Genomic DNA, 194,740 nt, shown 5'->3' with positions numbered 1-194,740 from the left:
GGTTTGGCCGCACCGGGTGGCGGCTCGCGAAGGGGGCGGGGCTGGTCGGGGTGGCGTGGTCATGGGTGCAGGGATGGATGCAGGTCGGCGGTGGTCGGCCCGCCGGGATCTGCATTGATACCTGCATCCACGACCCCGGCGCCGGATCTCCTCGTCGCAGGGGGTGGGCGGCCCGCACGGGTCGGCGGCCCGCACGGCTTGGTTGGGCCGCGGGGGGTGGTTTGGCCGCGGGGGGTGGTTTGGCCGGGCTGGGGGCGGTTCGCGGCGAGTGCGGAGCTGGTCCGGGGGCGTGGTGGTGGGTGCGGTGTTGGATGCAGGTGGGGGCCGGTGGGGCTGGCGGGAGTTGCTTCGATGGGTGCGGTGATCGGGGGCTGAGGGTGGCGGTGGGAGGTGTGGTGGGGTCGTTCGATGCGGTCGTGCTGGCCGGCGGGGCCGGGCGGCGGCTCGGCGGGGTCGTGAAGCCGGAGGTCGAGGTCGCGGGGCGGGCGCTGGTCGACCATGCGCTCGGCGCCGTGGCCGGGGCCGAGCGGCGCGTGCTCGTCGGACCCGCGACGCTCGCGCGGCCCGGCGTGCCGACGACGCTCGAGGACCCGCCCGGCGGTGGGCCCGTCGCGGGGATCGACGCGGGGCTCGCGTTCCTGACGGCCGACGCCGGCACGGACGGCTCGCCGGACGCATCCCGCGACGACGTGGGGGTCGTCGTGGTCCTGGCGTGCGACGTGCCGCGTGCGGGAGCCGTGGTCGAGGCGCTGGTCGAGGCCGCCGGGCGGCCGGGCGTGGACGGTGCGCGGCTCGTGGACGCCGCGGGCCACCCGCAGCACCTCGTCGCCGCCTACCGTCGGGGCGCGCTCGCGGCGGCGCTCGGCCGGCTCGCCTCGGTGCGCGACGTGCCGGTGCGCGCGCTCGTCGTCGGACTGCGCCTGGTCGACGTCGCGGATCCCGGCGACGTGGCCGCCGACGCGGACACCTGGCCGGACGTGCACCGCCTCGACACCGAACTGCGCGCGGACGCGGGCGCGGGGCCCGGCGTGGCACGATCGGACCAGCCGGCCCCGGAGGCCGGACGTGACGACCGTGGGAGCACGCCATGACCGACGACCCGCGCCGGGCCCCCGGCGCCGACCTGCCGCAGTGGGTCGACCACATCACCGCGCTGCTGGGCGTCAAGCGCTCGCGGGTGGACCTGGACAGGTTGCTCGACCTGTCGAGCGAGGTCGCGCACGGTGTGGCCCGCCCCGCCGTACCCGTGACGATGTTCGTGGCCGGCCTCGCGGCCGCGGACCTGCCCGCCGACGAGGTCGTCGCGCTGCTCGACCGCGTGGAGCGCGCCGCCGTGACCTGGACCGCCGCGGGCGACGACGCCCCGGCCGACGGCCCCGCATGATCACCGTCCGCTACTTCGCCGCCGCGGCCGAGGCCGCGGGTCTCGACACCGAACAGGTGCCTTCCGGCGAGATCGACGACATCCGGGCACTGCTCGGCGCACGTCACGGCGACGGGCTGGAGCGCGTCCTGGCCCGCTGCGCGCTCCTCGCCGACGGCAGCCGTCTCGAACCCGGCGACGTCGTCCCGTCGGGCGCGACCCTGGACGTCCTGCCGCCGTTCGCCGGCGGCTGACCCAGCCGTCACCGGCGCAGCCGGGCTCACGGCGCAGCGTGGGTCAGCCGCCGATGGCGCTCATCGGGCGGTTCGGCTGGAGGAAGGTCGGGTCGTCGATGTCGTGGCCGGCCTTCTTGCCGGCCAGGCACCGCCGGTACGCGGCGGCGATGCCCTCGTCGACCACGTCCGCGGGCTCGTCGGACCGCAGGACCTCGCGCGTGTCCACCTCGGCCTGCGAGAACAGGCACGCACGGAGCTGACCGTCGGCGGTGAGCCGCAGCCGGTCGCACGCGCCGCAGAACGGCGCGGTGACCGAGGCGATGACGCCGACGGTGTGCGGGCCGCCGTCGACGTACCAGAGCTCGGCGGGGGCGGCGCCGCGTCCGGGCACCTCGGTGAGCGTGAACGCCGAGGTCAGCTGCTCGAGCATCTCCGCCTGCGTGACCATGACCTTGCGGTCCCAGGTGTGCCCGCCATCGAGCGGCATCTGCTCGATGAACCGCATCTGGTAGCCGCGGTCGACGGCGAACCGGGTCAGGGCGACGATCTCGTCGTCGTTCACACCGCGCATCGCGACCGCGTTGATCTTGACCGGGTGCAGGCCGGCGGCGTCGGCGGCGGCGATGCCCGCGAGCGTCTCGACGAGCTTGTCGCGGCGGGTCAGCTGGAGGAACTTGGCCCGGTCGAGGGTGTCGAGGCTGATGTTGACCCGTGTCAGGCCGGCGTCGCGCAGCGGTGCGGCGAGCGCGGGCATCCGCAGCGCGTTGGTCGTGAGCGACACCTCGACGGGTTCGCCCTCGGGCGTCGTGAGCGCGGTGAGCCGCCGCACCACGTCGACCACGTCGACGCGCAGGAGCGGTTCGCCGCCCGTGAGTCGGATCTCGCGGATGCCCAGGTCGACTCCGACGCGGGCGACACGCACGATCTCCTCGGTGCTCAGCATGGTCGAGCGCGCGAGCCACGGGACGCCCTCGGCCGGCATGCAGTAGGTGCAGCGCAGCGAGCAGCGGTCGGTCAGCGAGATGCGCAGGTCGTGGTGCGCGCGCCCGAAGCGGTCGACCAGACCGCCGCGCGGGGTCACAGCCCGACCCAGTGATGCGTGCCGTCCGCGAGCAGCTCGCGCTTCCAGACCGGCAGCTCCGCCTTGACCTGCTCGACGAGCAGGCGGCACGACTCGAACGCCGCCGCGCGGTGGGCGGCCGCGACGGCCGCGACGATCGCCGCCTCGCCGACAGCGAGCCGGCCGATGCGGTGACTCACGGCCAGGCCCAGCACGGCCGGGTCCGCGGCCACCTCGGCTGCGATGCGCTCGATCGTCGCGGCCGCGTCCGGATGGGCGGAGTACTCGAGCCCGACGACCTCGCCGGCGACCGCCGGGTCGTGGTCGCGCACCAGCCCGACGAACGTCGCGACGGCACCCGCTTGCGCGCTTCCGACCTGTTCCACGTGAAACAGGAGGTCCAGCGGCTGGTCCGTCACGGTGGCGATCATGTGTGGTCACCGCCGGCGACCTGGCTCAGCAGATGCGGCAGCAGGGGCAGGAGGACGGCGAGCCCGTCTCGCACGCCACCGGGAGAGCCGGGCAGGTTCACGACGAGGACGCCCTGCGTCGTGACGCCGGCGAGCCCGCGGCTCAGCACCGCGGTGGGGACGTCCGACGAACGCCGCAGCAGCTCGCCGATGCCGGGCAGCTCCTTGGCGAGCAGTCCGCGCGTGCCCTCCGGCGTCTCGTCGCGCGGCCCGACCCCGGTGCCGCCGGACGTCACGACCAGCGCCGCACCGTCGGCCACCGCGGCGCGCAGCGCGCTCTCGACCGAGTCCGCACCGTCCGGCACGACCACGGGTGCTGCGACCGCCAGCCCGGCCGCGCGGAGCAGCTCGACCGCCGCGGGCCCGGACCGGTCCTCACGCGCGCCCGACGCGCTGCGGTCGGAGACGACCACCACCACCGCGCGCGCCTGGCTCACCCGGCCAGGCTAACCGCGGCCCGACGCATCCGTCGTGCCGTCTCGCCGGCCCAGAGGCAGGGGCGGGCCCGCGGCGGCGCGGTCTGCCTCAGCGCCATGACGGTCGTGGAGGACACCGCACTCCCACGGACCACGACGTCAACCCGGTGGTGAAGCGCTGAGCCCTAGGTCCCTTGCGGGGCGGCGCCGGACGACAGACGTTGGGCCGTAGGGGTAGGTGGGCCGTTCGCAAGATCGAGAGGTCGCGAGGTCGGGATGCGTCGCTGGATCGAGCTCGTCACCGCCGTCGTCGCCGGCGGTGCGCTGGCGCTCGCCGCACCCGCGGTCCTGGGCGCGCAGGGCGACCCGGTCACACCGCCGAGCCCGCCGAGCGGCGTCGCCGTGCCCATGAAGACGCTGGTCCCGCACCTCGACTACGTGACGATCAAGCCTTGCCGCATCCTCGACACCACCCAGGGCAGCGGGAGGTGGGCCGGACCGCTCGTCGACGGCACCACGCAGTCGTACTACGTGAGCGGGGCGCGCGGATTCGGCAGGCAGGGTGGGACGGACGGCGGCTGCGGCATCCCGACGGGAGTGCACGCGATCGAGGCGAGCGTCAATGCGTCGCGCACCTCGGGCAAGGGGTACCTCCGGGCGTGGGCCTCCGACTCGTCCGAGCCGGCGGCGATGGTGCTCTCCTACGCCGCGGGCCTGCGCAGTGTCGAGAACGCGACGCTTACCGTGGCCCCGGGAACCGCGTTCTCGCTCACGATCGCCAACCACGGCGGGACGACCCAGCTCGCCGTCGACGTCGTCGGCTACTACGTGCCGTCCATCGCGGTGACCCTCGCTGCCAACGGGACGATCTACGCCGGTGGGGCCGGGGTGGTGGCGACGACACGCGTCCAGACCGGCAGGTACACGGTCACGGCCGACCGGGACCTGACCGGGTGCGTCCCGACTGCCACGACGTTCTCCGACTCGAACACCGCGACGGCGTGCACGTTCCTCAACGACGTCTACGTCGCTGTCACCGACAGCTCCAGTGAGCCCACGATCAGCTATGTGCAGGTCGTGGTGACCTGCTGAGCGGGCGCCGAAGGCGGCCCGCAGGCTGTCCACGGCGGTTGGAGACCACGACCACCACCGCACGCACCGGACTCGTCACGCGGCCAGATTGACCACGGCGGTCCCGCACCGGCGCGCGGTCTCGTCGTGAGAAGACCACCCGGGCGCCCGGGCGATAGACGTCGCGCCGCGCACCACGGCAGGGCCACACTCGCCTTGTCCGATTCATCAGGTCCCGGAGGTCCGTGATGCGTCAGTGGGTCCAGCTCGTCACCGCCGCGGCCGCCGGAGCCGCGCTCGCCATCGCACTGCCCGCCGCCGTGCCCGGCGCGTCGACGCCACCACCACCGCCGGGGGTGCCGTCCGCGGTCGTCGCCCAGGAGTCGGCCCCGACCGCACCGAACCTCGACTTCGTCGCGATCGCGCCGTGCCGCATCGTCGACACCGAGACGGGTACCGGGACCAACGGCACGCCGCTCAAGTCCGGCGAGACCCGCACCTACTACGTGGGCGGGACGTTCGGTTTCTCGCCGCAGGGTGGCAAGAGCGGCGGCTGCGGCATCCCCGTCGGTGCACGCGCGATCGAGGCGAGCTTCTCGGCCTCCCACGGCACCGCGAAGGGCAACCTCCAGGCGTGGGCGAACGGGACGACCGCGCCCTCGAGCATGATCACGTCCTACGTGCCCGGGCAACGCGTGGTCGCGAGCGCGACCGTCTCCGTCAACCCCTCCAGCGCCTATGCGCTCAAGGTGCGCAACCGCAACGCGCGTACCGATCTGTCGATCGACGTCGTCGGGTACTACGTCGCCGCGATCGCCGGGACGTTCAGCGACACCGGCGCGCTCTACAGCGGCACGGGCCGGCTCAAGGCGTACGGCCACTCCTCGACCGGGTACTACACCCTCGTCGCGGACCGCGACCTGACCGGCTGCGTGCCGGTGGTGTCGTCGTACTACTACGCGTACACCGTGAGCGGGTACGTGAGCGGCCAGTACGTGTACGTCCAGATGACCGACCAGAGCGGCACGCTCTCGGACTACTACTTCAGCGTGGACGTCACCTGCTGACGCCCGGGCCGGGCGGGTACCCTGGACGCAGAACTTCACACGCTGCTCGAACCGCGACGGGAGAGTCCCGCACCCGCGGGCGCCGAAGGAGCAACCCTCCCCGGGAATCTCTCAGGCCCCTGTACCGCCGCGGCGAGGCAACTCTGGAAAGCGGCGCCCGACGAGGGCGCCCACCGACGGTGCAAGCCGGCGCGCCCCGACAGGCGGACCGGCCAAACTCTCAGGTCGTCGCGCGAGCGACTGAAGACAGAGCGGGGAGCCCCCTGACCGTTCCGGCCCCCGCCGGACGACCCGCCCGGAGCAGCCTGTGTCGACCTCGTCCCGCCAGACCCCCCTGCCGATCGGCTCGGCGCCTGCCGCGTACGACTTCGCGGACCGGCACATCGGCCCGCGCGGCGACGAGACGGCACGCATGCTCGCGGCGGTGGGCTACGACCGGCTCGACGACCTGATCGACGCGGCGGTCCCGGCGAGCATCCGCTCGCAGCGTCCGCTGGACCTGCCGGCCGAGCGCAGCGAGCACGAGGTGCAGGCGGCGCTGCGGCTCATCGCGGGCAAGAACCAGGTGCTGCGCCCGATGATCGGCCAGGGGTACTACGGCACGATCACGCCGCCGGTGATCCGGCGCAACGTGCTCGAGTCGCCCGCCTGGTACACCGCGTACACGCCGTACCAGCCGGAGATCAGCCAGGGCCGGCTCGAGGCGCTGCTCAACTTCCAGACGATGGTCGAGGACCTGACGGGCCTCGCGATCGCGAACGCGAGCCTGCTCGACGAGGCCACCGCGGTGGCCGAGGCCGTCGCGTTGATGTGGCGCGCACATCGGGGCAAGGACGGCGTCGTCGTGCTGGACGACCAGCTGTTCCGGCAGTCGCTCGCCGTCACGGTGGGCCGCGCGCAGGCGATCGGGCTGCACGTCGTGGTGGCCGACCTGTCCGACGGCCTGCCGGACGTCGAGGGAGACCTGATCGGCGTCGTCGTGCAGCAGGTGGCCGCGAGCGGCGAGGTGCGTGACCTGGGCCCGGTCGTGGCGGCGGCGAAGGCGCGCGGCGGGCTCGTGACGTTCGCGGCCGACCTGCTGGCCCTCACGCTGCTGACCTCGCCCGGCACGCTCGGCGCGGACGTCGCCGTGGGCTCGGCGCAGCGGTTCGGGGTGCCGCTGTTCGGCGGCGGGCCGCACGCCGCGTTCATGGCGGTGCGCTCGGGGCTCGAGCGGATGCTGCCGGGCCGGCTCGTCGGGGTATCCGTCGACGCGGACGGGGCGCCCGCCTACCGGCTCGCGCTGCAGACCCGCGAGCAGCACATCCGTCGCGAGAAGGCCACGAGCAACATCTGCACCGCGCAGGCGCTGCTCGCGATCGTCGCGTCGATGTACGCGGTCTACCACGGTCCCGACGGCCTGCGCGCGATCGCGGACCGCGTGCACCGGCACGCGAACGAGCTCGCGGAGCTGCTCACCGAGCTCGGCGTGCCGGTCGAGCACGAGGTCGTCTTCGACACGGTGCGCGCGGTCGTGCCCGGGCGCGCGCACGACGTCGTCGAACGCGCGGTGGGCTACGGACTGAACCTGCTCGCGGTCGACGACGACCACGTCCAGGTCAGCCTCGACGAGACCACGTCCCCCGAGGACGTCGCGAACGTGATGTTCGCGTTCATCTCCGCGGGGGTCACGGCGCTGCCGGTCGACGACGAGACCGCGGAGTACGTCTCGCCCCGGGGCCGGATCCAGGCGAAGGGCGGTCACTTCACGTACTCGCAGGGCGCCGGCGACGCGCCGCTGCCGGAGTGGGCGCTGCGCACCGACCCGTACCTGACGCACCCGGTGTTCCAGGTGCACCGCTCGGAGACGGCGATGCTGCGCTACCTGCGCCGGCTCTCCGACCTGGACCTCGCGCTGGACCGCACGATGATCCCGCTGGGCTCGTGCACGATGAAGCTCAACGCGACGGCCGAGATGGAGCCGATCTCCTGGCCGCAGTTCGCCGACATCCACCCTTACGCGCCGGCGGACCAGACGGCCGGCTACGACGAGCTCGTCACGCAGCTGCAGGACTGGCTCGCCGAGATCACGGGCTACGCGGCGGTGTCGGTGCAGCCCAACGGCGGCAGCCAGGGCGAGTTCGCCGGCCTGCTCGCGATCAAGGCGTACCACCACGGCCGTGGCGAGGCGCAGCGCGACGTCTGCCTGATCCCCGCCTCGGCGCACGGCACCAACGCGGCATCGGCGGCGCTCGCGGGGCTGCGCGTCGTGGTCGTCGCGACCGCCCCGGACGGCGAGATCGAGCTCGACGACCTGCGCGCCAAGCTGGCCCAGCACGGCCCGCAGGTCGCGGCGATCATGATCACCTACCCCTCGACGCACGGCGTCTACGAGGCGCATGTGCGCGAGGTCTGCGACCTCGTACATGAGGCAGGCGGGCAGGTGTACATCGACGGCGCCAACCTCAATGCGCTCGTCGGGCTGGCCCGGCCGGGCGAGCTGGGCGGCGACGTCAGCCACCTCAACCTGCACAAGACGTTCTGCATCCCGCACGGCGGCGGCGGCCCGGGCGTCGGTCCGGTCGCGGTGGCCGCGCACCTCGCGCCGTACCTGCCGGGCGACCCGACGACGAGCCCGACGAGGCCGACGACCGAGGGCGACCCGGCCACGCACGTGCCGCCCGTCTCCGCGGCGCGGTGGGGCTCGGCGGGCATCCTGCCGATCAGCTGGGCCTATGTCGCGCTGATGGGGCCCGACGGCCTGCGCCGGGCGACCGAGACCGCCGTGCTTGCCGCGAACTACCTGGCCACGCGCCTGCGCGAGCACTTCCCCGTCCTCTACACCGGCCCGGGCGGGCTCGTCGCGCACGAGTGCATCCTCGACCTGCGCGAGCTCACCAAGGCGACCGGGGTGACTGCCGAGGACGTCGCCAAGCGGCTCCAGGACTACGGGTTCCACGCGCCGACGCTCGCGTTCCCGGTGCCCGGCACGCTCATGGTCGAGCCGACCGAGAGCGAGGACCTGGCCGAGCTCGACCGGTTCGTCGACGCGATGGTCGCGATCCGGGCAGAGATCGACGAGGTCGCAGCCGGCACGTGGCCGCTCGAGGACTCGCCGCTGCGCCAGGCACCCCACACGGCGGCGGCGGTGAGCGCCGACGAGTGGTCCCACCCGTACGGCCGGGAGCGCGCGGCCTTCCCCGTCGCCGGCCTGCGCCGTGCCAAGTACTGGCCGCCCGTGCGGCGCATCGACGGCGCACACGGCGACCGCAACCTGGTCTGCTCGTGCCCGCCCGTCGAGGCGTTCGCCGAGTGACCGATCACCCCGCCACCGATTCGACGACTGGAGCTGCGATGAACGAGAGCCGGCACTCGCCCCTGCACGACGAGCACGTCGCGCTCGGCGCGGTCCTGACCGACTTCGCGGGCTGGCAGATGCCGCTGCGCTACGGCTCGGACGTCGCGGAGCACACCGCCGTGCGCACCGCCGCCGGGCTGTTCGACCTGTCCCACATGGGCGAGCTCGAGGTGAGCGGTCCCGGCGCCGCGCGCGGCCTCGACCGCGCCCTCGTCGGGAACCTCACGGCGCTCGAGCCGGGCCGCGCGCGCTACACGATGATCTGCGCACCCGACGGCGGCGTGCTCGACGACCTCGTCGTGTACCGGTTGGAGCCGGAGCGGTTCGTCGTGGTCGCGAACGCGTCGAACGTCGAGGTCGTGCGCGCGGCGCTGACCGAGCGGCTCGAGCCGGCCGACGGCGCGACGCTCACGGACCGGTCCGAGCAGACCGCGCTGATCGCGGTGCAGGGCCCGACGGCGGAGTCGATCCTGCTCGGCCTCGTCGAACCGGACCGCGTCGAGGCGGTGCGCGCGCTGCGGTACTACGCAGCCGTGCCGGCCCAGGTGGACGGGGTCGAGGCGCTGGTCGCGCGCACGGGCTACACGGGCGAGGACGGGTTCGAGCTGTTCGTCGACTCCGCTGCGGCGCCCGGGCTGTGGCGCACGCTGCTGGCGGCGGGCGCGCCGCACGGGCTCGTCCCGGCGGGACTGTCCGCGCGCGACTCGCTGCGACTCGAGGCCGGGATGCCGCTGTACGGCAACGAGCTCGACCGCACGACGACGCCGCACGACGCCGGCCTGGGCCGTGTGGTGCGCCTCGACAAGGTGGACGACGAGGGTTCCCCGCTGCCGTTCGTCGGACGTGCGCCGCTCGAGGCGCGGGCGCATGCGGTGCCCGCGCGCACGCTCGTCGGGCTCGAAGGCCTGTCCCGGCGTGCCGCCCGGCACGGGTACGACGTAGTGACGCCGACCGGCGCCGTCGTCGGGACCGTGACCTCCGGTGCGCCCTCCCCGACGCTCGGCCACCCGATCGCGATGGCCTACGTGACGCCCGAGGTCAGTGCCGTCGGCACCGATCTGGCCGTCGACGTGCGGGGCCGCCAGGAACCCGTCAGGGTCATCGCTCTTCCCTTCTACCGCCGTACGCGGTAAACCCGTTATCGCCGACGTCGTCATCCCAGCCCGACAGCCGACACCTGGAGCAACGCATGAGCCTGCCCGCCGACCTGCACTACACACTCGAGCACGAGTGGCTCTCGGACGGCTCCCCCGCCACCGTCGGCATCACGGCAGTTGCCGCTGATGCGCTCGGCGACATCGTGTACCTCGAGCTGCCCGCTGTCGGCGACGACGTCGCCGCCGGCTCGGTCATCGGGGAGATCGAGTCCACCAAGTCGGTCTCGGAGCTGTTCTCACCTGTGAGCGGCACCGTGACCGAGGTGAACTCCGCCGCGGTCGACGACCCGTCGATCGTCAACTCCGACCCCTTCGGGGCCGGATGGCTGATCAAGGTCGACGTCACCTCCACGGGGCCGCTGCTCACGGCCGAGGAGTACGAGGCGCACGCAGCCGGGTGACCCTCGCCACCAACGGGTGGCGGGCATTGACCTGATCGGGTGATTCCCTACGGCGCACATGGACTCAGGTGTATCTAGGTCCCTTGCGTTCGCTCATCGTAGGCATCAAGGCAACGCCCCCAGCCGTGGGGCGCGGCGAGGGAGAAATCGGGCACGAAAACGGCGTCATAGTCCAGACTCCGCCCGCTCTCACCCTGCGACCGCTTCTCGCGGAACCCCCGCTCGTCGGGGGGTGAGCACAACCCGGAGGACACCATGAGCATGCTGGAGACCAGCGGCACCGGCATCACCGAGGCCCTGACCCGGCGCGAACGTGTCGTTCTCGCCGAGCTGGGCGAGGACGTCACGCTCGAGGAGATCGCAACCCGACTCTTCGTCACCCGCAACACCGTCAAGTCCCAGGTGCGGAGCGTCTACCGCAAGATCGGCGTCTCGACGCGCGCGGAGGCCGTCGCCTGGGCGCAGGCACACGGCATCAGCTGATCTACCGGCCGGCGACGGGGTCCAGACGCCGCCGGCCGCATCGTGGCCCGCGCGCAGCGAGGTGCGCGCACGGACCTGCACGAGAACGGCCCGCTCCCCGTGGCGGGCCGTTGTCGTGCCCGGCGCTCCCGCGCGGACGGCGTCGATCGCGTCACACTCGCCCCCCGCGGACGCGACGTTTGGCAGACTCGCGGCCATGGAGCCCGTGCTGGTGGTGGCCGCCGCGATCGTCGACGATCTCGACGACCCCTTCGAGCTGCTGGCGGCGCGCCGCGCGGTCCCGGCATCGCTCGCGGGTCGTTGGGAGTTCCCGGGCGGCAAGGTCGACGGTGACGAGTCGCCCGTCGAGGCGCTGCACCGTGAGCTGCGCGAGGAGCTCGGCGTGCGGGTCCTCCTCGGCGACGAGGTCGTCGGGCCCGACGACGGCGCGTGGCGACTCTCGGAGCAGTACGTGATGCGGCTGTGGTGGGCGGAGATCGACTCCGGCACCCCCGAACCGCTCGTCGAGCACGACGAGCTGCGCTGGCTGCCCCGCGCCCGCTGGCGCGACGTGCCGTGGCTCGACGCCGACGTGCGGATCGTCGACGCTCTGGTCGGGCAGGTCCGCGACCCCGGCTGACCCACCCCGGCTGACCCGCCCCTCCGGCTGGCCCGCCCCGACTCGCCCGACCGACCTCGACCCTGAGACGGCCGGCCGTGCCGTTCGACCCGCGGGTCAGCTCGCCGGGACGCTCGCCGCGATCCGGTCGACCGCGTCGGCCAGCACCTCCTGGGACGCCGCGAGGTTGAGCCGCACGTGCCCGCGGCCCGGTGCGCCGAACGTCGGACCCGGGTTCACCGCGACCCGCCCGGTGCGCAGCAGCGCCCGCGCGGGATCGTCGTCGGACGGGAAGGCTCCGCGCAGGTCGAGCCACGCGAAGTACGTCGCCGCGCCGGGTACCCAGCGTGCGGCGGGCACCCACTCACGCAGCAGTTCGCCGAGCAGCGCGCGGTTGGCTCGCAGGTCCTCCAGGAGCTCGTCGAGCCACGCGTCACCCTCGCGCAGTGCGGCGGCGTGCGCGAGCACCGGTACGTGCCCGACCTCGCTCGCGACGAGGGCGGGCAGCCGCTCGAGGTCGCCGACGGCCGCCGGACCCGGCACGGCGACGGCGGCCTTGAGCCCGGCGAGGTGGAACGCCTTCGACGCGGAGTGCAGGGCGATGGCGTCGGGGATGACGGTCGTCGCGGAGACGAACGTGCCGTCGAGCGTGAGTGGCGCGTGCACCTCGTCGGACACGACGCGCACGCCGTGACGGTCGGCGACGTCGCGCAGCGCGCGCAGCTCGTCGGGCGTGTGCAGCGTGCCGGTCGGGTTGTGCGGGTGGCACAGCAGGTAGACGGCCCGGCCGCCGCCGGCCCGGGCCCGTGCGAACGCGTCGTCGAGCGCGGCGGGGTCCAGACGACCGGCCTCGTCGAGCGGCGCCTCCAGCACCCGACGGGCCGCGTGCGTGACGTACGCCCAGAACGGCGGGTACACCGGCGGGCTCACGACGACGACGTCGCCCGGGTCCGTGAGCAGTGCGACGGCCTCGACGACGCCCTGCATGATGTCCGGCACGAGGCGCATGCCGGCCGGATCGGCCGCCCAGCCCCAGCGGCGCTCCGCGAAGGCGGCGAACGCCTCCTGGTAGCGCGGCCCGTACGGGTAGCCGGTGTCGCCGCGGCGGACGGCCTCGGCGACGGCCCGCACGACCGGCTCGCAGACCTCGACATCCATCTCGGCGACCCACAACGGCAGCACGTCGTCGGGGTACTGGCGCCACTTGGCGCTCGTCCGGGTGCGCAGCTCGTCCAACGGGACGTCAAAGTGGCTCACCACCCCGACGCTACCGGCAACCCCCCGCCCCACCCCGCCCCGCGCCCCGCGCCCACCCGCACGCCACCTCGCCCCCGCCCCGCGCCCGCCCCCGCCCCGCCCCCTAAGCGAACGCGTGGATGCAGACATGGGTGCAGTTCTGGCGGGGTGCACCCGCCCGATGCTGCATCGATGTCTGCATCCACGGGTTGGTGCTATGGGAGCGGGGGCCAGTGTCGGGGCTTTCCGCCCCGGCGCCCCGCGCGGGCGCCCCGCCCCGGCGCCGAGTTCTCGCGTCCTCCACCAACGTGTGGATGCAGAGGTGGGTGCAGTTCTGGCGGGGTGCACCCGCCCGATCCTGCATCGATGTCTGCATCCACGCGTTGGTGCTGCGGGAGCGGGGTCGGGGTGGGGGCTAGAGGGTGGCGCGGACCGCCTGGGTGGCCGTGAGCATGTGCTCCAGGCTGGCGGTGGTCTCCTCGTAGCGGCGGGTCTTGAGGCCGCAGTCCGGGTTGACCCAGAGCTGGTCGACCGCGATGGCCTTGACCGCACCCGTGAGCAGCTCGGTCATCTCGTCGACCGACGGGACGCGCGGCGAGTGGATGTCGTACACGCCGGGGCCGACGGCGCGCGGGTAGCCCGCCGCGGCGATGTCCTCGACGATCTCCATCTTCGAACGCGCCGCCTCGATGGACGTCACGTCGGCGTCGAGGCCGTCGATCGCACCCATGATCTGGCCGAACTCCGAGTAGCACAGGTGCGTGTGGATCTGCGTGTCGGGACGCACGCCCGAGGTCGCGAGCCGGAACGAGCGCACCGACCAGTCGAGGTACGCGGCGTGGTCCTGCGCCCGCAGCGGGAGCAGCTCGCGCAGCGCGGGCTCGTCGACCTGGATGATCGCGATGCCCGCGGCCTCGAGGTCGACGATCTCGTCGCGCAGCGCGAGGGCCACCTGGTTGGCGGTGTCGCCGAGCGGCTGGTCGTCGCGCACGAAGCTCCACGCGAGGATCGTCACGGGACCGGTGAGCATGCCCTTGACGGGCTTGTTCGACAGCGACTGCGTGTACGTGGTCCAGCCGACCGTGATCGGGGCGGGCCGGGATACGTCGCCCCACAGGATCGACGGGCGCGTGCAGCGCGAGCCGTACGACTGCACCCAGCCGTTCTCCGTGACCGCGAACCCGTCGAGGTTCTCCGCGAAGTACTGCACCATGTCGTTGCGCTCGGGCTCGCCGTGCACCAGCACGTCCAGGCCGATGCGCTCCTGCAGCTCGACGACGCGGCGGATCTCCGCCTTCATCTCGTCCTCGTACTGCGCGTCGGTCAGCTCGCCCTTGGCGTGCGCTGCGCGAGCCTTGCGGATCTCGGGCGTCTGCGGGAACGAGCCGATCGTCGTCGTCGGCAGCGGAGGAAGGTTCAGGCGCGTGGTCTGCGCGGCCTTGCGCTGCTCGAAGTCGCCGCGGCCGAACGCGTCCTCGGTGAGCCCGGCCGCGCGCTCGCGGACCTCCGGGCGCACGACACCGGCGGCGCCACGCCGCGACGCGACCGCGTCGGACGCCTCGAGCAGCGCCTCGTGGATCGCCTCGCGACCCTCGACGATGCCCTCCGCGAGCGTGACGACCTCGCCCACCTTCTGGTCCGCGAACGCGAGCCACGAGCGCAGCGTCGGGTCGAGGTTCGGCTCGTCGGCCGTGTCGTGCGGGACGTGGAACAGCGACGTGGACGTGCCGACCGCGACCGCGGCCGCGCCGAGGTTCTCGAGCTGCTCGAGGATCGCGAGCTTCGCGTCGAGGTCCGCGCGCCAGATGTTGTGGCCGTCGATCACGCCCGCCACGAGGGTCTTGGTCTCCAGACCGGGGACGGCCTCGGTGGGGGCGGCGCCCTTGACCAGGTCGATGCCGATGGCCTCGACGGCGGTCGCGGCGAGCACGGGCAGGCCGGCGCCGAGGTCGCCGTAGGGCGCGGCGACGAGGATCGCCGGGCGCTGCGGGCGCTCGAGCTCGCCGGCCAGCGCGCGGTACGCCTCGACGACCGCGGCGAGCAGGCGCTCGGTCGGGACCTCGATCGAGTCGGAGACCAGCGCCGGCTCGTCGAGCTGGACCCACGGCGCCCCCGCGGCCGCGAGGTCACGCAGCAGGTCCGCGTACACGGGCAGCAGGTCGGGCAGGCGGTCGATCGGGCTGAAGTCCGCCGGGGCGTCCGCGGTGGGCTTCGCGAGCGCCAGGTACGTCACGGGTCCGACGAGCACGGGCCGCGTGGTCACGCCGTCGGCGAGGCCCTCGACGAACTCGCGCACCGGGCGGTCGCTCGCGTACCGGAACTCGGTCTCCGGGCCGATCTCGGGCACGAGGTAGTGGTAGTTCGTGTCGAACCACTTGGTCATCTCGAGCGGCAGGTCGTCACCGCGGCCGCGGGCCACGGTCGAGTAGCCGGCCAGGTCGAGCTCGCCGCGCTCGTCGACGAGGTCCGCGAACCGTGCGGGGACGGCGCCGACGACAGCCGTCGCGTCGAGCACGTGGTCGTAGAACGAGAACGCGCTCGGGATCGCGGCGACGTCGGTGCGCAGACCGAGCTCGGCCAGGCGAGTGCGAGTGCGGCGGCGCAGCTCGGCCGCGGTCGCCTCGACCTCGTCGGCGCTCGAGCGGCCGGCCCAGAACGCCTCGACGGCCTTCTTGAGCTCGCGGCGGGGCCCGATGCGCGGGTAGCCCAGCACGGAGCCGGTCGGGAACTGCGGGGTGGTGTCGGTCATGGCCAGCCTTCGGACTCGATGGGTCGTGCGGATCGTACGTGGCGGGCGCGGCGGCCCGGGTTCTGCGCGGGCGGGTCAGCCCGGTGCGGTCGTGAGCCTCACGCCAGGACGGCCGCCGGGGCCGACGAGCGTGCGCCGCTACCCCGAAGCCCCGCACCGTCCAGCAGGTCGAGCGCGGCGTGGTGCTGGTTGTAGGTGTACACGTGCACGCCGGGCGCGCCGCCGTCGAGCACGCCCTTGATGAGGTCGATGCCCGCGCGGACGCCGCGGCGGTGGCGGTCCAGGTCGTCCGACGCGCTGCCGAGCTCCTCGAGCAGGGTCGTCGGCACCAGGACGCCGGTGAGCTCCTGGACGCGCAGCAGCCGACCGGGGTCGGTGCTGGGGATGATGCCCGGGATGATCGGGATGACCACACCCGCGTCGCGCGCCTCCGCGACCAGCTCGAGGTAGGACTCGGCGTCGAACACGACCTGCGTGATCGCGAAGTCGGCACCGGCCTCCTGCTTGGCGAGCAGGGACGCCACGTCCTGTGCCCGCGTGCCGCCCGTGCCGGCGTTGCCGCGCGGGAACGCGGCGACGGCGATGGACAGCGGGCGCACCCGGGCCCGCACGGCCTGGCTCGCACTGCCGGCGCAGCGACGCGTCTCGATCTCGCGGAGCAACCCGACGAGGTCTCCCGCGGTGTGGAGGCCCTCGGGGTGCGGACGCCAGTCGGGCTGGTCGAGCGGCGGGTCGCCGCGCAGCGCCAGGAACGAGCGCACGCCTTCGTCGAGGAACTCCTCGACGATCTCGATCGTGTCCGCCCGCGAGGTGCCGACGCACGTCAGGTGCGCGATCGGGTCGAGGTTGGTCTCCTGCAGGAGGCGCGAGACGAAGACGCGCGAGGTCTCGCGGGTCTTGCCCGCCGCGCCGTAGGTGACGGAGACGAAGTCCGGGTGCACCTGCTCGATGGCGCGCACGGTCTCCCAGGTACGCGGGGCGGCGTCCGGGTTGCGGGGCGGGAACAGCTCGAACGACACGGTCGGACGATCGACCGATGCCGGTGCGGCGTGCGCCCCCGGGGGACGGGACATCGTTTACTCCATCGAGCCTGGCGGAAGCACCCACACCCTGCACGTTCGAGGGGGGTTGCTGCGGCGTCGTCGAGCCAGGTCTCTCGGCCGCTCTGGATGGTTGCCGCGATGCTAGACCGCGGCCCACATGCTGAGCAAGGCTGCCCACGTTGCGAGACGAACGACGTCGCGCCTCAGCCGTCCGCGGCTCGGACGGGGTCAGGCGCGCTGACGAGGGCGCTGGTGCGGCACGTCGATCCAGCTGGCCGCAGCACCGGCGGGCACCGAGAGCAGACCAGCCTCGACCGCCTGCAGGACGAAGGTGTCCGGTGGCGTCGAACCGCCCAGTGCCGCCTGCGCGCCGCGGACGGCATCGAGCTCTCCGTCGAGCGCGCCGTCGTGGGGCAGTTCGGTCATGGGCGGAACTGTAATCCGCGACCGGGCCTCACGCCGAGAGCCCGCGCGCGAGATCACCCCATGGGAGCATCCGCCCGGTTCGCCGGTCCCCGTCCGGCGCGTCGTGCGCGACCCGCCGGTGCGACCGCCGGCCCCCGCCCGCGTGGGCGGGAGCGCCTACGGCCGTCCGGCGACCGCCGGGCACGTGGCGAGGTGGTCGTCGACGAGCCCGCACGCCTGCATCGCCGCGTACGCGGTGGTCGGCCCGACGAAGCGGAAGCCGAGCGACTTCAGCTCCTTGGCCAGCGCGCGGGACTCGGCCGTGGTCGCCGGCACGTCGGCCCAGGTCGCCGGGCGCTCGCGGCCCGCGTCGCCGGGGGCGTGCGACCAGACCACCTCGTCGAGCGTGCGACCCGCCGCGTGCAGCGCGACGAGCGCGCGGGCGTTCGCGATCGTGGCCTCGATCTTCATCCGGTTCCGCACGATGCCCGCGTCGCCCAGCAGCCGCTCGACGTCGTGCTCGTCGAACCCGGCGACCGTGACGGCGTCGAACCCCGCGAACGCGGCCCGGAACGCCTCGCGCTTGCGCAGCACCGTGATCCAGGACAGTCCCGACTGGAAGCCCTCCAGCGCGATCCGCTCGAACAGCTCGGCCTCCCCGTGCACGGGCGCGCCCCACTCGTCGTCGTGGTACCGCTCGTACAGCGGGTCGCCGTCGCCGAAGCACCGCCCGGCCGCCCGCGGCGCCGGCACCACCTCCGCCGCCTCGCCCGCCGCTTCCGTCGCCGCCGCCGTCGCCGCTTCGGTCGCCGTCTCGGTCGCCGTCTCGGTCGCCGTCGTCGCCGCAAGGTCCGTCGTCATGCGCCGAGTCTGCCGCAGCCCACTGACGGCCCGGCCCGCCTGGGCGGCCACCTGTGGACACGCGGGGTCACGCCGCACCGGCGGTCCGGCAGTCTCCGAGGCGACGATCGCCTCCGCCAGGGCGAGTCCATGCGGACCGATCGCGAACAGCCGGTCGCCGATGCGACCCCCTCCGCAGGTGGGGGGGGGCAGTCGCTGCGCGGTTCGCGGTGCTGCGAGGAGCTGGCGGCAGGGCGGCATCGTGCGGCGCTCTGCTCGTTGACGGACGGTTGCGGCGTCTACGGACGTCCGGGATGTCGGCGGACAGTGCCGTTGCGCGGTCCGTAGACGCTGCAGGGGTCCGCAGATGCTGCGGCGGTCCGTAGATGCTGCGGGGGTCTGGCGGCGTTGGGGTGCGGTTGTCTGGCGGTCTGGTCGTTGATGGACGGTTGCGGCGTCTGCGGACGTCGGGGATGTCGGCGGACAGTGTCGTTGCGCGGTCCGCAGACGCTGCGGCGGTCCGTAGACGCTGCGGGTTCGTGGGTGCTGCGGGGGCCCGGCGGCGTAGGGGCGCGGTTGTCTGGCGCTCTGGTCGTTGATGGACGGTTGCGGCGTCTGCGGACGTCGGGGATGTCGGCGGACAGTGCCGTTGCGCGGTCCGTAGACGCTGCGGGGGTCCGTGGATGCTGCGGGTCCGTAGATGCTGCGGGGGTCCGTGGGTGCGGTGGCGGGACGGGGGTGCTGGTGAGTGCGGTGGGTTCTCGTCGTCGAGTGCCGGGCGCGGTCAGCGGGCTGCGGCGACGGCCTTGCGGATGCGCTGCGCGGAGACCGGGACCGGCGTGCCGAGCTGCTGGGCGAACAGCGAGACGCGGAGCTCCTCGACCAGCCAGCGCACGTCCGCGAGAGCCGCGGGGACGCCGGCCGGGCGCGCGGCCGCGGCCCGCCGGGCCTCGTCGTACTCCTGCTCGACGTCGTGCACCTGCCAGGCGAGGTCCGCATCGCGCGCGGGGTTCTCGGCGGCCTTGGTCAGCCGGTAGGCGGCGGCGCGCAGGTAGCGCGTGAGCTGCGGCAGGCGCGCGGCGCCGACCTCCGCGACGAAGCCGGCGTGCACCAGCGCCGCCGACTGCGCGCGCACGTCCTGCGCCGTGGCCAGCAGCGCGAGGCTCGTGGTGCCCTTGACCTGCACCTCCAGCTCGCGCCACGCGGTCAGCACGACGAGGAGGTCGCCGACGAGCCGGTGCACCGCATCCTCGAGCCGGTCCCGGACGAACGCCCGCAGCTCGGCGTAGGCCGCCTCGTCGCGCACGTCGTGCGGGGCGCGGCCCGACGCCGCGAGATGCTGGTCGGCCAGCGCCTCGGCGGCGGCGAGCTGCACGTCCGCGACCAGTGCGGCCGTGCCGGGGTACGGGCTCGCCGCGAGCGCGAGCGCCTGCTGCCCCGTCCAGCGGCTCGTGACGCGAGCGGTCGCGAGCCCGACGTCGAGCACCAGGAGCCGGCGCAGCCCACGCCGGGCCGCGAGCGGCCGGGCGGACTCGTCGGCCAGCGTGCGGACCGCGACCGAGCCGTCGGGCTCCGCGACGAGCGACGGGAACGCCCGCACCACGGCGCTGCCGCCACCGGCCTCGACCACCTCCGGCAGCACCATCCCCGCCGGCCACCCGACGAGCCCCTCCCGCACGACCCCGGGCGCCGGACCGTCCGGGCCCTGACCCGCGGCCCGGCCCGTGCGCTCCCGCGCATGGCCCGCCGAGGGACTCACGGCCGCGGGCGGCACGGTGGTGGACGGCACGGTGGTGGGCGGGGCGGGGGTGGCCGAGGCCATCGCCTCACGGACCGCGCGGCGGACCGCGGTGTCGACCGCGGCCTGCGCCTGGGGCGCGAGGCGACGCTGCAGCACCGCGAGGTCGGTGCCCTCGTCGATCACGCCACCGCGGTCGCCGACGACGCGGAACGTCAGCCGCAGGTGCGGGGGCAGCCGCTCGTCGTCGAACGCGTCGTCGGGCACGTCGACGTCGCGCAGCGCGCGCACGGCTCGTCGGAACGCGTCGTGGAACGAGGGCGCGGCGTCGCCGGCGCGCACCGTGTCGGCCCACGACGCCATGTGCTCGCGCAGCCACGCGCCCACCGCGCGCGCGACGTCCGGCGCGGGCACGAGCTGCACGCGGACCGGCTTGGGGAGCGCGCGGATCGTCGCGGTGACGAGCTCGTCGAGCAGGCCGGGCACCATCCAGCCGAACCCGTCCGGCGTGACGCGCGCAAGCTGGCCGATCGGGATGTGCACCGTCACGCCGTCGGCCTCGGTGCCGGGCTCGAACTGGTAGGTCAGCGGGAACGTCAGGTCGCCCTGCGGCCAACGGCTCGGGAACGAGGACTCGTCGATCGCGTGCGCGTCGTCGGCCACCAGCAGCTCGCGAGAGAACGAGAGCAGGTCCGGGTCGCGACGGCGGGCGCCCTTCCACCACTGGTCGAAGTGCCGGGACGAGACGACGTCGTCGGGGATCCGTTCGTCGTAGAAGTCGAACAGCGTGTCCTCGTCGGCGAGCAGGTCGCGCCGGCGCGCGCGTGCGGCGAGCTCCTCGGCCTCGGCGAGCAGGCGGCGGTTCTCGTGGAAGAACTGGTGGTGCGTGGTCCACTCGCCCTGCACGAGCGCGTGCCGGACGAACAGCTCGCGCGCGTGCGCGGGGTCGACCTTCGCGTACAGCACGCGACGCCCCGCGACGATCGGGACGCCGTACAGCAGCACGCGCTCGGTGCACGTCGCGGCGCCCTGCCGGGTCGACCACGCGGGTTCGGAGTAGGTGCGCTTGACCAGGTGGCCCGCGAGCTCTTCGGCCCACTCCGGCTGGATCCGCGCGGCGTCGCGCCCCCACAGCCGGCTCGTCTCGACGAGCTCGGCCGCCATCACCCACGCCGGCGGCTTCCGGGCCAGGCCCGAGCCCGGGAAGATCGCGAACCGGGCCCCGCGCGCGCCCAGGTACTCGTTGCGCGCGCGGCGGTCCGGCCGCGCGTCGGGCTTGCGGCCCTGCGTCCGACGAGACGGCGCGGCGACCTCCGTCGCCTCCTGCATCCCGATGTGCGAGAGCAGCCCGGCGAGCACGGACTGGTGGATGCGGTCGGCGTCCCACTCGCGCCGCAGCTCGCCGCGCCGATCGACCGTCGCTGTTCCGCCGGAGGCGTGCTCGTCGGTGCGCGGGTCCTCGTCGGCGGTGGGCAGCGGCCGGGGTGCGGCCATGGTGATGTGCAGCGGCTTGGCCAGGTCGCGCAGCTGGGTGACCACGTCCTGCCACTCGCGGATGCGCAGGTAGTTGAGGTGCTCGGAGCGGCACATCCGCCGGAACGCGCTGCCGGACAGGTCGCGGCGCTGCTCGCGCAGGTACTCCCACAGGTTGAGGTAGGCGAGCAGGTCGGAGGTGGGGTCGGCGAACCGTGCGTGCAACGCATCGGCCTTCTCGCGCTCGTCGGCCGGCCGTTCGCGCGGGTCCTGGATCGAGAGCGCGGCGACGACGACGGAGACGTCCCGCGCGACGCCGCGGCGGCCCGCCTCGACGACCATCCGCGCCAGCCGCGGGTCGATCGGGAGCTGTGCGAGCGCCCGCCCGATGTCGGTCAGCCGCGTCGCACCCTCGTCGGACGAGAGCGCGCCCAGCTCGGTGAGCAGCTGCACGCCGTCGCGCACGGCCCGCACGTCCGGGGCGTCGACGAACGGGAACGAGACGACGTCCTGCGGCGAGGCGGCGACGCCGACCGCGATCATCTGCAGGATCACCGAGGCCAGCGACGTGCGCAGGATCTCCGGTTCGGTGAACCGGGGCCGCGACTCGAAGTCGTCGGGCGAGTACAGCCGGATCGCGACGCCGTCGGCCACGCGCCCGCACCGGCCCGACCGCTGCTGCGCGGACGCCTGGCTGATCGGCTCGATCGGCAGCCGCTGCACCTTGGTCGCCTTCGACCAGCGCGAGATGCGTGCTGTGCCGGGGTCCACGACGTACCGGATGCCGGGCACGGTCAGCGACGTCTCGGCGACGTTCGTCGACAGCACCACCCGGCGGCCGGGGTGCGACGCGAACACGCGGTGCTGCTCGGCCGCGGACAGGCGGCTGAACAGCGGCAGGAGCTCGACGTGCTGGGGGTGCTGCGGGTCGGTCGCGCGCGCGCCGAGCGACGTGCGCAGCGCGTCCTGCGCGTCGCGGATCTCCCGCTCACCGGACAGGAACACGAGGATGTCGCCGGGCCCGACCCCGCACAGCTCGTCGACGGCCTCCGTGATGCCGGTCATGAGGTCGCGCTCGCGGGTCGCGGGCGGCGGGGTGGTGCGTCCGCGTCCCGACGAGGCACGCGGGGCCGGCGCCGGCGCGGCGTCCTCGTCGGACGTGCCGAGCGCGTCGGGCGACAGCGGGCGGTAGCGGACCTCGACCGGGTACGTGCGGCCGGTGACCTCGACGACCGGCGCGGGCACACCGTCGGGGTGCTCGGGGGTCGGCGGGCCCGCGAAGTGTCGGGCGAACCGCGCCGAGTCGATCGTCGCGGACGTGATGACGACCTTGAGGTCCGGCCGGCGGGGCAGCAGCCGCGTCAGGTAGCCGAGGATGAAGTCGATGTTGAGCGAGCGCTCGTGCGCCTCGTCGACGATGAGCGTGTCGTAGGCCAGCAGCATAGGGTCACGCTGGATCTGGGCGAGCAGGATGCCGTCGGTCATCACCTTGACCAACGTGTCCTCGCTCGACGTGTCGGTGAACCGGACCTGGTAGCCGACGACGCCGCCCAGTGGGGCGTCCCCGACGATCTCCTCGTTGATGCGTTCGGCGACGGCGCGTGCCGCGATCCGGCGCGGCTGGGTGTGACCGATCTGACCGGCCCGGCCGCGACCCAGCTCGAGCGCGATCTTGGGCAGCTGTGTGGTCTTGCCGGAGCCCGTCTCGCCCGCGACGATCACGACCTGGTGGTCGCGGATCGCGGCGGCGATCTCCGCACGCCGCGCGCTGACCGGGAGCTGTTCCGGATAGGTGATCGTCGGGAGGTCGACCGCCGCGCGCGCGGCGGCGGCGCGCTCTCGTCGGGCCGGGCGGCGCTCGTCGGTGCGGCGCGCGCGGCCGGGCGGCTGCTGGCGGGGGCTCACGGGCGTCGATCGTCGCACGCCGGGTGCCGGCCGGGCACGTGCGAATACGCGCCGACGGGGCCGTGGCGTGGGCCACGACCCCGTCGGGGCATGCGATGGTGCGGAGCGGTCAGTACCGCGGAGTCGCGCCGGGCAGCGGCGGGATCACCGGCACGACACCCTCACGCGGACCGGTCGGCAGCGTCTTCGTCCCCGAGACCGACGACGTCGACAGGCTCTCCGTGCCGCTCGTGAACGGCTGGTCCGCGTGGCAGACCGTGCCCTCGGCGGGCAGCTTCTTGGCCAGCAGGTACTGGTCGACCGCCCACGTCGCGCACACGGACGTCCCGTACGCGGTGTGACCCCAGTTGTCGCTCGAGAGCAGACGGGAGTTCGGCAGCAGGTCGGCCGCCGTCACGGCGCCCTGGTAGTTGGTCGCCGGGTCCCAGTAGCTGCCGACGACGAGCACCGGGTTGGCGGTCCGGTGGTCGAACGTGCCGCGGTACGCGTCCTCGTCGGACCGCGTCCACGTCTTCGACGCGCACGGGGCCGAGGCCCACGACCACAGCGCGCCGAAGCCGGGGGCCTTGGTGCCGTTCTTGATCGCCTTGGTCCAGCGACCGCCGAAGGCCGGGTTGGTGCCGTCCGAGCACAGCACGCTCTGGTACGCCTCGAGCTGGTTGATGTACGGGAAGCCGAATCCGGCGCGCACACGGGCGTCGTGCGCGGTCTGCCGCTCGTTCGCGGCGGTCTGCCGTGCCTTGTAACGCGCCGCGAGCGCGGCGTTCGCGGCCTTGCCCTTCGCCGAGCTCGGAAGCTCGAGCTGCATCGTGCGCAGGAAGTACAGGTCGCTGTCGACCCAGGCCCAGGCGTACATGTCGTACATGTCGCCGAGCAGGACGTTGATCGCGTCGGCGAACGTGATCCGCCAGAGCACCTCGTCGCCGTCGGTGATCTCGATCGGCTTGGCCTTCAGGCCGGCCATCGTCTTCTCGTAGACGCTCTGCGCGTTGCCGAGCTGGGCGGTCATGCACAACCCCTTGCCGGCTGTCGCGCAGCTGGCGAGGATCTGACGGAGGGACTTCCAGGCGCCGTCGCCCGACGCCATCCGCTGGGTCATGGGCCACGCCGCGGTCTCGGCGCTGCCCTGCCACGCGACGGGGTCGATGACGCCGTCGATCGCGAGCGCCCGGACACGGTCCGGGAACATGTTGGCGTAGACGTTGCCCAGGTAGGAGCCGTAGGAGAAGCCGAGATAGGTCAGCTTGGTGTCACCGACCGCGCGGCGCAGCACGTCCATGTCGCGCGCGACCTGGGCGGTCGACATCGCGCCCACGAGCGGCGAGGACGTCGTCGAGCACGCGGTGCCGAAGCGCGTGGTGTCCGTCAGGTACGCGGCCGTCTCGTCGGTGCCGCGCGGGAAGGCCGTCGACAGGAACGTCGTCCCCACGTCCCGCTTGAGCTCGCCGAGGTTCTTCCAGCACTGCACGTTGGCCCCGTAGTTGGTGCCGCGCGGGTCGAGGCCGATGATGTCGAACTTCGCGCGCACGCGCGCCGACAGGTAGTACTGCGACAGGGCTGCGAACTCCACGCCCGAACCGCCCGGCCCCCCGGGGTTGACGAACAGCGAGCCGATGCGGTGGCTCGGGTCGGTGGCGGGCTGCTTGAGCACCGCCACCTCGGTCGTCGGACCCGTGGGGTCGTCGTAGTCGAGCGGGAGCTCGACCGTGGCGCACAACGAGCCCTCCATGAAGTAGAGCGAACAGTCGCTCCAGTCGAGGTCGGGCGTCGGCACCGCGTCGACGCGGGCGACCTCCTGCGGGCTGGTGACGTCGGACGTCGGTGCGACGGCCGGGCTCACATCGGGCGCTGCGCCGGCTGCGGTGGCCGTCAGCCCGATGGCGAGCAGCCCGACGAGCGAGGTGAGGAGTACGGGCGGTGGTCGACGAAACATCTGTCCCCCTGCGAGTGGTGAAGCACGAGCACACGCGCGTGCCGTCATACCTTGGCGAATCGGGCATGGCCACGCAAGGGACCTTGGGCGCTGTTCGCCCGAACGGGTCGGTGCATCTAGCGTGGTTCGGGTGACGGGGACGACGAGCGGTGAGCGGCGCGCCGTGGCGGCGCTCGAGGCGAGCGGGCTGACGTTCGACCTGACGAGGCACGGACCGGTCGGGTCGCTCGCGGAGGCCGCGGCGGTGCGTGGCGTCGAGCCGGCCGCGATCGTCAAGACGCTGGTGGTGCGCCGGGGCGACGACGACTTCCTGCTCGTCCTGGTGCCGGGTGACCGCGCGATCGCGTGGCCCAAGCTGCGTGCGCTGCTCGGCGTCACGCGGCTCTCGTTGCCCGATGCGGGCACCGCGCGCGAGGTGACCGGCTACGAACGCGGCACGATCACGCCGTTCGGGTCGCTGCGTGAGCTGCCCGTGATCGCCGACGATCGGGTGCGCGGCAGGACCGTGTCGATCGGCGCGGGCGCGCACGGGGTCGCCGCGACCCTGGACGGCGACGCGCTCGTGCGCGCGCTCGGCGCGACCGTCGCCGACGTCACGCAGGCCTCCGACGACGACTGACGCGGCTCGTCAGGCGGTCGGCAGCAGGACGATCCCGGCGGCCGCGGCCCGTCGCGGCGGGCGTGTGGGTGGGCCGGGCTAACGTCCGGGGCATGCGGATGCTGCACACGTCGGACTGGCACCTGGGCCGGTCGCTGCACGGGGTCGACCTGCTCGACCACCAGGCGGCGTTCCTGGACCACCTGGTCGACGTCGCGCGCACCGAGCAGGTGGACGCGGTCGTCGTCGCGGGAGACGTGTACGACCGGGCGATCCCGCCGGTCGAGGCCGTGACGCTGCTCTCGGAGACGCTCGCGCGCCTGGCCGAGCACACGACGGTCGTCGTGACGTCGGGCAACCACGACTCGGCGACCCGGCTGGGTTTCGGCGCGGCGCTCATGCGCGAGCGGATCCGGTTGCGCACGCGCGTCGCGTCGCTCGCGGAGCCGGTCGAGGTCGGCGGGGCGCTCGTCTACGGACTGCCCTACCTGGACCCGGACTCGGTGCGCGACGAGCTGGGCGACGGCGAGCCGCTCGCGCGTTCCCACGAGGCGGTGCTCGGTGCGGCGATGCGACGGGTCCGTGCCGATCTCGCGCGGCGGGGTCGCCCGTCCGGGGACGCGGTCGTGGCGGCGCACGCGTTCGTCGTGGGCGGGCTGCCGAGCGAGTCGGAGCGGGACATCCGCGTGGGCGGCGTGGACGTCGTCGCGGCCGAGGCGTTCGCGGGCGTCGGCTACGTCGCGCTCGGGCACCTGCACGGCGCGCAGCAGGTCACGGGCCCGCAGGGCACGGTCCTGCGCTACTCGGGCTCGCCGCTCGCGTACTCCTTCTCCGAGGCGCGGCAGGTGAAGTCGTCGGTGCTCGTCGAGGCCGTGGCCGGCCAGGTGCGCACCGAGCTGGTGCCGTGCCCCGTGCCGCGCCGGCTGGCGGACGTCACCGGCACGCTCGCGGACCTGCTCGGTGCCGCGGGTGAGGCGCACGTCGCGGACTGGGTCCGGGTGACCGTGACGGACGACGTCCGGCCGGGCGATCTGTACGCCCGGGTGCGTGGGCGCTTCCCGCACGCGCTCGTCGTCCAGCACGAACCGCCGCAGCGGGAGCGGGCCAGCACGTCGCACGTCGTGCCGGGTGCCGCGGACCCGGTCCAGGTCGCGGCCGACTTCGTCGCGCACGTCACGGGCCGGCCCGCGGACGACGGCGAGCGCGCGGTGCTGCGCGCGGCGTACGAGGACGTCGTCGCGCTGGAGCGGAGCGCCTGATGCGCCTGCACACGCTGACGCTGCAGGCGATCGGCCCGTTCGCCGCGGAGCACACGGTCGACCTGACCGCGCTGGGCGCCTCGGGCCTGTTCCTGCTCGAAGGGCCGACGGGTGCGGGCAAGTCGACGCTCATCGACGCCGTGGTGTTCGCGCTGTACGGGAAGGTCGCGGCGGAGAACGCGAGCGACGACCGCCTGCGCTCGGCCTTCGCCGACGAGGACACCGAAAGCTTCGTGGACCTGATCTTCGAGGTCGGGGCGGGCGTCTTCCGCGTCCGGCGTACGCCGGCCTACGACCGCGCGAAGCGGCGCGGCACGGGCACCACGCGGCAGCAGGCCTCCGTGCGGCTGTGGCGGCTCGGGCCGGACGGTGGACCGGGCACGGTCATCTCGACGCGCCTGGACGAGGCCGGCGACGAGATCACGCGGCTCGTCGGGCTCGACCGCACGCAGTTCGTCCAGACGATCGTGCTGCCGCAGGGTGAGTTCGCGCGGTTCCTGCAGTCGAAGCCGGAGGAACGCGTCGGCCTGCTGCAGAAGATCTTCGGCACGCAGGTCTACGAGCGGCTGCAGCAGCGGCTCGCCGAGCGACGACGCGAGTCGGAGCGTGAGCTGGCCGCCGCCCGCGCCGCGCTCGCCGGCCGTCTCGCGCACCTCGCGGGTGCGGCGAGGCTCGACGAGGGGGCAGCCGCGCACGTGGCTGAGCGGGTCGACGCGGCGCTGTCGGCGGACCTGCCCGTCCCGGTGCCCGCTCCGTCTTCGACCGGTGCGCTCGCGCTCGGGCCCGCCGTCGGGTCCGCGGTCGAGCAGCGTGGCCCCGCGGACCGTGTGCGCGATGCGCTGGACGAGTGCGTGGACGAACTGGCCGTGCAGGTCCGTGAGCTCGCGGCGACCGCCACGACGACGGCACGCTCCGCCCGGACGGCGCGCACGGCGCTCGACGAGGCTCAGGCCGGCGCTGCGCTGCTGGCCCGCCGCGACCGGCTGCGCGAGGAGCAGGCGGTGCTGGTCGAGGGCGCCGAGGCGCACCTCGACGCACGGGCCCGTCTGGTGCGGGCGCGCGCGGCACAGGCCGTGCGGCCGCTGCTCGACGGCGCCGCGGTCGCAGCCTCCGAGCAGGAGGCCGCCCACAAGACACTTCTCGCCGAGCGTGACCTCGCTCCGACCGAGCTCGAGTGGCTGCTCCCCGCTTCCGACACCGACTCTGACACCGACACCGACTCCGACAACAGCGTCGACGGCGGGGGCCGTGCGGGCGGGATCGCCGAGGGTGCTGCCACCCGGAGTGCGCGCGGGTCGAGGCCGGCGCACTGGTCCGCGGCGCGGTCGCTGCTCGCGGACGCGCATCGGGACGCGGTCGGCGCGGTCGCCGCGCTCGTGCGTGCCGTGGACCTCGAGGCCGACCTCGAGCGGCGGCGGCGTGAGGTGCGCGACGAACGCGACCGGGTCGACGACCTGGCGACCGAGATCGCGGCGCACGACGCGTGGCTGGCCGACCGGCCCGCGCAGCGCGTCGTGCTCGCAGAGCGCCTGGACCAGGTGCGCGCGCAGGCGGCCGACGAGTCCGCGGCGATCGCGCTGGTCGAGCTGTGCGCGCAGCGGGTCGCGGCGTTCGGCACGCTCGCGGAGCTCGCGGACCAGGTGCTCGACGCCGGTGCCCGGGTCTCGTCGCGGCGGGCCGCGGCCCTGAGCGCGGTGGCGCGCGAGAGCGCGACGCGGACGGCTCGGATCGCCGGGCTGGCGGGCGAGCTCGGGCAGGCGCTCACCGCCGGTGAACCGTGCCCGGTCTGCGGATCCGCCGAGCACCCGCACCCCGCGCGTCGCACGCCCGACCACGCGACCGCGGAGCAGGTCGCGCTCGCGGAGCAGGAGCGGGTCGAGGCCGAGCGTGCGCTCGCCGCGGCGGTCGAGGCGCTCGCCTCGCTCGAGGCCCGGCGTGCGGCGATCGCCGAGCCGCTGCAGGGCCTCACCGAGCCGGAGTGTGCGGCGGAGCTCACGGCGGCGAACGAGCGGCTTGCGGGTGCACGCTCGGCGGCGGCCGGCCTGCCCATGGCGCTCGCCGCTCTCGACGAGCACGACGGCGAGACCGACCGCCGCAGGCAGGAGCGGGTCGCGGCCGACGCCGAGCGCGGCCGGGCCGACACCCGCGCCCAGGCGTTCACCCAGGCGCTGGCCGAGACCGAGGCCGAGGTCGCGGTCGCGCTCGCCGGCTTCCCGACCGTCGCCGCACGCTCGTCGGCGCTGCGAGCGCAGGTCGTGGCGGCGGCCGCGCTCATGGAGGCCATCGACCGCAGCGGTGAAGCCGACCGAGCGGCCGTGCGCGCCGAGCGTGAGCTCGCCGAGGCGCTCGCCGAGACCGGGCTCGACGCGGCGCAGGCCCGCGCCGCGCTGCTCGACCCCGCCGCGGTGCGCGAGCTGGACGACCGGGTGACGCAGCACGAGGCGGAGCTCGCCCGCGTGCAGACCGGTCTCGACGAGCCGGAGATCGCCGCGCTGGCACCTGATGCCACGGTGGACGTCGCGGCCGCGCGGGACGCCGAGGCGCAGGCCCGTGCTCTCGCCGACGCCGCGGCGTCGCAGCACCAGGTGGCGCTCGAGCGTGAGGTGGCCGGCCGGGCCGCTGCCCAGCAGGTGGTCGACGCTGCGCACACCCTGCTGCGGCACACGGCGCAGGCCGCGCCCGTGATGCGACTGGCGGGGCTCGCGAGCGGCACCGGTGCGGACAACGGCACGGGGATCTCGCTCGCGACGTACGTGCTGATGCGACGGTTCGAGGACGTCGTCGCGGCCGCCAACTCGCGGCTCGTGGTGATGTCCGACGCCCGCTACGAGCTGGTGCGCACGGACGGCAAGGAGGACGGCGGTGGGCGCCGCACGGGTCTGGCGATGCGCGTGATCGACCACCGCACGGGCTCGCCGCGCGATCCGCGCACGCTCTCGGGCGGCGAGACGTTCTACGTGTCGCTGTGCCTGGCCCTGGGGATGGCCGACGTGGTCACCGCGGAGGCCGGCGGCATCGAGCTCGGGACGCTGTTCGTCGACGAGGGCTTCGGCTCGCTCGACCCGCACACGCTCGACCAGGTGCTCGCGGAGCTGGGCCGACTGCGCGCCGGCGGCCGTGTCGTGGGTGTGGTGTCGCACGTCGACACGCTCAAGCAGTCGATCGCCGAGCGCATCGAGGTGCGGCCGACCGCGGCCGGGCCGAGCACCCTCGTCGTGCGAGCCGGTTGACCGAGGTGGTGAGCCCGCGTCACCAGGACCAGCCGCGAGAGGTCAGCTCGACCTCCTCGCGGAACCGCTCGCCGGGGTCACCGAGCGCGTGGGCCTCGACCTCGACGCCGGCCATGCCGCACGCTTTCGCGAGGAGCTGGTCGTACGCGAGCTGCGTGGCGATGATCCGCTCGGCGCGGGCGTACAGGTGCGGGTCGAGCTCGAGCTCGCGGACGTGGTCGGCGACCTTGGTGAGCCGGTCCTGCACCCACAGTGCGTCGAACGGGTCCGGGGGCTTCGGGTGCCGGTTCCGCAGGATCTCCGCCCATGCCTCGAGGTGCTCGGCTGCGACCGTGCGCCAGCGCGGCGTGGCGTTCTCCGACGGGAACCATGACCACACAGCCCCGAAGATGAGTGCCGGCACGCACAGGCTGGCCAACAGCAGGAACGTCATCGTGTGCCCCTCGTCGCGCACTACGCACCAGGCTAGGACCGAGACGTGACCCGCGCCACACCCTTTGCACCACCGGACGCACGGACGTCGGCATTGCGGCGCACGGGCCGCCGACGCGTCGGGGTGCTGATCCCCCTGGTCGTCGCGCTGACGTTCGGCACCGCGGGTTGTTCCCCGGGCGCCGAGACCGGGGCAGAGCCGCGGGCCACCGCGTCCCCGAGCGCGACCGACGGGCCGGGACGGACCGGCGAGAGCAGTGCGACGCCCGTGCCGACCCGGCCCGCGGCGACACCCAGCCCCCTCGATGCGGCCGCGGGCACCGCGCTGGAAGCCCTGGGCGACCTGTCGGTCAAGGGCCGTGCGCCGCGTACCGGGTACGACCGGGCGCTGTTCGGCGACGCGTGGGCCGACGTCGACGGCAACGGCTGCGACACCCGCAACGACGTCCTGGCGCGCGACCTGGTGGACCTGACCTACGAGTCGGGCTCGGACTGCGTCGTGACGAGCGGTCTGCTGCACGACCCGTACACCGGCCACGACGTCCCGTTCGTGCGGGGCATCGCGACGTCGGCCGACGTGCAGATCGACCACGTCGTCGCACTGTCGGACTCCTGGCAGAAGGGTGCCCAGTCATGGGACGCGGCGACCCGCGAGGCGTTCGCCAACGACCCCGGCAACCTGCTGGCGGTCGACGGCCCGACGAACATGTCGAAGGGTGACGGCGACGCCGCGACCTGGCTCCCGCCGAACAAGGCGGTGCGCTGCGCCTACGTCGCGCGTCAGGTCGCGGTGAAGACCGCCTACGGCCTGTGGGTCACGGCCGCCGAGCGCGACGCGATCGCACGCGTGCTGGCGACCTGCCCGGACGAGCCGCTGCCGGCGGTCGTCGGACCACCGGCCGGATCGTCGCCCGGGTCGTCGGGCACCACCGCACCGGCCGACCCCTCGACGTCCCCCTCGACCGACGCCCCCGCCGGCGTGGTGGAGTTCGCCAACTGCGCTGCGGCCTGGGCCGCCGGGGCGGCGCCGCTGCACCGCGGCGACCCCGGCTACGCGGCGCGGCTGGACCGCGACGGCGACAGCGTCGCGTGTGAGACGCCGCCGTGACCCCTACGGTGGGCGGGTGAGCGCCAAGGGCTGGATCATCGCCGTGTCCGTCGTCGCGGTCGTGGGGGCGGGCGCGGTCGCCGCCGACCGCGTGATCGCACGCACGACGGAGGAACGCGTCTCGCAGGCCGTGGTCGACAACCTCGAGGACGTCACCGGCACGCCGACGGTCGAGATGGGGGGCTTCCCGTTCCTGACGCAGGTCCTGCGCGGCAGCATCGACACGATGACGGTGACGGTCGACGGCGCGACCCTCGGCGGCCTGCGGGCGACGGATGTGGTGTTCGAGGGGACGTCGGTCTCGACGACCCAGCCGTACACGGTCGGTGAGGCGCAGGTCGTGGCCGTCCTGCCGACCTCGTCGCTGCAGACCGTGGTCGCGGAGCGGACCGGACTCGACCTGACGCTCACGGTCGACGGCTCGACGATGCGGGTAGCGGGGTCGCTGCTCGGCATCGACCTGTCCGCGGCGATCGAGCCGGGCGTCGAGGACGGTGCGCTGGTCGTCGACGTGGTCGACATCGAGCTCGGCGGCGTGACCATCACGATCGACGACCTTCCGGACGCGATCGGTTCGGTGCTCTCGGGCCTGCGCGTGCCGATCGACGAGCTGCCGGAGGGCATGACGCTCGCGTCGGTCTCGGTCATGCCCGACGGGCTCGCTGTCACCGCCACCGGCACGGACGTGGTGCTCGAGCAGCCGTGAGCCCGAGCAGCTGCGATCAGCGTGTGACGGTGCAGGACCCGATCGCCGCGGCGAGCGCGGCACGTTCGTCGGACGCGACCGACAGCCCGTACGCGGCCTTCACCCGGACCTGCCGGACCGCGTAGACGCAGCCGTAGCCAGGGTCGGGCGGGAGCCACTGCGCGGCGTCGGAGGCGCCCTTGTCCTCGTTGGCGGGTCCGTCGACCGCCAGCAGGTTGGCGGGGTCGTTGGCGAACCGCTCCCGGCGATCCGGCGACCACTGCGCGGCCCCGGACGCCCACGCGTCGGCCAGCGCGACGACGTGGTCGATCTGCACGTCCGCGGAGCGCTCACCCCGGAGGAAGGGGATCGTGCGGCCGGTGTACGGGTCGGCGAGCGAACCGGAGAGGACGACGCATGCGTCGGCGGGGTCGAGCGTCACGGCGACGAGGTCGCGACGCAGCACGTCCTGGCGGGTGTCGCACCCGTTGCGGTCGACGTCCGCCCATGCGGTGCCGAACTCCGAGCGCTCGTAGGCGTCCGCATGCTCGTCGGGACCCCGGACCCGCAACGTGGCGAGCGCGACGAGCGCCGCGTCGCGGTCCGCGACGGTGACCGGGTGCCGTGCGGACGCCTGCACGCGCCCGAGCGCGGGCGCCCCGAGCCCGAGCGCGAGGCAGACCGCCGCGACGAGCACCCACACCAGCCGACCGCCCACCCGACCGCCCATCCGCCCGCCGTGCACCGCACCAGGGTGTCGACATCGCGGGCGCCGGCCGCGACCGGACCGCCGCGACGGGTAGCCGCTCGCACGGATCCGGGGCTGGGGGCGGGTCGGGCGTGACCGCGACGCCCGCGGCCTGCCAAGGTGTGCGCATGGATCCGACGTACAGCCTCGCGACCCGGTTGGCCTGCGAGTTCATCGGCACCGCGATCCTCATCATCCTGGGCAACGGCACGGTCGCGAACGTGCACCTCAAGGGCTCCAAGGGGTACGGCGGCGGCTGGTCGCTCATCGCGATGGGCTACGGCTTCGGCGTGATGATCCCGGCGCTCATGTTCGGCGGCATCAGCGGCAACCACATCAACCCGGCGTTCACGATCGGACTCGCGTCCTGGGGGATGTTCCCGTGGTCCGAGGTCGCGCCGTACGTCACCGCGCAGCTCCTCGGCGCGATGGCCGGCCAGCTGGCGATCGTCGCGACCCACAAGCCGTACTACGACCGCACCGAGAACCCCGACGACGTGCTCGCGACGTTCTCGACGATCAACGCGGCACACTCGCGGCTCAACGGCTTCGCCAACGAGCTGCTCGGGTCCGTCGTGCTGTTCTCGTGCGCGCTCGCGATCGTGAACTCACCGCTCACGACGAACGAGCCCGCGGTGGCCCACATGGCCATCGGGTTCCTGGTCTGGGGCCTGGTCGCGGGCCTCGGCGGACCGACCGGCCCGGCGCTGAACCCGGCGCGCGACCTGGGCCCGCGCATCGTGCACGCGCTGCTGCCGCTCAAGCACAAGGGCGGCTCGGACTGGCACTACGGCTGGGTGCCGGTCGTGGCACCGCTGGTCGCGGGCGTGATCGGCGTCGGCTGCTGGAAGCTCCTGCTCGGCGAACCGCCCGGCTGACTGCTCGGCTGACTGCCTGGCTGAGTCGGGGCACCGAACGGCCGGACGTCGATCAGTCGCGCGGGACCAGGACGAACACGGGGATCTGGCGCTCGGTCCGCGCCTGGTAGGCGTCGTAGTCGGGCCACGTGGCCACGGACCGCGCCCACCACTCGTCCCGCTCGGCACCGGTGGCCACGTGCGCGTCGTAGTCCTTCCGGACCGCACCGTCCTGCAGCTCCACGTGGGGGTTCGCGACGAGGTTGTGGTACCAGCGGGGGTGGTCGGGGGCGCCGCCCTTGGACGCGACGACCGCGTACCGGCCCTCGTGCTCCACGCGCATCAGCGCGGTCTTGCGCAGGTGCCCCGAACGGGCTCCGACGCTGGTGAGGATGATGACCGGGCGGCCGCGCATCTCGTTGCCCTCACGACCGTCGGTGGCCTCGTACAGCTCGGCCTGGCGGCGGGCGTGCTCGGAGGTGCTCGGTGCGTACTCCCCGGAAAGCGGCATGCCGGTGGCAACGCCCGCGCGCGCCGGCCGCATTCCCGGCGCCTGACGGGTGGTGAGGGCTCGGTGGTGACGGCTCGGAGGTGACGGCTCGGAGGTCGGGGGAGAATGGTCCGCGCCGCGTGGGGCGCGGCCGGCACCCGTCCGATGACACCGTCCGACGACCGAGGACCCATGGAACCCCTGACCGAGAAGCAGCTCCGCGCGTCGTTCGTGAACGCGTCGCGGCGCGAGGCCACGAACGCGGTCCTGCCCGACCTGGACGCCATGGACTGGGAGCGGCTCGACTACCTCGGGTGGCGCGACCGCAAGGCGCCGCTCGTGGCCTACGCGATCGTGCCGCTCGACGGCGAGCCGACCGGCGTGCTGCTGCGCTCCACCGACGCCAAGGAGCGCGTCCGTCGGCGCGCGGTGTGCGCGTGGTGCGAGGACGTCGTCGTGACCGACGACGTGAGCCTGTACGTGGCACGTCGGGCGGGCGCGTCCGGTCGGCGCGGCAACACCGTCGGCACGCTGATCTGCACGCACTTCACCTGCTCGGCCAACGTCCGGCGACCGCCGACGCGCACGGAGGCCGGCAACGACGACGAGACCCGGCAGATCCTGGTGGCCAGGAGGATCGAGGGCCTGCGCGAGCGCTCCGCGCGCTTCGTGACCGAGGCCCTGCGCGACGTCTGAGCCGGTCCCACCCTGAGCCGGTCCCACCCCGAGCCGCGGTCACTCGAAGCGGCTGGGGTCCCCCGCACCCTCGCGCACGACCTCCGGTGCGCCCGAGGTCCAGTCGACGACGGTCGTCGGAGTCGTGCCGCAGTCGCCGGCGTCGACCACGGCGTCGAGGTCGTGGTCGAGCTCCTCCTTGATCTGCCAGCCCTCGGTCATCGGCCACTCGTGGCCGGGCATGAGCAGGGACGACGACAACAGCGGCTCGCCCAGCTCGCGGACGATCGCCACCGCGACCGGGTGGTCCGGGATGCGCACGCCGACGGACCGCTTCTTCGGGTGCGAGAGCCGGCGTGGGACCTCGGGCGTCGCGGGCAGGACGAACGTGTAGGGGCCAGGCGTCGCGGCCTTGATCGCGCGGAACGCGGAGTTGTCCAGATGGACGAGATGGCCGAGCTGCGCGAAGTCGGCGCACACGAGCGTGAAGTGGTGCCGGTCGTCGAGGTGCCGCAGTCGTCGGATCCGTTCGGGTCCGTCGTGCGAGCCCATCGTCGTGCCGAGCGCGTAGCAGGAGTCCGTGGGGTAGGCGATCACGCCACCTGCGCGCAGGATGTCGACCACCTGCGCGACGGCCCGCGGCTGCGGGTCGTGCGGATGGACCTCCAGGTAGCGGGCCATGCCGCCAGCGTAGAGGCCGCACGCGTCACCCGCGGTCCGGCTGGGCGGGGTGCGCGAGAGGACGAACGTCCCACGGGTGGTCCCCGGATCGACCCCGACCCGGATCCGACGAGGTTCAGGGTCGATCTGGGGGGAGTACCCGATCGTGCTGACGCCCCGGGGTCGGGATCATCGAAGGGTGACCCAGCAGACAACGCCGGATGCCGGCGTGACCCTTCCCATCGCCTCGGCCCGCGGGCTCGTCAAGACGTACGGCGGCGGCGAGACCGCCGTGCATGCGCTCGCGGGCATCGACGTCGACTTCGAGCGCGGCCGACTCACCGCGACCATGGGGCCGTCGGGCTCCGGCAAGTCGACGCTCATGCACTGCATGGCGGGCCTGGACCGGCCGACCTCGGGCTCGGTCGTCGTGGACGGCGAGACCGTCTCCGAGATGTCCGAACGGCATCTGACGAAGCTGCGCCGCAACCGGCTCGGGTTCGTGTTCCAGGCGTTCAACCTCGTGCCGACGCTCACCGCGCTGGAGAACATCACGCTGCCGCTGGACATCGCGCGGCGGCCCGTGGACCGCGACCACCTGGACGCGGTCGTGCGCGCGGTCGGCCTGCAGGACCGGCTCAGCCACAAGCCCGGCGAGCTGTCCGGCGGCCAGCAGCAGCGCGTCGCGTGCGCCCGCGCGCTCGTCACGCGGCCCGCGGTGGTGTTCGCCGACGAGCCGACGGGCAACCTCGACTCGTCGTCGGCGCGTGACGTGCTCGGCTTCCTGCGCCGCAGCGTCGACGACCTCGGGCAGTCCGTCGTGATGGTCACGCACGACCCGACGGCTGCCTCCTACGCCGACCGGGTGCTGTTCCTCGCCGACGGACGGATCGTCGACGAGCTGCGCGACCCGACCGCCGAGAGCGTGCTCGAGCGGCTCGCGGCCCTCTCGCGCGACGAGTCCGCGGCCTCCGCCGCGCGGGTGCACTGATGCTGCGCGTCACGTTGCGTGGCGTGCGTGCGCACGCCGTCCGCTTCCTGCTCTCCGTGCTGGCGGTCGCGCTCGGCATCGCGTTCGTCGCGGGCACGTTCAGCCTGCGCACGATGCTCGGCTCGACGTTCGACGGGATCGTGGAGGCCTCCGCGCCGGCCGACGCGTACGTACGCGGCGCGAACGAGGTCGCCGCCAGCGCCACCGGCGTCGGTGAGACGCGCAACCCGTTCCCGGTCGAGCTCGTGGACCAGGTGTCCGGGGTCGACGGTGTGCGCCTCGCGCTGCCCGAGGTCAGCGGCACGGTCGTGCTCGTCGGGGCCGACGGGACGGCGGTCCAGTCGACGCAGGCGCCCAGCTTCGGCATGGCGTTCGACGAACGCGACCCGAGCCTGACGATCGTCGAGGGCCGCGCACCCGCTGCGGCCGACGAGGTCGCGCTCGAGTCCGCGACGCTCGACTCGTCGGGTCTGACGATCGGCGACCGCACGCGGCTCGTGGTCGCGGGTGAGGTGCGCGAGGTCGAGGTCGTCGGCGACGCGGCGGCCGGTGGGCCGATGGCGGGGGCGACGATCGTGCTGATGGACTCCGCGACGGCGATGGCCGACTTCGCGCCCGACGGGACGATCGCCTCGATCGCGGTGTACGCCGCCGCCGACGTCAGTCAGCAGACCCTCGTCGCGAACCTGTCGGAAGCGCTGCCCGGCCTGCCGGACGGCGCCGGCACGACGGCGGTCACGGGCGACGACCTGCGGGCGGACCTGCAGGAGGACATCGGCGAGATGCTCGGGTTCGTCACGACGTTCCTGCTGATCTTCGCGGTGATCGCGCTGTTCGTCGGCGGGTTCCTCATCGCGAACACGTTCGCGATGTCGGTGCGGCAGCGGGTGCGCGAGTTCGCGCTGCTGCGGGCGGTCGGGGCGTCGCCGGCGCAGGTGTTCGGGGTCGTCGTCGGGCAGGCCGCGGTCGTCGGGCTCGCGGGGTCGGCCTTCGGCGTCCTCGGCGGGCTCGGGCTGGTCGCGCTGCTGCGCAAGGTGCTCGCCGGCGTGGGGATGGACCTGACGTCCGACATCCCGCTGAGCACGTCGACCGTGGTCGGCTGCCTCGTGCTCGGGACGGTCGTCTCGGCGGTGGCCTCCGCATTCCCCGCGCGCACGGCGGCGCTCGTCGCGCCCGTCGAGGCGATGCGCGGTGAGATCTCGGTGCGGGAGCGGTCGCTGCGCGCGCGCTTCGTCGTGGGCGCCGCGATGGTCGTCGCCGGCGCGGCCGGCGTGGTCGCCGCGGCCCTGCAGCCGGACTCGAAGGTGGCGGAGAGCGCCCTCGGCCTCGGTGCCGTGCTCGTGCTCGTCGGCGTGCTGGTGGCCTCGCCGACGCTCGCGCGTGCCGTCCTGCGGGTCATGGCCGCGCCGTTCGTCGCGCTCCTCAAGCCGATCGGCAAGCTCGCGCACGGCAACGTCACGCGCAACCCCCGCCGCACCGCGAACACCGCGGGCGCGCTCATGATCGGCATGGCGCTCGTCGGCGCGGTCTCCGTGATCGCCGCGACCGCGCAGGCGTCGGTCGCGAGCGTCGTCGAGAGCTCCACGGACGCCGACCTGGTGCTGCGCTCGGCGACGTTCACCATCCCGGGCGGGGCGGCCGAGGACGTCGCGGCGCTGCCCGAGGTCGGCGACACCGTGCCTGTGGCGTTCACGTACGCGGGGGTCTCCCCCGCGCCCGGCGTCACGCCGACGCCCGAGGACACCGGGGGTGTCGCGGGGGTGGCCCCGGGAGCGCTCGGCAGCACGCTCATGGTCGACGTGACGAGCGGCGACCTCGGCACGCTCGACGACGACACCGCGCTGGTCAACTCGAACAACGCGGGCGACGGCTGGGCGGTCGGCGACACCGTCGTCGTGCAGACGGCGACCTCGACGCGTGAGCTGACCGTCGGGGCGGTGTTCGAGAGCCGCGTCCTCGGCTCGTCGGTCGTCGTCTCCGACGAGGTGCTCGACGAGATCGCTCCCGGCGAGGCGCAGCTGCTCGACACCGTGTTCGTCGACGCCGCGCCCGGCGTGAGCCAGGCGGACCTGCGCGCCGCGGTGACGGCGGCCGTCGCGCCCTACGTCGTCGTGTCCGTGCAGGACCAGGACGAGTTCGTCGCGCAGATCGCCGGGCAGGTCGACCAGCTCCTGGTGATCCTGTACGCGCTGCTCGGACTGTCGCTGGTCATCGCGGTGCTGGGCATCGTCAACACGCTCGCCCTGTCGGTGATCGAGCGCACGCGCGAGATCGGCCTGCTGCGTGCGGTCGGCCTCGGACGCCTGCAGCTCGCGGGGACGATCACGGTGGAGTCGGTGCTGACGGCGCTGTTCGGCACGGTCGTCGGGCTCGTGGTGGGCGTCGGGCTCGCCTCGGTGCTGCCGCAGGTCTACGCCGACGAGGGCCTGGACACGCTCGTCGTGCCGTGGGGCGGGCTGGTGACGATGGTCGTGCTCGCGCTCGTCGTCGGGGTGCTCGCGGCGCTGTGGCCCGCGATCCGGGCGGCCCGGATGCGCCCGCTGGACGCGATCGCGACGGAGTAGCCGAAGAAGGAGCGGACGAAGGAGCCGACGCAGGAGCGCAGCGGGGACCCGATCGCGCCGGGTCCCCGCTGGCGTCGCGTCGTCAGGCCGTGACCAGGTTGTCCGGGCAGATCTCGTAGCGCGCGGGCGTGATCTCCAGCTCGGCGCGGCCCCCGGTGAGGGAGCGCAGGTCGAGCACGTAGCGCAGCAGCTCGGACTGCGGCACGTCGGCCTCGATCACCACACGGCCGTCGTCGAGAGCGGTGGTCGTGGTGATCCGGCCGCGGCGGCCGGACAGGTCACCCATGACGTCGCCCTGCACGGCCGTGGGAACCGTGACCGAGACGTGGTCGATCGGCTCGAGCACCACGGTCCCGGCGGCGGCGAGCGCGTCGCGCAGCCCGTTGCCGGCCGCGGTGCGGAACGCCATGTCCGACGAGTCCACGGAGTGCGACTTGCCGTCGTACACCTCGACCCGCAGGTCGACGACGGGGTAGCCGTGCGGTCCGCCGTGCGACATCGCCTCGACGACGCCCTTCTCGACCGCGGGCAGGTAGTTGCGCGGGATCGACCCGCCGACGACGGCGTCGACGAACTCGAAACCGCCGCCGGGCATCGGCCCGACCCGTAGCTGCGCGACCGCGAACTGCCCGTGGCCGCCGGACTGCTTCTTGATCTTGCCCTCGGCCTCGACGGTCCGCCGGATCGTCTCCCGGTACGCGACGGGCACGGGTGCGGTGGACACGTGCACGCCGAACACGCGCGCGAGCCGCTCGAGCGCGACGGCCAGGTGCGTGTCGCCCAGTCCGCGCAGCACGGTCCGGTCCGACGAGCGGTCGACGACGAGTGTCGGGTCCTCGGCGACGAGCCGCTGCAGCGCGCCCGAGAGGCGATCGTCGTCGGACTGCGTGACCGGCTCGAGCGCCAGCCCGTACACCGCCGGCCGCGGACGCGCCGCGGGCGCCGACATCGCGGCGCCCGGACCCGTGCGATCCACCAGCAGGGAGTTGGTGGGCGTGGACGTCAGCTTCGCGACGGCCACCACCTGACCCGCGACCGCGACGTCGACGGGCAGGTGCTCCTTGCCCCGGAGCCGGAACAGGCCGGGGATGCGTTCGTCGGACCGGGACGTGGTGTTGAGGAGCTTGTCACCGGGCTTGACCGTCCCGGACAGCACGCGCAGCAGCGTGACCTGCCCGACGAACGGGTCGGCGACGGTGCGGAACGCGTGCACCAGCACCGGCCCGGCGGGGTCGGGTGCGACCTCGACGACGGTGTCGCCCGCGAGCACCCGCGCGGGGCGGTCGCCGGGGGCGGGGCTCAGCTCGCACACCAGGTCGGCCAGGCGGTCGATGCCGACGGCCGTGATCCCGGAGGCGACGAGCACGGGGAACGCGTCGCGCGCCCGGACCTCCTGCGCGAGCGTGCGCTCGAGCTCCGCGGCGTCGGGCTCGTCGCCCGAGAGGTACCGCTCGAGCGCGTCGTCGTCGTGCGACACGATCTCCTCGGTGACCTCGTCGTGCAGGCGGTGCTCCTCGGCGGCGACCTCGTCGGACAACGGGGCCTCGTGGTGGGTGCCGTCGGCCGCGTACTCGTAGCCGTGCTCGGTGAGCACGTCGGCGACGCCGTGGAACTCGGCCTCCTCGCCGATCGGGAGCTCGAGCGGCACGAAGCCGTCGCCGAACGAGGTCCGCAGGTCGTCCAGCACGTGCCGGAAGTCGGCACGTGCCTTGTCCTCCTTGGTGACCGCGACGATCACGGGAATGCCCGCCTCGGCGGCCAGCCGCCAGGCCGTGTGCGTCCCGGCCTGCACCCCGTCGACCGCGCTCACGACGAGCACCGCGAGGTCCGCCGCGACGAGCGCGGCGTCGACGGCCCCGGCGAAGTCGGGTGCGCCTGGTGCGTCGAGCAGCGTCACGTCGTACGTCTTGCCGTCCGAGGCCGCCCAGGGGAACGGTGCAACGCCGATCGCGATCGAGATGCCGCGCGCGATCTCCTCGGGCTCGTGGTCGCTGACCGTGGTGCCCTCCTCGACCCCACCGGGCCGCGGGATCACGCCGGCGCGGTGCAGCAGCGCCTCGGCGAGAGTGGTCTTGCCCGCGCCCGCGGCGCCCATCAGGGCCACCGTGCGGATCCGCGGCGTCGTTGCCTGGTCCATGTGCGTCTCCCGACCCGTACCCCCTGCGCTGGGGGACCTGAGCCCACACTAACGACGCACCCCCGGGGCCGTCAGGACATGAGTCCCTTGGCCCCGGGGGTGCGAGGTCGTTGCGCGTGCGCGCGGGTGCGCGCCGGGCGTCAGGAGGTCTTGAGGATGTCCACGACGAACACGAGCGTCGAGTTCGCCGGGATGGAGCCCTGGTCCACGTCCTTGTAGCCGAGCTCCGGCGGGATGACGAGCAGCACGCGGCTGCCGACCTGCTGACCCTCGAGACCCTGCTCCCAGCCCGCCACCACGCTGCCGGAGCCCAGGTCGCCGACGGTCAGCGGCTGCCCGTTGGCCCAGCTCGAGTCGAAGACGGTGCCGTCCCAGAGTGCGCCGACGTACTGCACGACGACGTCGTCACCCTTCTCGACGGTGTCGCCGTCACCCTGGATCAGCGGCTGCACGACGAGCTCGGTCGGGGGCTCGCCCACGCCAGCGGCGATCACCGGGACGCCGTCGTCGCCGACCGTGACGACGGGCAGGCTCTCGTCGGGCGCGACGGCAGTGCCGTCTGCGGTCGGCGGGATGACCGCCGGCAGGTCGACGACGTAGACCTGCGTGGCGTCGCCGCTCGCCAGGCCGAGCAGGATGCGAGCACCCTCGTGCGCGCCGATCATGATCTCGTCGAGCTGGTCGAGGCCCGAGGACGCCGGCCAGACCTCGGCCGTCGCACCCTCGTCGAACGTGCTGCCGAGCGCGGTGCCGTCGGCGCCGTCGACCGCGGTGATGTGCACCTGGACGAGCGACTCGTCCGTGATCTCGGCACCGTCACCGTCGGCGAGCAGGACCGCGCCCGTGCCGGTCATCGCGAACGGGGTGGACGGGAGCGTGATCGTCGGCTTCACGCCGGCGTCGCCGGTGACCTCGACGGTCGAGAGCAGCTCCATGTCGGCGTCGGTCGCGACCGGCAGCGCGGTCGAGTCCGCGGTCGGCTCGGCCGTCGCCGTGGCGGTCGGGGTGGGTGCCGGGTCGTCGTCGCCGCTGCAGGCGGCGGCACCGAGGATGAGGGCGAGCGCGATGCTCGTCGCGGTCAGGGCGCGGCTGCGCACGGAACGGGGCACGAGGAAGTCCTCCGACGTCGGGGAGCCACCCCGGACGGCGAGGCGGCGACCGTCGAACGGTACGCGACTTTTCTGGGAGTCACCTGAGTCGTCAGGTCGAGCGCCCGCCCGCCCGTGTCGGTGGTGCTGGTCGGGCGCCAGACGTGCTTCGAGCGGTCGGGGTGGTCCGCGACCGCGGGGTAGCCGGGCTCCCCTTGGTGCAGGTACCAGTCCTTCTGCTGCGCGTACGAGCGCGTCGAGCTGTTGATGGGCCCGGCTGGGCAGCCGGCGGCGCGCATCCGCTCCCAGGACGCGGCGGCGTCCTCGCGCAGCGTGTGGCCTCCGCCGATGGGTACGAGCTGCACGGTCACTCCCTGCTGTCGGGGTACGCCAGGGCCAGCACCTCGGCGTACGTCATCTCTCGGGCGGGCTCGGTCAGCAGCCGCTCGCTGACCACGTTCCAGGCTACGGGCACCGGCGCCCCGTCGAGCGCGATGTCACGCACGACCTCGGTGATGTACCGGCCCAGCTCGAGAGCGACGGGCTCGGCCGGCGTGGCGGTGGGGCACCAGGCGAACGCGGTGTCGCCCTGGCGGACGATCCACCCCACCTCCACGTCCGCCGGCAGGTACGCGCGCGCGGCGGTGCAGCTCGCGTCGAGCTCGGGCTGTGGGTAGCTCGGCGGCGCGTAGGCGAGGTCGAGCGGCTGGACGTACTGGAGGCGAGGGCTTTCCGGGGACTCAGTCATGCCATCACGCTAGGCGCGTCAGGTGGCGGAGTACGGGTTACTGCTGGGACTGACAGCTTCCCCGACGAGGTCGGCCGGGTCCACATCCGCCGGCAGGATCTCGATCTCCACGACCCACTGGCCCGTGTTCGGGTCCTGGTACACCGCGTGGACGTAGAACTGCTGGCCGCGGGCGAGCAGCACCTCCCGCTCCCCGTGGCAGCTCGTGTAGGGCTCGACCCACGACGCCATCGTGCCGCGCGGGGCGCGGATCTTGAGCTGCACCGGCTTGCTCGAGAACGCCGCGTTCGCGCCGGTGCTCGTGCTGGTGTACCCCCACTGAGTGTAGACCCGGCCCGGCAGGGAGTGGGGTGGCGGCACCTGGATCGAGGGCGGGTCGCCCAGCAGCTCCTCCCACCGCCGTCGCACCGGGGATCCGGCGCGCCCCCGCGGCTGTCCGCATGGTGAGCAGTGCCGGTCTAAAAGTTGACTGGTTCAGTCCGGATTGCCGTAGGGTCCCCGGCATGACGACGACGAACGCGGTGGCTGGTCCGCCGCTCGCAACCCGGCCGCTGCCGGGCTCGTCGTCGTGCTGTCGTCTCGTCCGCTGACCCTGGCCCAGCCCGGACCCTGGCGTGCGCCGTGTGCGCGACCCGCCGACGACGAGACGAGACGATCCCCGTGACCGCAGCCCCGAGCGCGCACACGCCCCGAGACCTGCCCGGACCCGCCCCGCGGCGAGCCGGCGACGTGCGCGCCGAGAAGCCGCGCGCCGAGACCCTGCGTGCCGATGCCGACGGCATCGTGCTGCGCGCGGACGTGCTCGTGGTGGGTGGCGGCCCGGCGGCGACGTGGTCGGCGATCTCCGCCGCCGAGCACGGCGCACGTGTGGTGCTCGTCGACAAGGGCTACTGCGGCACGAGCGGCGTGGCCGCGACCGCGGGTGTCGCGCACTGGCTCGTGCCCCCGGACGTGAGCCGTCGCGACGAGGAGATCGGCGTGCGCGAGGCGCAGGGCGCCTACCTCACCGACCGGGTGTGGGCCGACGCCGTGCTCGACGAGACGTGGGAGCGCACCGCGCTCGTCGCGGACTGGGGCTACCGGACGCCCGCGTCCGGGACCGTCCCGCGCGTGCTGGGCTTCCGGCCCGGCGAGCGGACGTTCGCGGGCAGCTCGCCGGACTACCTGCGCTTCCTGCGGGGGCGGGTCAAGAAGTCCGGCGTCACGGTGCTGGACCACAGCCCGGCGCTCGAGCTGCTGCGCGACCCCGCCGGCCGCATCTGCGGCGCGGACGGCTACCAGCGCCAGCTCGGCCGCCGGTGGCGGGTGCTCGCGGGTGCGGTCGTGCTCGCGACGGGCGGCACGACCTGGCGCAGCCACTCGCTCGGCGGCGACGTCGACACGGGCGAGGGGCACCTCATGGCCGCCGAGGTCGGCGCGCACCTGTCGAGCATGGAGTTCTCGAACTTCTACGGCATGGTGCCGCTGGGCACGAGCATGGACAAGAACGGGTACTTCGTGCGCGCCTCGTACTGGGACCACGAGGGCCGCCCGATCGCGTACCGGAACCTGCACTCGAGCCGTGCGGAGCTGCTCGCCGCGTCGCTGCGCGGCACGGTCACGGCCCAGTTCACGCAGATCGTCGGCGAGCAGCGCGCCCTGGCCCGCGCCGCGATGCCGAACTTCTTCATGGTCGCGGACAAGCTCGGGATCGACCCGTTCACGCAGCGCTTCCCGATGGACTGGGTGCAGGAGGGCACGGTGCGTGGGACGGGCGGCGTGCGGATCGTCGACCGCGACGCGTGGACCGGCGTCCCCGGGCTGTACGCGGCCGGTGACGTCGCTGCGCGCGACCGGCTCGTCGGGGCGGCGACCGGGGCGGGCGGGCCGAACCTCGCGTGGGCGGTCGCGACGGGGACGTGGGCCGGGCGGGCGTCCGCCGCGTTCGCGGGTTCGCGCCGCGAGCCCGTCGAGGCGGACGTCGAGCCGACCGGCGGGCTCGGGCTGCGGCCGCGGGCTGCCTCCGGCGCGCTCGTCGGATCCGACGAGGCGTGGCGCGACGTCCAGGCGACGGTGCAGGCGCACCTGCTGCCCATCGAGCGTTCGGCGTTCCGCACCGCCGACGGCCTCGCAGACTCGGCCCGGGTCCTCGACGGGCTCTGGGCCGACGACACGGCGCTCACGCCCGTCGCACCAGCCGGCGCGCACGCGATCCGCACGCGGGAGGTGGCGGGGCTGCTCGCGACCGCGCGCTGGGCGGTGCGTGCCGCCGCGGCCCGGACCGAGACGCGCGGCATGCACACGCGCGTCGACCACCCGCACACCGACCCGGCACAGGCGCGCCGCCTGCTCGTCGGGGGCCTCGACGAGCTGTGGGTGCGCCCGGACCCGGAGCGGCCCGTCGTCGGGCCCGCCGGCACCGACCTCGACTCGCTCGTCGGGACCGGACGGAAGGTGGCGTCGTGATCGAGGTGCTCTCCACCGACCTGTGCACGCGCTGCGACATCTGCGTGCGGATCTGTCCGACGAACGTGTTCGACCCGGTGCCCGACGGGGTGCCGGTCATCGCGCGGCACTCCGACTGCCAGACCTGCTTCCAGTGCGAGGCGTACTGCCCGGCCGACGCGATCTTCGTCGCACCGTCCCGCACGCCCGAGCCGGAGGGCTCCCCGATGCGGGACGAGAGCCGGCTCGTCGAGCTCGACCTGATGGGCCTGTACCGCGACCGCGTCGGCTGGCGCCGGCGCAGCGCGGCCCGGACCTGAGCGGCCCGTCCGCACCACCCGACTGACTCACCCGACTGATCCACCACCCCTGTGCCGACACCCGTCGGCGTGCCCCGTCCGAGAGGAGACCCTCATGTCCCGTCCTCGCCGCCGCCTCGCGGCCGCCCAGGTGCTGATCGGCGCCGTCGTCCTGGCCGCGCTCGCGGCCTGCAGCTCCGCCGACGCCACCGCCGGCAGCACCACCGCACCTTCGTCGGACGCGTCCAGCGCCGAGGCGACGCCCGCCGCACTCGTGCCGATCACGGTCGGCGGCCCGTGGAACGGCACCGCGGGCAAGGAGCCCGCGGACACCGGCCCGTTCGGCTACGCCGTGCACCTGGGCCTGGCCGACGAGCTCCTCGCGCAGCACGGCTTCTCCTACGAGGGCTTCGCCGCGTTCAACAACGGACCGCCCGTCGTGCAGGCGCTGCAGTCCGGTGACATCCAGGTCGGCTTCATCGGCGACACGCCCGCCGTGCTCGCGCGCAGCAACGACCTCGACGTCCCGGCGCTGCTCATCGCCAAGCCCACGCAGGACATCTGGTTCCTGGGCCGCGAGGGCGGCGTGCACTCGGTCGAGGAGCTCGCGGGCAAGAAGGTCGCGCTGCAGTTCGGCTCGAACTTCGACAAGTACGGCCGCGCGGTGCTCGAGCGTGCGGGCGTGCTCGACAAGGTCGAGCTCGTCAACCTGCTGTTCGCGGACGCGCTCCCGGCGCTGCAGCGCGGCGAGGTCGACGCCGTGCCGCTGCCTGCGACCACGGCCGGCATCTGGCGCCTGAAGAACGACTTCCCGGTCCTGACGAAGGCGAGCGAGGACGACCCCGACCTGCTGGCGACGTCGGTCGGGCTGACCTCGGGCGACGAGTACAAGGAGAACCCGGAGCTCGCGGCGGCCGTGTGGGCGGTCTACGACGCGGGCGCCCAGGCGATCCTGGCTGACCACGACGCGTACGCCCAGTTCGTCTCGGACACGACGGGCGCCCCGAAGGACGTCGTCCTGGCGGCGAACCTGTGGCAGTACGGGACGCAGCCGGCCGACCCGGACGGCGTCGCGACCGTCACGTCCACGCTCGAGTTCCTGCACGACACCGGCACGACGACGGGCACGTTCGACCCGAACGCATGGGTCGTCCCGTGAGCACCGCGCTGACCCGCTCGGGTCGTGAACCGGTCCGGTCCGACGAGCCTGACGTCGAGCCCGCCGGCACCACCGACCCCGCCCGCACCGGCTCGGCCGACTCCTCGGAGTCGGCCGGCCGGCCGGCAGGGTCGACCGTGGGCGCGACGCGTCGCCGGTCCGCGTCGTCGGCCCGCACGCGGGACGTCGCGGTGCGCGCGAGCGTGCCGCTGCTGCTCGTCGCCGCGTGGGCGGTGGGCTCCGCATCGGGTGCGATCGACCCACTGGTGTTCCCCGCGCCGTGGCAGGTGTGGGACGCGTTCGTCGAGCTCGTGCGCACGGGCGTGCTGTGGGACAACCTGTCCGTCTCGCTCGTGCGCGTCACCGTCGGGTTCGCGATCGGCGGCACGCTCGGGATCGTCCTGGGTGTGACCGCGGGCCTGTTCCGGCTGGGCGACCAGCTGCTCGACCCGACGCTGCAGATGCTGCGCACGATCCCGTTCCTGGCGGTCGCGCCGCTGCTCATCATCTGGTTCGGCATCGGCGAGCTGCCCAAGGTCGTCATCATCGCGACCGCCGCGCTGTTCCCGCTCTACCTCAACACGCACTCCGGCGTGCGCGGCGTCGATCGTCGGGTGCTCGAGGCCGGGCGCGTGTTCGGGCTGCGCGGCCTGCGGCTCGTGCGGCACGTGATCCTGCCCGAGTCGATCCCGTCGATCCTCGTCGGGCTGCGCGTCTCGCTGTCCGTCTCGCTGCTCGCGCTCATCGTCGCCGAGCTCACCAACGCGCCGCGCGGCCTCGGGGCGCTCATGACGTCCGCCCAGCAGTACTTCCAGACGGACGTGCTCGTCGTGATCATCGCGGTCTACGCGTTGTGGGGGCTGTCCGTCGACCTGGTGGTGCGTGGCCTCGAGCGCGTGCTGCTGCCCTTCACCCGGAACAGGAGACGCGCATGAGCGCGCAGGAGATCCACCTCGTCGACGCCGACGCGCAGTCCGAAGGCGCGCACGTCGACGGCGTCACCAAGTCCTTCGACGGCCGGCGCGTGCTCGACGGTGTCCGGCTCGACGTCGCACCCGGCGAGTTCGTCGCCCTGCTGGGCGCGAGCGGCAGCGGCAAGACGACGCTGCTGCGCATCCTCGCGGGCCTCGAGGACCACGACGAAGGGACGGTCAGCACCCCGCGTGAGCGCACCGTCGTCTTCCAGGAGCCGCGCCTGGTCGCCGCCAAGCGGGTGCTCGACAACGTGCGCCTCGGCCTGCGGGGGCGGGAGTCGGCAGCGGCCGCCTCGGCCGCACTCGCAGAGGTCGGGCTTGCGGGCCGCGAGCGCGCCTGGCCGACGACCCTGTCGGGCGGCGAGGCCCAGCGCGTCGCACTCGCCCGGGCGCTCGTGCGTCGGCCCGGACTGCTGCTCCTCGACGAGCCGTTCGCCGCGCTGGACGCCCTGACCCGCATGCGGATGCAGGCACTGGTCGCCCAGCTCGTGCGTGCCCACCGCCCCGCCGCGCTGCTGGTCACGCACGACGTCGACGAGGCGATCCTGCTGGCGGACCGCGTCGCGGTGCTCCAGGAGGGCCGCATCGGTGCGCTGGTGCCGGTCCCGTTCCCCCGCCCGCGTCGCCGCGGCGTGCCCGGGTTCGGCGACCTGCGCCGCACCCTGCTCGCCGAGCTGGGCGTCCAGGAGGCCATCGGCGAGGAGTGAGCTCGGCGGCGCGCGCGGACCACTACCGCTGTGAGCCGACCGAGCAGACACGGGCTGGCTGACACCCTGAACGCCGTCACCGAGGTCGACCGGGCCGTTGGTCCCCTGCCTGCCGGGGGGTGGGTGGTGCCAGGATCTTGATGAGACGTGCGCGACGGCGCGCACGGGGAGGGTGGCACCGACATGTCCGAGACGACGGAGACCATCTGCCACTGGGAGCTGGTCCAGCGCCAGTGGAAGTGGGAGTGGGCGAGCTACCACCCTCACGTCCGGGTGTTCTGGGCCGCGGACCGCGCGGACGGCACCGCCGAGCTGCCGGAGGACGCCACGCTCGCGGCCGAGCCGCCCGAGGTCGTCGTGGACCAGTGCTACGGGAGCAGGTGGGAGAAGGTCTCCGGGACGGGGACGAACGTCGTCGTCGCCACGGCCGACCTGCCCGAGGGCGAGTCCCCCGCCGGCGAGGCCTGGCGCCTCGTCGCCACCGCCGTCCACTGACGCCCGAGGCAGCGGCAGGGTTACGGAGCTGAACCGATCCCGACGGCTGCCCAGTAGCTCAGGTGGGCTCGATGGAGCCAGTCGTCGACCCACTCAGTGTCGGGGTGGGCGGGGACGTGAACGCTGTCGTGGAGAGCAAGCAGCCGCTGCTCGGCGTCGTCCACGGCCGTCACGGCTTCGCTCAATGAGACCTCGCCGCAGCGGACAGCCACCGGCAGCTCTCGCGACCCGGTGATGACGGACACCTGATCGTTCACAAAGGCACGGTCGTGGGCCGTCGCCCGCTGCCCGTCGTGTGCAAGGGTTGCGGCGTGGCGGCGATGACCAAGCGGTTGCGGGAGCGCCTCGAGCGCGACTTCCCCGAGCCTGGGAGCGCGACAGAAGCCGTGCGGATCGTCGATGAGAGCAGTGACCTCGAGCGCGTTCAGGCGGCGATCGTGCTCTGGGCGAAAGGCGACCTCGGCAAGTTGCGCGACGCCTCCCGGCTGGCTCACGAGGACTGGCGCGACGCCCTTGTGCGCGGTGAGCTTGCGGATGACGACTGGCAAGAGAGGCTCGACGCCGAGCTCGGGCTGTCCGACGCAACGGATGTCGAGATCGGCGGGCAGCCGCGCGACGTCGTCACGCTCTGGCGCCCGACGGGCCCCGAAGAGCTCGCTCTCGTCGAGGCGAGCGGCTGGCGGCGCTGGCCGCCGCGGCTACCGGATCAGCCGATCTTCTACCCCGTACTCAACGAGGACTACGCGATCCGCATCGCGCGCGACTGGAACGTCAAGGCGTCCGGGGTCGGGCACGTGACGCGGTTCGACGTCCGGCGAGAGCACCTGGAGCAGTACGAGGTCCAGCAGGTCGGCGGCGAGACGATCCTTGAGTACTGGATCCCGGCGGAGCGGCTCGACGAGCTCAACGACAACATCGTCGGCACCATCGAGGTCGTTCGGACGTTCCGCTGACGGTCCCGGCAAGGTGACCGCCCGCATGGGCGATGGAGCGGGTGACGGGAATCGAACCCGCGCCATCAGCTTGGGAATCCGACTCCGCCGCGCTTCCAGACCTGGTGAGACCCGCGAAAGTGCTGGTCAGACGCTTGCGAGCGTACGCCGGGGTGAACCGAGAGGCACTGATCTACACCCCGGGTCTCCGCCGTTGATCGCGTTGTTGATCACTGCGGTCCAGTGTCCGACAGGCGCGGCGGAGTGGGCGCGCTCCCGGTGCCATTGTCGGAGCGGGTGTGTGCTTCAGGCGCAGGCCGAAGCGGTGTGGAACTCGGCCTCGCAGTGGGGGCAGGTGACTCGACCGAACAGCCGAAGGAGCCAGCCCGCCACGTCCGCGTGGCCGTGGGAGACGCACAAGTCGAACAGCCTTGCCTCGGGGGCGGGCAGATTGCCAGGGCGCTCAGCCTGAACCGGTCGGCCGTGAGTTGTGTCGTCGGGGTCGATGGTCGCAACGAGTTCGCCGCCTACCAGCTCCAGGTAGACGTGGTCTCCGCACGAGGGGCACTCGAGCTCGACCTCCTCGTTGGGCGGGCCCTCAAGCCACCTCTGCCATGGCGAGAGGTTCTCCAGGGCCGCGACGGTCTGGAGCGCGTAGACCACGTCGGCTCGGTCGCTCACAAGATCAAGCTTGTGATCCGCGACCGGCACCAGGTCCGCTATCTCAGTGGCGTACAACTCGCGGACGGTGGCGATTTCCGGCGGCCCATCGATTGAGGAGATGATCGAAGCGAACAGGAACAGAGATGGGTCGATAGCTACGTCCGGCCGCTCGCTCGCGATCTGCGCCAGCCGCGGCAGGGCGGCATAGCTCGCCGGCGCTACAGAGCCCTGGTGGTACAGCCTCTGCCACAGGTCTTCCCAGACCGGCGCCTCCCATTGCGTCGACGAAGCCGCGGCCTCCAGGAGACCGGGGATCTCGCCTGCGCTGCCGTAGATGTCGCGGAGGCTCTGCCAATCGACCATGAGCACAGCCAACCAGGGAATCGAGTGGACGTTGGCCGCGAGTGCCTCGGGGGGTCCGACCGTGCCTGGCAGACTCTCGCGGGTGGAGATCGCCAAGGCGCGGACAGCGAAGGGCCGAGGGCGGTGGGGGCAGGACACCTACGATGTCGAACTGATCTCCGGCACGCAGTCGTGGTGGGACTCGTCCGGGACGCAGCGGCGCTCGCTTTCGAGCTTCGAGCTGGCGTGTTCGGCACCGGTGGGTTCTCGCCACTTCGCGACGGTCGCGGATCGGGACGCTTTCATCGCGGCCTCCTTTTCCGAGCTTGAGCTCGAACCGGTCGAGCCGCCCGAGGTGTGGCACGAGGAACCGTCCCTGTGTGCCGCCCTCGGTGAGGAGCTGGTCGACGTCGAGTTCGTCGAGGACTACTTCCGGCTGTTGTGGGCCGACGACTATCTCGCCGTATACGCGAACGTCGCGATCATCGAGTCTGAGCGCCGTCGGGACCAGTCCGATGCGGAGTTCGCTGCCAGGCTGTGCTCGCTCGTCGGCCGCCGCCTGGTGGCTGTAGACGAGGTCCTGGACAGGGGTCTGGTCCTGACGTTCGAAGGCCCGATCGAGCTGGAGGTCAGCCTGCGGGATGCGGCCGAAGGCGTCGTCGACGCGGCAGAGCATTCCAGCAAGGACCTGTGGTCCAGAGGCTCCCTCTGGCTGGTCGGTGAGCCGCCGTTCGAGCGGTAGCCGCCCGCCTCTGCGCTCCCGCCTGAGTCGGTCGATCCTGAATCAGGCCGTCAGTGCGCGAGGATGCCTGCATGGTCGACCCCGAGGAGTTCGAGACCATCCGCGCCGAGATCTGCGCGTCCGGGCCGGCGAGCGACGGAGACAACCTGCTCGGCATGGAGATCGACGCCTGCGCCTTCCTCGGCGACCCCGCGTACGCCGACGATGAGCCGGGCTTGTGGCAGGACATGACGGTGCGGAGTGCGCGCAACGGGGACTGGCTCATCGTCGGTGAGGCGAACGCGCGCACGGTTGACGCTTCGGCCATCGCCGACGCGCTTTCGCGGATCTGGTCGGACCAGCTTCGGTACCGATTCCGGTCCGCGCACACCGTCGTATCCACGCAAGGAACGGTCAATCTGCGAGCGGTGACCCAGACCGCGCCCGGCGGGTTCTGGGTCACCGCCGATGTGAGAGTGAGCCTGGCGTGAACGACCCGGATGACGCGGTCGCGCGGGCTACGGCGCACTACCCGCCCGCCGACCTCACTCCCGGGGAGTTCGAGGCGTACGTCACCACACTGTTCGATGCCCTCGAGTTGGGCGGCGCGGTTGACAATCTCCGCGTCCAGACGCACGAGGTCGTTCGCGGCGCGGACGGCGCCTACGACTTCGACGCGACCGTGAGGTACGAGCTCGGTGGCATGGACTTCCTGATCGTCGTTGAGGCGAAGCGGCACAAGAACCCGATCAAGCGCGAGCTGGTCCAGGTGCTGCACCAGAAGCTTCAGTCCGTCGGCGCTCACAAGGCGGTCATGGTCTCCACTGCCCCGTTCCAGCAGGGAGCGCTTGACTTCGCGCTCGTCCACGGCATTGCCCTCGTCACCGTGACCGAGGGCCGCTTCGCCTTCCAGACCAGGTCGTCGGATCCGGCTCTCCGCGGCACCCATTGTCCCGGTGGTCGAATCGCGGGGCGAGAGCCGCGAGTGAGGGCGTGTTCCGGCCGGGTGCTGCGGACTCAGCGGATCTCGCGCGACCCGATCTGCATGAGCCACCAGGTCGGGTCGAGATCGACGTCGGGCCCGTACTCCTCGGCGGGCGGCTCCGGGGTCCACAGGAGCCCCCGAAGCTCGGTGCCGGGCCATGAGCGGTCGCGTTGCCCGAGGTGGTCGAACTCGGGTGACGGCAGGTGAGGCTGCACGAGGGACGCCGACAGAGCGTGCTGAACGAACTCCTCGGGAAGCCGAACTGCGTGGGCGTCCAGGTAGTGCGCGAGCCCTTCCGGCCAGCAGAACGTCCCGTCCGAGAGCTCTGCGGAGCCGTTGTGGCACCCGCAGAATCGGCATGGCGAAAGACCTCGGTACTGGTTCACGAGAGTCCCGGTGCGCAGGTGCTCGACGACGACGTTCCGCTCGTCCTCGCTCCACGCGAGGTCAATGAAGGCCCTTGGATCCGGCCAACAGCGCTCCCGCTGACGCATCCGCTCGTATGCCGCGCCCTGCTCGACTGAAACGGACAGCCGGGGATCCAGCGCGGGGAGTTCCGCGCGCCAGTAGCCCACGAGCTGCGCGACAGTCACACCGTGATTCTGCCGTCGCCCGTCCCGTGCCGAGCGCATCGTCGTGCCTCAAGTCTCTGGCCGGCGCCCATAGGCTCGCGCTGTGATCGAGAGACTCGAGGCCGAGGCATGGGATAGCGCGATCGATCGCTACCGGGACATGCCGGCGCCTGCCGCCCAGCTCAACGTGGAGCTGCTCGAGGCCCTACGTCCGCGCTGGGAGGGCCGCGTCCGGCCTGACACGTCCATGTTCGACCTGCTGTTCACGCGGCCCGGCTCGACGGGCTACTCCTATGACGAGCGCGTCGAGGTCACCCGCGAGTCTGACGACCGGGTGCGCGTGGTCCTGACGCGGATGGTGCCCAGGTTGGGGGAGACCCGCCCTGCCGGACCCGTCGTAGTCACCGGCGACTTCGCTCGGCCCGAGAACGCGACCACGGTGGTCGAGAGCTTGCTGATGCAGCTTGCCGGCGGGGAGCGCGCCAACGCATAGCGCCTGCCGGGACGAGTCCAGCCCGGTCGCAGAGGAGGGCGCGATCGATGTGCGCGGCGGCCGAGTCGCGTCCCTCGCTGCTTCGGCGCCGCCCTGCGCGACGTCAGGCGAACGGGTCGATGAGCGTCAGGCCGGGGATGCCGGTGAAGTCGGTGGTGTTGCGGGTTGCCAGGGCGGCGTCCTGTGACACGCAGGTCCCGGCGATCTCGGCGTCGGCGAGGGCGATCGGCCTGCCTGCCTTCTCGCGGTGGACCAGGACGGTCGCGGCCGCCTGTGCGGCGGGTACGTCGTAGACGAGGATCGTGTCGGCGTAGGCCTCGAGCACCTGGTGCCAGCGGCCGGTCAGGGTGCGCTGCCGTCGTCCGGCCGGCAGGCGGCTCAGGCCTCGCTCGATCTCCTGGACGGTCACGACGCTGATCGTCACCTCGCTCTGGTCGAGCGCGGCCGCCCAGGTGAGTACGCCCGGGTCGGGCCGGTCCTTCATCAGCTCCGAGACGACGTTGGTGTCGGCGACGATCACACGAGGTCCACGTCACGCGAGGTGTCGGTGCGCGCTGGCAGGTCGAGATCGACACCGCCCTCAGGCGCGAACGCCTGGTGCAGGGAGACGAGGATGTTCGACTCGGGACGGCCTGTCGTGGCGTCGAGGATGGCCCGGACCTCGGCCTCGACCGACCGGCCGTGGCGCGCGGCTCGCTCACGCAGCCGGGCATGGGTGCGTTCGTTGAGCTGGCGGATCGTCAGGGTTCCCATCCCGATCACCTCCTGACAGCAATGCTAGCAACGGTCGTTCGGCGCGGCCCGGGGCTGAGTGTGAGAGCTGGAGTCCTCACGTGATGCTCGGCGCGAGGTGGTCGAAGCGGTCATGATCGGGACCTCATCCCTATGGCACGAGCCGACCCGCACAAGGGTCTCAGGGAGGTCCGACAGAGCCTCGAAATCGCTCTGACCTAGGGAAATACCGGAGCGGGTGACGGGAATCGAACCCGCGCCATCAGCTTGGGAAGCTGAAGTTCTACCATTGAACTACACCCGCGTGACCTTCCCTTGACCCTCGGTGCGTGCGCACCCGGGTCGCGGTCGGCGCGGATCAGCATACCGGCCGGACGCGCCGGGACGAACTCCGGGTGGCGGCCGCGGAGCCGGGCGCCGAGGACGGGCTCAGGCCGAGAGCGCGAGCACCTGGTCGCGCACGACGCGCCGCAGCACCTTGCCGACCTGAGAGCGCGGCAGGTCCGGCAGCACGACGAGCCGGCGCGGCACGGCGTAGCGCGCGAGGCGCTGGCCGCACCAGTCCCTGACTGCGGCCAGGTCGACGTCGTGGCCCTCGCGCAGCACGACGGCAGCCACGACGGACTCGCCGAGGTCCCCGTAGGGGACGCCCACCACCGCGACGTCGGCGATGCCGGGCATCGAGCGCAGCTGGTCCTCGACCTGCGACGGGTACACCTTGAACCCGCCGGTCACGATCATCTCCTTGATGCGGTCGACGAGGACGACGAACCCGTCGTCGTCGACGCGCACGACGTCGCCGGTGCGCAGCCAGCCGTCCGCGAGGAGCTGCCCCGCTGTCTCGTCGGGCCGCCCCCAGTACCCCTGGAACACCTGCGGCCCGCGGACCAGGAGCTCGCCGGGCTCACCCGGCGCGACGTCCTGCGTGACGTCGGTCTGCGAGACGACCCGCACCTCGGTGCCGGGGAACGGCAGGCCGAGTGCGCCGGGACGCCGCGTGGCGTCGAACGGGTTGCCGAGCGCGACGGGTGACGTCTCGGTCATGCCGTAGCCCTCGACGACGAGCCCGCCGGTGGCCGCCTCCCAGCGCCGCGCGGTCTCCGCGGGCAGGGCCATCGCGCCGCTGATCGCGTGCGTGAAGGAGGTCAGCGGCACGTTCGCGGCGTCGGCTGCGGTGACCAGGCGGTCGAGCATCGGCGGGACGGCGGGTAGGAAGGTGCCGGGGCGGCGGCGCTGCGCCGCGAGCACGAGCGCGGGGTCGAACGACGGCAGCACGACGAGCGTCGCGGCGATCCGTACGGCGTAGGACAGGCACAGCGTCAGCCCGAACGCGTGGAAGAACGGCAGCACGCCGAACACCACCTCGCGCCCGGGTTCGTGCCCGGTCCAGGCGTGCCCCTGCACGGTGTTCGCGACGACGTTGCGGTGCGTCAGCACGGCGGCCTTCGGCGTGCCCGTGGTTCCGCCCGTGTACTGCAGCAGCGCCACGTCCGACGAGGAAGGCAGCGGGTGGTCGGCGGGCAGGGGTCGTGCGTCGCGCACGAGCCGGTCCCAGCGCGGGATGTCGGCCGGCACCGGTCCGCGCATCGCCTCGGCGGCCTTGCGCGCCTTGGGGATCGGCAGTCGCAGCGCCCAGCGCGCCCCCGCCGGCAGGTCGGCGGCCAGGTCGACCGCGACGATCGAGCGCAGCGCGGTGCGCGACTTCGCGATGAGCACCGCCGGCACGGCCTTGGTCCAGACCAGCGCGACGGTGGCGCCGGAGTCCGCGAGCTGGTGCGCGAGCTCGTCGGCCGTGTAGGTGGGGTTGTGCTCGACGACGACCGCGCCGATGCGCAGCGCGGCGTAGAACGCGACGAGGTGCTGGGTGCAGTTGGGCAGCGCGATCGCGACCCGGTCCCCCGGCTGCACCCCGAGCCCGACGAGCACGCCGGCCGCCCGGGCGACCTCGTCGGCCAGCGCCGTGTAGGTCGTCGTGGCGCCGAGGAAGTCGACCGCGACCCGCTCTCCGTGCTCCGCGGCGGCGCGCTCGAGCGCGGCCGTCAGGGGCTCGTCGGGGATCGGCGGGAGGGCGACCGGCGAGGCGGTCGTCGGGGTGGTGCCCATGCCGCGAGCCTAACCTACGCACCCGTAAGTTACTAGAGCGTAGCCTACGGCTGCGGAGGTTCCCGGCCCGGCTCCAGCGCCGGTCCGCCAGGCCCGTGCACCGGCGGTTCATCTGGTCCACGACCGAGCCGACGGACGGCGATGGCGCAACCGGCCGTGCCCATCGCAGCGACCAGGAGCCCGATGACGACACGCTGCGCGTCGGAGCCGGGCAGCCATGCGATGACCATCGCCGTCACGACGCCGACCAGCGCGCCGAGCGCGACCCCCACGCCCAGCGTTCGACCGGCCAGAGCGATCGCGACGAGCCCGAGGACGACCGCCCCGACGAGCGCGAGCACGACGACGGCCTGGCCGAAGATCGTGTACCCGATCTCGCTGCCGAAGGATGCCAGCCGGAAGTCGAGGAGCACCGCGACGAGCGCGAGCAGGGCCGCGACGACGCCAGGCGCGATGGCGATCGTGCGGCCGTCCTCGAGACGCCGCCGCGCCGGAAGGGCGATCACCGCGGTCGCGATCGTCGCGACGAGTGCGCCGAAGAGCACCGCGAGCGGCACCGGGTAGGTCCTCACCACCGCCTCACCCGGCAGGGGCGCGGGGCCGTCGCCGAGGTACGGCTGGCCAAGCCGCGTCCAGGTGCCGTCCTCGTCGCGCTCCGCCAGCCCGTCGCCGCCGTTCGCCGCGTACACGCGGTAGCCCGCAGCGGTGGGGAGCACCGCGACGTCGAGGGTCTCGATCGGCTCCGAGTCGGTGAGTCGGGCGGTCAGGGCGGACAGCTCCTCGTCGGTCAGCGACCACTCGGGCTCCCACGTGCGCCCGCCGTCGTCGCTGCGGCTGACCCCGAGCGTCTCCGGCTGGGTCGCGCGGTAGCACACGTCCGGTTCGTCGGGGACGCACGCGGTGGCGGCCGCCGGGTCCGACGTGGGCAGCGGCGAACCGGAGTCGGTCGGCTCCGGGGTGTGCTCGACGTAACCCAGATCCGTCCAGGTCTCTGCGTCGGTCGTCGAGAAGAGGCTCGTCGCCTGTTCGCTCCAACCCGTGCCGACGACCAGCACGCCGTCGGTCACGTCGACGGACATCGTCCCGGGCGCGCCCATCGAGGACGTCGCGGCGGTCGCGAGCACCGCGAGCGGCAGCACCAGCGGCCACCTGCGCGTCGCGCGGTCGTGAGGGTGCGTCGCCGACGATCGAGCCACCACCCAGCCCAGCACGAGCGCGGGCAGCGCGAGCAGGTCGGTCGGGTCGCGCAGCACCACGCTCGGCCCGGCCACCGCCGTCCAGGCCGCCGACGCCGTCGCCGCGCCGAGCGCGGTGATCTTCACGACGACGAACGCGACCCCGACGACGATCGTCGCGACGTCGGCCACGACGTCCGGCCGCGCCCGGTGCGCCGAGCCTCGCCACGAGCGTGCAGCAGCGAGCGCGACCCCGACGAGCGCGGGGGCGAGCACGAGGCCCGCGACGTCGGACAGCTTGCCGGTCCACCACGTCCCGTAGACACGCTTGAGGAGGTGGTCGTTGAGCACCAGCACGACGAGCGCGCCCGCTGTGACGGGATGCGTGAGCCACGCGAGCGCCGCGCGCAGCTCGACCCGGTGGGTCCGCCCGCGGTCGTCCGTGCTGGTCATGGCGTCGCCATCCTGTCGTCGTGCGGCACAGCATGGCGGATGCACGGAGTGCGCGGACTCGGTCCCGCCCGGTGTGGCTGATCCGCAGCCCATCCGTGATGCGATCGGGACCCGCCGCGGCCCGTGGGGGCGCGCACGCCTCGCCCGTGATGGGATCGGGGGATGACGGCCACGCTCCGGGCGTACCACCCCGCCGACCTGCCCGGCATCTACCGGCTCTGCCTGCTCACGGGCGCGGCCGGCGGTGACGCGAGCGCCCTGTACCGCAACCCGGACCTGCTCGGGCACCTGTACGCCGGCCCGTACCCCGTCGCCGACCCGTCGCTCACGCTCGTCGTCGCCGACGAGCGCGGGGTCGCCGGCTACGTCGTCGCGACCGCCGACTCGCTGCTCCTGGGACGCTGGCTCGACGAGCAGTGGTGGCCCGCGCTGCGGGCGCAGTACCCGCGGGTGCAGGACCCGGGCGACGGCACCGAGGACCACGTGCTCGTCGATCGTCTGCACGAGTGGAGCGTGCCGCCCGACCCGCTGTACGAGCAGTTCCCCGCGCACCTGCACATCGACCTGCTCCCGCGGCTGCAGGGCCAGGGCTGGGGTCGACGCCTCATCGAGACGCTCGCCGACGAGCTGCGGACGCGTGGCGTGCCCGGCGTCCACCTCGGCGTCGACGGCGCGAACACCGGCGCGATCGCGTTCTACGAACGCGTCGGGTTCACCACCTACGCGACCTACGACTGGGGCCGCACCCTCACGCTGGCACTGTGAGTCCGCGCGGGATCAGCCGCCGAGGCTGCTCATGTCGATGATCTGGTCCGCGCTGGGAGCCTGGATGTCGACGTCGGCACCCCAGTCGGTGTAGACGACCTCCGTCGTCGCGCCGGCGATGTCCATCGACATCTTCGTGAGCCGGTTCTCCGGGCCGACCCAGAACGAGTACTCGATCGTCGCAGGAAGCGTCGCAAGCTCACCGGCCGCGCCCATCTGCTCGGTGAGCTTGGTCGCGTCGACGGTCACGCGGTAGGGCGTCGCCTGAACCCCCTCGACGTCCTCGGCGGGACCGACCTTCGTCACCTCGAGGACCGCGCCGTCGAGCATCTCGACGCTCTTCTCGGGCTCCGTGTAGCTGCTGATGTCGCCCATCATCGAGCTGAGCGGGTTGTCGGTGTCGCTCGGGTCGATCTTGATGAACTTGTCTTGCGTCAGCTCGCCCATGTTCATGTAGAAGATGCCGTCGACCATGATCATCCGGACGTCCTGGCCCGCGGCCTGGGTCTGCATGTCCATCTCCGGGCCGGCGTCCGTCATCTCGACGACGCCGACCGACGTCGTCGTCGTCCCAGCCACGGTCGTCGTCATCTTCGTCCGGTACGACGTGCCTTCCTTCAGCTGGTTGCTGAGCACCGAGACGAAGTTGTCGACCGTGAGCTCGCCCGAGGCCTCGCCGTCGTCGGGGTCGTCGGCCGGCGCGGTCGTCGCGTCGGTGTCGACGTCCTGCGTCGTCGTCGCGTCCGTGCCGGGTTCGTCGTCCGACGACGAGCCCGCGCAGGCGACGAGAGTGAACGAAAGTGCGACGGCGGCGCTGGTCGCGACGATCCGGCGGACGGCACGCATGGCAGGTCTCCCCCTGTGAGTTACGGCTGGTGCCGCTCATCGTGGCACGGGCGACCCGGTCCCGTTCCGACGCGTTCGCACCTTTCACCCGCGGTACGTCGATTCGGAACCGAACCGTGACCTCGCGTCCGGTCAGCTCTCGCCGCCGCCGATGTCCGCCAGCGGGTTGACGTCCGTGATCTCGTCGGCGCCCGGCGCGACGACCGCGATGCTCGGGTCGTCCCAGTTCGAGTAGGTCATGACCATGGCCATCCCCGCCAGGTCGGTGGAGGTGCGGACGGGCCGCCCCGCGTCGTCGACCCAGATCTCGTAGGCGTACGACGACGGCAGCGAGGCGAGAGGAGACCCGTCGTCGAGCCCGCCCACCCCGAGGTCGGCGCCCGCATCGACAGTCGCCGTGTAGTGCGTGGTCGGCACGCCGTCGACCTCCTCCCGGCCGACCTTCTGGAGCGACTGCACCGTGTCCCGCAGCGCCTCGATCCCCGCCGTCGGGTCGCTCAGGCCGCCCAGGTCGTCCGGCGCGCCCGCGGACCCCGCATCGTCTGCGGACCCCCAGAGTGTCTGCGGACCCCGCAAGCGAGGGGTCCGCAGACATTCGCGGGGTCCGTGGAAGTCGGCGACGCCGAGAGCCCGGCGGCCGCCGCCCGTGGGCCGGTCGTCAGGGGGTCGTGCGGGTCGTGATGGTGAAGGTGGCGGTGGTCTGCTCGTCGGGGGCGAGGACCAGGACGCCGGTGCCGGGTACGCCCGCGTCGTGCAGGGAGAAGCCGTCGTTGACGTTCGTCGCGGGCTCGACGGCGAAGTAGGAGCGCCCACGGGGTGCGTAGACGACGAGGTGGGAGAACGCCGGGTCGCGGTGCATCTCGACGACGAGGCCGGGGTCGTCGTAGGTCATGCGGACGGGGCGGCCGGGCTCGAAGGCGGTGAGCACGTCGTCGACGAGCGCGCCGCCGAGCCGGCGAGGGGTGCGGAAGTCGGCGCGGGGGGCGACGGGGACCGACGGGCCGGACGGCATCGCGCCGGTGAGCTCGTACGAGCGGTGCGCGGGGATCTCGAGCAGCGGGCCGGTGCCCTCGTAGGGGTGCTGCGACCCGACGGGCAGCAGCGCGCGCTCGAAGTAGGGGTGGTGGCCCAGGCCGGCGGGGAAGGGCTCGTCGTCGACGTTGCGCAGGCTCGTCGTGACCTCGAGGTCGGGGCCGTCGAGCGCGTAGGTGATGCCGGCGACGAAGTTCCACGGGAAGTTCATGCCGACGAACGCGCGCGTGTCGAGCTCGAGCGAGATCGCGCGCTCGGACAGGGCCGTGACCTGCCAGGGGACGTAGCGGGCGGCGCCGTGGATCGCGGTGCCGTCGGCGGCGTTCTGCTGCAGCTGCCAGGTGCGGCCGCGGAAGCGCAGCACGCCGCCGGCGACGCGGTTGGACCACGGGATCATCGGGAAGCTCGCGCAGCGCTCGGGCTCGCCGAGGCCGGCGAACGTGCGCGTGGGGCGCAGCAGGTCGCGCCACACGCCGTCGCCGGTGCGGATGCGGCCTGCGCCCAGGCAGGCGCCCGTGCCGGGCAGGACGTCGAGCTCCCACACGGACGAGCGCAGCGTCACCACGCGCGGGTCGCCCGCGAGCGCGGTCGTCGGGGTCGCGAGGGCGGTCACCGTGCGCGCTCCGCGCAGCGGTCGGACCCGGCGGGTGCCCCCGCCCCCGCCGGGTCCCCGGTGACCGCACTCACCGTGCCGCCGCGCTCGTTCCGTTCCACGTCAGACCGTCACCTGGACGTGGACGGTGGCGCCGGCGGGCGCGTAGGGGACGAGGTTGCCCGTCATGGGCACCCCGTCCACGACGAGACGTCCGCGGGCACCCGGGGCGCCGCCGTTCGTCACCTCGATCACGTACGTCGCGCCGCGCGCCGCACGGGTCACGGTGAAGCGCGGCACGTCGGGGCCGATCTGCGGGTCGACGACCAGCCCGTCGTAGTCCGGTCGCACGCCCAGCAGGTGCTGCGAGACGGCGACGAAGTTCCACGCCGCGGTGCCGGTCAGCCACGAGTTCTTGGCCTCGCCGTGCCGGACCGCCTGCTTGCCCGCGATCATCTGCGCGTACACGTACGGCTCGAGGCGGTGCACGTCGGAGATGTCCTCGCGGTACGCCGGCGTGATGCGCTTGTAGTAGTCGAACGCGCGCTCGCCGCGGCCGAGCATCGTCTCGCCGATGATCACCCACGGGTTGTTGTGGCAGAAGATGCCACCGTTCTCCTTGTAGCCGGGCGGGTACGTCGAGACCTCACCGAGCCGGATCTGGTACGTCGTGTACGCCGGGTACTGCAGCACCATGCCGTGGTCGGTGGCGAGCAGCTCGCCCACCGAGTCGAGCGCCTGCGCCGCCGCGCCCGACTCCACGCCGATGCCCGCCATCACGGCGAACCCCTGCGGCTCGATCCAGATCTTGCCCTCGTCGTGCGCGTCCGTGCCCACGGGGTCGCCGTAGTAGTCGTACGCGCGCAGGAACCAGCGTCCGTCCCAGCCGTGCGTCAGCACCGCCTCACGCATCTGCCCGACGAGCGAGCGTGCGCGCGCCGCGGCCTCGTCGAGCCCCCTGCGCTCGGCCAGCTCCGCGTACTGCTCGCCGTACAGGACGAACTGCGCCGCGATGAACACCGACTCGGCGGCGCCGCCCGCCTGGTTCTCGGTGGTCTGGAACGACTCTCCGGGGGTGGTGGAGAAGCAGTTGAGGTTGAGGCAGTCGTTCCAGTCGGCGCGGCCGATCAGCGGCAGGCCGTGCGGGCCGAGGTTGTCGACCGTGAACTCGAAGGACCGGGTCAGGTGCTCGAACAGCGGCACCTCCGAGCCCGGCTCGTTGTCGAACGGGACGGGCTCGTCGAGGATCGAGAAGTCGCCCGTCTCCTTGACGTAGGCCGCGACGCCGGCGATCAGCCACAACGGGTCGTCGTTGAAGCCGGAGCCGATGTCGTTGTTCCCGCGCTTCGTCAGCGGCTGGTACTGGTGGTAGGCCGAGCCGTCGGGGAACTGGGTCGAGGCGATGTCGACGATCCGCTCACGCGCCCGCTCCGGGATGAGGTGCACGAAGCCGAGCAGGTCCTGGTTGGAGTCGCGGAAGCCCATCCCGCGCCCGATCCCCGTCTCGAAGTACGACGCCGAGCGGGACATGTTGAACGTGACCATGCACTGGTACTGGTTCCACACGTTGACCATCCGGTCGAGCTTGTCGTCGCCCGAGGTCACCGAGTACGTCGAGAGCAGGCCCGTCCAGTGCGCCTGCAGCGCGGCGAGCGCGTCGTCGGCCTGCTGCGCGGTGGCGAACCGGCCCAGCAGCGCGTGCGCGCCGGTCTTGTTGACCACCTGGTGCGCGTCGTCGGCCCACTTCTCCTCGTCGGGGTTCTCGAGGTAGCCCAGCACGTAGACCAGCTCGCGGGACTCGCCCGGCGCGAGCGAGACGACCACGGAGTGCGAGCCGATCGGGTACCAGCCGGACGCGACCGAGCCGGCGGACTCCCCCGCGCGCGGGACGGCCGCCTCGCCCAGCGAGTTGTACGGCCCGACGAACGTGTCCCGGTCGGTGTCGAAGCCGTCGGCACGCGCGTTCACCGCGAACACGGCGTAGTGGTCGCGGCGCTCGCGGTACTCGGTGCGGTGGTAGATCGCCGAGCCGTGCGGCGAGTCCTGCTCCACCTCGACCTCGCCGATCGAGAGGTTGCGCTGGTAGTTCGTCTGGTCGTCCTGTGCGTTCCACAGGCAGAACTCGACGAACGAGAACAGGGTCACCGACTTGTACGCGTCGGACGTGTTGGTGACCGTGACCTTCTGCACCTCGGCGTCCTCGCCGAGCGGCACGAAGAACGTCGTCTCGACGCGCAGGCCGCGCCGTTCGCCCGTGATGCGCGAGTAGCCCAGGCCGTGCCGCGCCTCGAAGTGGTCGAGGTCCGCCTTGACCGGCAGCCACGACGGGGTCCACACGTCACCCTCGTCGTGCACGTAGAGGTAGCGGCCGCCGGCGTCGGCCGGGACGTTGTTGTAGCGGTAGCGCGTCAGGCGGCGCATCTTGGCGTCGCGGTAGAACGAGTAGCCGCCCGCCTGGTGGGACAGCAGCGAGAAGAACCGCTCGGAGCCCAGGTAGTTGATCCAGGGGTAGGGCGTGTGCGGCGTGGTGATGACGTACTCGCGCGCGTCGTCGTCAAAGTGCCCGTAACGCATGTTCGCCCTTCGCGGTGCTCGGTGTGGGTGCGCTCCCACCGTCGCTGCCGCGTCAATGCGCACAGCAGGAGGGGCGGACCGTGTTCTACGTGCGAGAGCGCTCCCATGCGCCCACGCACAGGACTATAGCGCCCAGTGCCCATCGAGGGCACTACCGTGAGCGGGTGCTGCTCTCCGACCGCGACATCCGGGCCGAGCTCGAGTCGGGCCGTGTGGCCCTCGAACCGTACGAACCGGCCATGATCCAGCCGTCGTCGATCGACGTCCGGCTCGACAAGTGGTTCCGGCTGTTCGACAACCACAAGTACCCCGTGATCGACCCCGCAGCCGAGCAGCCCGACCTCACGCGGCTCGTCGAGGTCGCCACCGGGGACCCGTTCGTGCTGCACCCCGGCGAGTTCGTGCTCGGCGCCACCTACGAGCGCGTCACGCTGCCCGACGACGTCGCGGCGCGGCTCGAGGGCAAGTCGTCCCTCGGCCGGCTTGGCCTGCTCACGCACTCCACCGCCGGCTTCGTCGACCCCGGGTTCTCCGGCCACGTGACGCTCGAGCTGTCGAACGTCGCGACGCTGCCGATCCTGCTGTGGCCCGGCATGAAGATCGGCCAGCTCTGCTTCTTCCGGCTCTCGTCGGCCACCGAGCACCCCTACGGCTCGCAGCGCTACGGCTCGCGCTACCAGGGCCAGCGCGGTCCGACGGCGTCGCGGTCATGGCAGGGCTTCCACCACACCGAGGTGTAGGGATGGCGTCGCCCACGCTCCCGGCGTTGCCGTGGCAGACGGACGCCGACCTGCGGCGACGGCACCTGCTGGCACTGCCCGCGGACGTCGAGCCCGACGAGGTCGAGGTGCTGGCCGCGAGCCGGTTCGGCGCGGCGCGCTGGGAGCAGGAGACGCAGCCCGCGCGCGGCCGCCCGCTCACCGCCGCCTTCGGGATCCGGCTGCCCGCTGCCGTGCCCGCGGCGACCGTGCTGCGGCTGTCGCGGCACACCACGCTCGTCGGCCCGTACGCCGTCACCGCGCAGGATGCGGCCGCGCTCGGGCTGCCGGGCGCCACGACGCAGGCGTACTCCGTGTTCTGCACGCGCGAACGCGGCGAGCGGCCCTACCCCGGCGGCGACCGGTACGGCCTCAAGCGCGCGTTCCCCGACGGCCTGCCCGTGCGCGAGGAGGAGCGGGTCATGCTGTGGCTCGTCGCGTGCGCGCGGCGGCTCGGCGGCGCGGTCCGCGTGGGTGAGTCCGGCGGCCCGCTCGCCGTGCTGGTGCCCGACATGGAGAGCGCGATCGACCTGACGGTGTTCGCGCCGGGGTTCGTCGAGCCGACCGAGACGTTGACGCTGGTCCAGCGAGTGCTGCCGCGCGCGCGGCTCTCGGCGCCGGAGCACTCCTGGACCGGGCCGCTGCCCGGCGCGGGGCGGGCACCGCAGGACGCCACCGCGTGGTCCGAACCGGGCGGTCGCGGGTTGCGGGTCGCGCTCGAGCAGCACGGCCTGCGCGACCCGGACGAGCGTCGCCGCGTGCTGGCCGAGTCCGCCGCGTTCGACGAGATGGCGGCGCTCGACCCCCCCGCTGCCGAGTCCTACGGCGTCGTCGCCGACCTCGGGGTGGACGGGATCGTCGTCGTCGAGGTCGCCGAGGAGCCCGAGCCACCGACGATCCTGCGGAACCTGCCGTGGACCGAGAAGGGTGCGGTCGCCTACCGGGTGCGCTGGGAGCCGGCCAGCATCGAGGACCTCGAGCTCGAGAGGCCGCCGCTCGAGCACCGCGTCGCGCGCACCAGGGTCGCCCCCGTCGTGCAGGCCGTCGCGCGGACCCTGCACGCCGCGGTCGGAGGTGAGATCGCCGACGAGGCCGACTTCCTCGTCGACCCCGCCGACGTCTGATCGGCGTACATCTCGCGCAGACCCTCCCCAAGGTGACGAATCCGACGCTAGCCTGCCCGCATGCGGACGGGATTCATGGGACGAGTGATGGCCGTGGCGGCGACGGTGTGCGGGCTCGGGCTCGTCGCCGGGTGCGGGGGCGGTGGCGAGATCGACACGTCCGCGCTGGACCTGCCGTTCGCGACCTACGAGGCGACCGCGAGCGGCGGCACGACCGGGTCGCTCGAGGGCCCGCTGAGCCTCGAGGCCGGATGCGTGCTCGTCCGCCTGGACGGCGTGTCCGTGGTTCCCGTGCTGCGCTCCGGCACGACCTGGGACGAGACGACGAGCACGATCTCGGTCGGCACCACGCAGATCGCGGTACGGGGCGCCGACATCACGTTCCGGGGCGCGCGGTTCACGACGCGTCCGGCGAACATCCTCGTGCCCCCGTCGTGCCCGCGGGTCGCCGAGTACTTCGTGGTGACCGGCTCCTGACGTCGCCGCGCGCCCAGGTCGTGCGGGCACGCAGGGCGCTCAGCGCGCGATGCGCTCCGCCAGCAGCACCGCGATGTCCGTGACCTCGGGCACGCCGACTCCCGCGCTCACGTCCTCGTCCGACGAGGCAGCGGCGGCGACGCCGTCGCGCAGCATGACCGTGCAGTAGGGGCACGCGGTCGCGATCACGTCGGCGCCGGTCGCGATGGCCTCCGCCGCGCGGGTCGTCGAGATCCGGGTGCCGATCGACTCCTCCATCCAGGCGCGCGCGCCGCCCGCGCCGCAGCAGAAGGAGTCCGCGCCCGAGCGGGGCATCTCGGCGACCTGGACGCCCGGGATCGCGCCGAGCAGCTCGCGCGGGGGTGCGTAGACCTGGTTGTGCCGGCCGAGGTAGCAGGGGTCGTGGTAGGTCACGCGGCGCTCGTCGTCGGCGGGCAGCAGCGTCAGGCGACCCTCGGCCACGAGCCGCTCCAGCAGCACCGTGTGGTGGACGACCTCGAACCTGCCGCCGAGCTGCGGGTACTCGCGGCTGATCGTGTTGAAGCAGTGCGCGCACGTCACGACGATGCGCTGCGCGCCGACCTCGGTGAGGACCTCGACGTTCTGCGCCGCGAGCGTCTGGTAGAGCAGCTCGTTGCCCGCGCGACGGGCCGGATCGCCGGTGCACGTCTCGCCGTCGCCGAGCACCGCGAAGCTCACCCCGGCGGTGTGCAGCAGCTCGGCCACGGCTCGCGTGGTGCGCTTGGCGCGGTCGTCGTACGCGCCCGCGCAGCCGACCCAGAACAGGTAGTCCACGTCACCCGCCGACTCGACGTCCGCACCGACCACGGGCACGTCGAACGCGAGGCCCTTCGCCCAGTCCAGCCGCGCACGGGCGGGCAGCCCCCACGGGTTGCCCTGCCGCTCGAGCTTGGTGAACGTGCCGCCGAGCTCCTTGGGGAACGCGGACTCCATGAGCACCTGGTAGCGGCGCATGTCGACGATCGCGTCGACGTGCTCGATGTCGACCGGGCACTGCTGCACGCACGCTCCGCACGTGGTGCACGCCCACAGCGCGTCCGCGTCGATCACGCCGGTCCCGATCAGGTCGAGCCCGCGGTGCGAGTCGTCGGCGAGCTGCTCGCCCGTCGTGGTCATGAGGTACGGCGCGGTGGCCGCCGCGTGGTCGCGCAGCGCGAGCGTGATCAGCTTGGGCGACAGCGGCTTGCCCGTGGCCCAGGCGGGGCACTGGTCCTGGCAGCGGCCGCACTCGGTGCACGTCGCGAAGTCGAGCAGACCCTTCCAGGTGAAGTCTTCGATCGCCCCGACGCCGAGCCGCGCGTCGTCGGGCAGGTCCTCGAGCGCGTCGAGGTCGACCGGCCGCCCGTCGGCGAGCACGAGCGGCTGCAGCGGGCCGAGCGCCGGCGCCCCGTCCGGTTCGCGCCGCGCGTAGACGTTGACGATGCCGAGGAACCGGTGCCAGGCGACGCCCATCGTCGGCTGCAGGCCGACCACCACGAACCACGACATCGACACCGCGATCTTCACGGTCGCGACGACGACGACCGCGGCCTCCAGCGTCGTCGGGGCCGCGGCCGCCCATGACGCACCGAACCACGCCGTGAACGGGAAGTGCCACGGGTTCGCCGTGCCTGAGCCGGCCTGGTCCGCGAGCGCGTACTCCAGCCCGCGCAGCACCAGCACGGCCACCACCACGACGAGCACCGTGCCCTCGACGAAGAACGCCTGAGCGCTGTTCGAGCCGAAGAACCGTGAGCGCCGCCGCGTCGAGTCGTCCTGGCCCGTGCGCGGCGTGCGCGCGACCCGGATGGCGACGAGCCCGACGATCCCCACCAGCGACGTCCAGGCGAACACCTCGATCGCCCACTCCAGCGGGACGAGGTGCCCGACGAGCGGCAGCGAGAAGTGCGGGTCGACGATCTGGAAGTACGCCGTGAGCAGCGTGACCACGAGCACCGCGAACGAGACCATGACCAGCCAGTGCGCCGCGCGTACGAACGGGCGGTTGGCGAACCGACCGTGCCCGAGCACCTCGCGCGCGAGCGTGCGCAGCCGCTGTCCGACCGGCCGCAGGCGCGCGGACGGCGTCGGACGCCCCACCGCCGCGGTCCGGCCGATCCGCGTCGCGCCGCGCACGAACAACGCGACGCCGACGACCGTCGCGCCGACGACCGCCACCAGGCACACCCACTGCAAGCCGCTCACCCGCCGACCCTACCGACGCCGAACCGGTACCAGCTCGAAAGGGAATCCCCCTGCGCGCGCGGCGCCCGTGGTGTCGAGGTGCTCCCGAGGGCTCCTCGTCGCGGGTGTCGTGGTGGTGGGGCGGGAGGGCGGTGGGGGCGTTGATAAGGTTGGCGGGTCGATCGGCAGCCGGGCGGACGCCTCCGCCCGGCGTGCTCGCACCGCATGACCCTCGACCAACACGTCTGACCACGCCGCCCCCGACAGGACGGAGCCGGACGCGTGCTACTGCTGCTCGCCGTTCACCTGGCGGCAGCCCTCGTTGCGCCCGTGCTCGTGCGGCTGTGGGGGCGGCGGGCGTTCTGGGTCCTCGCGCTGGCCCCCGCCAGCGCCGCCGTCTGGGCGCTGACCTGGACCTCCCGCGTGCAGGCGGGACACATGCCGGTCGAGCAGGTGAGCTGGATCCCCCAGCTCGGGCTCGAGCTGACGTTCCGCATGGACACGCTGTCGTGGTTCATGACGCTCGTCGTCGGCGGCGTCGGGGCGCTCGTTCTCGTCTACTGCTCGGCATACTTCTCCGCCTCGGCGCACGGTCTGGGCCGGTTCGGGGGCGTGTTCGTCGCGTTCGCGGGCGCGATGCTCGGGCTCGTCCTGTCCGACGACATGATCCTCATGTTCGTCTTCTGGGAACTGACGACGGTCATGTCGTACCTGCTGATCGGGCACTACTCGGAACGCAAAGCGAGCCGGCGGGCCGCGATGCAGGCGATCATCATCACGACGGCGGGCGGGCTCGCCATGCTCGTCGGGGTCGTGCTGCTGGGCGAGGCGACCGGGACGTACCGGCTGAGCGAGGTGATCGCGCACCCGCCGGGTGGCACGACCGCGACGGTCGCGATCGCGTGCCTGCTCGCGGGCGCGGTGACCAAGTCCGCGCTCATCCCGTTCCACTTCTGGCTGCCCGCCGCGATGGCGGCGCCCACGCCGGTCAGCGCATACCTGCACGCCGCCGCGATGGTGAAGGCCGGCGTGTACGTCGTCGCGCGTTTCGCGCCCGCGTACTCGACGCACCAGCTCTGGCGCTGGACGATCATCGTGCTCGGCTGCGGGACGTTGCTGCTCGGGGGCTACCGCGCGCTGCGCCAGCACGACCTCAAGCTCGTGCTGGCGTTCGGCACCGTGAGCCAGCTCGGGCTCATCACGCTGCTCGTCGGGCTCGGGACGCGCGCGACCGCGCTCGCGGGGCTCGCGATGCTCGGAGCGCACGCGATGTTCAAGGCGGCGCTGTTCCTCGTGGTCGGCGTGGTCGACGCGGCCACCGGTACACGTGACCTGCGGCGGCTGTCCGGCGTCGGCAAGGAGCTGCCGATCACCGCGCTCGCGGGTGCGCTGGGCGTCGCGAGCATGATCGGGCTGCCGCCGTTCGCGGGCTACGTCGCCAAGGAGGCCGGGCTCGAGGGGATCGAGCACCTCGGTTCCGACGCCGGGATGCAGGGCTCGGCCGCGACGCTCGTGCTGGTGTGCGTCGCGATCGGGTCGGTCCTCACGGTCGCGTACGGGCTGCGGCTGTGGTGGGGCGCGTTCGGGACCAAGTCGGCCGTCGTGCCCGAGTCGGCGCTCGTGCCGGAGTCGGTCGCGACGCAGGAGGACGGCGCGGTCAGCCCCGGCACCGTTCGTCAGGCGGTACCCCTCGTCGGCGCCGAGCCGGCGCCGATCTCGCACCCGTCGCTCCTGCTCGTCTGGCCCGCGCTCGTGCTCGGCCTGCTCGGGCTCGGCGTCGCGCTGCTGCCCGGGCTCGGCGAGCACCTGCTGGCGCCCTACGCGGACACCTACCCGGTGGGCGAGCCGGGCCACCTCGCGCTCTGGGCCGGCTTCACGCCGACGTTCGTGCTCACGCTCGTCATCCTGGCGGCCGGTGCGGCGCTGTTCGTCGTGCGCGACGCGGTCGAGCGCTGGCAGTCCCGTGCGTACCGCGGACCCGAGGCGGACAGGGTGTACCGGCGCTCCATGCGGCGGCTCGACGACGTCGCGGCCGACGTCACCGCGGCCACGCAGCGCGGCTCGCTGCCGCTGTACCTCGGCATCGTGCTCGCGGTGTTCGTCGCGGGGGTAGGGGTGACGACCGTGCTCGGGACGTCCTGGCCCGACGAGGTGCGGGTGTGGGAGCAGCCCGGGCAGGCGGCGTTCGCCGCAGCCGCGATCGTCTCCGCGGTGCTCGTCGCCCGTGCGCGACGCCGGCTCAAGGCCGTCATCCTGCTCGGCATCGGCGGGTACGCCGTCGCGGGCCTGTTCCTGCTGCAGGGCGCACCCGACCTGGCGCTGACCCAGGTGCTCGTCGAGACCGTCACGCTCGTGGTGTTCGTCCTCGCGCTGCGGCGGCTGCCGCCGTACTTCTCCGACCGGCCGCTCGCCGGTTCGCGGTGGCTGCGGCTCGCGATCGGCCTCGCCGTCGGGCTCACGGTCGCGGGCGTCGCGCTCGTCGCGCCCGGGGCGCGGGTGCACCTGCCCGTCACGGAGCACTTCGCCGACGAGGCCGTGACCTGGGGCGGCGGCAAGAACATCGTCAACGTCACGCTCGTCGACATCCGCGCGTGGGACACCGTCGGCGAGATCTCGGTGCTGCTCGTCGCCGCGACGGGCGTCGCCTCGCTCGTCTTCCTGTCCCGACGTACGGGCTCGATCTTCCGCGCCGAGGACGCCATGCGCGACCGGGCCGTGTGGGGCGGTCCGGACCCGATGGCACCGCTGCGCCGCGGCCTGGACCCGGTGCGCAACGAGGCCGCCGCCACGGACCGCGAGTGGCTGCGCGCGGGCCGCACGCTCGCCCCGAACCGCCGCTCCGTGGTGTTCGAGGTCGTCGTGCGGCTGCTGTTCCACACGATGATCGTCTACTCGGTGTTCCTGCTGTTCAGCGGGCACAACGCCCCCGGCGGCGGGTTCGCCGCCGGGCTCGTGACGGGAATCGCGCTCACCGTGCGCTACCTCGCCGGCGGGCGGTACGAGCTCGGTGAGGCCGCACCCGTGCAGCCCGGTGTGCTGCTCGGGCTCGGGCTGTTCCTGTCCGCCGGGGTGGGCATCCTCGCGATGCTCGTCGGCGGCTCGGTGCTCGAGTCGTGGATCTTCGAGGTGGACATCCCGCTGCTCGGCCACCTCAAGCTCGTCACGAGCCTGTTCTTCGACGTCGGTGTGTACCTCGTCGTCGTCGGGCTCGTGCTCGACATCCTTCGCTCGCTCGGCGCCGAGCTCGACCGGCGGGCCGAGACGGGCGAGGACGAGCCGTTCGACGACCTGGCGGGGGGTGCGCGGTGATCGACATGGCCCCGAACCTCGTGCTGGTCGTGACCATCGCGGTGATGTTCACCGTCGGCGTCTACCTGGTGCTCGAGCGCTCGCTGTCACGCGTCCTGATCGGGATCATCCTGCTCGGCAACGGCGCCAACCTGCTGTTCCTCGTCGCGGGCGGACGGGCCGGGCGACCGCCGATCGTCGGGCTCGAGCCCGAGGGTCAGATGTCCGACCCGCTCCCGCAGGCGATGGTGCTCACCGCGATCGTCATCACGCTCGGCATGACCGCGTTCCTGCTCGCCATGGCGTACCGGTCCTGGCAGCTCAACCGGCACGACGAGGTGCAGGACGACGTCGAGGACCGGCGCATCGCGCGGCTCGCCGCGATCGACCTGCGCGCGGTGCAGGACGCCGACACGGAGGAGTCGGGCCAGTCGCTCGACGAGGAGGCCGAGGAGGCGCGCGACGAGACCGACGACCGGCGTGAGGGGGGTCCGTCGTGACCGACCTGTCGTGGCTCGTCCCGCTGCCCGTGGTGATCCCGTTGTTCAGCGCGGGGCTGACGCTCGCGCTCTACCGCCGTCCGCGCGTGCAGCCGATCGTCTCGGTCAGCGCGCTCACGCTGGTGCTGCTGGCCTCCGTCGCGCTGCTCGTCCTCGCCGACGACGGTCCGCTGGTGGTCGACGTGGGCGACTGGGCCGCACCGGTCGGGATCAACCTCGTCGCGGACCGGCTCTCGGCGCTGATGCTGAGCATCTCGTCGGCCGTGACGCTGTGCGTCCTGCTCTACTCGCTCGCGCAGGGCCGCGACGACGACGAGGAGTCCGCGCCGATCTCGATCTACCACCCGACCTACCTGGTGCTGACCGCGGGCGTCGCGAACGCGTTCCTGTCGGGTGACCTGTTCAACATCTACGTCGGGTTCGAGATCCTGCTGGCCGCGTCGTTCGTGCTCATCACGCTCGGCGGCACGCGCGACCGGATCCGCGCCGGGACGATCTACGTCGTCGTGGCGCTGCTGTCCTCGGTGCTGTTCCTCGTCGCGCTAGCCTCGATCTACGCCGCGACCGGCACGATGAACCTCGCGCAGCTCGCGATCAGGCTGCCCGAGATCGACCCGGGAGTGCGGTTGGTGCTGCAGGTCCTGCTGCTGCTCGCGTTCGCGGTCAAGGCGGCCGTGTTCCCGCTCTCGTCGTGGCTGCCCGACTCCTACCCGACGGCGCCGGCGCCCGTGACCGCGGTGTTCGCCGGCCTGCTCACCAAGGTCGGTGTGTACGCGATCATCCGCACGCAGACGCTGCTGTTCCCCGACGGCCGGCTCGACGACGTGCTCATGTGGGTCGCGCTCGCGACGATGCTCGTCGGGATCCTCGGCGCCGTGGCGCAGGACGACATCAAGCGACTCCTGTCGTTCACGCTGGTCAGCCACATCGGGTTCATGGTGTTCGGCATCGCGTTGTCGTCGGACGCGGGCTGGACCGCGGCGATCTACTACGTCGCGCACCACATCACGGTGCAGACGGCACTGTTCCTCGTCGTCGGGCTCGTCGAGCGTGTGGGCGGCTCGACGTCGCTGACCCGGCTCGGCGGTCTGGCCAAGGCCACACCCGTGCTCGCCGTGCTGTTCTTCGTGCCCGCCATGAACCTCGCGGGCATCCCGCCGATGTCCGGGTTCCTCGGCAAGCTCGGACTTCTCCAGGCGGGTGTACAAGCCGGGACCGGGCTGTCGTACGTCCTGGTCGTCGGGTCCGTCGTGACGTCGTTGCTGACGCTGTACGCGCTGGTCAAGGCCTGGAACAAGGCGTTCTGGCAGAGCCCGTCCGACCAGCCGAGGCCGGTCGGGATGCCGTTCGGCATGGTCGGTCCGGCGGCGGCGCTCGTGGTCGTCGGGCTCGTCCTCACGTTCGCCGGCGGGCCGCTGTACTCCTACACGCACCGCGCGGCGGACGCGCTGCGCACGCGCACGCCGTACATCTACGCGGTGCTGCCCGACGGCCAGCGCGGTGAGGGCGAGTCCGCCGAGGCCGCCGACGAAGCCGACGCCGTCGCCCCCGACCCGACGCCGTCGGCGACCGTGGGCGGTGACGGCTCGTGAGCCTGCACCCCCGCCGCGCGCGGCCGCGCCTCTCCTGGGGCACGGTCGTCTGGCTCACCGTCGTCTGGGTCTTCCTGTGGGGCGACCTGACGGTCGCGAACGTGCTCGCGGGAGCGCTGCTCGCGATCGTCGTGACGACCACGCTGCGGATGGCGCCGATCGACTTCCACGGGCGGCTGCACCCGATCGGCATCGCGAGGCTGGCCGGGCGGTTCGCGATGGACCTCGTGCGGGCATCCTTCGAGGTCGCGGCGATCGCGCTGCGGCCGGGCTACGTACCGCGCGGCGCGGTGATCGGCGTGCAGCTGCGCTCGCACTCCGACCTCTACCTGACGATGACCGCCGAGCTCTGCTCGCTCGTGCCGGGCTCGCTCGTCGTCGAGGCGCACCGGTTGACGGGCGTGCTGTACCTGCACGTGCTCGACGTCGACCTCGCGGGGGGCATCGAGACCGCGCGGCAGGCGGTCCTCGACCAGGAGGAGCGCGTGCTGCGGGCGTTCGCGTCCGAGACAGAGCTCAAGGCCGCCGGTCTGTCGAGGCGCCGTGAGCAGACGGGGGTGGACGCATGACGTGGGTCGTGCTCGTGGCCGGCGTGCTCATCGCGGTGGGTGCGGCGTGCTCGATCTTCCGCGCCGAGAAGGGCCCGACGATGCTCGACCGGACGGTCGCGCTCGACATCACGGTCACCGCGGTGATCGCCGCCGTCGCGCTGTACGCGGCCGTCGAGCGACGCACGGACGTGGTGCCGGTGCTGGTCGTCCTCTCGCTCGTCGGGTTCGTGGGGTCGGTGACGATCGCGAGGTTCGCGGCGGTCGAGCCCGAGGGCGAGGGGCGCGTGCGCACGCGCGAGGAGATCGCGGTCGAGGAGGCCGCGCGGCGCAAGGCGGAGCTCGACGAGATGCGCGCAGGGCGCGTGCCCGACGAGCACCACGGCGGCAGTGCGGAGGGGGAGGTGCGATGACGGCGAGCGACTGGGGACTGGTGGCGGACGTCGCCTCGGCGCTCTGCCTGCTCGGCGGTGCGTTCTTCGTGCTCGCGGCGGGCGTCGGCGCGGCGCGCTTCCCGGACCTGCTCGCGCGCATGCACGCCGGCACCAAGCCGCAGACGCTCGGGCTGATCCTCGTGCTCGTCGGGCTCGCGCTGCGGCTGCGCTCGGGAGGTGCGGTGTGGGCGCTCGTCCTCGTGGCGGTGTTCGGCCTGCTCACGGCCCCGGTGGCGGCGCACATGGTGGGCCGCGCGGGCTACCGCACGGGGAAGGTGCACAGCGAGCTGCTCGTCACCGACGAGCTCACGCGCGACCTCTCCGAGGCCGTCGAGCGCGACGCCGACGACTGACGCGCCGAGGCGTCGTCAGGCCGGCCCCTCGCCCCGGACCGCCCAGAACGCCCCCGGACCCGCGCAACGTCTACGGACCCGCGCAACGTCTGCGGACCCGCGCAACGTCTGCGGACCCCGCCGTGGCACGGTCCGCAGACACTCCGGCGGTCCGCAGACGCTCCGGCGGTCCGCAGCCACCCATGAGGTCTGTGGACGCTGGGCGGGGGTGGGTGCACGGCGGTCGCGGGGCGTGGGGTGGTTGGATGGTTGGACGACCAGCGGGCGGAGGCGCGCGTGCGGGGGCAGCGGGCAGGGCACACCGACGTCGTCGTGGTCGGGTCCGGACCCAACGGGCTCGCAGCGGCGGTGACGCTCGCGCGCGCGGGGCTCGGCGTCACGGTGCTCGAGGCGCAGCCGACCACGGGCGGCGGCGCGCGCACGCTCGGCCTGGGTCTGGCGGACGGGCTGGTGCACGACATCTGCTCCGCGGTGCACCCGATGGCGTGGGCCTCGCCGTTCTTCCGCGGGTTCGACCTGCCGGCGCGCGGGGTGCGGCTCCTGACGCCGGAGGTCTCGTTCGCGCAGCCGCTGCCGGGCGGCCGCGCCGGGCTGGCCTACCGGGACCTCGCGCGCACCGTCGACGGGCTCGGCGTCGACGGCCCCGCGTGGCAGCGGCTCGTCGGACCGCTCGCGGCGCACTGGGAGCACGTGGTGCGCGTCGCGATGGGAGACAAGCGGAGCATCCCGCCGGGACTGCTGCCGGGCGGCCTGACGACGGCGGCCGGGTTCGGCCTCGCGGTGCTCGAGCAGGGCACGCGCGCGTGGGACCGGCGGTTCGCCGACGAGGTCGCACCCGCGCTGCTGACCGGCGTGGCCGCGCACGCGATCACGCCCCTGCCGTCGTTCGCGTCCGCCGGCACGGCGCTGCTGCTCGCGGCGCTGGGTCACGCGGGCGCGGGCTGGGCGATCCCGCAGGGAGGCTCGCGCGCGATCACGGACGCGCTGCGCGCCGACCTCGAGGCGCACGGCGGTGTCGTGCGCACGGGCGAGCGGGTGCGCTCCCGGACGGACCTGCCGCACGCGCACGCGTACCTGTTCGACACCACACCGCGCACGCTGGTCGAGGTGCTCGGCGACGACCTGCCGGCGCACGCGCGCCGGACGCTGTCGGCCTTCCGGTACGGCGACGGCGCCGCCAAGGTCGACTTCGTGCTCTCCGCGCCCGTGCCGTGGGCGGCGCCGGGGGTCGCGCGCGCCGGGACGGTGCACGTGGGCGGCACGCGCCGGCAGATGGTCGCGGCCGAGGCCGCGGTGGCCGCGGGCCGGCACGCCGAACGACCGATGACGCTGGTCAGCGACCCGACGGTCGTCGACGGCACGCGCGTGGTCGGCGGGCATCGGCCCCTGTGGGCGTACGCGCACGTGCCGCACGGCTCGGACGTCGACGTGACCGAGGCGGTCACCGCACACATCGAGTCGTATGCGCCGGGGTTCCGCGACGTCGTCGTCGCGAGCCGGTGCGTGCCCGCCGCGCACCTGGCGCGGCACAACGCGAACCTCGTGGGCGGCGACATCGCCGCGGGTGCCACGACGATCCGGCAGATGTTCGCGCGCCCCAGCGCGCGGCCCGACCCGTACGCGACCGGCGTCGAGGGCGTCTACCTGTGCTCGGCGTCGACACCGCCGGGCCCCGGCGTGCACGGGCTCGGCGGCTGGTTCGCGGCCAAGCGCGCGCTGCGCGAGGTGTTCGGCATCACGCAGCGGCCGTCGCTCGCGCCCTGACCGGGCCGGTCGAACGGGTCCAGCTCGGCTCAGTCGTCGGAGTCGCCGCCGATCAGCGGCTCCTCCCAACGACCGGCGGTGAACCGTGCGGTGCCGCGGGTCGCCAGGACGCGCGCGACGGCGGCCGCCGCACCGGTGAGCGCGGCCGCGAGGACCACCTCACCGAGCGCCGCGCCGTGCGGGTCGTCGGCCTTCGGCGGCTCGTGCCCGCGCACCACCTGCCAGGACTGCTTGACGACGGCGGTCGCGACCCACGTCGCGAGGGCGGCGGCGGCGAGCCCGGCGATCATGGCGACCGAGGGCGACGAGGGCTTCTCCGGCATGACCCCGACGCTAGCGCGATCGCGGCGACGGCGCCGTCGAGGGGAGGGCGACGCGGCGGGGGTGCAACGTCCCAGATCCGGCCGGACGTGAGCATCCTCACCCGCCGGATTCCTCCGAATCCTCCGGAATAACGGCATCTGACCAGGGGGAATGCCCGAGGCAACTGGCTAGGGTCGAGACAAAGCTGCCTGCCGGAGGTCCAGTCTCGTGCGCGCCCACCCTTCACCCCGTCAGCACGTCGCCCGCCGTTGGGTGGCCTCGATCGCGGTCTGGGCGCTCGCGCTCGGCATCGGCACCGTCGCGACGGTCGCCGCGGCGGTGGCGACCGCACCGGCGGCGGGAGCCGCGGTCGGCACCCTGACGCTCGGCCACGACGGCACCTCGGCGAGCGTGCTCGCGGGTGAGGACGCGACGATCACGTTCGTGGCGGGGAACGCCGGGGCTGCGGCGGACATCGCCTACAACGTCACGTTCGTCGCGACGCTGCCCCCCGGGGTCACGTACGTCCCCGGCTCGACGACGCCGGCGGCACCCGCGGCGGGCGCGCCGGGAGACCCGCAGGAGCACCGCGTCACCCCCGACCCGCTCGACCCGAGCACCTGGTACTGGGTGCTCGTCTGGTCGAACGTCACCGATCTCCCGGCGGGCGCGGCCACGACGATCGGCTTCGAGGTCGACCCCGACGAGGCGCTCTTCCCGGTGGGCAGCACGATCGACGTCGCCACGGGCGTCTACGGCTCGGCCGACGAGCGCAAGGTGCCCAAGGTCGTCATCACGCCCGGCGGCGCGGTCGTCACGGGCGACGACGCCCGGGCCACCGACGCCCCGAGCGTGCTGGTCGCCCCGGTCGAGCTGACCAAGTCCGAGCCGAGCACCGAGAGCGAGCTGCTGCGCGGGCTCGACGACCACGTCACCACGTACACGCTGCAGGTGCGGACCGCCGAGGCGGCGGGGACCGCCGCCGTCGTGGTCACCGACCTGGTGCCCGCGCAGCTGCACTTCCTCGGTTGCGTGTCGGTGGACCTCCCCGCGGACTGCGCCACGCTCGTCTCGCAGACGACCGGCACGGACGACGAGGGCCGGCCGGTGACCGTCGTCGTCTGGGACCTCGGCGACGTGCCCGCCGGCACGACGGTCGAGATCCGCTACCACGCGGCCGCGGGGACCGACGAGCTCGCGGCGGACGGTACGTTCACGGGCTCCTCGACGAGGCAGGACCCGGACGGCGTCGCCGCGACGAACCGCGCGAGCCTGACCGGCACCTACCAGGGCGAGGTCGACGACGACGCGACGACGGCCGTCACCGTCGAGACCGAGCACACGGTGCGCGTGATGGACGTGGCGCTGCACAAGTCCACGTCGGCGACGGACTTCGTCGTCGGCGGCACGGCCACGTTCACGCTCGAGGTCCGGGTCAGCCAGTACGTCGACGCGTCCGGCCTCACGGTGACGGACACGCTCCCGGACGGCACGTGCCCGTTCGTCGAGCCCGGCACGACGCTCCTGGGCACCTGGCCCGCGGACTGCTCGGCGTTGGAGACGCGGGACACCGCCGGCGCGACGATGACGAGCGCCACCGCGAACGCGGACGGCACGTTCACGCTGCTGCTCACGCTCGACGACGTCGCGGCCAACGGCACGGCGACCGTCACCTACGACACCTACCTGCGCGCCCAGCACGCCGACGGCTCACCGACCTCGACGGGGGACGAGTTCGGCAACGAGGCGCAGGTCGACGGGCTGACCTCGCCCGCGGCCGGCAGCCCGGAGTCCGGCGACCTGGCCGTGACCGACGACTCGTCGGCCGGTGTGGGCACGCAGGCGCCGTCGCTCGTCAAGAAGGTCTGGCCGAACACGACGCGTCAGCCCATCTCCGGGTACGGGTCGTGCCCCGCCTACACGTCCGCGGAGTGGACGACGACGGGCACGCCCGTGGTGCGGCTCGGCGACCTCGTCTGCTTCCAGGTGACCGTCACCGCGGCGCCGGGCGTGGCGCTGCGCGACGCCCTGGTGCGCGACTTCGTGCCGACGGGCATGACCTTCGTCGACGGCGGCATCGTGCACCAGAGCCCGGCGTTCGACGTCGAGCAGGTGCCCGGCGACTCGGCCTGGGTGCTCGGCGACGAGATCGGCGACGCGCGGTTCATGCCCGCCGGAGCGACGGTCACCGCGCAGCTCGTCGCGCAGGTGACGAGCGTGGACCCCTCCGACCTGGACGTGCTGGGCAACCTGGCCAAGCTCCGCTCGAGCGACGCGCAGGGCCGCGTGAGCTCGCAGCGCGCCGAGGTGGAGTTCGGCGTGCTGCCGGCCGCACCCGTCACCCTCGCGAAGACGGTGACCACGGACACCGGGACGTCCGCGAACCAGCAGACCCGCGAGGGCGAGGTCGTCACGTACCACCTGACGGCCACCCACGCGGGCGACGTGGCGGACCAGACCGACTACCCGATCGACTCGGTCGAGCTGTGGGACGCGCTTCCCGTGGGCTTCACGTGCGCCGACGTCGTCGACCCGGCCCTGACCTGCGTGACGCTGACCGACGGACCCGCCGCCGGACGCGACGCCGTGCAGGTCACGCTCGACGGCGCCGACCTGGGCGCGGACGCGCTGCTCACCGTCGGTGAGTCCGTCCTGTTCGACCTGCAGGTGCGGGTGCCGAGCCCGCTGTCCATCGGCTCGGTGCACGTCAACGACGCCTCGGTCGTCGCGTACACGTCCCCGACGACGGACGGGAGGCCCGGGGCCGAACCCGTGACCTACGTGCCCGCGAACTCGCTGGCCGACCCCGACGAGCCGAACGCTCCCGCCGCGAACGCGCAGGCGCGCGTGTTCCTGCCCGGCGCGGCGGTCACCAAGACGCTGACGTCGACCTCGATCACCGAGAGCAACAACGCCTCGGGCGACGCGACGGTCGGCGAGCTGGCGACGTTCCGCTACGCGGCGACCGTCCGGCCGGGGACGTCGGTGTTCGCCGGCAGGCTGGTCGACACGCTGCCCGCCAACGGCCGGTTCGTGATCACCGGCGTGGCGGTCGGCCCGATGCCGGCCGGGGTCACCGTGAGCACGGTGGTCGGCTGCACCCCGAGCGGCACCACGTTCTGCCTGAGCACGACGACGGGCGAGCTCCGGTTCCCGGCGACGTGGACCAACGCGACCGCGGCGGACCAGGTGTTCGCGGTGGACCTGACGGTGCGCATCGCGGACGTCAGCCAGAACACCCACGCCTCGACCCCGCTGAACACGGCGACGCTGTGGAGCCGTGACACCGCGGCCGCGACGACGGACGTCAACCGTGGCTTCGCCGACGCGCCCGTGCGCGTGGTGCTGCCGACCGCCGCGGTGGTCAAGACGCCGCTGAACGGTTCGGGCAGCCCGGTCGACCCGCTGACGGTGGGCGCCGGCGACACCGTGACGTACCGCGTCACGATCACCAACTCCGCCAACCGCCCGCCGCTGCACGACGCGGTCGTCGTGGACTGCGTGCCGCCGGGCCTGACGGTCGTGGCGTCGTCGCTGCCGGCCGAGGCCACCCTGGGCACGAGCGCGGGCACGCCCACGTGTCCCGCGGGCCGCACGACGATCACGTGGGCGGCCGGTTCGGTGACCGCGACGACCTCCGCGGGCACCCGGGTGCTCACCTACCAGGCCACGGTCGACCCGACCGCCGGCTCGGGCGTCGGCTACACCAACCGGGCGGACCTCACGGGCTCGACCCTGAACAACGGCGGCAACGGGATCGCGAACGAGCGCTCGCTCACCGCCAACGACAGCGCCACGGTCAGCGTCGTCCGGCCCGCCGGCTCGAAGCTCGCGGACCGCGAGACGGCCGTGCCGGGTGACGTCATCACCTGGACGGTGAACGCGACCATCCCGGCGAACGCGAACTTCTACGACCTCGCGCTGCTCGACACGGTCCCGGCCGGCCTCGACCCGGCCGTCGGCACCGCGACGCTCACGTGCACCGGCGCGACGGGTTGGCAGGCCGTGTGCGACGCGGCCACGTTCGACACGCAGGGCACGGGCCCGACGAAGGTGGCGTGGCTGTTCGGCGACGTCGCGGCGAGCACCTCGGTGCGCTACGTGACCCTCACCTACACCTCGACGGTGGCCCCCGCGGGCGTCCTCGACGCGGGCGAGTCCGCGACCAACTCCGCGTCGCTCGGCTGGTTCACGACGGCGGCGTCCCGGACGGTCGGCGCGGCCACGACGTTCGAGTCGACGAACGCGCTGGGCACCGACACCGTCGTGATCCACGAGCCGGTGGTGACGGTCGGCAAGTCGGTCAGCGACAGCACGGTCGAGCCCGGGCAGGTCGTCACGTACACCGTGACCGCACAGGCCGGCAGCACGTCGCCGCGCGACGTCACCGCGTACGTCGTCGTCGTCGTGGACACCGTGCCCGCGGGTGTGGTCCCGCTGACCGCGGGCGGCGTGCCGGCGGTCGACGGCGACCTCGTCGGCGGCGGCACCTGGGACGCGACCGCGCGCACGATCACGTGGTCCGTCGCGTCGATCGCGCCGGGCGCGACCGCGACGCGCACCTATCCGGCCCGCCTCGCCGACTCCGACGACCTGGACGGCACGGCGCTGACGAACTCGGTCGTCGCCGACGAGTGGGCGTCGCTGGCCACGGGTGGCCGCGAGTACGGCCCGAGCGCCGCGGCGACCGCGACGATCACGCCGCAGCTCCCGCTCGTGAACACCGCCAAGACCCAGGTCACGGCCAACCCGGTGTACGTGGGCGACGAGGTGGCGTACCGGATCACGCTCACCAACGCCGGCGCAGGTACCGCGCGCACGGTCGACGTGCGTGACGTGCTGCCCGCGAGCTGGACGTTCGTCGCCGGCAGCGCCACCTACCAGGTGGGTGCGGGTGCGCAGCAGCCGCTCGCGAACCCGACCGCCGTCGGCCAGACCCTGACGTGGACCACCGTCGGCGGCGCCGCGCTGAACCTGGCTCCCGGCCAGCAGCTCGTGATCCGGTACGCGGCCACGCCGCTCCCGGCGGCGGCCACGTCGGCCGGTTCGGCCGTGGCGCACACCAACACCGCGCAGGCCGCGCGCGTGACCGACCCCGCGGGCGGCGACTCGTACGACGGCGGGGACGGCTCGTACATCGGCACCTCGGGCAGCGCGACGGCCCGCATCCACACCGCGGACCTCGAGGTCCGCAAGGTGCACAGCACCTGGGTGGCCGGCACGTCGACGAACACGTGGACCGTGACGGTGACGAACCACGGTCCGGACCCCGCGGTGGGCGTCGTCGTGGACGACGTGCTGACCCCGCTGCCCGCCGGCGTCGAGGTGGTCTCCGTGGCCGGAACCGGCTGGTCGTGCTCGTCGCCCAGCGGCGACCTGTCGACCGACGCGCGCTGCACCTACGGCAGCACGCTCGCCGTCGACGCGACCGCGACGTTCGTCGTGGCCGTCGCGATCGACGCGGACGTCCCGTCCGGCACGACGGCGACGAACGACGTGACGGTCGACGCGCGGACCTACGACGACGACCCGGCGAACGACGAGGCGACGAGCACCGCGACCGTGACCACCGTGGCCGACCTCGAGCTGGTCAAGACCGGCCCGACGAGCGTCGCGGCGGGCGGGTCGATCACGTGGACCGTCACGGTGACCAACCGCGGTCCGTCGGTGTCGCGCGGCACGGTCGGTGCCCCGATCGTCGTCGCCGACACGCTCCCCGCGGGCGTCACGGTGAGCACCGTGACCCCGACCGGCGCGACGTGCGACGAGATCACGGGCACCGCGCTGACGTGTCGGCGCACCACGGACCTCGCGGTGAACGGCTCGTTCTCCGTGCAGGTCACGGGCACGGTCGACGACACGCTCGTCGCTGCCGACGGCCCGCTGGTCAACCAGGCCACGGTGACCCCGGTGACCCCGCAGGGCGCGAACACCTACCCCGACACCGACTCGACGAGCACGGCGGTCACGCACGCCGAGGACCTGACGATCGACAAGGACATCGTCGGCGAGCTGCGCGCGGGCGAGACCGGCACGTACTCGATCACGGTCGCCAACGGCGGACCGTCGGTCGCGCGCGGGGTCGTCGTGACCGACGAGCTGCCCGACGGGCTGACGTTCGCCGGGTACGTCGTCTCCGACGACGACTGGACCTGCACGGGCACCACGGACGTGACCTGTGAGCTCGGCACCGACCTCGCGGTCGGCGCCGCGGCCGCGACGACGTTCACGTTCGACGTCGACATCGACCCGGGCGTGACGCAGGACATCGTGAACACCGCAGTGGTGGGCTCCGACTGGCAGGACGACCAGGACGACGACACGGTCACCACGGGCCCGACGGTGATCGCCGACCTCGGCATCACCAAGGTGCACGACGGCGACGAGCTGGTCGCGGGCACCGGGACGACGTTCACGATCGTCGTGACGAACCACGGCCCGGCCGACGCGCCCGGCCCGATCACGATGGCCGACACCGTCCCCTCGGGGCTGCCGGTCTCCGGCACGGTCACCGCGGACGCGGGCACGTGCACCGCGGTCGCCCAGGTCGTCACCTGCACGCTCGCGGGCGGCCTGGACGTCGGCGACGACTGGACGATCGAGGTCCCGGTCGCCGTCGCGGACGACGCACTGCCCGCCACGTACACGAACACCGCGCGCGTCGCCGGCCCGCCCACGCTCGACGAGGGCGACGACGACTGGCCGAACACGGCCGACGACGTGGTCGAGGTGGTCCGCGCCGCGGACCTGTCGATCACGAAGGACGCCGACCCGACGACGGTCGTCGCGGGTGACCCGGACGGCGTGACCTACGCGCTCGTCGTCGAGAACGCCGGCCCCTCGGTGGCCGCGGCGACGGTCGTGACGGACACGCTGCCCAGCGGGCTCGAGCCGGTCTCGGCCACCTGGGCGGGGCACGACGACGCGTGCGCGATCGTCGGCCAGACGGTCACGTGCACCATCGGCGACCTGCTGCCGTCGGCCGACCCGGTGGAGATCACCGTCGTCGCGCGCGTGCGCTCGGGTGTCGCGGACGGCACGACGATCGTGAACACCGCGTACGTGGCGTCGACGACGCCGGACGTGGACGGCGAGGGCCCGACGGGCGACTCGGACGACGCCACCATCACCGTCGACACGGCGGCGACCCTGACCATCGCCAAGACGCCCGACGTGCAGACCGTGCGCGCGGGCGACCCCGCGTCGTTCGACCTCGTCGTCACCAACGAGGGGCCGTCGGACGTGCTGGGCCCGGTGACGATCACCGACACCCTGCCGACGGGGCTGAGCTACGACTCGTCGTCGACGGCCGGCAGCCCGCTGTGGGCGTGCGACGCGGTCGACCAGGAGGTCACCTGCACGCTGGGCGACGGCACCGCGACCCTGGTGGCCGGCGCCGACGCGCCGACGCTGACGATCACGACGATCGTCGACGCGGCCGCGGACGCGGGCACGTACACCAACACCGCGTACGCGTCCTCGCCGCTGACGGGCGACAGCGACCCCGACACGGCCGACGTGGACGTGGTGACCTTCGCCGACCTGGGCGTGACCAAGTCGCACGCGGGCGTCGCGGTGGCCGGTGAGCCGTTCACCTGGACGCTCACGGTGACCAACGGCGGACCGTCCGACTCGCGCGCCACGGCGGACGACCCGATCGTCGTCGTCGACACGCTGCCCGCGGGTGTGACGTTCGCGCCCGGTGACGACGGAACCGTGACCGGCGGCGGGTTCACCTGCGCCGCGGGTGACCCCGTGGTCGTCGGCGGACTCACGCAGGAGACGGTCCGCTGCGAACGTCCGACGACGCTCGTCGACGGCGCCGCGGTGCAGGTCGACCTGCCGGTGCTGCTCGATGCCGACCTGCTCGGCACCGTGACCAACACCGCGACCGTCACGCCCGGCGTCACGCCGCAGCCCGACGACGAGGTGCTCGCCGACACGGGCACCGACGACGTGAGCGTGACCGGCCTGGCCGACCTCGGCGTCGTCAAGACGGTCACCACGCCGGTCGACGAGGTCGTCGCGGGCGGCACGATCACGTGGGACGTGCAGCTCACGAACCACGGTCCGTCGACCTCGCGCGCCGACGCGGACACGCCGATCGTCGTCGCCGACACGCTGCCCGCCGGCGTGCACGGCGCGACGGCCACGGGCGACGGCTGGGTCTGCACCACCGACGCCGACCGCATCACGTGCGAGCGCGACGAGGACCTGCTCGTCGGGCCGGCTCCGGCGATCACCGTGACCGCGACGGTCGACTCCGGCGCGACGACCGAGCTGCGCAACGTCGTCGACGTGTTCCCGGGCCTGACGCCGCAGCCGGACGGTGCGAGCGGCGAGGGCGCGGGCGACGAGCCCGACCAGGACGACGCGGCCGTCACGCCGGGAACCCTGGCGGACCTCGCGATCGCCAAGACGGTCGTCGACGAGCCGCTCGCGGGCGGCACCGGCACCTACCGCCTGCGCGTGACGAACCTGGGCCCGTCGGACGCGATGGACGTGGTCGTCACCGACGACCTGCCCGCCGGGCTCACGTTCCGCGAGGTCGCGGCCTCGTCGACCGGCTCGACCTGGGACTGCACGGGTGACGTCGAGTGCGCGCTGGACGGCCCGCTCGTCGCGGCGACGGTGGTGTGGGTGGAGATCGTCGTGGACGTCGCCCCCGGTCTGACCGGGGACGTCGAGAACACGGCGGTGGTCACCTCGAGCACGCCGGACCCCGACGAGGACAACAACACCGACACCGTGACCAGCGGCTCGGACGCACTCGCGGACCTCGCGGTGGTCAAGTCGCACCGCGGCACCGCACGCGTGGGCGGGTCGCTCACGTTCGACCTCGTCGTGTCGAACGCGGGTCCGTCGGTGGCACGCGACGTGACGCTCTCCGACGTCGTCCCGGCGTCGCTGCAGGTCACGGGCGTGCGAGCGGACGGTCAGGGCTGGACCTGCGCCACGGGCGCGCCGGACGACTCCGGCACCCCGGTGCTGTGCCTGCGCGACGAGCTCGCGGCGGGCGCCACGGCACCCGCCGTGCACGTCGACGTCCTGGTCACCGCGGCGGCCTACCCGAGCGTGGTGAACGTGGTCGACGCGGCGAGCTCGACGCCGTCGCCCGACGAGCCGGGCGGCGCGACGGCGACGGACGACGACACCGTCGACGTGCCGGCCCTCGTCGACCTGGCGATCACCAAGGTCCTGGACGGCGAGCGTCTCCGGGTGGGCCAGCACGGCACCTACGTGCTGACGATCACCAACGCCGGCCCGGCGCCCGACCCCGGACCGATCACCGTGACCGACGACCTGCCCGCGGGCCTCACGTTCGTCTCCGCGAGCACGGCGGCGTCCGACGAGGCGTGCGCGGCCGACGGCCGGCTCGTCACGTGCACGCTCGACGGCCTGGGCGTCGGCGAGCAGGTCGAGGTGCGGCTCGTCGTCGCGGTGGGCGAGGCGGCCACGCCGTCGGTCACCAACGTCGCGTCGGTCACGAGCCCGGCCGAGGACACCGACCCGTCCAACGACACGGACCAGGTCACCGTCCCGGTCGACGAGGACCCGCTCGCCACCACCGGCGCCACGGTCGCGGGCCTGCTCGCGCTGGCCCTCGCCCTGGTGCTCGCGGGCGGCGGCGTCCTGCTGCTGCGGCGCCGGACCACCCGCGCGGCGGCCTGACCACCCGGAGCACCCGGACCACTGAGCGTTCCCCTGTCGTCGAAGGGCTAGTATCGGCGGCGAACGACAGGGGAGCGTCAGGGCGGGCAACCGCCGGGACGCTGAGAGTGCGGACCAACCGCAGACCCTCGAACCTGATCCGGTTGATACCGGCGTAGGGAGTCGGGCTTCTCATCTCCGTGGTCGTCGTCGCCCACGGGTGCCGGCGCGCACGGCGAACCCCTCCTGCAACCGAGGAGGAGCACCACCCATGGCGAGATCTCTCTCGCGGAGCCGCGCGGCACGCGTCGCGCTCACCAGCACCGTCGCGCTCGCGGCCGGGCTCACGCTCGCCGCGTGCGGGTCCGACGAACCGGCACCGGGCGGCGCCGAGACCGGGGCGAGCGAGGCACCCGCGTCCGGCACCGTCACGATCGTCGCGCACGACTCGTTCTCGCTGGCCGACGGTCAGCTCGACGAGTTCACCGCGCGCACGGGCATCCAGGTCGAGGTCGTGCAGCCGGGGGACGCCGGCACGCTCGTCAACCAGCTCGTCCTGACCAAGGACGCGCCGCTGGGCGACCTCGCGTTCGGGATCGACAACACGTTCGCGAGCCGCGTGGTCGACGAGGGCGTCGTCGTCCCGTACAGCAGCGCGGTCCCCGCCGCCGCGGACGCGGCGCAGCACGCGTTCGGCGACGGGAACGAGCTGACCGCGATCGACTACGGCGACGTGTGCCTCAACGTCGACCACGCGTGGTTCGACGAGCACGGCGTGGCCGAACCGGTCACGCTCGACGACCTGACCGAGCCCGAATACAAGGACCTGCTCGTCGTGCCGAACGCCGTGACGTCGTCGCCCGGGTTCGCGTTCCTGCTCACGACGATCGCCGCGCAGGGCGACGGATGGCAGGACTACTGGTCGGCGCTGAAGGACAACGGGCTCAAGGTCGCCGAGGGCTGGTCGGACGCGTACTTCACCGACTTCTCGGGCGGCGGCGGGGGCGGGCCGCGCCCGATCGTCCTGTCCTACGCGAGCTCGCCGCCGTACACCGTGCCCGAGGGCGGCACGGAGCCGACGACGGGTGCGCTGCTCGACACGTGCTTCCGCCAGGTCGAGTACGCGGGCGTGCTCGCGCACGCGAAGAACCCGCGCGGCGCGCAGGAGCTGCTCGACTTCCTGCTCTCCGACGAGGTCCAGGAGCAGATCCCGACGACCATGTACATGTACCCGGTGAGCACGACGGTGGACCTGCCGGCCGACTGGGCGCAGTGGGCGCCGCTCGCGGAGCAGCCGTACGAGGTGGACCCCGTCGAGGTCGCCGAGAACCGCGCGCAGTGGCTCGAGGACTGGTCCGAGACCGTGATCGGCTGACCGTGATCTCTGACCTGATGGTGACCTCTGACCTGATGGTGACCTCTGACCTGATGGTGAGCCGTTGACATGACGCTCACGACGACCCGGCGCGCACCGACCGCGCCCCCGGAGGGGACCACCGTCCTCGCGCCGGGTCGTCGTCGCGCCCACGGTCGTGGGCTCCGCACGCTGCTGTGGGCGCTCGCGGTCGCCGTGCCGCTCGCGTTCCTCGCGGTGTTCTTCGCGTGGCCCGTGGTGGTCATGCTGGCCAAGGGGTTCGTGGTCGACGGCCGGCTCGACCTGTCGGGCTTCGCCGACGTGTTCGCGCGGCCGCGGACGTGGCGGATCGTCGGGCTCACGCTCGCGCAGGCCGGGCTCGCGACGGCGCTCAGCGTGCTGCTCGGCGTGCCCGGCGCCTACGTGCTGCACCGCCGGTCGTTCCGGGGCCGTGCGGCGGTGCGCGCGCTGGTCACGGTGCCGTTCGTGTTGCCGACGGTCGTGGTCGGCGTGGCGTTCCGGTCGCTGCTGGTCGAGGGCGGGCCGCTCGGGTTCCTGCACCTCGACGGGACGTTCGCGGCGATCGTCGCGGCGCTGGTGTTCTTCAACTACGCGGTGGTGGTGCGCGGCGTCGGCGGGCTGTGGGAACGGCTCGACCCGCGCGCCGAGCAGGCGGCCCGTGCGCTCGGCGCCTCGCCGTGGCGCGCGTTCCGCACGGTCACGCTGCCGGCGCTCGCGCCGGCGATCGCGTCGTCGGCGTCGCTGACCTTCCTGTTCTGCGCGACCGCTTTCGGCACCGTCCTGGTGCTCGGCGGGCTGCAGTTCGGCACGATCGAGACCGAGATCTGGGTCCAGACGACGCAGTTCCTCGACCTGCGGGCGGCCGCGGTGCTCTCGGTCGTCCAGCTCGTCGTCGTCGCGGGTGTGCTCACGGTCGCGGGGCGAGCGCGGACCGGACGCGAACGGGCGCTCGCGCTCGGGGGCGAGCGGCAGGGCGAGCGGCCGCTGACGCTGCGGCGCACGCCGGGAACGGCCCCCGGCGACGGTCACGCGCTGGCGCTGGGTGCCGCGGCCGTCACCGCGGCGGTCGTCGTGCTGCTCGCGGTCCCGCTGGTCAACCTCGTCGTGCGCTCGCTGCGCGTGGGGGACCGTTGGGGTCTGGACCACTACGCGGCCCTGTCCGACGAGCCCGCGGGCGTGACCGTCTCGGTGTGGACGGCGGCGCTCACGTCCTTGCGTGTCGCGGCGCTCGCGACGGGGATCGCGCTCGTCGTCGGCGGGCTCGTCGCGCTCGTGCTGTCCCGGCGGCCGCGCCGCCCGGCGGCCCGCCGCGCGCTGTCGACCATGGACGCCGTCGTGATGCTGCCGCTCGGGGTCTCGGCCGTGACCGTCGGGTTCGGCTTCCTGCTCTCGATGCACGAGCCGTTCGGGCTGCACGTGGACCTGCGCACGTCGCCCCTGCTGGTGCCGATCGCGCAGGCCGTGGTCGCGGTGCCGCTCGTCGTGCGCGGCGTCCTGCCGGTGCTGCGCGCGATCGACCCGCGGCTGCGCGAGGTCGCGGCGACGCTCGGCGCGGGCGAGGGCCGCGTGCTCGGCACGGTCGACTGGCCGCTCGTCGCGCGGCCCGTGGGGCTCGCGATGGGGCTCGCGTTCGCCGCGTCGCTCGGCGAGTTCGGTGCGACGTCGTTCCTCGCCCGCCCGGACGCGCCGACCCTGCCCGTGGTGATCTTCCGCCTGATCGGGCGGCCCGGCCCCGACTCCTACGGCACCGCGCTCGCGGCCTCCGTGGTGCTCGCGATGCTGACCGCGGGTGTGGTGGCGGTGTGCGAGCGGCTGCGGTCGGCGCGCGGCGGCCTCGCGGTCGGGGGCGAGTGGTGAGCGCGCGGGGGCTGGGTGTGGACGGCGTCGTGGTCCGGTATCCCGCGGTCCGACGAGGCGCGCCCGCGGCGACCGCGGTCGCCGGCGTCGACCTGCGCGTCGCCCCGGGCGAGGTGCTCGCGCTGCTCGGGCCGTCGGGCTGCGGCAAGTCGTCGCTGCTGCGGGCGGTCGCCGGGCTCGAGCCGCTCGCCGCCGGAGCCGTGACCTGGGACGGCGTGTCGGTCGCGGGCGTGCCCGTGCACCGCCGGGGGTTCGGGCTGCTGTTCCAGGACGGTCAGCTGTTCCCGCACCGGGACGTCGCCGGCAACGTGGCGTACGGCCTGGCGGGTCGCCCCCGCGGCGAGGTCGCCGGACGCGTCGAGGACCTGCTCGCCGTCGTCGGGCTCGGCGGGTACGGCGCACGTGCGGTCGCGACCCTCTCCGGCGGCGAGCGTCAGCGCGTCGCCCTCGCCCGGGCGCTCGCGCCCGCGCCGCGGCTCCTGCTGCTCGACGAGCCGCTGTCCGCGCTCGACCGCAGCCTGCGCGAGCGGCTCGCGCTCGACGTGCGGGCCGCGCTGCTCGCGACCGGGACGACCGCGCTGTTCGTCACGCACGACCAGGACGAGGCGTTCGCGGTGGCCGATCGCGTCGCGGTGATGGCCGCCGGCCGCCTGCTGCAGGTCGACGCACCGGCCGACCTGTGGCGCGCGCCGGCCTCGCGCCAGGTCGCGGCGTTCCTCGGCTACGAGGCGTTCGTGCCGCTCGCCGCCGCACCGGACCCGCTGCGCCGGTTCGCGGGCGAGTCCGGGACCCTCGCGCTGGCGCCCGGCGCCTTCGTCGTCGCACCGGAGGGTGCGGGCGAGCTCGTCGGGACCGTTCGCGCGGTCCTGACGCGGCGCGGCCGGCCCGCGCTGCTCGTCGACGTGCCTGGCGTCGGCCCGGTCACCGCGCTCGGCGCCCCGGCCGACGGCGCCCGGGAGGGTTCGACGATCGCGCTCGCGACCGACCCGTCGGCCACGGCGACCGTCCCGGCCTGACGCATCGCCCCGACGCCTCTTGCCCCGGTACGGCTGTCGCGCGGGTGTGCGTCTGCGCGAACAGGGCTAGCGTCAGAAGAGAACCGCCGGGGGCCGGCGCCCTCGGTCGACGACGACTCGGAGGTGAGCGCGATGTCCCTCGACCGTCGCGAGATCGTGTCGCTCGACGTAGCCGTGCCGATGGCCACCGTGTGGGAGCACCTGCGTGACACTGAGCTCGCGCGGCGGTGGTTCGCCTGGGACGGCCCGGGGTACGACGAGGAGCTGCACCGGTTCCTCGTCGAGCTGCCGACCGAGCACCGGGACGTCGTGGGCGATGCGACGACGCACGCGCTGTCCTGGCCGAACCACGACGAGCTCGTCCTGCGGGCCGCGGCGCACGAGCCCGGGCACACGCACCTGACCGTCACGCGGCGCAGCCACGAGGGTCTGCTCGACGTGTACGACGGCGTGCGCGACGTGCACGACGAGGACTGGCTCACGTCCGTGCACCAGCTCAAGTTCGCGCTCGAGGTCCACCCCGGCGTGGACCGGCGCACGCTGGCCGTGCAGGGGCTCGACGCGGGCGACCGACGCAACCGGCTGCTCGACCGCGCCGGGCTGCACGGCGTGCGCGGCATCCCCGTGGGCGGGAACGTCGAGGTGCACCGCCCGGACGGGTCGACGCTCGGCGGCACGCTCGTCTACCGCACCGTCTTCCAGTTCGGGCTGCACCTGCACGGGCTCACGGAGTCGCTGCTGGTGGTGCGGGAGACGCCCGCTGCCGCGAGCCCGCCGCACGGCCAGGTCGCGGCCGTGATCTCGACGTTCGGGCTCACGGACGAGCAGTGGGACGAGGTCGAGCGGCGCTGGGAGGGGTGGTGGCCGCACCGCGGCGCGGTCCTCGGAGCGGGGGTCCCGGCGGGGGTCGTCGGCTAGCGGCGTCACGGTCGCGCGCCACCCGGGGTTGTCAAACGACATATCAGCGATATATCGTTCCGGTGTCGACCTGATCGGGTCGACGTGACGATCCCGAGGGAGAACCCCCATGCGACACCCCCATGAGATGCCGGGCGGCCACGAGCCGTCCGACGACCCGCAGCACGAGCCGTTCCACGAGCGGCACCACCACGGCGGCCGCGGACGCGGGTACGCCGCGGCCGACGCCACGGAGGCCTGGGACACGATGCGCCGGTCGCACCGCGGCCCCGGCGGCCCGTCCGGCCGCGGCTTCGGCCCCCAGTTCGGCCCGCCGTTCGGGCCGGGCAGTCACCACGGCCGCGGCCGGCGTGCGGGCCGCGGCGACACCCGCGCCGCGATCCTGCTGCTGCTCGCCGACGGCCCGCGCCACGGCTACCAGCTCATCCAGGACATCGAGCAGCGCACCGAGGGGCGCTGGCGCCCCAGCCCGGGCGCCATCTACCCCGCGCTCGCGATGCTCGAGGACGAGGGGCTCGTCGACCTGCGGGTCGAGGCGGGCCGCAAGCAGGCGCGCCTCACCGAGGCCGGCGCGGCGTACGTCGCCGAGCGCTCCGCCGAGCTGGGCGACCCCTGGCAGGCGGCGAGCGAGCGGCCCGAGCACCCCGGCCGGGCCATGCACGAGGCCGTGAGCACGCTCGCGATGGCCGCCGAGCAGGTGGCCCGGACCGGGTCGCCGACGCAGGTGCAGCGCGCCGCCGCGGTGCTCGAGCAGGCTCGTCGGGACCTCTACCGCCTGCTCGCCGAGCCCGCCGAGGGCCCGACGGACGCTCCGGCGGACGGGACCTGAGCCCGCCGGGTCCCGGGCGGGTCGACCGTCCGGGACCGCGTCCACGTGCCGCTCGGGCTACGGCGCCGGCTCGGCCACCTTGAGCTGCCAGGAACCGCAGCACCCGGCAGGGCGGAAGCCCAGCGCGACGTTGATCGCGAGCATGTGGTCGTTCTCCTCGGCGTTCCAGGTGCTCACGCGGCGCACGTCCGGCAGGTCGGCGGCGAGCCGCTGCAGGTTGACCGCCTTGACGAGCATGCCGAGCCGGTGGCCGCGGTGCGGCGGCAGGACGAACGTGTCGCCCTGGTAGACGAAGTCCCAGGTCACCGAGGGGATCTCGAACTCCGAGTACGCGACGAGCTCGCCCGACTCCTCGTGCAGCGCCGCGGTGACCATGATCTGCATGCCGCGGGCGACGAGCTGGTCGTCGTGGTCGCGCACCCGCGCCGCGTCCCACTGGTCCTCCTCGTACACGAGGCCGGCCAGCGGCACGCCCGCGCTCATCCGCGTGCGCAGCAGCGCCATCGCGTCCTGCCAGAGCGCAGGAGTCGGACCGGTCCAGGAGATCGTGCGATACCCGGCGCCGGCCACCGCCGCGGCGTCCGCCCGCTGCCGCGCCAGCCGGTCCGCGTCGACGGGCAGCTCGAGCCGCGAGTGCCGCTCGACCTGCTCGAGGCGCCAGCCGCGGCTGCGCGCGAACCGCACACCCGCGTCGTCGGCGGGGACCCGCCCTGACCCGGTCGGCGCGACGAGCGCGTCCGGCCCGGCGGGCGCCTCCGAGGCGTGCTCCGTCTCCGTCCAGAAGACCGTGCGGTCGTCCTCGAGCGCGATCGCGAACAGCGCGTCGTAGAGCGCGGTGCCGATGCCCCGACCGCGCGCCGCGGGAAGCACGCCGACCTGCAGGTAGGCCCACGAGGTGTTCTCCCGCTGCGGCAGGTTGAGCACGCCCCAGCCGAGGACCTGGTCGGGGCGGGGCTCGTCGTCCGCGTCGTCGGCGAGCGCGACGAACCGGGGCCGGAGCTCGTACGGCGTCGGCCGCATCGCGCCGAGGACCTCGTCCGGCTCGCGCCGGAAGTCGTCGACCACCCAGGTGTCCCTGGTGACCGCGTTCATCGCCGTGACGTAGCCGCGCAGGAGGGCGGCCGCCGGCTCCGTCGCCGTGGCCGTGACCGGAACCTGCCGGACGATGGTCATGCCGACCAGGCTGCGCCTCCCGCGCGGCCGACGGCAACTGAATAGCCTCGGGGGATGAACTGGTTCGAGGTCTTCGGCTGGATCGGCTCGGTGCTGGTCATCGTCTCGCTGATGGTGGCGAAGGTGATGCGGTTCCGGGTGCTCAACCTCACCGGGGCGGCGATCGCGACCGTCTACAACGCCGCGATCGGGGTGTGGCCCTTCGCGGTGATGAACTTCGCGATCTCGATCATCGACGTGGTCTGGATCGTGCGGCTGCTGCGTGAGCGCGGTGACGAGGAGACCTACGAGATGGTGCCGGTGGCGACCGACGACGCCTACCTCGCCCGGGTGCTGCACGTGCACGCCGCGGACATCGCCAAGCACGCGCCGCAGTACCCCGGCCCGGCCTCGGGCACCGCCGCCTTCCTCGTCGTGCGGGGGGACGAGACCATCGGCGTGGTGCAGGTGCACGACGAGGGTGCGGGCGTCGGGCGGGTGCAGCTCGACTACGTCACGCCGCGGTTCCGCGACTTCCGGCCGGGTCAGTTCGTCTACGGGCGCAGCGGGGTGTTCCGTGCGCTGGGGCTGCGCCGCCTGGTCGTCGAGCCGGAGCCGACGAGCCGCGACTACCTGCGCCGCGTCGGGTTCCAGCCGTCCGACGAGGGTGCGTGGGTGCGCGAGGTCGCCGCCTGATCCGCGCGCGCGGTCGGCCGGGTCAGGCCGGGGGCGGCAGGGCGATCGTGAACGCCGTGCCCTCGCCGACCGTGCTCGTGATCTGCAGCTCGCCGCCGTGCGCGTCGACCACCGCCTTCGCGATCGACAGCCCGAGCCCGATCCCCGGGATCGCGCGGCGCGTCGCGGTCGTCGCGCGGAAGAACCGGGTCGCGAGGCGGTCGAGCTCGTCGGGCGGGATCCCGATGCCGGTGTCGACCACGGAGATGCGGACCGCGCCCTCGTCGGCCCGGCGGTCCGGCCCGACGACGACGCGCACCGAGCCGCCGTGCGGTGTGAACTTCACGGCGTTCGAGACGAGGTTGTCGACGGCCTGCGCGAGCCGCAGCGGATCCGCGTCGACGGGCGACGGCACGCTCTCGCAGAGCAGCGTCACGCCGGCGGCCTCGGCGGCCGGCAGCGCGGCGGTGACCGACGCCCGGGCGACGTCGGCGGCGTCGATCCGCTGCGGCGCGACCGCGAACGTCCCGGCGTCCACCTGCGCCGTGAGCAGCAGGTCGCCGACGAGCTTGAGCTGGCGGCGCGCGTTGCGCTCGATGACCGTGAGGTACTCGCGCTGCTCGTCGGACAGGTCGTCCGTGCCGTCGGTGAGCAGCTCGAGGTAGCCGAGCACCGACGTCAGCGGCGTGCGCAGCTCGTGGCTGACGAGGCTGAGGAACTGGTCCTTGAGCCGCGCGGCCTCGCGCTCGGCCGTGACGTCGCTCGCGACCACCACGTAGCCGATCGTCGCGCCGTCCACGTCGAGCCGCCGCGTGACGGCCAGCCGGACGGTGACCTCGCTGCCGTCGTGGCGCACGTACGTCCAGTCGCGCGACTCCGACCGGCCCGCCAGCGCGGGCCCGACGAGCGCCTCGAGCGGTAGCCGCGGGTCGTCGTCGAGCGCGGTCGCGCCGAACAGCTCCTCCCACCGCTGCTCGAGCTCACCGGGCCGGTGGAAGTCCACGAGCGACGCCCGCCCGACGACCTGCGCGGCCGAGTACTCGAGCAGCCGCTCCGCGCCGCGGTTGAACACCTCGACCATGCCCGCCGCGTCCGTCGCGATGATCGCCTGCTCGGTCGCGGAGTCGATCACCGAGACGAGCTGGTCGCGGGACGTGCGGCGCAGCTCCGCGACGCGTGCGAGCTCGGCCGCGTCCGCCTGCACCTGCGCGAGCAGGCGTGCCTCGCTCGCGCGCAGCGCGTTGGTCGCGGCGGTGCGGGCCCGCAGCCGGTCGGTCGTCCGGTGCACCGCGACCCCGACCACGGCAGCGACCAGCGCGACGAACGCCGCGCGCCACGTGACCGCGGAGGTCAGCGTGAGCTCGCTGTCGATCAGTGCCGGCACCGTGATCGTCGCCGCGACGCCGAGCGCCCCGATGACGACCCCGCGCACGCCGGGTCGTGCCGCGAGCGTGATCACCGGCAGGAAGACGAGCGACGTGTACATCGACTGCGTGCCGCCGGTCGCCGCCCGCAGCGACGCGACCGCGACGATCTGGAGCACGGGCAGCACGTCCTGCGTCCAGTCGGGCTGCCGGTCCCACGCCACGAACCGTGCGAGCAGCACCTGCAGCACGACGAGCAGGACGGCCAACCACACCCCGACCGTCCCCGAGACGTGCGAGAACGGCAGCGCCAGCGTCAGGCACGCGACCACGAACAACCCGTCGAACGGCAGGTGCTGGATCATCACGCGCGGGTGGGCGCCGAGCGCCCACGACCAGCGCGCGAGGGTCCGTTGGTCCATGCCGACCAGGTCGTCGGTCTCGTCGTCGGCCTGATCGTCGGCTAGCTCCGTGGGCCGGTCGGGAAGATCGGGCGGGTCGGGCCGATGGTCGGGCAGGGCCGCGGACCGCGGCGGGCCGGGTGCGGTCGCCCCGGCCGGCGGTCCGTCCGCGTCGTCGTCGGGACGCGTGCGACCCGTGCGACGCTCGACGGGGGGCCGCTCGCTCATGCGCGCGCCGCCCCGTCCGGTTCGGATCCGGCCTCACGGAGCGCGCGCTGCACGGCCTCGCCCGTGAACGGCTTGGGCAGGCGGGCGTCCGCGGCCGGGTAGTCGTGCTCGTCGAGCACGGACGCGACGACGATGCGCAAGCCCGGCCGGAGCCGACGCAGGTGCTCGACGAGCTCCCACCCGCCCATCCCCGGCAGCCGCAGGTCGACGAACGCGATCTGGACATCGAGCAGCGACGCGTCGGCGAGCACCTGCTCGGCGCTCGTCGCGAACGTGACCTCGCAGCCCGCGCGGCGCAGGTGCGTCCCGAGGAGGGCGGCCTCGTCGGGCTCGTCGTCGACGACCAGCGCGCGCACGTCAGGCCCCCAGCCAGCGCAGCGCGGCCACCGCGGCCGCCGCCGCACCCGCGACGGCCGCGACGAGCACGAGCCGGCGCTCCGCCCGGGCGTCGGCGCGGATCTCGGCCTCGAGCTCGACCGGGTCGAGCGGGTCGACCGCGGCGCCCACGTGGCGACCGTGCCGCCCGTCGTCGTCCATGCCGTTCAACCCATCACCCGGCCCGTCTTCTCGGTCTTGTCCCACACCGCCGCCGCGCCGCGCGCCTGACGCCAGTACGCGTCGAGCGTGATCGCGCACAGCACCGGCCCGAACCCGACGAGGTAGAGCAGCGGCCGCGACGCCCAGCGCAGGCCGCGCGTCGTCTCGGCCCATCGCACGACCCACGCGAGCGCCATCGCGAGCAGCGACCACGAGTACAGCAGGAGCGTCCACACCGTCAGCCCGTCCGGCGTGAGCCGCAGGTCGAACAGACCGGGGAGCCACTCCTCCCACAGCCCGGGCCGCCATGCGGCCGACATCACGACGAGCGCGCCGACGCCCGGGAACAGCAACCCCTCGCGCCACGACCGGCGCGCGGAGGCGCGGTCGAGCAGGAGCGTCGTGACGGTGATGAACACGTACGCGACGAGGGCGAGCCACCACAGCCCGCGGAACACCCGCTGCGCCGCCTGCCCGTCGAGCAGGTAGAGCCCGTCGAGCGCGAGCGCCGCGAGCGCCATGAACACCGGCAGCCCGAACACCGAGAACCAGACCACGCCGAAGTCGAGCCGGCCGAGCGGGCTGCGCCACGGCCGGAACCACACCCGCCGGAACCGGCCCGTGATCTGCACGTTCCCGCGCGCCCAGCGGACCCGCTGCTTCCACAGCGCGGCGACCGAGTCGGGCTCCTCCGCGAGCACCACCGCGGCGCCGTCGAACACGACGCGGCGCCCGTCGAGCTGCGTGAGGAACGTCGTGAACGTGTCCTCCGCGAGCGTCGAGGTGTCGACCTGCCCGCCGATCGCCTCGAGGTTGGCGCGCGAGTGCAGCTGCGCGCCGCCCGCGAGGCACGCCATCGCGCCCATGACGTTCTGCGCGCGGCGGGCCGCGGCCTGCGCCGTGACGTACTCGTACCCGATGAACCTCGAGACCGCGCCCGGGTGGACGCTGCCCTCGCGGATGAAGGCGGTCACCGCGCCGACCCGGTCGTCGGCGAGGTGCCGGGTCATCTTGCGCAGCGCGTCCGGCGCGTAGATGACGTCCGCGTCCATGATGAGCAGCGCCTGCATCCAGTCGTCGGCCAGCGCGTGCGCGATGCCGTGGTTGAGGGTGTGCGCCTTGCCCTGGCCGCCGCGGTCACGGCGCAGGTGCACGATCCGGCCCGGGTGCCGCGCCGCCCGGGCCCTCACCACGTCGGGGGTGTCGTCCGTGCTCGCGTCGTCGACCACGAGGACGCGCAGCCGCTCCGGCGGGTACTCGAGCCCCATCAGCCGGTCGAGCGACGCCCCGATCACCGCGCCCTCGTTCCACGCCGGCACCACGACCACCACGTTGGGCAGGTACGGGCGCGCGCGCGCCAGGTGGTTGCGCCATGCGTGCACCGGCACGAGCAGGAACTGGTAGAGCCCCGCGACCACCGGAAGGATCGCGATCCCGACGAGCACGACGAGCACGGTGACCAGGACGTCGCGCGTGGCGTGACTCATCCCGCCCCCGCGAGCCGCCGGTACACGCCCACGTCCGCCGCCACGTGGGCGTCGGTCGACGCGACGAGCCCGACGCCGGCCGCGTCGAGGCGCGCCACGACCCGCGGCCCCGGACAGCCCCACTTCTCGTTGACCTCGACGGGCGTGCCCGTGGCGAGGGCGGTCGCCGCGAGCTCGTCGAGCAGGTCGTCGGGCACGTCGTCCTCGCCCAGGCCGATCTTCGGCAGGATCGAGAACGGATGCGCGAGCTGAGCCCGGCCGGCCCGCCGCATCGCCGCGATCGTGCCCGTGACCAGCAGCTCGATCACGTCCGCGGGCCGCAGCCCGCCCGCCAGGCGCGCCGCGGTCTCGCGCGGGCTCCACGGCCCGTCGGGCCCGGGGAGCTGGTGGTCCGCGAGCAGCACGCGGTCCACGCCGGTGGTCGTGCCGAGCGCGGCGAGCACGTCCGCGGGGGCGTCGATCCGGCCGGTCGCGTCGAGGATCTTCGCCTCGACCCCGGTCAGGACCGTGAGCCCGTCGACGCCGGGCAGCGCCCGCACGGCCGCGACGAGCTCGGGCACGTACGTCGTCGTCGTGCGGACGTGGTCGACCATGCGCACCACGCGCAGGCCCGCTCGTCGGGCGGCCTCGAGGTTCTCCCGCGGGGTGCTCACCGCGTCGTCGGAGAACGTCGAGTGCACGTGGTGGTCGCCGTCGAGCCGGAGCAGGGGATACGGCGGAGTCGGCGGAGTCATGGTGCGGGGAGGATCTCGCCGACGGGCAGGAAGACGTCCTCGAGGTAGCGGACGTTCGCGACCTCCTGGAAGTCGAGGTGCGCGGGCAGCCGGCGGCCGAGCATCGCGTCGAGCACGAGCGAGGGCATGTCGACGCCCGCCGCGATGGTCAACGGCATCGCGCCCGGGAAGCGGGGGTTGACCTCGAGCAGCGCGGGCCGGCCGTCGGCGTCGCGCTTGAGCTGCACGTTCGCGACCGTCGTCAGGCCGACCGCCGCCGCGACGGCCGACGCCGTCGCCACGAGCTCGTCGTCGCGCACGGTCGTCCCGGCGACCGCGACGCCCGAGTCGACGCGCAGCCGCGCGCGCGGCACGGCCGCGACGACGTGCCCGTCGAGGTCCGCGAGCACGTCGACCGAGAACTCGTCGCCCGGCAGCAGCTCCTGGACCAGCAGGTCCTCCTCGGCGTGCACCGCGTCGAGCTCGGCCTGCGAGCCGACCGTCCGCACGCCGCGCGAGCCGGCGCCGCGGCGCGGCTTGACGATCACCGGGAAGTCCCAGCCGCTGACGGCCTGCGGCGTGCCGACCAGCTCGGTGCGCGGCACCCGGACCGTACGCGCGCACGCGCGGGCGAGCGCGAGCTTGTCGAGGCACGTCTCGAGCGTCGCGAGCGCGGGGGAGGCGAGCGCGACCCCGTCGGCAGCGAGGTCGTCGCGCACGGCCGCGAGGCGCGGCAGCTCGACGTCGACCGTTGGGAACAGCACGTCGACGCGTTCGCGCCGGCACAGGTCCCGGACCTGCCCGACGAAGTCGTCGGCGCGTCCCGCGGGCACCAGGAACCGCCGGTCGGGTCCGACGAGGTAGAGCGCGGAGGCCCACCGGTCCATGTCCGCCGCCAGCACCTCGACGTCGCCCTGACGCTCGGCCCGCCGCAGCAGCGACCGGATCACGGCGACCCCGGCCGGGCCGCCCGCGCCCGTGACCAGCACCCTCGTCACGTCGACGCCTCCTCACCGGTCTGCATGCGCGCCGCCGGCAGCCGCGCGGCGAGCAACGCACCCGCGCGCACGATCTCCAGCGGCTCGGCGTACCGGCCGCTCGAGCCGAACCGCGACCAGTACCGCGCCGTCGCGCGCACCAGGTCCGGCTCGAGGTAGTCACGGTGGGCCTGGGACGCGAACGCGGCGAGCATCGCGAGCTTGACCTCGACGAACCCGTCGACGGGCACGAACCGCGTCGGCGCGAACTCCACGGTGCTCGACGGGCTCTGGTAGCACGCGAACGACGCCACGCGGCGTGCGGCCACGTCGGCGGCCTGGTGCACCGCGCGGTGGTCCTGGTGCCGGTCGCGGGCCGAGTGCGTGTAGACGACCGTCGCGCCGACCTCGGCGATCGTCTCCTCGATCGTCGTGATGAGGCCGCCGGCGGGGTCGAGCCGTGTGTCCGCGAAGTCGTGCAGGTACAGGCGTGCGCCGATCACCGCGGCCGACGTCAGCGCCTCGTGCCGGCGGGCCTGCGCGTCGCCGCCGACGGCCCCGCCGGACAGCGTGAGGATCACCACCTGGTCGCCCGCCGCCGCGTGCGCGGCGAGCGTCGCGCCCACGCCGATCTCGACGTCGTCGGGGTGCGCGCCGATCGCGAGCACCGTCTCGGTGGGCGCGATCGCCGCGCGGCGGGCCCGCCCCTGCGCGGCGAGCGCCGTGACCTTCTCCAGCAGCGTCGCGGCCGAGACGGGCTTGACCAGGAAGTCGTCGGCGTCCCGGCGCAGTGCCTCGACCGCGTAGTCGACGCTCGCGAACGCCGTCATGACCGCGACCGGGACCCCGAGCGCGCGGGTGCGCAGCTCGCCGAGGAGGTCCAGACCCGACATGCCCGGCAGCTGCACGTCGGTCAGGACGACGTCGAACGTCGTGCGGTCGATCTCGGCCAGTGCCGACATCGGCTCGTGCGCGACCGTGACGGCCATGCCGCCGCGCCGCTCGAGGACGGTCCGGACGAAGGCGGCGGTGTCGGGGTCGTCCTCCACCACCAGCACGCGGACCTGCTCGTCGTCACCCACCCGGCCTCCACGCCGTCCGTCCCGTGGCCTGCGGGTCACCCCGGACGGCCCGCATGTCTCCTGGTGCCACGGTATAGGCCTGGCCGCGCCGCGCCCGGTGAGCCGTCACCGACCCGCCTGGTGGCGCTAGAGTTCGGTCGTCCGAACTTTTCAGGGGAGGTGAGACGAATGCCTCCGGCTCCGCCGACGACGACGCCTGCGGCCACCCGCGGGATCCGGGCCGCCGCGCGCGCGCCGCTGCTGCTCGGGCCGGCGTTCGTCGCGGCGATCGCCTACGTCGACCCCGGGAACGTGGCCGCCAACCTCACCGCCGGCGCGCGCTACGGCTACCTGCTGCTGTGGGTGCTCGTCGTCGCGAACTCCATCGCGGTGCTCGTCCAGTACCAGTCGGCCAAGCTCGGTCTGGTCACCGGCGCGTCCCTGCCCGAGCTCCTGGGCGCCCGGCTGCGCCGCGGCCCGCGGCTCGCGTTCTGGGCGCAGGCCGAGCTGGTCGCGGCGGCCACCGACATCGCCGAGGTCGTCGGCGGCGCGATCGCGCTCCACCTGCTGTTCGGCCTGCCCCTGGCGGTCGGCGGGGTGATCGTCGGCGTCGTCTCGCTCGGGCTGCTCGCGACGCAGAACCGGTTCGGGCAGCGCCGGTTCGAGTCGGTCGTCGTGGCCCTGCTCGCCGTCATCACCGTCGGTTTCCTCGCGGGCCTCGTCGTGAGCCCGCCCGACGCGCGCGGTGTGCTCTCGGGGCTCGTCCCGCGCTTCGACGGCTCCGACTCCGTGCTGCTCGCCGTGAGCATGCTCGGCGCGACCGTGATGCCGCACGCGATCTACGTGCACTCCGCGCTGGCGCGGGACCGGCACGGGTTCGCGGCCCCCGGCGCCGAGCGCGTGCGGCTGCTGCGCTCGACGCGCTGGGACGTCGGGATCGCGCTCGTCGTGGCCGGCCTGGTCAACATCGGCCTGCTGCTGCTCGCGGCCTCGGCGCTGCGGGGCGTGCCCGGCACCGACACCATCGAGGGCGCGCACGCCGCGATCGAGACGACGCTCGGGCCCGTGGTCGCCGGGGCGTTCGCGGTGGGCCTGCTGGCCTCCGGCCTGGCCTCCACGTCGGTCGGCGCCTACGCGGGCGCGACGATCATGGGCGGGCTGCTGCACCGGCAGATCCCGTTGCTCGTGCGCCGCGTCGTCACGATCATCCCGGCGGTGCTGCTGCTCGGGCTGGGCGCCGACCCCACCTGGACGCTCGTCGTCAGCCAGGTGGTGCTGAGCTTCGGGATCCCGTTCGCCGCGATCCCGCTCGTGCGGCTGACCCGCGACCGCGCGCTCATGGGCGGGTCGCGCACCGGCACCCGGCTGCACGCCGTGCTCGTCGGGGTCGTCGTCCTCGTCGTCGTGCTCAACGCGACGCTGCTGGTGCTCCTCGTCGCGGCCTGACGCGCGAGGTCACGCGCCCGCGTCGGCGATCTGCCAGACCAGCTGCGCGTACTCGTCCGCGTCGAGGTCCGCCGTCGGGAGACGGGTGCCGTCGGCGCCGATCGGCGTGAGCCCGGCGGGCACGTCCTGCGTCGGCCACCACGCCGCCCACAGGCCGTTGGCGACGGTCGCCTGGATCACCGTGCCGTCGGACAGCGTGAGCTCGACGCCCGTGACGCCCTCGCCGACGCGGCCGGTCGCGATGCCGAGCGCCGGGTCGCCGCCGATGCCGACGATGTCGCCGGACGCGAACGTCGCCTCGCCCGCCGACGGGAAGGACCTGTCGCCCCCGATGCCGATCGCGCCCTCGCCCGGCAGGTCGCCGCTCGGGTTGGAGAAGCTCGAGCCGGTCGGCCCGACCACCGACGCCAGCCGGAAGTCCGGCCCGATCACGCAGGACTGGAACCCGCCGCCGGGCGAGGTCAGCACCACGAGGCTCGTGCTCCCGCGGCGGTCGCCGACCTTCGCGACGGCGTCGCGCAGGCTGCGGCTCGCGACGTCCTGCGGGTCCTCGTCCTGCGGGTTCGAGACCTCGACCTCGTCGGGGATCGCGATGCACTCGGCGCCGAGCGCCTCGAGGTCGCCCACCGCCGACGGGACGGTGCTCCAGCCCGCGAACGCGACCGGGTCGGACGGGTTGGGGACCAGCACCGCGACCGCCGCGACCGCGGCCGCGGCGGCGGTCATGGCGGCGACGCGCCGGGGAGTGACCCGGCGGGGGCGCAGCGGGAGGACGCCCGCGTCGGCGGCGTCGTCGCGACCTTCGTCGGGACCGTCGGCGGCGGCCTGCGCGGTCTGCGCGACCTGCGCGAGGACGAGGATGCGGGCGGCCTCGAGGCCGTCGGGGTCGAGCGGCGCCTGGGGGCGCAGGTCGTCGAGCGTGAGCGGGCGCATGGGTCAGCCTTCCTGGGGTGCGAGAGCCAGACGACCGTCCCGGGGGGCGGCGTCGGCGGGACGGCCCACGTCCAGGTGCTTGCGTGCCCTGTGCAGGCGCACCTTGAACGCGGTGACGGAGCAGCCGGCGACCTGCGCGGCCTGGGCGGGCGCGAGCCCGTCCCACGCCACGAGCAGGAGCGCCTCCCGCTCCGCCGCGGTGAGCGTCGCGAGCGCCCGCAGGAGCGCGTCGCGCTCCTCGACGACACCGTCGGCCGCCGGGCCCGGCGCCGCGACGTCCCGCAGGCGCGCCAGCTCGTCGGAGACGAGGCGCGCACGGTGCTGGGAGCGGCGATGGTTGGCCACGGTGTTGCGGGCGACGACGAGCAGCCAGGGCAGCGGCTCACCGGGGACGACGGAGAGCCGTCGCCACGCGACCAGGAAGGTCTCGGCGACGATCTCCTGGGCGTCGTCGCGGCCGACGTGGCGCGACGCGTACGCCTGGATGCGGGGCGCGTACCGCTCCCACATCGCGGCGAAGCGCTGCGCGTCCCCGTCGCCCTGCTCGATGCCCATACCTGGAAGTGTCCGGCCACGCCCCCGGGTTACGTCGGGCGGCGCCCCGGGTGGGCGTCACTGGTCGGCGGGTGTCGCGTCGAGAGGCTGTTCGCGCTCGTCGGCGTGCGCGACGTGGCGCAGCTGGTGCCAGATGAGCACGACGAACAACGCCGACCCGACGAACGCGAACCAGAACGGGGCGGTGACGCCGTGGTGCTGGGCGAGCGCCCCGCCGATCCCCGCGCCGATCACCAGACCGCCGTAGACGCCGACCAGGTTGACCGACCCGACCCGCCCCTGCAACGCGGTCGGCACGGCGCGCTGGCGGACGGTGATGCTCGTCGTGCCCCAGACGAACGCGTGCGCGCCGAAGACGAAGAAGACCGCCATCGCGACCCAGGGCGTGCTCGTCAGCGCGAGGGCCAGGTGCGTGAGCGTCTCGATGATCAGTCCGACGCGCAGGAGGTTCGCGAGCGAGATCCGCGCCGTCAGCCAGCCGTAGGCGGCGGTGCCGACCAGCCCGCCGAGCGCCTGCACGGTGGTGATCAGGCCGAACCCGATCGCGCCGAGGCCGAGGTGGTCGCGCGCGTACAGGACGAGCACGGACCACGCGGCGCCGAACGTCACGTTGAAGATGAAGATCGTCAGCACGAGGGTGCGGACCGCCGCGTGGTGCCACACCCACCGCACGCCCTCGGCGATGTCGGCGCGCACGTGCGAGCGCTCGTGCCGCTCGACGCCGTGCGGGGGCAGCCGCAGCCGCGAGATCATCACCGCGCCCGCGGCGACGAGGAGCGCGTCGGCGGCGAACGGGACCGCCTGGCCGGCGGCGAACAGCGCGGCGCCGATCGGCGGCCCGACGAGCTGGTTCACCGTGATGAAACCGGCCTGGATGCGGGAGTTGGCGAGTGCGAGGTCGTCGCGCGCGACGAGCATGGGGACGAGCGTCTGGGACGCGTTGTCTGCGAAGGTCTCCGCCGTGCCCAGCAGCACCATCGCGACGAGCACGAGCGCGATGCTCGCGGCGTCGAACAGCACCGCGGCGGCGAGCAGCGCGAGGACGACGGTGCGCAGCGTGTCGACCGCGATGACGAGCCGTCGCCGGTCGACGCGGTCGGTGACCGCGCCCGCCCACAGCCCGAACACGAGCGGCGGCAGCCACTGGAGCAGCGCTGCGAGCGCGACGAGGAAGGCGTCGTCGGTGCGCGAGGCGACGAGCAGCGGACCCGCGGCCAGCACGATCCCGTCGCCGAGGTTCGACGACCACGACGAGCCGAGCACCCACCGGAACCCGGTGCCGAGGCGCGCAGGCACGAGCTTCTCGACGATCCGGGGCACCGCACGAGGATATGAGCCGCCGCCGGCGGGCCCGTCGGTCGGCCCCCGGGCCCGCCGCGCACAGGGATCACCTACCGCCCGAGAGGACGGGCGCGCGTGGGCCGAAAGGCCCGCCCGCCGACCGTCCAGATCGTGAGACGATGGGCAGGCCGGTGACCCCGGCCGCACTCTCCAGCACCCACAAGGAGCCCGACGTGTCTGCCGTGACCTCTTCCGCTGCCCCCGCCCTTCCCGTCCGCGTGCGTGTTCGTCACGCCGTCGAGACCGTCCGCTGGGCCCCCGCCCCGCGCTGGGAGGGCTCGTTCGCCGACCGGATGCGCTTCGTCGCGTACCTCGGCGGCAGCATGGTCGCGTGGACGCTCGCGGGCGTCGGTGCCGCTGCGATCTTCGGCGCCATCCTGCGCTGACCCCATCTCCTGACCTGCCGCGAGGTGGCGTGCGGGTCAGGATCTGCGGGGGTGGGTGGCAGGTCCACCCGCCCCCGCGCCTCCGGGGCCCGCCTCAGGCCCGCTGCGCGAGCCAGGCCTCGAACGCGTCGAACTCGCGCGGCCGGCCGAGGAAGCGCTCGACGAGGTCAGCGGCGTCCGCCGTGCCCCCGGGCGCGAGGATCTCCTCGCGGTAGCGCCGGCCGACGGCGGTGCTCATCAGGTCGTCGCCGAACGCGGTGCGCAGGTCCTTGGCGATCACCAGGCTCCAGAGGTACGTGTAGTACGCCGAGCCGTAGCCGTCGAGGTGCCCGAAGCCCGTCACCTGGTGCGTGTCGGGCAGCGGCGCGTACGGACCGAACCGCTCGTCGACCGATGCCGTGTAGGCGTCGAGGTCGGCAGGCGGCGTCGCGTGCAGGCCGTAGGACAGCGCCGTGAAGTTGAGCTGGCGCCGCGTCCAGGCGCCCCGCCCGAACGCGTCCGCGCGGCGCATCCGCTCGACGAGGGCCGCCGGGATCGGGTTGCCCTGCGCGTCGGACGCGAACGTGCTCAGCACACCCGCGTCCCACGCCCACTCCTCCAGCAGCTGCGACGGCGCCTCGACGAAGTCCCACTCGGTCGCCACGCCACCGAAGGCGACCCAGCGCTGGTGCCCGCCGACGATCTCGTGCACCAGGTGCCCGAACTCGTGGAAGAACGTGCAGACGTCGTCGTGCTCCATCGTGCCCGTGGGGAAGTTGCAGACGAGCACGCCCTCGGGCAGTCGCAGACCCGCGACGCCGGGCACGAGCGAGAACTGCGCCGCGTGGTTGAACTTGCCGGCACGCGGGTGCATGTCGAGGTAGAACCGGCCGAGCGCCGAGCCGTCGGCGGCGTCCGTGACGTCGTACGCCTCGACCTCGGGGTGCCACGACGGCACGTCCACGGCCGTGAACTCGAGTCCGAGCAGCCGCCCGATCGTCGACATCACGCCGTCGCGCACCGCGGGGTAGCGGAAGTAGCCGCGCACCTCCTGCGCGTCCACGTCGTACTGCTCGCGCCGCACGACCTGGTCGTAGTAGAGGCTGTCGGCGGCTGTGACCGCGGTCGCGCCCGGGTCGTCCTGCCGGTAGCGCGCGAGCAGCACCGCGACGTCACGCTCCGCCGGCTGCGCCGTGAGCTCGTCCAGCCGGTCGACGAAGTCGGCGATCGCCGTGCCGGAGCCGATCATCTTGACCTCGGCGTCGTACGTCGGCCAGTCCGGGTAGCCGAGCAGGCCGGCGCGTTCGGCGCGCAGCCGCAGCAGTTCGGCGAGCACCGGCCCGTTCTGCGGCCAGCCGATCCGCAGGTACTCGCTCGTCAGGTCGCGCCGCACGCCCGCGTCCGTCGCGTACGTGCGCACCGGGATCAGGTCGGGGTACTCCGTCGTGAGCACGACGAGACCGTCGTCGCCCGGTGCGTGCTCGGCGCGGAAGTCCTCGGGCAGCCCGGCCAGCTGTTCCGGACGCACCCGGATGCTCCGGGACCCCTCGCGGATGTTGCGGGAGAACTCCAGCCCGAGCTCGGTGCAGCGCTGCGCGAGGGTGCGCAGCCGCTCACGCTCGTCGGCCGAGCGGTCGACGCCCGCGCGGCGGAAGTCGCGCAGCAGGTGGTCGTGGAGTCGCTGCGCGGCCGGGTCGAGTCCGACCGGGTCGACCGCCGCGACGACTTCCCACAGCTCGCGGTCCAGCCCACGCTCGGTCGCGAGGTCCTCGGCGGCCTGGGCGCCGGCCTCGGCCGCGCTGCGCACGTCGGGATCGGGGTGCACCTCGCTCATCAGGTGCCCGGCGGCGGACGCCTGCGCGAGCGCCGCGTCGGCGTCGTTCCACAGGTCGAGGACCTGCTCGGCGGTCCGGTCGGTGCCGTCGACGAGGGTGGCCAGCATGGTGCGCGCGGCCGCCAGCGAGGCGTCCACCGTCTGCGCGAGGAACTGTGGCCAGCCGGCCGCGTCGGCCGGGAGCTCGAGAGGGCTGCGAGTCATGCGGCCGACGGTACACACGCACGGCCCCCGGGTGCTGCCAGTCGGCCCCCGGCCCGCATCTCGGCGGGTCGATCGTGCGAAGATCGCGCCATGTCCTCGAGCGCCATGTCCTCGAGCTCTACGCACTCGAGCGCTGCGCCCTCGAGTTCTACGCCCTCGAGTGCGGTCGTCACGATCGACGGCGGCGACCTGGGCTGCGCGCGGTTGCTGATCCTGCTGCGTCGCCGCGTCGCCGAGCTCGACGACGGCACGGTCGTCCACCTCTCGACGCGTGACCCGGTCGCCCCGATCGACCTGCCGGTGTGGTGCGACATGACGGGCCACGACTACCTCGGCGTCGTCGCGGCGGACCCGCCCACGTACGCCGTGCGCGTCACGTCGACCCCGACTCCCACCGACGACCGCCGCCCCTGGCACCGCATCGAGCCTGAGCGGGATCCGGGAGCGTGAGCCCGACCGGTCCGTGGGTCCGGACCGGCGTGGCTACTTCTTCTCGGAGCCCGACGACGACGGCCTGGGGCCCAGGGGACCAGGAGACGCAGCGGCAGGGATGGGCCTGGCGGCGGGGTCCTTGGCCGCGGGCAACCGGGCGAGCGACCCGCCGGCCGTCGGCGCCTTCTCGGTCGCCGACCGCGGGGTCGGCCCAGCGCCCCGCCCCACGGCACGCTTCTCGTCGGGCTTCTTGTCGGGCTTCTCGTCGAACTCGTCGTCCGACTCCTCCTTGAGCGGTCCGAAGCTGGTGGTGATCTCCTCGACGATCCGCCGCCGATCGGTCTCGGAGAATTCGCCTGGCCAGTTGCGGTCGGAGAGGGCGGCCAGCGCCTCGTGCGGCGGGAGACCCGCCAGCCAGGCGGCAGACCCACCCGCCCCCGGATGGCGCACGTCGACGAACGCCTGGTGGAAGTGCCCCGGTTGGATCTGCTCCCGCTTGGCGGCCCGCTTCCACCCCTCGGGGTGGCCGTACGCGTCGCCGAGTTCGCCGACCTGCTCGGGTGTCGGCTTGACGTCGAGCGAGAGCACCGGGATGCCGGCGTGCGCGATGGCGTCGAGCCCGCCGCTGCGCATCCCGATCGCGCGGGCCCGAGGGAAGCGGTCGGCGACCCGCGCGATCAACCCGTACTCGACGTTGCGGGCCGGCAGCTTCGGGCCGAGCGGGGCCGGCGGCGCGGCGGCGGGCGTCGGTCCACGTGCAGCACGCACCGCACGTCCGGGAGGCTTGGCGAGCGTGGAGCCGGGGATCGACGACGCCGCGGCCGGTGCCGGCTTCGGGCTGGCCGCGGCATCGGCGGCGGCCACCACGGCGGCCACCTGCTTGTAGTACTCGATGAGGTGCGGATGCCGCGCCGGGTCGAAGGCGGTGCCCTTCGGGAACTCGCACCCGGCGAGCGCGGCGGCGCTGACCTCGCCGACGGGGATGGGCCGGTAGCCGGCATCCCGGGCTGCGTCCCAGAGCTGGGTGAAGCCGGCCGTGCCGGTGTCGAGCTCGGGGTGCGAGGGCTGACGTGCGGTGAAGGCGCCGTGCCCGGAGACGCGGAAGTTGATGAGTGCGATCGGGTCGTTCCTGCCGAGCTGGTCGAAGTGGAACGTCTTGTCGAGCACGTCGTCGTAGAGCTTCGTGTAGACCTTCTCCGTGCCCCCGGTCGCCGCCTTCCTGAGCTCGGCCGAGATCTCGTCGGGCCTCGCGCGCGCCTCGCGCTGCATCACTGCGGTCGCGCTCGTCGTCTTCCAGAGGTTCATGCTCCACGGTGGGGGCACACCGCGTCCGACGATGACGAACGGCACCCAGGGCAGCCCGCGGTAGTAGTCGACGATCTGCGCGGCGTCACCGAGCTGGCCCAGGTCGTCGACGACGAGGATCACCCGGATCCGCTCGTCGAGCATCGCGGCGGCGCGGACGTCGTGCATGTCGCCGCGCTCCTGCGGGTGCTGGCGGATCACCTGGAACGTGGTCGCACCGTCCCGCTCGGACTCGGGGACGCTGAGCCGGGCGGGCGGGACCCACGCGGTGAGCGCATCCTCCGGGCCGGTGAACGGACCGACGTGCACGAGGGCACCGGTGCGCGCCACCGCGTCGGTGAACGCCGTCGTGGCCTTGGTGAACGTCTCGACGAGCTCGCGCTTGTTGCTGAACCGGTACGTCACGTGCCTGGACTCGATCATCCACTTCGCGATCGCGATCTGCACGGCCGGGAGCCTCGAGCCTTGGCCGGTGCCGAGCGCCGCGTGGTACCAGGCCTGGTCCTCACGTCTTGTGCCGTCGTACTTCCCCATCTCGATGTACCGCCGCAGCGGGGCGGTGCCCGGCTGCTGGTCGGGCTGCAGCGTGTGCGCGAGCTCGTGCGCGAGCACCCGCTCGCCCGCCGGGTCGCCCGGGTCGACGCCGTGACCGAGGAAGACGTCCTGCCCGGACGTGAAGGCCGTCGCCGACATGCCGGCGCTCAGTCGCGCGGCCTCGTCGTCGGCGTGCAGCCGGACGCGCCCGAGGCTCGTGCCGAACGCGCGCTCCATCCGCCGTCGCACGTCGCCGTCGAGCTCCTGGCCGCCGGCGCGCAGCTCCTCGATCCGGTCGCCGGTCGCCCGGTCGAGCTCGCCGCCCGCTCGACCGAGCCGTCCGACGACGAGCGACGTCGAGCGGCGTGCCGGGCGTCGTCCGGAGGCCCGTGGCAGGCGCTCGAGGCGGGCGAGGGCCCGGCCGGCGCGAGCGTCGGCGTCCGCCTCGAGCGGGTCGCCGACGGCGCCGACCGACAGCGGCGCCGGGAGATGGACCGCGTGCGCGGCGCCGGGTGACGGCGCGTGCGGCTGGACGGCTGCTGCCGTCGTCGTGGTGCCCGCGTGCTCGGGACCCATGTCCGTGCCGTTCCAGCCGCCCCCGGAGCCGGCGGATTCGTCGGCCTTGTCCAGTCTTCCGCCGGCGGTGCGCTCCGGTCAACGGGTGGCAGGGTGTCGTCATGGCCTCTCGCACGATCGTCCTGACCGGTGCGAGCGACGGTGTCGGCGCCGCCGCGGCGCGCCTCCTGGCCGCGCACGGGTCACGTGTCGTGCTCGTCGGACGCAGCCCGACGAAGACGCGCGCGCTCGGCGCGGAGCTCGGTGCACCGAGCCACGTCGCCGACTTCGCGGATCTCGCGCAGGTGCGCGCGCTGGCGGCCGAGCTTCTCGCGGCGTACCCGCGCATCGACGTCCTGGCGAACAACGCGGGCGCGATCATGGCCGCGCGACGCGTGACGGCCGACGGTTTCGAGGCGACGTTCCAGGTCAACCATCTCGCGCCGTTCCTGCTCACGGCGCTGCTGACCGATCGGCTGGTCGAGAGCGGCGCGAGCCTGGTGCAGACGTCGAGCGTCGCGGCCCGCCGGTACGGCCGCCTCGATCTCGACGACCTGCAGCTCGAGCGCGACTACTCGCCGAACAGGGCCTACGGCGACGCGAAGCTCGCGAACGTCCTGTTCACCACGGAGCTGCAGCGCCGGCTCGGCCCGCGCGGGGTGAACGCTGTCGCGTTCCATCCCGGCATGATCGCGACGTCGTTCGCCGCCGGATCGACGAGCTGGTTCCGGCTCGTGTACCGCACGCCGCTCGCGCGGCTGGTGCTGGAGCCGGCCGAGCGGGGTGGCGAGCGCCTGGTGCGGCTCGCCGAGGGAACCCCTGGTGTGACGTGGGTCCCCGGCGCGTACTACGAGGGTGACGCCGTCGCCTCGGCCGGTCCGCAGGCGCGCGACGACGACCTCGCGCGGGAGCTCTGGGACCGCAGCGCCGCCCTGCTAGGCCTCCAGCGAGGGGCCCGGTCCGAGTAAGTGGTGACGACGACGGCGCCGTCACCCCAGCAGTCCGGGCTCGGCTGCGCGCGAACCGCGTCACCAGGCGGCGCGGGTGTAGTCCTTGAGGAAGCAGCCGTAGAGGTCCTCGCCGGCCTCGCCGCGCACGATCGGGTCGTAGACGCGCGCGGCACCGTCGACCAGGTCCAGGGGTGCGTGGAAGCCCTCCTCGGCGAGCCGCACCTTGGTGGGGTGGGGTCGCTCGTCGGTGATCCACCCGGTGTCCACGGCCGTCATCAGGATGCCGTCCGCGAGCATCTCGGCCGCGCTGGTGCGCGTCAGCATGTTGAGCGCTGCCTTGCTCATGTTCGTGTGCGGGTGCCCGGGGCCCTTGTACCCCCGTGAGAACACGCCCTCCATCGCGGAGACGTTGACGACGTACGTTCGCCGTGCCGGCGACGCGGCGAGCGCCGGCCGCAGGCGGCTCACGAGGATGAACGGCGCGGTCTGGTTGCAGAGCTGGACCTCGAGCAGCTCCATCGGGTCGACCTGCTCGACGGTCGCGACCCAGCTGTTCGTCTCCGCCACGTCCGGGATCAGCCCGCCGGCGTCGATCGACGTGCCCGCCACGAGCCGTTCCAGGCCGGCCGCCTGAGCGGTCAAGGACTGCTCGACGAGCTCGTCGGCGGCGCGGGCCGCACGCTCGATCGCGAGCGCGGGGCTCGTCAGGTCGCTCACGGAACCCGCCAGTGCGCGCGGGTGGGCGTCGCTGGTGTGCCCGAAGGTCGTGATCATGCGGGCGGCATCTGCCGGCAGCGGGCTCTGCTCGGCGTCGGCGAGCCGGGTGTACGCCCCGGGCGAGCGGCGCACGGTCTGCGCGGCGTTGTTGATGAGGACGTCGAGCGGACCCTGCGCCGCGACGTGGTCCGCGAGCGCGACGACCTGCGACGGGTCGCGCAGGTCGATCCCGACGACGTGCAGCCGGTGCAGCCAGTCCTTCGCGTCGTCCATCGCGCTGAAGCGGCGGACGGCGTCGCGCGGGAAGCGGGTGGTGATCGTCAGGTCGGCACCGTCGCGCAGCAGCCGCAGCGCGATGTACATGCCGATCTTGGCCCGCCCCCCGGTGAGCAACGCCCGGCGTCCGGTGAGGTCCGTGCGTGCGTCGCGCTTGGCGTGGTGCAGCCTCGCGCAGGCCGGGCAGAGCTGGTGGTAGAAGGCGTCGACGACGGTGTAGTCCTGCTTGCACACGTAGCACGGGCGTGCGCGCAGGAGCGTCCCCGCGACGGCTCCGGGCGCCGCCGAGGTCAGCGGCAGGCCGTTCGTCTCGTCGTCGATGCGCCCCGGGCTCCCGGTGGCGGTGGCGGCGATGACGGCGGCGTCTGCCGCGGCGAGCACGCGGCGCTTCTCGCCGCGCCGGTGCTTCTTGGCCGCCTTGAACAACGCCGACGAGGCACGGCGCGCCGCCGTGTGCTGCGCGTGCGTCTGGGGCAGGACGGCGACCTGGTCCATCACCCGCAGGAACGTCGCGAAGTCGGTGGGGTCGACGCCGAGCCGCTCGGAGGTCGCGTCGCCGAGGTCGTCAAGCGGCGTGGTCGTGTGCGCGCTCATGCGCCGTCCGTCCTGCAAGGGGAAGGCCGTCGCGGTCTCGCGGGCCCGGGCAATCGTACGGGCCCGGCCGAGGCGAGCTCAGGCGACCGCGTGCTGCGCCACGGTGCGCAGGGTCGTCGGCGAGCTCCGAGGACACGCTGCGATTCCGTCGCGAAGCTGTCGCCGTCGCGAAGCTGTCGTCGACGCGATCGTCGCGCGACCCCGCGGACGAAACGTCGGTACCGTCTACCGCGGTCGGACCGACACCGCCCAGGACGACTGGGCTCGCCGCGGCCGACGGAGCGATGGCCCGCTCGCCCAGCACCGAAGGCCCGGAGGAACGACGATGTCCCAGCCGTATCGCGACCCTGCCCGGCCGATCGACGAGCGGGTCGAGGACCTGCTCGCGCGGATGACGCTCGAGGAGAAGGCCGGCCAGATCACGCAGTACTTCTACTTCGGCGACGGCACGGTGCCGGCCGACGCCGACCTCGAGACGGTCCCGGCCGACTACCGGTGGTACGTGCGGCAGTCGCGCGTGGTGGACGCCGCGATCGCCGCGGGCGGGGCCGGGTCGGTGCTGTTCGTGCACGACGTCGAGCTCGTGAACCGGCTGCAGCGCTCGGCGGTCGAGGACACACGCCTCGGCATCCCGCTGATCGTCGGGTACGACGTGATCCACGGTCTGCGCACGATCTTCCCGGTGCCGATCGCGATGGCGGCGAGCTGGAACCCGGCCGGTGCGGAGTCGGCCCAGGCCGTCGCGGCGCGTGAGGCGCGGGCCATCGGCATCCACTGGTCGTTCGCCCCGATGGTCGACATCGCGCGTGACCCGCGGTGGGGACGGATGATCGAGGGCGCGGGCGAGGACCCGGTGCTCGGCGCCGCGATGGCGGCGGCCCAGGTGCGGGGCTTCCAGGGCGACCTCGGCGGCGAGAACGTGCTGGCCGGCCCCAAGCACTTCGCCGGGTACGGCGCCGCACGCGGTGGACGTGACTACGAGGACGCCGAGATCTCCGACTCCGAGCTCTGGAACGTCTACCTCCCCCCGTTCCGCGCGGCGGTCGAGGCGGGTGCGGCCAACGTCATGGGCGCGTACATGGACCTCAACGGCGTCCCGGCCTCGGGCAACCGGTGGCTCCTGCGGGACGTGCTGCGCGACGAGCTCGGCTTCGAAGGCTTCGTCGTCTCCGACGCGAACGCCGTGAAGTCGCTCGAGGTCCAGCACTTCGCGAAGGACGCGACGGACGCGGGTGCGCGCGCGATCGTGGCCGGCCTGGACATGGAGATGTGCATGACCGAGCCGGCGTTCGGGCACCTCGCGGAGGCCGTCGCGCAGGGTCTGGTCCCGCAGGACCTCGTCGACGACGCCGTCCGGCGGGTTCTGACAGCCAAGTTCCGGCTCGGCCTGTTCGAGAACCCATACGCCGACGAGGCGGCGGCGGACGCTGTCGTCACCGCGCCCGAGCACCGGGACCTGGCGCGCACCACCGCGGAGCAGACGTTCGTGCTGCTGAAGAACGACGGTGCCGCGCTCCCGCTCGCGGCCGAGGGGCTGCAGTCCGTCGCGGTGATCGGCCAGCTCGCGGACAGCAAGCGCGACACCCTCGGCCCGTGGGTGTTCGACCACGACGTCGCCGAGACCGTGACGATCGTCGAAGGGCTGCGTGCGCGGCTGGGCGACGTCGTCAGGCACGCGCCCGGCGCGGGGATCGTGGACCGGAAGTTCGCGTCGATGTTCGACGCGCGTGACCCGCACATCGGCACGACGCCGGCGGACTACGACGACGACGCCGCGATGGACGCCGCGGTCGACCTCGCGGCCGCCAGCCAGGTCGCCGTGGTCGTCGTCGGACAGTGGCAGAACCAGATCGGGGAGAAGGCCTCGACCGCGACGCTCGCGCTCCCCGGGCGCCAGCAGGAGCAGCTCGAGCGGATCGTCGCCACGGGTACGCCCGTCGTGCTCGTCGTGATGTCCGGACGCCCGCTGGACCTGCGCTGGGCCGCCGCGCACGTGCCCGCGATCGTGCAGGTCTGGTACCCGGGCACGCGCGGCGGCGACGCCGTCGCGTCGATGCTGCTCGGCGACGTCTCTCCCGCGGGACGGCTGCCCTTCACCTGGCCGCAGCACGTCGGCCAGGTGCCGGTCGTCTACTCGCACCTGCGCACGTTCCAGCCCGACGAGGCGGACTCGCGGTACTTCGAGGAGGAGAGCGTCCCGCTGTTCCCGTTCGGGCACGGCCTCTCGTACGCGGCGTTCGAGTACGCCGACCTCCGACTGAGCCGGTCGGTGATCGGGGTCGGCGAGAGCGTGGTGGTCTCGGTGGACGTCACCAACACCTCGTCGCGCGACGCCGACGAGGTCGTGCAGCTCTACATTCACCAGCGGCACGGGACCTCGTCGCGGCCGGTGCGCGAGCTCAAGGCGTTCGAGCGCGTACCGGTCGCGGCCGGCGCGACGCGGACCGTGACCTTCCTGCTCGGCCCCGACGACCTGCGCTACTGGAGCGCCGCGACGCGCGGCTACGTCCAGGACGAGACGACGATCGACGTCTGGGTCGGCGGCGACTCGCGCGCAACCCTGACGGCCGTCCTCGAGGTCACCGCGACCCCGTCCACCGCGACCCCGTCCACCGCGTGAGTGCAGGGATCGATGCAGGATCCGGCGGCCTGAGCCGCCAAGACCTGCATCGATCCCTGCATCGAGGGGACGGCGGATCAGGTCGTGGGGGTGAGCGTGGGGTCGTCGGCGGGGCGCGCCGGCGTGCGCATGAGGCGGCGGGGGTGCCACCAGAGCAGCGCCGCGACGAACAGGACAGGCATGAACGCGGCGGTCGTGACCTGCTGCAGCGTGACGTCGCCCCGGCCGAGGAACACGACGGTGGCGATCCAGTCGACCACCTGGATGCCGATCATCGAGTTGATCCAGGACGTGCTGCCGAGCGGGTCGCGCGCTGCGACGAGCATCCCGTACGCGTAGCCGAGGAACCGGGCGGCCATCATCGCGAACAGCCAGTGGACCCATGCGGGCGCGTCCGGGCCGAGGCCGAACAGGTCTGCCGTGGCTCGGGGCGCGACGAGGAACATGATGCCGAGCGCGAGCTGGAAGATCGCGACAAGGATGAGGGTGATGCGGAGCGGTCGCACGGGAGAGCCCTTTCGTCGGGGGTGCGGAGCCGCAACGCTAGGACGGGCCGAGGGTTGGTTGTCCAGCAGTGAACTAGTATCACTAGCTGAATCATTGGTTCTGACCTGCGAGGAAGCCGTGACCAGCCGCTGCATCGACGACACATGCCCCGTGGCCCGCTCGGTCGCGATCCTTGACGGCCGATGGACCATGCTCGTCATCAGAGACCTGCTGCGAGGCACCCGGCGGTTCTCCGAGCTGCGATCGTCGCTCGACGGGATCAGCCCGAAGACGCTGACCGACCGCCTGCGGGCGCTCGAGGAGCACGGGCTTGTCGAGCGCCGGCAGTACGCCGAGATACCGCCGCGGGTCGAGTACAGCCTCACCGCCCGAGGAGCCGAGCTCGAGCCGGTGATCGAGGCCCTCGCCACCTGGGGCGGCGGCGAGCGCTCGCTCCGGTGACCCGGTCGCTGCTGACCGCCAGTCGCCCTCGTGCGAGTGCGCCGCCGGGTCGGCCGCCCGCAGGGAGCACCCGTCGCTAGCGGTACGACGAGGGCGACGGTGCGGTCGTGCGGCGCCGCTCGAGCTCGCGGCAGAAGTGCGCGTTGACGAAGAACGCGGCCGCGCCGAACAAGAAGGTCACGGCCATCACGGCCATCAGCACGCCCATGATCCAGTACCGCGCCGAGAGGGCGAACAGCACGATCGGCATCGCCATCACGACGAACACCACGCCGAAGGCCACGCTGAGCCCCGAGGGGCCGCTCCCCCACGAGACCCCTGCCCACCGGATCCGCTCGAGCCGAATCACCTCCGTGGCCCGGTCGACGCCCGTCGCGGGCGGGTGCGGGCGGGCGGGCGCGGGTCGCACGTCGTCGGTCCAGCGGTGGCCGTCCCACCAGCGCTCGACGGCAGGATCGGGAGTCGGGTACCAGCCCGGTACCGGCTGCATCGCCTGAGCCGGCGGCGGCCCCGGGTGCTCGGGCTGCGCCGGTGCCGTCCACTGCGACCCGTCCCACCATGCGACTGAGCCGTCCTCCGTGCGGCTGTACCAGCCGGGACCGGGACGGGGGCCGTCGTCGGTCATGTCGCGAACACCGACTTCGGCCAGTTCACGGCGGGTGTGTCGCGGAGGCCCTCGAGGACCTCCGCGTTGTGGCTGCTCACGCCGGTGAACGCCATCACGATGCCGGCGATGCCCGCGACGGCACCCGCGATCGCGACGACCAGCCCGATGATCGCTCCGATGCCGAACGTCTCGACGGCAGTGACGATGGCAAGTGCGAGCCCCGCGACCGCGACCACGAACGAGATGTAGGCGAACTCCAGCTCGTCGAAGAACTCCTCGATCGCGATCGCCAGGTCCTCCAACGCGCTCCGCAGGCCACGAGCGACCTCGTCGACCGAGCCCACCGCCGACTTCTGCTCGGCGAATGCCGTGCTGTACGGGTCCGCAGCCAAGGAGTCCCACGAGCCGTGGCCCTCGGCCGTCAAGGCGGCGGAGGTCATGTCGGTGTCGAGCCGCATCGACGGGGCGATCACCTGGTCGTCCAGCGTGGCGGCGGCCTGTCGCAGGCTCGTCGGACGCCCGACGCGGCGTGCGAGATCGCGGAACTGGTCGAGCGCGTCGTAGACGACGCCCGCCAGCTCCCGGAGCGCATCCATGATCAGGTTGCGGATCAGCCGCTTCACGTCGCCCGGCAGCGGGAAGGAGATCGGCCAGCCCACGCGCACGGCGTCGAGCACGCGGTCGATGACCCCGGGTGCGTTCGCGATCGTCGTGCGCACGTACTGCTCGACTGCGTCGCAGCCAGCGAGGATCGCGTCGGCGATCTGCTCGGCTCTGGGCAGGATGATCACGGCCGCGGCCTCCTCGTGGTCATGTCGTCGCGGCCCGTCAGGCCTTCATCGAGTCGACGATGGACTGCTCTGCGTCTTCGTAGATCCCCGCGACCGTCGTGAGCTTCTGGGCGATGTCACCCATCGCGGTGCTCCCGTCCTCGATCTGGCCGGCGAGGCTCGACGAGTACCTCGCGTACGCGGCGGCGACGTCCTGCGCTCCGGGAAGCGTCGAGAACGCGAGCTGGTCCAGGTGCGTGCCGACGAGCGGCACGGCAGTGCCGACGGCCGCGAGCCGCTCCTGCCAGCCTCGCCAGGTCTCGGCATCCGTCCGTAGGTCGGCGGTGTCGACGGCGAACTCGTCGGCCATGCTCACAGCCCTCCTGCCGCGCCGTCGGCGCGGACGGCGTCGTTGACGGTGTCCCGGACCTCGCGTGCGACGGCGTCGCGCATGCTGCTCCCCAGCCAGCGGTGGTCGCAGCGGATGCCACGCACCACGCCCGACTGCACGGTCACGGCGACGGTGCGTCGCTGGTTCCAGTGCGGCTCCGGCTCCGTCGCCGAGCTCGCACCGGTGAACGTGCCGTTGCCGGTGAGCACACGCTGGAGCAGCGCTTCGATGGAGACGCCCTCGGCGCGGACCGCCCTCGCCTGCGTCCGCAGGGCCTCCGGGTCCATGGCCGGGCGCCGCCGCGTGGCGTCCGAGATGGCGAGCGCGATCTCGTGCTCCAGCTCGTCGGGCGGCAGGTCGCGGTCGATCGTCAGCTCGGTGACCAGGCCGTCCGCGTCCATCTCGGCGTGCACCGCAGTCGGCTGGGGAGGGGCGACCAGCGCGTCGATCTGGGTCTGGATGTCCCGCAGGCGGGCCAGGGAGGCCTCGGTGCGCTGCGTGAAGCTCTCGAGCCCGGCGAGCATCGCGGTGCGCGACTCGTCGGCCGTGGGGTCGGTCATCTCAGGAGCACCTCGCGACGACGTCCGACTCGGTCTCCGTGTAGATGCCGGCAGCGGCCGAGAGCAGGTCGGCCGCGGTGTCGAGCGCGACACGGGCGTCGGTCATCGACGTGCTCCAGGTGGCTTCCGCGACCTGGAAGGCGTCGGATGCCGCGCCGGTCCAGTCCCGGGCGAGACTGCGGATCCCCGTCGCGAGGTCGTCGAGCGAGGCCTGCATGCGGTCCGCCGACTTCCGCATCTCGACGGCCAGGTCTTCGAGGTCGTCGGGGTCGACGGTGATGACTGCCACCCGGGCACACTAGCGATGACTTCGACCGAATGTCCGCAATACGACGAACTGGTTGCCCGGCGACCGGTCGGTCACCACTGGTGCGCGACGTCGACGACGACCCGCGAGCCGGTGCCCGGGCCGTCGAGGACGAACACCCGGAACGGCAGCCGCGCACGGACGCCGAGGCCGAAGCTCGTGTAGCCCTCGAAGGCACCCGCGAAGACGACCTGCCGGAACGTCCGGTAGCCGGTGACGTCGCTGAGGTTCGTCGGATGCGCCGGGCGGTAGGTGTCGCCCGGGTCGTTGACCGTGAGCTGCAGCGCCGCGCCGCCCTTCGTCGGGATGATCTTGCCCGAGGCGTCGTGCCGCACGTGCTTCACGTAGCGCACGGTGTAGCCGCCGGCGTCGCCGTTGACGTCGATCACGAGCCGGTCGAAGCAGCTGTGCCGCCCGGTCCGGACGCCGGCGACCTGCGCGGTCGACATGCCCGCGACCGTGCGCGGCTGCGAACCCCACGTGATGCCGCAGTACGGCGCCGCCGCCGCTGTCGCGCCGGTCGCCGTCGTACCGATCGCTGTCGCACCGGCCGTTGTCGTACCCGTCGCCGCCGCACCCGTCGCGGGTGCCACCAGCAGCGCGCCCACCAGGATCATGGTCAGGAATGAACGTCGCATCGCACGACCTCCTCGTCGCGCGGGCACCCCATGATGTCCGTTTCGTCCAGACTAGCCCCGCGACGGCGATCGGGCGAGAGTCCGGTCCGCCACGGATCGGGTCAGCTCTCGGCGTCGCCCGCGAAGTGGTAGGTGGCCGCAGCCTGACGGGGCCAGCGCTGGGTCACGACCTTGCCGCGGGTGTAGAAGTGCACGCCGTCCGGGCCGTAGATGTGGTTCTCCCCGAACAGCGAGTCCTTCCAGCCGCCGAACGAGTGCGAGGCGACCGGCACAGGGATCGGGACGTTGACGCCGACCATGCCGACCGAGACCTCCCGGGTGAACGTGCGCGCGGCCTCGCCGGACGACGTGAAGATCGCGGTGCCGTTGCCGTAGGGGTTGGCGTTGACGACCTGGATGGCCTCGGCGAGCCCCGAGACCCGCACGACCGCGACCACGGGGCCGAAGATCTCCTCCTCGTACGCGCGCAGGCTCCGCGCCACCCCGTCGAGCACGGTGGGGCCGACGAAGAACCCCTCCTCGTGACCGGGCACGGTGAACCCGCGGCCGTCGACGACGACGCGCGCGCCGTCGCGCTCCGCCTCGCTGACGATCGCCTCGATGCGGTCGACGGCGGCCCGCGTGATGACGGGACCCATGTCGGCACCCGGCTCGTCGCCCGGCGCGACCTTGACGGCGCGGGCCTCGCGCGCGAGCGCGGCCACCAGGTCGTCGGCCACCGCGTCCTCGACGACCGCGACCGAGATCGCCATGCAGCGCTCCCCGGCGGCCCCGAACGCCGCTGCGGCCAGGTGAGCGGCGACCTGGTCGAGGTCCGCGTCGCGCAGGACCACGGCGTGGTTCTTGGCCCCGCCGAGCGCCTGCACCCGCTTGCGGTGCTCGGTCGCCGTCGCATGGATGTAGCGGGCGATCGGGGTGGATCCGACGAACGACACGGCGGCGACGTCCGGGTGCGTGAGCAGCGCGTCGACCGCGGTCCTGTCGCCCTGCACCACGTTGAAGACGCCGTCGGGCAGGCCGGCGCGCTTCCACAGGTCCGCGAGGAACAGCGATGCGGAGGGGTCGCGCTCACTCGGCTTGAGGACGAACGCGTTGCCGGTCGCGATCGCGATCGGGGCCATCCACAACGGCACCATCACCGGGAAGTTGAACGGCGTGATCCCGGCGACCACGCCCAGCGGCTGGCGGAAGGAGTAGACGTCGACACCCGTCGCCGCCTCGTCGGAGTACTCGCCCTTGAGCAGCTGGGGCACACCGCAGGCGAACTCGACGACCTCGAGCCCGCGCGCGATCTCCCCGGCCGCGTCCGAGACCACCTTCCCGTGCTCGCGGGACACGAGCCGCGCCAGCTCGTCGACGCCGGCGGCGAGGAGCTCCCGGAAGCGGAACAGCACGGCGGACCGCTTCGACACCGCGGTGTTCGACCAGACCTCGAAGGCCTTGGCTGCGCTCGCGACGGCGGCGTCGACGTCGCTCGCGGTCGCCATCCGGACCGAGGCGATCTGGGTGCCGGACGCAGGGTCGTAGACAGGCAGGGTGAGGTCGGAGACCCCGGCGGCGGGCGCTCCGTCGATCCAGTGCTCGATCCGGTGGTCGATCCGGTGGTCGATGGTGGTCATGGCGCGAGATCCTTCCGTGGGTGGTGACGGTCGGGCGTGGGCGCGGTCAGCCGCGCGACGACGTAGCTGGTGCGCCCCGACGCAAAGCCGTCGAAGCTCGTCGAGCCCTCGACGGCCGCAAACCGTCGCATGGCCGGGTGCGTGAACCGGGGCAGCCACGCGCCGATGAGCTCGCGCTTGCGGGCGTCGTCGGAGCGCAGCGCCGCGACCACGTGCGCGGTGATGTCGTCGTGCCGCTCCACGACGAGGTCGGTGGCCCGCAGCTCCGCGAGCAGGTCCGGCACCGCCTCGGTGGGGCGGAAGTCGGCAAACATCAGCACCCCGCCGGGGCGCAGGACCCTGCGCACCTCGGCGAGGAACGCCGGGAACGACGGGTAGCAGTGCGACGACTCGACGTTGAGCACGGCGTCGAACGAGGCGTCGGCGAACGGCATGGCCTGGGCGTCGCCGCGGACGAACTGCAACCCCGGTGCGACCCGGTGACGCCGGCAGAGCTTGATCGCGGCCGCGGAGAAGTCGAGCCCGACGACCGAGCGCGGGCCGTGGTGCCGCGCGACGTACAGGCTGCCCCCACCGCGGCCGGAGCCGACCTCGAGCACGTCGCGCCCGGACAGGTCCGTGCCGTCGATGGTCCGTTCGTAGAGGTTGATGGCCAGGCGGTCGGGCTCCTCCTGCGCCGAGAGGTCCAGGTCGCGCCCGCCGTCGGCCGTCGGAGCCCAGCCGTAGTTCATGAACGCCCACTCCGGGCGCCGGACGCGCAGCGCGAGCAGCTCGTACGCGGCACGCCACGCGGTACGTCGTCCGGCCATGGGGTCCCCTTCGCCGTGGGCGACGGCCCGCCCGCGTGCTCCCGCCCAGGGTAGGGCCGCTGCGGGGACGGGGCCCCCGCCGAAAGCGATCTTCGGGTAGGGAACGTGTGAGCGCGTGCGGTCAGCGCGGGTCGACGCGCAGGGTCGCCGTGGCTGCGACGGGGCCGACGACCGCGCCGACGATGCCCTGGCCGTACCGGTCGTACTTGCGGTGGTAGGCGACGTCGAGCGCGCCGTGGACCGGTTCGTCGGGGACGACGAACACGACGTCCCGGGTGACACCGCCGGAGCGCACCCGACCCTCGCCCGCGGCCGCGGCGCGCCGGAACCAGCCGTTGTCCGGGCCACGCGCGGAGCGGATCCAGAGGATGTCGTCGACCACCACGGACCAGATGGTGACGAACGGTCGCGGCGTCCCGTCGGGTCGGAGCGACGACACCTCGAGCTCGTCGGCGGCGCCGATCCGCCGCAGCTCGTCGGACGTCCATGTGCTCATCTCACGCCTCCGGGATCGGGCGGCCGAAGTTCTCGAGCGTGATGTCCGCGGGCACCGGGCCGCCGCGCTCGCCGGTGTCGAGGGCGTCGATGCGCGCGAGCTCGTCGTCGGACAGCTCCATGTCGAACACGTCGAAGTTCTCGGCGATGCGCGCCGGCCGGACCGACTTCGGGATCACGGAGCGGCCCTGCTGCAGGTGCCAGCGCAGCATGACCTGGGCGGGGCTCCTGCCGTGCGCCGCGGCGATCTCGGCCAGCGTCGGGTCGTCGAGCGTGGAGCGCGACTCGTCGCCGCGGTAGGAGGTGATCCCGCCGAGCGGGGACCAGGCCTGCGTGAGGATGCCGTGCTCCGCGTGCACGCGCTGCAGGTCCGTCTGCGTGAAGTACGGGTGCAGCTCGATCTGGTTGACGGCTGGCACCACCGACGTCTGCGCCATCAGGTCCGCGAGGTACTCCGGCAGGAAGTTGCTGACGCCGATCGCGCGGACCTTGCCGTCCGCGAGCAGCGTCTCCAGCGCGCGGTACGCGCCGATGGTCCTGTCGAACGCGGTCGGCAGCGGCTGGTGCAGGATCAGCAGGTCGAGCTGCTCGAGGCCGAGCTTGGCCGCGGACTTCTCGAAGCCGTGCAGGGTCTCGTCGTAGCCGTAGTCGCTGATCCAGATCTTGGTCTCGACGAAGACCTCCTCGCGCGGGACGCCCGAGCGGCGGATCGCCTCGCCGACCTCCCGCTCGTTGCCGTACGCGGCGGCGGTGTCGACGTGCCGGTACCCGATGGCGAGGGCCGCCTCGACCGCGGCCGCGGTCTCGTCGGGCGGGGTCTGGAACACCCCGAGCCCGATCGCAGGGATCTGGACGCCGTTGTTGAGGGTGAGCAGTGGCACGGTCATGAGGGTTCTCCTTCGGACGCCGCGCGGATCTGGCGCCCTCGCGGGTAGGTGGGGCTGGGGGAGGTCACGGGCGCAAGGCCACCTTCAGGGCCTCGCGGGTGGACATGAGGCGGTAGGCCTCGGCGGCCTGGGCCAGCGGGAGCTCGCGGTCGAAGACGCGACCTGGCGCGATCTCGCCGGCGAGCACGTCGGCGATGCCGGCCTCGAGGTACGCGCGCACGGGTGCAGGGCCGCCGGTGAGGGTGGCGTTCTTGCCGAACAGCGACCCGAACCCGACGGGTGCGTCCTCGTACTGCGGGACGCCGACGCGGGAGATCACGCCGCCTGGGCGGACGATCCCGTACGCCTGCTCGTAGGCGGGCATGAGCCCGACGGCCTCGATCACGACGTGCGAGCCCTCGCCCCCCGTCAGCTCCATGACCTGCGCGATCCCGTCCTGTCCGCGCGCGGCCACCACGTCCGTCGCGCCCCACGCCCGCCCGAGGTCGGTGCGGTCGGTGTGCCGACCCATGAGGACGATCCGCTCGGCGCCGAGCCGCCGCGACGCGAGCACGGCCGAGAGGCCGACCGCCCCGTCGCCGATCACGGTGACGGTCCTGCCCGGCGCCACGCGGCCCATGTGCGCGGCGTGGTACCCGGTCAGGTAGACGTCCGACAGTGCCAGCAGCGAGGCGAGCAGCGACGGGTCCGCGGTCGTCGGGTCCGTGTCGGGGACGACGACGAGGCTGCCGTCGGCCAGCGGGATGCGCGCGAGCTCGGCCTGCAGCCCGCCGGTCCGCGGCGAGCCGTACCAGCCGCCGTGCACGCACGACGTCTGGAAGCCCTCACGGCAGAACACGCACGTGTTGTCCTGGAACGCGAACGGCGCGACGACGAAGTCGCCCGTACGGACGCTCCGGACGTCGGACCCGGTCTCCTCGACGACGCCGACGAGCTCGTGCCCCATCGGGTCGCCTGTGCCGGACGCGGGCATCGAGTGGTACCGGTGCAGGTCGGACCCGCACACGCAGGCGCGCACGACGCGCACGATCGCGTCGGTCGGGTGCTGGATCACGGGGTCGGGGACGGTCTCGACGCGGACGTCGCCCGCGGCGTACATGAACGTGGCTCGCACAGGTCTCTCTCCAGAGGGAAGTGGGCTCAGGGGACGGAAGGACGTGGCGGACAGGGGGAGTCACGCCGTCGCGCTGGTGGAGCGCGGGTTCGTCGTCCTGGCTCCACGGTAGGGACGTGGGACCGGACCCGGGAGGGTCTGCTGGTACCCCCCGGACGGACGGTGTGCCGGGTAACGCCAGTACCTCCCGACGAGCGTGCGCGGCACGTACGGTCGAGGGCATGGACCTGAGAGCCGAGACCCGTGAGTTCCTCACGACTCGCCGCGGCCGCATCACGCCCGAGCGCGCGAACCTGGCCGCGTTCGGCGGCAACCGTCGCGTGCCGGGGCTGCGCCGCGAGGAGGTCGCGATGCTCGCCGGCGTCAGCGTCGACTACTACACGAGGCTGGAGCGCGGGAACCTCGGCGGGGTCTCCGAGAGCGTCCTGGAGTCGCTCGCCGAGGCGCTGCAGCTCGACGAGGCGGAGCGCGGCCACCTGTTCGACCTCGCGCGCTCGGCCAACGCCTCGGGTGTGGCACGCTCACGCGCCCGACGTGCCCCCGCCGCGGTGCTGCGTCCGGCCGTGCAGCGCGTCGTGGACGCGATCGACGCGCCGGCGTTCGTCCGCAACGGCCGGCTGGACGTCCTCGGCACGAACCTGCTCGGCCGAGCCCTGTACGCGCCGCTGTACGACTCGCCGACGTGCACGCCCGGCAGGCCCGTCAACACCGCCCGGTTCCAGTTCCTCGACCCCGCCGCCGCCCGCGAGTTCTGGGGCGAGAAGGCGGACCGCATGGCGCACGACGCCGTCGCGATCCTGCGCGCCGAGGCGGGACACAACCCCTACGACAAGCGGCTGACCGATCTCGTCGGAGAGCTGTCCACCCGCAGCGAGGACTTCCGCCGGCTGTGGGCGTCGCACGACGTGCGCTACCACCGCTCGGGCACGAAGGTCTTCCACCACCCGGTCGTCGGACTGCTCGAGCTCGACTACGAGGCGCTCGTCCTGCCCGCCGACCCGGGCCTGCAGCTCAACGTGTACACCGGCGTCCCGGGCACGCCGTCGGCCGACGGCCTCGTACTCCTGGCGTCGTGGGCGGCGACGACCCTCGCCGACCGTCCGGTCACGACGGCCCCCGACACCACCGGAGAACCACGCTGATGCGCGTCCTCGAGAACAAGCCCACCATCAAGAACCCGCCCGAGTGGTTCACCGGAGACGTCTGGCTGGACCTTCTCGCCACCCCGCAGGAGGGCGACCAGCGCATGGTCGTCGGGCTCGTGCGCTTCGCGCCTGGTCGCGGGCCCGCCCGCATTCACCGCCACGTCTCTACCGCGCGCCGGCTCACTGTGTACGATCGACCACATGACTCGGGACTACTTCGCCGACGACCCGCGCAGCAACCGTGAGCGGATGCTCGCCGGTGACCTGTACATCGCGGACGACCCGGAGAACGAGCGCATCGCGCGGCGCGCGACGGTGCTGGTCGACGAGTACCAGCGCGCCGTCGTCGGCGCCGACGACGCCCGGGCGCGCGCGATCCTGACCGAGCTGCTCGGGTCGCTCGGGGAGGGCGCGTTCATCAAGCCGCCGCTGGCGGTCGACTACGGCGAGAACATCCATCTCGGCGCGCGCACGTTCGTCAACTCGGGCCTGACCGCGCTGGACGTCGCGACCATCACGATCGGTGCGGACTGCCAGATCGGCCCGAACGTGCAGCTGCTCACGCCGACGCACCCGATCGCGCCGCAGCCTCGTCGGGACAAGCTCGAGGCGGCCAGGCCGATCGTCCTCGGGGACAACGTCTGGCTCGGCGGCGGGGTCGTCGTCTGCCCGGGCGTGACCATCGGCAGCAACACCGTCGTCGGCGCCGGAGCGGTGGTCACCAAGGACCTCCCCGCGAACGTCGTGGCCGTCGGCATCCCCGCGCGCGTGGTGCGCGATATCGACGAGCAGGCCTGACGTGGTCGAAGACGGACCGGGCGGGCGCCGGCGCCGGTTCGACCCGGACCGCCGTGACCGGATCATCGACGCATGCCTGCAGGTCATCGGCGACGTCGGCGTCGCGGGCGCGTCGACCCGCCGCATCGCCGCCGCGGCGGACGTGCCGCTGGGCTCGATCAGCTACCACTTCACCGACGTCGACGAGCTGCTGCGCGCCGCGTTCGAACGGTTCGCGCGCCGCGTCAGCGACCGGTTCGAGGAGCGCCTGGCGCGTGCCGTCACGCTCGACGAGGCCCGTCAGGCGGTGGTCGACCTGATCGGGACCGACGTGCTCGTCGACCCCCACGAGCTGGTCCTGACGCACGAGCTGTACACCCTGGCCGCCCGTGACCCCGGCTACCGGCGCCTCACGCACGAGTGGATGGCCCGCAGCCGGCACGCCCTCGAGCGGCACTTCGACCCGACGACGGCTCGGCTGCTGGACGCGCTGATCGAGGGCTTGTCGATCCACCGGGCGCTGGACACCGAGCCGCACGATCCCGGCGAGATCGAGCGCGCCGTGGCGCTGGTCACCCGACCGACGACAGGCACGACGACACCGCCGGGACGCTGAACCACCCCGGTCGCGCGGGGCTGTGACCGCCCGGACTACGGCGCGGTCACGAGGCTGAACTCGTTGCCGTCGGGATCGACGAGCGCGACCACGCCGTCGTCGGCAGCGGTGAGGCGGGTGGCTCCCAGCGCGACCAGCCGGTCGGCCTCGTCGTCCAGGTCTGCGTCGAGCACCGTGAGATCGAACCGCTGACGGTTGCGCCCGCGCCGGTGCGTCGCGACCGGGCCGTCCCACGAGACCTTCGTGCCTCCGGCCGGCGACTGGATCGCGGTCTGCGGACCCTGGTCCCACACCAGCGGCCAGCCGAGCGCCTCGGCCCAGAAGAAGCCGACGTCCCGCGTGCCCGTGCACGTCACCTCACCGAGGAAGCCGCACCCGGCCAGGAACGGCTCGCCCGGTTCGATCACGCACAGCTCGTTGCCCTCGGGATCGGCGAGGACCACGTGCCCCTCCTCGGGAAGCTGGCCGACGTCGAGGTGGCTCGCCCCGAGCCGGAGCGCCTTGTCGACCGTCCGGCGCTGGTCGTCCGGCGTGGTGCTGGTCAGGTGCAGGTGCACCGGGTCCCGGCCTGCCTTGGCCTCCGCGCTGCCGATGAACCTCAGCCCGACCTCGTGCCCGGCGCCCGGCAGCAGCACGCCGCGACGATCCTCGGCGGCGACCCGGTCCAGCAGGCCCGCCCAGAACGCCGCCACGCGCGCGGGGTCGTGGGCGTCGAAGGTGACCGCCGTCAGCTGACAGGACACGGCCCCACGCTAGGCGCCACGTCCGCCGCCGTCTCGGGCATTCCCGTCGGGGAGTGGCCGGCGGATCAGTGCGGGGGTTCGGCGACCCTCCCGCCGGCGTCTCGCATCGCCGCGGCGAGGTCGGGGTTCGTCGGCTCGAGCTGCGTCGTGATGTGGTCGCGGACGTGCGGTGCCTTGTTCTGGCTCAGCTTGGCGCGGGCGTCGAACCGGTCGACGACCATGCGGAGCCCGACGGTTCCCTTCGCGATCCGCCTGGTCCCCGCCTCGTCGTCGGACAGGTGCCGACCCCCGGGGCGACCGTCCTCGAAGTGGTCCGTGAGGCGCGACAGCACGGCGTAGTTCTCCTCGTCGCTCAGGAGCTGCGGCGTGCCGTAGAGGTGGGCGGTCACGTGGTTCCACGTCGAGACGATGTCGCCCGGGTCGTACCAGCTCGCCGAGACGTAGTCGTGCGGGCCCTGGACGATCACGAGGATCTCGTGCCGGCCGAGCTCGTGCAGCTCGTCGTCGGGGCGGCCGAAGTGGCTGAGGATCACGATCGAGTCGTCGTCCTCCTCGAGCAGGACCGGGTAGTGCGACGCGACCAGCCCTCGGCTCGTGGCGGACACGAACGTCGCCCAAGGATGCGCCCGGACCAGCGCCTTGACCTCGGCGGGGTCCGTCATGAGGTATCGCGGGGTGTGGCGCACGCCGTCGATCCTCGCATCCACGCGTACCGCCGGGGCCTCGTGGCCTGACCGCGGCGGTCCCGGATCGGCGCGGCGCCGCCCTGGGGGGACACTGGACCTCAGCAACCATTGCTTCGACGAGGAGATCACCGTGCCGCAGGGAGTTGTCCGCTGGTTCGACACCGAGCGAGGGTTCGGGTTCCTCGACCTCGGGGAAGGTGCCGAGGACCTGTTCGTGCACGCCTCGGAGGTTCTCGGCGACGACCGGGTGCTCCGCGAGGGGCAGGAGGTCGAGTTCGAGATCGGCGAGGGCGATCGCGGTCCGCAGGCGCGCCGCGTCCGAGTGACGGGCGACCTCCCCGCCGACGCGCCGCTGGGTGTGCTCGGCACCGTCTCCTGGTACGAGCCGGCCAAGGGGTACGGCTTCCTCAGCGTCGACGGCGGCGGCGAGATCTTCGTGCACAGCTCGGCCATCGTCGGAGGCGGTGTGATCCGCGAGGGGCAGCGCGTCGCGTTCCTCGTCGTGGACGGGGAGAAAGGTCCGCAGGCGGACCACCTGCTGCCGCTCGGCGAGCAGGCCGCCCGCCCGGCCGCAGCCGACGGTGCGGACGGCACCGTGACGTTCTTCGACCCGGACAAGGGCTTCGGCTTCATCGCGCCCGACTCCGGCAGCGAGGACGTCTTCGTGCACGTCCGGGAGCTGCGCGGCGGGCTGCGCGAGCTGTCCGAGGGCGACCGCGTGACGTACGACGAGGCTGCGGGCGAGCGCGGCCCGCAGGCCCGCGGCGTCGAGCTCGTCGGCGGTCCGCCTCGCCGGTCCGCGCCGACCGCGCCTCCCCGTGGTCGTCCCGAGCGGCCTCGGTCCGGCGCCCCGGTGCGCGGCGGCGAGGGCACGGTCGCGCGCTACGACGCCGACCGCGGGTTCGGCTTCATCACCCCGGACGCGGGCGGCGAGGACCTGTTCGTCCACGTGTCGGTCGTGCGCGGCGCCGAGGTGCTGTACGAGGGTGACCGGGTCCGGTACGACGTCCGGCAGAGCGACCGCGGACCGCAGGCGGACCGCGTCGAACGGCTGTGACCATGCCCGACGAGAACGCGTAGGCGGGTGCCGGCTCCGGCCGGGAGCCGCGATGCGGCCGACGGACCCCGTGCGGGCCTCTGGTTCAGAGGCGAAGGAGCATCGTGCGGGTGGGTGCGCTCGCTCAGCTCTCGTCGGAGTCCGAGAAGTTGGGGACCTCGACCGGGGGGCCCGTCCGAGCTCTGGGGCGCCAGGCCACGCTCGGAGCCTGGTTCGGCGGCGGACCGCCTCGGCCGGTGCCGGCCATCTCGTCCTCGGCGGGCTTGACCTCGACCAGCTCGATGGGCGCACCCCGCCACAGCTTCCACGGCGCCGGTTGCGCGCCGTCGCGGGGCTTGACGACGTAGCTGTAGTCGTTGCCCCCATGAAGGAGCTTGTCGGGTGCGCGGACGCCAGGCGGGACGAGCGCTCGCATCCAGTCGGTCAGCGTGTCCGCGTTCCCGTAGTGCAGGAGGTTGTTCACCTTCAGCACCAGGTCCGTCGGCTTGGTACCACTCTCCTTCTCGAACTCGTCGGCCAGCGTCTTGACCTGTGCCGCCAGGTTCGTCGTCGTCACCCATTTCGGGTTCCCGATGACGATGTGCGTCAGGTAGGCCGCGCCGGCGTTGTACAGGAGCCAGGCCATGCACGTGATGAGGCCGTCGGTGCGCAGGGTCGTCGGCTCCAGGACGTTCGCGACCCCCGCGCCCTCCGCGCCGACGGACAGGCTCGTCAGGTTCTGGGCCGCAGCGTCGTCGACGGGATCGTCCACGACCAGGTCCGCCGGGTCGACCGGTGGGCGCCCGGTGTCGGCGCCGTTTCCCTTGGCGTGGTACCAGGTCGCGGTGTCGGCCTCCCAGTACAGGACCGTGCCCTTCTCGTCGCCCGAGTTGCACACCGTGAACAGCACGCCGTTGTTCGTCGAGAGTCGAAGTCGGGGGCGGCGGTGTCCGTGTACTCGGCATCGCCCGCCTTCTTCGTCAGCTTCACCAGCCACCGTCGCACGGGCGGGGTAGTCGGCGCGGAGTCGTCGGCGGCGAGGACATGGGCGATCTCGTGCGCGAGGACGTGCTCGCCGTCCGGCGCCGCCGAGAGCCCGGGATCGCCGAGGAAGATGTCGTTCCCCGACGTGAACGCGCGCGCCGACAGCTCACCGCCCAGCCTCTCCGGTTCCGCACCCTCGTGGACCTGGACGTGTCCCAGGGACGTGCCGAACGCGCTCTCCATCCGCTGCCGGACCGGACCGCGCAGCGGACGGCCGGATCCACGCAGGGTGTCGATCCGGGCTGTCGTCGAGGCGTCGAGGACGCCGCCCGCGGCGCCGATCCGTGCCCCGGTGGAGGTCACCGGGCTGCGGCGCAGGTACTCCAGGTGCCCGGCGGCCTGATCGGCGCTCGCGGCGTGCCGGCCGCTCCCCGGCGGCCTGCGCAGGCGTGCCAGAGCGTCGTCCGCGCGAGCGTCGGCCGCGCGCTCCGCCGGATCGTCCGCGTGCCCGACGACCAGGCCTGCGACCGGCGCCGGCGCCACGGGTACCCCCGCCGGCTCGTCGGACGCAGGGACGGTGCGCGCCGCAACCGGCGCCCGGTGATGATCGACACCCATGCCGGCCTCCCCTGTGCGCTGCCGCCTGCCCCCGTCGTCGACACTCCCACCCTGCGCCGACCGTGTCGACCGGGAGCCCGCGACCCGCAGGACGACGCGCGCAGGCGTCGGTGCGTTCGCCGCCGCGAGTGCTGGCGCACTCGGGACTGTGTCGTGTTGACGTCCGAGGCAGGAACCCTTGTCAGCGAGTGCCGCGCACGGCGTGGCGCACGTAGAGGACGCCGTTGTCGAAGCGGCGGTGGTCCAGCAGCTCCAGGTCGAGCCGCAGGCCGCGCGGCAGCGCCGGCTTGCCGCCGCCCACGGTCACCGGGCACAGCAGCAGGACGCACTCGTCGACGAGCCCGTGCCGGAACGCCTCGGCCCCGAGCGTCGCGCCGCCGACGCTCAGGGCCGTGCTCGACTCCTCCTTGAGCCGCCGCACCGCGTCGGGGTCGAACTGTCGCTCGATCGTCGTGCGTGCGGTCGACACCGACTCGAGCGTCGTGGAGTAGACGATCTTGTCGGCATCGCGCCAGATGTCCGCGTACTCGCGGACGACGGCCGGCTCGTCGGCCAGCCAGTCGTCGTCCTCCCAGACGCGCATCGTCTCGTACATGCGGCGGCCGTACAGCGACGTGCCGATGTGCCGCTCGTGCTCGTTCCAGAACGCGTGCACCGCCTCGTCGGGTACCGACCAGTCGAATGCGCCGTTCTCGTCCTCCAGGTAGCCGTCGAGCGACATGTTGGCTGCGTAGACCAGCTTGCCCATGGTGTGCCTCCGGCCGGACGGGGTACCCCAGGCTCGCAGTGCCCGCAGGCGGCGGCAAGTGCGTACGAGCGCGAGACACGGTCCGTCTCGTCCGCGCTGGTGGAGCACGAGTCGATGCTTCCCGGCCTCACCCCGGTGCGACGACGACCTTCCCGAGCGCCTGGCCGGCGCCGACGAGTGCGAGCGCGTCGGGTACCTCGTCGAGCCCGACCGTTCGATCGATGTGCGTCGTCACGTCGCCGGCGACGCACAGGTCGGCCAACGGCTGGAAGTAGGCCGGTCCTTCCTTGACGGCGAGGACGCCCAGCGACCGGCCGGTGACCGCGCCCGCGGCTGCACCGATCGTCAGCACCCGGACGAGGGCACGGACCGAGCCGCCGACGCACCGGTAGCGGCCGCCACGGGCGAGCGCGCGACGGTAGGCGAAGACGGAACGGTGGGCGACCAGGTCGAGCACGAGGTCGTACGGCTCGACGTCGCGCGTGAAGTCGGCGCGGCGGAAGTCGATCACCTCGTCGGCCCCGAGTGAGCGCATGTGCTCCAGCTTGAGCGCGTTGTCGACGCCGGTGACGTGCGCGCCGAGGCGCTTGGCGAGCTGGATCGCGAACGTGCCGGAGCCGCCACCGCCGCCGTTGACGAGGACGCGACGGCCCGGTCCCGCGCCGGCGGTCCCCTGCAGCGCGATCGCGCCCGCCTGCGGGATGGTTGACGCCTGCGCGAAGGTCAGCCCGGCGGGCTTGAGCGCGAGCGCCGACTCCGGCATCACCGCGAGCTCGGCGAACCCACCCTTGAGGTCGAGGTTGTCGCCGTACACCTCGTCGCCCGGTGCGAAGCGATCGACGCCCGTGCCCACGGCCTCGACGGTGCCGGCGATGTCCGAGCCGAGGATGCTGCGTCGCGGGCGCCGCAGCCCGCCGAGTCGCGCGTACGCGGGCGAACCGCGCAGGGTCTCCCAGTCGCTGAGGTTGATCGACGTCGCCGCGACGCGCACCAGGACCTGCCCGTCGGCTGGCCGCGGCACGGGCACCTCGGTCGCTCGCAGCACCTCCGGGCCGCCGTACCGGTCCTGGACGACGGCCTTCATCGGCCCTCCGCAAGGCCGAGGTCCGGGGACTCGGGGATGCTCCTGTGGGTGTCAGTCGTCGCGGGACGCTGGGGCATGGCCCGATCGTCGCACCGAATCAGCGCGGCTCGGCCGTGTCGAACGTGCCGCGGCCGGACGAACTGCCACAGCAACCGGCGAGCGTCACGACGTTCGCCGCGAACGCCGCTGCGACCAGCCCGAGCTGCAGTCGGCCGAAGCCAGGTGCCGGATGTGAGCGGGTCCCGTGCACTGATCGGGTAACAGCAACGCGAGAATCGACCACGTCCGCGAGGTGTTCGGGCAGGAAGCTGCTGACGTCCTGCTCGCCTGACGCCCGCCTGACGCCCTCGAGGCTGCCGGTCGCGGCGGGCGCGCGGGTGCCTAGGGTGGGTGGGTGCCCGCCCAGCCCGGCGTCCCAGCCCTGATCGCCCTGGTCGCGCTGGTCCTGCTCGGGGTTGCGGCGTCGGCGGTCGGCCGGCTGCGCCGCGGCAGGCAGATCGCCGTCTCGTCGGTGCGCGCCGTCGTGCAGCTCGCGGTCGTGTCGCTGGTCATCGCGTTCGTGCTGCGCTCGATCTGGTGGTCGCTGGCGTTCGCGGTGGTGATGTTCTCCATCGCCGTGGTCACGACCTCGCGCCGCGTCGAGGTGCTGCGGGCCTGGCCGTCGGCCGCCCTCGCCATGGGTGCCGGCGTGGTCCCGGTGCTGGTCGTGGTCTTCGCGTCCGGCGCGGTCCCGCTCAACGGGGCGTCGCTCGTGCCGTTCGCGGGGATCGTCATCGGCGGCACGATGAACGCGCACTCGCTGGCGGGCCGCCGGGTCGTCGGCGCGCTGCGCGACCAGCACGAGATCTACGAGGCCGGACTCGCCCTGGGCCTGTACCCGCGCGACGCGATCGACATCGTGGCGCTCCGCCTGGTCCCGGAGGCGCTGGTGCCCGGGATGGACCAGACCCGCACCGTCGGGCTCGTCACCTTGCCGGGCGCGTTCGTCGGCGTCCTGCTCGGCGGCGGCACGCCGCTGCAGGCCGGCACAGCGCAGGTGCTCGTGCTCGTCGGGCTGCTCGCCGCGCAGACGATCTGCGTGGCCGTCGCCTATCAGTTGATGCGCACCGGTCGGCTCCTGCCTGCCGACCTCGCCCCGTCGGCGCGCCGACGCCGCGTGCAGCCGCGACGATGATCGTCGAACGCTCTTGGCATTCAGACGCTCTTGGCATTCAGGCGCGCTCGACATTCGGACGCTCTCGGCAGCACGAGGAGACACGGTGAAGCTCTTGCTCACGTCGGGGGGCGTGACGAACCCCAGCATCCACGCGGCCCTCGTCGGGTTGCTCGGCAAGCCCGTCGAGGAGTGCCGCGCGCTCGTCATCCCGACGGCGCAGTGGGGTCATCCGATGTGCGGCCCGGAGTCGGTGCGCGGCCTCGTCGCGGCCGGCCCGGACTTCCGGCACCTCACCGGCCTCGGCTGGGCGTCGCTCGGCGTCCTCGAGCTCACCGCGCTGCCGACGATCGGCGCGCAGCGGTGGGTGCCGTGGGTCCGGGAGGCCGACGTCCTGCTCGTCGACGGCGGCGACGCGACGTTCCTGTGCCACTGGATGCGCGAGTCCGGGCTGGCCGACCTGCTGCCCTCGCTGCCCGACACCGTCTGGGTAGGAGTCAGCGCCGGCAGCATGGTGATGACGCCCCGGATCGGGTCGTACTTCGTCGAATGGCCCGGCGCCGCGGACGACCGCACGCTCGGCGTCGTCGACTTCTCGATCTTCCCGCACCTCAACGCCTTCCCGACGAACACGCCCGCCGACGCCGAGCGGTGGGCCGCCACCCTCGACGTCGGGGCCTACGCGATCGACGAGCAGACGGCCATCCAGGTCGTCGACGGCGTGGTCGAGGTGGTCTCGGAGGGCGTCTGGACCGCGTTCGATCCCCCTCGTCGATCCGGCTAGGGTCGCCGCGTTGCGTCTGCTCGACGACGCCCCCGAGGGGTACGCAGCCGGGCGCTGACCAACGGCGCGCACAGGGGTGCCACGCGCCAACGCCTCTACCTCCGCGTCGGCGTGCCGCGTGCCCGGAGCGTGTGGTGGAAGTGCAGGGGTGATCCGATGGCTGGTCGCCACCCGAGCTCGTCGCTCGCGTCGAACGGCCTGCTGCTGGGCGGGCGACCGCGGTCGGTCCGCGTGCCGGGTGGGCGACTCAGGCGGCGCAGGCTCCCGGGCGCGCGGACCTGCGGGCGGCCGTCGCGGATGCGGATCTGCCAACCGTTGGTCTCGATGGTGCGGTGGTGGTACCAGCACAGGAGCACGCCGTTGTCCGTGTGCGTCCCGCTCGGGTCCTCAGCGTGCGGGATGACGTGGTGGACCTCGCACCAGGACGCGGGGATGTGGCACCCGGGGATGACGCACCCACCGTCACGCAGGGTGATCGCCCGACGTTGGGCTCCGGTGAAGCACCGTTCCGTGGAGCCGACGCCGCGGATCTCACCACCGGCGCCGAGGATGATCTTGTGCACGGTCCCCGAGCAGGCGACCTGGCGTACCGCCGCCGGATCCACCCGCAACGCCCCGGGCACGCCGCCGGCCCCCGCGCCACCCAGCACCATCCCGCCACCGGTCCCGTGGACGAGGTCGTCGAGGTGGGCCGCGACCAGCAGCGTCGGCGAGTTGCCTGCGATCGACCGCTGCTCGCAGACTCGGGCGGCGGTCATCACCGCCGAGGCGAACACGTCATGCAGCACCTGGGCACGAGTGCGCTCGTCCCCGGGCGAACGCAGCTCGTCACGATCCGCATCCGCATCCGGGCCGTCACCGTCAGCGCCACCCTCGGCACGACCGCCGTCGGCACGACCGTCGGTGTCACGACTGCCGGTGTCACGACCGTCGGCGGCGAAGCTGTCGGTGTCACGGCTGTGGGCGGCAGGACTGTCGGTGTCACGACTGTCGGCGGCGGGGCCGTCGCCGTCGGGACTGTCGGCCTGACGGCAGCCCGCGGGGCCGTCGCTGTCGTCGCTGCTGTCGCCGTCGTCGTTCGCGTCCCGCTCGGGGTGAGGGACCTCGGGTGTGCGGGGGTTGGTGGCCGCGTCGGCGAAAGCCTCCAGCGCACCGGCGACCTCGGGCAGCAGCAGTCCGCGAATGCGGGTGAGACCACCAGGGCCAGGGCTCAGGCTCAGGAACCGGCGGGCGGTCTGTACGTCCGAGGGTGTCGCGCCGTCAGGGTCGAGGACCGCGGCCCAGGCGGTGGCCTGGATGCGTACGGAGTCTGCGTCCAGCGCCGGCACCCGCTCGCCAGCGGGCACAGCGGCGGCGTCGACCAGCTCGGTGCAGGCGATCTGGACGTGCTCGGTGGCCGCGACCCGCAGGGTCGGGCGCAGCACGTCGATGATCGCCGCGGCTGCGTCCAGGTCCAGCCGGCCCGCGGTGAACGCCTCGGTCACCGGGTCGAACGGACCCGGGATCGGGGTGCCGTCCAGGCGGTGCTGCGGACGTAGCGCATCGCCCCAGCGCGTCCATCGACCGATGCTGGCGCCGGCGGCGCCGGTCAGCCGTTGACTCAGCTCCCGACCGCTCGCGCAGCCGTGCGTGCGGGCCAACGACTCGCGCCCCAGCTCACGGCGCGAGCGTTCGGCGACCTCCGCCACCAGCACCACCCGCCGTGCCTCGAGGCGCCGCGCGTCCTCCTGCACCGCGACCAGCGCGTCGAGCAGGTCGTCCTCCGACAGGCCCACCGCGTCCGCGCAGGTCAGCCGCTCCCATCCCCCGCGCAGCGGGGCGCCGGCACCGTGTGCGGTGTCGTTCGACTGCGCCTCGAATCGGGACATACCGACATCCTGACACGGACCACTGACACACGTGTTCGAATCATCCACAGGCCATCAGGCGCGCTCGGAGCGCACTCGAAGGCTGTGGCGCAGCGGGTCCGACTCCGGGTCGGTGTCAGACGCCCGAGGTCGATCCACGGCGGCCGATCCACGGAGCTCGATCCCTGCGGCCAGCGCGGCGCACGCGGCGCGGTCGTCGTGACCGCACAGCCGGCGTGACCGGACGAGGCCACCCCTCCCGAACGGTCCCGGCGACGGATCATCCGCTCGGTCCCCCGAGCGAGCTACCGGAAGCTGTCCACCCTGCGGGGACGCGGCCGTGGGGGCGCGATCCCTAGCGTCGAGAGCACGCCGTTGCACCGTGCAGCGGCTCTGGACGGAGGACTCATCATGCGGCTTCTCAAGCAGCTCGGGACCGTCGCGGGCGTCGCGCTCGCAGGCAACCTGGCCGTCGGTGCGGCGGGTGGGGGCTGGGTCGCCTCGCTGGTCCTGGGGATCGCCACAGGCCTGCTCGCCCTGCTCGCCTACCGGTGGGTGGTCCGACGGACCGAGCGCCGCCGGCCGGTCGAGGTGGAACTCGCCGGAGCGCGGGCCGGGCTCGGCGCGGGCCTGCTCGTCGGGACCGCGATGTTCGTCGGCGTCATCGGCGCCATCGCACTGCTCGGCGGCTACCGCGTCGAGGGGTGGGGGTCGTTGACCGGGGCGGCGGGCCTGCTCGGGGTCGCGGTCGCGTCCGGGGTCACCGAGGAGCTGCTGTTCCGGGGGGTGCTCTTCCGGGTCATCGAGGAGCGGGCCGGGACCTGGGTGTCGCTCGGATTCACCGCCGCGTTGTTCGGTGCGATGCACCTGGTCAACCCGCACGCGAGCCTGTGGGGTGCGATCGCGATCGCCGTCGAGGCCGGGGTCATGCTGGCCGCCGCGTACGCGGCGACGCGCAGCCTGTGGCTGCCGATCGGCCTGCACATCGGCTGGAACTTCGCGCAGAGCGGCATCTTCGGCACCGAGGTCTCGGGCGCGGACACCGCCATGGGGCTGCTGCACGGTGTGACGTCGGGTCCGGTCGCGCTGTCCGGCGGCGCGTTCGGGCCCGAGGCGAGCGTCGTCGCGGTCCTCGCGGGGGCGGCGGCCGCGGCGGTGTTCCTCCGACTTGCCCACCAGCGCGGGCGGATCGTCGCCCGCCGCAGCCGCGCACTCGCGACCGCTACGGTCTGACCGTGATCGATCTCGGCCGGGCGCGCGCGGTCTGGGCGGCGTGCGACGTCACCGTGCGGGACCTCCCGCTCGCGCTCGCGGTGGCTGCCACGCCGCTCGTGCCCGCGTTGCACCACCAGGGCACGCAGCTCGGCGGCCTGCCGAACCGGCCGGTGGACGCGCTCGCCGTCGTGGCCGTCGTCCTGCAGTCGTTCCCGCTCGCCGTCCGTCGTCGGTGGCCGTCCCTCTGTCTCTTGCTGGTGTCACTCGGCTTCGCGGTGGATCAGCTCCGCGGCTACCACACCGTCACGGGCGTCGCCCTGCCCATCGCGGTGTTCAGCGCGGCGGCGCACCTGCGCGAGCGTCGCCGTGCGACCGCGGTCGTCGCCTCCGTCGCCTACGTGACCCTGGTGGCAGCGCTCGTCCGGGCCGGCGCGACGGAGGGGCCGTCCGACTTCGTGACCTTCTACCTCGTGCTCGTCGTCTCGGGGTGCATCGGTGCGTGGCTGCGCCAGACCCGGAGCGTCGAGGAGGAGAACCGCCGCCGCCTCGCCGAGACGACGCGAGCCGGCGAGCGCGCCCTCATCGCCCGCGAGCTCCACGACGTCGTCACCCACCACGTCACCGCGATGGTCGTGCAGGCGGAGTCCGCCCGGTACGTGACCGCCCACCCGGCCCGCCTCGACGAGGCCCTCACCGCAGTCACCGACACCGGACGACGGGCGATCGACGACCTGCGCAACCTGCTCGACGTGCTGGATCCGGGCCACGGCCCGCAACCGCGCACGCCGGGCGTCGGAGAGATCGACGCCCTGGTGGAGCAGGCCCGACAGGCCGGCCAGCCGGTCGAGCTCCTGCACGAGGGGAGCCCGCCGCTGGTCCCCGGCACCGCCGAGGTCGCCGCATACCGCGTGGTCCAGGAGGCACTGACGAACGCGCTCAAGCACGCGCGCGGCAGCCGCACTCTCGTCCGCGTTCGGCACGGTGACGACGCGCTCGACGTCGAGGTGACGACCGACGGCCCCGCGTCGCCGCGCGTGTCGCCCGACGGGAGCGGGCGGGGCCTGATCGGGCTCCGCGAGCGCGTCGGCCTGCTGGGTGGCGGGCTGAGCGCCAGTCCGGAGCCGGGCGGGGTGTTCGTCGTGCGGGCCCAGATCCCCACCGGGCCGCGACGATGAGCGCGCCTGTCCGGGTGCTGGTCTGCGACGACCAGGCGCTGGTCCGGACGGGATTCGTGACGATCATCGACGCCCAACCGGACCTCGAGGTCGTCGGGGCGTGCGGAGACGGACGTGCGGCGGTCGACCTCGCGCGCCGGTTGCGCCCCGACGTCGTCGTCATGGACGTGCGCATGCCCGTGCTCGACGGCATCGAGGCCACCCGACTGCTGGCCGGCGTGGGTGTGCCGGACCCGGTCAAGGTGCTCGTCGTCACCACGTTCAACCTCGACGAGCACGTCTACGCGGCACTGCGGGCCGGCGCGAGCGGCTTCCTGCTCAAGGACGCCCCGATCGAGCAGCTGCTGGGCGGCATCCGCACGGTGTCGTCGGGGTCCGCGTTGCTCGCACCCGAGGTGACGCGCCAGCTCGTCGGGCGGTACGCGAGCAGGATCAGCCCGCCCGATGAGACCCCGCAGGAGTCCGCGCTGACCCCGCGCGAGCTCGAGGTGCTCCGACTGGTGGCCGGCGGTCTGTCCAACAGCGAGATCGCGGCCGAGCTCGTCCTCAGCGTCGAGACCGTCAAGACGTACGTCTCGCGCATCCTGACCAAGCTCGACCTGCGCGACCGGGTGCAGGTGGTGGTGTACGCCTACCGCAAGGGCCTGGTGGTCTGAGCAGGGGCCGACGGGCTACGGGACGAGCACGATGCGGTCGCCTGCCTCGTCGGCCCAGGCCTGCGCGACGTCGGCGAGCGGCACGGCGCGCGCCCGGACGTCGATCGAGCCGGCCGCGACCGCCGCGGCGATGCCCGGCAGCTCGGCGACGATCTCCTGCGGGCGGACCGAGCCGATCCCGCTGCCGACGATCTGCAGCCGCGAGGCGCGCAGCGCGAACGCCGGGATCGGGGCGGTCGCACCGGCGATCGACCCGATCTGGATCCAGACGAGCGGTGCCGTGCGGTCCGTGCGCGCCCGGAGCATCGGGACCATCGCGTCGCCCGCGGGCGTTCCCCAGAGGTAGTCGAGGACCACGTCGACGTCGGCGGCCTGCTCGAGCCGGTCGAGCGTGCAGGTCGCGTCGGCGCCGAGTGCGGTGAGCTCGGACAGCCGTGCAGCGTCCCGGCCCGCGGCGATCACCTGGGACGCGCCGAGCAGCTTGGCGACCTGGATCGCCATGCGCCCCGCGCTTCCGGTCGCGCCGATCACCAGGACCCGCTGACCGGGCTGGAGCTCGATCCGTCGGCGCAGCGCGATCCACGACGACATGGCGGGGTTCATCGCGGCCGCGACCCGGACCGGGTCGGTGCCTTCGGGGAGCACGACGCTGCGGCGGACGTCGATCACGGTGCGCTCGGCGAACGTCCCGAGACGCGTGTCGTCGAGCACCGCGTAGCGCAGGGCTCCGGCGGCGTCCCGGACGACGGCGTCGACGCCAGGCACGAGTGGGAAGGTGGCGCCGGTGCTGTAGTGCGCGCCGGTGGCTCGCGCCCGGGTCAGGTGGTGCAGCGGAGCGGCGAGCACGTCCACGACGAGCTCGTGCTCGCCGGTCGCCACGGGCTCGTCGTGGTCGCGGTAGGACGGCGGGGTGTCGAAGGCTTCCAGGACTGCTGCGTGCACGGGGACTCCCGAGAGATAGGTGGAATTACCAACTATCTCAGAATGGTGGGGAATCCCCACTATGTCAACTAGGCTGTCGGCATGACCCATGAGGACCCCGCTGCCGCGCTCGTCGACGCGCTCGGCCGCACCTCCTTCCTCCTGACCGCGGTGCTCACGCGGCTGGGTGCCGACAACGAGCTGTCCCTCACGCAGCTGCGGCTGCTCGGTGTCCTGCGGGACCGGCGGGCCCGGGTCACCGAGCTCGCCGACCGACTGGGCCTCGACAAGTCGACGATGTCGGGCCTGGTCGCCCGCGCCGAACGACGCGGCCTGGTCGAGCGGGACCGCAACCCGCACGACGGCCGAGTCGTCGAGATCTCCCTGACCGCCGAGGGTGAGCGCTTCGCCCGGCGGGTCGAGCAGCAGGCGCGCGAGGTCCTCACGCCCGCGCTCGACCGCCTCCCGCCGGCCAGGCAGGCGCAGCTCGCGGAACTTCTCGACGAGCTGCTGGGAGACCCCGCACCCTCGTCGTGATCGTCGTGATCGTCGTGCGCAGCCGGGGCCGTCGCGACTCACGCACGCGGCGCGTCGAAGAGACGTGACGCGGTGCGTACCAGGCTGGCGACGCCCGACGAGACGCTCTGCGGCGGCCAGGCGATGACGGTGGTGACCTGTGCGGCGTCGGAGACCGGGACGACCGCCAGGCCGTCGCGCACGTTGACCCGTGCCGACTCCGGCATCACGATCGCGGCACGGCCGAGCCGCACGAGCTGCAGCACCTGGGTCAGGTCGCGCAGCTCGGGACCTGGACCCTCCGGGTAGGTGCCGTCGAGCCGGGGCCAGCGCGGCGTCGGCAGACCGGGGATCGACGTCGCCTCGGCCACGGTCAGCGAGGTCGCGCGGCTCGCCGGATGGCCGGCGGGCAGGATCAGCACCTGGTCCTCGACATTCAGCACGTCGACGTCGAAGCCGCTGAGGTCGTCGAAGGGCCGGTGCAGGATCGCGACGTCGGCGCGCCCGTCACGCAGCATGAGCGCCTGGTGGCCGGGCGGGCTCAGCACGACCTCGACGTCGACGGCATCCGGTTCGGCGGCGTACGCGTCGAGCAGCTTGGCCATCAGCTCGCTGGACGCGCCGGCCTTGGCGGTGAGCACCACTGGCGCCGGACCGGGTGTCGCGACGGTGCGGCGGGTCCGCCGCTCGGCCGCCTCGACGGCGGCCAGGGCTGTCCGACCCTCGCGCAGCAGGGTCTCGCCGGCGAGGGTGAGGGTCATGCCGCGAGGGGCGCGGACGAACAGGTCGGCCCCGATCCGGCGCTCGAGCTGGGCGATGGCGCGCGACAGCGGAGGCTGTGCCATCCCCAGTCGTTCGGCGGCCCGGCCCACGTGCGCCTCCTCGGCGACGGCGATGAAGTAGCGCAGCTCGCGGGTCTCCACGCGTGCAGCGTACGCCGCTGGCCTCTCGTCATACCCGGGCGGTATGGCGCCGAACCCGATCGGTGTTGGCCGAGATCGGCGACGGGATCGCACGATCGACGCATGACACAGAACAGCACCGCGAAGACCAGCACCGCGAAGACCAAGACCGCCCTCGTCACCGGCGCCAACAAGGGCATCGGCTACGAGATCGCCGCCGGACTCGCCCGGCTCGGGTTCCGCGTCGCAGTCGGGGCACGCGACACGGGCCGCCGCGACGAGGCCGTCCGCAGGCTCCGGGCCGAGGGCCTGGACGTCTTCGGTGTACCGCTGGACGTGACCGACGACGCGAGCGTCGCGGCTGCCGCTGCCCAGCTGGACGAGCAGGGCGGGCTCGACGTGCTCGTCAACAACGCCGCCATCACCGGTGGTGTCCCGCAGGAGCCGAGCAAGGTCAGCGCCGAGCAGGTCCTGGAGGTCGTCGACACGAACGTCGTCGGCGTCATCCGGGTCACCAACGCGATGCTGCCCATGCTGCGTCGAGCGGAGTCGCCGCGCATCGTCAACGTGTCCAGCACGGTCGGGTCCCTGACCCTGCAGACGGCCCAGACCGAGGCTGTCGGCCCGATCTCCGGGGCGTACTCGCCGACGAAGTCCTACCTCAACGCCCTCACCGTCCAGTACGCCAAGGACCTCGCCGAGACCGGGATCCTGGTCAACGCCGGGTGCCCCGGGTACGTGGCGACCGATCTGAACGGCCACCGCGGGACCCGTACACCCGAGCAGGGCGCCGCCGTCTTCCTCACGCTCGCCACGTTGCCCGACGGCGGGCCGACCGGCACCTTCCGCGACGACTCGGGCCTGCAGCCCTGGTGATGCTGCCGGACGAGAGCATCGTCGCCTCCTCGCGCACCAGCGCCTGCCCACGTCCGAACCCGGCAGGATGGCGTGATGCCCAGCACCCGACAGGTCCGTCACGACCTGGTGTCGGCGGCGCTCGCTGCATGCGGCGACGACGAGCTCGCGGCCGTGCTCGACGACACCCCCGCCGGCCCGGTGGGGGTGGGCGGTGGCTCGTCGTTGCTCGACGTCGAGGGCATCGCGGTGTTCGCCAAGCGGATCCCGATCACCGATCGAGAGCTCGCCCACCCGCACAGCACCGCCAACCTGTTCGGCCTGCCGACCGCCTGCCAGTACGGCATGCACCCCCTCGCCGGCCCGGGCTTCGGCGCGTGGCGCGAGCTGGCCGCGAACACCGTCGTCACCGAGGGAGTCCTCGCCGGTGAGACCGAGTCCTTCGCGCTGCTGCACCACTGGCGGGTCGTCCCCGGCCGGCCGCCGATCGCGTCCGAGCACAGGGACGTCGACGCGGTCGTCGCGCAGTTCGGGGGCGACCCGGCCGTGCGGATCCGGTTCGAAGAGCTGGCCGCCGCGACCAGCAGTCTCGTGCTGTTCTCCGAGCGCGTCCCTGACCCGCTGCTCGACCGGCTGGGCGACCCGCTGGGGAGCGCCGAGTGGCTCGAGCGGCAGCTGTTCGAGGTCGTCGCCTTCCTGCGTGGTCGCGGGGTGCTGCACCTGGACGGGCACTTCGGCAACTTCCGGGCCGACGACGACCGCCAGTACCTCGTCGACTTCGGGCTGGCTACGTCGCCGTACTTCGACCTGTCCGACGACGAGCGCGACTTCGTCGTACGCAACGTCGAGCACGACGCGGACTATGCGGCGATGCGGCTGGTCAACTGGTTGGTGACCACGGTCTGTGGGGTGCCGATGCCGACCAGCGGTGGTCCCGCTGAGCGCAACGCGTACGTGCGCCGATGCGCGAGCGGGGACATCCCGCGGGACGTGCCGGCGGCCGTGGCGGGCATCCTCGCCCGGCATGCTCGCGCTGCGGCCCGGATGAACGACTTCTGCTGGCGTCTGGTCGACGGCGACACGGACGCGACGTATCCCGGGTCCTAGTCCGACTGCGCCACAACGGTCCGCGGTGGTCCTGGGGCGTGTGACGCGCCGGTGCTCAGGCGAACGAGAAGGCGGGCGGGAAGAGCAGGACGACGATCGCGGCCCACGCCGCGTACACGGGCAGGTAGCGGGTCTGCCAGCGCTCGACCGCGTCGAACGTGCCGCGCGCCCGGACGAACCGCCACAGCAACCAGCCGGTCCCCGTGAGGTGCACGAACAGCACCACGTTGAGGCCGAGCGCGGCGGTCTTGTTGGCCGTCCATCCCGCGTCGGAGATCCGCGTGACCATCGCGGTGAGCGTGACGACGTTCACCGCGAACGCCGCTGCGACCAGCCCGAGCTGCAGCCGGTCGAACCAGGTGCCGGGGTGGAGCGGGTCCCGTGCGCTGATCGAGTAGAGCAGCAACGCGAGCACCAGCAGCAGGATCGCGTCCATCAGGATCAGCAGGTCGCGGTCGACCGCGTCGAGCGGGCCGCCGGCGAGCAGGGCGACGAGCGCGGCCACCAGCAGCACGAGGGTCAGCGGCGTGAACACCCGGGTGAGCACGGGCGCGATGTTCTCGACGACGCTCTTCTTCGCCTCGACGAGCCACGCGGCGACGAAGAACGCGCCGGGCACGGCGAAGGGCCAGAGCCACTCGCCGACGAAGGCCTCGATGTCGATGTCGACGACGTCGAAGGTGGCGAACAGGAGCGCCACGAGCAGGCCGCCGCCGAGCGAGATGAGTGCGAAGTAGATGGCGAGCTCGCCCGTGAACCGCACGAAGTCCATGCGGCGGGCGTGGTCGCGCCACAGCCCGCCGGTGTAGGTGACGCCGAGCAGGAGCCACAGGAGCACCGGCAGGTGGGTCGCGGTCAGCACGTACGTCATCGCGGCGTCGCCGGAGCCGTCGGTGACGAACGGGTACAGGTTGACCGCGACCGCCACCGCCGCCGTCAGCCCGACGAGAGCAGCGGCGGTGCGCGCGGACAGGTGCCGGGACCAGGCGAAGTAGGCCGCGAGGAAGGGCAGCACCGCGAAGGCGAGGTTCAGCCCGATGCTCGCGTCGTCGCCGAACGTGACGAGCAGCTTCACGGCGACGCCCGCGACGACGGCCAGGGCGATCAGCACGCCGAGGTCGCGCCAGCGCCGGCCCGCCTCGGACGGGGAGTCCGGCACGAGCACGAGCTGCTTCCAGAGCCGCTCGGAGTGCTCGCGGGCGAACTCGCGCGAGACGTCGTCGAGGTTGCCCATCCGCCGGACGGCGACCAGGAACGCCTCGTCGTCGTCCAGACCGGCGGCCCGCAGGTCGGCGACCCGCCCGCGCAGGTTGTCCTCGAGCTCCGCGGCGTCGTCGGGCGTGATGGCCCGACGACGCAGGACCCAGGTCCGCCACTGGTCGATCTGGTCCTCGAGGTCGACGTGCTCGTCGCGCGGGCGCTCGTCGCTCATGCGCGGGCCTCCGCGGGCGGCGGGCCCTGGAGCGAGCTCCACACCTGGCGCAGCGCGTCCGCGACGACGTCCCACTGGGCCTGCCGCTGCGCGAGGACCTCCCGGCCGGCCGCGGTCAGCGTGTAGTGCTTGCGCTTGCGTCCCGCGTCGGAGACGTCCCACCGGGCCGAGACCCAGCCGTTGCGCTCGAGCCGGTGCAGCAGCGGGTAGAGCATGCCGTCGGTCCACTGCAGGCGCCCGTCGGACAGCTCCCCGACGCGCTTGAGGATGGCGTACCCGTGCAGGTCCCCGTCCGCGAGGATGCCCAGGACGAGCGGGGTCGCCGCCGCCGCGACCAGGTCCTTCTCGATGTGCACGCGCCCGCCCCCGTTGTACATAGGTCATCTAGGGATACAAACCCTAGCACTGCGAGGTATCGCGCCTGGTGCTGCGCGGCCGGGCGCGCTCGGTCCCCGGTCGTCGCACGACGACCGGGGGGTGAGCTCAGGGTGCCGGGTGATCCGGCCGCAGGCCTCGTCGCGGGCGTGCGACATCGGTCAGAACGACTTCCAGCCCTTCGCGCTGGTGAGCAGGACTCGCTGGCCCGCGTATGCCGGATCCGTGGCGATGGTGGCGATCGCCGCACCGGCATTCGGATAGGGGAGCGTGGGCAGCCCGGGGACCTCTCGGACCTCGTCGAGAGGCTTCACCGTCGCCGCGGAGGCCTCGGGCGCGTCCTTGAGGTTGACCGGATAGACGATCGTGTACCCGAGCCCGGAGTCGACGAGCAGGTGGTCGGCGGCTGCCTTGTCGGCGAGGAACTTGCGCAGCACGGTCCGGTAGATGAGCCTCGCGAATCCAGAGGCCTTCTGCGCCGTGTCGCCTGCCCCGAAGACCGAGACCAGGACGACGCGCCCGGCGTTCGCCTGCCGGACGCCGTCGAGGATCGCCGGCAGGTGACGCTGCATGAAGGTCGCGTCCTTCATCGAGCCGGTGATCGAGACGACCACGGCGTCCGCCCCCTGTGCTGCCGCGGCCAGACCCGCGGAGTCGGCCGCGTCGCCCTGCGCGACCGTGAGACCCGGCCTGGGCGACACCGTCTCCGGCCGCCGCACGTAGGCGACGACCTCGTTGCCGCTGGCGAGCGCGCTGCCGACGACTCGTGAGCCGACGTTCCCGTTTGCTCCGACGACGACGATCTTCATCTGACTCTCCTTCTTGCGGTCGCGGTGACCGTGGTCGACGGCCGAGCTGCGTTGTGCCGCCGGCTTCATCGGTGGGTGCCGTCCAGGTAGCGCTGGATCGTGGGGGCGATCTGATCGACGAGCTCGTCGTGGGTGAACTCGGTGATGGGCGCGACCTTCAGGACGTGGCGGGCGGCGGCGACGCCGAACAGGTGCGCAGCGGCCAACGCGACGTGTCGGGAGCGCTCGGCCTCGACCCAGGGGGCCGTCGAGATCCGCGAGATCATGACCGCGCGGAGCATGCTCGCGGCCGTCTCGGAAGCGGTGACGGACCGGACCAGGGCGAGCAGGATGGGCCCGGTGTCGGGGGCCTCCCACAGCCGGAGGTACGCATCGGTCACGGCGCGGCCGAGCTCGTCGGGGTCGGCGCTCACGGCCTGGCTCAGACGCTGAGTGACGGCGGTGCGGTCGGTCACCACGGCCGCGAAGAGGCCGTCCTTGTCGCCGAAGAAGTGCCGGATCAGCGCGGGGTCGACGCCCGCGCCGGCGGCGATCGCCCGCACCGAGGCGCCGTCGTAGCCGTGCTCGGAGAACAGCCGCAGCGCCGCGTCGAGGATCGCGTCCCGGGTGCCGGACTCGCCGGGCCGGCGCCCACCGGGGTTCTTGCGGCCGGGCGAGATCTGCGCACTCACGGGATGGACCTTACTCCCCGGTTGCGGAGTTCCCCGCTTGTAGAGTTTGCTGGCCGGGGACCACCCCCGCCCCACCGGACCGCAGGGAAGAGCTCATGACCGCGACCGACACAGTGATCGACGTCCAAGGGCTGCTGAAGTCCTACGGGAAGTTCCGGGCGCTCGACGGCCTGGACCTGCATGTCGCGAGGGGCGAGGTGCACGGCTTCCTCGGCCCCAACGGCGCCGGCAAGTCCACGGCGATCCGCGTGCTCCTCGGCCTGCTGCGCTCCGACGGCGGCACCGTGCAGCTCCTGGGCAAGGACCCGTGGAAGGACGTCGTCGAGCTGCACCGCCGCCTGGCGTACGTGCCCGGTGACGTGTCGCTGTGGCCCGGGATGACCGGCGGAGAGGCGATCGACCTGCTCGGTGCGCTGCGCGGCGGGATCGACGAACCCCGGCGCGCCGAGCTCGTGGAGCGGTTCGAGCTCGACCCGACCAAGCGGGGGCGGCAGTACTCCAAGGGCAACCGGCAGAAGGTCGCGATCGTCGCCGCGCTCGCCTCGGATGTCGAGCTGCTGATCCTGGACGAGCCGACCTCCGGGCTGGACCCGCTGATGGAGAAGGTGTTCCAGGAGGTCATCGGCGAGGCGAAGGACCGCGGATCGACGGTGCTGCTGTCCAGCCACATCCTGGCGGAGGTCGAGACGCTCGCGGACCGGCTGAGCATCATCCGCGACGGGAAGATCGTGCAGTCCGGCACGCTCAACGACCTGCGGGGTCAGACCCACACCGCTGTCCACGCGACGTTCGTCCGCGTCCCCGACAGGGCCGCTCTGACGATGTTCCACGACGTGCACCTGGACGGCGACAGGTTCTCGGCAACCGTGGAGTCGACCCGCATCGGCGAGGCGATGGACGCGCTGGCGCCTTCGGGGCTCACCTCGCTCACGGTCGAGCCGCCCTCGCTCGAGAGCCTGTTCCTGAGCCTGTACGGCGACGAGACGGCCGCCGGGTCGGCCCGATGAGCGCGATCACGACGGCGCGACCCCCTCGCGCGTCGGCCGTCACGGGTACGCGACCGCTCCTGCGCGTCTCCCTCAAGCACGACGGCCGGACGTTCGTGCCGTGGGCGGTGATCGCCACGACCCTGTCGGTGTCGTCGATCATCCTGTACCCGATCGTCTTCCCCGACGAGGCCTCCCGTGCTGCGCTCGCCGCCACGATCAGCGCGAACCCTGCGGTCGGCCTCGTCTTCGGCCCGGCGAACGACCTGATGACGGCGGACGGCTTCAACGCCTGGCGCTCGCTCGCCCTCGGCGGTCTGATGACCGCGCTGGGTGCGATCTTCGCGATGACCCGCGCGACCCGCGCCCAGGAGGACTCCGGCCAGGCCGAGCTGTTGGCCTCCGGGGTCATGGGCCGTGACAGTCGCCTGCTGACCGGTGTCGCGATGTCGGCCATCGGCTCGCTGCTGGTCGGCGTCGCCGCCGGGCTCCTGACGATCGTCGTGGGCGGAGACCCGGAGTCGTCGCTCCTGCTCGCGGCGACGTTCACCGCGACCGGGTGGGTGTTCGGCTCGCTCGCCGGGATCACCGCGCAGATCGGCGCCGACGCGCGCACCTCGAACTCGATGGCCGTCGGTGCGCTCGGCACGCTGTTCGTCCTGAGCGGCTTCTGCTACTCCGTCGAGGCGCCGACCTGGACGAACTGGGTCAACCCCATCGGGTGGATGCACGAGACCCGGCCCGCGGCCGGCAACAACTGGGCGCCCCTGCTGCTCGCGGTGGCGCTGAGCGTCGTCCTGGTCGCGGTGGCGTTCCTGCTGCAGGGGCGACGCGACTTCGGGCAGGGCACGATCGCCCCGCGACCGGGACCCGACCGGGGCGTCACCCGCACCACCTGGCGGCTGGCCCTGCGCATCAACCGCGGACCGTTCCTGACCTGGACGGTCGCGTTCGTCGCACTGGGCTTCGTGTTCGGCTACTTCGCGACGTCGATCTCCGACCTGCTCGCCTCGGACCAGGGCATCCAGCAGGTCATCGCCTCCGGCGCCACCACCCCGGAGGAGATCACGTCGACGTTCGTCCGTCTGATCCTGTCCATGGTCGGCATCCTGGCGGCGATCTCCGGGATCCAGGTCATGCTCAAGGTCCGCTCGGAGGAGCTGGAGGACCGCGTCGAACCCCTCATGGCCGGCTCGGTCGCCCGACACCGCTACTACGGCAGCAACGCGCTGGTCGCGTTCGCCTACCCGACGGTCTTCGTCCTGATCGCCGGGACGCTGATCGCCTGGCTCGCCTCCGGCTCGGACCTCGGCGTCACCTTCGGCGACGTCCTGCTGCAGGCCGTCGTGACCGTGCCGGCCGTGTGGACGGTCGTCGCGGTCTCCGTCGCGGTCATCGGTGCTCGCCCCATGCTCAGCATCGCCTCCTGGTCCGGCGTCCTGGTGTCGTTCGTGCTGACCGTGCTCGGCCCCACCTTCGGCCTGGACGACTGGGTGCTCGGCATCAGCCCGTTCTGGCACGTCCCGTACGTCGCGGCCGCCGACCCCGACTGGACCGGACTCGGCTGGATCACCCTGTTCACCCTCGGATTCCTCTGGATCGGGTTCGCCGGGTTCCGACGTCGCGACCTGGCCCGATGAGGCACGGCGCCTCGGCCGTCCCGCCACCCGCCGAGAAGTCCAGGCGTCGCGACGACGACGCCGGCGAGCGCGGCCGATGGCGACGCGTGCAGTACGGCGTCAGACTCGTCGAGAAACCGACGAAGCTCCGAAGGAGGTAGCCATGCAGCTGTCCGCACGCAACCAGCTCGCCGGCACGGTGAGGTCCGTCCAGGTCGGGGCGGTGATGGCGGAGGTCGTCGTCGACATCGGCGGCAACGACATCGTGGCCGCGATCACGGCCGGGTCGGTGGCGAGCCTGGGGCTGGCCGAGGGCGAGAAGGTCGTCGTGGTGGTCAAGGCGACCGAGGTCATGATCGGTCGCGAGTAGCCGGGTCCGCCCAGCGGTGCGCTTGCGGGCCACCAACACGGAACACGACCGCTGAGTCGCGTCCGGCACGCACACCCCGACCGTCGAGGATCAGGAGAGGCGAGTCGGCTGTCGCGGGTCTGCAGGTCCCAGCACCCCAGACGTGGGTGACGGAAGGTCCAGGAGCTCACGCGACGAGGTCGCGGTAGTGAAGCGCCGAACGCCCTGTCGACTCAGCCTGCTGTGCTGATGACCAGGCCCCCGACAGTCACCTCGACGGTGCAGGCCGCGAGGTCGGGTACGACCACGTGCGCTGCCCTCAGGTCGTGGGCCGGGTGGGAGGTCGCCACCCCGAGCACGTGCGCCCCCGCTGCACGGCCCGCCTCCAGGCCAGCCGGTGCGTCTTCCACGACGAGGCACCGGCGAGGGTCGAAGCCGAGCCGGCGGGCCGCGTTCAGATATCCCTGCGGGTCAGGCTTGCCTCGCCGGACGTCCTCTGCCGCTACCAACACGTCGGGAACCGGCAGCCCGGCGGCGGCCAGCCGCGCATGCATCAGCAGTTGCGACCCCGACGTCACCGCGGCCCATCGATCGGGTGGGAGGCGCGACAAGAGCTCTTGCGTGGCGGGGAGCGCGATCACGTCATCGAGGTCTGCCATCTCCAGCCGCTCGAGCTCGGCGACCGCCGCGGCGCGCTGGCCGCTCGGCAGAAACTCGGCCACCGTGTCCTCAGAGCGGCGCCCGTGACAGCCCCGGAGGACGTCCAAGGCGTCGATCCCGCGGGCAGCGGACCATGCCCGCCACGTGCGCCCGACCGCAGCGGTCGAGTCCACCAATGTCCCGTCGATGTCGAACAGGATCGCGTCCACCTCGAAGCGCATGCCTGGCAACCTACGGGCGACGAAGGGGCGCGTGGAGGAGCTCATCGAACCTGTCCGGAGCCCGACGCTCTGACCTGCGGTCGGACAAGTAGATGAGAAGGCGCTCGTCTCACGAAGTTGTCCGAATCCTCAGCGCGGAGGCTGCCGCGGGCCTCGATGTCTACGACCGGCGTGGCAGTGGTCGCCGCCTGCGAGGATCACCAGGTGCCACTCACGACCCCGCTACGTGACTAGGTTGGCGTCGGTTGTGAGTTCGACGTTGGCCCACAGCTCGTAGCCGAGAGCCTCGAGGCGCCCGACGAGTGCGCGCCGGACGCGGTCCTCGTCCGAGACGTCCCAGTCGCCCGGAGTCACGAGGAAGTCCACCTCGATGTAGAGCCGCTCACCGAGCTTGGTGGCGCGTACGAGCGGCTCGGGCAGCTCGAACTGGCCGCGGACGTCTCGCACGGCCTGGTCGATCGCCTCGGTGACCTCGGGCGGCGGGGCGGCCTCCATCAGCTCGAGGCCGGCGGCGCGCAGCAGCCGGATGGGTATCGGGACGAGCACGACGCAGGCCAGCAGCACGAGTCCCGGGTCGACGTAGCGCACGATGTCGTCGAGGGACCAGGCGGACAGGAGCAGCGCGACGCCGGCGCCTGCCGCGTAGACGAGGCTCAGCACGGCCCCGGCGCGCCACTGGGCGACCTCGGCCGCCACCAGGTCGGAGTCCGGCGCGGTGCGGCCGAGCCAGCGTGCCAAGGCCAGCGAGACCAGCATGGTGACGATCCCGTAGGCGGCGACCGTGGCGGCTGCGACGTCGGATCCGCCGTCGAGGATGATCCCGATGGCGTCGGCGGCCGCGTAGAGGAGGGTGCCGAGCAGTGCGGCGCCCTGGATCGCGATGGCGATCGGGGTGATCGCCTGTCGGCCGAACGGAAAGCGGGCGCTGGGTGCGATCGCCGCGGCCCGGGACGCGGCCAGGGACAGCGCGGACAGGACGATGCCGAGCAGGACGAAGGCGCCGTCGAAGAGCAGCACACGTGACTGCGCGGCGATGCCCCACACCATCGCGAGGATGCCCACGACTCCCGCGCCGATGATCGATCCGATCAGGGCGCGACGCTCGGCCCGCTTGGTGTCAGCATCTGCCACGGCCGCCTCAGCTCCCCAGCTCTCTGCGACGACGGCGTCGTCGCATGCGTCAACCTACCGACGCGGGGTACACCCGGCGGGCGGGGGGACTACGGTCGATCGGTACGGCACACAACCAACTGCGAGGCGGGAGTCCCCGATGAACGAGCGGCTTGGCATCCTGAAGTCAGACGAGCGTGATCTGCTGCGTGAGACCGAGCCCGCGCGGATGGAGCTGCTGGATGAGGACGACCTGATCGCGTTGCACACCCGGGTCCGGCGCGCGCGCAAGAAGTACCAGAAGAACTATCGACGCCAGGGCGCCGAGGGCGTGCAGGAGCACGGTGGCCGCGGAGTGTCGCGGCCCAAGAACACGCGTGCGGCGCAGAAGGCGGAGATCTTCGAGGACGCGCTAGCCGACGTGAGCGACCGGTTGGCTGTGTTGGCCAGGGCCGCTGCGGAGGAGCTCAAGCAGGAGCGGCTCGCTGCCGCGCAGGCGGCCCGGTCGGCGGGTCCGGACAGCGTCGGCCGATCCGCGGAGAGTTCGGGTGCCGGGGTTGCCCGGGAGCACCGGCAGACGACCGGTGGCGCCAAGCGCAACGCGTCCTCGCAGGCGGCCGGGGCTCGTCGTCAGGCAGCTCGGGACGGCCGCTGACCGTTCGTCGCCCCGGCCCGGAGGTCTACCGGGTCGGCGCGACGCACGTTGACGCGACCTCGACGAGGGACAGGATGGTGTCGTCGTTGCCGATGACCCCCGCGGTGAGCGTGCCGAGTGCGGGCAGGCAGGCGCCGGTGAGCGTGGCGATGTCCACGATCGCGTCGACGCCGTCTTCGTTCGCCAGAGCGATGGCGTCGGCCATGACCAGCCGGCGTTCGGCGTCGGTGTTGACCATGTCCACCTTCATCGCCGCGTGCATCGCGTTGGACGGCTTGAGGCTGATGCCACCGGAGTCGTAGGTGATCACCGTCGCTCGACAGGCTGAGGAAGTCTGAGAACCGCGTCCGACCGGACATCTCTGACGCGCCGATGACACGGAAGTGAGAAGTTGCCACGCTCCGTGAGATCCCACAGCGCTGTAGGACCGCATCCAAGTTGTCCGGTGCCTGACGTTGTGACCTGAGGTGGGACAACGAGCGGAGGCACACGCCGTCTCACCTAGTTGTCCAAATCCTCAGCGCCACACGCCTGCGAGGAGCGCACCGCAGCACGCAGCGGGAGGCGCCGAGTTCGACCCGTCGGTCGTCGAACCGCCGGGTGAGATCTTCGGCACCGACCGCAGGTCTGATCCGCAGATGCGCTCGAGCGCTTCCAGGGACTGACCGCTCACTCGCGCGCTGAGACGAGCCACTCGCGGCCGTTCCAAGGGACGCTGAACCCACCGACTGGTCCGAGCTGGAAGCGGGGGTCGTCGACGCCGAGCAGCCAGAGGAGTCGGTGGCCGAAGACCAGTCCGTAGCGGCTCGTGGCTGTGAAGAGGTCCGCGAGTGCGGTTGCGAGGTCCGGCTGCCGGCGTGCGAACACCCCAAAGTTGGCGAGAGTGACGGCGAGGCCGGTTCGCTCGACATTCCAGCCGTAGTCGCCGTGGGCCACGTCGCCCAGGCAGTCGGCCATCGCGTCGAGATTCCGGCCGTAGTAGTTCGGAAAGTCGAGTGCGGCCGCGACAGCGTCATGCAAGGTCAGTTCGTCCCAGGTCGCCGCGTCGATGTGTGTGCGGTCGTACGCCAGCGTCTCCAACCCTTCCTCGGCTTCCCTGAGTACGGCAGGGTCGAGGTAGAGCGCGACGCCGCCGCCACGCACGAGGTTGAAGTCTGCGGGGTGGGTGACGTCGGCGTCGAGATCGAAGGTCGGCACCGCTCGAACCTACTCGGAGCTGACAGCCGTTCGGCGGATGCGCGGTGAGATTCGCCGCCCGGACTCGCTCGGACCCACGCATCGAGCGTCCCGCGTGGCCAAGTCGGTGGGATTCGGACACGCCGTGGCCAACTTCGTGGGATTTCGCCAAATCGGACGGGATCCCACAGTGAGTGTGGGTTCGCGCCGAATACGGCGGATCGCCGGCCCCGCGACCTGAGCTTTCGCGACGAGGTGGCGGAGGGGTGTTCTCACTGAAGTGGCGGGTTCTGCGCGCGCGAGTCCCGCGCGGCGGTGTCAGGCGGGGCAGTGCCCCTCGCGCCCTCTCCCACACGTACGGTCGACCGCGTCCGGACCCCTCGGCCGGGTCTCTGTGCGTCCACGAGAACACCAGGGCGATGCGGCGGCTCTGACATGGGAGATGAGCGTCAGATGGCCGTCGTCCCCTTGACGTTGCGGGGTGTGGGTCGGTTGCCGACGACCACGGCCACGACGGTGTGCTGCGGCGACGCTTCGGGATCTGCTCGGTGCTCGGCCACCCAGGCGAGGTCCGGCAGGGTGCGGACGCCGGCGGAATGGTCGGTCAGGTCCAGGACGAGGAGCTGGCTGAATGGCTCCCCGGACCCGGAGTACGCCGCGGCCTGGCCGAGGTAGCTGCGCTCAAGTGCCCGCGGCGTCGAGTCTGCGAGCTCGCGCTTCACCTCTGTTACGAGTTCCACGTCGCCGAACCTGATTGTCACGTCAGCCCTGCCGGTCGCGATGTCCGAGACCTCCGCGTGCACCCGGCCGGCGAACTCCCACGGGCCGGCGAGCCATATGTAGAACTCCCACTGCAGGTCGGCCTCGACGGGCAGCGATGCCCCCTTCGCTGGCACGCTGATGATGTTCTTCATGCCCTTCATGAGCGGCCCGCCGCGGTCGTAGCGATCGAGCAGGAAGGTCAGCGTGCGCTCGAGCAGCGCGATCACCGCGGCTCTGGTCTCGCCAGTGAAGCGCGGGTTGATCTCGAGGGAGGTGACGATGGAGTCCCGCATGCGCTTCAGCGTGGAGTGGGGAGGCTGACGTCTTCGCAGGGGTGCGGCGACGCCCTCGGCGTCGCGAAGAGCGTCGTCGTCGAGCATCGCCGCGAGGTGCTGACAGATGTCGTCGCCGAACGCGAGCAGGGAGGGCGCGAGCCTGAGGATTCGGCCCAGCGCGGCGTCGCGGTCGGTGGGTGGTGAGGTGGGATCAGCTGTGCTGCGCGCCCGCGCGGCCTTCGCCGCAGCGAGAACCGCGGCCGCAGCGGGCGGTAGGACCGCTTTGCCGCCCGCGAGGTCGTGGTCGACCATGCGCTCGAGCTGGCCGAGCAGGACGGCGTTGCCGGCGACTGTAGCGGCGATGGTGGGGCGGATCGCGGCGAGGAGCCCTGGGGCAGGGTCGATCACGCGTTCGGCCTCGTAGACCGCGGCAAGTTGCCCTGCGGCGGCGCGGGCATCAAGCCAACTGTCCTCGCGGAGTCGGTCGGCCGCCTGACGCAGGTCGAGGACGAACGCCAGCCACGCGGTCTCGGCGTCGCGGGCGCCGGCGCGCCAAGCAGGCAAGTGCGCGCCGAGGTGCCACGCACCTCTGCGCGACAGCACGTTGGTCAAGGCCTCGGTAGAAGTCGCGACACCGGTCCAGTCGGCGCGCGCGAACGCGATTACGGCCTCGCATGCCAGTTGGTAGGCGGCGGAGTCGTCGCGGCCCTCATCGACCTCCTGCGCCTGAGCGAACATCGCTGCGGCACGGGCCAGGCCCTCTGTGGCGGCGGACATGTCGGGGACGGACAGTGCGCGCCGCATCTGGCGGCAGGCCAGTTCGTGCAGCGCGTCACCTTCGACAGGCGTGTCCGTGAGAGCGGCGAGGACGTCGATCAGAGGCTGCGCGACCTCGTCGTCAGAACCCCACATCTCGAGTGCGATCCCGACGAGCCGGGGAAGCGGGTCGAGGTAGTCCTCGGCGAACTCTTCAGGCGGCGCAGCGAGCCGATCGAGGACGAGATACGGCCGGGCGAGTTTCGCGAGCGCGACCCGGGCGGCGGCTTCGAGCCTCGCGGCCGCAAGACTCGGCGTGGTGCCGACAGCGTCATCCAGCCCGGTGAGCATCGCGGTGTGGAGCGCTGGCCCGGCGTCGGCTGCCGCGGAGCCGCCGAGCAGGGCGTCGACGGACTCCTGCAGGGCCAGGACGCTCGTTTGCCGCGCCAGGCCGGCTGCGAACGCACGCACGGGACCGCGCCAGGCGTCGGGGTCGGCGTCCGAGGCGACGATGAGCGCGCGGGCGGCCAATGGCGCCAGCGGGTCGTCGGCGAGCGTCGCGAGGATCGGTCCGGCGTCCTCGACGCTGCCTAGCGCGGATGGCGATGCAGGGTGGCCCGAGCGTTCGGCGGCGAGAAGCGCGGTCACGATCCGGTCGTTCACGCCGTGCTCCTTCCCGTTCCCCGTCGCCGTCGTTGGCCGGGTCAGTCACCAGAGCGGCTGGTCAGGGGCTGGCGGCGCGATGATCGCGTCGGCCGGCAGTTTCCCGACGGGCAGGGACTGATCCGCCGACGTGGTCAGCACCTGGAGGTTAGGCGTTTCTGCGGCGGCGCGGATGAGTGCGTCCAGCAGCGCGGCGGCGTCGGAGTCCTGGACCTCTTCAGCTTTCAGGCTGTCGAGCATTAGCAGCCCAGGATGAGTGGCGATGCCGCGCCGGTGACCGACACGCAGGAGTGCGAGAACGGTGGCGATCCGGAGTCGGAGCCGCTCACCGGGAGACTGCGCCGTGAACCCGCCGGCGTCGGCGCCGCCCTTCGCGACCTTGAGCCTCGCGGCCCGGTCGATCCGTATCCCGGTCACGGACTCGATTCCGAACTCGCGTGCGAGGGTGGCGATCTCGTCGCCGAGCTCGTCGAACAGCTCGCGGGACGGCTCGACGAGGTCGGCCTCGAGTTCTGCGACGAGCGCGTCAAGAATCTTGTCGTCGGGGTCGACGAGCACAGGGTTGTCGTCCGGGAGGACGGCGAGCGCTCCTTCGGCGCGGGCGGCGGCGCGCTCAAGCGAGGCGCGCTCGTCCGTTGTTGCAGCGTCCCGCGCCTCACGGAGTTCGACCTCCACCGCCGTGAGGCGCTGGGAGAGCACAGTGACTTCCTCCTCGGCGCGCTCGAACGCCTCGAGCGCGGCGTCTGCCGCTCTCGTGGACGCTGCTAGTGCGGCCTCGATCGCGGCTTGGGTCTCGCGCTCCGTGTCGTCGTCATCGTCGGTTGTGACCGGCTGCGTGCACACTGCGCAGATGTGGCTGTGGGCCTCTGCGGCTCTGCGCTCGGTTGCGACGGGCGCCTCGCATCTAGGGCATGCGACTGGGTCGAGGCCATGGAACAGCGCCCGCGCGACGGCGGACTCGCGATGGTCGTTCAGCGCGCGTTGGTCATGCTGGCGTGCGGCACGGGCCTGACGGTGCAGCGCGCCGGCGGCGGTCCACGCGGCCTCCGCGTCGGCTAGCTGGCCGGCCACGGTTGTCACATCGGCTGCGACTGCAGACGCCGGCCTTGTCGCGGATCGGAGCGCGAGTTCGCTGAGCGCGGTGCGGGCTGCTTGGAGCGCGTCGAGTTGTGCGCGGCGGGCGTCGGCGCGCTCGGTGTCCGAGGTGCGCGAGGCCGCGGCGTTCTTGGCGCGGTTGCGCGCCGCGTCGCGGGCGGCTCTGACGCGGGTATACAGCGCGGCGCCAGGCAGGTCCAGGAACACCGTGAGCAGACGCCCTGCCAGGCCCGCCATGGCGGTCTCGCCGATCAGGACGGGCTCTCGTCCCGCGGGCGGGTACAGCGCGCCGAAGTACGAGGCCCACCGGTGGGGCTGCACGCCTCCGGTGTTGAGCGCGGCGAGCAGCGGCTCTAGAGACAATCGATCCAGCATGAAGACGTCCACGGCGCGCGCGTACTCCTTGGCTGAGGCTGCCGCGAGAATCGTCTTGGTGCCCGTGCCACCCGCACGCAAGGCCGCGAGGTCGGTGGCCTCGACGATGGAGCCCTCGGCGATCGCCCCGTCGCGCATGACGATGCGGAATCCCGTCGGCCTGCCGTTGATCTCGGTGTCGCATTCGATGTCGGTGAGCCACTTGGCGACATCTCGTTGCAGCTCGCGCGGCTCGCCGCGTAGGCACAGCGTGATGGCCTCGAGGATGGTCGTCTTGCCGCGAAGGTTCGCACCGACGGCCATCACGACTCCAGTGGGGATGTCGAATGTGGCGTCGAACGGGCCGGTGCCCTGCGGGCCCGCCTTCGTTCCACGCAGTCGGAGCCGGGTCGCTCGTAGGGACCGGGCCATCACGGGGACGTGTGAGTCCGGAACGGCGTGCGCCGCGAGGACGGCCTCAACGAGGCTCGCGTCGACTCCACTGCGAGCGGCCACGCGCTCAGCGAGCGTCTGGCGCTGCGACGCGCTCACGCGGCACCTGCCTCGCGGATGGCGTCGAGACGCTGACGGACGCGTCCCGTGATCGCGCCGATGCGTGCGTTGTACGCGGTGCCGGCGTATTCCTGCTGCCGGTACTGCTCGTCCTTGAGTTCGGTGCCGCCTTGCCCCGCGGTCACGGCGACGAGCAGCGCCACACGGCCGACGTAGTACTCCAATGCCGGCTCCTCGGCGACTATCTCGCGGGCGACTTCCCGCCCGTGCTCGGTCAGGTAGTAGTTGTGCTGGCGCGTCCGGCCAGGTCTGCCCTCCCGGCGTCGGAACACCAGACCTGGGCCGGCGAGCACGGACAGGGCAGCGTCGAGAGGCTCGTACGCGCCGAACCGATAGCGCAGCATCGGATGCCTGCGAATCTCGGGCTCTTCGGACGTCAGGATCCGCTCGGCGTGGTCGAGCAGTGCGGCGTCCCCGCTTGCCTCGAACCGGTCCAAGAGCATGTTCGCGAAGTAGTCCGGGTTGCGGAGCCAGAAGTCGAGCTTCTGGAGCAGGACCTGCGTGCGCAGCACCGCGACCGCGCCGCTCGGTGCCGCGGGCGGCGGCGGGTCGTCGACCGGCTCGGCGGCGCCGTCGATCAGGAGCAGGAGCCGCACGGCGTCCTGCATTCGGCTTGTCGTGGGCTCGGCGGGCTCCACAGGCTCGTTCGTCAAACCGCTTCCCCTCCTTCGGATGCTCGACATACTGCCGCTTCGACGGCGGGCGAACCGCGATCCGGCAGGCGTGGCGGGCGGCTTCGGTGTATTCCATGTCGCTGAGCGAGCCTGCGAGAAGGCGCTTGTGCGGCTGAGGGCGCGGTTCGCGTCGATGGATGCGGGCGTCATTGCGCACGGGACGTGGGTGAAATCGACGATGTGTTCAGGACGGCCTTGCCGGATCACGCGCGGACGCTGCGTCCGTTTCACGCTTCGGGTCGGCCGAGTGGTGAGCTTGCGAGCAGGGTGGGGACGGTGCTGGTGTCTGCGATCCAGGCGCGCAGGTTCGGGTCGATGTAGCCGGCGACGTCGAGCAGTTGGTTGTGGCGCTTCGCGCAGGGCAGGGGCCAGATCCGGTGGTGGTGCCCGATCCGGTTGCGCAGGTCGCGTAGGTCGCTGATCGGGTCGGCGACGGTTTCGCGGCGTCGGTTGGGGCTGTGCGGGAACGCGCCGGCGAGATCGGGCCAGAGGTTGGTCCACTTCTTCGAGACCAGTTGGTGCCACAGACCGAACGAGGTCTCCGAGAGGATCTGTCCGTGGTCGAGCGGCTTGCCGTTCTCTCGGACCCGTCCACGTGCACGCGAGATGTCGGTGTATGGCTGGCGGTGGCGCGGTGGTCCAGGGCTGAGGTCGCGGCCGAGTTCGCCGGCAGGGTCGTCGAGCCAGGTGCGCTGCAACCCGAGCCGCTGGTGGCGCACGGTCATCCGGGAGTCGAGCGCGTTCCGCAGGGCGACCTCGAGGTGGCCGAGGTCGATGAAGAACGCGGCGGCCAGGTGGGCGTTCCAGGTGTACAACTCGATCGCGCGCACCGGGTCGCCGCCAGTGCGGGTCAGGTACTGACGCAGGCGCGGCTCGCTGATGTGCGTTGCGAGCCAGTCGAGGGGGTCGTTCTTGCTCATGTCTCCCGCTCCACGTATCGTCTCTGTCAACACCCCGGAACCGTCCCTGTAACTCCCTCGGGAGTCGATCACACGGCCGGGGTTTTGCTCTGCCCTGAGGTTCATGACGGCAGCGTCAGGGGGTTGGGTACACAGCGTCGCGTGCTGCGCGGGCCGCCTTGCGTAGTGCCTCTCGGTGGTCGGTGCTGTACGGGTATGCCAGCGCCCGGTGGTACTCCTCGCGCTTGCCGAGTGGGTGCCGTGATGCCGCGACGAGGAACACTCTCTCCAGCAGCAGCCCGGCCTTGCGCAGCTCGAGGTAGCCGCGCTCGGCCGTTCGTTCGCTGAACCCGTAGAACTCCTGGGCGCGCTCGTTGGCCATGACGAACGTGAGCTTGCCGTTCGGGTCCTGGGTCTCTCGCAGGATCACCAGGAGCATCGCCTTGCCTGGCAAGGACAGGGTGTCGATGAGACCGTCGGTCCAGTAGTCGTACGGCAAGGTCAGGAACCCGCGTCCGCGCGCCGAAGGGTCGTCCAGCGGGTCAGGGCGCCACAGTTCGCCGTCGCCGTTTTCCCGCTTCACGGTGATCTCGGGCGTGCCCTTCCGGCCGTCGATCTGAAGGAGCTTCATCCGCTCTAGCGTCGCCATAGCGGTTCGAGTCGCGCGCTCGGTGACGTGATCGCCGAGCAGGCGCGCCCACACCCGGATGTGCAGGGGGTTGCTGGGCAGGATCGGCTGCAGCGCGTGGATCGTGAGCAGGAGATCGAGCGCGAGCTCCTTGCGGCCTGTGACGAGCTCGGCGAGCACCGACGCTCGCGGCTTCGTCTCTCGCTGGACGAAGTCTTTGCGGATCCGCACGAACCCCCGCTTGGCCTGAGCGAGCAGATCAGCGCGCGTCCAGGCGGCGTCCGGCGCGGCCTGATCCTCCAGGCCTGCGAACGGGTCCCGCTCAGTGAGAGCGGCATCGGGTGCTCGGGTGGTGTCCACGCCCAAGAAACTACATGGCGAGGTCAACGGGAACGCGGCTCCAGGATCCGAAAGTGCGCTGATTCAGGTGCCAGTGTGGGAGTCGGTGCTAGGTCACGTGCGAGCCCGTGTGAGACCTCTGCGAGTCTCGACGTAGAGGGGTGCGGGGCCCTGGTCCGATGCGCGACCAGTCCCCGGTGCCGCCGACTGCCTTCAGAGACGGAAGTTAACGCGGACTTGGGCACTCGCTGGTTGAGATCTGCTGGCGTCCAGCGTTGGCATGGCGATGGTTTCGGCGTGAGATGCGTCTGGCCGGCCGCCGGGTACACGGCGGAATCGTGGTGACCCCGCCGGCGCGGCGTCGCGGCGACGTGTCGATCGCACGCCGGCCTCTCAGGGCCAACAGGGCGCGTCGGCCTCTCGGGCTCGGCTCGCCGGGTTCGGTCACCAGGCGTCGAGCGTGCTCGCGGAGCTGGATTACAAAGGATTGCAAAGGGAGGTGCCCCCGGGCGATCCCCTCCCGATGCCTCGGCCAGGGCACGGCCTGCTAGAACTCGAGGGACCACGGCTCGCGTGCGCCGTCTGCGGTGAGGAGCGAGTGGCGCACGAGCGCAGACAACGGGCCACTCAAGCGGGCGACGCTGCGCGCCGTGTCTGCCGTGTCGACGGCGGAGCGAAGTGCCTGGCCGACCGTGATGTGCTCCTCTGCGCGTCGACTGCTGAGTTGGAGCCACGCGGCCACGGCTGCGTGTTCGTCCGGCGTTCATGGGGGGTGCGCCCGCGGAGTCTCGTCGTCAAGCAGGCCGAGGCGCGCGCCGATCGCCTTGCGTAGCTCTCCCGATAGGCGCCGAGGGAGCTCGGCATGCCGAAGGGCGGGCTGGGCGAACGCGAGGTCGCCGCCGGTGTAGTCGAGCCAGAAACGACCAGCGGTCTCGGTGGCCGAGGCGTGTCCGTCCTCGCCGAGCAGCGTAGCCGCCTGCTGGCAGGCTGCGATCAGGGCGTGGACATCGGCAAGTCTGAGACGTCGGCGCTGGTAGTCGACGGTAGGCGGTACGTCGTGGACGCCGTGGTAGAGCTTGTCGAGCGCTGCCAGGTAGGTGGGCCAGAGCTTTGCCTCGTAGATCGCCCTCCAGTGCGTCCTGAATTGGGCTGCGGTCATCGCGGGTAGGCCGAGGGCGATCGCGATGCGGCCCCAGGGTCGGTCGGTGCCGTACCGCGCGAGACACGTCGCTGTGAACGCGCGCCCCAGCGGCGAGTCGATGCCGAGGTCCGGCGACGCGTCGAGCCCGAGGGAGCCCTCCCCGACGACTTGTGGGATCCACGCGAACGGCAGCGCTGCCCGTCCGTCGGACTGCTGCAGGACGCGTGTCGTGGGGTTCACGCCGTCGGGATACCGGGGCCGGTCGGATCCGAGTCGGTGGCTGAGCTCAGCGCCGAGGCTGAACGTGCCGTGGAAGCCGGTGAGCGTGATCGCGACGATCAGCGGGTTGCGCGCCTTGGAGCGCACATGCGCGTCGCTGGCCAGTGGTGCAAGCTCGTTGTTCGGGCCGAACGCCTGCCGGCGTGCGGCCTCGCCCCCGGCGGTGACCAGGCTGCTCGCGCCGAGCACAGCGTGAGCCTCGAGGAGCGCGCGGAGGTAGACCTCAGGGCGGGACGAGCGAGCGGTGTTGACGTGCCGGTCGACCATCGTCAGCCACGCTTCGAGGACGGTCTGAGCGCGGCCATGGGTGCCGCACGTGGGCACCAACCCGTGGGGATCGCTGGCGACTTGGGTCGCGAGCTCGAACAGTGCGGCTTGCGCTTCGACGACGTCGAGGAAGACGACCGGAGCCTCGACCGTCGAGAGGTCGGTCAGGCATCGCCGTCGGTATCGGCCGCCGGTCGACAGCGTGTCGAAGGCGGGGCAAGTGGCGACGTCTGTCCGGCTGGTCAGCCATGCGGAGCCAGCGAACGGTGGGCGGTCGCACCCGGGGCAGGAGTCCACCAGCTCGACGTGGTGCTCGATGCAGACGAGGTGAAGCGGGTCGGTCCACGACTCGTGCCAGTACCCGTCGTGGCGCAGGCACTCCGGGCAGAACTTCGTCCGTGACAGCGCGGTCGTGCGCGCCTCGAGCCTGTTCTCGCGCCGGTACTCGGCGCGCGCGTCCGATAGCGCTCGGCCGATCCCTCCGCGCAGGTCGGAGAGGTTCTCGACCGTCACGGCGAGCCGTTCCGCGAGGTTCTCGCGTGCGGGCGCGGCGAGGCTGTCGAAGCGCAGGACTCGTTGTGCGGGGATGTCCACGCCGACGCTGCGGAGCAGGTCGCGTGGGGACAATGCGTACCTGCTCGCGACGCGGACCAGCCACGACGCCACGTGCTCGTCGATGTGCCGTGGGACGGCGATGGGGAGCCTGTCGACGACGTAGCCGCCGCCCGCCGACCGTAGACGTCGTGCTCGCGCGGCCAGTGGCTCAGCGGCGCGCGGCGCTGACCTCGGCGGCATTGTCGAGAATCACGCGGTCGATGATGCTGCGATCGATCGTCTCCGCGCCGCTCCGGATAGCACGGTGGCATGCGCGGTCGAGCAGGGTCGTGAGCGAGTTGATGTTGCCCTGGGTGCGTCGGAAGATCTCCCGGGCCTCGTCGGTCAGCATCCCCTCACGGGCGTCCGCGAGGACGATGTGCTTCTCCAGGGCGCGCAGCAGGGCCGTCCAGGCGCGATAGCCGGCTTCGTTGTCGATCCGGAACGCTTCGACCGCGCACCGGGTCGCGCGCCGGCTGGTCTGGGCGTAGGCGGTCTGCTCTCCCAGCAGCCCTTCGTCGAAGAACCGCTTCTCGGTGAGGTTCACCCCGGTGTAGACGAACGTCACGGGCATCTCGTTGGCCAGCCACTTGAGGTGGTTCGAGACGTCCATGCCGTTGCGGTGCTTGAAGTCGATGAAGTGCAGGTCGTCGATGATGATCATCTTCGTCTGGCAGGACAGGACGCAGTCGACCGCCAACGCGCCCAGGGTCGAGGTTGACGCCTTGCGGGCACCGGGGTGGCCGTAGAACTCCAGGATCTTCGTGTTGAGGCCCTTGAGCGTGATGCCCGCGGCGAGAGGGACGAAGGCGACCGGCCAGCGCTGGTGCCCCTCGGCGGTCAGATGGCCTTGGGTGCCACACACGCGCCGATGGAGATCCCGCCCGAACTGCTTCGCGATCGTCGTCTTGCCGTTGCCAGCGGGCGCGTCAACGACGGCCGCGCCACGGAGCCGGTCGCCGTCGCGTCGCGACGAGGCCATGACCTGGTCCAGCACGTCGTACGCGTCCAGCACCTGGAAGGTGTTGATCGTCGGCAGGTTGGCGTTCCAGACCATCCGGCACTCGTCGTAGGCCGCGCGCTCCTCGGCGCCCAGGCGCTCGAGCTCGACCCGGTCGAGACGCTCGAGCGGCTCCCGAGGGGCCGCGTTCACGAACGCGTCCCATCCAGCCTTGCGTCCCAGGGCGAACTCCCGCGTGCCGTTGCGCTCGAGCCACAGCGCCCACCGGTTCGTCATCAGTCGAGCACCTCGAACTCGTCGACGGGCTCGTACCGCTCGAAGACGTCGAGATCGTCGGCGGGCTGGGATCGAGCGGCGCGCCGCTCGAGCAGATCGATCACCCCGGGCAGGGCGGCAACCTCTCGTGCGTCGCCGCCGTCCTTGTTCGGCGCTGGTTGTGCGGCGAGCCTCCGGGCGAGGCTCTGGTGGCGGCGGGTCGTGACTTCTCCACGCTGCCAGGCTCGGAGCAGCTCGTGGACGGCGGCCGACGGGTTGTCGACGTGGATGCCGCGGAGCGCGACCCTCTTTGCGTACTCGACGGCGTCGAGGCTGAACGGGGCCCCGAGAGCGGGCGCATGTTCCCAGGCCAGCTCGTGCCACGACCCGTCCGCGGGATCACGGAACCAGATGTGCCGGACGTCTTGCGCGTCGACGTGGAGCGGCCACTTCCCCGGGTGTGCGCCGCCATACGTCGACTGCAGGTTGCGGTACGGGTTCAGGGCGTCGCCGTCGTATCGCAGCCCGTTCACCTCCACGCCATAGTGCTGGATCGTCCGCCACTGCACGTCGAGGAACTCGAACGCGAGCTCACGTGACGTCGGAAGCACGATGCCGCCGGTCCGCGTCAGGCCGATCTCGAACATCTGGGACGGTGTGAACCGCGCACGTGGCACGTCGGGAAGCGCCAACCCTGCGTGCTCGGAGTGGTGATAGACGGTCGACACCCACTCGCGGATGATCTGCTCGAGCTCGGACACGTAGTAGAAGGCGCCCTGCTCGACGGCTTGGCCGCGCGAGTACACGTCGGGGCCCTTGTAGCCCGACAGATGCTGCAGCAAGGACTGCCGCATCGTCCCGAAGAAGCGTTCCAACGTCGGCTTGTCCGTCGGCTTCTTCTTGATGGCCGGCTGAACGCAGATGCCCAGCCGGGCGCACGCGCCGATGACGTGCGCCGAGAGGTACTGCTTGCCGTGGTCGGTCACGATCGTGTCCGGGATGACAGCCGGGAGACCGTTGCGGCGCTCCTGGTGCACGCCGTCGGGCACCTCGGTGCCCACCAGCACGTTGGACGGCACTCCGTGGTACGGCCACTCACCTTCGCTGGCGTCCTGTGGCTGCAGGCACTGGAAGAGCACGTTGGCAACGTCCGAGGCCTTCGTCGAGATGGCCGTCAGACGGAGGCCGAGGATGCACCGCGAGAACAGGTCCATCGCGACCGTGAGTTCGACGGGTACCCATCGCCCGGTCACCGGCTCCATCGCGAAGACGTCAAGCGAGTTCGTGTCGAGCACCACGTACTGGCCCGGCCGGTCGGCGCGCAAGCGCCCAAGAACGCCCTCGGGCCGCCCTGCGACCGAGCGTCGGGCCTTGGCGGACCCGAACGTGTACCGACCCTTCTCCAGGGCGCTCAGGCGACGGTAGGCGGTGGCCTGGTGGGGCAGGTCGACCGAGTCTCCGTGCATGGCAACCACCTGGCGATTGACCTCGTCGATCACCGCGAGCCGCGTGGGCGTCGACGCGCTCGTGTACGACTTCAAGATGGCGAGACATGCCTCGTCCCAGCGCCGATCGACCCTCGCCGCGCGACGCTCCCCGACACGGTTGTCGACCAACCCGTCGATGCCGCGCGCCTGGAACGCCGCGATCCGGCGCTGGAGCGTCCGCACCGAGATGCCCAGCCGCTTCGCGGTCTCGGCCAGTTGCACGCCGGAAGGACCACCCTCTCGGAGAAGCAAGGCGATCTCGGTTGCGCTCGCCTCGGTGGCCTCTCGTGTGCGCCGCGGGAGCGACGACAGTGCAACTGCGCCGAGATCCGAAGGACCTTTCGTGCCTGAGGCGGCTCGATCAGCACTCAGCGGATGAGCGCTCGTTGCGATCTCGGCGATTGCGACGTTGGCGACGTCGCAATCGCGACGCAGCACGGCTTCCCGGGGCGTGACGGCTTCGACCTGCCAGAGAGCGCCTTGCCACCACAGGGCAACGCCCGGGCGAAGATCGATCGTCGCGGTGGGGCTCATGCGGCTCTCACGAGAGTTCGGGCGTCGATGGGAGCGCGCAGGTCACAGGTGAGCTCTCCCCGCCAGAGAGCGGCAAAGACCGCGATCCGCGGGTTCCCGATCATCGCCGCCGCTCGGGCGCTCCGTTCGAGCTCTCCGAGCGTGGTCCCCGTCGCTGGGCAAGCAGCTACGACGCTGTCGACGACCGAGGTGGGGACGATGCCAGGGCGCCGCGCGACCGCGAGCAGACGAACATTGCGCAGCGTCGTCGGATGGGCGCCCGACCAGACCTCGTAGCGCCACCCACGCGCGCCAATGGCGTGCCCCGTCCAGTTCAGCGATGCCCGGACTTCGGGCTTGTCGAGCATGCGTTCCGGCTTGACGTCGATGACGCGGGTCTCGTCGTGCTCGTCGATCACGAGGAAGTCTGGGAACCGCGTGCGGTCCCGTTCGCCATCGCGGCCAGCGAGCTCGAAGGGCTGTGCAGTGATCCGACGTACCCGCGGGTCGAAGTCGGCGAGCCACAACCAAGTGAGTTCCAGAAGGCTCTCGTACCAGACGTGACCGCCGTTGGTCGCCGACCAGAAGAGACCCGGGTAGTTGGACTGGCCGACGTATGAGGGCGGGATCCGCACGGGGCTGCCCTCTGCGAGGCATCTGCCGTCGACCGAGGCGAGCGAGGTCTCCTGCTCCTGGCCCTCGCTCGTGATGTACCTGACGCGCAACGCACCAGCGTCCACGCGTCAACCGTGCGCCTACGACAACTACGTGCGAACCGCGACACGCCGATGACAACTTAACGCGGATACGACAAGTCGGATGCGAACCCACAAGCGCGTCCGAGTCGCGGACGGGTGGCGGGCGGGAATGGTTCGACAGGGCGCAGGGTTGAGCCTGACCGACTCAAGTCTGGCAACGTCGACTTGCAGGGTCCGGGGAGCCGGGTGCAAGGTTGAGCGCAGCGGACTCAAGAGCGTCCAGAGCACCGAAGACGAAAGAAGGCACAGCACATGGCACGAGCAGTCGGCATCGACCTGGGCACGACGAACTCCGTCGTCTCCGTCCTCGAGGGTGGCGAGCCCACCGTCATCGCCAACGCCGAGGGGTCGCGCACGACGCCGTCGGTGGTCGCGTTCTCCAAGACCGGTGAGGTCCTGGTGGGCGAGATCGCCAAGCGCCAGGCCGTCACCAACGTCGACCGCACCATCTCGTCCGTCAAGCGTCACATGGGCTCGGACTGGTCGGTCGAGATCGACGACAAGAAGTACACGTCGCAGGAGATCTCCGCGCGCGTGCTGGGCAAGCTCAAGCGGGACGCGGAGTCCTACCTGGGCGAGCCCGTCACGGAGGCCGTCATCACGGTCCCGGCGTACTTCAACGACGCGCAGCGCCAGGCGACCAAGGACGCCGGCGCCATCGCGGGCCTCAACGTCCTGCGCATCATCAACGAGCCCACGGCGGCCGCGCTCGCGTACGGCCTGGAGAAGGGCAAGGAGGACGAGCTCATCCTCGTCTTCGACCTCGGTGGCGGCACGTTCGACGTGTCCCTCCTGGAGATCGGCAAGGACGACGACGGCTTCTCGACGATCGAGGTCCGGGCGACCTCCGGCGACAACCACCTCGGTGGCGACGACTGGGACCAGCGGATCGTCGACTTCCTGGTCGCCGAGGTGAAGAACAGCAGCGGCGTGGACCTGTCGAAGGACAAGATCGCGCTGCAGCGGCTGCGTGAGGCGGCGGAGCAGGCCAAGAAGGAGCTCTCGTCGGCTACCAGCACCAACATCTCGATGCAGTACCTGTCGATGAGCGAGAACGGCCCGATCCACCTGGACACCAAGCTCACGCGGGCCAAGTTCCAGGACATGACCAAGGACCTGCTCGACCGCACCAAGGCGCCGTTCAACGCGGTGATCCGCGACGCGGGGATCGCGCTCGCGGACATCGACCACGTCGTGCTCGTCGGCGGCTCGACCCGTATGCCCGCGGTGACGGAGGTCGTCACGGAGCTCACGGGCGGGCGCGAGCCCAACAAGGGCGTCAACCCCGACGAGGTCGTCGCCGTGGGTGCCGCGCTGCAGGCGGGCGTCATGAAGGGCGACCGCAAGGACGTCCTGCTCATCGACGTCACCCCGCTGAGCCTCGGCATCGAGACCAAGGGCGGCGTGATGACCAAGCTCATCCAGCGCAACACCGCGATCCCGACCAAGCGCAGCGAGATCTTCTCGACGGCCGAGGACAACCAGCCGTCGGTGCTGATCCAGGTGTTCCAGGGCGAGCGCGAGTTCGCGCGGGACAACAAGCCGCTGGGCACGTTCGAGCTGACCGGCATCGCGCCGGCGCCGCGCGGCATGCCGCAGATCGAGGTCACGTTCGACATCGACGCGAACGGCATCGTGCACGTGTCCGCCAAGGACCGCGGCACGGGCAAGGAGCAGTCGATGACGATCACCGGCGGCTCGGCCCTGCCCAAGGAGGACATCGACCGCATGGTCAAGGAGGCCGAGGAGCACGCGGCCGAGGACGCCAAGCGGCGCGAGGAGGCCGAGGCCCGCAACAGCGCGGAGCAGCTGGTCTACTCCACCGAGAAGCTGCTCGTCGAGAACCGCGAGAAGCTGCCGGAGGACGTCACGACCGAGGTGCAGTCCAAGGTCGACGACCTGAAGAAGGCGCTCGAGGGCACCGACACCGACGCGGTGAAGGCCGCGACGTCGGCGCTGTCGACGTCCGCCCAGAAGATCGGCGAGGCGCTGTACTCGCAGGCCCAGTCGGAGCCGGCGGCCGCCGACGACGAGCCGTCCGACGCGCCCTCGTCGCAGGACGACGACGTGGTGGACGCAGAGATCGTGGACGAGGACGAGAAGTGACCGACCCCACCGCGACCCCCGAGCCCGAGCAGGGCTCGGGGGACGCCCCCCGGTTCACCGACAAGCGCCGGATCGATCCCGAGACCGGTGAGGTGCGCGAGCAGCCCGTGTCCGACGAGGAGGCGGTGCTCGCCGAGGCGGAGTCCGTCGCCGCGGCGGCGGAGGAGAGCGTGGTCCTCGAGGGGCTGATCGAGACGCAGAAGCTGGCCGCGGAGCGGCTCGAGGAGCTGCAGCGGGCCAACGCCGCGTACTTCAACCTCGAGCAGCAGTACTCGTCGTACGTGAAGCGCTCGAAGTCCGAGGCGCTCGTCGCGCACGACCGCGGCATCGCGACCGTCGCGGAGGCGCTCATCCCGGTGCTCGACGACATCGAGCTCGCGCGTCAGCACGGCGATCTCGCCGAGGGGCCGTTCGCGTCGATCGCGGACAAGCTCGAGGCGACGCTCGGCCGCTACGGCGTGGAGCGTTACGGCGCGGCGGGCGAGGAGTTCGACCCCGCGGTGCACGAGGCTCTGATGCACGCGCACTCGTCGGAGGTCACGACCTCGACGGTGCAGATGGTGCTCCAGCCGGGCTACCGCATGGGCGAGCGGATCCTGCGCGCGGCGCGGGTCGCCGTGGTGGACCCGGAGGACTGACGACGAGCCGACGGACGACGATGACGAGGAGGGAGGCGCCGTGACCGGGCAGGACTGGATCGAGAAGGACTTCTACGCGGTCCTCGGCGTCCCCAAGGACGCGGACGCCGCGACGATCAAGAAGGCGTACCGCAAGCTCGCGCGGACCAAGCACCCCGACCACAACCCCGACGACCCGGCGGCCGAGGCGGAGTTCAAGCGCATCGGCGAGGCGTACGCGGTGCTCTCCGATGCCGAGCAGCGCGAGCAGTACGACCAGCTCCGCGCGATGACCGGCGGCGCGCGGTTCACCGCGGGTGGTCGGGGTGCGGGCGGGTTCGAGGACATCCTGGGCGGCATGTTCGGCGGCGGCGGGGCCGGTGGTGGAGGCACGCGCATCCGGTACTCGACGGGCGGCGCCGGGTTCGAGGACCTCCTGGGCGGCATGTTCGGCGGGGGCGGGGGTGGCGGCTTCCAGCCGGGACCGCGGCCTGGCGCCGACCTCGCGGCCGTCGTCGACCTGCCGTTCCGGCAGGCGGTCGAGGGTTCGACGGTCTCGCTGTCGGTCGAGGGGCGCACGGTCAACGCGCGCCTGCCCGCCGGGGTGCGCGACGGCCAGAAGATCCGGCTGCCCGGCAAGGGTCGCCCGGGTCAGGCGGGGGCTCCCGCGGGCGACCTCGTCGTGACCGTGCGCGTCGCGCCGCACCCCGTGTTCGCGCTCGACGGCGCGAACCTGCGCATCACCGTCCCGGTCGCGTTCGACGAGGCAGCGCTCGGCGCGACGATCGAGGTGCCGACCCTCGACGGCACGACGGTGCGCGTCAAGGTGCCGGAGGGCACGCCGTCGGGCCGCACGCTGCGCGTCCGGGGCCGGGGGGTGCCGAACGCCAAGGGCCCCGGCGACCTGCTGGTCACGGTGCAGGTGGTCGTCCCGCAGCGGCTGACGCCCGCGGCGCGGGAGGCCGTGCAGGCGTTCGGCATCGCGACGTCGTCGGAGGATCCGCGCGCCGACCTGATCGCGCAGGCCCGCACGTGACGGCCCGCGCGCACCCGGAGCGGAGGTGACCCGTGGCGCTCGAGGACACCCCGCAGTTCGTCATCTCCGCGGCCGCGACGCTGGCCGGGATGCACCCGCAGACGCTGCGCCAGTACGACCGGCTCGGCCTGGTCTCACCGCGACGGACCGCGGGCCGGGGCCGGCGCTACTCGCTGCGTGACGTTGCGACACTGCGCGAGGTGCAGCGGCTCTCGCAGGACGAGGGCGTGAACCTCGCGGGTATCAAGCGGATCCTCGAGCTCGAGTCCGAGGTGGAGCGGCTGCAGCGGCAGGTCGACTACCTGCGCGCCTACGTCGAACCTGGCCGACGCGTGTTCACGGCCGACCGCACCGGCGACGTGGTCGCGGTCCGGCGCCCCGCACGCGCCACCCGACAGGTCGCGGAGTCCGGGGCGCTCGTGCTCTGGCGTCCGTCGCGCTGACGCCCTCGCGGGCCTGCGGCGGGCCGATCAGACCTGGGAGATGACCACCGCCGTGCCGTACGCGACGACCTCCTGGTAGCCGTTGCCGAGGTCGTTCCCGTCGAACCGCATCGCCAGCACCGCGTTGGCGCCGCGCAGCTGCGCCTGCTGGACGAGCCGCTGCATCGCCTCGTCGCGGCTCTCCTGGAGCTGCTGGGTCAAGCCCCTGAGCTCGCCGCCGACGATCGACTTCAAGCCCGCCCCGAACTGCACACCGATGTGCCGCGTCCGCACGGTCAGGCCGGTCACCTCGCCGAGGATGGCGTCGACCCGGTAGCCCGGTGCGTCGTTCATCGTCGAGACCAGGAACGCCACGTCGTCCACTCCCTTCGCTGCGGCCCGGCGACCGCACGCCGCGTCGACCCTAGCGGGACGGCGGCAGCACGAAGGTCCGGCGATACTCGGACGGGCTGACACCGACCCGGCGGTGGAAGTGCAGCCGCATGTTCGCGGCGGTCCCGAGCCCGCACTCGGCGGCGATCCGGTCGGTGCCCCAGGTGGTTCGTTCCAGCAGCTCGCGGGCTCGATCCACGCGGGCGGCGGTGAGCCAGCGCAGCGGCGACGAACCGGTCTCGGCGGCGAACGCGCGCGCCAGCGTCCGTTCGGAGACGCGGGCGTGCCGGGCGAGGTCGGCCACGACGAGCGGCTCGCCGAGCCGGTCCATCGCCCACTGCCGCGTCGTCGCGAGGCTGGTGGCGGCGGGCTCGGGCACGGCCCGCGCGATGTACTGCGCCTGCCCGCCGTCCCGGTGCGGCGGCGCGACGATCGCGCGCGCGACCTCGTTGGCGACGGCGGCGCCATGATCGGTGCGCAGCAGGTGGAGGCAGACATCGATCCCCGACGCGACCCCCGCCGACGTGATCACGTCACCCTCGTCGACGAACAGCACGTCCGGGTCGACGAGCACGCGCGGGAATGTCGCGGCGAGGCGCTCGGCGTGCGCCCAGTGCGTGGTCGCCCGTCGCCCGTCGAGCAGGCCGGCCGCGGCGAGCACGAACGCACCCACGCAGATCGAGACGAGGCGTGCCCCGCGCGCGTGGGCGGCCCGCAGCGCGTCGAGCACGTCGTCCGGCGGCGGCTCGTGCGTGCGCTCGGACGCGGGGACGACGATCGTGTCGGCCGTCGCCAGGGCCTCGAGCCCGGCGGTGGCCACCACCGCGTAGCCGCCGGAGGTCGGCACCGGGCCGCGCACGCGCCCGCACAGCGTGACGCGGTACCGGTCCGCGGTCCGGCTGGTGAGGATCTGGAACGGCATCCCCACCTCCATCGCGAGCACCTCGGGCAGCGCGAGGACGGCGACCTCGTGCCGCGCGACCGGGTCGTGGCGGGGAGTCGGGACGGGCATGGCAGGAATCTAGCGCAGGTCGGCATTCTGGCCACTCGTCGTGGGCTGCAGGCCGCCGCGACAGTGGTCGCGTGAACCTCGCCGCCTCCCCCGCCGCGTCCCCCGCCGCCATGACCGCACCCGCCGCGCAGGTCGACGGCCCGCGCGTGACGCGGCGACTGCTCCCCGCACAGTCGCTCTACACGTTCGGCATCTCGATCGACCTGACCCTGACGGGCATCGTCGGCGTGCACCTCGCACCGACGCGTGCGCTGGCGACCCTCCCGTTCAGCCTCATCCCCGTGGTCGCGGCGCTCTCGACGTTCGGCATCTCGCGCTGGATCGGGCGCGCCGGGTACCGCCGCGTGTTCGCGGCCGTTCCGGTCACGGCGGTCGTCGCCGGGCTCGTCTCCGCGTACGCCGTGCACCGGCACTCGTTCGCGCTGTTCTGCGTCGGCACGGCGCTCGTCGGCGTCTACCAGGCGGGCGCGGGCTACTACCGGTACGCCGCCGCCGAGGCGAACCCGTCCGGACGCGCCCGCGCGGTGACCACCCTGCTCGCCGGGGGCCTCGTCGCGGCGCTCGTCGGCCCGTTCCTGGCCACCGCGGTCCGCGACCTGGGCACCCGCCCGTACGTCGCGTCCTACCTGCTCGTCGCGGTGTTCGCGGGCGCAGCAGCGCTGTGGAACCTGCGCCTGCCGCGTGACCTCGCACACCTCGCGGGCCCGCGTCCGGCCGCCGCCGACGAGCCCGCGGCGAAGGCCCGCCCGCGACGTGACCTGTGGCGCCAGCCCGTCCTGGTGCTCGGCGTCGCGGCCACGGCGCTGGCGGCCGTGACGATGACGGGGCTGATGACCGCCGGCCCGGTCGCCGGGATGGACATGGGCCACTCGGAGGGGCAGGCGGCGCTCGCGGTGCAGCTGCACATGGTCGGCATGTTCGCGCCGGGCCTGCTCGTCGCGCGGTGGATCGGTCGCCTGGGCGAGCGGCGCGTGGCCGCGATCGGTGCGGTCGTCCTCGTCGGCGCGGGTGCCGCGACGGCATGGACCGACACGTGGGCGTTCCTGGTGGCGATGACGCTCGTCGGCGTCGGCTGGAACCTCGCGTCCAGCGGCGGCTCGGCGATGGTCGCGGCGTCCTACCGGCCCGCCGAGCGTGGCCGGGTCCAGCCCGTGGCGGAGCTGATCGGCACGGCGGCTCAGGTCGTCGGGTCGCTCGCCGCCGGCGTGCTGGCCACGACGGGCGGCTGGCCGGTGCTGGGCGCACTCGTCTGCGTGTCGTCCGTGGCCGTCGCCGTCGGGCTGGCGCGCCCGGTCGGGACGAAGGCCATCGCGACCAGCGCCAGCGTCGCGACCAGCACCAGCATCGCGACCAGCGCCACCACCGTGACCAGCCCGGGCACCGCGACCGACGGCCGCTGAACGACCGTGACCACGGGCCCGACGCCGGTCGCCGGTCCCGAACGTGGGCTGCACCGAGCCGGACGTCGCGACGAGGTCCGGACAGGTTCCTCCCCGCGCGTTCGTGCACGTGTCGCCACAATGGGCGCGTGCTCACCGCGCTCGGCATCGACGTCGGCACCACCAACACCAAGGTCGTGCTCGTCGACGTCGGGACCGGCCGGGCGCTCGCGGTCGCGTCCGCGCCGACCCCGCCGGCCGCACTCCTCGGTCCCGTGCTCGACGACCTGCTCGCCCGGGTGCTGCCCGCGGGACCCGCGCCCGCCGCGGTCGGGATCGCGTCGATGGCCGAGACGGGCGTCGTGCTCGGGCCCGACGACGAGCCGCGCGGCGACTGGCTGCGCTGGGACGGCCACCGCGCCGGTGCACAGGCCGACCGGCTCGCGGCGACCCTCGGGCGCGCCGAGCTGTTCGCCGCGACGGGGGTGCGCGCGTCGGCCAAGGTGCCGCTCGCGACGTGGGCGTGGCTGCGCGAGCACCGGCCGGACGCGCTGCACGCGGGCGGGCGGTGGGCCGGCGCCGCAGACCTGGTGGCGCTCCGGCTGACGGGTGCGCTCGTCACGGACCACACGCTGGCCGGCCGCACGATGGCGTACCGGCTGGGTCGGCCGGGTGCGCTCCCGGCCGGTCTCGATCCCGAGCTGCTGGCCGCCGTCGCGCTCACGTCCGCGCACGTGCCGCGGGTCCTCGCCCCCGGTGAGAGCGTCCCGACGAGGGCCGGGCTCCCGCACCTCGCGGCCGGCCTCCCGGTGACGGTCGCGGGCCACGACCATGCCGTCGGCGCGTTCGCCGCCGGCGTGCGCGCGCCCGGACAGGTCGCCGACTCGGTCGGCACCGCGGAGGTGGTGTGCACCGTCCTGGCCGCCGATCCCGCCCCGGCGCAGGTCGCCGCGGCGGGGATGAGCCTGGTGCGCACCGTCCGTGGCGACCTCGCGGCGCTCGTCGCCGGATCGTCGAGCGCGGGTGGGGCGGTCACCGCGTGGCTCGAGCGCGTCGTCGGCCCGGGCGACGGACCTGCGTCCGACGAGCGTGCGTCCGACGAGCGTGCGCGACGGGTCGCCGACCTGCTGCGGCGGGCGTCGGTGGTCGACGACGAACTGGTCCGGGCGGTGGGCCCGGGCGCCGAGCCGTTCGTCGTGCTGCCGTACGTGCACGGCCGCCAGACGCCCCACCCCGACCCCTCGGCGACGCTGCGGCCGGTGGGCGCCGTCCCGGCGGACCCGGTCGCCGCCGTGCGCGGCGTGTTGCTCGGTGCCGTCCTGCACGCCCGTTGGATGCTCGAGGAGCAGTCGCGGCTCGCGGGCCGACCCCCGGTGGCGCTGCGAGCGCTCGGTGGACCCCTCATCGCCAACCCCGCGTGGGCGGCGCTCAAACGGTGGTGCTCGCCGGTCCCCGTGGACCTGGTCGCCGAGGGGCAGGCGGTCGCGGCGGGCGCGGCGCTCCTCGCGGCCGAGCGGGCGGGACTCGTCGAGGACGCGCCCGAGCTGGCGACGTCGGAGGGCCCGACCGATCCGCGCCAGACCGACCCGCGCCAGACCGATCCGGTTCGGCTCGATCCGGAGACGGTCCGACGGCTGCTGGAGCGGTTCGTCGCCGCCGCGACGGGACCTGCGTGAGCGGACGCGGGCAGGCCTGCGCCGAACGTTCACGAACCGCCCCGCAACCCTGCGCCGAACCTGCGCACCGCGGCGCCCCGGGCGGTCGCCGGCGTCGCTAGCGTCGCGACGTGAGCAGTCCGCGTCACTCTCGTGACCTGCAGGAAGACGGCGCCGCGGCCGCCGTCGCGCGGCACGCCCGCGGTCCGTCGCGGCGCCGTCGGGGGTGGCGGGTCGCGGGCCTCGTCGTCGTCGGCGCCCTGGCGTTCTCGTGCGCGGCCGTCGCGACGGCCGCGCACCGGCTGCGCGGCTCCATGGAGGTCGCGGACGTCGACCGGTACCTGGCCGGCCCGCGTCCCACGTCGACCACCGGAGCCGGCGCGCCGGTGCTGCCGTCGGACGGCTTCGGGGGTCGGGCCGTCAACGTGCTCGTGGTCGGCACCGACATGCGCGACGGCGAGAACGAGCAGATCGGCGGGCCGGTCGGCGGCATGCACAACGACACGACGATGGTCGTGCACGTCTCGGCCGACCGGACGCGCGTCTCGGTGGTCTCCATCCCGCGAGACTCGCTGGTCGACATCCCGGCCTGCCTGCGCCCGGACGGCACGAGCAGCACCGCGGTCCGCGCGCACATCTTCAACGACGCGCTGTGGTTCGGCGGCGGCCCGACGGAGGACCTCGCGTCGGGAGCCGCGTGCGTGATCAGGACGGTCGAGCAGAGCACGGGCGTGCTGATCGATGCGAGCGTCGTCGTCAAGATGGACGGCGTCGCGGCCGTGATCGACGAGCTGGACGGGCTCGACCTCTGCCTCCCGGAGCGCATGGAGTCGCCGAAGGCGGGGCACCTGGTGCTCGACGCGGGCTGGAACCACCTGGACGGGCGGACCGCGATCCAGTTCCTGCGGGCACGGACAGGCAAGGGGAACGGCCTGGAGCTCGGTTCGGACCTCGCCCGGATCGCCCGCCAGCAGCAGATGATCGACGCGCTCGGCGCCCAGGTGCGCTCCGAGGACCTGCTGCGCGACCCGGTCGAGCTGCTCCGCGTCCTCGACGCGGTCGCGCGGTCGCTCAGCGTCAGCCCTGCGCTGGCGGACCCGCGGACCGTGCTCGGCCTCGCCTACAGCCTGCGCGACCTCGACGTGATCGAGCGCGTGATGGTCCCGGTCACCGAGGCGCGCCAGAACCGCAACCGGGTCGTGTGGACGACGGCCGCCGATCAGCTCTGGGCCAGGCTCCTCGCCGACGAGCCGCTCACGGACCGGCCCACCGCTTCCCCCAGGCCACGTCCGCGCGCGTCGGGGCCCACGGTCCGCGCGACGCCGACGGATCGCGCGACGCCGACGGTCCGCGCGACGCCCTCGCCGGGCACGACGACGGCCCCGACCTGCGGCTGAGCCCGTCTCCTTGTCGGTCCGCTGTCGGTCGCATGTCGGCGCGGTGTCAGCGCTGCGGCCGAAGGTGGTCCCATGACCACATCAGACCTGGTGATCGAGGCCGAGGGCCTCGTCAAGAACTTCGGCACGACGAGGGCGCTGCAGGGCGTCGACCTCGTCGTCCCCCGGGGCACCGTGCTCGGTGTCCTCGGCCCCAACGGCGCCGGCAAGACCACCGCCGTGCGCATCCTGTCCACGCTGCTGCAGCCCGACGCCGGCACCGCGCGCATCAACGGCTTCGACGTCCAGCGCGACGCCGAACGCGTGCGGCACTCGATCGGCCTCACCGGCCAGTACGCCTCGGTCGACGAGGACCTCACGGGCCGCCAGAACCTCGTGCTGTTCGGCACGCTGCTCGAGCTGGGTCGCCGCGGCGCCCGCGCCCGGGCGGTCGAGCTGCTCGAGTGGTTCGACCTCACCGAGGCCGCCGACCGGCCGGCGAAGACCTACTCCGGCGGCATGCGACGTCGCCTCGACCTCGCCGCCTCGCTCGTCGGACGCCCGGACGTGATCTTCCTCGACGAGCCGACGACCGGCCTGGACCCCGCCAAGCGCGAGGACATGTGGGACGTCGTGCGCTCGCTCGTCACCGACGGCTCCACGGTGCTGCTCACGACGCAGTACCTCGAGGAGGCGGACGCGCTCGCGGACGAGATCACGGTCATCGACCACGGTCGAGTCATCGCGCACGACACCCCCGAGGGCCTCAAGCGCGTCGTCGGCGGCCAGACGCTCGAGGTCCGTCCGGCCGACCCGGCCCGGCTCGCCGAGACCGCGACGATCCTGTCGCAGGTCAGCACGGGTGGTGCGGCCGACGAGCTGCGCAAGGGCATGCTCGCGGTCCCCGTGGCCGACGACGCGGCGCTCGCGGCGACCGTCGCGCGCCTCGGCTCCGCGGGCATCGCGGTGACCGAGCTCTCCCTGCACCTGCCGAGCCTCGACGAGGTGTTCTTCACGCTCACCGGCCGCACGGCGTCCTCGGACGACGCGGCGCAGACCACGAAGGAGGTGGCGGCATGACCACGACCGCGACCCTGGACCGCCCGGCCACCGGCTCGGGCCCGCAGGTGAGGGCGGCGGCGCCGAGCCGTCCGTTCCCGCTGGTGCGGCACTCGCTGGCGCTCACCAAGCGCTCGCTCATCAAGACCTGGCGCACGCCCGAGGCGCTCATCGACGTCACGCTGCAGCCGATCATCTTCCTCGCGATCTTCGTGACGATCTTCGGCAACGCGGTGGCCGGCTCGACGAGCCAGTACCTGCAGTTCCTGCTGCCCGGGATCCTCGGCCAGACGATCGCGATGGGCGCGATCGCGATCGGCGTGAACCTCAACACCGACATCGAGAAGGGCATCTTCGACCGCTTCAAGTCGCTGCCCATCCCGCGCGTCGCGCCGCTGCTCGGCGCCGTCACGGGCGACATCGTGCGCTACGTGATCGTCACGGTCGTCACGCTGCTGACCGGCTACGCGATGGGCTTCCGGATCCAGACGAACGCGCTGCAGGCGACCGCCGGCTGCCTGCTGGCCGTGCTGTTCGCCGTGTGCCTGAGCTGGGTCAGCGTGTGGGTCGGCATGCTCGTGCGGACCTCGGGCGCCGTGCAGGGCGTGATGTTCCTCATCATCATGCCGCTGTCGTTCGGCTCGAACGTCTTCGTCGAGACCTCCGACCTGCCCGGCTGGATGCAGGGCTTCGTCGCGGTGAACCCGCTGACGCACCTCGTCGGCTCGATGCGGGGGCTGTTCCTCGGTACGCCGATGGGCAACCACGTGTGGTGGACGCTGGCGTGGTGCGTCGGCCTGGTCGCGGTGTTCATGCCGCTCGCGCTGCGCGCCTACCGCCGCAAGGTCTGACCACACCGCTCGACGACCGCTGGACGACCCGGTCGATCTCACCCGTGCCCCCACGGACCGCGCGAGAGTAGCGTGTCCGAAAGGTCGCAATCACCTCCGGAGGGGCGGGGTCGAGATGGACCGGGTCGTCACCGCGGAGCTCGAGGCCGGAGCTCCGCCAGTCAAGATCGAGGTCGTCGCCCGGGGAGGCGACCGCGAGCAGGACGTCTCCGCGCTCGGCGACGTCCTCGCGTTCAGCGACCTCACCGAGTCGGTGGGTCGTGTCGCGCGTGCCATGACGGACGCGCTGCGGCGTGCCCGGCCCGACGAGGCCGAGGTGACGTTCGGGCTCGACGTCGCGGTCGAGGCGGGGCGGCTGACGTCGCTCGTCGTGAAGGGCGGCGCCACGGCCACGTTCCAGGTCCGGCTCCTGTGGAAGAGCTCCGACCCGGTCGCGCCGGAACCGCAGTGAGCGACGAGCTCGCCGACCTCCTGCGGCAGGCCACCGTCAGGATCGACGTCGACAGCGAGGTCAGCGGGACGGGTTTCCTCGTCGCCCCTGGCAAGGTCCTGACCTGCCACCACGTCGTCAAGCGCGCGCTCGAGCGGCCGGGGGACCGGGCGATCATCGACGTGGTCGACCCGCGCACGGGTGAGTCGACCCGGCCGTTGAGCGCGCCGCTGCTCGACACGCGCAACGACCTCGCGCTGCTGACCGTCACGACGAGGGGGCACCAACCCGTCGCGTCGCTGGGGGACGTGCCGCGCATCGGTGACGACCTGTACACCTACGGCTACCCGCCGACCAAGGCCGAGGGCACCTCCGGGACCTACAGCTACGAGGGTCCGGAGGGTGGCCCCCCGCGACAGCTCAAGATCAAGGCGGGTCAGGTGCAGTCGGGCCTGAGCGGTGCGCCGCTGCTCGACCTGCGCACGGGCACCGTGGTCGGCGTGATCCGACGGTCGCGTGACGTCGAGTCGACCCTCGGTGGGCTGGCCGTCCCGGTCGAGGCGGCGTTCACCGCGTTCGACCGGCTCCGGTTCGAGAACTCCGACGCGCGCCGGGTGGACCGCCGCTGGCGGGACCGGATGACGGCGCAGCAGCGCGACACGCTCGCCGGGCTGGACCGGCTCCCGGCCGTCGGGTCGCGGACGCTGCTCGTCGACATCGGCCAGGTCGAGGAGCGCTGGACCGTCACGTTGTCCTCGCCGTCGCCGGACCTCGACTGGGCCGACGAGTTCCGCATCGACCTCAACACCCTGCGGCCGGACGTCGCGAAGCTGTTCCGGATGCTGAAGGCCACGAACCGGCTGACCCAGACGCAGCAGTCCCAGGTCGTCGGGGAGACGCTCGCGAAAGCCCTGTGGAACGACGAGGCGCGCGCGCGGTTGCGCGACCTGCTCACGCACGACGCGCAGGTGCTCGACGTCGCGCTGCACTTCCGCGACGACGTCGACGAGGACCTGCTCTACCTGCCGTGGGAGGCGCTGCACCTGCCCGGTAACGGGACCGGGGCGGCCGACCCCGCCGCGGTCTGGCTCGGTGCCGACCCGCGCACGACGCTGGTGCGGACCATGCGCGCCGTCGTCCCCGAGGCGCTGACGATCCCGGGGCCGACGCGGATCGCCGTCTTCCGGTCGCCCGGCGACCAGGAGGACCGCCTGCTGGGTCAGGCGGCCGACGACGTGGTGCGGCTCGCGAAGGCCGCAGGCCCCGTCACGCTGATGCCGTCGTCGGGCGACGAGCACGCGACCGCGCTCGCGCTGCGCGACGTGCTGCGGGCCGGCCCGACGATCCTGCACATGGTCGCCCGCGCCCGCGTCGAGAACTCGATCGACGTCGTCGACGTCGACGACTACCCGTGGAGCTCGCGCGTGAGCCTGCCGGTCGAGGAGCTGGCGGAGGCGTTCGCCGAGGCCGACGACCAACCCGCCCTCGTCGTGCTGCAGCCCGTGCGCGTCTCGGACACGGAGGTGCCCCCGGACCTCTCGGTGTTCGCCGCCACCCTGCTGGCGGCCGGCGTGCGCGCGGTGCTCGCGTTCCCGCTGCCGGTCGACGCCGACGCGGCGCGCGCCTTCTTCGAGGAGTTCTACCGCCGGGTCGGCGAGGGGTTGCCCGTGCACGTCGCGGTCCAGAAGGGCCGCCGGCTGCTGGCTCAGGGGCGTCGGCACTGGTCGTTCCCCGTGCTCGTCACCCTCGTACCGGGTGCGCTCGTGCTGGGCGGTGGGCCGCACGACAAGGTGGATACATGAGCGAGGCGACGGTGCCGGCGGCCGTCACGACGACGCTGCGCGGCGGCACGGAGGCGGTGGACGACGCGCTCGCGGTGTCCATCTCGACGTTGCTGGAGCGCGTCGGGGGCCTCGACGAGCTGCGTGAGCTCCGGCGGACGGCCGTCGGTCTGCAGGCCAGGCTCGACGAGCTCGTCGCGCGCTGCGACGCGGCGACAGAGGTCGAGTCGTCGCGGCGACGGTTCTCCGACGAAGGGCTCCGGACGACGGCCGACCGGATCCGCCGCATGCGCCTGCGCGACGCCCGACGGGCGGACGGCCTGCTCGTCGAGGAGTACGCCGACACCGCGGTGACGGCGGGGTTCGCGGTGGCGAGCGAGCTCGTGCGCACCGTGCGGGACGCGCTCGACGACGACCGCGCGGACGTCGAGCTCGCGGGCCGGGACGACGACCTGCTGGCGGTGCTCGGCGGCATCGCGCCGGCCATCGCCATGCACGACTGGCACGACGTGGTCGTGCGGTTCGAGTCGCTCCGCACCTGGCTGGCACCGAACGCACGACGAGGGACGCCGACGTCGGACGCGGGGGCCCAGCTCGCCGTGCTGTGCGCGTTCGCGCTGATGTTCCTCGAGCGCAACGAGGAGGCGGAGGCAGGGCTGGCCGCCTACCTCGACGAGCACCCGGGTCCGCGCGTGCGGTGCGAGCTCGCCGCCGCGCTGCTGTGGCGGGGCGCGGTCGAGGAGGCGGCGCGGCACGCGGCCGCCGTGGCGGAGGACGACGCCAACGGCGGCGACGGCGCGCTCGCGCTGGCCCTCGTGGCGGAGGCGCAGGGTGAGGTCGCGGCCGCCGCCGAGCTCTACCGGGACGCGTTCGCGCAGTGGGGCGTCCGGCGTCTCCTGTTCGCCGAACGCGTCAACCTGCGCCAGGAGAGCGGGCTGTACCTGCGTGAGCTCGCGGTCGCCCGGCTGCGGGCCGGTCTCGCGGCCGAGGCGCTCGGGGCCTGTGACGAGGCGTTGAGCCGCGGGGTCCGCGGTCCGGAGACCTATCCGGACGAACAGGTGCACCGGGTGCGCGCCGCCGCGTTGCGGGAGCTGGGCGCGTCGCGCGCGCTCCTCGACGAGGCCGAGCTCGAGGTCGCGAAGCGCGACGTGTGGGGCGGGCTCGGCGACGCCGAGCGGCTCGACGCGGCGATCGGCCTGCTGCGCGGGCTCCTGGACACCGAGCGACCGAACGCCCTGGCCGGCTGGTACCTCGCGGAGGCGCTGCGTCTGCGCGGCTGGGTCGGCGAGACCCGCCCCGACCTCGACGCTGCCGGCGCGGCGGAGGAGGCGTGGCAGTCGTGGACGACGCGGATGTCGGCGGACGGCACGTCACCGGGCACCGAGCACGCGTGGGTGTACTGGAGCGGCGCCAACATCGCCGAGGACCTCGACGCCGTCCGGCCCGCGGCCGAACCGCCCGAGGACCCGTTCGCGCTGCCGCCGGTCCCCGGCCTGCGGTGGCGTGCGCTCCAGCGCGCGGAGAAGGCGGCCCTGCTCGACCCGGGCGACGCGGCGACGTGGGCGACCCTGGCGCGTCTCCTGCACTCGGTCGGGCTCACGGTGGCCGCCCGGGACGCGCGCGGCCGCGCCCTGGAGCTCGACCCGACGCAGGGCGAGGCGAGCAACGAACGCTTCGTCGACCTCGTGCGGGCCCACCAGCCGGCCGAGGCGCTCGCCTACCTCGAGGGGCTCGGCGAGGAACCGCGCGGCGTCCAGATCCTGCTGCGCGCGTGGTGCCGCAAGGAGGTGGGAGAGCTGACGGGCGCGAGCGCGGACCTCGGTGCGGTGGATCCGGACGTGTGGGACCCCGCGATGGTGCTGGGCGTGCGCTGGGGGCTCCTCGTGCGGCAGGGGCGCTTCGAGGAGGCGCGGGCCGCGCTCGCCGAGCTCGCGGCCCTGGAACCGCTCGACCCCTACCGCGCGCTGCGCCGCGCCGAGGCGCTCGCGATCCTCGGGCGCTCGCAGGAGGTCGAACGCGACCTGCACCTGCTCGGGCTGCCGGACACCGCCGAGCGGCTCGCCACGCTGGTCCTCGCGGAGGCGACGCTCGGCCGGGACGCGGAGGCGCTCGCGCACGCCGCCGAGCTGCCGCAGCGGGCCGCCCACGCCGGCGAGCTGCTCGACGCCGCCGAGCTGTGGATCGACGCGCAGGCACTGCTCGCACAGGAGGCGGCGACCCGTTCCGTGGCCGAGACCCTTGAGCGCGCGCGGGCGCTCGTCTCCGGTGCGGGGGTCGAGCCGCCGGAGGACGACGCGCAGCTCGGACAGCTCGCCGAGCGCTACGGCGCGGACACCGACGCGCTGACCGCGCTGCTCGCGGTGCAGGCGCGGCTGTCCCGCGAGGCGGGGGCGTTCGAGCAGGCGGCGGACGCCTACCGCCTGCTCGTCGGAACCGCGTTCGACCCCGAGTCGTCGTACGCGCTGCACGAGGTGCTGCGCGGCCAGCTCGCCGCCGCGGTGGACGCGGGCCGGGCGACCGAGGCGCGCCTGCTGCACGAGCTGCTCGCGCGGGAGGACTGGTCGCCCTATCTGACGTCGGCGATGGCCGCGGCGACCGCGTACGACAACGCCGGCCGGCCGCTCGACGCGTTCGAGGCGCTCGCGGAGGCCGCCGAGCACCCGGACCCGTCGACCCGGGGGCAGGTCAACCTGTGGCTGGGCATGCGCGAGGCTGAGGAGTCGCCCGAGCGCGGCCTGGCGTGGCTGCGGGACGCCGCGCGCGCGGTCGAGTTCCTCGACGACCTCGAGCTCACCGCACGGATCGACGCGCGCCTCGGGGTGCTGCTCGTCGCCACCGGCGGTCCGTCCGACGAGATCGTCGGGTACCTCGCGAGCGCACTGCGGGCCTTCGCGGCAGGGGACGACGCGGCGTTCGCGCTCGAGTTCGAGGTCCGGCGCGCCGCGTCGTACGTCCCGGCCGCCGACAGCGAGCAGCTGCGGGAGGCGTACCTCGCCGCGTGCACCGCCGAGGGGATCGACCCCGCGCCGTGGGGCCTGACGCTCGACCCGTCGGCCGTCGAGCTGTCCGCCGTCGACCTGGACGGTTCGACCGAGCCGTCCTAGCGACCGTCCTGGCGACCGTCTACCGGCCGACGTCCGTGCCGAGCAGCTCGGCCATGCCCGCCTGGATCAGTGCGGACACCTCGGCGACGGTGAGCGACCGGAGCTCGGCGACGCGCTCGGTCGCGTCGACGAGCGTGTCGCCGAGCGACGGGACGGCGCCGAGCTCGAACGAGAGCGCGGCGAGGTTGGCGCCGAACCGCAGGCCGAGAGCCCACAGCTCGGTCGCCGCCGGGACGTCGCCACGCGACGCCGCGAGCTCGGCGCCGCCCAGCGCCCACGACCCGACGACGGGCATGTCGCTCATGCCCTCGACGTCCGCGCGGGCGCCGATCAGCAGGTTCCGCACCTCGGCGTCGGTCGCCGCGCGCACGTCGGCGGACTCGTCGACCGACGCCTGCAGCAGCAGCCCGCACGCGGCGACGGCGTAGACGACCCGCGCCTGCGGGACCGCCTGCCGCTCGTGCGACGCCCGCGCCGCCGCCTCGCGGGCGTCGGCACGGGCCAGCTCGGTGTCACCGTCGCGCAGCGCGACGCGTCCGAGGCCGATCAACGCCTGGATCGCGTCCAGCGGGTCGCCCTGGCCGGCGACGAGCTCGCGCAGCGCCTCGATCGCGTCGGGCTCGCCCAGGAGCGCCTGCTGCACGTCGAGCAGGACCCGCAGGCTGCGCGCGTCCTGCACGGCGCCGACGAGCTCGAGGTGGTGGACGCCGCGGCGCACCCACTCCGCGGCGCCCGGGTCGCCGCGCGACGCCGACCACTGTGCGACTCCCTGCGCGGCCATCCCCATGCCCCAGTGGTCGCCGACCTCCTCGAACACCCGGTAGGCCGCGCGGGCGTCCTCGGCCGACGACCCGGGGTTGCCGCCGTTCTCCCGGACCGCCGCTCTCAGGAAGAGCCCGAGCGCGCGCACGTACGCATCGGCGGACCGCGTCATCCTGTCCGCGGCCTCCTCGCTGAGCCGGTCGTCGAGCAGCGAGAGGTGGGGGAGCGCTGCGACGATCTCCCGGACGCGCGGGCTCACCTCGTCCGGCCGCTCGCTCTCGATGCGGCGCAGCACGCGCATGGCGAGCACGGCGAGCCGCAGGGCCGAGGCCACGCCGCCGTTGATCGCGGCGAACAGTGCGACGTACGCCGCGCTGTTCGCGTTCGGCAGGGGCCGCGGGCCCGTGCTCCCGCGGTAGAGCGCCGACCTGCGTCGCGCGGCCGGGTCGTGCGCCGCCAGGACACGTTCCGACCAGGCGATGACCTCGATGTGCAGGCCGCGCACGCTCCACGAGTGGAACAGGGCGACCGCGACGTCGATCGCGGCGGCCTCGTCGTCGTGCTCGAGCGCCCAGCGCAGCGCGGCGACGAACGTCTCCTGCTCGTCGGAGCACGTGGCGAACGCCTCGATCTGGTCGGGTCCGACGAAGTGCGCCTCCAGCCGCAGGCTCTCGGTCGCAGCCCACCGCGTCAACGCGTCCATCGACGCGGCGCGATCGCCCGCCGTGTCGAGCCGCGCGTCGCCGTACTCGCGCACGGTCTCGAGCATCCGGTAGCGCGCGACGGTGCCGGAGTCGTCGAGCGTCAGCAGGGACTGGTCGACGAGGATCGCCAGCCCGAGCCGCACCGCCGCCTCGGGCCGACCGGCGACGGCCGCGGCTGCGGGAGCCGTGAACGGCGCCGGGAACACTGCGAGCCGCTGCAGGAGGTCGCGCTCGTCGTCGTCGAGCAGGTCGCGGCTCCAGTCGACCAGGGTCCACAGGCTGGCGTGCCGCTCCGGCAGCCCGCGTAGCGCGCTGTCCAGGAGCTTGAAGCGGTTGTCGAGCCCCGCCAGGACGTCCGTGACCGGCATGGTGCGCAGCCGTGCCGCCGCGAGCTCGAGCGCGAGCGGCAGGTTGTCGAGGCGGTGGCACAGCTCGCGTGCGGCGTCGGGGTCCCACGCCAGGCCGGGCCGGCCGGCTCGCGCGCGGGCCTCCAGCAGGTCGAGCGCGTCGTCGTCCGGCAGCGCACGCAACAGGTGCACCTCCTCGCCGACCACGCCGAGTGCGGCTCGCGACGTCGCCAGCACGGCGACGTCGGGACCGACGACTGCCACGAGCTCGGCGACGACCTCGGCCGCCGCGGCGAGGACGTGCTCGCAGTTGTCGAGCACGACGACGCCCTCGAGGTCCTGCACGGCGGCACCGAGCCGCTCCGAGACCGACAGCACGCGCCGGACCGGCACGAGCTCGGGCCGGTTCGCGGCAGTCTCCGCGCCGCCGAGCGCTCCGACCACGGCGGGCAGCACCTCGTCGGGCGTTCGCAGACCGGCGAGCTCGACGACGACGGCGGGCCGTCCCTCGAGGGCGAGCCTGTGCACCACCTCGACGGCGAGCCGGGTCTTGCCCGCGCCGCCGGTCGCAACGATCGTCACCGCGGGTGCGTGGCGGAGCGCGTCGAGCACGGCGCCGACGTCGTCCTCACGCCCGACGAGGCTCGTCGGCGGGCGGCGCCACGACGGCGGCAGCGGAGGGGTCGGGCGCCGCGGGGCGACCGACGGGTCCGGGGGGTTCGCCGGCACCGGCTGCGGGGCAGGGGCGGAGACCTGCTCGACCACCTGCTCGTCGCGCTGACCATCACCCTGACCATCACCGGGGCGTGGTCCCAGCTCGCCGCGCAGCAGCGCGAGGTGCGCCTGCGCCACGACGGGCGACGGGTCGGTGCCGTACCGCTCCGCTAGCTCGCCGCGCAGGTGCTCGACGACCTCGAGCGCCTCGGCGTCGCGCCCCTGCGCGGCCAGGACGCGCACGAGCAGCGCCGCCGCCGGCTCGTCGGGTGGGGTGCGGGTCGCGAGCACCCGCAGGTCGGTCTCGTCGTAGGGACCGCCGAGCGCGAGCTGTGCGAGGGCGCGCAGCTCCGCGACGTCGCCGAGCAACCGCGCGGTCGTCGCAGCGTCGTCGCCGGGCACGGCCGGCAGCAGCGCGCGCGCCGCCTGCGCCGCGCTCAGCGCCCCGGCGGGGTCGCCGGCCCGCAGCGAACGGCGGGCCTGTTCGACGCCGGCGCGCGCGTCGACCTCGTCGACCCGCAGGTCGAGCGCGGGGTCGTCGAACGGCACGCGGTAACCGCCGGGTACCGCGTGCACGGGCAGACCGAGGCGCCGCGTGCGTGAGACGAGCGCCTGCACCGCGCCGGTCGCGTCCTCGGGCGGCTCGTCGTCCCACACGGCGTCGACGAGCGCGCCGACGGAGACCGCCCTGCCGCGTGCGGCGATCAGCTCGCGGACGATGGTCGCGAGACGCTCGCCGCGGACCGGGCGGCCGTCGAGCGCGAGCGAGCCGAGGGTGGTGATCCGCACGGGGCAAGCATCCCCCACGTGAAGGTGCACGGCAGCGGCCGCGCCGCTCGCCCGTCGTCGCGACGGGCGACGACGAACGTGGCGGTGACTATGCGGCGGTGACTACGCGGCGGTGACTATGCGAAGGCCGACCCGCGCGGGGCCGTGTAGCGGCTGGAGCCGAGCCACAGGACCCACAGGAAGATCACGGGCAGGAACAGGAGCCCGATCGCGAACCCGGCTCCGTGACCGAACGCCTCGGACAGCGAGACCCAGATCAGGATCGCGACGACGAGGTTGACGAGCGGGATCAGCAGGAGCACGAACCACCACAGCGGCTTGCCCGCGACCTTGAGCAGAACGAACGTGTTGAGGATCGGCACGAAGCCCATCCAGCCGGGCTGGCCGGCCTTCACGAACACGCCCATGATGCCGAGGCTGACGAGGAGGTAGCCCACCAGCCCCCCGACGAGCGCCGGACCGGGGTTGGGGTCGCTCGAGATCGGTGTCACGGAGGCGGCGAGGGCGGCCACGAGAGTCGTCATGCCCGCACCGTAGCGGTACGCGACCAGGGTGGGGGGAGGTTCTGTGGATGAACCTCGTCGGGGTCGTCCCGGGGGGTGCTGTGGACGTCCTTGGGGACCGACGGCGTGTCGCTGTGGACGGGCTGTGGGCCGGGTGTGGGCGGCCTCGCGGGCGGGGCCACCGATCGACGCGAAGGCACTGGCCAGGGGCGTGTCGGTGGTCGCAGGTACTGTGGACGAGTGGTACCGAGGGGTGAAAAACGACACGGATGTAACACAACACCTAGTGGTCAGTTGCGACGTGAGACACTAGGTGTAGTGTCTTCCTCACGCGATCGGCGGAGGCGCCGGGATGTTCGCCAGGAGCCCTCCGCGGGGCTCCCGGACGATCTCCGGGCCGGTTCCGAGGATCGTCAGGGGGTCGGTCAGACCCCTGCGCGCCACAGTTCTTTCATTGAGTCTCCGGGAGAGCCCACCATGACGATCACGGTCTACAGCAAGCCCGCGTGCGTGCAGTGCAACGCGACCTACCGTGCTCTCGACAAGCTGGACGCGGAGTACACGGTCGTGGACATCTCCGAGGACGCGGACGCCCGCGACTACGTGATGTCGCTGGGCCACCTGCAGGCGCCCGTCGTCATCGTCGACGGCGAGCACTGGTCGGGCTACCGGCCGGACCGCATCAAGGCCCTGGCCGAGCGTCTCGCGACGGTCACCGTCGCCTGACGTCTGAGGCGTCAGCCCGGCCGCCGCGCGCACCTGTCGCGGCCGGCCACCAGCACCACCGTCCGAGTCTGAGGGGGACCGCGATGAATTCGCTCGTCTACTTCTCGTCGGCCTCGAACAACACGCACCGGTTCGTGGAGAAGCTGGGCCTGCCGGCCCGGCGGATCCCGCTGCGGCCCGCCGACCCGTTCCTGCGGGTCGACGAGCCGTACGTGCTCGTCGTCCCGACCTACGGGGGCGGGAACGAGGGCGGCGCGGTGCCGCGGCAGGTGATCAGGTTCCTCAACGACGAGGGCAACCGCGCCCTCATCCGGGGCGTGATCGCCGCCGGCAACACCAACTTCGGCGAGGCGTACTGCATCGCGGGGAGCATCATCGCGGCCAAGTGCCACGTGCCCTACCTGTACGGCTTCGAACTCATGGGAACCACTGAGGACGTGCGACACGTCCGCGAGGGATTGGAACGGTTTTGGCAGCGACAGTCACTGATTTCCGCGTAGACACGTCGGGGCTCGACTACCACGCCCTCAACGCGATGCTCAACCTGTACGGCCCGAACGGGGAGATCCAGTTCGACAAGGACCGTGAGGCGGCGCGCGCGTACTTCCTGCAGCACGTCAACCAGAACACGGTCTTCTTCCACAACCTCGACGAGAAGCTGGACTACCTCGTCGAGAACAAGTACTACGACCCGGCCGTGCTCGCGCAGTACGACCGCGCGTTCGTCAAGTCGCTGTACGACTACGCGTACTCGAAGAAGTTCCGGTTCCAGACGTTCCTGGGCGCGTTCAAGTACTACACGTCGTACACGCTCAAGACGTTCGACGGGAAGCGCTACCTCGAGCGGTTCGAGGACCGCGTCTGCATGGTGGCCCTGAGCCTGGCCGAGGGCGACGAGGACTTCGCGACGTCGCTCGTCGACGAGATCATCGCGGGCCGGTTCCAGCCCGCGACCCCCACGTTCCTCAACCTCGGCAAGGCGCAGCGCGGCGAGCCGGTCAGCTGCTTCCTGCTGAGGATCGAGGACAACATGGAGTCGATCGCGCGGGGGATCAACTCCGCGCTGCAGCTCTCCAAGCGCGGCGGCGGCGTCGCGCTGCTCCTGTCCAACGTCCGCGAGCACGGTGCGCCGATCAAGCACATCGAGAACCAGAGCTCGGGCGTCATCCCCGTGATGAAGCTGCTCGAGGACTCGTTCTCGTACGCCAACCAGCTCGGCGCGCGTCAGGGCGCCGGCGCCGTCTACCTGCACGCGCACCACCCGGACATCTACCGGTTCCTCGACACCAAGCGCGAGAACGCCGACGAGAAGATCCGCATCAAGACGCTCTCCCTGGGCGTCGTGATCCCGGACATCACGTTCGAGCTCGCGAAGAAGAACGAGCCGATGTACCTGTTCTCGCCGTACGACGTCGAGCGGGTCTACGGCGTGCCGTTCGCGGACATCAACGTGACCGAGAAGTACCACGAGATGGTCGACGACGCACGGATCCGCAAGACGAAGATCAGCGCACGCGAGTTCTTCCAGACGCTCGCGGAGCTCCAGTTCGAGTCGGGCTACCCGTACGTCATGTTCGAGGACACGGTGAACCGGGCCAACCCGATCGAGGGCAAGATCACGCACTCGAACCTGTGCTCGGAGATCCTGCAGGTCTCGACGCCGTCGACGTACAACGAGGACCTGTCCTACGACCACGTCGGCCGGGACATCTCCTGCAACCTCGGCTCGATGAACATCGCGCTGTCGATGGACTCGCCGGACTTCGGCAAGTCCGTCGAGACGGCGATCCGCGCGCTGACGGCCGTCTCCGACCAGACGGACATCGAGTCGGTGCCGTCGATCAAGCGGGCCAACCGTGGTGGGCACGCCATCGGCCTCGGCCAGATGAACCTGCACGGGTACCTCGCCCGCGAGCGGATCTTCTACGGCTCCGACGAGGGCCTCGACTTCACGAACATCTACTTCTACACGGTGGCCTACCACGCGATCCGGGCGTCGAACCTGCTGGCGCAGGAGCGCAAGCAGGCGTTCTACGGCTTCGAGCGCTCGAAGTACGCCACGGGCGAGTACTTCGAGAAGTACACCGAGCGCGAGTGGGCCCCCCGGACCGAGCGTGTCCGCGAGCTGTTCGCGAACGCAGGCGTCCACATCCCCACGCAGGACGACTGGCGCGCGCTGTCGGCCGCGGTCCAGGAGCACGGTCTGTACAACCAGAACCTGCAGGCCGTCCCGCCGACCGGCTCGATCTCCTACATCAACCACTCGACGAGCTCGATCCACCCGATCGCGTCGAAGATCGAGATCCGCAAGGAAGGCAAGATCGGCCGCGTCTACTACCCGGCGCCGTTCATGACGAACGACAACCTCGAGTACTACCAGGACGCGTACGAGATCGGCTTCGAGAAGGTCATCGACACCTACGCCGAGGCCACGCAGCACGTGGACCAGGGCCTGTCGCTGACCCTCTTCTTCAAGGACACGGCCACCACGCGGGACCTGAACAAGGCCCAGATCTACGCCTGGCGCAAGGGCATCAAGACCATCTACTACATCCGCCTCCGCCAGCTCGCGCTCGAAGGAACCGCCGTGGAGGGCTGCGTCAGCTGCATGTTGTGACGCCCGCGGGGCGGAGGTGGCGCGACCTCTGCCCGGCGCCCCTGCGGGGCGCTTGACGCCCACCACACCGGAGGTCGCGCCACCTCCACCCCGCTCTGCGGGAGCCCCGCCGCCGACGGTGGGGCGTAACGACGTCGAACGACTGTGAAGAGGACGAGGCAGATGACTCCCACCGGGAAGCTGAAGTTGATCGATCGCGTGCAGGCGATCAACTGGAACCGGCTCGAGGACGAGAAGGACGCCGAGGTCTGGGACCGGCTCGTCGGCAACTTCTGGCTGCCGGAGAAGGTGCCGGTGTCCAACGACATCCAGTCGTGGGCGACGCTGACCGAGCAGGAGAAGACGCTGACGATGCGCGTCTTCACGGGGCTCACGCTGCTGGACACCATCCAGGGCACGGTCGGGGCGGTCAGCCTCATCCCGGACGCCATCACGCCGCACGAGGAGGCGGTGTACACCAACATCGCCTTCATGGAGTCGGTGCACGCCAAGTCGTACTCGTCGATCTTCTCGACGCTGTGCTCCACCAAGGAGATCGACGAGGCGTTCCGCTGGTCGGAGGAGAACCCGAACCTGCAGCGCAAGGCCGAGATCGTCATGCAGTACTACAAGGGCGACTCGCCGCTGAAGCGCAAGGTCGCGAGCACGCTGCTCGAGTCGTTCCTCTTCTACTCGGGCTTCTACCTGCCCATGTACTGGTCGAGCCGCGCCAAGCTCACCAACACGGCCGACCTGATCCGCCTGATCATCCGTGACGAGGCGGTGCACGGGTACTACATCGGCTACAAGTTCCAGAAGGGCCTGGAGAAGCTCTCGGCCCAGGAGCGCTCGGACCTCAAGGACTACACGTTCGAGCTGCTCTTCGAGCTGTACGACAACGAGGTGGAGTACACGCAGGACCTCTACGACGGCGTCGGGCTGACCGAGGACGTCAAGAAGTTCCTGCGCTACAACGCCAACAAGGCGCTCATGAACCTGGGCTACGAGGCGCTGTTCCCCAAGGACGAGACCGACGTGAACCCCGCGATCCTCTCGGCGCTGAGCCCCAACGCCGACGAGAACCATGACTTCTTCTCGGGTTCCGGGTCGTCCTACGTGATCGGCAAGGCCGTCAACACCGAGGACGAGGACTGGGACTTCTGACGGGAGCCCGACGAGGCGCAGGGCCGGCGTGACGCGACTGCGCGCGGGTGCTGGTCCGTAGGTTCGTCGTGCACGGGATCTGCGCGTCGGACGGACTTGGTGCCCCCGGCGCACCGCGCGCCAGTAGCCTCGTCGCGGACCGGTGTACTGCCGGGCGATGCCGGCGCGGGGTCCGGCGAGGTGGTGGGAGGCCCGATGGCGGTCAAGTGGGCCCGATCGGGCAGCGGTAGCGGTATGCGCGTGTGGTCGTCGGCGCCCGACGCGTCACGGCTGCGCCGCCCGACGGACGTCATCCTGCTGGTCGCGGCGCTCGTCGTGCTCGGCGTGCTGAGCCTGGCGGCTCCCGGACCGACGGGGGCGGACACCTCCTTCGAGACCTTCCTCGCGTGGCTCGAGCCGGTGTTCGGCTGGTTGTGGTCGGCCGCGTACGCACTGCTCGCGATCTGGGCGGTCGGCGTGGTGCTCCTCGCCGCGTTCACCCGCGGCCGCCGGCGTGTGCTGGTCGACCTCGCCGTCGCGGCGGTGCTGGCCTTCGCCCTCGCGGTGGGGGTCGGTGCGCTGGTGGGCACCGACGCGTCGCAGAGCGTCGCCGCGCTGCTGTCGTCGGGTCCGCCCGTCGTCTACGTGCCGACACGCGTCGCGGTCCTGA

At 72.9% G+C, this 194,740-nt stretch carries 173 protein-coding genes, 1 tRNA gene, 2 pseudogenes and 3 riboswitches (1 of these 179 only partly in view); of the genes and pseudogenes, 87 read left to right on the top strand and 89 right to left on the bottom strand.

The annotated features are described in order from the left end of the window. The first annotated feature begins 395 nt into the window (after nt 1-395). The 3 genes from mobA to CCO02nite_RS04220 are packed head-to-tail and all read left to right on the top strand — an operon-like array spanning nt 396 to nt 1,617. Nucleotides 396-1,091 carry a molybdenum cofactor guanylyltransferase gene (mobA, locus tag CCO02nite_RS04230; RefSeq protein WP_246117334.1) on the top strand — a complete coding sequence of 232 codons (696 nt, stop codon included), beginning with the start codon at nt 396-398 and terminating at the stop codon, nt 1,089-1,091. Further along, entirely contained in the window at nt 1,088-1,384 is a 297-nt protein-coding gene (locus tag CCO02nite_RS04225; protein WP_146841776.1) for a DUF6457 domain-containing protein, read from the top strand. The genes mobA and CCO02nite_RS04225 overlap by 4 nt, the downstream gene beginning before the upstream one ends. Next, nucleotides 1,381-1,617: a MoaD/ThiS family protein gene (locus CCO02nite_RS04220; RefSeq protein WP_146841775.1), complete on the top strand. Its 237-nt coding sequence runs from the start codon at nt 1,381-1,383 to the stop codon at nt 1,615-1,617. Before CCO02nite_RS04225 ends, CCO02nite_RS04220 begins: the two co-directional genes overlap by 4 nt. Before the next feature lie 43 nt (nt 1,618-1,660). Here CCO02nite_RS04220 and moaA read toward each other — a convergent pair whose 3' ends face one another. Genes moaA through CCO02nite_RS04205 form a run of 3 tightly spaced genes read right to left on the bottom strand, consistent with a single transcriptional unit; the run spans nt 1,661 to nt 3,566 of the window. Then, entirely contained in the window at nt 1,661-2,680 is a 1,020-nt protein-coding gene (moaA, locus tag CCO02nite_RS04215) for a GTP 3',8-cyclase MoaA (protein ID WP_246117333.1), read from the bottom strand. Then, entirely contained in the window at nt 2,677-3,090 is a 414-nt protein-coding gene (locus CCO02nite_RS04210) for a molybdenum cofactor biosynthesis protein MoaE (RefSeq protein ID WP_146841774.1), read from the bottom strand. The genes moaA and CCO02nite_RS04210 overlap by 4 nt, the downstream gene beginning before the upstream one ends. Beyond that, nucleotides 3,087-3,566: a MogA/MoaB family molybdenum cofactor biosynthesis protein gene (locus tag CCO02nite_RS04205; RefSeq protein WP_146841773.1), complete on the bottom strand. Its 480-nt coding sequence runs from the start codon at nt 3,564-3,566 to the stop codon at nt 3,087-3,089. The genes CCO02nite_RS04210 and CCO02nite_RS04205 overlap by 4 nt, the downstream gene beginning before the upstream one ends. 255 nt (nt 3,567-3,821) lie before the next feature. Here CCO02nite_RS04205 and CCO02nite_RS04200 point away from each other — a divergent pair, with 255 nt between their 5' ends. From CCO02nite_RS04200 to CCO02nite_RS04170, 7 genes are all read left to right on the top strand, one after another. Continuing rightward, nucleotides 3,822-4,637, top strand: coding sequence for a hypothetical protein (locus CCO02nite_RS04200; RefSeq protein ID WP_146841772.1), 816 nt, complete (start codon nt 3,822-3,824; stop codon nt 4,635-4,637). Nucleotides 4,638-4,864: 227 nt separating this feature from the next. Next, entirely contained in the window at nt 4,865-5,683 is an 819-nt protein-coding gene (locus CCO02nite_RS04195; RefSeq protein WP_146841771.1) for a hypothetical protein, read from the top strand. A gap of 47 nt (nt 5,684-5,730) precedes the next feature. Then, nucleotides 5,731-5,820, top strand: a riboswitch (glycine riboswitch). Between the two features lie 170 nt (nt 5,821-5,990). Continuing rightward, entirely contained in the window at nt 5,991-8,978 is a 2,988-nt protein-coding gene (gcvP, locus tag CCO02nite_RS04190) for an aminomethyl-transferring glycine dehydrogenase (protein ID WP_222593133.1), read from the top strand. 38 nt (nt 8,979-9,016) lie between these two features. After that, nucleotides 9,017-10,153 (top strand): glycine cleavage system aminomethyltransferase GcvT, encoded by a 1,137-nt coding sequence (gene gcvT, locus CCO02nite_RS04185; protein WP_146841770.1) that lies wholly within the window; start codon nt 9,017-9,019, stop codon nt 10,151-10,153. Between the two features lie 56 nt (nt 10,154-10,209). Beyond that, nucleotides 10,210-10,578, top strand: coding sequence for a glycine cleavage system protein GcvH (gene gcvH, locus CCO02nite_RS04180; RefSeq protein WP_146841769.1), 369 nt, complete (start codon nt 10,210-10,212; stop codon nt 10,576-10,578). Nucleotides 10,579-10,833: 255 nt separating this feature from the next. Next, entirely contained in the window at nt 10,834-11,061 is a 228-nt protein-coding gene (locus CCO02nite_RS04175) for a helix-turn-helix domain-containing protein (RefSeq protein ID WP_146841768.1), read from the top strand. Nucleotides 11,062-11,257: 196 nt separating this feature from the next. Next, entirely contained in the window at nt 11,258-11,680 is a 423-nt protein-coding gene (locus CCO02nite_RS04170) for a (deoxy)nucleoside triphosphate pyrophosphohydrolase (protein WP_146841767.1), read from the top strand. Between the two features lie 96 nt (nt 11,681-11,776). On the opposite strand, the gene CCO02nite_RS04165 is transcribed toward CCO02nite_RS04170, so the two are convergent. The 7 genes from CCO02nite_RS04165 to CCO02nite_RS04135 all read right to left on the bottom strand — a co-directional run bounded on the left by CCO02nite_RS04165 (nt 11,777) and on the right by CCO02nite_RS04135 (nt 24,981). Next, nucleotides 11,777-12,916, bottom strand: coding sequence for a MalY/PatB family protein (locus CCO02nite_RS04165; RefSeq protein WP_246117332.1), 1,140 nt, complete (start codon nt 12,914-12,916; stop codon nt 11,777-11,779). Between the two features lie 394 nt (nt 12,917-13,310). After that, nucleotides 13,311-15,644 (bottom strand): 5-methyltetrahydropteroyltriglutamate--homocysteine S-methyltransferase, encoded by a 2,334-nt coding sequence (gene metE / locus CCO02nite_RS04160; protein ID WP_146841766.1) that lies wholly within the window; start codon nt 15,642-15,644, stop codon nt 13,311-13,313. 98 nt (nt 15,645-15,742) lie between these two features. Beyond that, nucleotides 15,743-16,663 carry a methylenetetrahydrofolate reductase gene (locus CCO02nite_RS04155; RefSeq protein ID WP_246117331.1) on the bottom strand — a complete coding sequence of 307 codons (921 nt, stop codon included), beginning with the start codon at nt 16,661-16,663 and terminating at the stop codon, nt 15,743-15,745. 59 nt (nt 16,664-16,722) lie between these two features. Further along, nucleotides 16,723-16,820, bottom strand: a riboswitch (SAM riboswitch). Nucleotides 16,821-16,915: 95 nt separating this feature from the next. Next, a complete protein-coding gene (locus CCO02nite_RS04150) occupies nt 16,916-17,113 on the bottom strand; it encodes a hypothetical protein (protein ID WP_146841764.1) in 198 nt (65 codons plus the stop codon). A 156-nt stretch (nt 17,114-17,269) separates the two neighbouring features. Next, on the bottom strand, nt 17,270-17,953 hold the full coding sequence (locus CCO02nite_RS04145; RefSeq protein ID WP_146841763.1) for a DNA-3-methyladenine glycosylase I: 684 nt from the start codon (nt 17,951-17,953) through the stop codon (nt 17,270-17,272). A 763-nt stretch (nt 17,954-18,716) separates the two neighbouring features. Further along, nucleotides 18,717-23,048 (bottom strand): ATP-dependent RNA helicase HrpA, encoded by a 4,332-nt coding sequence (gene hrpA / locus CCO02nite_RS04140; RefSeq protein WP_246117330.1) that lies wholly within the window; start codon nt 23,046-23,048, stop codon nt 18,717-18,719. Nucleotides 23,049-23,157: 109 nt separating this feature from the next. Then, nucleotides 23,158-24,981, bottom strand: a complete 1,824-nt coding sequence (locus CCO02nite_RS04135) for an alpha/beta hydrolase (protein ID WP_146841761.1) — start codon at nt 24,979-24,981, stop codon at nt 23,158-23,160. Nucleotides 24,982-25,111: 130 nt separating this feature from the next. On the opposite strand from CCO02nite_RS04135, the gene CCO02nite_RS04130 reads away from it, so the two are divergent. The 3 genes from CCO02nite_RS04130 (at nt 25,112) to CCO02nite_RS04120 (ending at nt 30,068) form a co-directional block, all read left to right on the top strand. Then, nucleotides 25,112-25,600 (top strand): aminoacyl-tRNA deacylase, encoded by a 489-nt coding sequence (locus CCO02nite_RS04130; RefSeq protein ID WP_146841760.1) that lies wholly within the window; start codon nt 25,112-25,114, stop codon nt 25,598-25,600. A gap of 92 nt (nt 25,601-25,692) precedes the next feature. Further along, nucleotides 25,693-26,838 (top strand): exonuclease SbcCD subunit D, encoded by a 1,146-nt coding sequence (locus tag CCO02nite_RS04125; RefSeq protein WP_146841759.1) that lies wholly within the window; start codon nt 25,693-25,695, stop codon nt 26,836-26,838. Further along, nucleotides 26,838-30,068 carry an AAA family ATPase gene (locus tag CCO02nite_RS04120; RefSeq protein ID WP_146841758.1) on the top strand — a complete coding sequence of 1,077 codons (3,231 nt, stop codon included), beginning with the start codon at nt 26,838-26,840 and terminating at the stop codon, nt 30,066-30,068. Before CCO02nite_RS04125 ends, CCO02nite_RS04120 begins: the two co-directional genes overlap by 1 nt. 19 nt (nt 30,069-30,087) lie before the next feature. Here the strand turns inward: CCO02nite_RS04120 and CCO02nite_RS04115 are convergent, their stop codons facing one another. After that, nucleotides 30,088-30,501: a hypothetical protein gene (locus tag CCO02nite_RS04115; protein ID WP_146841757.1), complete on the bottom strand. Its 414-nt coding sequence runs from the start codon at nt 30,499-30,501 to the stop codon at nt 30,088-30,090. Between the two features lie 123 nt (nt 30,502-30,624). Between CCO02nite_RS04115 and CCO02nite_RS04110 the strand changes: the two genes are divergently transcribed. Further along, nucleotides 30,625-31,608: a GmrSD restriction endonuclease domain-containing protein gene (locus CCO02nite_RS04110; protein ID WP_246117329.1), complete on the top strand. Its 984-nt coding sequence runs from the start codon at nt 30,625-30,627 to the stop codon at nt 31,606-31,608. 16 nt (nt 31,609-31,624) lie between these two features. Next, nucleotides 31,625-32,314, top strand: coding sequence for an LmeA family phospholipid-binding protein (locus tag CCO02nite_RS04105; protein ID WP_146841756.1), 690 nt, complete (start codon nt 31,625-31,627; stop codon nt 32,312-32,314). 16 nt (nt 32,315-32,330) lie between these two features. On the opposite strand, the gene CCO02nite_RS04100 is transcribed toward CCO02nite_RS04105, so the two are convergent. Continuing rightward, complete coding sequence (locus CCO02nite_RS04100) at nt 32,331-33,038, bottom strand: HNH endonuclease family protein (protein ID WP_246117328.1); 708 nt, start codon at nt 33,036-33,038, stop codon at nt 32,331-32,333. Between the two features lie 131 nt (nt 33,039-33,169). Here CCO02nite_RS04100 and CCO02nite_RS04095 point away from each other — a divergent pair, with 131 nt between their 5' ends. Continuing rightward, entirely contained in the window at nt 33,170-33,919 is a 750-nt protein-coding gene (locus tag CCO02nite_RS04095; RefSeq protein ID WP_146841755.1) for an MIP/aquaporin family protein, read from the top strand. 52 nt (nt 33,920-33,971) lie between these two features. On the opposite strand, the gene CCO02nite_RS04090 is transcribed toward CCO02nite_RS04095, so the two are convergent. After that, on the bottom strand, nt 33,972-34,409 hold the full coding sequence (locus CCO02nite_RS04090; protein WP_146841754.1) for a nitroreductase family deazaflavin-dependent oxidoreductase: 438 nt from the start codon (nt 34,407-34,409) through the stop codon (nt 33,972-33,974). 171 nt (nt 34,410-34,580) lie between these two features. Here CCO02nite_RS04090 and CCO02nite_RS04085 point away from each other — a divergent pair, with 171 nt between their 5' ends. Then, on the top strand, nt 34,581-35,084 hold the full coding sequence (locus tag CCO02nite_RS04085; RefSeq protein WP_146841753.1) for an FBP domain-containing protein: 504 nt from the start codon (nt 34,581-34,583) through the stop codon (nt 35,082-35,084). 39 nt (nt 35,085-35,123) lie between these two features. Here CCO02nite_RS04085 and CCO02nite_RS04080 read toward each other — a convergent pair whose 3' ends face one another. Next, nucleotides 35,124-35,744, bottom strand: coding sequence for an L-threonylcarbamoyladenylate synthase (locus tag CCO02nite_RS04080; RefSeq protein WP_146841752.1), 621 nt, complete (start codon nt 35,742-35,744; stop codon nt 35,124-35,126). A 178-nt stretch (nt 35,745-35,922) separates the two neighbouring features. Between CCO02nite_RS04080 and CCO02nite_RS04075 the strand changes: the two genes are divergently transcribed. Next, complete coding sequence (locus tag CCO02nite_RS04075) at nt 35,923-36,714, top strand: ABC transporter ATP-binding protein (protein WP_246117327.1); 792 nt, start codon at nt 35,923-35,925, stop codon at nt 36,712-36,714. Further along, nucleotides 36,714-39,278, top strand: a complete 2,565-nt coding sequence (locus CCO02nite_RS04070) for an ABC transporter permease (protein ID WP_146841750.1) — start codon at nt 36,714-36,716, stop codon at nt 39,276-39,278. Before CCO02nite_RS04075 ends, CCO02nite_RS04070 begins: the two co-directional genes overlap by 1 nt. A gap of 82 nt (nt 39,279-39,360) precedes the next feature. Here the strand turns inward: CCO02nite_RS04070 and CCO02nite_RS04065 are convergent, their stop codons facing one another. The 5 genes from CCO02nite_RS04065 to CCO02nite_RS04045 form a co-directional block, all read right to left on the bottom strand. Next, on the bottom strand, nt 39,361-41,415 hold the full coding sequence (locus tag CCO02nite_RS04065; RefSeq protein ID WP_146841749.1) for an elongation factor G: 2,055 nt from the start codon (nt 41,413-41,415) through the stop codon (nt 39,361-39,363). A gap of 140 nt (nt 41,416-41,555) precedes the next feature. After that, a complete protein-coding gene (locus tag CCO02nite_RS04060; protein WP_246117326.1) occupies nt 41,556-42,524 on the bottom strand; it encodes an FKBP-type peptidyl-prolyl cis-trans isomerase in 969 nt (322 codons plus the stop codon). Then, nucleotides 42,494-42,868 (bottom strand): M15 family metallopeptidase domain-containing protein, encoded by a 375-nt coding sequence (locus tag CCO02nite_RS04055; protein WP_146841748.1) that lies wholly within the window; start codon nt 42,866-42,868, stop codon nt 42,494-42,496. The genes CCO02nite_RS04060 and CCO02nite_RS04055 overlap by 31 nt, the downstream gene beginning before the upstream one ends. A 2-nt stretch (nt 42,869-42,870) precedes the next feature. Continuing rightward, nucleotides 42,871-43,251: a hypothetical protein gene (locus CCO02nite_RS04050; RefSeq protein ID WP_146841747.1), complete on the bottom strand. Its 381-nt coding sequence runs from the start codon at nt 43,249-43,251 to the stop codon at nt 42,871-42,873. A gap of 18 nt (nt 43,252-43,269) precedes the next feature. Further along, nucleotides 43,270-43,659, bottom strand: coding sequence for an ADP-ribosyltransferase (locus tag CCO02nite_RS04045; RefSeq protein WP_146841746.1), 390 nt, complete (start codon nt 43,657-43,659; stop codon nt 43,270-43,272). A 252-nt stretch (nt 43,660-43,911) separates the two neighbouring features. On the opposite strand from CCO02nite_RS04045, the gene CCO02nite_RS04040 reads away from it, so the two are divergent. The 6 genes from CCO02nite_RS04040 to CCO02nite_RS04015 all read left to right on the top strand — a co-directional run bounded on the left by CCO02nite_RS04040 (nt 43,912) and on the right by CCO02nite_RS04015 (nt 49,309). Then, the gene (locus tag CCO02nite_RS04040; RefSeq protein WP_222593132.1) at nt 43,912-45,696 is read left to right on the top strand and encodes an FAD-dependent oxidoreductase; all 1,785 of its coding nucleotides are present in this window, start codon (nt 43,912-43,914) and stop codon (nt 45,694-45,696) included. Further along, on the top strand, nt 45,693-45,995 hold the full coding sequence (locus CCO02nite_RS04035; RefSeq protein ID WP_146841745.1) for a 4Fe-4S dicluster domain-containing protein: 303 nt from the start codon (nt 45,693-45,695) through the stop codon (nt 45,993-45,995). Before CCO02nite_RS04040 ends, CCO02nite_RS04035 begins: the two co-directional genes overlap by 4 nt. A 94-nt stretch (nt 45,996-46,089) precedes the next feature. Next, the gene (locus CCO02nite_RS04030) at nt 46,090-47,133 is read left to right on the top strand and encodes an ABC transporter substrate-binding protein (RefSeq protein WP_146841744.1); all 1,044 of its coding nucleotides are present in this window, start codon (nt 46,090-46,092) and stop codon (nt 47,131-47,133) included. Continuing rightward, a complete protein-coding gene (locus CCO02nite_RS04025) occupies nt 47,130-48,068 on the top strand; it encodes an ABC transporter permease (RefSeq protein ID WP_222593131.1) in 939 nt (312 codons plus the stop codon). The genes CCO02nite_RS04030 and CCO02nite_RS04025 overlap by 4 nt, the downstream gene beginning before the upstream one ends. Then, nucleotides 48,065-48,814, top strand: coding sequence for an ABC transporter ATP-binding protein (locus tag CCO02nite_RS04020; RefSeq protein WP_146841742.1), 750 nt, complete (start codon nt 48,065-48,067; stop codon nt 48,812-48,814). Before CCO02nite_RS04025 ends, CCO02nite_RS04020 begins: the two co-directional genes overlap by 4 nt. A gap of 183 nt (nt 48,815-48,997) precedes the next feature. Then, nucleotides 48,998-49,309, top strand: coding sequence for a hypothetical protein (locus CCO02nite_RS04015; protein ID WP_146841741.1), 312 nt, complete (start codon nt 48,998-49,000; stop codon nt 49,307-49,309). A 20-nt stretch (nt 49,310-49,329) separates the two neighbouring features. On the opposite strand, the gene CCO02nite_RS04010 is transcribed toward CCO02nite_RS04015, so the two are convergent. Then, nucleotides 49,330-49,566, bottom strand: coding sequence for a hypothetical protein (locus tag CCO02nite_RS04010; protein WP_146841740.1), 237 nt, complete (start codon nt 49,564-49,566; stop codon nt 49,330-49,332). Between the two features lie 54 nt (nt 49,567-49,620). Here CCO02nite_RS04010 and CCO02nite_RS16015 point away from each other — a divergent pair, with 54 nt between their 5' ends. Further along, nucleotides 49,621-50,262, top strand: a complete 642-nt coding sequence (locus CCO02nite_RS16015; protein WP_246117325.1) for a hypothetical protein — start codon at nt 49,621-49,623, stop codon at nt 50,260-50,262. 285 nt (nt 50,263-50,547) lie between these two features. On the opposite strand, the gene CCO02nite_RS04000 is transcribed toward CCO02nite_RS16015, so the two are convergent. Continuing rightward, nucleotides 50,548-51,267: a hypothetical protein gene (locus CCO02nite_RS04000; RefSeq protein WP_146841739.1), complete on the bottom strand. Its 720-nt coding sequence runs from the start codon at nt 51,265-51,267 to the stop codon at nt 50,548-50,550. An 82-nt stretch (nt 51,268-51,349) separates the two neighbouring features. On the opposite strand from CCO02nite_RS04000, the gene CCO02nite_RS03995 reads away from it, so the two are divergent. The 3 genes and pseudogenes from CCO02nite_RS03995 to CCO02nite_RS16320 form a co-directional block, all read left to right on the top strand. Next, entirely contained in the window at nt 51,350-51,988 is a 639-nt protein-coding gene (locus CCO02nite_RS03995; protein WP_146841738.1) for a hypothetical protein, read from the top strand. Between the two features lie 71 nt (nt 51,989-52,059). Further along, complete coding sequence (locus tag CCO02nite_RS15620; protein ID WP_186812571.1) at nt 52,060-52,458, top strand: hypothetical protein; 399 nt, start codon at nt 52,060-52,062, stop codon at nt 52,456-52,458. Continuing rightward, nucleotides 52,455-52,841: pseudogene (locus CCO02nite_RS16320) on the top strand (restriction endonuclease); the annotation flags it as partial. The gene CCO02nite_RS15620 and the pseudogene CCO02nite_RS16320, both read left to right, overlap by 4 nt. 143 nt (nt 52,842-52,984) lie before the next feature. Here CCO02nite_RS16320 and CCO02nite_RS16010 read toward each other — a convergent pair. Then, the gene (locus tag CCO02nite_RS16010) at nt 52,985-53,545 is read right to left on the bottom strand and encodes a hypothetical protein (RefSeq protein WP_146841737.1); all 561 of its coding nucleotides are present in this window, start codon (nt 53,543-53,545) and stop codon (nt 52,985-52,987) included. 82 nt (nt 53,546-53,627) lie between these two features. Between CCO02nite_RS16010 and CCO02nite_RS03980 the strand changes: the two genes are divergently transcribed. Continuing rightward, nucleotides 53,628-54,017, top strand: coding sequence for a hypothetical protein (locus CCO02nite_RS03980; RefSeq protein WP_146841736.1), 390 nt, complete (start codon nt 53,628-53,630; stop codon nt 54,015-54,017). Between the two features lie 103 nt (nt 54,018-54,120). Here CCO02nite_RS03980 and CCO02nite_RS03975 read toward each other — a convergent pair whose 3' ends face one another. From CCO02nite_RS03975 to CCO02nite_RS03955, 5 genes are all read right to left on the bottom strand, one after another. After that, nucleotides 54,121-54,537 (bottom strand): type II toxin-antitoxin system VapC family toxin, encoded by a 417-nt coding sequence (locus tag CCO02nite_RS03975; protein WP_146841735.1) that lies wholly within the window; start codon nt 54,535-54,537, stop codon nt 54,121-54,123. Further along, complete coding sequence (locus CCO02nite_RS03970; RefSeq protein ID WP_146841734.1) at nt 54,534-54,770, bottom strand: FitA-like ribbon-helix-helix domain-containing protein; 237 nt, start codon at nt 54,768-54,770, stop codon at nt 54,534-54,536. Before CCO02nite_RS03970 ends, CCO02nite_RS03975 begins: the two co-directional genes overlap by 4 nt. A 212-nt stretch (nt 54,771-54,982) precedes the next feature. Next, nucleotides 54,983-55,053: transfer RNA gene (locus CCO02nite_RS03965), tRNA-Gly, on the bottom strand. A 125-nt stretch (nt 55,054-55,178) separates the two neighbouring features. Continuing rightward, nucleotides 55,179-56,852 (bottom strand): AMP-binding protein, encoded by a 1,674-nt coding sequence (locus tag CCO02nite_RS03960; protein WP_146841733.1) that lies wholly within the window; start codon nt 56,850-56,852, stop codon nt 55,179-55,181. Between the two features lie 44 nt (nt 56,853-56,896). Beyond that, complete coding sequence (locus CCO02nite_RS03955) at nt 56,897-58,480, bottom strand: hypothetical protein (RefSeq protein ID WP_146841732.1); 1,584 nt, start codon at nt 58,478-58,480, stop codon at nt 56,897-56,899. A gap of 162 nt (nt 58,481-58,642) precedes the next feature. On the opposite strand from CCO02nite_RS03955, the gene CCO02nite_RS03950 reads away from it, so the two are divergent. After that, nucleotides 58,643-59,245, top strand: coding sequence for a GNAT family N-acetyltransferase (locus tag CCO02nite_RS03950; RefSeq protein WP_146841731.1), 603 nt, complete (start codon nt 58,643-58,645; stop codon nt 59,243-59,245). Between the two features lie 12 nt (nt 59,246-59,257). On the opposite strand, the gene CCO02nite_RS03945 is transcribed toward CCO02nite_RS03950, so the two are convergent. The 4 genes from CCO02nite_RS03945 to CCO02nite_RS03930 all read right to left on the bottom strand — a co-directional run bounded on the left by CCO02nite_RS03945 (nt 59,258) and on the right by CCO02nite_RS03930 (nt 64,289). Beyond that, a complete protein-coding gene (locus CCO02nite_RS03945) occupies nt 59,258-60,091 on the bottom strand; it encodes an SCO4651 family lipoprotein (protein ID WP_146841730.1) in 834 nt (277 codons plus the stop codon). A 132-nt stretch (nt 60,092-60,223) separates the two neighbouring features. Further along, on the bottom strand, nt 60,224-60,667 hold the full coding sequence (locus CCO02nite_RS03940) for an LppX_LprAFG lipoprotein (RefSeq protein WP_186812569.1): 444 nt from the start codon (nt 60,665-60,667) through the stop codon (nt 60,224-60,226). Nucleotides 60,668-60,749: 82 nt separating this feature from the next. Beyond that, nucleotides 60,750-61,736, bottom strand: a complete 987-nt coding sequence (locus CCO02nite_RS03935; RefSeq protein WP_146841728.1) for an aldose 1-epimerase — start codon at nt 61,734-61,736, stop codon at nt 60,750-60,752. 102 nt (nt 61,737-61,838) lie between these two features. Next, the gene (locus tag CCO02nite_RS03930; protein WP_146841727.1) at nt 61,839-64,289 is read right to left on the bottom strand and encodes a glycoside hydrolase family 94 protein; all 2,451 of its coding nucleotides are present in this window, start codon (nt 64,287-64,289) and stop codon (nt 61,839-61,841) included. 164 nt (nt 64,290-64,453) lie between these two features. Between CCO02nite_RS03930 and dcd the strand changes: the two genes are divergently transcribed. From dcd to CCO02nite_RS03915, 3 genes are read left to right on the top strand one after another with little or no spacing between them, the layout of a single operon-like run. Beyond that, on the top strand, nt 64,454-65,029 hold the full coding sequence (gene dcd / locus CCO02nite_RS03925; RefSeq protein WP_146841726.1) for a dCTP deaminase: 576 nt from the start codon (nt 64,454-64,456) through the stop codon (nt 65,027-65,029). A 2-nt stretch (nt 65,030-65,031) separates the two neighbouring features. Then, the gene (locus CCO02nite_RS03920; protein WP_146841725.1) at nt 65,032-66,171 is read left to right on the top strand and encodes a hypothetical protein; all 1,140 of its coding nucleotides are present in this window, start codon (nt 65,032-65,034) and stop codon (nt 66,169-66,171) included. Nucleotides 66,172-66,231: 60 nt separating this feature from the next. Then, nucleotides 66,232-66,648, top strand: a complete 417-nt coding sequence (locus CCO02nite_RS03915; RefSeq protein ID WP_146841724.1) for a hypothetical protein — start codon at nt 66,232-66,234, stop codon at nt 66,646-66,648. Between the two features lie 39 nt (nt 66,649-66,687). On the opposite strand, the gene CCO02nite_RS03910 is transcribed toward CCO02nite_RS03915, so the two are convergent. After that, entirely contained in the window at nt 66,688-68,853 is a 2,166-nt protein-coding gene (locus tag CCO02nite_RS03910) for a (Fe-S)-binding protein (RefSeq protein ID WP_146841723.1), read from the bottom strand. A gap of 261 nt (nt 68,854-69,114) precedes the next feature. On the opposite strand from CCO02nite_RS03910, the gene CCO02nite_RS03905 reads away from it, so the two are divergent. The 7 genes from CCO02nite_RS03905 (at nt 69,115) to CCO02nite_RS03875 (ending at nt 77,311) form a co-directional block, all read left to right on the top strand. Continuing rightward, nucleotides 69,115-72,141: a Na+/H+ antiporter subunit A gene (locus CCO02nite_RS03905; protein WP_146841722.1), complete on the top strand. Its 3,027-nt coding sequence runs from the start codon at nt 69,115-69,117 to the stop codon at nt 72,139-72,141. Nucleotides 72,142-72,146: 5 nt separating this feature from the next. Continuing rightward, on the top strand, nt 72,147-72,620 hold the full coding sequence (locus tag CCO02nite_RS03900) for a Na(+)/H(+) antiporter subunit C (protein ID WP_146841721.1): 474 nt from the start codon (nt 72,147-72,149) through the stop codon (nt 72,618-72,620). After that, nucleotides 72,617-74,212, top strand: a complete 1,596-nt coding sequence (locus CCO02nite_RS03895; RefSeq protein WP_146841720.1) for a Na+/H+ antiporter subunit D — start codon at nt 72,617-72,619, stop codon at nt 74,210-74,212. The genes CCO02nite_RS03900 and CCO02nite_RS03895 overlap by 4 nt, the downstream gene beginning before the upstream one ends. Then, a complete protein-coding gene (locus tag CCO02nite_RS03890; protein WP_146841719.1) occupies nt 74,209-74,781 on the top strand; it encodes a Na+/H+ antiporter subunit E in 573 nt (190 codons plus the stop codon). The genes CCO02nite_RS03895 and CCO02nite_RS03890 overlap by 4 nt, the downstream gene beginning before the upstream one ends. Continuing rightward, complete coding sequence (locus CCO02nite_RS03885) at nt 74,778-75,173, top strand: MrpF/PhaF family protein (protein ID WP_146841718.1); 396 nt, start codon at nt 74,778-74,780, stop codon at nt 75,171-75,173. The genes CCO02nite_RS03890 and CCO02nite_RS03885 overlap by 4 nt, the downstream gene beginning before the upstream one ends. Next, nucleotides 75,170-75,547: a monovalent cation/H(+) antiporter subunit G gene (mnhG, locus tag CCO02nite_RS03880; RefSeq protein WP_146841717.1), complete on the top strand. Its 378-nt coding sequence runs from the start codon at nt 75,170-75,172 to the stop codon at nt 75,545-75,547. The genes CCO02nite_RS03885 and mnhG overlap by 4 nt, the downstream gene beginning before the upstream one ends. 249 nt (nt 75,548-75,796) lie before the next feature. Continuing rightward, nucleotides 75,797-77,311: a phytoene desaturase family protein gene (locus CCO02nite_RS03875; protein WP_246117324.1), complete on the top strand. Its 1,515-nt coding sequence runs from the start codon at nt 75,797-75,799 to the stop codon at nt 77,309-77,311. 29 nt (nt 77,312-77,340) lie between these two features. On the opposite strand, the gene CCO02nite_RS03870 is transcribed toward CCO02nite_RS03875, so the two are convergent. Beyond that, nucleotides 77,341-77,634: a DUF4235 domain-containing protein gene (locus CCO02nite_RS03870; RefSeq protein WP_146841716.1), complete on the bottom strand. Its 294-nt coding sequence runs from the start codon at nt 77,632-77,634 to the stop codon at nt 77,341-77,343. Nucleotides 77,635-77,842: 208 nt separating this feature from the next. Here CCO02nite_RS03870 and CCO02nite_RS03865 point away from each other — a divergent pair, with 208 nt between their 5' ends. The 6 genes from CCO02nite_RS03865 to CCO02nite_RS03840 all read left to right on the top strand — a co-directional run bounded on the left by CCO02nite_RS03865 (nt 77,843) and on the right by CCO02nite_RS03840 (nt 93,260). Then, a complete protein-coding gene (locus tag CCO02nite_RS03865) occupies nt 77,843-87,286 on the top strand; it encodes a DUF11 domain-containing protein (protein WP_146841715.1) in 9,444 nt (3,147 codons plus the stop codon). Between the two features lie 58 nt (nt 87,287-87,344). Next, nucleotides 87,345-87,464, top strand: a riboswitch (TPP riboswitch). A 72-nt stretch (nt 87,465-87,536) separates the two neighbouring features. Then, nucleotides 87,537-88,640 (top strand): thiamine ABC transporter substrate-binding protein, encoded by a 1,104-nt coding sequence (locus CCO02nite_RS03860; RefSeq protein ID WP_146841714.1) that lies wholly within the window; start codon nt 87,537-87,539, stop codon nt 88,638-88,640. A gap of 69 nt (nt 88,641-88,709) precedes the next feature. Beyond that, nucleotides 88,710-90,497 carry an ABC transporter permease gene (locus CCO02nite_RS03855; RefSeq protein WP_146841713.1) on the top strand — a complete coding sequence of 596 codons (1,788 nt, stop codon included), beginning with the start codon at nt 88,710-88,712 and terminating at the stop codon, nt 90,495-90,497. Further along, on the top strand, nt 90,494-91,513 hold the full coding sequence (locus tag CCO02nite_RS03850) for an ABC transporter ATP-binding protein (RefSeq protein ID WP_146841712.1): 1,020 nt from the start codon (nt 90,494-90,496) through the stop codon (nt 91,511-91,513). The genes CCO02nite_RS03855 and CCO02nite_RS03850 overlap by 4 nt, the downstream gene beginning before the upstream one ends. A 132-nt stretch (nt 91,514-91,645) precedes the next feature. Further along, nucleotides 91,646-92,431, top strand: a complete 786-nt coding sequence (locus tag CCO02nite_RS03845) for a hypothetical protein (RefSeq protein ID WP_146841711.1) — start codon at nt 91,646-91,648, stop codon at nt 92,429-92,431. Nucleotides 92,432-92,540: 109 nt separating this feature from the next. Beyond that, complete coding sequence (locus CCO02nite_RS03840; RefSeq protein WP_222593130.1) at nt 92,541-93,260, top strand: PadR family transcriptional regulator; 720 nt, start codon at nt 92,541-92,543, stop codon at nt 93,258-93,260. 57 nt (nt 93,261-93,317) lie between these two features. Here CCO02nite_RS03840 and CCO02nite_RS03835 read toward each other — a convergent pair whose 3' ends face one another. Further along, nucleotides 93,318-94,433: a GNAT family N-acetyltransferase gene (locus tag CCO02nite_RS03835; RefSeq protein WP_146841710.1), complete on the bottom strand. Its 1,116-nt coding sequence runs from the start codon at nt 94,431-94,433 to the stop codon at nt 93,318-93,320. Nucleotides 94,434-94,487: 54 nt separating this feature from the next. On the opposite strand from CCO02nite_RS03835, the gene CCO02nite_RS03830 reads away from it, so the two are divergent. After that, entirely contained in the window at nt 94,488-95,108 is a 621-nt protein-coding gene (locus tag CCO02nite_RS03830) for a YgjV family protein (protein WP_146841709.1), read from the top strand. Nucleotides 95,109-95,130: 22 nt separating this feature from the next. On the opposite strand, the gene CCO02nite_RS03825 is transcribed toward CCO02nite_RS03830, so the two are convergent. Genes CCO02nite_RS03825 through CCO02nite_RS03795 form a run of 7 tightly spaced genes read right to left on the bottom strand, consistent with a single transcriptional unit; the run spans nt 95,131 to nt 101,876 of the window. Beyond that, nucleotides 95,131-97,080, bottom strand: coding sequence for a sensor histidine kinase (locus CCO02nite_RS03825; protein ID WP_222593129.1), 1,950 nt, complete (start codon nt 97,078-97,080; stop codon nt 95,131-95,133). Then, on the bottom strand, nt 97,077-97,436 hold the full coding sequence (locus CCO02nite_RS03820) for a response regulator (RefSeq protein ID WP_146841708.1): 360 nt from the start codon (nt 97,434-97,436) through the stop codon (nt 97,077-97,079). Before CCO02nite_RS03820 ends, CCO02nite_RS03825 begins: the two co-directional genes overlap by 4 nt. Before the next feature lies 1 nt (nt 97,437). Then, a complete protein-coding gene (locus CCO02nite_RS03815) occupies nt 97,438-97,617 on the bottom strand; it encodes a hypothetical protein (RefSeq protein ID WP_146841707.1) in 180 nt (59 codons plus the stop codon). 5 nt (nt 97,618-97,622) lie between these two features. Next, nucleotides 97,623-99,104 carry a glycosyltransferase family 2 protein gene (locus CCO02nite_RS03810; RefSeq protein WP_146841706.1) on the bottom strand — a complete coding sequence of 494 codons (1,482 nt, stop codon included), beginning with the start codon at nt 99,102-99,104 and terminating at the stop codon, nt 97,623-97,625. Then, nucleotides 99,101-99,838, bottom strand: a complete 738-nt coding sequence (locus CCO02nite_RS03805; protein WP_146841705.1) for a PHP domain-containing protein — start codon at nt 99,836-99,838, stop codon at nt 99,101-99,103. The genes CCO02nite_RS03810 and CCO02nite_RS03805 overlap by 4 nt, the downstream gene beginning before the upstream one ends. Further along, the gene (locus CCO02nite_RS03800; protein WP_146841704.1) at nt 99,835-100,815 is read right to left on the bottom strand and encodes an ATP-grasp domain-containing protein; all 981 of its coding nucleotides are present in this window, start codon (nt 100,813-100,815) and stop codon (nt 99,835-99,837) included. Before CCO02nite_RS03800 ends, CCO02nite_RS03805 begins: the two co-directional genes overlap by 4 nt. Continuing rightward, nucleotides 100,812-101,876, bottom strand: a complete 1,065-nt coding sequence (locus tag CCO02nite_RS03795) for a response regulator (protein WP_146841703.1) — start codon at nt 101,874-101,876, stop codon at nt 100,812-100,814. Before CCO02nite_RS03795 ends, CCO02nite_RS03800 begins: the two co-directional genes overlap by 4 nt. 168 nt (nt 101,877-102,044) lie before the next feature. On the opposite strand from CCO02nite_RS03795, the gene CCO02nite_RS03790 reads away from it, so the two are divergent. Then, nucleotides 102,045-103,301 (top strand): Nramp family divalent metal transporter, encoded by a 1,257-nt coding sequence (locus CCO02nite_RS03790; protein ID WP_146841702.1) that lies wholly within the window; start codon nt 102,045-102,047, stop codon nt 103,299-103,301. 9 nt (nt 103,302-103,310) lie between these two features. On the opposite strand, the gene CCO02nite_RS03785 is transcribed toward CCO02nite_RS03790, so the two are convergent. From CCO02nite_RS03785 to CCO02nite_RS03775, 3 genes are read right to left on the bottom strand one after another with little or no spacing between them, the layout of a single operon-like run. Next, nucleotides 103,311-104,234 carry a hypothetical protein gene (locus CCO02nite_RS03785; RefSeq protein WP_146841701.1) on the bottom strand — a complete coding sequence of 308 codons (924 nt, stop codon included), beginning with the start codon at nt 104,232-104,234 and terminating at the stop codon, nt 103,311-103,313. 3 nt (nt 104,235-104,237) lie between these two features. Next, a complete protein-coding gene (locus CCO02nite_RS03780; protein ID WP_146841700.1) occupies nt 104,238-104,789 on the bottom strand; it encodes an RNA polymerase sigma factor in 552 nt (183 codons plus the stop codon). A 57-nt stretch (nt 104,790-104,846) separates the two neighbouring features. Then, nucleotides 104,847-106,109, bottom strand: a complete 1,263-nt coding sequence (locus CCO02nite_RS03775) for an MFS transporter (RefSeq protein ID WP_146841699.1) — start codon at nt 106,107-106,109, stop codon at nt 104,847-104,849. Between the two features lie 203 nt (nt 106,110-106,312). Between CCO02nite_RS03775 and CCO02nite_RS03770 the strand changes: the two genes are divergently transcribed. Beyond that, nucleotides 106,313-106,516 carry a chemotaxis protein CheW gene (locus CCO02nite_RS03770; protein ID WP_246117323.1) on the top strand — a complete coding sequence of 68 codons (204 nt, stop codon included), beginning with the start codon at nt 106,313-106,315 and terminating at the stop codon, nt 106,514-106,516. Nucleotides 106,517-106,610: 94 nt separating this feature from the next. On the opposite strand, the gene CCO02nite_RS03765 is transcribed toward CCO02nite_RS03770, so the two are convergent. Beyond that, a complete protein-coding gene (locus CCO02nite_RS03765; protein WP_146841697.1) occupies nt 106,611-108,533 on the bottom strand; it encodes a M3 family metallopeptidase in 1,923 nt (640 codons plus the stop codon). Between the two features lie 90 nt (nt 108,534-108,623). Here CCO02nite_RS03765 and CCO02nite_RS03760 point away from each other — a divergent pair, with 90 nt between their 5' ends. Further along, on the top strand, nt 108,624-108,983 hold the full coding sequence (locus CCO02nite_RS03760; protein WP_246117322.1) for a sulfurtransferase TusA family protein: 360 nt from the start codon (nt 108,624-108,626) through the stop codon (nt 108,981-108,983). Nucleotides 108,984-109,016: 33 nt separating this feature from the next. Here CCO02nite_RS03760 and CCO02nite_RS03755 read toward each other — a convergent pair whose 3' ends face one another. After that, entirely contained in the window at nt 109,017-111,380 is a 2,364-nt protein-coding gene (locus CCO02nite_RS03755; protein ID WP_146841696.1) for an eCIS core domain-containing protein, read from the bottom strand. A 101-nt stretch (nt 111,381-111,481) separates the two neighbouring features. Between CCO02nite_RS03755 and CCO02nite_RS03750 the strand changes: the two genes are divergently transcribed. After that, nucleotides 111,482-112,327, top strand: a complete 846-nt coding sequence (locus CCO02nite_RS03750) for an SDR family NAD(P)-dependent oxidoreductase (protein ID WP_146841695.1) — start codon at nt 111,482-111,484, stop codon at nt 112,325-112,327. 60 nt (nt 112,328-112,387) lie between these two features. On the opposite strand, the gene CCO02nite_RS03745 is transcribed toward CCO02nite_RS03750, so the two are convergent. Further along, entirely contained in the window at nt 112,388-113,896 is a 1,509-nt protein-coding gene (locus CCO02nite_RS03745; RefSeq protein WP_146841694.1) for an SDR family NAD(P)-dependent oxidoreductase, read from the bottom strand. A gap of 325 nt (nt 113,897-114,221) precedes the next feature. Between CCO02nite_RS03745 and CCO02nite_RS03740 the strand changes: the two genes are divergently transcribed. After that, the gene (locus tag CCO02nite_RS03740; RefSeq protein ID WP_146841693.1) at nt 114,222-116,516 is read left to right on the top strand and encodes a glycoside hydrolase family 3 N-terminal domain-containing protein; all 2,295 of its coding nucleotides are present in this window, start codon (nt 114,222-114,224) and stop codon (nt 116,514-116,516) included. A gap of 77 nt (nt 116,517-116,593) precedes the next feature. On the opposite strand, the gene CCO02nite_RS03735 is transcribed toward CCO02nite_RS03740, so the two are convergent. Further along, nucleotides 116,594-117,022, bottom strand: a complete 429-nt coding sequence (locus CCO02nite_RS03735) for a hypothetical protein (RefSeq protein ID WP_146841692.1) — start codon at nt 117,020-117,022, stop codon at nt 116,594-116,596. Here CCO02nite_RS03735 and CCO02nite_RS16205 point away from each other — a divergent pair. Next, the gene (locus CCO02nite_RS16205; protein WP_307724030.1) at nt 116,961-117,464 is read left to right on the top strand and encodes a winged helix-turn-helix transcriptional regulator; all 504 of its coding nucleotides are present in this window, start codon (nt 116,961-116,963) and stop codon (nt 117,462-117,464) included. The genes CCO02nite_RS03735 and CCO02nite_RS16205 overlap by 62 nt on opposite strands. Before the next feature lie 76 nt (nt 117,465-117,540). Here the strand turns inward: CCO02nite_RS16205 and CCO02nite_RS03725 are convergent, their stop codons facing one another. From CCO02nite_RS03725 to CCO02nite_RS03675, 11 genes are all read right to left on the bottom strand, one after another. Further along, nucleotides 117,541-118,089, bottom strand: a complete 549-nt coding sequence (locus CCO02nite_RS03725) for a DUF2510 domain-containing protein (protein ID WP_222593128.1) — start codon at nt 118,087-118,089, stop codon at nt 117,541-117,543. After that, entirely contained in the window at nt 118,086-118,862 is a 777-nt protein-coding gene (locus CCO02nite_RS03720; RefSeq protein WP_146841690.1) for a hypothetical protein, read from the bottom strand. The genes CCO02nite_RS03725 and CCO02nite_RS03720 overlap by 4 nt, the downstream gene beginning before the upstream one ends. 37 nt (nt 118,863-118,899) lie before the next feature. Next, nucleotides 118,900-119,211: a type VII secretion target gene (locus CCO02nite_RS03715; protein ID WP_146841689.1), complete on the bottom strand. Its 312-nt coding sequence runs from the start codon at nt 119,209-119,211 to the stop codon at nt 118,900-118,902. Nucleotides 119,212-119,213: 2 nt separating this feature from the next. Then, nucleotides 119,214-119,792, bottom strand: a complete 579-nt coding sequence (locus tag CCO02nite_RS03710) for a hypothetical protein (RefSeq protein WP_146841688.1) — start codon at nt 119,790-119,792, stop codon at nt 119,214-119,216. Nucleotide 119,793: 1 nt separating this feature from the next. Beyond that, complete coding sequence (locus CCO02nite_RS03705) at nt 119,794-120,081, bottom strand: WXG100 family type VII secretion target (protein WP_146841687.1); 288 nt, start codon at nt 120,079-120,081, stop codon at nt 119,794-119,796. A 71-nt stretch (nt 120,082-120,152) separates the two neighbouring features. Beyond that, nucleotides 120,153-120,716, bottom strand: a complete 564-nt coding sequence (locus CCO02nite_RS03700; RefSeq protein ID WP_443092610.1) for an AMIN-like domain-containing (lipo)protein — start codon at nt 120,714-120,716, stop codon at nt 120,153-120,155. A 122-nt stretch (nt 120,717-120,838) separates the two neighbouring features. Beyond that, complete coding sequence (locus tag CCO02nite_RS03695) at nt 120,839-122,356, bottom strand: CoA-acylating methylmalonate-semialdehyde dehydrogenase (RefSeq protein ID WP_146841685.1); 1,518 nt, start codon at nt 122,354-122,356, stop codon at nt 120,839-120,841. Continuing rightward, nucleotides 122,353-123,165 carry a class I SAM-dependent methyltransferase gene (locus CCO02nite_RS03690; protein WP_146841684.1) on the bottom strand — a complete coding sequence of 271 codons (813 nt, stop codon included), beginning with the start codon at nt 123,163-123,165 and terminating at the stop codon, nt 122,353-122,355. The genes CCO02nite_RS03695 and CCO02nite_RS03690 overlap by 4 nt, the downstream gene beginning before the upstream one ends. A 121-nt stretch (nt 123,166-123,286) precedes the next feature. Beyond that, a complete protein-coding gene (locus CCO02nite_RS03685) occupies nt 123,287-123,661 on the bottom strand; it encodes a DUF2255 family protein (RefSeq protein WP_146841683.1) in 375 nt (124 codons plus the stop codon). Between the two features lies 1 nt (nt 123,662). After that, complete coding sequence (locus tag CCO02nite_RS03680; protein ID WP_146841682.1) at nt 123,663-124,547, bottom strand: aldo/keto reductase; 885 nt, start codon at nt 124,545-124,547, stop codon at nt 123,663-123,665. Between the two features lie 64 nt (nt 124,548-124,611). After that, on the bottom strand, nt 124,612-125,661 hold the full coding sequence (locus CCO02nite_RS03675) for a zinc-binding dehydrogenase (RefSeq protein ID WP_246117320.1): 1,050 nt from the start codon (nt 125,659-125,661) through the stop codon (nt 124,612-124,614). 221 nt (nt 125,662-125,882) lie between these two features. Here CCO02nite_RS03675 and CCO02nite_RS03670 point away from each other — a divergent pair, with 221 nt between their 5' ends. The 3 genes from CCO02nite_RS03670 to CCO02nite_RS03655 all read left to right on the top strand — a co-directional run bounded on the left by CCO02nite_RS03670 (nt 125,883) and on the right by CCO02nite_RS03655 (nt 128,199). Beyond that, nucleotides 125,883-126,803, top strand: coding sequence for a helix-turn-helix transcriptional regulator (locus CCO02nite_RS03670; RefSeq protein ID WP_146841681.1), 921 nt, complete (start codon nt 125,883-125,885; stop codon nt 126,801-126,803). 204 nt (nt 126,804-127,007) lie between these two features. Continuing rightward, nucleotides 127,008-127,604: a sugar O-acetyltransferase gene (locus tag CCO02nite_RS03660; protein ID WP_146841680.1), complete on the top strand. Its 597-nt coding sequence runs from the start codon at nt 127,008-127,010 to the stop codon at nt 127,602-127,604. Nucleotide 127,605: 1 nt separating this feature from the next. Beyond that, nucleotides 127,606-128,199, top strand: a complete 594-nt coding sequence (locus CCO02nite_RS03655; protein WP_146841679.1) for a TetR/AcrR family transcriptional regulator — start codon at nt 127,606-127,608, stop codon at nt 128,197-128,199. A 35-nt stretch (nt 128,200-128,234) separates the two neighbouring features. Here CCO02nite_RS03655 and CCO02nite_RS03650 read toward each other — a convergent pair whose 3' ends face one another. Continuing rightward, nucleotides 128,235-128,942: a VOC family protein gene (locus tag CCO02nite_RS03650; protein ID WP_146841678.1), complete on the bottom strand. Its 708-nt coding sequence runs from the start codon at nt 128,940-128,942 to the stop codon at nt 128,235-128,237. 65 nt (nt 128,943-129,007) lie between these two features. Then, on the bottom strand, nt 129,008-129,628 hold the full coding sequence (locus CCO02nite_RS03645; RefSeq protein WP_146841677.1) for an FMN-binding negative transcriptional regulator: 621 nt from the start codon (nt 129,626-129,628) through the stop codon (nt 129,008-129,010). Nucleotides 129,629-129,758: 130 nt separating this feature from the next. Here CCO02nite_RS03645 and CCO02nite_RS16200 point away from each other — a divergent pair, with 130 nt between their 5' ends. Continuing rightward, entirely contained in the window at nt 129,759-130,685 is a 927-nt protein-coding gene (locus tag CCO02nite_RS16200; RefSeq protein WP_186812568.1) for a cold-shock protein, read from the top strand. A 124-nt stretch (nt 130,686-130,809) separates the two neighbouring features. On the opposite strand, the gene CCO02nite_RS03635 is transcribed toward CCO02nite_RS16200, so the two are convergent. The 4 genes and pseudogenes from CCO02nite_RS03635 to CCO02nite_RS03620 form a co-directional block, all read right to left on the bottom strand. Next, complete coding sequence (locus CCO02nite_RS03635) at nt 130,810-131,574, bottom strand: hypothetical protein (protein WP_246117319.1); 765 nt, start codon at nt 131,572-131,574, stop codon at nt 130,810-130,812. Nucleotides 131,575-131,711: 137 nt separating this feature from the next. Beyond that, a pseudogene (locus CCO02nite_RS16315) lies at nt 131,712-132,266 on the bottom strand (eCIS core domain-containing protein); the annotation flags it as partial. Nucleotides 132,267-132,447: 181 nt separating this feature from the next. After that, nucleotides 132,448-133,014 carry a dihydrofolate reductase family protein gene (locus CCO02nite_RS03625; RefSeq protein ID WP_146841673.1) on the bottom strand — a complete coding sequence of 189 codons (567 nt, stop codon included), beginning with the start codon at nt 133,012-133,014 and terminating at the stop codon, nt 132,448-132,450. A 127-nt stretch (nt 133,015-133,141) separates the two neighbouring features. Next, a complete protein-coding gene (locus tag CCO02nite_RS03620; protein ID WP_146841672.1) occupies nt 133,142-134,098 on the bottom strand; it encodes an NAD(P)-dependent alcohol dehydrogenase in 957 nt (318 codons plus the stop codon). 394 nt (nt 134,099-134,492) lie between these two features. On the opposite strand from CCO02nite_RS03620, the gene CCO02nite_RS03615 reads away from it, so the two are divergent. Beyond that, the gene (locus CCO02nite_RS03615) at nt 134,493-135,272 is read left to right on the top strand and encodes an ABC transporter permease (RefSeq protein ID WP_222593127.1); all 780 of its coding nucleotides are present in this window, start codon (nt 134,493-134,495) and stop codon (nt 135,270-135,272) included. An 85-nt stretch (nt 135,273-135,357) separates the two neighbouring features. Next, entirely contained in the window at nt 135,358-136,035 is a 678-nt protein-coding gene (locus CCO02nite_RS03610) for a Type 1 glutamine amidotransferase-like domain-containing protein (protein WP_146841671.1), read from the top strand. A gap of 95 nt (nt 136,036-136,130) precedes the next feature. Here CCO02nite_RS03610 and CCO02nite_RS03605 read toward each other — a convergent pair whose 3' ends face one another. Continuing rightward, complete coding sequence (locus CCO02nite_RS03605) at nt 136,131-137,903, bottom strand: HNH endonuclease signature motif containing protein (RefSeq protein ID WP_146841670.1); 1,773 nt, start codon at nt 137,901-137,903, stop codon at nt 136,131-136,133. Nucleotides 137,904-138,293: 390 nt separating this feature from the next. On the opposite strand from CCO02nite_RS03605, the gene CCO02nite_RS03600 reads away from it, so the two are divergent. From CCO02nite_RS03600 to CCO02nite_RS03590, 3 genes are read left to right on the top strand one after another with little or no spacing between them, the layout of a single operon-like run. Then, nucleotides 138,294-139,115, top strand: a complete 822-nt coding sequence (locus CCO02nite_RS03600; protein WP_146841669.1) for a CPBP family intramembrane glutamic endopeptidase — start codon at nt 138,294-138,296, stop codon at nt 139,113-139,115. A gap of 2 nt (nt 139,116-139,117) precedes the next feature. Further along, complete coding sequence (locus CCO02nite_RS03595; RefSeq protein WP_146841668.1) at nt 139,118-140,272, top strand: sensor histidine kinase; 1,155 nt, start codon at nt 139,118-139,120, stop codon at nt 140,270-140,272. After that, nucleotides 140,269-140,928 (top strand): response regulator, encoded by a 660-nt coding sequence (locus CCO02nite_RS03590; protein ID WP_146841667.1) that lies wholly within the window; start codon nt 140,269-140,271, stop codon nt 140,926-140,928. Before CCO02nite_RS03595 ends, CCO02nite_RS03590 begins: the two co-directional genes overlap by 4 nt. Nucleotides 140,929-140,943: 15 nt before the next feature. Here the strand turns inward: CCO02nite_RS03590 and CCO02nite_RS03585 are convergent, their stop codons facing one another. Continuing rightward, nucleotides 140,944-141,870 carry a quinone oxidoreductase family protein gene (locus CCO02nite_RS03585; protein WP_146841666.1) on the bottom strand — a complete coding sequence of 309 codons (927 nt, stop codon included), beginning with the start codon at nt 141,868-141,870 and terminating at the stop codon, nt 140,944-140,946. Between the two features lie 81 nt (nt 141,871-141,951). Here CCO02nite_RS03585 and CCO02nite_RS03580 point away from each other — a divergent pair, with 81 nt between their 5' ends. Then, on the top strand, nt 141,952-142,386 hold the full coding sequence (locus CCO02nite_RS03580) for a MarR family winged helix-turn-helix transcriptional regulator (protein ID WP_146841665.1): 435 nt from the start codon (nt 141,952-141,954) through the stop codon (nt 142,384-142,386). Nucleotides 142,387-142,424: 38 nt separating this feature from the next. Here CCO02nite_RS03580 and CCO02nite_RS03575 read toward each other — a convergent pair whose 3' ends face one another. Beyond that, nucleotides 142,425-143,288, bottom strand: a complete 864-nt coding sequence (locus tag CCO02nite_RS03575) for a LysR family transcriptional regulator (RefSeq protein ID WP_146841664.1) — start codon at nt 143,286-143,288, stop codon at nt 142,425-142,427. 102 nt (nt 143,289-143,390) lie between these two features. Here CCO02nite_RS03575 and CCO02nite_RS03570 point away from each other — a divergent pair, with 102 nt between their 5' ends. Both CCO02nite_RS03570 and CCO02nite_RS03565 read left to right on the top strand, forming a co-directional pair. Continuing rightward, on the top strand, nt 143,391-144,143 hold the full coding sequence (locus CCO02nite_RS03570; RefSeq protein ID WP_146841663.1) for an SDR family oxidoreductase: 753 nt from the start codon (nt 143,391-143,393) through the stop codon (nt 144,141-144,143). 75 nt (nt 144,144-144,218) lie between these two features. Then, nucleotides 144,219-145,229, top strand: a complete 1,011-nt coding sequence (locus tag CCO02nite_RS03565) for a BUD32 family EKC/KEOPS complex subunit (protein ID WP_146841662.1) — start codon at nt 144,219-144,221, stop codon at nt 145,227-145,229. A gap of 55 nt (nt 145,230-145,284) precedes the next feature. Here the strand turns inward: CCO02nite_RS03565 and CCO02nite_RS03560 are convergent, their stop codons facing one another. The 4 genes from CCO02nite_RS03560 to CCO02nite_RS16195 form a co-directional block, all read right to left on the bottom strand. Further along, nucleotides 145,285-146,661 carry a permease prefix domain 1-containing protein gene (locus CCO02nite_RS03560; protein ID WP_146841661.1) on the bottom strand — a complete coding sequence of 459 codons (1,377 nt, stop codon included), beginning with the start codon at nt 146,659-146,661 and terminating at the stop codon, nt 145,285-145,287. Further along, on the bottom strand, nt 146,658-147,017 hold the full coding sequence (locus tag CCO02nite_RS03555) for a PadR family transcriptional regulator (protein ID WP_146841660.1): 360 nt from the start codon (nt 147,015-147,017) through the stop codon (nt 146,658-146,660). Before CCO02nite_RS03555 ends, CCO02nite_RS03560 begins: the two co-directional genes overlap by 4 nt. Before the next feature lie 180 nt (nt 147,018-147,197). Further along, a complete protein-coding gene (locus CCO02nite_RS03550) occupies nt 147,198-147,845 on the bottom strand; it encodes an SDR family oxidoreductase (RefSeq protein ID WP_146841659.1) in 648 nt (215 codons plus the stop codon). 65 nt (nt 147,846-147,910) lie between these two features. Then, complete coding sequence (locus CCO02nite_RS16195; RefSeq protein ID WP_186812567.1) at nt 147,911-148,516, bottom strand: TetR/AcrR family transcriptional regulator; 606 nt, start codon at nt 148,514-148,516, stop codon at nt 147,911-147,913. 95 nt (nt 148,517-148,611) lie between these two features. On the opposite strand from CCO02nite_RS16195, the gene CCO02nite_RS03540 reads away from it, so the two are divergent. The 3 genes from CCO02nite_RS03540 (at nt 148,612) to CCO02nite_RS03530 (ending at nt 151,491) form a co-directional block, all read left to right on the top strand. After that, nucleotides 148,612-149,523, top strand: a complete 912-nt coding sequence (locus CCO02nite_RS03540; RefSeq protein ID WP_146841658.1) for an ABC transporter ATP-binding protein — start codon at nt 148,612-148,614, stop codon at nt 149,521-149,523. Further along, nucleotides 149,520-151,142 carry an ABC transporter permease gene (locus CCO02nite_RS03535; protein ID WP_146841657.1) on the top strand — a complete coding sequence of 541 codons (1,623 nt, stop codon included), beginning with the start codon at nt 149,520-149,522 and terminating at the stop codon, nt 151,140-151,142. Before CCO02nite_RS03540 ends, CCO02nite_RS03535 begins: the two co-directional genes overlap by 4 nt. A 142-nt stretch (nt 151,143-151,284) precedes the next feature. After that, entirely contained in the window at nt 151,285-151,491 is a 207-nt protein-coding gene (locus CCO02nite_RS03530; protein ID WP_146841656.1) for a TOBE domain-containing protein, read from the top strand. 212 nt (nt 151,492-151,703) lie between these two features. On the opposite strand, the gene CCO02nite_RS03525 is transcribed toward CCO02nite_RS03530, so the two are convergent. Further along, nucleotides 151,704-152,351, bottom strand: coding sequence for an HAD-IA family hydrolase (locus CCO02nite_RS03525; RefSeq protein ID WP_146841655.1), 648 nt, complete (start codon nt 152,349-152,351; stop codon nt 151,704-151,706). A 222-nt stretch (nt 152,352-152,573) separates the two neighbouring features. Beyond that, nucleotides 152,574-153,482, bottom strand: a complete 909-nt coding sequence (locus tag CCO02nite_RS03520; RefSeq protein ID WP_146841654.1) for a cation efflux transmembrane domain-containing protein — start codon at nt 153,480-153,482, stop codon at nt 152,574-152,576. A gap of 139 nt (nt 153,483-153,621) precedes the next feature. Here CCO02nite_RS03520 and CCO02nite_RS03515 point away from each other — a divergent pair, with 139 nt between their 5' ends. Beyond that, on the top strand, nt 153,622-154,116 hold the full coding sequence (locus tag CCO02nite_RS03515; protein ID WP_146841653.1) for a hypothetical protein: 495 nt from the start codon (nt 153,622-153,624) through the stop codon (nt 154,114-154,116). 25 nt (nt 154,117-154,141) lie between these two features. Here CCO02nite_RS03515 and CCO02nite_RS15970 read toward each other — a convergent pair whose 3' ends face one another. From CCO02nite_RS15970 to CCO02nite_RS03460, 11 genes are all read right to left on the bottom strand, one after another. Then, nucleotides 154,142-154,426, bottom strand: a complete 285-nt coding sequence (locus CCO02nite_RS15970) for a M17 family metallopeptidase (RefSeq protein WP_371862474.1) — start codon at nt 154,424-154,426, stop codon at nt 154,142-154,144. Between the two features lie 359 nt (nt 154,427-154,785). Further along, nucleotides 154,786-155,313 carry a barstar family protein gene (locus CCO02nite_RS03505; protein ID WP_146841651.1) on the bottom strand — a complete coding sequence of 176 codons (528 nt, stop codon included), beginning with the start codon at nt 155,311-155,313 and terminating at the stop codon, nt 154,786-154,788. Nucleotides 155,314-155,741: 428 nt separating this feature from the next. Continuing rightward, complete coding sequence (locus CCO02nite_RS03500) at nt 155,742-157,748, bottom strand: hypothetical protein (protein WP_146841650.1); 2,007 nt, start codon at nt 157,746-157,748, stop codon at nt 155,742-155,744. Nucleotides 157,749-157,793: 45 nt separating this feature from the next. Further along, a complete protein-coding gene (locus tag CCO02nite_RS03495; protein WP_146841649.1) occupies nt 157,794-159,749 on the bottom strand; it encodes an ATP-binding protein in 1,956 nt (651 codons plus the stop codon). After that, complete coding sequence (locus CCO02nite_RS03490) at nt 159,746-160,651, bottom strand: hypothetical protein (RefSeq protein WP_246117318.1); 906 nt, start codon at nt 160,649-160,651, stop codon at nt 159,746-159,748. The genes CCO02nite_RS03495 and CCO02nite_RS03490 overlap by 4 nt, the downstream gene beginning before the upstream one ends. Before the next feature lie 20 nt (nt 160,652-160,671). Next, on the bottom strand, nt 160,672-161,364 hold the full coding sequence (locus CCO02nite_RS03485; RefSeq protein WP_146841648.1) for a hypothetical protein: 693 nt from the start codon (nt 161,362-161,364) through the stop codon (nt 160,672-160,674). Between the two features lie 115 nt (nt 161,365-161,479). After that, the gene (locus tag CCO02nite_RS03480; protein ID WP_146841647.1) at nt 161,480-162,331 is read right to left on the bottom strand and encodes a hypothetical protein; all 852 of its coding nucleotides are present in this window, start codon (nt 162,329-162,331) and stop codon (nt 161,480-161,482) included. Between the two features lie 742 nt (nt 162,332-163,073). After that, nucleotides 163,074-164,792: a TniQ family protein gene (locus CCO02nite_RS03475; RefSeq protein WP_146841646.1), complete on the bottom strand. Its 1,719-nt coding sequence runs from the start codon at nt 164,790-164,792 to the stop codon at nt 163,074-163,076. Then, nucleotides 164,761-165,648 carry an AAA family ATPase gene (locus tag CCO02nite_RS03470; protein ID WP_246117317.1) on the bottom strand — a complete coding sequence of 296 codons (888 nt, stop codon included), beginning with the start codon at nt 165,646-165,648 and terminating at the stop codon, nt 164,761-164,763. Before CCO02nite_RS03470 ends, CCO02nite_RS03475 begins: the two co-directional genes overlap by 32 nt. A 179-nt stretch (nt 165,649-165,827) precedes the next feature. Continuing rightward, nucleotides 165,828-167,828, bottom strand: a complete 2,001-nt coding sequence (locus CCO02nite_RS03465; RefSeq protein ID WP_146841644.1) for a TnsB C-terminal domain-containing protein — start codon at nt 167,826-167,828, stop codon at nt 165,828-165,830. Then, a complete protein-coding gene (locus tag CCO02nite_RS03460) occupies nt 167,825-168,547 on the bottom strand; it encodes a TnsA-like heteromeric transposase endonuclease subunit (protein ID WP_146841643.1) in 723 nt (240 codons plus the stop codon). Before CCO02nite_RS03460 ends, CCO02nite_RS03465 begins: the two co-directional genes overlap by 4 nt. 270 nt (nt 168,548-168,817) lie before the next feature. Here CCO02nite_RS03460 and dnaK point away from each other — a divergent pair, with 270 nt between their 5' ends. The 4 genes from dnaK (at nt 168,818) to CCO02nite_RS03440 (ending at nt 172,767) form a co-directional block, all read left to right on the top strand. Beyond that, nucleotides 168,818-170,671 carry a molecular chaperone DnaK gene (gene dnaK / locus CCO02nite_RS03455; RefSeq protein ID WP_146841642.1) on the top strand — a complete coding sequence of 618 codons (1,854 nt, stop codon included), beginning with the start codon at nt 168,818-168,820 and terminating at the stop codon, nt 170,669-170,671. After that, the gene (locus CCO02nite_RS03450) at nt 170,668-171,309 is read left to right on the top strand and encodes a nucleotide exchange factor GrpE (protein WP_146841641.1); all 642 of its coding nucleotides are present in this window, start codon (nt 170,668-170,670) and stop codon (nt 171,307-171,309) included. Before dnaK ends, CCO02nite_RS03450 begins: the two co-directional genes overlap by 4 nt. 40 nt (nt 171,310-171,349) lie before the next feature. After that, the gene (locus CCO02nite_RS03445; RefSeq protein WP_146841640.1) at nt 171,350-172,324 is read left to right on the top strand and encodes a DnaJ C-terminal domain-containing protein; all 975 of its coding nucleotides are present in this window, start codon (nt 171,350-171,352) and stop codon (nt 172,322-172,324) included. 89 nt (nt 172,325-172,413) lie between these two features. After that, nucleotides 172,414-172,767, top strand: a complete 354-nt coding sequence (locus tag CCO02nite_RS03440; protein ID WP_146841800.1) for a heat shock protein transcriptional repressor HspR — start codon at nt 172,414-172,416, stop codon at nt 172,765-172,767. Nucleotides 172,768-172,794: 27 nt separating this feature from the next. Here the strand turns inward: CCO02nite_RS03440 and CCO02nite_RS03435 are convergent, their stop codons facing one another. Together CCO02nite_RS03435 and CCO02nite_RS03430 are read right to left on the bottom strand one after the other, a co-directional pair. Then, nucleotides 172,795-173,121, bottom strand: a complete 327-nt coding sequence (locus tag CCO02nite_RS03435) for a YbjQ family protein (protein WP_246117316.1) — start codon at nt 173,119-173,121, stop codon at nt 172,795-172,797. Nucleotides 173,122-173,170: 49 nt separating this feature from the next. Then, the gene (locus CCO02nite_RS03430) at nt 173,171-174,151 is read right to left on the bottom strand and encodes a GlxA family transcriptional regulator (RefSeq protein WP_146841639.1); all 981 of its coding nucleotides are present in this window, start codon (nt 174,149-174,151) and stop codon (nt 173,171-173,173) included. A gap of 71 nt (nt 174,152-174,222) precedes the next feature. On the opposite strand from CCO02nite_RS03430, the gene CCO02nite_RS03425 reads away from it, so the two are divergent. The 8 genes from CCO02nite_RS03425 (at nt 174,223) to CCO02nite_RS03390 (ending at nt 185,786) form a co-directional block, all read left to right on the top strand. Beyond that, on the top strand, nt 174,223-175,551 hold the full coding sequence (locus tag CCO02nite_RS03425; RefSeq protein ID WP_146841638.1) for an MFS transporter: 1,329 nt from the start codon (nt 174,223-174,225) through the stop codon (nt 175,549-175,551). 128 nt (nt 175,552-175,679) lie between these two features. After that, nucleotides 175,680-177,206: an FGGY-family carbohydrate kinase gene (locus CCO02nite_RS03420; protein WP_146841637.1), complete on the top strand. Its 1,527-nt coding sequence runs from the start codon at nt 175,680-175,682 to the stop codon at nt 177,204-177,206. Between the two features lie 110 nt (nt 177,207-177,316). After that, entirely contained in the window at nt 177,317-178,582 is a 1,266-nt protein-coding gene (locus CCO02nite_RS03415) for an LCP family protein (RefSeq protein WP_146841636.1), read from the top strand. A 72-nt stretch (nt 178,583-178,654) separates the two neighbouring features. After that, the gene (locus tag CCO02nite_RS03410) at nt 178,655-179,641 is read left to right on the top strand and encodes an ATP-binding cassette domain-containing protein (protein ID WP_146841635.1); all 987 of its coding nucleotides are present in this window, start codon (nt 178,655-178,657) and stop codon (nt 179,639-179,641) included. Next, nucleotides 179,638-180,471 carry an ABC transporter permease gene (locus CCO02nite_RS03405; protein WP_146841634.1) on the top strand — a complete coding sequence of 278 codons (834 nt, stop codon included), beginning with the start codon at nt 179,638-179,640 and terminating at the stop codon, nt 180,469-180,471. The genes CCO02nite_RS03410 and CCO02nite_RS03405 overlap by 4 nt, the downstream gene beginning before the upstream one ends. Nucleotides 180,472-180,586: 115 nt before the next feature. Next, complete coding sequence (locus CCO02nite_RS03400) at nt 180,587-180,922, top strand: CU044_2847 family protein (protein ID WP_146841633.1); 336 nt, start codon at nt 180,587-180,589, stop codon at nt 180,920-180,922. Beyond that, the gene (locus CCO02nite_RS03395; protein ID WP_186812565.1) at nt 180,919-182,703 is read left to right on the top strand and encodes a trypsin-like peptidase domain-containing protein; all 1,785 of its coding nucleotides are present in this window, start codon (nt 180,919-180,921) and stop codon (nt 182,701-182,703) included. Before CCO02nite_RS03400 ends, CCO02nite_RS03395 begins: the two co-directional genes overlap by 4 nt. Then, nucleotides 182,700-185,786, top strand: coding sequence for a tetratricopeptide repeat protein (locus tag CCO02nite_RS03390; RefSeq protein ID WP_146841631.1), 3,087 nt, complete (start codon nt 182,700-182,702; stop codon nt 185,784-185,786). The genes CCO02nite_RS03395 and CCO02nite_RS03390 overlap by 4 nt, the downstream gene beginning before the upstream one ends. 19 nt (nt 185,787-185,805) lie before the next feature. Here CCO02nite_RS03390 and CCO02nite_RS03385 read toward each other — a convergent pair whose 3' ends face one another. Next, complete coding sequence (locus CCO02nite_RS03385; RefSeq protein ID WP_246117315.1) at nt 185,806-189,102, bottom strand: AfsR/SARP family transcriptional regulator; 3,297 nt, start codon at nt 189,100-189,102, stop codon at nt 185,806-185,808. Between the two features lie 116 nt (nt 189,103-189,218). Beyond that, entirely contained in the window at nt 189,219-189,626 is a 408-nt protein-coding gene (locus CCO02nite_RS03380; protein ID WP_146841630.1) for a DUF5684 domain-containing protein, read from the bottom strand. Between the two features lie 456 nt (nt 189,627-190,082). Between CCO02nite_RS03380 and nrdH the strand changes: the two genes are divergently transcribed. The 5 genes from nrdH to CCO02nite_RS03355 form a co-directional block, all read left to right on the top strand. Then, on the top strand, nt 190,083-190,331 hold the full coding sequence (nrdH, locus tag CCO02nite_RS03375; protein ID WP_146841629.1) for a glutaredoxin-like protein NrdH: 249 nt from the start codon (nt 190,083-190,085) through the stop codon (nt 190,329-190,331). 83 nt (nt 190,332-190,414) lie between these two features. Beyond that, nucleotides 190,415-190,831 (top strand): class Ib ribonucleoside-diphosphate reductase assembly flavoprotein NrdI, encoded by a 417-nt coding sequence (gene nrdI, locus CCO02nite_RS03370; protein ID WP_146841628.1) that lies wholly within the window; start codon nt 190,415-190,417, stop codon nt 190,829-190,831. Continuing rightward, nucleotides 190,801-192,948, top strand: coding sequence for a class 1b ribonucleoside-diphosphate reductase subunit alpha (gene nrdE / locus CCO02nite_RS03365; RefSeq protein WP_146841627.1), 2,148 nt, complete (start codon nt 190,801-190,803; stop codon nt 192,946-192,948). Before nrdI ends, nrdE begins: the two co-directional genes overlap by 31 nt. A 162-nt stretch (nt 192,949-193,110) precedes the next feature. Continuing rightward, on the top strand, nt 193,111-194,091 hold the full coding sequence (nrdF, locus tag CCO02nite_RS03360) for a class 1b ribonucleoside-diphosphate reductase subunit beta (protein WP_146841626.1): 981 nt from the start codon (nt 193,111-193,113) through the stop codon (nt 194,089-194,091). 195 nt (nt 194,092-194,286) lie between these two features. Further along, nucleotides 194,287-194,740, top strand: the 5' portion of a protein-coding gene (locus CCO02nite_RS03355; RefSeq protein ID WP_146841625.1) for a lysylphosphatidylglycerol synthase transmembrane domain-containing protein. The gene runs 1,985 nt beyond the window's last position; the window shows 454 of its 2,439 coding nt (coding positions 1-454); it begins with the start codon at nt 194,287-194,289; its stop codon lies off the right edge, out of view.

Origin of the sequence: Cellulomonas composti (assembly GCF_007990245.1) — a bacterium.
In the GTDB taxonomy this organism is placed as follows: domain Bacteria; phylum Actinomycetota; class Actinomycetes; order Actinomycetales; family Cellulomonadaceae; genus Cellulomonas; species Cellulomonas composti.
This window is presented reverse-complemented; position numbering and strand designations above follow the sequence as displayed.

Bases quoted from the DNA above. Each gene is read 5' to 3' on its own strand.
- CCO02nite_RS04225 (WP_146841776.1), top strand. From the start codon at position 1,088: ATGACCGACGACCCGCGCCGGGCCCCCGGCGCCGACCTGCCGCAGTGG.
- CCO02nite_RS04220 (WP_146841775.1), top strand. From the start codon at position 1,381: ATGATCACCGTCCGCTACTTCGCCGCCGCGGCCGAGGCCGCGGGTCTC.
- CCO02nite_RS04210 (WP_146841774.1), bottom strand. From the start codon at position 3,090: ATGATCGCCACCGTGACGGACCAGCCGCTGGACCTCCTGTTTCACGTG.
- CCO02nite_RS04200 (WP_146841772.1), top strand. From the start codon at position 3,822: ATGCGTCGCTGGATCGAGCTCGTCACCGCCGTCGTCGCCGGCGGTGCG.
- CCO02nite_RS04195 (WP_146841771.1), top strand. From the start codon at position 4,865: ATGCGTCAGTGGGTCCAGCTCGTCACCGCCGCGGCCGCCGGAGCCGCG.
- gcvT (WP_146841770.1), top strand. From the start codon at position 9,017: ATGAACGAGAGCCGGCACTCGCCCCTGCACGACGAGCACGTCGCGCTC.
- gcvH (WP_146841769.1), top strand. From the start codon at position 10,210: ATGAGCCTGCCCGCCGACCTGCACTACACACTCGAGCACGAGTGGCTC.
- CCO02nite_RS04175 (WP_146841768.1), top strand. From the start codon at position 10,834: ATGAGCATGCTGGAGACCAGCGGCACCGGCATCACCGAGGCCCTGACC.
- CCO02nite_RS04170 (WP_146841767.1), top strand. From the start codon at position 11,258: ATGGAGCCCGTGCTGGTGGTGGCCGCCGCGATCGTCGACGATCTCGAC.
- metE (WP_146841766.1), bottom strand. From the start codon at position 15,644: ATGACCGACACCACCCCGCAGTTCCCGACCGGCTCCGTGCTGGGCTAC.
- CCO02nite_RS04150 (WP_146841764.1), bottom strand. From the start codon at position 17,113: ATGACCGAACTGCCCCACGACGGCGCGCTCGACGGAGAGCTCGATGCC.
- CCO02nite_RS04145 (WP_146841763.1), bottom strand. From the start codon at position 17,953: ATGACGACGGACCTTGCGGCGACGACGGCGACCGAGACGGCGACCGAG.
- CCO02nite_RS04135 (WP_146841761.1), bottom strand. From the start codon at position 24,981: ATGTTTCGTCGACCACCGCCCGTACTCCTCACCTCGCTCGTCGGGCTG.
- CCO02nite_RS04125 (WP_146841759.1), top strand. From the start codon at position 25,693: ATGCGGATGCTGCACACGTCGGACTGGCACCTGGGCCGGTCGCTGCAC.
- CCO02nite_RS04120 (WP_146841758.1), top strand. From the start codon at position 26,838: ATGCGCCTGCACACGCTGACGCTGCAGGCGATCGGCCCGTTCGCCGCG.
- CCO02nite_RS04115 (WP_146841757.1), bottom strand. From the start codon at position 30,501: ATGACGTTCCTGCTGTTGGCCAGCCTGTGCGTGCCGGCACTCATCTTC.
- CCO02nite_RS04095 (WP_146841755.1), top strand. From the start codon at position 33,170: ATGGATCCGACGTACAGCCTCGCGACCCGGTTGGCCTGCGAGTTCATC.
- CCO02nite_RS04090 (WP_146841754.1), bottom strand. From the start codon at position 34,409: ATGCCGCTTTCCGGGGAGTACGCACCGAGCACCTCCGAGCACGCCCGC.
- CCO02nite_RS04085 (WP_146841753.1), top strand. From the start codon at position 34,581: ATGGAACCCCTGACCGAGAAGCAGCTCCGCGCGTCGTTCGTGAACGCG.
- CCO02nite_RS04080 (WP_146841752.1), bottom strand. From the start codon at position 35,744: ATGGCCCGCTACCTGGAGGTCCATCCGCACGACCCGCAGCCGCGGGCC.
- CCO02nite_RS04070 (WP_146841750.1), top strand. From the start codon at position 36,714: ATGCTGCGCGTCACGTTGCGTGGCGTGCGTGCGCACGCCGTCCGCTTC.
- CCO02nite_RS04065 (WP_146841749.1), bottom strand. From the start codon at position 41,415: ATGGACCAGGCAACGACGCCGCGGATCCGCACGGTGGCCCTGATGGGC.
- CCO02nite_RS04050 (WP_146841747.1), bottom strand. From the start codon at position 43,251: ATGACTGAGTCCCCGGAAAGCCCTCGCCTCCAGTACGTCCAGCCGCTC.
- CCO02nite_RS04030 (WP_146841744.1), top strand. From the start codon at position 46,090: ATGTCCCGTCCTCGCCGCCGCCTCGCGGCCGCCCAGGTGCTGATCGGC.
- CCO02nite_RS04020 (WP_146841742.1), top strand. From the start codon at position 48,065: ATGAGCGCGCAGGAGATCCACCTCGTCGACGCCGACGCGCAGTCCGAA.
- CCO02nite_RS04015 (WP_146841741.1), top strand. From the start codon at position 48,998: ATGTCCGAGACGACGGAGACCATCTGCCACTGGGAGCTGGTCCAGCGC.
- CCO02nite_RS04000 (WP_146841739.1), bottom strand. From the start codon at position 51,267: ATGGTCGATTGGCAGAGCCTCCGCGACATCTACGGCAGCGCAGGCGAG.
- CCO02nite_RS15620 (WP_186812571.1), top strand. From the start codon at position 52,060: ATGGTCGACCCCGAGGAGTTCGAGACCATCCGCGCCGAGATCTGCGCG.
- CCO02nite_RS03970 (WP_146841734.1), bottom strand. From the start codon at position 54,770: ATGGGAACCCTGACGATCCGCCAGCTCAACGAACGCACCCATGCCCGG.
- CCO02nite_RS03960 (WP_146841733.1), bottom strand. From the start codon at position 56,852: ATGGGCACCACCCCGACGACCGCCTCGCCGGTCGCCCTCCCGCCGATC.
- CCO02nite_RS03955 (WP_146841732.1), bottom strand. From the start codon at position 58,480: ATGACCAGCACGGACGACCGCGGGCGGACCCACCGGGTCGAGCTGCGC.
- CCO02nite_RS03950 (WP_146841731.1), top strand. From the start codon at position 58,643: ATGACGGCCACGCTCCGGGCGTACCACCCCGCCGACCTGCCCGGCATC.
- CCO02nite_RS03945 (WP_146841730.1), bottom strand. From the start codon at position 60,091: ATGCGTGCCGTCCGCCGGATCGTCGCGACCAGCGCCGCCGTCGCACTT.
- CCO02nite_RS03930 (WP_146841727.1), bottom strand. From the start codon at position 64,289: ATGCGTTACGGGCACTTTGACGACGACGCGCGCGAGTACGTCATCACC.
- CCO02nite_RS03920 (WP_146841725.1), top strand. From the start codon at position 65,032: ATGGCGTCGCCCACGCTCCCGGCGTTGCCGTGGCAGACGGACGCCGAC.
- CCO02nite_RS03915 (WP_146841724.1), top strand. From the start codon at position 66,232: ATGCGGACGGGATTCATGGGACGAGTGATGGCCGTGGCGGCGACGGTG.
- CCO02nite_RS03900 (WP_146841721.1), top strand. From the start codon at position 72,147: ATGGCCCCGAACCTCGTGCTGGTCGTGACCATCGCGGTGATGTTCACC.
- CCO02nite_RS03885 (WP_146841718.1), top strand. From the start codon at position 74,778: ATGACGTGGGTCGTGCTCGTGGCCGGCGTGCTCATCGCGGTGGGTGCG.
- mnhG (WP_146841717.1), top strand. From the start codon at position 75,170: ATGACGGCGAGCGACTGGGGACTGGTGGCGGACGTCGCCTCGGCGCTC.
- CCO02nite_RS03870 (WP_146841716.1), bottom strand. From the start codon at position 77,634: ATGCCGGAGAAGCCCTCGTCGCCCTCGGTCGCCATGATCGCCGGGCTC.
- CCO02nite_RS03860 (WP_146841714.1), top strand. From the start codon at position 87,537: ATGGCGAGATCTCTCTCGCGGAGCCGCGCGGCACGCGTCGCGCTCACC.
- CCO02nite_RS03855 (WP_146841713.1), top strand. From the start codon at position 88,710: ATGACGCTCACGACGACCCGGCGCGCACCGACCGCGCCCCCGGAGGGG.
- CCO02nite_RS03845 (WP_146841711.1), top strand. From the start codon at position 91,646: ATGTCCCTCGACCGTCGCGAGATCGTGTCGCTCGACGTAGCCGTGCCG.
- CCO02nite_RS03840 (WP_222593130.1), top strand. From the start codon at position 92,541: ATGCGACACCCCCATGAGATGCCGGGCGGCCACGAGCCGTCCGACGAC.
- CCO02nite_RS03835 (WP_146841710.1), bottom strand. From the start codon at position 94,433: ATGACCATCGTCCGGCAGGTTCCGGTCACGGCCACGGCGACGGAGCCG.
- CCO02nite_RS03830 (WP_146841709.1), top strand. From the start codon at position 94,488: ATGAACTGGTTCGAGGTCTTCGGCTGGATCGGCTCGGTGCTGGTCATC.
- CCO02nite_RS03825 (WP_222593129.1), bottom strand. From the start codon at position 97,080: ATGAGCGAGCGGCCCCCCGTCGAGCGTCGCACGGGTCGCACGCGTCCC.
- CCO02nite_RS03815 (WP_146841707.1), bottom strand. From the start codon at position 97,617: ATGGACGACGACGGGCGGCACGGTCGCCACGTGGGCGCCGCGGTCGAC.
- CCO02nite_RS03810 (WP_146841706.1), bottom strand. From the start codon at position 99,104: ATGAGTCACGCCACGCGCGACGTCCTGGTCACCGTGCTCGTCGTGCTC.
- CCO02nite_RS03805 (WP_146841705.1), bottom strand. From the start codon at position 99,838: ATGACTCCGCCGACTCCGCCGTATCCCCTGCTCCGGCTCGACGGCGAC.
- CCO02nite_RS03790 (WP_146841702.1), top strand. From the start codon at position 102,045: ATGCCTCCGGCTCCGCCGACGACGACGCCTGCGGCCACCCGCGGGATC.
- CCO02nite_RS03785 (WP_146841701.1), bottom strand. From the start codon at position 104,234: ATGCGCCCGCTCACGCTCGACGACCTGCGCCCCCAGGCGCCGCTCGAC.
- CCO02nite_RS03780 (WP_146841700.1), bottom strand. From the start codon at position 104,789: ATGGGCATCGAGCAGGGCGACGGGGACGCGCAGCGCTTCGCCGCGATG.
- CCO02nite_RS03765 (WP_146841697.1), bottom strand. From the start codon at position 108,533: ATGACTCGCAGCCCTCTCGAGCTCCCGGCCGACGCGGCCGGCTGGCCA.
- CCO02nite_RS03760 (WP_246117322.1), top strand. From the start codon at position 108,624: ATGTCCTCGAGCGCCATGTCCTCGAGCTCTACGCACTCGAGCGCTGCG.
- CCO02nite_RS03755 (WP_146841696.1), bottom strand. From the start codon at position 111,380: ATGGGTCCCGAGCACGCGGGCACCACGACGACGGCAGCAGCCGTCCAG.
- CCO02nite_RS03750 (WP_146841695.1), top strand. From the start codon at position 111,482: ATGGCCTCTCGCACGATCGTCCTGACCGGTGCGAGCGACGGTGTCGGC.
- CCO02nite_RS03745 (WP_146841694.1), bottom strand. From the start codon at position 113,896: ATGAGCGCGCACACGACCACGCCGCTTGACGACCTCGGCGACGCGACC.
- CCO02nite_RS03740 (WP_146841693.1), top strand. From the start codon at position 114,222: ATGTCCCAGCCGTATCGCGACCCTGCCCGGCCGATCGACGAGCGGGTC.
- CCO02nite_RS16205 (WP_307724030.1), top strand. From the start codon at position 116,961: ATGATGCCGAGCGCGAGCTGGAAGATCGCGACAAGGATGAGGGTGATG.
- CCO02nite_RS03725 (WP_222593128.1), bottom strand. From the start codon at position 118,089: ATGACCGACGACGGCCCCCGTCCCGGTCCCGGCTGGTACAGCCGCACG.
- CCO02nite_RS03715 (WP_146841689.1), bottom strand. From the start codon at position 119,211: ATGGCCGACGAGTTCGCCGTCGACACCGCCGACCTACGGACGGATGCC.
- CCO02nite_RS03710 (WP_146841688.1), bottom strand. From the start codon at position 119,792: ATGACCGACCCCACGGCCGACGAGTCGCGCACCGCGATGCTCGCCGGG.
- CCO02nite_RS03700 (WP_443092610.1), bottom strand. From the start codon at position 120,716: ATGATCCTGGTGGGCGCGCTGCTGGTGGCACCCGCGACGGGTGCGGCG.
- CCO02nite_RS03695 (WP_146841685.1), bottom strand. From the start codon at position 122,356: ATGACCACCATCGACCACCGGATCGACCACCGGATCGAGCACTGGATC.
- CCO02nite_RS03690 (WP_146841684.1), bottom strand. From the start codon at position 123,165: ATGGCCGGACGACGTACCGCGTGGCGTGCCGCGTACGAGCTGCTCGCG.
- CCO02nite_RS03685 (WP_146841683.1), bottom strand. From the start codon at position 123,661: ATGAGCACATGGACGTCCGACGAGCTGCGGCGGATCGGCGCCGCCGAC.
- CCO02nite_RS03680 (WP_146841682.1), bottom strand. From the start codon at position 124,547: ATGACCGTGCCACTGCTCACCCTCAACAACGGCGTCCAGATCCCTGCG.
- CCO02nite_RS03670 (WP_146841681.1), top strand. From the start codon at position 125,883: ATGGACCTGAGAGCCGAGACCCGTGAGTTCCTCACGACTCGCCGCGGC.
- CCO02nite_RS03660 (WP_146841680.1), top strand. From the start codon at position 127,008: ATGACTCGGGACTACTTCGCCGACGACCCGCGCAGCAACCGTGAGCGG.
- CCO02nite_RS03625 (WP_146841673.1), bottom strand. From the start codon at position 133,014: ATGGGCAAGCTGGTCTACGCAGCCAACATGTCGCTCGACGGCTACCTG.
- CCO02nite_RS03620 (WP_146841672.1), bottom strand. From the start codon at position 134,098: ATGAAGGCCGTCGTCCAGGACCGGTACGGCGGCCCGGAGGTGCTGCGA.
- CCO02nite_RS03605 (WP_146841670.1), bottom strand. From the start codon at position 137,903: ATGTCCCGATTCGAGGCGCAGTCGAACGACACCGCACACGGTGCCGGC.
- CCO02nite_RS03600 (WP_146841669.1), top strand. From the start codon at position 138,294: ATGCGGCTTCTCAAGCAGCTCGGGACCGTCGCGGGCGTCGCGCTCGCA.
- CCO02nite_RS03590 (WP_146841667.1), top strand. From the start codon at position 140,269: ATGAGCGCGCCTGTCCGGGTGCTGGTCTGCGACGACCAGGCGCTGGTC.
- CCO02nite_RS03580 (WP_146841665.1), top strand. From the start codon at position 141,952: ATGACCCATGAGGACCCCGCTGCCGCGCTCGTCGACGCGCTCGGCCGC.
- CCO02nite_RS03570 (WP_146841663.1), top strand. From the start codon at position 143,391: ATGACACAGAACAGCACCGCGAAGACCAGCACCGCGAAGACCAAGACC.
- CCO02nite_RS03565 (WP_146841662.1), top strand. From the start codon at position 144,219: ATGCCCAGCACCCGACAGGTCCGTCACGACCTGGTGTCGGCGGCGCTC.
- CCO02nite_RS03560 (WP_146841661.1), bottom strand. From the start codon at position 146,661: ATGAGCGACGAGCGCCCGCGCGACGAGCACGTCGACCTCGAGGACCAG.
- CCO02nite_RS03550 (WP_146841659.1), bottom strand. From the start codon at position 147,845: ATGAAGATCGTCGTCGTCGGAGCAAACGGGAACGTCGGCTCACGAGTC.
- CCO02nite_RS03540 (WP_146841658.1), top strand. From the start codon at position 148,612: ATGACCGCGACCGACACAGTGATCGACGTCCAAGGGCTGCTGAAGTCC.
- CCO02nite_RS03535 (WP_146841657.1), top strand. From the start codon at position 149,520: ATGAGCGCGATCACGACGGCGCGACCCCCTCGCGCGTCGGCCGTCACG.
- CCO02nite_RS03530 (WP_146841656.1), top strand. From the start codon at position 151,285: ATGCAGCTGTCCGCACGCAACCAGCTCGCCGGCACGGTGAGGTCCGTC.
- CCO02nite_RS03525 (WP_146841655.1), bottom strand. From the start codon at position 152,351: ATGCGCTTCGAGGTGGACGCGATCCTGTTCGACATCGACGGGACATTG.
- CCO02nite_RS03515 (WP_146841653.1), top strand. From the start codon at position 153,622: ATGAACGAGCGGCTTGGCATCCTGAAGTCAGACGAGCGTGATCTGCTG.
- CCO02nite_RS03485 (WP_146841648.1), bottom strand. From the start codon at position 161,364: ATGAGCAAGAACGACCCCCTCGACTGGCTCGCAACGCACATCAGCGAG.
- CCO02nite_RS03475 (WP_146841646.1), bottom strand. From the start codon at position 164,792: ATGCCGCCGAGGTCAGCGCCGCGCGCCGCTGAGCCACTGGCCGCGCGA.
- CCO02nite_RS03470 (WP_246117317.1), bottom strand. From the start codon at position 165,648: ATGGTCTGGAACGCCAACCTGCCGACGATCAACACCTTCCAGGTGCTG.
- CCO02nite_RS03465 (WP_146841644.1), bottom strand. From the start codon at position 167,828: ATGAGCCCCACCGCGACGATCGATCTTCGCCCGGGCGTTGCCCTGTGG.
- dnaK (WP_146841642.1), top strand. From the start codon at position 168,818: ATGGCACGAGCAGTCGGCATCGACCTGGGCACGACGAACTCCGTCGTC.
- CCO02nite_RS03440 (WP_146841800.1), top strand. From the start codon at position 172,414: ATGCACCCGCAGACGCTGCGCCAGTACGACCGGCTCGGCCTGGTCTCA.
- CCO02nite_RS03430 (WP_146841639.1), bottom strand. From the start codon at position 174,151: ATGCCCGTCCCGACTCCCCGCCACGACCCGGTCGCGCGGCACGAGGTC.
- CCO02nite_RS03410 (WP_146841635.1), top strand. From the start codon at position 178,655: ATGACCACATCAGACCTGGTGATCGAGGCCGAGGGCCTCGTCAAGAAC.
- CCO02nite_RS03405 (WP_146841634.1), top strand. From the start codon at position 179,638: ATGACCACGACCGCGACCCTGGACCGCCCGGCCACCGGCTCGGGCCCG.
- CCO02nite_RS03400 (WP_146841633.1), top strand. From the start codon at position 180,587: ATGGACCGGGTCGTCACCGCGGAGCTCGAGGCCGGAGCTCCGCCAGTC.
- CCO02nite_RS03390 (WP_146841631.1), top strand. From the start codon at position 182,700: ATGAGCGAGGCGACGGTGCCGGCGGCCGTCACGACGACGCTGCGCGGC.
- CCO02nite_RS03380 (WP_146841630.1), bottom strand. From the start codon at position 189,626: ATGACGACTCTCGTGGCCGCCCTCGCCGCCTCCGTGACACCGATCTCG.
- nrdH (WP_146841629.1), top strand. From the start codon at position 190,083: ATGACGATCACGGTCTACAGCAAGCCCGCGTGCGTGCAGTGCAACGCG.
- nrdI (WP_146841628.1), top strand. From the start codon at position 190,415: ATGAATTCGCTCGTCTACTTCTCGTCGGCCTCGAACAACACGCACCGG.
- nrdF (WP_146841626.1), top strand. From the start codon at position 193,111: ATGACTCCCACCGGGAAGCTGAAGTTGATCGATCGCGTGCAGGCGATC.